The sequence below is a fragment of the Paenibacillus sp. AD87 genome (assembly GCF_001659845.1).
GTDB lineage: Bacteria > Bacillota > Bacilli > Paenibacillales > Paenibacillaceae > Paenibacillus > Paenibacillus marchantiae.
Genome location: NZ_LXQN01000007.1, coordinates 3,129,048 through 3,359,733 on the forward strand (window position 1 = coordinate 3,129,048; position 230,686 = coordinate 3,359,733).

224 protein-coding genes and 2 pseudogenes (2 of these 226 only partly in view) are annotated in these 230,686 nt (G+C 45.0%); 40 read left to right on the forward strand and 186 right to left on the reverse strand.

The window, feature by feature from the left end; all coding sequences use genetic code 11:
- Positions 1-6: the 5' portion of a YolD-like family protein gene (locus gpAD87_RS13480; RefSeq protein WP_064638843.1), read on the reverse strand. 252 nt of this gene lie to the left of the window's left edge; only the first 6 of its 258 coding nucleotides appear in the window; its start codon is at positions 4-6; its stop codon lies off the left edge, out of view.
- Positions 7-352: 346 nt separating this feature from the next.
- Here gpAD87_RS13480 and gpAD87_RS13485 point away from each other — a divergent pair, with 346 nt between their 5' ends.
- Complete coding sequence (locus gpAD87_RS13485) at positions 353-1,396, forward strand: GGDEF domain-containing protein (protein WP_197521479.1); 1,044 nt, start codon at positions 353-355, stop codon at positions 1,394-1,396.
- A gap of 89 nt (positions 1,397-1,485) precedes the next feature.
- Here the strand turns inward: gpAD87_RS13485 and gpAD87_RS13490 are convergent.
- The 3 genes from gpAD87_RS13490 to gpAD87_RS13505 form a co-directional block, all read right to left on the reverse strand.
- A protein-coding gene (locus gpAD87_RS13490; RefSeq protein WP_157258461.1) for an IS3 family transposase occupies positions 1,486-2,636 on the reverse strand; the annotation gives its coding sequence in 2 pieces (ribosomal slippage) (positions 1,486-2,375 and positions 2,375-2,636; 1,152 coding nt in all).
- A gap of 143 nt (positions 2,637-2,779) precedes the next feature.
- Positions 2,780-3,301: a hypothetical protein gene (locus gpAD87_RS13500; protein WP_064638846.1), complete on the reverse strand. Its 522-nt coding sequence runs from the start codon at positions 3,299-3,301 to the stop codon at positions 2,780-2,782.
- Positions 3,302-3,353: 52 nt separating this feature from the next.
- Positions 3,354-5,000, reverse strand: a complete 1,647-nt coding sequence (locus tag gpAD87_RS13505; protein WP_064638847.1) for a diguanylate cyclase domain-containing protein — start codon at positions 4,998-5,000, stop codon at positions 3,354-3,356.
- Positions 5,001-5,304: 304 nt separating this feature from the next.
- Between gpAD87_RS13505 and gpAD87_RS13510 the strand changes: the two genes are divergently transcribed.
- Genes gpAD87_RS13510 through mnhG form a run of 6 tightly spaced genes read left to right on the forward strand, consistent with a single transcriptional unit; the run spans position 5,305 to position 11,213 of the window.
- Entirely contained in the window at positions 5,305-8,259 is a 2,955-nt protein-coding gene (locus tag gpAD87_RS13510) for a Na+/H+ antiporter subunit A (RefSeq protein ID WP_064640911.1), read from the forward strand.
- A gap of 1 nt (position 8,260) precedes the next feature.
- On the forward strand, positions 8,261-8,599 hold the full coding sequence (locus tag gpAD87_RS13515) for a Na(+)/H(+) antiporter subunit C (RefSeq protein ID WP_024631879.1): 339 nt from the start codon (positions 8,261-8,263) through the stop codon (positions 8,597-8,599).
- Complete coding sequence (locus gpAD87_RS13520; RefSeq protein WP_064638848.1) at positions 8,592-10,070, forward strand: Na+/H+ antiporter subunit D; 1,479 nt, start codon at positions 8,592-8,594, stop codon at positions 10,068-10,070. The genes gpAD87_RS13515 and gpAD87_RS13520 overlap by 8 nt, the downstream gene beginning before the upstream one ends.
- Before the next feature lie 6 nt (positions 10,071-10,076).
- Entirely contained in the window at positions 10,077-10,553 is a 477-nt protein-coding gene (locus tag gpAD87_RS13525) for a Na+/H+ antiporter subunit E (RefSeq protein ID WP_064638849.1), read from the forward strand.
- Positions 10,553-10,837: a Na(+)/H(+) antiporter subunit F1 gene (locus gpAD87_RS13530; RefSeq protein ID WP_053782045.1), complete on the forward strand. Its 285-nt coding sequence runs from the start codon at positions 10,553-10,555 to the stop codon at positions 10,835-10,837. Before gpAD87_RS13525 ends, gpAD87_RS13530 begins: the two co-directional genes overlap by 1 nt.
- Positions 10,821-11,213 (forward strand): monovalent cation/H(+) antiporter subunit G, encoded by a 393-nt coding sequence (gene mnhG / locus gpAD87_RS13535; RefSeq protein ID WP_064638850.1) that lies wholly within the window; start codon positions 10,821-10,823, stop codon positions 11,211-11,213. The genes gpAD87_RS13530 and mnhG overlap by 17 nt, the downstream gene beginning before the upstream one ends.
- Before the next feature lie 137 nt (positions 11,214-11,350).
- On the opposite strand, the gene gpAD87_RS13540 is transcribed toward mnhG, so the two are convergent.
- From gpAD87_RS13540 to gpAD87_RS13565, 6 genes are all read right to left on the reverse strand, one after another.
- Positions 11,351-12,523, reverse strand: coding sequence for a rhamnogalacturonan acetylesterase (locus gpAD87_RS13540; RefSeq protein ID WP_064638851.1), 1,173 nt, complete (start codon positions 12,521-12,523; stop codon positions 11,351-11,353).
- Between the two features lie 40 nt (positions 12,524-12,563).
- Positions 12,564-13,583 carry an alpha/beta hydrolase family protein gene (locus gpAD87_RS13545; protein WP_064638852.1) on the reverse strand — a complete coding sequence of 340 codons (1,020 nt, stop codon included), beginning with the start codon at positions 13,581-13,583 and terminating at the stop codon, positions 12,564-12,566.
- Between the two features lie 210 nt (positions 13,584-13,793).
- Entirely contained in the window at positions 13,794-16,055 is a 2,262-nt protein-coding gene (locus gpAD87_RS13550; RefSeq protein WP_064638853.1) for an MMPL family transporter, read from the reverse strand.
- Positions 16,056-16,096: 41 nt separating this feature from the next.
- The gene (locus gpAD87_RS13555) at positions 16,097-17,251 is read right to left on the reverse strand and encodes a type III polyketide synthase (protein WP_064638854.1); all 1,155 of its coding nucleotides are present in this window, start codon (positions 17,249-17,251) and stop codon (positions 16,097-16,099) included.
- Between the two features lie 212 nt (positions 17,252-17,463).
- Positions 17,464-18,084 carry a flavin reductase family protein gene (locus gpAD87_RS13560; RefSeq protein ID WP_064640913.1) on the reverse strand — a complete coding sequence of 207 codons (621 nt, stop codon included), beginning with the start codon at positions 18,082-18,084 and terminating at the stop codon, positions 17,464-17,466.
- 145 nt (positions 18,085-18,229) lie between these two features.
- Entirely contained in the window at positions 18,230-19,225 is a 996-nt protein-coding gene (locus tag gpAD87_RS13565; RefSeq protein WP_231952550.1) for an iron-hydroxamate ABC transporter substrate-binding protein, read from the reverse strand.
- A gap of 355 nt (positions 19,226-19,580) precedes the next feature.
- On the opposite strand from gpAD87_RS13565, the gene gpAD87_RS13570 reads away from it, so the two are divergent.
- On the forward strand, positions 19,581-20,078 hold the full coding sequence (locus tag gpAD87_RS13570) for a hypothetical protein (RefSeq protein WP_197521418.1): 498 nt from the start codon (positions 19,581-19,583) through the stop codon (positions 20,076-20,078).
- 131 nt (positions 20,079-20,209) lie between these two features.
- Here the strand turns inward: gpAD87_RS13570 and gpAD87_RS13575 are convergent, their stop codons facing one another.
- Both gpAD87_RS13575 and gpAD87_RS13580 read right to left on the reverse strand, forming a co-directional pair.
- Positions 20,210-21,445 carry a multidrug effflux MFS transporter gene (locus tag gpAD87_RS13575; protein WP_064638856.1) on the reverse strand — a complete coding sequence of 412 codons (1,236 nt, stop codon included), beginning with the start codon at positions 21,443-21,445 and terminating at the stop codon, positions 20,210-20,212.
- Between the two features lie 41 nt (positions 21,446-21,486).
- Positions 21,487-22,233 (reverse strand): GTP pyrophosphokinase, encoded by a 747-nt coding sequence (locus gpAD87_RS13580; protein ID WP_063563616.1) that lies wholly within the window; start codon positions 22,231-22,233, stop codon positions 21,487-21,489.
- A 243-nt stretch (positions 22,234-22,476) separates the two neighbouring features.
- Here gpAD87_RS13580 and gpAD87_RS13585 point away from each other — a divergent pair, with 243 nt between their 5' ends.
- Positions 22,477-23,346 carry an alpha/beta hydrolase family protein gene (locus tag gpAD87_RS13585; protein WP_082935123.1) on the forward strand — a complete coding sequence of 290 codons (870 nt, stop codon included), beginning with the start codon at positions 22,477-22,479 and terminating at the stop codon, positions 23,344-23,346.
- 133 nt (positions 23,347-23,479) lie between these two features.
- On the forward strand, positions 23,480-24,205 hold the full coding sequence (locus tag gpAD87_RS13590) for a YoaK family protein (RefSeq protein ID WP_231952552.1): 726 nt from the start codon (positions 23,480-23,482) through the stop codon (positions 24,203-24,205).
- 27 nt (positions 24,206-24,232) lie between these two features.
- Here the strand turns inward: gpAD87_RS13590 and gpAD87_RS13595 are convergent, their stop codons facing one another.
- Positions 24,233-25,129, reverse strand: a complete 897-nt coding sequence (locus tag gpAD87_RS13595; protein ID WP_064638859.1) for a LysR family transcriptional regulator — start codon at positions 25,127-25,129, stop codon at positions 24,233-24,235.
- Between the two features lie 138 nt (positions 25,130-25,267).
- On the opposite strand from gpAD87_RS13595, the gene gpAD87_RS13600 reads away from it, so the two are divergent.
- The 3 genes from gpAD87_RS13600 (at position 25,268) to gpAD87_RS13610 (ending at position 28,660) form a co-directional block, all read left to right on the forward strand.
- Entirely contained in the window at positions 25,268-25,972 is a 705-nt protein-coding gene (locus tag gpAD87_RS13600; RefSeq protein WP_064638860.1) for an O-methyltransferase, read from the forward strand.
- Positions 25,973-26,049: 77 nt separating this feature from the next.
- The gene (locus gpAD87_RS13605) at positions 26,050-27,381 is read left to right on the forward strand and encodes an MFS transporter (protein WP_064638861.1); all 1,332 of its coding nucleotides are present in this window, start codon (positions 26,050-26,052) and stop codon (positions 27,379-27,381) included.
- A 154-nt stretch (positions 27,382-27,535) separates the two neighbouring features.
- A complete protein-coding gene (locus tag gpAD87_RS13610; RefSeq protein ID WP_064638862.1) occupies positions 27,536-28,660 on the forward strand; it encodes an AbrB family transcriptional regulator in 1,125 nt (374 codons plus the stop codon).
- A gap of 74 nt (positions 28,661-28,734) precedes the next feature.
- Here gpAD87_RS13610 and gpAD87_RS13615 read toward each other — a convergent pair whose 3' ends face one another.
- The 10 genes from gpAD87_RS13615 to gpAD87_RS32805 all read right to left on the reverse strand — a co-directional run bounded on the left by gpAD87_RS13615 (position 28,735) and on the right by gpAD87_RS32805 (position 39,338).
- Complete coding sequence (locus gpAD87_RS13615; protein ID WP_064638863.1) at positions 28,735-28,938, reverse strand: hypothetical protein; 204 nt, start codon at positions 28,936-28,938, stop codon at positions 28,735-28,737.
- Between the two features lie 77 nt (positions 28,939-29,015).
- On the reverse strand, positions 29,016-29,279 hold the full coding sequence (locus tag gpAD87_RS13620; RefSeq protein WP_064638864.1) for a zinc/iron-chelating domain-containing protein: 264 nt from the start codon (positions 29,277-29,279) through the stop codon (positions 29,016-29,018).
- Positions 29,280-29,308: 29 nt separating this feature from the next.
- Positions 29,309-30,163, reverse strand: a complete 855-nt coding sequence (locus tag gpAD87_RS13625) for a hypothetical protein (RefSeq protein ID WP_064638865.1) — start codon at positions 30,161-30,163, stop codon at positions 29,309-29,311.
- Positions 30,164-30,438: 275 nt separating this feature from the next.
- Positions 30,439-32,451 (reverse strand): PTS system trehalose-specific EIIBC component, encoded by a 2,013-nt coding sequence (gene treP, locus gpAD87_RS13630; RefSeq protein WP_064638866.1) that lies wholly within the window; start codon positions 32,449-32,451, stop codon positions 30,439-30,441.
- A 29-nt stretch (positions 32,452-32,480) separates the two neighbouring features.
- Positions 32,481-34,202, reverse strand: coding sequence for an alpha,alpha-phosphotrehalase (treC, locus tag gpAD87_RS13635; protein WP_064638867.1), 1,722 nt, complete (start codon positions 34,200-34,202; stop codon positions 32,481-32,483).
- Positions 34,203-34,514: 312 nt separating this feature from the next.
- Positions 34,515-35,867 carry a C4-dicarboxylate transporter DctA gene (dctA, locus tag gpAD87_RS13640; protein ID WP_064638868.1) on the reverse strand — a complete coding sequence of 451 codons (1,353 nt, stop codon included), beginning with the start codon at positions 35,865-35,867 and terminating at the stop codon, positions 34,515-34,517.
- Between the two features lie 240 nt (positions 35,868-36,107).
- Complete coding sequence (locus gpAD87_RS13645; RefSeq protein ID WP_064638869.1) at positions 36,108-36,800, reverse strand: metal-dependent hydrolase; 693 nt, start codon at positions 36,798-36,800, stop codon at positions 36,108-36,110.
- A gap of 89 nt (positions 36,801-36,889) precedes the next feature.
- Entirely contained in the window at positions 36,890-38,581 is a 1,692-nt protein-coding gene (locus gpAD87_RS13650; protein ID WP_063563388.1) for a glycoside hydrolase family 13 protein, read from the reverse strand.
- Positions 38,582-38,701: 120 nt separating this feature from the next.
- Positions 38,702-39,160, reverse strand: coding sequence for a VanZ family protein (locus gpAD87_RS13655; RefSeq protein ID WP_064638870.1), 459 nt, complete (start codon positions 39,158-39,160; stop codon positions 38,702-38,704).
- A 43-nt stretch (positions 39,161-39,203) separates the two neighbouring features.
- Positions 39,204-39,338: a hypothetical protein gene (locus gpAD87_RS32805; protein ID WP_269453511.1), complete on the reverse strand. Its 135-nt coding sequence runs from the start codon at positions 39,336-39,338 to the stop codon at positions 39,204-39,206.
- Positions 39,339-39,832: 494 nt separating this feature from the next.
- On the opposite strand from gpAD87_RS32805, the gene gpAD87_RS13660 reads away from it, so the two are divergent.
- Positions 39,833-40,642, forward strand: a complete 810-nt coding sequence (locus gpAD87_RS13660; RefSeq protein ID WP_064638871.1) for a CPBP family intramembrane glutamic endopeptidase — start codon at positions 39,833-39,835, stop codon at positions 40,640-40,642.
- A 111-nt stretch (positions 40,643-40,753) separates the two neighbouring features.
- Here the strand turns inward: gpAD87_RS13660 and gpAD87_RS13665 are convergent, their stop codons facing one another.
- The 14 genes from gpAD87_RS13665 to gpAD87_RS13730 all read right to left on the reverse strand — a co-directional run bounded on the left by gpAD87_RS13665 (position 40,754) and on the right by gpAD87_RS13730 (position 58,871).
- On the reverse strand, positions 40,754-43,186 hold the full coding sequence (locus tag gpAD87_RS13665) for a glycogen/starch/alpha-glucan phosphorylase (protein ID WP_064638872.1): 2,433 nt from the start codon (positions 43,184-43,186) through the stop codon (positions 40,754-40,756).
- 330 nt (positions 43,187-43,516) lie between these two features.
- Entirely contained in the window at positions 43,517-44,620 is a 1,104-nt protein-coding gene (gene glgD, locus gpAD87_RS13670; protein ID WP_063563384.1) for a glucose-1-phosphate adenylyltransferase subunit GlgD, read from the reverse strand.
- A 27-nt stretch (positions 44,621-44,647) separates the two neighbouring features.
- Positions 44,648-45,817, reverse strand: a complete 1,170-nt coding sequence (locus gpAD87_RS13675; protein WP_064638873.1) for a glucose-1-phosphate adenylyltransferase — start codon at positions 45,815-45,817, stop codon at positions 44,648-44,650.
- A gap of 506 nt (positions 45,818-46,323) precedes the next feature.
- Positions 46,324-47,466 carry an amidohydrolase family protein gene (locus gpAD87_RS13680; RefSeq protein ID WP_064638874.1) on the reverse strand — a complete coding sequence of 381 codons (1,143 nt, stop codon included), beginning with the start codon at positions 47,464-47,466 and terminating at the stop codon, positions 46,324-46,326.
- 2 nt (positions 47,467-47,468) lie between these two features.
- A complete protein-coding gene (locus gpAD87_RS13685; RefSeq protein ID WP_064638875.1) occupies positions 47,469-48,527 on the reverse strand; it encodes a pyridoxal-phosphate-dependent aminotransferase family protein in 1,059 nt (352 codons plus the stop codon).
- Positions 48,511-49,296 (reverse strand): ABC transporter ATP-binding protein, encoded by a 786-nt coding sequence (locus tag gpAD87_RS13690; protein WP_063563380.1) that lies wholly within the window; start codon positions 49,294-49,296, stop codon positions 48,511-48,513. The genes gpAD87_RS13685 and gpAD87_RS13690 overlap by 17 nt, the downstream gene beginning before the upstream one ends.
- A gap of 2 nt (positions 49,297-49,298) precedes the next feature.
- Complete coding sequence (locus tag gpAD87_RS13695) at positions 49,299-50,051, reverse strand: ABC transporter ATP-binding protein (protein ID WP_064638876.1); 753 nt, start codon at positions 50,049-50,051, stop codon at positions 49,299-49,301.
- On the reverse strand, positions 50,051-50,917 hold the full coding sequence (locus tag gpAD87_RS13700; protein WP_157258462.1) for an ABC transporter permease: 867 nt from the start codon (positions 50,915-50,917) through the stop codon (positions 50,051-50,053). Before gpAD87_RS13700 ends, gpAD87_RS13695 begins: the two co-directional genes overlap by 1 nt.
- Positions 50,914-51,858 carry an ABC transporter permease gene (locus gpAD87_RS13705; protein ID WP_231952554.1) on the reverse strand — a complete coding sequence of 315 codons (945 nt, stop codon included), beginning with the start codon at positions 51,856-51,858 and terminating at the stop codon, positions 50,914-50,916. Before gpAD87_RS13705 ends, gpAD87_RS13700 begins: the two co-directional genes overlap by 4 nt.
- Positions 51,855-53,474, reverse strand: a complete 1,620-nt coding sequence (locus gpAD87_RS13710; RefSeq protein WP_064638877.1) for an ABC transporter substrate-binding protein — start codon at positions 53,472-53,474, stop codon at positions 51,855-51,857. Before gpAD87_RS13710 ends, gpAD87_RS13705 begins: the two co-directional genes overlap by 4 nt.
- A 211-nt stretch (positions 53,475-53,685) precedes the next feature.
- On the reverse strand, positions 53,686-54,837 hold the full coding sequence (locus gpAD87_RS13715; RefSeq protein WP_064638878.1) for an iron-containing alcohol dehydrogenase: 1,152 nt from the start codon (positions 54,835-54,837) through the stop codon (positions 53,686-53,688).
- Positions 54,838-55,119: 282 nt separating this feature from the next.
- Positions 55,120-55,977, reverse strand: coding sequence for a GNAT family N-acetyltransferase (locus gpAD87_RS13720; RefSeq protein ID WP_064638879.1), 858 nt, complete (start codon positions 55,975-55,977; stop codon positions 55,120-55,122).
- 131 nt (positions 55,978-56,108) lie between these two features.
- The gene (locus tag gpAD87_RS13725; RefSeq protein WP_064638880.1) at positions 56,109-57,803 is read right to left on the reverse strand and encodes a M3 family oligoendopeptidase; all 1,695 of its coding nucleotides are present in this window, start codon (positions 57,801-57,803) and stop codon (positions 56,109-56,111) included.
- Positions 57,804-58,064: 261 nt separating this feature from the next.
- Complete coding sequence (locus gpAD87_RS13730) at positions 58,065-58,871, reverse strand: glycoside hydrolase (RefSeq protein ID WP_231952556.1); 807 nt, start codon at positions 58,869-58,871, stop codon at positions 58,065-58,067.
- A gap of 689 nt (positions 58,872-59,560) precedes the next feature.
- On the opposite strand from gpAD87_RS13730, the gene gpAD87_RS13740 reads away from it, so the two are divergent.
- Together gpAD87_RS13740 and gpAD87_RS13745 are read left to right on the forward strand one after the other, a co-directional pair.
- Positions 59,561-60,301: a hypothetical protein gene (locus gpAD87_RS13740; protein WP_090805728.1), complete on the forward strand. Its 741-nt coding sequence runs from the start codon at positions 59,561-59,563 to the stop codon at positions 60,299-60,301.
- Between the two features lie 142 nt (positions 60,302-60,443).
- Positions 60,444-60,656: a hypothetical protein gene (locus gpAD87_RS13745; RefSeq protein WP_053779896.1), complete on the forward strand. Its 213-nt coding sequence runs from the start codon at positions 60,444-60,446 to the stop codon at positions 60,654-60,656.
- A 102-nt stretch (positions 60,657-60,758) separates the two neighbouring features.
- On the opposite strand, the gene gpAD87_RS13750 is transcribed toward gpAD87_RS13745, so the two are convergent.
- Complete coding sequence (locus tag gpAD87_RS13750) at positions 60,759-63,506, reverse strand: hybrid sensor histidine kinase/response regulator (protein WP_197521419.1); 2,748 nt, start codon at positions 63,504-63,506, stop codon at positions 60,759-60,761.
- 274 nt (positions 63,507-63,780) lie between these two features.
- Between gpAD87_RS13750 and gpAD87_RS13755 the strand changes: the two genes are divergently transcribed.
- Positions 63,781-64,608, forward strand: a complete 828-nt coding sequence (locus gpAD87_RS13755; protein WP_072732542.1) for a protein-glutamine gamma-glutamyltransferase — start codon at positions 63,781-63,783, stop codon at positions 64,606-64,608.
- 187 nt (positions 64,609-64,795) lie between these two features.
- Here the strand turns inward: gpAD87_RS13755 and infC are convergent, their stop codons facing one another.
- The 3 genes from infC to gpAD87_RS32570 form a co-directional block, all read right to left on the reverse strand.
- Positions 64,796-65,287 (reverse strand): translation initiation factor IF-3, encoded by a 492-nt coding sequence (infC, locus tag gpAD87_RS13760; RefSeq protein ID WP_063563371.1) that lies wholly within the window; start codon positions 65,285-65,287, stop codon positions 64,796-64,798.
- Positions 65,288-65,412: 125 nt separating this feature from the next.
- The gene (locus gpAD87_RS13765) at positions 65,413-66,345 is read right to left on the reverse strand and encodes a manganese-dependent inorganic pyrophosphatase (RefSeq protein WP_063563370.1); all 933 of its coding nucleotides are present in this window, start codon (positions 66,343-66,345) and stop codon (positions 65,413-65,415) included.
- A gap of 160 nt (positions 66,346-66,505) precedes the next feature.
- Positions 66,506-67,120, reverse strand: a complete 615-nt coding sequence (locus gpAD87_RS32570) for a hypothetical protein (RefSeq protein WP_231952558.1) — start codon at positions 67,118-67,120, stop codon at positions 66,506-66,508.
- 181 nt (positions 67,121-67,301) lie between these two features.
- Between gpAD87_RS32570 and gpAD87_RS13775 the strand changes: the two genes are divergently transcribed.
- Positions 67,302-67,538 (forward strand): helix-turn-helix domain-containing protein, encoded by a 237-nt coding sequence (locus gpAD87_RS13775; protein WP_064638882.1) that lies wholly within the window; start codon positions 67,302-67,304, stop codon positions 67,536-67,538.
- Here the strand turns inward: gpAD87_RS13775 and gpAD87_RS13780 are convergent.
- The 5 genes from gpAD87_RS13780 to gpAD87_RS13800 form a co-directional block, all read right to left on the reverse strand.
- Positions 67,535-68,287 carry a metallophosphoesterase family protein gene (locus gpAD87_RS13780; protein WP_331710914.1) on the reverse strand — a complete coding sequence of 251 codons (753 nt, stop codon included), beginning with the start codon at positions 68,285-68,287 and terminating at the stop codon, positions 67,535-67,537. The genes gpAD87_RS13775 and gpAD87_RS13780 overlap by 4 nt on opposite strands.
- Positions 68,288-68,379: 92 nt before the next feature.
- Complete coding sequence (locus gpAD87_RS13785; RefSeq protein WP_064638884.1) at positions 68,380-69,387, reverse strand: LLM class flavin-dependent oxidoreductase; 1,008 nt, start codon at positions 69,385-69,387, stop codon at positions 68,380-68,382.
- Between the two features lie 181 nt (positions 69,388-69,568).
- Entirely contained in the window at positions 69,569-71,506 is a 1,938-nt protein-coding gene (locus gpAD87_RS13790) for an LTA synthase family protein (protein ID WP_064638885.1), read from the reverse strand.
- A gap of 180 nt (positions 71,507-71,686) precedes the next feature.
- The gene (locus gpAD87_RS32885) at positions 71,687-72,742 is read right to left on the reverse strand and encodes an HAD-IIIA family hydrolase (protein ID WP_064638886.1); all 1,056 of its coding nucleotides are present in this window, start codon (positions 72,740-72,742) and stop codon (positions 71,687-71,689) included.
- Positions 72,743-72,963: 221 nt separating this feature from the next.
- Positions 72,964-75,234 carry a putative PEP-binding protein gene (locus tag gpAD87_RS13800; RefSeq protein ID WP_064638887.1) on the reverse strand — a complete coding sequence of 757 codons (2,271 nt, stop codon included), beginning with the start codon at positions 75,232-75,234 and terminating at the stop codon, positions 72,964-72,966.
- Between the two features lie 251 nt (positions 75,235-75,485).
- Between gpAD87_RS13800 and gpAD87_RS13805 the strand changes: the two genes are divergently transcribed.
- Together gpAD87_RS13805 and gpAD87_RS13810 are read left to right on the forward strand one after the other, a co-directional pair.
- Entirely contained in the window at positions 75,486-75,863 is a 378-nt protein-coding gene (locus gpAD87_RS13805; RefSeq protein ID WP_053779906.1) for a VOC family protein, read from the forward strand.
- A gap of 209 nt (positions 75,864-76,072) precedes the next feature.
- A pseudogene (locus tag gpAD87_RS13810) lies at positions 76,073-76,739 on the forward strand (SOS response-associated peptidase).
- A gap of 297 nt (positions 76,740-77,036) precedes the next feature.
- Here gpAD87_RS13810 and gpAD87_RS13815 read toward each other — a convergent pair.
- The 17 genes from gpAD87_RS13815 to sbnA form a co-directional block, all read right to left on the reverse strand.
- Positions 77,037-78,635: an AraC family transcriptional regulator gene (locus tag gpAD87_RS13815; protein ID WP_231952560.1), complete on the reverse strand. Its 1,599-nt coding sequence runs from the start codon at positions 78,633-78,635 to the stop codon at positions 77,037-77,039.
- 157 nt (positions 78,636-78,792) lie between these two features.
- A complete protein-coding gene (locus gpAD87_RS13820) occupies positions 78,793-79,743 on the reverse strand; it encodes an ABC transporter substrate-binding protein (protein ID WP_231952563.1) in 951 nt (316 codons plus the stop codon).
- A gap of 231 nt (positions 79,744-79,974) precedes the next feature.
- On the reverse strand, positions 79,975-80,349 hold the full coding sequence (locus tag gpAD87_RS13825; protein WP_064638889.1) for a hypothetical protein: 375 nt from the start codon (positions 80,347-80,349) through the stop codon (positions 79,975-79,977).
- Positions 80,342-81,034, reverse strand: coding sequence for a 3'-5' exonuclease (locus gpAD87_RS13830; RefSeq protein ID WP_064638890.1), 693 nt, complete (start codon positions 81,032-81,034; stop codon positions 80,342-80,344). The genes gpAD87_RS13825 and gpAD87_RS13830 overlap by 8 nt, the downstream gene beginning before the upstream one ends.
- Before the next feature lie 21 nt (positions 81,035-81,055).
- Positions 81,056-81,976, reverse strand: a complete 921-nt coding sequence (locus gpAD87_RS13835) for a class I SAM-dependent methyltransferase (protein ID WP_197521420.1) — start codon at positions 81,974-81,976, stop codon at positions 81,056-81,058.
- A 71-nt stretch (positions 81,977-82,047) separates the two neighbouring features.
- Positions 82,048-82,635 (reverse strand): histidine phosphatase family protein, encoded by a 588-nt coding sequence (locus tag gpAD87_RS13840; protein WP_064638891.1) that lies wholly within the window; start codon positions 82,633-82,635, stop codon positions 82,048-82,050.
- On the reverse strand, positions 82,632-84,941 hold the full coding sequence (locus tag gpAD87_RS13845) for a class I SAM-dependent methyltransferase (RefSeq protein WP_064638892.1): 2,310 nt from the start codon (positions 84,939-84,941) through the stop codon (positions 82,632-82,634). Before gpAD87_RS13845 ends, gpAD87_RS13840 begins: the two co-directional genes overlap by 4 nt.
- 43 nt (positions 84,942-84,984) lie before the next feature.
- Positions 84,985-85,797 (reverse strand): phosphotransferase family protein, encoded by an 813-nt coding sequence (locus gpAD87_RS13850; protein ID WP_064638893.1) that lies wholly within the window; start codon positions 85,795-85,797, stop codon positions 84,985-84,987.
- Between the two features lie 76 nt (positions 85,798-85,873).
- Positions 85,874-87,499, reverse strand: coding sequence for a helix-turn-helix domain-containing protein (locus gpAD87_RS13855; RefSeq protein ID WP_064638894.1), 1,626 nt, complete (start codon positions 87,497-87,499; stop codon positions 85,874-85,876).
- 18 nt (positions 87,500-87,517) lie between these two features.
- Positions 87,518-88,525: a FecCD family ABC transporter permease gene (locus tag gpAD87_RS13860; RefSeq protein WP_064638895.1), complete on the reverse strand. Its 1,008-nt coding sequence runs from the start codon at positions 88,523-88,525 to the stop codon at positions 87,518-87,520.
- Entirely contained in the window at positions 88,522-89,523 is a 1,002-nt protein-coding gene (locus gpAD87_RS13865; protein WP_064638896.1) for a FecCD family ABC transporter permease, read from the reverse strand. The genes gpAD87_RS13860 and gpAD87_RS13865 overlap by 4 nt, the downstream gene beginning before the upstream one ends.
- Before the next feature lie 290 nt (positions 89,524-89,813).
- Positions 89,814-90,785, reverse strand: a complete 972-nt coding sequence (locus tag gpAD87_RS13870) for an ABC transporter substrate-binding protein (protein WP_064640925.1) — start codon at positions 90,783-90,785, stop codon at positions 89,814-89,816.
- 134 nt (positions 90,786-90,919) lie between these two features.
- Positions 90,920-92,872 carry an IucA/IucC family protein gene (locus gpAD87_RS13875; RefSeq protein ID WP_064640927.1) on the reverse strand — a complete coding sequence of 651 codons (1,953 nt, stop codon included), beginning with the start codon at positions 92,870-92,872 and terminating at the stop codon, positions 90,920-90,922.
- Positions 92,873-93,016: 144 nt separating this feature from the next.
- Positions 93,017-94,909, reverse strand: a complete 1,893-nt coding sequence (locus gpAD87_RS13880; RefSeq protein ID WP_064638897.1) for an IucA/IucC family protein — start codon at positions 94,907-94,909, stop codon at positions 93,017-93,019.
- 43 nt (positions 94,910-94,952) lie between these two features.
- Positions 94,953-96,176 carry a type III PLP-dependent enzyme gene (locus tag gpAD87_RS13885; protein ID WP_064638898.1) on the reverse strand — a complete coding sequence of 408 codons (1,224 nt, stop codon included), beginning with the start codon at positions 96,174-96,176 and terminating at the stop codon, positions 94,953-94,955.
- Positions 96,167-97,186: a 2,3-diaminopropionate biosynthesis protein SbnB gene (gene sbnB / locus gpAD87_RS13890; protein WP_064638899.1), complete on the reverse strand. Its 1,020-nt coding sequence runs from the start codon at positions 97,184-97,186 to the stop codon at positions 96,167-96,169. Before sbnB ends, gpAD87_RS13885 begins: the two co-directional genes overlap by 10 nt.
- A 27-nt stretch (positions 97,187-97,213) precedes the next feature.
- The gene (gene sbnA, locus gpAD87_RS13895; protein ID WP_157258465.1) at positions 97,214-98,221 is read right to left on the reverse strand and encodes a 2,3-diaminopropionate biosynthesis protein SbnA; all 1,008 of its coding nucleotides are present in this window, start codon (positions 98,219-98,221) and stop codon (positions 97,214-97,216) included.
- 232 nt (positions 98,222-98,453) lie between these two features.
- On the opposite strand from sbnA, the gene gpAD87_RS13900 reads away from it, so the two are divergent.
- Both gpAD87_RS13900 and gpAD87_RS13905 read left to right on the forward strand, forming a co-directional pair.
- Positions 98,454-99,755 (forward strand): MFS transporter, encoded by a 1,302-nt coding sequence (locus tag gpAD87_RS13900; protein ID WP_064638900.1) that lies wholly within the window; start codon positions 98,454-98,456, stop codon positions 99,753-99,755.
- A 24-nt stretch (positions 99,756-99,779) separates the two neighbouring features.
- Entirely contained in the window at positions 99,780-101,624 is a 1,845-nt protein-coding gene (locus gpAD87_RS13905; protein ID WP_064638901.1) for an IucA/IucC family protein, read from the forward strand.
- A gap of 201 nt (positions 101,625-101,825) precedes the next feature.
- Here the strand turns inward: gpAD87_RS13905 and gpAD87_RS13910 are convergent, their stop codons facing one another.
- A complete protein-coding gene (locus gpAD87_RS13910) occupies positions 101,826-102,416 on the reverse strand; it encodes a GNAT family N-acetyltransferase (RefSeq protein WP_197521423.1) in 591 nt (196 codons plus the stop codon).
- A 5-nt stretch (positions 102,417-102,421) separates the two neighbouring features.
- Positions 102,422-102,868: a RidA family protein gene (locus gpAD87_RS13915; RefSeq protein ID WP_064638902.1), complete on the reverse strand. Its 447-nt coding sequence runs from the start codon at positions 102,866-102,868 to the stop codon at positions 102,422-102,424.
- Between the two features lie 367 nt (positions 102,869-103,235).
- On the opposite strand from gpAD87_RS13915, the gene gpAD87_RS13920 reads away from it, so the two are divergent.
- Entirely contained in the window at positions 103,236-104,180 is a 945-nt protein-coding gene (locus gpAD87_RS13920) for a glycosyl hydrolase (protein WP_064638903.1), read from the forward strand.
- Between the two features lie 242 nt (positions 104,181-104,422).
- On the forward strand, positions 104,423-104,857 hold the full coding sequence (locus gpAD87_RS13925; RefSeq protein ID WP_064638904.1) for a hypothetical protein: 435 nt from the start codon (positions 104,423-104,425) through the stop codon (positions 104,855-104,857).
- A 7-nt stretch (positions 104,858-104,864) separates the two neighbouring features.
- On the opposite strand, the gene gpAD87_RS13930 is transcribed toward gpAD87_RS13925, so the two are convergent.
- On the reverse strand, positions 104,865-105,749 hold the full coding sequence (locus gpAD87_RS13930) for an AraC family transcriptional regulator (RefSeq protein WP_064638905.1): 885 nt from the start codon (positions 105,747-105,749) through the stop codon (positions 104,865-104,867).
- A 125-nt stretch (positions 105,750-105,874) separates the two neighbouring features.
- Here gpAD87_RS13930 and gpAD87_RS13935 point away from each other — a divergent pair, with 125 nt between their 5' ends.
- The 7 genes from gpAD87_RS13935 to gpAD87_RS13965 all read left to right on the forward strand — a co-directional run bounded on the left by gpAD87_RS13935 (position 105,875) and on the right by gpAD87_RS13965 (position 115,589).
- A complete protein-coding gene (locus gpAD87_RS13935; protein ID WP_064638906.1) occupies positions 105,875-107,164 on the forward strand; it encodes a Gfo/Idh/MocA family oxidoreductase in 1,290 nt (429 codons plus the stop codon).
- A gap of 108 nt (positions 107,165-107,272) precedes the next feature.
- A complete protein-coding gene (locus gpAD87_RS13940; protein ID WP_064638907.1) occupies positions 107,273-109,090 on the forward strand; it encodes a cache domain-containing sensor histidine kinase in 1,818 nt (605 codons plus the stop codon).
- Positions 109,065-110,627, forward strand: coding sequence for a response regulator (locus tag gpAD87_RS13945; RefSeq protein WP_082935131.1), 1,563 nt, complete (start codon positions 109,065-109,067; stop codon positions 110,625-110,627). Before gpAD87_RS13940 ends, gpAD87_RS13945 begins: the two co-directional genes overlap by 26 nt.
- A 123-nt stretch (positions 110,628-110,750) precedes the next feature.
- Positions 110,751-111,665 carry a carbohydrate ABC transporter permease gene (locus gpAD87_RS13950; protein ID WP_063563343.1) on the forward strand — a complete coding sequence of 305 codons (915 nt, stop codon included), beginning with the start codon at positions 110,751-110,753 and terminating at the stop codon, positions 111,663-111,665.
- Between the two features lie 5 nt (positions 111,666-111,670).
- Positions 111,671-112,510 (forward strand): carbohydrate ABC transporter permease, encoded by an 840-nt coding sequence (locus tag gpAD87_RS13955; protein WP_063563342.1) that lies wholly within the window; start codon positions 111,671-111,673, stop codon positions 112,508-112,510.
- 88 nt (positions 112,511-112,598) lie between these two features.
- Positions 112,599-113,915 (forward strand): ABC transporter substrate-binding protein, encoded by a 1,317-nt coding sequence (locus tag gpAD87_RS13960; RefSeq protein ID WP_064638909.1) that lies wholly within the window; start codon positions 112,599-112,601, stop codon positions 113,913-113,915.
- Positions 113,916-113,942: 27 nt separating this feature from the next.
- Positions 113,943-115,589 carry an MGH1-like glycoside hydrolase domain-containing protein gene (locus gpAD87_RS13965; RefSeq protein WP_064638910.1) on the forward strand — a complete coding sequence of 549 codons (1,647 nt, stop codon included), beginning with the start codon at positions 113,943-113,945 and terminating at the stop codon, positions 115,587-115,589.
- Between the two features lie 127 nt (positions 115,590-115,716).
- Here gpAD87_RS13965 and gpAD87_RS13970 read toward each other — a convergent pair whose 3' ends face one another.
- Positions 115,717-116,061, reverse strand: a complete 345-nt coding sequence (locus tag gpAD87_RS13970; RefSeq protein WP_063563339.1) for a hypothetical protein — start codon at positions 116,059-116,061, stop codon at positions 115,717-115,719.
- 120 nt (positions 116,062-116,181) lie between these two features.
- On the opposite strand from gpAD87_RS13970, the gene gpAD87_RS13975 reads away from it, so the two are divergent.
- Positions 116,182-116,580 carry a hypothetical protein gene (locus gpAD87_RS13975; RefSeq protein WP_064638911.1) on the forward strand — a complete coding sequence of 133 codons (399 nt, stop codon included), beginning with the start codon at positions 116,182-116,184 and terminating at the stop codon, positions 116,578-116,580.
- Between the two features lie 237 nt (positions 116,581-116,817).
- Here gpAD87_RS13975 and gpAD87_RS13980 read toward each other — a convergent pair whose 3' ends face one another.
- From gpAD87_RS13980 to gpAD87_RS14040, 13 genes are all read right to left on the reverse strand, one after another.
- Positions 116,818-119,991, reverse strand: coding sequence for a bifunctional cytochrome P450/NADPH--P450 reductase (locus tag gpAD87_RS13980; RefSeq protein ID WP_064638912.1), 3,174 nt, complete (start codon positions 119,989-119,991; stop codon positions 116,818-116,820).
- A 378-nt stretch (positions 119,992-120,369) separates the two neighbouring features.
- Positions 120,370-120,924, reverse strand: coding sequence for a glutathione peroxidase (locus tag gpAD87_RS13985; protein ID WP_064638913.1), 555 nt, complete (start codon positions 120,922-120,924; stop codon positions 120,370-120,372).
- Between the two features lie 259 nt (positions 120,925-121,183).
- Positions 121,184-121,909 (reverse strand): LutC/YkgG family protein, encoded by a 726-nt coding sequence (locus tag gpAD87_RS13990; RefSeq protein WP_064638914.1) that lies wholly within the window; start codon positions 121,907-121,909, stop codon positions 121,184-121,186.
- The gene (locus gpAD87_RS13995) at positions 121,899-123,416 is read right to left on the reverse strand and encodes a LutB/LldF family L-lactate oxidation iron-sulfur protein (RefSeq protein ID WP_064638915.1); all 1,518 of its coding nucleotides are present in this window, start codon (positions 123,414-123,416) and stop codon (positions 121,899-121,901) included. The genes gpAD87_RS13990 and gpAD87_RS13995 overlap by 11 nt, the downstream gene beginning before the upstream one ends.
- Entirely contained in the window at positions 123,413-124,141 is a 729-nt protein-coding gene (locus tag gpAD87_RS14000) for a (Fe-S)-binding protein (protein ID WP_063563333.1), read from the reverse strand. Before gpAD87_RS14000 ends, gpAD87_RS13995 begins: the two co-directional genes overlap by 4 nt.
- A 67-nt stretch (positions 124,142-124,208) precedes the next feature.
- Complete coding sequence (locus tag gpAD87_RS14005) at positions 124,209-124,970, reverse strand: DeoR/GlpR family DNA-binding transcription regulator (RefSeq protein ID WP_064638916.1); 762 nt, start codon at positions 124,968-124,970, stop codon at positions 124,209-124,211.
- Between the two features lies 1 nt (position 124,971).
- Positions 124,972-126,465 (reverse strand): rhamnulokinase, encoded by a 1,494-nt coding sequence (locus tag gpAD87_RS14010; protein WP_064638917.1) that lies wholly within the window; start codon positions 126,463-126,465, stop codon positions 124,972-124,974.
- Between the two features lie 241 nt (positions 126,466-126,706).
- Positions 126,707-127,213, reverse strand: a complete 507-nt coding sequence (locus gpAD87_RS14015) for a DUF2500 domain-containing protein (protein ID WP_231952565.1) — start codon at positions 127,211-127,213, stop codon at positions 126,707-126,709.
- Positions 127,214-127,330: 117 nt separating this feature from the next.
- Positions 127,331-129,133 (reverse strand): oligoendopeptidase F, encoded by a 1,803-nt coding sequence (gene pepF / locus gpAD87_RS14020; protein ID WP_064638918.1) that lies wholly within the window; start codon positions 129,131-129,133, stop codon positions 127,331-127,333.
- A 404-nt stretch (positions 129,134-129,537) separates the two neighbouring features.
- Positions 129,538-129,897 carry a winged helix-turn-helix transcriptional regulator gene (locus gpAD87_RS14025; RefSeq protein WP_064638919.1) on the reverse strand — a complete coding sequence of 120 codons (360 nt, stop codon included), beginning with the start codon at positions 129,895-129,897 and terminating at the stop codon, positions 129,538-129,540.
- Positions 129,898-130,371: 474 nt separating this feature from the next.
- On the reverse strand, positions 130,372-130,935 hold the full coding sequence (gene hxlB, locus gpAD87_RS14030; RefSeq protein WP_064638920.1) for a 6-phospho-3-hexuloisomerase: 564 nt from the start codon (positions 130,933-130,935) through the stop codon (positions 130,372-130,374).
- 5 nt (positions 130,936-130,940) lie between these two features.
- Positions 130,941-131,573 carry a 3-hexulose-6-phosphate synthase gene (gene hxlA, locus gpAD87_RS14035; protein WP_063563327.1) on the reverse strand — a complete coding sequence of 211 codons (633 nt, stop codon included), beginning with the start codon at positions 131,571-131,573 and terminating at the stop codon, positions 130,941-130,943.
- A gap of 405 nt (positions 131,574-131,978) precedes the next feature.
- Positions 131,979-133,061, reverse strand: a complete 1,083-nt coding sequence (locus tag gpAD87_RS14040; RefSeq protein ID WP_064638921.1) for a lactonase family protein — start codon at positions 133,059-133,061, stop codon at positions 131,979-131,981.
- Between the two features lie 216 nt (positions 133,062-133,277).
- On the opposite strand from gpAD87_RS14040, the gene gpAD87_RS14045 reads away from it, so the two are divergent.
- Positions 133,278-134,207, forward strand: coding sequence for an AEC family transporter (locus tag gpAD87_RS14045; protein WP_064638922.1), 930 nt, complete (start codon positions 133,278-133,280; stop codon positions 134,205-134,207).
- Here gpAD87_RS14045 and gpAD87_RS14050 read toward each other — a convergent pair.
- The 5 genes from gpAD87_RS14050 to gpAD87_RS14070 form a co-directional block, all read right to left on the reverse strand.
- The gene (locus tag gpAD87_RS14050) at positions 134,185-134,775 is read right to left on the reverse strand and encodes a DUF2062 domain-containing protein (protein WP_064638923.1); all 591 of its coding nucleotides are present in this window, start codon (positions 134,773-134,775) and stop codon (positions 134,185-134,187) included. The two genes, gpAD87_RS14045 and gpAD87_RS14050, sit on opposite strands and share 23 nt — an antisense overlap.
- A 58-nt stretch (positions 134,776-134,833) precedes the next feature.
- A complete protein-coding gene (locus gpAD87_RS14055) occupies positions 134,834-135,292 on the reverse strand; it encodes an OsmC family protein (RefSeq protein WP_064638924.1) in 459 nt (152 codons plus the stop codon).
- A gap of 19 nt (positions 135,293-135,311) precedes the next feature.
- Complete coding sequence (locus tag gpAD87_RS14060; protein ID WP_064638925.1) at positions 135,312-136,079, reverse strand: DeoR/GlpR family DNA-binding transcription regulator; 768 nt, start codon at positions 136,077-136,079, stop codon at positions 135,312-135,314.
- 150 nt (positions 136,080-136,229) lie between these two features.
- On the reverse strand, positions 136,230-137,360 hold the full coding sequence (locus tag gpAD87_RS14065; RefSeq protein ID WP_064638926.1) for an NADH-dependent flavin oxidoreductase: 1,131 nt from the start codon (positions 137,358-137,360) through the stop codon (positions 136,230-136,232).
- Positions 137,361-137,610: 250 nt separating this feature from the next.
- Positions 137,611-138,288: an SOS response-associated peptidase gene (locus gpAD87_RS14070; RefSeq protein ID WP_063563320.1), complete on the reverse strand. Its 678-nt coding sequence runs from the start codon at positions 138,286-138,288 to the stop codon at positions 137,611-137,613.
- A gap of 226 nt (positions 138,289-138,514) precedes the next feature.
- Here gpAD87_RS14070 and gpAD87_RS14075 point away from each other — a divergent pair, with 226 nt between their 5' ends.
- Entirely contained in the window at positions 138,515-139,036 is a 522-nt protein-coding gene (locus gpAD87_RS14075; protein ID WP_064638927.1) for a hypothetical protein, read from the forward strand.
- A 43-nt stretch (positions 139,037-139,079) separates the two neighbouring features.
- Positions 139,080-139,754, forward strand: coding sequence for a hypothetical protein (locus gpAD87_RS14080; protein WP_064638928.1), 675 nt, complete (start codon positions 139,080-139,082; stop codon positions 139,752-139,754).
- A 139-nt stretch (positions 139,755-139,893) separates the two neighbouring features.
- On the opposite strand, the gene gpAD87_RS14085 is transcribed toward gpAD87_RS14080, so the two are convergent.
- The 4 genes from gpAD87_RS14085 to gpAD87_RS14100 form a co-directional block, all read right to left on the reverse strand.
- The gene (locus tag gpAD87_RS14085) at positions 139,894-141,804 is read right to left on the reverse strand and encodes an AraC family transcriptional regulator (RefSeq protein ID WP_064638929.1); all 1,911 of its coding nucleotides are present in this window, start codon (positions 141,802-141,804) and stop codon (positions 139,894-139,896) included.
- Between the two features lie 202 nt (positions 141,805-142,006).
- Positions 142,007-144,556, reverse strand: coding sequence for a beta-mannosidase (locus tag gpAD87_RS14090; protein ID WP_064638930.1), 2,550 nt, complete (start codon positions 144,554-144,556; stop codon positions 142,007-142,009).
- 257 nt (positions 144,557-144,813) lie between these two features.
- Positions 144,814-145,839 carry a LacI family DNA-binding transcriptional regulator gene (locus gpAD87_RS14095; RefSeq protein WP_064638931.1) on the reverse strand — a complete coding sequence of 342 codons (1,026 nt, stop codon included), beginning with the start codon at positions 145,837-145,839 and terminating at the stop codon, positions 144,814-144,816.
- A gap of 199 nt (positions 145,840-146,038) precedes the next feature.
- Positions 146,039-146,986 carry a DMT family transporter gene (locus gpAD87_RS14100; RefSeq protein ID WP_064638932.1) on the reverse strand — a complete coding sequence of 316 codons (948 nt, stop codon included), beginning with the start codon at positions 146,984-146,986 and terminating at the stop codon, positions 146,039-146,041.
- Positions 146,987-147,149: 163 nt separating this feature from the next.
- Here gpAD87_RS14100 and gpAD87_RS14105 point away from each other — a divergent pair, with 163 nt between their 5' ends.
- Complete coding sequence (locus gpAD87_RS14105; RefSeq protein WP_064638933.1) at positions 147,150-148,025, forward strand: LysR family transcriptional regulator; 876 nt, start codon at positions 147,150-147,152, stop codon at positions 148,023-148,025.
- 16 nt (positions 148,026-148,041) lie between these two features.
- On the opposite strand, the gene gpAD87_RS14110 is transcribed toward gpAD87_RS14105, so the two are convergent.
- The 7 genes from gpAD87_RS14110 to gpAD87_RS14140 all read right to left on the reverse strand — a co-directional run bounded on the left by gpAD87_RS14110 (position 148,042) and on the right by gpAD87_RS14140 (position 153,222).
- Positions 148,042-148,245 carry a hypothetical protein gene (locus gpAD87_RS14110; protein ID WP_064638934.1) on the reverse strand — a complete coding sequence of 68 codons (204 nt, stop codon included), beginning with the start codon at positions 148,243-148,245 and terminating at the stop codon, positions 148,042-148,044.
- 47 nt (positions 148,246-148,292) lie between these two features.
- Complete coding sequence (locus tag gpAD87_RS14115; protein ID WP_064638935.1) at positions 148,293-148,775, reverse strand: tetratricopeptide repeat protein; 483 nt, start codon at positions 148,773-148,775, stop codon at positions 148,293-148,295.
- Positions 148,776-148,959: 184 nt separating this feature from the next.
- On the reverse strand, positions 148,960-149,817 hold the full coding sequence (gene cyoE, locus gpAD87_RS14120; RefSeq protein ID WP_063563312.1) for a heme o synthase: 858 nt from the start codon (positions 149,815-149,817) through the stop codon (positions 148,960-148,962).
- Positions 149,818-149,975: 158 nt separating this feature from the next.
- Positions 149,976-150,539, reverse strand: a complete 564-nt coding sequence (locus tag gpAD87_RS14125; protein ID WP_064638936.1) for a hypothetical protein — start codon at positions 150,537-150,539, stop codon at positions 149,976-149,978.
- A 234-nt stretch (positions 150,540-150,773) separates the two neighbouring features.
- Positions 150,774-151,127, reverse strand: a complete 354-nt coding sequence (locus tag gpAD87_RS14130) for a DUF3243 domain-containing protein (RefSeq protein WP_063563310.1) — start codon at positions 151,125-151,127, stop codon at positions 150,774-150,776.
- A gap of 116 nt (positions 151,128-151,243) precedes the next feature.
- Positions 151,244-151,798, reverse strand: a complete 555-nt coding sequence (locus gpAD87_RS14135; RefSeq protein ID WP_064638937.1) for an MFS transporter — start codon at positions 151,796-151,798, stop codon at positions 151,244-151,246.
- Positions 151,795-153,222: an FAD-binding oxidoreductase gene (locus gpAD87_RS14140; protein ID WP_064638938.1), complete on the reverse strand. Its 1,428-nt coding sequence runs from the start codon at positions 153,220-153,222 to the stop codon at positions 151,795-151,797. Before gpAD87_RS14140 ends, gpAD87_RS14135 begins: the two co-directional genes overlap by 4 nt.
- Positions 153,223-153,369: 147 nt before the next feature.
- On the opposite strand from gpAD87_RS14140, the gene gpAD87_RS14145 reads away from it, so the two are divergent.
- A complete protein-coding gene (locus gpAD87_RS14145) occupies positions 153,370-153,558 on the forward strand; it encodes a hypothetical protein (RefSeq protein ID WP_064638939.1) in 189 nt (62 codons plus the stop codon).
- Between the two features lie 134 nt (positions 153,559-153,692).
- Here gpAD87_RS14145 and gpAD87_RS14150 read toward each other — a convergent pair whose 3' ends face one another.
- The 22 genes from gpAD87_RS14150 to gpAD87_RS14255 form a co-directional block, all read right to left on the reverse strand.
- Complete coding sequence (locus gpAD87_RS14150) at positions 153,693-154,622, reverse strand: NAD(P)/FAD-dependent oxidoreductase (RefSeq protein ID WP_063563306.1); 930 nt, start codon at positions 154,620-154,622, stop codon at positions 153,693-153,695.
- 197 nt (positions 154,623-154,819) lie between these two features.
- Positions 154,820-156,385: an S-layer homology domain-containing protein gene (locus tag gpAD87_RS14155; protein WP_231952567.1), complete on the reverse strand. Its 1,566-nt coding sequence runs from the start codon at positions 156,383-156,385 to the stop codon at positions 154,820-154,822.
- Between the two features lie 217 nt (positions 156,386-156,602).
- A complete protein-coding gene (locus tag gpAD87_RS14160; RefSeq protein WP_064638940.1) occupies positions 156,603-157,205 on the reverse strand; it encodes a nitroreductase family protein in 603 nt (200 codons plus the stop codon).
- 173 nt (positions 157,206-157,378) lie between these two features.
- Positions 157,379-157,624: a hypothetical protein gene (locus gpAD87_RS14165; protein ID WP_064638941.1), complete on the reverse strand. Its 246-nt coding sequence runs from the start codon at positions 157,622-157,624 to the stop codon at positions 157,379-157,381.
- 189 nt (positions 157,625-157,813) lie between these two features.
- Positions 157,814-158,584 (reverse strand): acyl-[acyl-carrier-protein] thioesterase, encoded by a 771-nt coding sequence (locus tag gpAD87_RS14170; protein ID WP_064638942.1) that lies wholly within the window; start codon positions 158,582-158,584, stop codon positions 157,814-157,816.
- Between the two features lie 54 nt (positions 158,585-158,638).
- Positions 158,639-159,499: an AraC family transcriptional regulator gene (locus tag gpAD87_RS14175; RefSeq protein WP_082935132.1), complete on the reverse strand. Its 861-nt coding sequence runs from the start codon at positions 159,497-159,499 to the stop codon at positions 158,639-158,641.
- Positions 159,500-159,658: 159 nt separating this feature from the next.
- Positions 159,659-160,207 (reverse strand): glutathione peroxidase, encoded by a 549-nt coding sequence (locus gpAD87_RS14180; RefSeq protein ID WP_064638943.1) that lies wholly within the window; start codon positions 160,205-160,207, stop codon positions 159,659-159,661.
- 179 nt (positions 160,208-160,386) lie between these two features.
- Positions 160,387-161,235 carry an HAD family hydrolase gene (locus gpAD87_RS14185; protein WP_331710883.1) on the reverse strand — a complete coding sequence of 283 codons (849 nt, stop codon included), beginning with the start codon at positions 161,233-161,235 and terminating at the stop codon, positions 160,387-160,389.
- Positions 161,198-161,710 (reverse strand): DUF6886 family protein, encoded by a 513-nt coding sequence (locus gpAD87_RS14190; protein WP_064638944.1) that lies wholly within the window; start codon positions 161,708-161,710, stop codon positions 161,198-161,200. Before gpAD87_RS14190 ends, gpAD87_RS14185 begins: the two co-directional genes overlap by 38 nt.
- 64 nt (positions 161,711-161,774) lie before the next feature.
- Positions 161,775-162,254, reverse strand: a complete 480-nt coding sequence (locus gpAD87_RS14195; protein ID WP_231952569.1) for a GNAT family N-acetyltransferase — start codon at positions 162,252-162,254, stop codon at positions 161,775-161,777.
- A gap of 59 nt (positions 162,255-162,313) precedes the next feature.
- A complete protein-coding gene (locus gpAD87_RS14200; RefSeq protein WP_064638946.1) occupies positions 162,314-162,949 on the reverse strand; it encodes a hypothetical protein in 636 nt (211 codons plus the stop codon).
- A gap of 65 nt (positions 162,950-163,014) precedes the next feature.
- The gene (locus gpAD87_RS14205) at positions 163,015-163,518 is read right to left on the reverse strand and encodes a DUF1648 domain-containing protein (protein WP_082935134.1); all 504 of its coding nucleotides are present in this window, start codon (positions 163,516-163,518) and stop codon (positions 163,015-163,017) included.
- Between the two features lie 147 nt (positions 163,519-163,665).
- Positions 163,666-164,307 carry a FusB/FusC family EF-G-binding protein gene (locus gpAD87_RS14210; RefSeq protein WP_064638947.1) on the reverse strand — a complete coding sequence of 214 codons (642 nt, stop codon included), beginning with the start codon at positions 164,305-164,307 and terminating at the stop codon, positions 163,666-163,668.
- Positions 164,308-164,573: 266 nt separating this feature from the next.
- A complete protein-coding gene (locus gpAD87_RS14215; RefSeq protein WP_064638948.1) occupies positions 164,574-165,431 on the reverse strand; it encodes an MBL fold metallo-hydrolase in 858 nt (285 codons plus the stop codon).
- A 159-nt stretch (positions 165,432-165,590) separates the two neighbouring features.
- Positions 165,591-166,037 carry a hypothetical protein gene (locus tag gpAD87_RS14220; RefSeq protein ID WP_064638949.1) on the reverse strand — a complete coding sequence of 149 codons (447 nt, stop codon included), beginning with the start codon at positions 166,035-166,037 and terminating at the stop codon, positions 165,591-165,593.
- Between the two features lie 141 nt (positions 166,038-166,178).
- Positions 166,179-166,700, reverse strand: coding sequence for a DinB family protein (locus gpAD87_RS14225; protein WP_064638950.1), 522 nt, complete (start codon positions 166,698-166,700; stop codon positions 166,179-166,181).
- A 282-nt stretch (positions 166,701-166,982) separates the two neighbouring features.
- Positions 166,983-167,924, reverse strand: a complete 942-nt coding sequence (locus tag gpAD87_RS14230; RefSeq protein ID WP_064638951.1) for a GNAT family N-acetyltransferase — start codon at positions 167,922-167,924, stop codon at positions 166,983-166,985.
- 79 nt (positions 167,925-168,003) lie between these two features.
- Positions 168,004-169,062, reverse strand: coding sequence for an alpha/beta hydrolase (locus gpAD87_RS14235; RefSeq protein ID WP_064638952.1), 1,059 nt, complete (start codon positions 169,060-169,062; stop codon positions 168,004-168,006).
- A 194-nt stretch (positions 169,063-169,256) separates the two neighbouring features.
- Positions 169,257-170,192, reverse strand: coding sequence for a cysteine synthase A (gene cysK / locus gpAD87_RS14240; protein ID WP_064638953.1), 936 nt, complete (start codon positions 170,190-170,192; stop codon positions 169,257-169,259).
- Positions 170,193-170,362: 170 nt separating this feature from the next.
- Positions 170,363-170,839, reverse strand: a complete 477-nt coding sequence (locus tag gpAD87_RS14245; RefSeq protein ID WP_064638954.1) for a GNAT family N-acetyltransferase — start codon at positions 170,837-170,839, stop codon at positions 170,363-170,365.
- Positions 170,840-170,892: 53 nt separating this feature from the next.
- Positions 170,893-171,456: a GNAT family N-acetyltransferase gene (locus gpAD87_RS14250; protein ID WP_064638955.1), complete on the reverse strand. Its 564-nt coding sequence runs from the start codon at positions 171,454-171,456 to the stop codon at positions 170,893-170,895.
- Between the two features lie 215 nt (positions 171,457-171,671).
- Positions 171,672-172,211, reverse strand: a complete 540-nt coding sequence (locus tag gpAD87_RS14255; protein WP_064638956.1) for a GNAT family N-acetyltransferase — start codon at positions 172,209-172,211, stop codon at positions 171,672-171,674.
- A gap of 316 nt (positions 172,212-172,527) precedes the next feature.
- Here gpAD87_RS14255 and gpAD87_RS14260 point away from each other — a divergent pair, with 316 nt between their 5' ends.
- Positions 172,528-172,875: a hypothetical protein gene (locus gpAD87_RS14260; RefSeq protein ID WP_063563286.1), complete on the forward strand. Its 348-nt coding sequence runs from the start codon at positions 172,528-172,530 to the stop codon at positions 172,873-172,875.
- 19 nt (positions 172,876-172,894) lie between these two features.
- Here gpAD87_RS14260 and gpAD87_RS14265 read toward each other — a convergent pair whose 3' ends face one another.
- From gpAD87_RS14265 to gpAD87_RS14530, 51 genes and pseudogenes are all read right to left on the reverse strand, one after another.
- Positions 172,895-173,353 (reverse strand): GNAT family N-acetyltransferase, encoded by a 459-nt coding sequence (locus tag gpAD87_RS14265; RefSeq protein WP_331710884.1) that lies wholly within the window; start codon positions 173,351-173,353, stop codon positions 172,895-172,897.
- A 7-nt stretch (positions 173,354-173,360) separates the two neighbouring features.
- A complete protein-coding gene (locus gpAD87_RS14270) occupies positions 173,361-173,828 on the reverse strand; it encodes a hypothetical protein (protein ID WP_064638958.1) in 468 nt (155 codons plus the stop codon).
- Positions 173,829-173,909: 81 nt separating this feature from the next.
- A complete protein-coding gene (locus gpAD87_RS14275; protein WP_064638959.1) occupies positions 173,910-174,707 on the reverse strand; it encodes an aminoglycoside phosphotransferase family protein in 798 nt (265 codons plus the stop codon).
- A 12-nt stretch (positions 174,708-174,719) separates the two neighbouring features.
- Positions 174,720-174,998 carry a hypothetical protein gene (locus tag gpAD87_RS14280; protein ID WP_063563283.1) on the reverse strand — a complete coding sequence of 93 codons (279 nt, stop codon included), beginning with the start codon at positions 174,996-174,998 and terminating at the stop codon, positions 174,720-174,722.
- Between the two features lie 27 nt (positions 174,999-175,025).
- On the reverse strand, positions 175,026-175,832 hold the full coding sequence (locus tag gpAD87_RS14285) for an N-acetyltransferase (RefSeq protein ID WP_064638960.1): 807 nt from the start codon (positions 175,830-175,832) through the stop codon (positions 175,026-175,028).
- 46 nt (positions 175,833-175,878) lie between these two features.
- Positions 175,879-176,763, reverse strand: coding sequence for a hypothetical protein (locus gpAD87_RS14290; RefSeq protein WP_064638961.1), 885 nt, complete (start codon positions 176,761-176,763; stop codon positions 175,879-175,881).
- 29 nt (positions 176,764-176,792) lie between these two features.
- Positions 176,793-177,347: a GNAT family N-acetyltransferase gene (locus gpAD87_RS14295; protein ID WP_064638962.1), complete on the reverse strand. Its 555-nt coding sequence runs from the start codon at positions 177,345-177,347 to the stop codon at positions 176,793-176,795.
- A 59-nt stretch (positions 177,348-177,406) separates the two neighbouring features.
- Positions 177,407-177,868, reverse strand: coding sequence for a GNAT family N-acetyltransferase (locus gpAD87_RS14300; protein ID WP_064638963.1), 462 nt, complete (start codon positions 177,866-177,868; stop codon positions 177,407-177,409).
- Positions 177,869-177,921: 53 nt separating this feature from the next.
- On the reverse strand, positions 177,922-178,359 hold the full coding sequence (locus gpAD87_RS14305) for an NUDIX hydrolase (protein ID WP_064640942.1): 438 nt from the start codon (positions 178,357-178,359) through the stop codon (positions 177,922-177,924).
- 29 nt (positions 178,360-178,388) lie between these two features.
- Positions 178,389-179,273 (reverse strand): class I SAM-dependent methyltransferase, encoded by an 885-nt coding sequence (locus gpAD87_RS14310; protein WP_064638964.1) that lies wholly within the window; start codon positions 179,271-179,273, stop codon positions 178,389-178,391.
- 13 nt (positions 179,274-179,286) lie between these two features.
- Entirely contained in the window at positions 179,287-179,718 is a 432-nt protein-coding gene (locus gpAD87_RS14315) for a GNAT family N-acetyltransferase (RefSeq protein ID WP_064638965.1), read from the reverse strand.
- Positions 179,719-179,751: 33 nt separating this feature from the next.
- Positions 179,752-180,174, reverse strand: a complete 423-nt coding sequence (locus gpAD87_RS14320; RefSeq protein ID WP_064638966.1) for a DUF1801 domain-containing protein — start codon at positions 180,172-180,174, stop codon at positions 179,752-179,754.
- A 245-nt stretch (positions 180,175-180,419) separates the two neighbouring features.
- Entirely contained in the window at positions 180,420-180,842 is a 423-nt protein-coding gene (locus tag gpAD87_RS14330) for a GNAT family N-acetyltransferase (protein WP_064638968.1), read from the reverse strand.
- 143 nt (positions 180,843-180,985) lie between these two features.
- Positions 180,986-181,459, reverse strand: a complete 474-nt coding sequence (locus gpAD87_RS14335; protein WP_064638969.1) for a GNAT family N-acetyltransferase — start codon at positions 181,457-181,459, stop codon at positions 180,986-180,988.
- A 99-nt stretch (positions 181,460-181,558) separates the two neighbouring features.
- The gene (locus gpAD87_RS14340) at positions 181,559-182,011 is read right to left on the reverse strand and encodes a GNAT family N-acetyltransferase (RefSeq protein ID WP_231952572.1); all 453 of its coding nucleotides are present in this window, start codon (positions 182,009-182,011) and stop codon (positions 181,559-181,561) included.
- Between the two features lie 51 nt (positions 182,012-182,062).
- The gene (locus tag gpAD87_RS14345) at positions 182,063-182,470 is read right to left on the reverse strand and encodes an NUDIX hydrolase (RefSeq protein ID WP_064638971.1); all 408 of its coding nucleotides are present in this window, start codon (positions 182,468-182,470) and stop codon (positions 182,063-182,065) included.
- Between the two features lie 548 nt (positions 182,471-183,018).
- A pseudogene (locus gpAD87_RS14350) lies at positions 183,019-183,542 on the reverse strand (AAA family ATPase).
- Complete coding sequence (locus tag gpAD87_RS14355; RefSeq protein WP_064638972.1) at positions 183,543-184,061, reverse strand: GNAT family N-acetyltransferase; 519 nt, start codon at positions 184,059-184,061, stop codon at positions 183,543-183,545.
- Between the two features lie 25 nt (positions 184,062-184,086).
- On the reverse strand, positions 184,087-184,635 hold the full coding sequence (locus gpAD87_RS14360) for a GNAT family N-acetyltransferase (protein ID WP_064638973.1): 549 nt from the start codon (positions 184,633-184,635) through the stop codon (positions 184,087-184,089).
- A gap of 245 nt (positions 184,636-184,880) precedes the next feature.
- Complete coding sequence (locus gpAD87_RS14370; protein ID WP_064638975.1) at positions 184,881-185,405, reverse strand: GNAT family N-acetyltransferase; 525 nt, start codon at positions 185,403-185,405, stop codon at positions 184,881-184,883.
- 133 nt (positions 185,406-185,538) lie between these two features.
- Positions 185,539-186,534: a serine hydrolase domain-containing protein gene (locus gpAD87_RS14375; RefSeq protein ID WP_064638976.1), complete on the reverse strand. Its 996-nt coding sequence runs from the start codon at positions 186,532-186,534 to the stop codon at positions 185,539-185,541.
- A 20-nt stretch (positions 186,535-186,554) separates the two neighbouring features.
- Positions 186,555-187,031, reverse strand: a complete 477-nt coding sequence (locus gpAD87_RS14380) for a DUF5662 family protein (protein WP_157258466.1) — start codon at positions 187,029-187,031, stop codon at positions 186,555-186,557.
- A gap of 31 nt (positions 187,032-187,062) precedes the next feature.
- A complete protein-coding gene (locus gpAD87_RS14385) occupies positions 187,063-188,142 on the reverse strand; it encodes a CHAP domain-containing protein (RefSeq protein ID WP_231952573.1) in 1,080 nt (359 codons plus the stop codon).
- Positions 188,143-188,227: 85 nt separating this feature from the next.
- Positions 188,228-188,773 carry a GNAT family N-acetyltransferase gene (locus tag gpAD87_RS14390; RefSeq protein ID WP_064638977.1) on the reverse strand — a complete coding sequence of 182 codons (546 nt, stop codon included), beginning with the start codon at positions 188,771-188,773 and terminating at the stop codon, positions 188,228-188,230.
- A 53-nt stretch (positions 188,774-188,826) separates the two neighbouring features.
- Positions 188,827-189,228 carry a GNAT family N-acetyltransferase gene (locus tag gpAD87_RS14395; RefSeq protein ID WP_064638978.1) on the reverse strand — a complete coding sequence of 134 codons (402 nt, stop codon included), beginning with the start codon at positions 189,226-189,228 and terminating at the stop codon, positions 188,827-188,829.
- 89 nt (positions 189,229-189,317) lie between these two features.
- Positions 189,318-189,803: an AAA family ATPase gene (locus tag gpAD87_RS14400; protein WP_064638979.1), complete on the reverse strand. Its 486-nt coding sequence runs from the start codon at positions 189,801-189,803 to the stop codon at positions 189,318-189,320.
- A 274-nt stretch (positions 189,804-190,077) separates the two neighbouring features.
- Positions 190,078-190,827 (reverse strand): class I SAM-dependent methyltransferase, encoded by a 750-nt coding sequence (locus gpAD87_RS14405; protein ID WP_082935135.1) that lies wholly within the window; start codon positions 190,825-190,827, stop codon positions 190,078-190,080.
- Between the two features lie 211 nt (positions 190,828-191,038).
- Positions 191,039-191,920 carry a GNAT family N-acetyltransferase gene (locus tag gpAD87_RS14410; RefSeq protein WP_064638981.1) on the reverse strand — a complete coding sequence of 294 codons (882 nt, stop codon included), beginning with the start codon at positions 191,918-191,920 and terminating at the stop codon, positions 191,039-191,041.
- 302 nt (positions 191,921-192,222) lie between these two features.
- A complete protein-coding gene (locus tag gpAD87_RS14415; RefSeq protein WP_064638982.1) occupies positions 192,223-192,708 on the reverse strand; it encodes a hypothetical protein in 486 nt (161 codons plus the stop codon).
- A gap of 314 nt (positions 192,709-193,022) precedes the next feature.
- Entirely contained in the window at positions 193,023-193,664 is a 642-nt protein-coding gene (locus tag gpAD87_RS14420) for a hypothetical protein (protein WP_064638983.1), read from the reverse strand.
- Between the two features lie 284 nt (positions 193,665-193,948).
- The gene (locus tag gpAD87_RS14425) at positions 193,949-194,551 is read right to left on the reverse strand and encodes a zinc dependent phospholipase C family protein (protein ID WP_064638984.1); all 603 of its coding nucleotides are present in this window, start codon (positions 194,549-194,551) and stop codon (positions 193,949-193,951) included.
- 79 nt (positions 194,552-194,630) lie between these two features.
- Positions 194,631-195,146: a phosphotransferase-like protein gene (locus gpAD87_RS14430; protein ID WP_064638985.1), complete on the reverse strand. Its 516-nt coding sequence runs from the start codon at positions 195,144-195,146 to the stop codon at positions 194,631-194,633.
- A 336-nt stretch (positions 195,147-195,482) separates the two neighbouring features.
- Positions 195,483-196,592, reverse strand: coding sequence for a DUF3626 domain-containing protein (locus gpAD87_RS14440; protein WP_231952575.1), 1,110 nt, complete (start codon positions 196,590-196,592; stop codon positions 195,483-195,485).
- A 285-nt stretch (positions 196,593-196,877) separates the two neighbouring features.
- Positions 196,878-197,267, reverse strand: a complete 390-nt coding sequence (locus gpAD87_RS14445; RefSeq protein ID WP_064638988.1) for a hypothetical protein — start codon at positions 197,265-197,267, stop codon at positions 196,878-196,880.
- Positions 197,268-197,499: 232 nt separating this feature from the next.
- Positions 197,500-198,066 (reverse strand): histidine phosphatase family protein, encoded by a 567-nt coding sequence (locus gpAD87_RS14450; protein ID WP_064638989.1) that lies wholly within the window; start codon positions 198,064-198,066, stop codon positions 197,500-197,502.
- Between the two features lie 182 nt (positions 198,067-198,248).
- The gene (locus gpAD87_RS14455) at positions 198,249-198,800 is read right to left on the reverse strand and encodes a 2'-5' RNA ligase family protein (RefSeq protein WP_064638990.1); all 552 of its coding nucleotides are present in this window, start codon (positions 198,798-198,800) and stop codon (positions 198,249-198,251) included.
- A gap of 299 nt (positions 198,801-199,099) precedes the next feature.
- Positions 199,100-200,035, reverse strand: a complete 936-nt coding sequence (locus gpAD87_RS14460) for an acetamidase/formamidase family protein (RefSeq protein WP_157258467.1) — start codon at positions 200,033-200,035, stop codon at positions 199,100-199,102.
- Positions 200,036-200,250: 215 nt separating this feature from the next.
- On the reverse strand, positions 200,251-200,514 hold the full coding sequence (locus gpAD87_RS14465; RefSeq protein WP_064638991.1) for a hypothetical protein: 264 nt from the start codon (positions 200,512-200,514) through the stop codon (positions 200,251-200,253).
- Positions 200,515-200,740: 226 nt separating this feature from the next.
- Positions 200,741-201,328: a histidine phosphatase family protein gene (locus gpAD87_RS14470; RefSeq protein ID WP_064638992.1), complete on the reverse strand. Its 588-nt coding sequence runs from the start codon at positions 201,326-201,328 to the stop codon at positions 200,741-200,743.
- Between the two features lie 530 nt (positions 201,329-201,858).
- The gene (locus gpAD87_RS14475; protein WP_064638993.1) at positions 201,859-202,407 is read right to left on the reverse strand and encodes an ATP-binding protein; all 549 of its coding nucleotides are present in this window, start codon (positions 202,405-202,407) and stop codon (positions 201,859-201,861) included.
- A gap of 177 nt (positions 202,408-202,584) precedes the next feature.
- Complete coding sequence (locus gpAD87_RS14480) at positions 202,585-203,433, reverse strand: hypothetical protein (protein WP_197521339.1); 849 nt, start codon at positions 203,431-203,433, stop codon at positions 202,585-202,587.
- Between the two features lie 91 nt (positions 203,434-203,524).
- On the reverse strand, positions 203,525-203,953 hold the full coding sequence (locus gpAD87_RS14485; RefSeq protein WP_064638994.1) for an NUDIX hydrolase: 429 nt from the start codon (positions 203,951-203,953) through the stop codon (positions 203,525-203,527).
- Between the two features lie 242 nt (positions 203,954-204,195).
- A complete protein-coding gene (locus gpAD87_RS14490) occupies positions 204,196-204,849 on the reverse strand; it encodes a lysozyme inhibitor LprI family protein (RefSeq protein WP_064638995.1) in 654 nt (217 codons plus the stop codon).
- 264 nt (positions 204,850-205,113) lie between these two features.
- Positions 205,114-205,896 carry a nucleoside phosphorylase gene (locus gpAD87_RS14495; protein ID WP_064638996.1) on the reverse strand — a complete coding sequence of 261 codons (783 nt, stop codon included), beginning with the start codon at positions 205,894-205,896 and terminating at the stop codon, positions 205,114-205,116.
- Positions 205,897-206,142: 246 nt separating this feature from the next.
- On the reverse strand, positions 206,143-206,619 hold the full coding sequence (locus tag gpAD87_RS14500) for a GNAT family N-acetyltransferase (RefSeq protein WP_064638997.1): 477 nt from the start codon (positions 206,617-206,619) through the stop codon (positions 206,143-206,145).
- A 217-nt stretch (positions 206,620-206,836) separates the two neighbouring features.
- Positions 206,837-207,934, reverse strand: a complete 1,098-nt coding sequence (locus gpAD87_RS14505; protein WP_064638998.1) for a Gfo/Idh/MocA family protein — start codon at positions 207,932-207,934, stop codon at positions 206,837-206,839.
- A 94-nt stretch (positions 207,935-208,028) separates the two neighbouring features.
- Positions 208,029-209,201, reverse strand: coding sequence for a Gfo/Idh/MocA family protein (locus gpAD87_RS14510; protein WP_064638999.1), 1,173 nt, complete (start codon positions 209,199-209,201; stop codon positions 208,029-208,031).
- Positions 209,198-210,112, reverse strand: coding sequence for a sugar phosphate isomerase/epimerase family protein (locus tag gpAD87_RS14515; protein ID WP_064639000.1), 915 nt, complete (start codon positions 210,110-210,112; stop codon positions 209,198-209,200). The genes gpAD87_RS14510 and gpAD87_RS14515 overlap by 4 nt, the downstream gene beginning before the upstream one ends.
- Before the next feature lie 231 nt (positions 210,113-210,343).
- Complete coding sequence (locus tag gpAD87_RS14520; RefSeq protein ID WP_064639001.1) at positions 210,344-210,841, reverse strand: metallophosphoesterase family protein; 498 nt, start codon at positions 210,839-210,841, stop codon at positions 210,344-210,346.
- A gap of 36 nt (positions 210,842-210,877) precedes the next feature.
- Positions 210,878-211,309: an Rrf2 family transcriptional regulator gene (locus gpAD87_RS14525; RefSeq protein WP_063563238.1), complete on the reverse strand. Its 432-nt coding sequence runs from the start codon at positions 211,307-211,309 to the stop codon at positions 210,878-210,880.
- Between the two features lie 62 nt (positions 211,310-211,371).
- Positions 211,372-211,749 carry a DivIVA domain-containing protein gene (locus gpAD87_RS14530; protein WP_024630343.1) on the reverse strand — a complete coding sequence of 126 codons (378 nt, stop codon included), beginning with the start codon at positions 211,747-211,749 and terminating at the stop codon, positions 211,372-211,374.
- Positions 211,750-211,954: 205 nt separating this feature from the next.
- On the opposite strand from gpAD87_RS14530, the gene gpAD87_RS14535 reads away from it, so the two are divergent.
- Positions 211,955-212,521: a TraR/DksA C4-type zinc finger protein gene (locus tag gpAD87_RS14535; RefSeq protein ID WP_063563237.1), complete on the forward strand. Its 567-nt coding sequence runs from the start codon at positions 211,955-211,957 to the stop codon at positions 212,519-212,521.
- A 154-nt stretch (positions 212,522-212,675) separates the two neighbouring features.
- On the opposite strand, the gene gpAD87_RS14540 is transcribed toward gpAD87_RS14535, so the two are convergent.
- The 7 genes from gpAD87_RS14540 to gpAD87_RS14575 all read right to left on the reverse strand — a co-directional run bounded on the left by gpAD87_RS14540 (position 212,676) and on the right by gpAD87_RS14575 (position 218,831).
- Positions 212,676-213,359: an ArsR/SmtB family transcription factor gene (locus gpAD87_RS14540; RefSeq protein ID WP_063563236.1), complete on the reverse strand. Its 684-nt coding sequence runs from the start codon at positions 213,357-213,359 to the stop codon at positions 212,676-212,678.
- 110 nt (positions 213,360-213,469) lie between these two features.
- A complete protein-coding gene (locus gpAD87_RS14545) occupies positions 213,470-214,756 on the reverse strand; it encodes an MFS transporter (protein ID WP_064639002.1) in 1,287 nt (428 codons plus the stop codon).
- Between the two features lie 189 nt (positions 214,757-214,945).
- Complete coding sequence (locus gpAD87_RS14550; protein WP_064639003.1) at positions 214,946-215,221, reverse strand: barstar family protein; 276 nt, start codon at positions 215,219-215,221, stop codon at positions 214,946-214,948.
- 17 nt (positions 215,222-215,238) lie between these two features.
- Positions 215,239-215,679 (reverse strand): ribonuclease, encoded by a 441-nt coding sequence (locus tag gpAD87_RS14555; RefSeq protein ID WP_064639004.1) that lies wholly within the window; start codon positions 215,677-215,679, stop codon positions 215,239-215,241.
- 286 nt (positions 215,680-215,965) lie between these two features.
- Positions 215,966-216,973 carry a Gfo/Idh/MocA family protein gene (locus gpAD87_RS14560; RefSeq protein ID WP_064639005.1) on the reverse strand — a complete coding sequence of 336 codons (1,008 nt, stop codon included), beginning with the start codon at positions 216,971-216,973 and terminating at the stop codon, positions 215,966-215,968.
- A 2-nt stretch (positions 216,974-216,975) separates the two neighbouring features.
- Positions 216,976-217,350 (reverse strand): helix-turn-helix transcriptional regulator, encoded by a 375-nt coding sequence (locus gpAD87_RS14565; protein ID WP_063563231.1) that lies wholly within the window; start codon positions 217,348-217,350, stop codon positions 216,976-216,978.
- A 335-nt stretch (positions 217,351-217,685) separates the two neighbouring features.
- Positions 217,686-218,831 carry an acyltransferase gene (locus tag gpAD87_RS14575; protein WP_064639007.1) on the reverse strand — a complete coding sequence of 382 codons (1,146 nt, stop codon included), beginning with the start codon at positions 218,829-218,831 and terminating at the stop codon, positions 217,686-217,688.
- Between the two features lie 61 nt (positions 218,832-218,892).
- Between gpAD87_RS14575 and gpAD87_RS14580 the strand changes: the two genes are divergently transcribed.
- Positions 218,893-219,303, forward strand: a complete 411-nt coding sequence (locus gpAD87_RS14580; RefSeq protein WP_063563228.1) for a YidH family protein — start codon at positions 218,893-218,895, stop codon at positions 219,301-219,303.
- Between the two features lie 137 nt (positions 219,304-219,440).
- On the opposite strand, the gene gpAD87_RS14585 is transcribed toward gpAD87_RS14580, so the two are convergent.
- The 10 genes from gpAD87_RS14585 to essC form a co-directional block, all read right to left on the reverse strand.
- Entirely contained in the window at positions 219,441-220,043 is a 603-nt protein-coding gene (locus gpAD87_RS14585) for a general stress protein (protein WP_064639008.1), read from the reverse strand.
- Between the two features lie 134 nt (positions 220,044-220,177).
- Positions 220,178-222,694, reverse strand: coding sequence for an ATP-dependent helicase HrpB (gene hrpB / locus gpAD87_RS14590; RefSeq protein ID WP_064639009.1), 2,517 nt, complete (start codon positions 222,692-222,694; stop codon positions 220,178-220,180).
- Between the two features lie 178 nt (positions 222,695-222,872).
- The gene (locus gpAD87_RS14595) at positions 222,873-223,679 is read right to left on the reverse strand and encodes an SDR family oxidoreductase (RefSeq protein WP_063566319.1); all 807 of its coding nucleotides are present in this window, start codon (positions 223,677-223,679) and stop codon (positions 222,873-222,875) included.
- A 189-nt stretch (positions 223,680-223,868) separates the two neighbouring features.
- A complete protein-coding gene (locus gpAD87_RS14600; protein WP_064639010.1) occupies positions 223,869-224,711 on the reverse strand; it encodes a protein phosphatase 2C domain-containing protein in 843 nt (280 codons plus the stop codon).
- A gap of 11 nt (positions 224,712-224,722) precedes the next feature.
- Positions 224,723-225,475, reverse strand: coding sequence for a vWA domain-containing protein (locus tag gpAD87_RS14605; protein ID WP_064639011.1), 753 nt, complete (start codon positions 225,473-225,475; stop codon positions 224,723-224,725).
- Positions 225,476-225,508: 33 nt separating this feature from the next.
- Positions 225,509-227,599 carry a hypothetical protein gene (locus tag gpAD87_RS14610; RefSeq protein ID WP_064639012.1) on the reverse strand — a complete coding sequence of 697 codons (2,091 nt, stop codon included), beginning with the start codon at positions 227,597-227,599 and terminating at the stop codon, positions 225,509-225,511.
- A gap of 157 nt (positions 227,600-227,756) precedes the next feature.
- Positions 227,757-228,032 (reverse strand): WXG100 family type VII secretion target, encoded by a 276-nt coding sequence (locus tag gpAD87_RS14615; protein WP_017689071.1) that lies wholly within the window; start codon positions 228,030-228,032, stop codon positions 227,757-227,759.
- 193 nt (positions 228,033-228,225) lie between these two features.
- Entirely contained in the window at positions 228,226-228,774 is a 549-nt protein-coding gene (locus tag gpAD87_RS14620; RefSeq protein ID WP_063566322.1) for a hypothetical protein, read from the reverse strand.
- Positions 228,775-228,780: 6 nt separating this feature from the next.
- The gene (locus gpAD87_RS14625) at positions 228,781-229,611 is read right to left on the reverse strand and encodes a hypothetical protein (RefSeq protein ID WP_063566323.1); all 831 of its coding nucleotides are present in this window, start codon (positions 229,609-229,611) and stop codon (positions 228,781-228,783) included.
- Positions 229,612-229,627: 16 nt separating this feature from the next.
- Positions 229,628-230,686, reverse strand: partial view of a type VII secretion protein EssC gene (gene essC / locus gpAD87_RS14630; RefSeq protein WP_064639013.1) — the 3' portion only. 2,946 nt of this gene lie beyond the right edge of the window; the window shows 1,059 of its 4,005 coding nt (coding positions 2,947-4,005); the start codon falls outside the window, past its right edge; its stop codon occupies positions 229,628-229,630.

Below are 230,686 nucleotides of genomic sequence, written 5' to 3' on the forward strand. Positions count from 1 at the left end.
TGCCAATGTAGCGGCCTCCTCTATAGCTAATCCGACACCCGAATCCACGGGTTATTTGCCGAGGTCATATTTAATTAGTATACCATTCATTCACGTTCGTGTAATGCCATGTCACAGAAATCAAGCAAAGAATTCATTGTTGATAACACGTTATAACATGTCAGATAAGTTTTCATATAACAAATTAAATGATTTGCGTTTCGTCCAATGTGTTTTATAATTAACGTATACGAGAGCACGTCTGTCGTATCATTATGATGCAGTCAGCGGTGATATATTGAAGAGTCCCCATTCACACAGCAACCATATCCCAACCGAGTACGAATTCAAGCATTCCAAATGGATCAAAAAAATGCTTCGTGCTTACTGGGTCGTCGTTTTAACGCATGTTGTCATTCAAATAGGCTGCTTTCTGTTTCTCGATTATGATCGCACTCCGGAAGACTTCATGATCCATGTATTATTTTTGCCTACATTAGCCAGCGCTTTCTCCATTCTGATCGCCAGTTGGGTGGAACGCCGTTTCAGCTCGTTCTCCTTCTATTCCATGTCCATGGCCAGCACGGTGATTGCCTGGACCATCATTCGTGTCAATTACGACATTCGCATTATACTGGCCATATGTCTGTTGCCGATCTTTGCTTCGGTACTATTCTTCAACAAGAAACGGGTATGGATGGTATGCCTCATGCAGATGACTGGCTATGTCATCGTACTCTGTGACCCAGCCTATCGGCTGTACTTATCTTCGTTTGATATGGTTTCTATTCCGGCTTTTCTCATTGTAGGTACTTATGTTGCACAGTTGATTGTTACGAGCGGCGTCGAGGTACTGGATGATCTTCAGGTCAGTATGCTTGCCAAGCAGGATCTGATTGTGCGAAACGCAATTATGAGCAAGCAGTCCAAGACAGATGGGTTAACCAATCTGTATAATCAAAGCTCCTTTAAGGACTACTATGAAAAAGCGTTTGAGTATGCCAATAATGGCATGAGTCTACATTTAGCTCTGATTGATATTGACAACTTCAAGTCAATTAATGATACATATGGGCATCGGGTGGGAGACACCATTCTGGAGAGAGTCTCTCTGATCATTCAGGAGAACATCACATCAAGCGATATCGCGGCGCGTTATGGTGGAGAAGAATTTGCACTGTTAATGTTTGAGCAACCCTTCGAGCAGGCTTATGCCTTGGTGGAGCAGATCCGCAAAAAGATTGCTCGTCTCGTTCATCTGGAGCTTGAAGGGCAATATATTACGGTAAGTGTCGGACTTAAAAGCTACAGCGCTCATCTGTCCAAGGACAAACTGTTTGAGGAAGTGGATGCATGTCTCTATGCCGCCAAACGAACGGGGAAAAATAAAACGATGACGTCCCTTGATCTGGTTTAATCCTCCAAAAAAACGCAAAAAAGTAGTGCTGTTCACCGGGAAGCTGGTCATAGCCCCGTCAAGTAGACAATAAAAAAAGAGAAATTCCATTAAGCGGCGACTTTTTCCCTGAATTCAATCGGGGAGAGGTCGCCGAGTTTGTTTTGGAAACGTTCCTTGTTGTAAAACAAAATATACTCTGTAATTCGGTTCCTTGCTTGCTCCAGATTCTGAGGCTTCTCCAAATACAACTTCTCTGTCTTTAAGTGGGAGAAGAACGACTCAATACATGCATTGTCATAGCAGTTCCCACGCCGAGAATGGCTTCCTGTTAGCTTCTTCTCTTCAAGCAACTTGGCATAGCTCTGTGTTGTATACTGGAACCCCTGGTCGGAATGGAGCAAGGTAGGTCCACATTTTAGTTTCTTCACCGTGTCCATAACGAGTTTTAAGTCATTTCGCTCGGATAGTTCCCAAGCTACAATCTCGTTGTTGTATAGATCCATCACAACCGAGAGATAAGCAAAATCATGCCCAATCCGGACATACGTAATATCCGTCACGAGCTTCTGCAGAGGAGCTGCCGCCGAGAATTCTCTATTTAAGACATTACGGAAAAGAACGGACGGTTTCCGGCCAGCAAATGGACGTTTCTTGCGAATCACGGAACGAATCTGAAGTTCTCTCATTAAGCGGCGTACCTTTTTGTGATTCACCACGAGGCCTTCCTTTCCTAACGCGGTTCGCATACGTTTGTAGCCAAAATAAGGACGAAGCCGGTGAATGCCTAAAATATGTGCTTTTAGATCCGCATCCCGATCTGCTCGTTTCTCTCTGAGGACGATATTCTTCTTCCATTTGTAGTAACCTGCATGAGAAATTTCAGCAATTTTACACAACCAAACCACAGGTGCCCACTTGCTTATTTCTCGAACGGACTGGCACCGGGTTTCGAAATCCAGCTTCCCTCTCCGTGCAAATTCGGATTGAGCTTTTTTAGATATTCTACCTGCGCTTTCAGATAAGCATTTTCTTCTTCTGCAGTGCTAAAATGTTTCTTCGTCCAACGTCCTCGATAATCCTCAAAACTCTCTCCATTATGGCTTTTCCGTACCCAAGTAATAATCTGGCTCTCACTCTTAATACCAAACTTCTCCATGATCCGACTGTATGTCCAACCTTCTTCCAATCGCAGACGAACAGCCTCTTTCTTCGTTTCTTCACTATATTGATTAAAGGTTTGGCCTTTTTTAGCTGGCATAGCAAAAATCCCCTCCGGTTTTCAGTGTTGAGTTCATTTTAACATGACCTCTTTTTTCACTGTCTACCTTGAGGGGATAATACCAAGCCGGCTGTACAGCACTACTTTTTTTAAACGCTAATCGTCACTCCGAATATATTGGTTCACTCTGCCCATTCCCAGCGATGTGCATTTTGCTCCAGCTTTGGGTGGAGCTTAACGGCATCTCCATCAATAATCAGACGTACTTCCTTAATCCAATCTTTGAACGAATCAAATGATGCGAACTGATTCGCCATCTCCACTGTGAGATACAGGAAATGGGGAGCTGGATATTCTTCTGCCATATGACGCAGGGCTGCTTCGATCGGCGTATACTTCTTTCTCTTGCCTTCCCAGCCTTCCACCCGTATGCGGGAGGATGCATACCCCCTTCTCCAGTCATGAAGACGATCTTCCCTTTTGTAAAAAGGCTGCACACCATCCTTGCTCATTCGCTTCACTGTATTCTCATGCAGCGGATAGAGCACAAGTTGCACAAAAGAGCGTGTGTCAGCGATAGTAGCGGCGCGTTCAAGCTGTTGATCCGTTACGTGTTCAAATGAATCATAGAAAATCAGCGTGCCTTTCCGGGTAGCCGGGGGCGGTTCATAACCATAGGGTACATTGGTATATTTTCCAGACATCTCATCACTCCTTGCCTGTATGCGGATCAGTTAACTCTTACTTTATATTATATTATTCTCTAACTGTGTTCTTCAATTCTGGATAGAATGTCATTCTATTTTTGCCCGCACGTTTCGATTCATACAGCGCCTCATCTGCCATGCGGATAATTTCACTCGGATTGCCACTGTTCGTAGGATACTCAGCTCCTCCAATGCTGCAGCCAATATGAATTCGCTCATATTCAATAATAAACGGCTTATTCAGGCTCTGGATGATATCTTCTGCATAGGTACGAGCTTCTTCTCTTGGATTGCTTCCCACAGAGCGGAGCACAATGAGGAACTCATCTCCACCAAGTCTTACCGTGATGCCCTTTTCATGACTGAGACTGGTCAAACGCTGAGCCACTTTCTGCAGCAGAATATCTCCGGTCTGATGTCCAAGCGTATCATTCACACTTTTGAATCCATCCAGATCAAGATAAAGGAACGTTAACGTGTGATTTTCACTTTCCATCTCCAAGGATTCTTCCAGATAGAGTTCGAGCGCTGTTCGGTTCGGTAGTCCGGTCAATTGGTCGTAATGTGCCAGATTTTGCATAACAACTAGTTCCGAATCTTTATTCGTTAGCGAAGTCAACATATCCCCCAGTGAACGTGACAGTACTTCGATTTCCCTAAAACCTCGATTTTCTGGAATCTGTACTTGCTCCCCAGCACCAAGCCGATTCGCCACTTGAGTCAGCCGTGCAATCGGGGCCGAGATCTGCCGAGAGATTAACCAACCGATCAGTGCGAACAAAACGGTAACAGCCAGTCCTGCCCAGACATTGAACCAGAGCATATCGGTCACGGAAGAAAAGGCTGTTGATTTAAGCTGACGAATAACCACAGTCCATCCAAGACCGGGATAATCCAGATGCCCCTGGCTAGTCGCAAATCCGGTTACATATTCTTTTCCATCCGGCCATTCTTCTATGGACCAGCTGCTTTTGTTCAGTCTTGCCCCTTCAATGCCCGATAATTTCAAAGGACGACCAATCCATTCTTTAGGACCAAGCAGCACCGTATCTTCCCTCTGGCTGACAATAAACATCTCGATGTTCTTTTCCTCATGTTTCAAAGGTTGCAGGACACTTTCCTCCATTTCCTTCGCCCAGGCCCAGCTCAAATGTGCCGCAAGCACGCCAGCAATATCTCCGTTCTTGTATTTCACCGGAAAGCTGATATCAACAAATTGCAGTGGTTCGCCGGTTGGGTTAGGAAGCAGCTTCGCCAGAAGGACTGCATCATGGACATCTCCGATAAATTTACCCTTGATTCCCTCCTGATACACAGGTCTTTCCGATAAATTTTCACCACGCAATATGCCGTCTGTGGAAGCCAGCACTTTTCCTTTTGGATTCATGAATCCAACCCATGAGAATGTGGGAAAGCTATCTTGAAGCTGATTCAGCAGCATCTGCATTTCGGCAGGCTCGAAGCGGTCCTCTAGAGCAATCATTCGGCCCAGAAGATCCAATTCTCCGGAACGCGACCACATGAAGCGATCCAGCTTGTCTGAAGTTTGAGAAGCCGTGCTGATGAGGGAATGACCAATCTCCGTTTCGACAGCTATGGATGATTTTTGACTTAAAATATAACCAATCGTGAGTGTAACCAACAGGGATAACACAGCGAAGGTCATGGTGAGAACAGTTTTAAGCTTGAATGACATAACTTCCTCCAATAAACGGTGAAACCAGCTTGATTTTTTTCAACATCATTCATGCTGTTAAGAATTACGGGATGTCACCTATTCGTTTTCATCTATATCGGAAATAATGTCTTTTTTCATTATACATATCCATACAATATGGGAACGCTATTCACACCGTGTTTCTTCCATTCAAAGAATAGTCACGATTCTGTATATACATACTTGGGTTATGAATATAGAGAGCAAGCATGCTCACAGAGCCATATGAGCACGGTTTGCCACAACAAAGAGCATTAGAAATTCAGTCATTGGGGGTGTAATGTTGAGCCTGCTTCATGTTGCTGTGATTCTGCCTTTTGCCGCTGGTATTGTACTTGCCATACTGCATCGTTTCTTCCGTAAAATACATATGGGATGGCTGGTTTTACTTGTCCCGGTCCTATTATTTGTTTATTTTGCGAGCCTTGTACCCGCCGTGTCTCAGCGGAATACGGTATCCGGGTATATCCCCTGGATTCCGTCACTGGACATTGGATTTAATCTATATCTGGATGGTCTAAGTTTGCTGCTGACATTGTTAATCACCGGTGTAGGAACACTGGTGGTGCTCTACTCCATTTTCTACATGGATACCAAAGAAGCCTTAAACCGCTTTTATTTGTATCTGCTGATGTTTATGGGAGCCATGCTTGGCGTGGTGCTGTCAGACAATATGATTGTGTTGTATGGATTCTGGGAGTTGACCAGTATTACGTCCTTTCTCCTGATCGCTTTTCATTACAAACGCAATGCATCCACTTCGGGCGCACAAAAGTCGTTCCTGATTACCGTTTTTGGCGGATTCGCCATGCTTGCCGGATTCATGCTGATGTATCTCATGACAGGCACGTTCAGCATCCGTGCAACCATTACGGAATGGGGACAGATTCAGGACAGTGCACTATTCTTGCCTGCTCTTGTGCTGATACTGATTGGGGCTTTTACAAAATCGGCGCAGTTCCCGTTCCACATCTGGCTGCCTGACGCCATGGAAGCTCCAACACCGGTCAGCGCCTATCTGCATTCGGCGACCATGGTCAAGGCGGGACTGTATGTCGTAGCCCGGTTTACACCCATCTTTGGTGGACAGGGATTATGGTTCTGGCTTGTCACCGGGGTTGGACTACTCACCCTGTGTTATGGATCATTCCTTGCCGTGAAAAAAAATGACCTTAAGGCAATCCTGGCCTATTCTACCATCTCACAGCTTGGTTTGATCATGTCCCTGCTCGGCGTTGGCTCGGCAGCCATCTATTTCGGATATGGCGAATCCTCCGCGATGTACACGGTTGCCATTACGGCAGCATTGCTTCATCTGTTCAATCACGCTACCTTCAAGGCGGCACTGTTCATGGTCGTTGGCATTGTGGATCATGAGACAGGAACGCGGGATATAAGGAAACTCGGCGGACTTGCTTCTTTTATGCCAGTAACCTTTACGGTAGCGCTCGTCGGAGCACTCGCCATGGCCGGAATTCCGCCGTTTAACGGATTTCTGAGCAAGGAGCTGTTCTTCCAGGCTATGGTGGAAGTAACACACCTCCGCATCTTTGGACTCGGATCATGGAGCATACTCTTGCCTGTGTTCGCTTGGCTCGCAAGTGTGTTCACTCTGATCTATGCGCTTATTATTGTGTTCAAAACATTTCTTGGTCGCACCCGCAGCGAGATCCCTGCCGAGAAGCTGCATGAAGCTCCCGTTGGCATGTTGATTCCTCCGGTTATTCTGGGGATACTCGTGATCATATTCGGTCTATTCCCGAATCTGCTGGCTGGATCATTAATTGAACCGGCGATGGCTGCTGTACTTCCATCACTGCTGAACGGAAATGAGCACTTTGATGTTCATTTCTCCTTATGGCATGGCATTACACCGGAATTACTCATGACCATCGGTGTAATCGCCCTCGGTATTATATTGTACAAACTGCTGCCGCGCTGGAGAACTATTTATAAGCACTATCCGCAAGGATTAACGATAAATAATATGTACCATGTCGTGCTCGATAATCTTCAGCATTATGCACGCAAATGGACAGAAGCCTACATGAATGGCTCGGTTCGTAACTACCTGGTATATATTTTCTCGTTCACCGTTGCATTGCTGGTTTATGCTTTTTTCCGCTCGGGGGAAAATATCACCTGGAATTTCAAGGGCAACGCCCCTTTTTCTTTCTATGAAGCAGTACTGCTCGTCGCACTGATTGCAGCAGCGGTTTCGATCCCTTTTGCCAAGAACAGACTATCGGCAGTCATTATGACAGGCGCAGTGGGTTATCTCGTCACATTACTGTTCGTGCTGTTCCGAGCGCCGGATCTGGCATTGACCCAGATGATTGTCGAAACGGTATCCGTTGCACTGTTCCTGCTCTGCTTCTATCATCTGCCTGAACTGCAACGAGGCAAATCAAGCCGCAGCTATCTTAGTGTGAATATGATTGTTGCCATTGCCGTAGGCGTGGTCATGACCTTTGTTGCATTAGCTGCGAGCGGAACCGCGTCACTGGAGAGCATTTCCGACTTTTTCATTCAGGAAAGTTACAATTTGGCTGGCGGCAAAAATGTCGTCAACGTGTTACTGGTGGACTTCCGTGGTTTTGATACCCTACTGGAGATTATGGTACTTGGGGTAGCTTCGTTGTCCATCTACTCCATGATTAATCTGAATCTTGAAGCGAAGGACCTTGGCGCAAGACTGAAATTCCGCAAGAAAGAACAGACTGAAGAAACCGAAGAAGATACGGATGACAAAGCGGACAATACGAAAAAATATGGCAACCGTGAACGCAGCTCATCAACCTGGGATACCGTACCACTGCAAAGCAACGATGTATTGTTGCAAACAACGACCAAGGTTGTTGTCTTTATCATTCTGACCTTCGCGCTGCATCTGTTCTTCGCAGGGCATCATAACCCGGGTGGCGGGTTCATTGGCGGTCTGGTGACCGCCGCTGGTCTCGTGTTAATTGCACTGGCGTTCAGTACAGATACTGTACGTAAAGCGTTACCTATCGATTTTCGCACCTTGACGGCCATCGGGCTGGGCATTGCCTTATTGACTGGAGCAGGCTCGTTTTTGTTCGGCGTACCCTTCCTGAGTCAGACCTTTGGTTATTTCGATCTTCCAATACTCGGAGAAACAGAACTTGCAACCGCAATGCTGTTTGACCTCGGCGTTTATCTCGCCGTCCTGGGAGTCACCATGAATATCATTCTACAGATCGGGGAGGATCGCTGATATGGAAATATTGATGTGTGTGGCCGTTGGCATTTTGTTTGCAGTCGCCGTCTTTTTAATCTTATCGCGGAGCCTGCTCCGGATCGTGCTTGGCATGTCCATACTCACTCACGGGGTGCATCTACTGTTGATTACGATGTCCCGTCTCAAAACTGGAGCACCACCGCTGCTTGGGGAGCAGGCTGAACGCTATGTCGATCCACTTCCCCAGGCGTTGATATTAACATCCATTGTCATTAACTTCGGACTTACCGCCTTTTTCTTTGTACTCTCCTATCGTTCCTATCTGAAGCTGAAAACAGACGATATGGAAGAAGTAAGGGGGCGTCCTTATGAATAATCTCGTTGTTCTGCCCATTCTGCTGCCACTGATTACCGGGGTTATAGCCCTTCTATTCTTCCGGCGGATAAACATCCAGCGGGTTGTGAGTGTTATTGGCCTTTTGCTGACCGCAGCCGCTTCAACAGTCTTGATCACCCAAGTGACACAGTCCGGCATACAGACACTCAATATGGGAGGTTGGGAACCACCCTACGGTATTGTACTTGTTGCAGATATGGTATCGGCTTTGCTCGTTGTAGCCGCTTCGATCATTGCGTTAGCGTGTCTACTCTACGCCTTCCGCAGTATAAACAAGGAACGGGAAGAACATCATTTTTACCCGTTCTTTCATTTCCTGATTGCAGGCGTGAACGGTTCGTTTCTTACCGGAGACCTGTTTAATCTGTTTGTCTGCTTTGAATTGATGCTTATCTCCTCTTATGCACTAATCGTATTGGGAGGTACGGAAAGACAACTACGGGAAACGATCAAGTATGTCTTGATTAACATTGTCTCTTCAGCGCTTTTTGTAGCCTCTATTGGCTTTCTCTATTCTGTTACCGGCACATTAAACATGGCCGACTTGTCTAATCGAATCGCTGAAGTCGGACAGAGTGGAGTCATCACCCTGATCGCTGTCCTGTTCCTGATCGTATTCAGTATCAAAGCCGGACTGTTCCTGTTCTTCTGGTTATCCGGCTCTTACGCAGCCCCTCCGGCAGTGGTCACCGCCCTATTCGCCGGTTTGCTGACCAAAGTTGGCCTGTACGCCATTGTGCGAACATTCACACTGATTTTCTATCATGATCCGGATTTCTTCCATGCCCTTATCGGCTGGATGGCTGGAGCGACTATGGTACTCGGAGTAATCGGGGCGATTTCCTATCGTGACGTCAATAAAATACTGATCTACAACGTGATAGCAGGGGTGGGATTTGTAGCCTTCGGGATGGCTGCTGCCAGCCGGCCTGCGCTAGAAGGTCTTCTCTTCTACATGCTGCATGATATGCTCATCAAAACACTGCTATTCCTGCTCGGGGGCGCTCTGATCGCGGTCGCAGGCACCTCCAAACTCGACAATATGGGCGGGCTGATTCACCGCTATCCACTGCTTGGCTGGATGTTCTTTATCAGCGCACTTGCTCTGGCAGGCATTCCGCCGTTCAGTGGATTTCCTGGGAAATTGTTGTTATTTGAAGGCGGGTTGCAGGCAGGTCTGTACGGACTGACAGGCATTGCCGTCCTTTCCAGCCTGCTGATGTTGTATTCGGTTCTTCGCATCTTCATCCAGGCGTTCTGGGGTGAACCGCCAGCAGGCGCAGTGAGAAGACCTTATGCCGTGAACGGCCTGCTCATCCCTGCCGGAATTCTGTTTGTGTTCATCATCGCAATGGGTGTGGGGGCTGAGGGTATGTTCCAACTGACCTCCCGCGCAGGCGACATTCTGCTGCATCCCAATGTTTATATTGATGCAGTCTTGAAGGAGTAGATGCGTATGGCCTTTCAGATTGTACTTAATTTGATCATTGCCTTTGTATGGATGTTTCTGAATAATGCGTGGAATGGTGTTGGCTTTCTCACGGGTTATCTGCTGGGTCTGCTACTGATTGGAAGCATGCGACGGTTCTTTCCGCAACGCTTCTATATCGTTCGTATCTGGGCGATCATCAAGCTGATTGCCTTACTGTTCAAGGAGCTGGTGCGGGCCAGTATTGAAGTTATTCGCCAGATTGTGAAGCCGAAGCTTGATATTCGACCCGGCATATTTACCTATCAGACACAGCTGTCCTCTGACTGGGAAGTTACACTCCTTTGTCTGCTCATCTCACTGACACCAGGTTCCCTTCCACTCGAAATTTCAGGGAATCAACGCAAATTATTTATTCATGCATTGGATATCAAAGACGAACAGAAAATGAGTGATGATATCAAAAATACATTCGAAAAAGCCATTATGGAGGTGACACGATAATGTTATCCTCACTGTTGTTCATTTCCTTGCTTATTCTCTCCCTCGCGATCCTTGGTTGTTTGTACCGGGTCCTGCGGGGACCCTCAATGGCCGACCGGATTACGGCACTGGATACGATCGGTATTAATGTCATTGCCATCGTTGCTGTTTTATCCATGATGCTTCATACCCAAGCTTATCTGGATATTATTCTGTTGATCGGCATTCTCGCTTTTCTAAGCACAGTTGCATTTGCACGATACATTGAACGGGGGGCGGTATTCAAAAATGAAGGAGATCGTTGATGGAACCGCCGGCATTGTCATTGGGCTCATTGTCTTGCTGGGAGCATTACTGAGCGCATTTAGTGCGTTCGGACTGATCCGACTGCCAGATGTATATTTACGGGCGCATGCCGCCACCAAAAGCACTACACTCGGCGTACTTTGTGTACTGAGCGGAACGTTTCTCTTCTTCTGGTATTTCGATAACTATATCAGTGCTCGGGTATTGCTTGGCATTGTGTTTGTATTTATCACGGCACCGGTAGCCGGTCATCTCAACGGACGGGCTGCCTATCGTACAGACGTACCCCTATGGGAACAAAGTGTACAGGATGAACTTGAACCACTCTTGAAAGGTAAAAAGGTCAACCATGAAGCCAAAGATATGATAGAATAGTCACTTGGTTTATAATCAAATACCCCCGGGACATGCCGTATATTACGTGGCCGTCCCGGGGGTGTTTTTGACTATACGATTTAGCTTAGTCCAATCTATGTTCGTGGAGTAGCGGAAATAAGCTATATTTAATCCATTCAAAATCCATTTAGTCCCTGCCTTCTCAGATCAGCAGCAACGATTCGTGCAAGCTGGGCAGCACCATCACGATTCGGATGCAGCGTGTCTCCTGTCATATACAAGGCCAGTGTTGCAGCCGGTCCAATGGAAGTGAAATAAGCCGAACTGAGTTTGTTCAGTTCTACAAGCGTCACGCCCTCTTCCTGAGCCAGTGCACGTGTAGATGCATTGTACCAGCGATTCTCCGCAGTATGCACATTGGCTGAATTGAAATCAGTTGCCCGACCCTGAGGCGTCGATAAAATGACGGTGGCTCCTTTATTTTTGGCCTGACGGACCATGTCACGCATGATCTCCTTGAACTCTGCTTCGGTTGTATTGTTCTTGGCGTTGGTATCATTAATCCCTAATTGCAAAATAAAGTAGTCTCCTGGCTTAATATACTTCAAAATCGCTTCCATCTGTCCATCATCGCGGAAACCTCTTGCAAATTGACCACTAGAGGCCATATTGCGAACCTGAAATGTACTGGTATTCACGTAGGAAGGAAAAAGCTGTCCCCAGCCACCCTGTACACTGCTGCTGAGTGGATAGTAATTGCAGACCGTCGAATCGCCACCAATATAGATCGTACGGTTCGTCACCGTCTGATTCGATATTTTCCGGATTTCAAGTGCGCTGAGTGTAAATGCCGTGCCTTCCTTCCCTTCTGTTACCAGTAGATTTAACTGTCCATCCGTCACCGGAATTTGAAATTGATCGGTCGCCCCATTCCCCGTCATATTAATGATCTGGTATACGCCTTCTGCCGCCACACTCGATCTTGCAGTATTACCCAGGACCACTTTTACCTCATAGAGACCATTGGACAGATCCACATTAAACGTATTCGTACTCTTCGTGCCAAAGGTGACAAACTGAACGGCATCACTTGCAACGCCCGTTCCAGATGCAGATACATTACGCATATTAGCAGGTGTATTGAATCCATAACCTTTTGCTGAATTGTAGGCCTCCGTTGCTGATACACCAGTGTAACCATTCTCAACTGCACCAGCACCAAAATCAAATTTGTACTCATTCGCCGCAGCTTGGGCGACCTGTCCGCCATTAGCTGCCAGAGCACCTCCAATCAGACTAGTAAACAGGGTAAGACAGAGCAAATACCGCACGGATTTTGACCATTTCATAACTAAACTCTCCTCTCAAAGGTTCATTTGTATGATTGCCTTACAGAACGTTATCAAGCCAGTCATAGGCTTTCCCTCCGCTGATCTCATGGCCTCCTGTAAAAAAGTCTGCATCGAGCCATTTCTGTGCTCCCGCCTGTTCATAGATCTCTGTCAAACGTGCATAGGCTTCTTTTGCTGTTGGCAGCGGAAATACCTGATCTTCACTTCCAGCTTCAATAAATAGCGGCCTGGGTGCGATCAGACCTATGATATCCGGCAGCTCTGCTTCCCGCAGAATTCCTGGAATATAATTGTCGAGGCAATGATTTCTGTCCAATATGCTGCCCTGGAAAGTACTAGCGTAACCGCTCACCACAGCCGCACGGCACCGTTCATCCAATGCAGCAGTGAATGCTGTCACGAGTCCACCACCCGAGATGCCCATGCTGCCGATCCGCACTGGATCAGCTTCAGGACGGGTAGTTACGTAATCCAGCAAACGCATCGTTTCATAGATTCGGTGCCCGGCCAGGGTCTGCCCAGTCATGAGCAGATGGGCGGCAATTTTGGTACAGGAGCTAGCGCCGGGTGGTGCATCCCGATCCTCCTCCAGCCTTCGGTCACCAAATCCAAGCAATTCTGGAGCGGCAACCACATATCCACGCTGTACAAGGGCGACGGCGAAGTCTTTATGCAAGCCAGGCTCTCCTCTACGGGGTGAACCGTCGGGTTCCATGCCGGAGATCTCCCGGCTACCATACCCGTGTCCATGGCAGGCTATAATGGCTGGGCGTGATTCTTTGGTAGCGCTTACTAAATTCGGTATCAGCATATAGATAGGCATGCGCAACCCCGCGTAGGTCGTAATCTCAACCCGCTCACGAATGTAGCCATCACATGAGGTGCGTTCGAGCAATACGGGATTCAGCTCCGCCACCACGGATGGGAAACCACCCAGCCGATCTATAATCCGTGCTCGCAACTGGCTGCGCCATTGCTCAAGAGATTGACCCGTCTGGTACGCGGAGCGTCCACGCGGGCTTGTTTGTTTTTGCAGATAAGATTCAATATCCGACATTACCGTTCATCCCTCCTGTGGATTCAAATGATAGACGTATGTAAAAAAATATATGTTGGACTTGTCCAGTCTATTATAAATCACGGTACAGTCGGTGAATTGAACATTATTGCCTGTTTTGGGCTGAATTCACACTATTTTGATGAAAAAAAGGATATCCTCGCATACCTGATCTTCAGGCTCCGAGAACATCCTTCTTAATCCGACCTTTTATTCCCTGTGCCCTGGTAGCCACCAGTTCCATCTGCCCATCAATTTCATAAGTGCAGGTACCAGCACCAGGCGGATAATGGTTACATCAATGAACACCGCCGCTGTAATTCCGATTCCCAGCTGTTTGACACCCGCCACGTCAGCAAACGCAAAAGGCACAGTCACTGCCAGTAGAATCGCCGCCGCCGATGTAATCAGACGTCCGGTTGAAGCCAGTCCTTGCTGTACGGCCAGATCACTATCCCCTGTTCGTCTATATACCTCCTGGATGCGGGTCAGCATAAATACGCCATAGTCCATCGAAATACCAAAGACAAGCCCAGCAATGAACACGGGAATCATAATGGCAATGGCAGATGGCTCCATGCCAAAATGGCCCTGATTAAAGACCAGTACGAGCACGCCGAATGAAGCAGCCAAGCTGAGCAGATTCATCAGAATGGCTTTGATTGGAATGAGCAGTGACCGGAATGCTGCGAATAATACGAGATAATTCGATACCACAACAAACACCAGCACTTTGGGCAGTTGACCTGAAACTTCTTGCATGATTTCATGTTGCATGACTGCTTCTCCCCCATAACGCAGAGGTATGAAGGGAATGGAGTTAGCGCTGTCCTTTGCCCTTATCTGTTCGAGCCAGGATGCAGCCTCATCGGAACCCGGTGCTCCGTGAATAGTAGCCACAATACGAATAGAGTAGTCGGACACATATGAACGCAGCCATGCAGGCGGCTGAGATGTGGTTTCTTTCAGTGCTTCACGCAAAGATGGTGATAAGATGTTCATTTGAGATTGAATATAAGATTGAGATTGGCCTGAGAGCTTGTCCGGCAGCATGATCCCCCATGCGGACTCAACAGCCACCACATTCGAATCCTGCTGAAGCTCTTGCATTTTACTCAACGCCATTCGCCAATGAAATGTGGTCAACGGCTCTCCCGTTCCACCAATTACAATCTCTACAGCAGAGACGTTCTTTTGTCCGAAAATGCTCTGGATCTGCTCAGTCGCTTGGCGAGACTCCATTCTGCCAGGCAAGGAAGAAGCATCCGGAATGGCGATCTCTAACCGGGCAACCGGTAGAACAAAGAGAAGCAGCGCACCCGTTCCAAGCAGCGCCATCCGAACTGGCCGTTTCATAATCATGCCTGACCAGAATGACCAGATCGAACGTGAAGGCAATGATTGTTGATGCTGGCCCTGCTTTGAAGAGATGGAATTCCCGGAATGTTGTCTAAAGATTCGCACAGAACAGAGGGATAGAATGGCTGGCAGCAGTGTTATATTCAGCAGGACCGATATGACGAGCACGACAATGGCTCCCAGGGATACACTCAGAAACATCGGCAGTCTAATCCAGAGCAGACCGAGCAGCCCTAACAACACACAAGCAGAAGAAAAGAATACGGCTCTTCCTGCTGTTCGCAGCATTCTCTGGAGAACTTCCTCGGCCCTCGTACCTGTTTCTTCGCTATTCTGACCTCGCTGGAGTTCCTCACGGTATCTGCTGAGAATTATCAGAGCAAAGTCTATGCTGAGCGCCATTCCCACCATCGGAATAACGTTGATCACAAAGTTGGAGAGCGCCAGATGGTAACCCATCAGGGATGTAACTCCCATTGCCGTTATGACGCCGGATACTCCCATAATGACTGCAATCAGCGCTGCATAAAGACCTCTGAATGCAAAACACAAAATGACGAAGGCAAGCGGCAAGCCCACAACCTCTGCCCGTTCCAAATCGCGAAAACTGAGACGATTTACATCCTGCTGTACAACGGATTTCCCTGTTATTTGAATCGTTCCAGGACCGTCTGTTGTAAGCACGGAACGCAGCTGTTCAAGCGGCGGACCCATCTTGTGAGGCGGTACATCAAACGCCAGCAAAGCATAGGCCACATCCCCCCGCAGCATCCGGCTTCCACGTGCTTCAAGCGGAGAAATTATGGACGTTACACCTGACAGTGTGCGCACCTGTTGCAGACGATCTTTAATCCAGCCTCGGTATTCGGCGGGGGTAGTGCCTTTCTTTTTTTCAAATAAAAGAATAACCGGATCAGCAGGAACATGGAACTCTTTCTCCAGAATAAGCTCTACTGCATGAGCATCTCCCTGGTTCAAGTTCAATCCATGATCCTGAACAATACCAGGCAATTTCCATGCCCAGATGGCTGACATCCCGATGACAAACACCCAGCAGAGAATGATGAACCGCGGATATCGGCTAATGAGGACAGCAAGGCTGCGATAACCCATACCCAAGCTCCTCTGCTATCAGATTGGTAATTCCGTTTCTTTTAAATTGCGCCTTGATTCACTGGTTCTCTTTCTTCGACGGATGCAGGAACATAAGTAAAAGGAAGCAATTCGGCTGTTAATCCCGGTCCAAATGCAAGTGCTATTCCGCTGGAAGCTTCTTCATTTTTACGATAATCATCGCGGATGGCTTGTAAAACAAACAAAATCGTCACAGAGGATAGATTTCCATAATCCCGTAAAATGTTTCGGCTGTAAGCGACCTGTTCATCTGACAGCTGGTACAGCTTCTGCACCGCATCCACAATGCCTCTGCCTCCGGGGTGGATCGCCCAGATTTCTGGTAGATCGCTGCCGTTCAGTAATCGTTCAACCTCTGGACCAAGATGTAAACCCAGCAGCTTCGGAATCTGTGGCGAGAGATACAGATCGAAGCCGGTATTGCCCACTTCCCAGATCATCTCTTCCGAACAGTCTGGCAGCAACACGGAATGCCCGCTACCCAATCTGAACAGTTCTTTGCGTCCTGTTCCGGACAGGCCCACAACACAGGCAGATGCGCCATCACCGAAGAAGGAGGCTGCGAACAGGTCATCCCGCTTAGCGGAAGGCTGAAAATGAAGGGTGCACAGCTCCACACATACGATAAGAACTGTAGCGTCTTTCTCACTCGTCACAATTGAATTTGCTAACTGTACAGCTTTCAGACCAGCGGCGCATCCCTGGAACACAAGCGGAATCCGGTTAATACGCGGCGATAGTTCAAGCTGCTGAATCAGCCGAACATCGAGACCGGGCAGGAATTGCCCTGTGCAACTGACGGTAATGAGATGTGTAATCTCTGAAGTCGAAACGATGGCATCCTCGAGTGCCTGACGCGCTGCCTGGATTCCAAGCGGAACGGCTGCTTCCTTATATTTGGCCATACGTTCGGCAGTGGTCGGAACGTTCTCCGCCTGGGTAAAGGGCAGATAACGGCAAGACTCTACTGGCTCCAGCAGGTTCGGCTCACATGAATAACGCGTCTCGACACCACACTGGTTGAATATTCGCTTGGCCCATCGTCTGGAATCCGGTTCATGCTCCAGCGCTTGTGCGAGCCGAGCAGACACATCCTTTTGCTCAATGCGGTGAACAGGCAATGCCGTTCCAATTCCTATGATACTTGCGGCTACGGTTCCATCAAGTTGGTTCATCGGCTCCAACCTCCTTATATATAAATGGGTTCTTGTCACATGTGCAGGATATAGTACAAGTCTATTCAGGGCTTGCCCCCTTTATGTTCACGAAACAAGCAAAGGCGGACAACATATGCGAATTCCGCACATGTTGTCCGCCTTATTAAACGACGATTATTATTATCTTATCCGGACCCATTCTTCAATAGATCGTTCAGCCTGCTCCACTGCTACTCCGGCCTTACCACCGTAAATCTCTCGCCAAGTTTGGCATAGTCATTTCCAGCCAGTCTGCTAATCGGTTTCAGCTGATCCATCAATATATATTTGGTGGCAGGATCATACACGTTCTCACTGAAATGGTATTGTACAATGCGAACCAGAAGCAAATCACTCACAGGTTTTCCCTCATCGTTCGATATCAGTATATGCTGATACAACTTACACTCCATCCGAATGAGTGCTTCCTGTATTGCTGGTACGGAGACCACCGTACTTGGTACAGTCGTTAGATTTGTCCGTTCCAGCTCACTTTCGTGGGGCTCCAGCATGGCAGCAGTCTCGTTCATGTCAAGAGCGATCGATTCATCACAGATATGTACTACCAGTTCTTGCAAGGAAAGCACATTGCGAGCCGTATCTTTCATAACGCCATCCTTGCGACCGATGGAGATGGATAATATCGGCGGGTCAGAGCTGACTATATTAAAAAAACTAAAGGGCGCTGCATTAATGACGCTGCCATCATGAGAAAGTGTTGTCACAAATGCGATTGGGCGCGGTACTACCGAACCACTCATCAGTTTATAGTTATCTCTCCCCGACAATTCTCGCGGATCCAAAGTATGCATCATTAGCTATCCCCTTCCGTAATTGTAAAACGATAATCACGAGCTTCACTTCATTAGTTATTATATATCGTAAAATGTTGAAATCACAAAAAACTCCCTGGTGCTCATCGCACCAAGGAGTATACACATTCGGATTTGATATCTATTATTTTAAAATACTGTTCTGAATGTCTTCCATAATTTGAAGGTTCGCTTGAACTCCACTATACAACCAGCTGCTCGAACGGGTAAATTCGAATAAGTTACCATTTTTCACTGCTGGGATGCTTTGCCATACCGGATCTTTCAGTGCTTCTGAACCAGTACCTTCATCACTATTCACAAAGAACAAGTAGTCTACATCCATTTCTGCCAATTTTTCCAGCGAGATGGAAGACCAGTTACCTGTCGCATTAGCAGAGATTTCTTTCACAACTTCAGGCTCAGCAAGACCCAGTTCCTTGTACATCACTTCACCACTGGATACATTGTCACTTACGATGAAGAATTTGCCGCTAACCAACCAAATGGCCGCTGCCGATTTCGTTCCACCTGTAACGGTATTGATTTTCTCCTTGATTTCTGTGGCTTTCACTTCGTAATCATCCAACGCTTTTTGTGCTTCATCGCCTTTATTCAGAATTTCGCCGATTTTCAGCAGCGCTTTGCGCCAGTCGCTGTTGACCTCGTCGCCAAGTACATAAGTAGGCGCGATCTTGCTGTATTGTGCGTATTTCTCGCCTTCAACCACACTTTCGGAACCGATGATAATCAGATCCGGGTTGAAGCTTGTTACTGCTTCGAAAGGAAGATCGAAGGCAATCGTTGGAATGCCGTCCAGATCTTTTTGCAGATACTCCTGGATTCCGTTGGCTACGGACCATTGGGCAACTGGCTTAACGCCAAGTGTAACCAGATTATCTTCCAGATACGAAGCGATGATACGCTCCGGATTTGCAGGGATTTTCACTTCGTGACCCATTGCATCTGTCAATGTACGTTCTGTCGGAGCTTCTGTCTGTGTCTCTGTCTCCGTTGCTGTATTGTTCTCTCCTGCTGCTGTACCGTTGTCTGCTGGCTTCGATCCGCATGCTGCCAGCCAGATGGACATGACCATTACAGTGATCAGAAGCATGACCATTTTTTTATTTTTCTTAAACAAGTGACTATCCCCTTTCAATATGAACACCTCAATGGAATGAGTTGTTATGACAGACTTAGACGTTTATACATTATTCGTGCATATAATACTGGTATGTACTTTTGTCCAATTCCATTGACAATGATAATTGTTATCAACGAAGTTGTCAATGCAGCTTTTGCCTTTTAAGGTCGAAAGCCCTTCATTCGAACAATTCACATTTAGGCGGATGCCGCCATAAGCTAATTCCAGAATACGATGACAGGAAGGATGTTCGTACATGGATTACGTTTATAACATCTATTCAGGATATGATGAGGATCGTTCGTTTCAATTGCCCCCACTATTCCCAGGAGGCGCTCCAGGAGGTCAGCCTATGCCAGGTTTTCCGGGATCACCAGGTTCCTATCCCCCATTCATTCCCGGCGGAGGTAGTGGCGGTCAACCTCCTTACTTTCCTGGGGGCGTACCCGGTACGGCACCGGGGGTGCCCGCTCAGCTATCACAAGGTAATCTGCCTACCCTTCTAAGCGCTTATCCACGCCCGGTAGGTCAGCCCCCGGCTGAGATGGTTTTTCTGTATAACCTGATCAAAAGCAGCCCTGGTCTTCTACCGCTATTTATCCAGCAACAACCACAGAATCTGACCCAGGCTGTTCAATTTGCTCAATCAGGAGTAGCAACGCCTCGTGATCCTGAGCAACGTGTACTGCAAAATTTCTGTTATAACCGCTGGTCTCTCGTGTTCACATACAATGACGTTTACTTAATGTGGCCATCCACCAATCTGTTCGGTTTTGTCATCGGTTACTTCTATCCGTTTCTGACTCCAGGTATCCTTCTCAATACACAGATTTTGTTTGCTCTCTGCTAAAGCACGTTCAAACATAGAACAAGCGCCACAGTTGGAGGACAGAACCTTCCAATTGGAGCGCTTTTTTATGGCTACATTATTTCTTATTATCAGCAAGCATTTATCTAATCACAGCAACAATGCAATACATTTCACGCCAGGCGTTTTTTACCCTGACGTTTACCGTTCTTGCCTACCATAACAACGTAAATCAGCAATGCACCAAGATCCGCACAAGCGATTACAATGCCCATTGGCACAGCTGTGCCTTCTCCTCCAAGACCTACAAGCGGAGCGACAATACCACCAAATAGGAACGTCATAACCCCAATAAGTGCTGATGCACTGCCTGCTGATTTCTCTTGATTAGCCATCGCCAGTGAGAAGGAAGCCGTATTGACCAGCCCCACACTGGATACCACGAGAAATAACGGGATCAGGACCGAAATCAGATTACCTCCTGCCAGAATGGCGATGAGCAGCGATGTTCCTCCCAGAGCAGCAGTTATCAGTCCTGCGATTAACAGACGAGTTTCAGATACTTTACCCGCAAGTCTTCCGGCAATCTGACTTGCCAATATGATGCCCAGACCGTTAATGGCGAAACAGATACTGAACATTTGCGGGGAAATGCCATATATTTTCTGAAGCACGAACGGCGAACCCGATATGTAGGCAAACATACCAGCAGATACAAACCCTTGGGTTAAAGCATATCCCATGAACAGGCGATCCCCTGCAATTTTGCGGAATGTAATCAGCGTCTGCTTCAGTCCTCCGCTAGATCGTCGCTCTGCAGGCAGTGTCTCTCCAAGACCAACCACGACAGCAACTAAAGTCAAAACCCCGATGATACTCAGCAAAATAAATACACCGCGCCACGACGTATACGCAAGCAATTGCCCACCGATAATTGGTGCAGCAATCGGTGCGACCCCATTAATCAGCATTAAGAGGGAGAAGAAACGTGTTAGTTCCGGCCCGGAATACACATCCCTCACCACTGCACGCGAAATGACAATTCCCGCAGCTCCCGCTGCACCCTGAATGAAACGCAGCGCAACAAAAGAGCCCATCGTTGGGCTGACCAGGCAGAGTATGGAGGCGATCGTATAGAGAATAAGACCTGCAATCAGCGGCGCACGACGACCACGTACATCACTTAGAGGTCCAGCCAGCAGCTGCCCTGCGGCCAGTCCGACCATACATGCCGTTAGACTGAGCTGGGCATAAGAAGTGGATGACTGGAATTCATCGGCCAGTGTAGGCAGTGCTGGCAAATACATATCCAGGGACAGCGGCCCAAAGGCCGACAGTGTCCCCAGAATCAATGCCATACGTACACGGGATGTAGAATTGGTGCTTAATGAAGCTGGTGTACTTTTCATATGAATAACATATTCCTTTCCCTGCGGTAGTTCACGTTTCCTTATTGTTCCCCGTTTCCTAACAGCTTGAGCAGGTTGGAAGGTAGCGTGAACTGTTGATTGTTAATGATAATACGGCGTAGTTCTTCTTCATCCCGCTCATTCTCGGCGTCCTTGATCTCCTGAATCTCCCGGTGCAGTCTCTCCATTTGTTGATCCAGTGCGTTGGCAGAGTCTGCTGCACTTTTCAGTTCTTTCGTTAAACGCTCGGGAACATCTTTATTGTATTTATAAAAGATTTTATGCTCCAGGCTCGCCCAGAAATCCATCGCAATCGTACGAATCTGGATTTCCACACACGCCCGCTCCTGTCCATTAGACATGTAAACAGGCACCTCAACCAGAAGATGAAGGCTCTGGTAACCGTTTGGCTTCGGATTCTGGATATAATCTTTCACTTCCAGCACACGCAGGTCACTTTGATTGCACAGCATATCCTTAATCCGGTAGATATCGGAGATAAAGGAGCAGGTAATTCGCACACCCGCGATATCCTTAATATTTTCCTTGATGCTTTCAAAGGTTAACTCGTGATTTTTGCGGAACATCTTGTTCATGATGCTCTCAGGTGACTTTAATCTGGATTTCGTATGTTCGATCGGGCTGTAATCATGCAGGGACTGAAATTCTTCCTTCAGCACCTCGATTTTGGTCTCCATTTGATCCAAAGCAAATTTATAAATCATCATAAATCTCGTAATTTCATATTTAAATTTCTTGAATTGATCAATCGGATGTGGAGCGTTCATCATGGTTTTCTTCCTTTCTTCGTGCACACTAAAGTTAGTTTTATAAATACGAGGACAGAGGTCAATTCACATGTCTCCTGAACCATTATAAATCATATGGAGCCAATAAACGAATTTCTCGCACCGAACGGCTGTTGCTGGAGGAAAGGTATGGGAACCTCGTTTAGGCGCATCCTAAAGAAGAATCATGGTCAATTGGCACGCCATTTCCGATGAAAGAGGTCGATCCCCCTGCTCTATCATGTGACGTATTCGTCCGATGCGCTTCGGGTAAAAGGCTATTTATGCCTGCCTGACGGCTGCTTCTTACCCGCCTTCTCGCCGTTAGAAAACACTCATAGCAGCCCTGCCTTCCAAGGCTTCACCGTAACGCAAGAATCCATGCAAATGCAACAGCTCGCAAGCCGCTACCCTCCTGTAGAACAACACACCATGGACGGTATTGATGCACGTTGGCCGGTTCTGATCTATTGCCGCGGTGGGTTGGGCAACTATGGTGGGGTAAATACCGCTTGGCTGGAGCAATTTGTCCATAAAGGTTATATCGTGTTCGCTCCATCATATCGTGGTAACGAAGGTGGCGAAGGACGTGACGAGTATGGCGGACGAGATGTCGAAGATGTACACGCCGCTTACCGACTTGTGCAAGAGTGGCCCTTTGCCGATACGAAGCGAATTTCAATGATGGGATTTTCGCGTGGAGCCATTAATGCCGTACATACAGCAACAACCTACAATGAAGGACCTCAGCAGGTACATAAACTGGTGCTTTGGAGCGGTGTCGCCGATGTGGAACGCACCTATCATGAACGAACCGACTTGAGACGTACTTTGAAAAGGGTGCTTGGAGGTTCGCCACGTTCAGTTCCGGAAGCTTATCTCGCCCGTTCTCCCTTGTCGAAGGCACACAAACTCCATTGTCCTGTGCTGATCATGCATGGCACGTCTGATACGCAGGTGAATTACAGTCATGGAACCCGGATGTATCATTGGCTGAAACGTAGAGGTGCCAACGTTACATTTCATGCTTATGGGGGACAGGATCATCGTTTTCAGGAGAGGATGCATGAGGCGGCAGTGAACAATATGTTTGACTGGCTTGCAGCACCTTAGCTGCAGAGTAGGCATGATTTAAACAAGTTTGCTGCTATGGGAAATTGGGCTTGCATCATAAACTTCATTTTGAAGGATCATGCGTTGTGGATGTATACTGGAGGGGTTACGTTTTTGGAAAGGACGGATGATTATGAATCAAAATACCCTCCAAAAGTACGCAATGCTGCTGTTATGCATGTCTGCCGGAATGGTTGATGTGATCGGATACCTGGGACTAGGGCATGTGCTTACAGCCAATATGACGGGTAATATTGTGCTACTGGGGATCGCGATTGCCCGTGCTCAGGAATTGGTTGTGCTGCGTGCACTCCTTGCCCTCATTGGTTTTATTGCCGGTAATGCCATTGCGGCATACATGATCGGACATGTGCAGACGAAAAATGGCTGGTCTTCCCGGGTCACAGCTGTGTTCACTGTAGAAAGTATATTGCTTCTGCTCTTTGCCATCGCTATGATCAGTCCTTATTCGGAACAACTATCCTATTTGCTGATTGCCATGCTGGCCACCGCCATGGGGATGCAAACGACTGCGGCACGCCGCATTGGGATTGCCGGTATCTCAACGACCGTGCTTACCAATAATCTGGCCGCCGTGGTTGAGGATGCGGTAAGCATCCTTCAGCGACTGCGACACGCCAATATCCGCTCGCTGGTCAAAGCGCTATCAGCAGATGCATACCTTCGCGCAGGTGCCGTTGTGATCTATTTGGGCGGCGTTATTCTAGCTGCGATGTTGTTCCACCACGTACCCATGATGGCAGTCTGGATACCTGTTCTGATCGTTGGAGGAGTCACCCTGTATGCACGGTTATACTCCAGAGGAACAACCAAAGCAGCGCCGACGGATGACATTTAAAGTTAGCTCTCATGCCATTATTGAGATTCATTTCATTAATGATGCTTCCTGTCTGATGAGTTCAACCAGATGCTGTGCGGCAGGAGATAACACTTCCCCTGCTCGTGTACAGACGGCTACGGTGTTTTTCAACTGTACACCTCGAACGAATACACGTGCCAACCTGCCCTGTTGTACATCTTCCTTTACGACCAGAGAAGAAATAAAGTTGGCTCCATAACCTGCCTTCACCGCACTAATCGTTTCGTTCAACCCATTGAACTGAAGCGCAATGCGGGGAGCGGTCAGGTTATTTGTTGTGCAAAGAGAGACCAGACGCTCCCGTGTAGCGCTGCCTTCTTCACGCATAATGAAAGGCTCTGCCACCATCTCCCGAAGCTCAATTTCCTTTCCCGCATAGGGATGATCGGGATGTACCACAAACCACATTTCATCTTCAAACAATTCGTCCCAATGAACACCTGAATGTGTAATGCCACTTCCACCATAAACCGCAATCTCGGCCTCATAACGCAGCAGTTGGTCAAAAGCCATCCGAGTATTGGTTGTGCTCACAACCAGATCCACATCCTCGTGCATTTGCTTGAAACGGGCAATCCAGCCCGGAAGCAGAAAATTCGAGGGCAAATAGGTTGCGGTAAGACGAATCATCCCTTTCTTGCCTGTACGAAAATCCTGCACAAAGTTCTCGACATCCTGCTCCAGCATGAACAGACGTTCCGCGTAGCCTGTTAATTGCATTCCAGCATCGGTAAGAACCAGTCTTCTCCCCTCCGAAGCAAATAGTTGAATACCCAATTCCCGCTCAAACTTCTTCACCTGAGAGGATACCGCTGGCTGGCTAATGTTGAGTTCTTCCGCCGCACGCGTGACTCCTCCATATCTCACGATGGCATGAAACAATCGTAATCCGTGCAAATTCAACCGCAACACCTTCTTCATTTGAAGTATATAATCTAAAGTTATATTAACATACATAATATATATTTTATTTATGTATTTGTTCCCTTTATAGTTGAAGTATGAAATCCAATACATGCAATCGGAAAGGAACATGTAACGATGAACAATGTGAATGGTTCTACTCAACAGCAAACCTGGAGTCAAGTCGACGACTATTTGAACACCTTATTAATCCCCTCGGATCCCCTGCTGGAGCAGGCACTACTTACCAATGCGGAAGCCGGCTTGCCCGCTCATGATGTAGCACCTAATCAAGGGAAATTGCTTCAGCTCCTGCTTCAAATACAAGGCGCAACTCGTGTGTTGGAAATCGGGACGCTTGGCGGATACAGTACGATCTGGATGGCTAGAGCCCTTCCCGAACACGGACGTATCGTCACACTGGAAGCAGATCCACGCCATGCAGAGATGGCACGAACCAACATCACGCGTGCAGGACTTATGCACAAGGTTGATCTTCGAGTAGGTCCTGCCCTGACTACTCTTCCCGACGTTCAGGAAGAGTACAGAGAACCCTTTGATTTCATCTTCATCGATGCTGACAAACCGAGTAATCCAGACTATTTGCGATGGGCGCTGCGTCTGGCTCGTCCGGGAAGTCTGATTATTGGTGACAACATCGTCAGGGACGGTGAAGTTATCAATGCAGACAGTAAGGACAACAGAGTTCAGGGCGTTCAGTCATTCCTGAAATTAATTGCAGATAATCCACGTCTTGAAGCTACCGCACTGCAGACTGTAGGCACTAAAGGCTACGATGGATTCGTGATTGCCCGAGTGCTGGAATCCCCTACTGCAAAATAAACAGTGGTCAATTCTTCCGCAAATCCCCCATTCCTGTTAAACTAAAATCACTGCACAGGCAGACTGGGGGAAACCACTTGAGACTTCTACAACAGATTCATGCTGAAATTCGGGGCTGGTCCCGCAATATTCAATTGTTTTTTCTGGCAAGCATCTTGTATCAGATCGGAAATGGCATGTTCTCTGTCTTGTACAATCTGTACATTCAGGGTCTGGGCTACAATGATACAATGAACGGCCAGATTGTAAGTATTCAATCACTTGCGACAGCGATTATGTTTGTTCCCATCGGACTATGCGGCGATTTCTTCAGCCGTAAGCGGCTGCTGATTACCGGCGCCTTGTTCAGCGGAATATTTCTGATTGGCCGTTCCTTCGATTATTCTGCCAGCGGACTGATCTGGTTTGCTGTATTTTCAGGACTTTTCGCTGGCGTATTTCAGGTACTGGCCATTCCCTTCCTCGCTGAGAATGTGAAAAAAAGTCAACGACTGAAGATGTTCAGCTATTACTCCTGCCTCGTACTCGCTTCTCAGGTACTCGGCAGCTTGGGTGGTGGCATATTTGCAGACCTGCTTCATACGGCTGGCCTTGCCAAAGTCACTGGTTTGCAAACGGTATTGTTCGTAGGTGGGGCAGCTACACTGGTTGCGTTTATTCCGATGTTGTTTGTATCCGAGGATAAGAAGGCACCACAAGCGGATACTCCGGCGCAACCTGTCATTGAATCTGTAACATCTGCAACGGATGGCAAACAGGATGTCGTTCATTCCGCAGTACAAGGCAGCAAGAACGTTACTCTTAGCCAAAAGAAAGATTCCCGTTTGATCGGTCAATTTGTCATAACCCAATTATTAATCGGGTTTGGTTCTGGACTGGTTGTGCCTTATTTAAATCTGTATTTCACCAACCGTTTTTCGGTGTCCTTAAGTGCCATGAGTCTGCTCATTTCGTTGGGTCAGATCATGACCATTGTATCCATGCTGATTGGACCTACACTGGCGGCCAAGGTGGGAAGTGTTCGAGCTGTCGTCATCTTCCAGGTCATGTCACTGCCTTTCCTGCTGCTGACCGGCTTTACGAATATGCTGCTGATCGCTTCGGTGAGTTTCTTATTCAGACAAGCGCTGATGAATGCAGCCAATCCGATTCAATCCGCCATTCTGGTGGACAGAGTATCGGACAAACGCCGAGGAATCGCCAATTCACTGATGCAGACCGCCTTTATGATTGGATGGGCCACCATGGGACCCGTGCAATCCTACCTCGTGACCACTTATGGCACGTATTGGGGTTACGCGATCACGTTCAGCATTACAGGCAGTTTATACGTGATTTCCTCACTGATGTACTATATGATGTTCAAAGAACCGAAGCCTTCTGCCCGTGTTCTTGCCGCAAACAGATAAATGATAACCATTCAGCAGGACAGTGGATGAATCAGCTTCCTGTCCTGCTTCGTAATGAGACAATCACCGTCCAAGGATCAATCATTGTATCTTATCATCAGGAGTGAGCTTACATGTACTTCAATCTACCTCATGCAGCCGAAAGACGACGCGGATGGAACTGAGACACAAGCTCGGTTCCCACGTTGTCTTTCGGTTTTTTCTAAGTTTGACTGTCTCTGTTCTTGGCGGGTTAGTATTTACAGCAATCCACACTCCCATTCCTTGGCTTCTTGGCCCGATGATTTTTATGCTGGTTGGTTCACAGATTGTTAAGCTGCCGCTCATGTGGCCCGCTTCCATTCGGGACTACGGTATTCTAATCGTGGGTTACTCCATCGGATTAACACTGACGGGAGAAGCACTGCAAGGCATTCTGCACCAGCTGCCTATGATGCTGCTCATGACCCTTCTCTTAATCGGATTATGTACATTGACCGCCTATGTTGCTTCAAAGCTGACAGACTTTGACTTTCCCTCCCTGCTGGTTGGCAGCATTCCTGGTGGACTGTCCCAGATGGTCTCCCTTGCCGATGAGATGAAATCCATCAATCTGACGCTCGTTACTTTTTTGCAGGTCACGCGGCTGATCATGATTGTTTTCTGTGTTCCGTTCCTGCTGTTCAGTCCATGGATCGGGGGAACAACAAGTGGCGGCACGGATCAGCCAGTGATCGAGACAGCAACTTGGGCAGCACTCTTTCCCGAAATCTTGCTCTATGCCCCGCTCTGTGTCGCTGGTGCATGGATTGCACGCAAGCTTCGGTTTCCGACAGCGTTTATGCTTGGGCCCATGATCGTCATGTGTGTTATTCAATTAAGCACAACGATGCACACACCCAATCTGCCGCCGTCCCTGCTTAATATTTCGCAATTGATGATTGGCAGTCATGTGGGTCTGATGCTTCGTCCTCAGCAGCTGCAACGCAAGATGCAGACCATAACACTCGCAATCACGAGCAGTGTTCTCCTCATCGCAGGTTCGCTTGGCTTGAGCTATATATTAATGAGGATGTTCTCTCTCTCGGCCGCTACATCATTGTTGAGCATGGCACCTGGCGGAATGGATCAGATGAGCATCATGGCCCATGAAGTCAATGCCAACCTATCGGTGGTGTCCGGATATCAGTTGTTTCGCATCTTATTTATATTCTTTATCGTCTCTTCGCTCCTTAAGATGATTCTCATGCATATGTTGAGGAAAAAAGGGGCGAGCACCATTCTTCGGTCAAGTAAATAGGAAGTGGACATACCAAAAAGAGTATCCGACTGATTTCCAGACTGCGGATACTCTCTTTTATGTGTTTGCTCAAGTTATGAATAAACCCGACTATACATCCAGCTTACAATGCCCACGGTTACAGCGGCCGCCCCAATAATAAATGCATAATAGCCAAGTTTGCTTTTTGACTCTGATGTCTGCTTGTCATAGAAGTCTGAGTTTCGCCTGTAGAATCCCATCCACAGTTCTCCAATCATATTCACAACGACCATCACAAACCGTTTGGCAAGTCCCATTTCATCCCATACCCCTTTCTTTTCTCAAACCCCTTCCATATTAAGTATAATTATCCTTTCCCCTCAAAACAACTCTGTCACGCTGAACTCGGGGCAGTTTCCTGTTCCAGCCAGCTCAAACGTTCAAACGCCTCCTGATCCGTGCTGCCACACATCTCTTTTGAAGCCTGTAATCCGCTGCATACAGCGGGGCGCTCTTTCTGACCAAAGATTCCGCAACGATTGTCCTCCGTCAGCTGTACACAGCGCACACCTGCGGGCTTGCCATTAGCCATCCCGGGTATCGGCGATGAGATGGAAATCGCGATACAGCATGCGGCACAGCCTGTCCTGCATTCCATAATTATTGTCCTCCCTTCATATCTGACATTTAACGTGATCCACGATTCACCCACGTCCACGTTCGAGCCAAACCCTGTGCAATTCTCCGATTCATGGTTCCATTCGAGAAATATCCACCATGACTCAACGGATTCCAGCTCCCAATTACACCGCCAGAGTTAATTTCCACGTCTTCGTTGACCGCTGCCTCATAGGCAGGATCAATAGGTCGCAGCGGGTAACCCAGAATATCATCCCGATCATAAAAGTTAATCCATTCCCCTTCAAGCCCAGGAAAGTACTGCCCTGCCAACGGTGAAGGTACCTGAATCGGCCGGCTAAAATTATGATACCGTAAGCTCCATAATGGCAATGTCGTTCCAAAGGAATAAAAGTTCGTTAAGGTATCTCCCCGTTCCAATGCGGAAGTAACATCCACGATGGAGGGCGTGCGACTAGACGGATATTGCAGATCATAGAAAAAATTACTTGCAATCACTGCGCCCAAACTATGTGCAATGATACAGAGTGGAGCTTCTGGCCCATTCCGCTGGGCAAGTGCATGCATCGCCCGATTCAGCGTATAATGTACCGCATCATAGTTATGCCCTTGATTTTCCACAGGTTGATACGCGACGGCATCAGCCAGATAATGTATAACAAATCGACGCAACACTTGATAGTTCAAACCCTGAGAGCTGACAAGCTGCTGAAACAGCGCCTCTTCCCGATCCTCAAATACGTCAGCCCAAAATACGGGCTCAATATCCAGCATCTGTTTGGCTGCTCCCGGCAACACCATAACCTGATCCAATTCCTTATGCAATCGCGAAATCAGTGTATCCGCATAATTTTCCTTTTGCATACCCAGACCATGAATGACCATTACCGCAACACGAGTCATGGCTCTCCTCCTCCGTCCATTGACTAGCTACTCTCTTTGAACCATATGAACTTCTCAATGTGAACATGCATAGTCCTGATGAACAAGCTTTCCGATCGCTACGAACATGAGATTTTGCCACATGTATCCTAGATACATTTTACCACGTAACCAATAAAAAAAACGAAATCTATAAAGAGTAAACCCATACAAATTGGTATGTGTTCAGCTTTATCTCGGTATCGAGATGAAAAAAAGAAGCTGCGAATATCGCAGCTCCCCATTTGTTCGTAAACTTAACCTTTCAAATGAACCTTAAGCACACCGTTCTGATTGGATGTAACATCACCTGTAGTGACCTCCACCCGATCAACCATGTCCTGACCGTCCGGAATAATGATTGGCGTAATGAGCGGGTATCCCGCAGCTTCAATCACTTTACGGTCGAATTCAAGCAATGTTTGCCCGGCTCTTACCTTCTCTCCAGTTTCAACATGCATGTTAAATCCTTCGCCTTTGAGCGATACCGTATTAATCCCGACATGAATCAGAATCTGCAAGCCACTCGCGTGCTCAAGAATGACAGCATGTTTGCTCTTGATGACATGGGCAACCTGAGCATCAAACGGGGCAACGACCTGATTGCCAGAAGGTTCAATGGCAACCCCTTCACCCATTTGTTTCTCTGCAAACGCCGGGTCAGGTACTTGTTCAAGCGGAACAGCTTTACCTGTTAATGGTGCCATGATTTCCAGTGTATTCACAGGCTCATCCGCCACCTGAGCAGCACTGCGTGTGCGTGGCTCTGCAACTGCATTTGTTGTAGTTGTGCTAGAAGCTGATCTCGCTGTAGGTGTTTGACCACCAGCTACAGTAGCTTGATCTGCGTTGCGGTCTTCTTTTCTCAACTTCGCTCTTCCGAAAATAACAGTCAGTACGAACGGAACAACCAGTACAATAGCCATACCGATGAAGAATACTCCCCATTTGTTCGGGAAAATGGACAAGAATCCAGGTACGCCACCTACACCGATAGAGGTTGCCTGAACATTATTCATCGTAAGCAGAACACCGCCGATCGCAGAACCGACCATACCGAAGATAAACGGATAACGATAACGGATATTCACCCCGAAGATCGCCGGCTCGGTTACCCCGAGGAAGGCTGAAACGGATGAAGTTGCCGCAAGTCCTCTCATTTTCTTCTCACGAAGCACGAGCATCATAGCAAGTGCGGCAGAACCTTGCGCGATATTGGACAGTGCAAGCATCGGCCACAGGAACGTTCCGCCTTGGCTACCAATCAGCTGTACGTCTACCGCTAGGAACGTATGGTGCATTCCTGTAATAACGAGCAATGCGTACAGTCCACCGTAGATCAGACCGCCCAGAGCCGCATATGAATCGTAAATATAGATCAAGCCGGATGTAATTCCATTCGCAATGGCAAATGTAACTGGACCAATGATTGTAAATGCCAGGAATCCGGTAATCAATAAAGTGACAGGTGCAACTACAAGCAGTTTGATCGAATCATGCACCCTTTTGTTCAGGAAAATCTCCAGCTTGGCAAGCAGATAGGCGGATACCAATACCGGCAGAACCTGCCCCTGATAACCGATCTTCTCAATATGCCAGCCGAACAGATTCCACGTAGGCACGGTGCCTTCGTTGACTGCATTGGCGTAGCCATAAGCACTCAGCAGATCGGGATGTACCAGGATCAGACCAAGTACAATCCCGAGCAACGGACTGCCGCCGAACCTTGTTACAGCGGACCAACCAATTAACGCAGGCAGGAAGGTAAAGGCTGTGCTCGCAATGGTATTAATAATAGATGCGAGATCCTTCCATGCCGGATATACATCCACCAGTGATTTTCCATCAAAGAATATGCCTGGTCCTGTCAGAATGTTATTAATACCGAGCAAGAGACCGGCCGTGATGATGGCTGGCAGGATCGGGATGAAAATGTCCGATAGCGTTTTGATCGCACGCTGAATCGGGTTTTGCTTTTTACCCGCAACAGCCTTCACGTCATCCTTGGAAGCGCGTTCGCCCCCGGTAATCTGAATCATTTCATCATACACTTTATCCACAAGCCCAGGTCCGATGACCACCTGGAATTGTCCTTGTGAGGAGAACTGGCCTTTGACCAGATCGTTCTGTTCCAGACTTTCCGTATCTACTTTACTTTCGTCGTATAGGGCGAACCGGAGGCGTGTGACACAATGCGTTGCAGCTTCAATATTATCTTTGCCGCCGACCGCGCGAACGATCTCCTCAACCTGTTTTTTTTCAATTGCCATATTGTCACTTCCCATTTATATAATGTGAATTAGTCCTGTTGCGGTAAAAGCCACATATAGGATGAATACGGGCTCAGGGAGATTTCTTGCTCAAGTGCAGGCGATACCTCCGTATTGCCAATCAGCAGCTCTGCGGATTTACCCGCAATGTGGTCATTCCAGACGGCTTCAGAGAAAGCAAATTTTACGTCCCCCTTGCTGAAGTTGGATACCACAAGCAGCGTCTCGCTTCCATTGGTCCGCGCATATGCGAATACGTCTGGGTGTGCATCGTCCAAACGTTCATACAGACCGTCCGTCAGCACACCAACCTGTTTGCGCAGAGCAATCAGCTTGCGATAATGATAATAGATCGAATTCGGGTCAGCCATCTGCTGGGCCACATGAATCGACGGATATCGTTCGTCCACTTTGATCCACGGTGTACCCGTTGTAAATCCGGCATTTTCGCTTCCATCCCATTGCATCGGTGTCCGGGAATTGTCCCGGGAACGCTCTTTCACAATTTGGAATGCCTCCTCAGCGGATTTGCCCCGTTCTTCCTGAAGCAGTCGGTACATATTGGTTGATTCAATATCACGGAACTCGCTAACGTCATTCCAGACCGGATTCGGCATCCCGATCTCTTCACCTTGGTATACGTAAGGTGTTCCCTGCATGCCATGTATTGTCGTAGCGAGCATTTTGGCACTCTCAGCACGATAATTTCCATCATCAGCGAAACGAGACAACGCCCGCGGTTGATCATGGTTGTTCAAGAACAACGCATTCCATCCCCCACCTGCCTGCATACCTGTCTGCCACTCACTAAATAACTGTTTCATCGCTTCAAAATCGTAAGGCATCAGTTCCCACTTCTGTCCATTCGGATAATCCACTTTCAGATGGTGGAAATTAAAAGTCATGGAGAATTCCCGGGAAGCAGGGTTTGAATATTTGATGCAATGCTCCAGCGTAGTGGAGGACATCTCCCCAACCGTTACCATATTGTGTGGTCCAAACACCTCTTCATACATCTCTGTAATGTACTCATGCACACGTGGTCCATCGGTGTAGAACTTACGTCCGTCGCCTGGGGAAACGCTACCATCATCGTCGGGGAAACGCTGGTCCTTGGAGATCAGATTGATGACGTCCATACGGAAACCATCTACACCCTTCTCCGCCCAGAACTTGATCATGTCCCGTACTGCCTTGCGTACTTGCTCGTTCTCCCAATTCAAATCAGCCTGTGTTTTGTCAAACAACGTTAGGAAATATTGTCCTGTCTGCTCATCATACTGCCAAGCAGGTCCGCCGAACTTGGATTGCCAGTTATTCGGCACACCGCCGTCCGGAGCAGGGTCCTTCCAAATATAATAATCGCGATATGGGTTATCCTTGGAAGAACGTGATTGCTGGAACCACTCATGATCCGTAGAAGAGTGATTCACCACGATATCAATCATCAGCTTCATGCCACGTGCCTTCAGACCTTTAAGCAGTTCGTCAAAATCTTCCATCGTACCAAAATCAGGATTAATCCGATAATAGTCCGCTACGTCATAACCGTTATCATGCTGTGGAGAGACATATACGGGCTGCAGCCACACGATATCAATACCGAGATGTTGCAAGTAATCCAGCTTTTCGGTCAATCCCCGAATGTCTCCGGTACCCGATCCAGTTGTATCGTTGAAACTCTTGGGATATACCTGATACACCGTGGAAGTTTTCCACCACGATGATGAAGTTGTGTTGGTTGAACTCATGTTAACGCCTCCAATAAATTGTATTGCTTATGTGGTTCTCTTGGCCTAACTCCATTTATATATTACATAACTAAACATGTATATACAAGTTGAAACTTCGATATGCTATCTTTTTCCTCTTCTACACATTCCCCATTAATGATTCCTCTGTAACAATTATTTTGCTGCATGCGTTCGAAAACTCCATGATATCTGTATCTGAAACGAAAAAACCGTCTGTTACCCCATGATTTCATGCGGGTAAACAGACGGTTCAAATTTAAAGATAGGATGAGTTAAAAGTTCATACGAAGCCATTTCACTTCCTGTTTCTTACAGTATGTCCGTTGAAACCATTCCTTTTCCCTGTTCCCTTTTGTTCAACTTCACCGAGGACAAGGATGCTTGTTCTTCTCTCTCCAGCTCTTCTGCACTAATCTCCCCGGAAAGCACGGCCCGCATACGTTTTTGGTCCAACAGCCCTTCCCATTTCGCCACGACAAATGCCGCAACACAGTTGCCCATCAAATTCGTGAATACTCTCATGGTATCCATGAAGCGGTCTGCACCTAGCAGTAAGGCAACAGCCGCTACTGGGAATGCATTCAGGGCAGCAGCTGTAGCAGACAGAGCAAGGAATGCGGAGCCAGGTACACCCGCCATACCTTTGGAGCTAAGCATTAACACCAGTAAAATCGTAATCTCTTGTCCCAGTGTCAGATCAATGCCAACCGCCTGAGCCAGAAAAACCGTCGCTAGCGATAGGTAGATCGAGGCTCCGTCCAGATTGAACGAGTACCCTGTCGGGACAACGAGACCGACGACAGCACGGTCACATCCTGCCTTGGTCAGCTTGTCCATCATGCGGGGCATAACGACTTCCGAGGAACCTGTACCAATCGCGAGCATCACTTCGGAACGTGAATATTTTACAAATTGCAGAAAGTTCAGCCCTGTGATCCACCAGGCCGCCAGTGCAAGCATCACCAGAAACAATAACGCTGCTCCGTAACAGGCAATAATCAGCAAACCGAAGGAGGACAGTGTGGATGCCCCATACGCTCCAACCGTGTAAGCCATGGCGCCGAATGCTCCGATTGGTGCCAGTTTCATAATGTATCCAATAATGAGGAACAAGATACCCAATACATTTTCAATCAACGTCAGCACATTCTCCTTCGCCTTACTTTCCGTTGCTGCCAAGGCTACCCCAAACAAACAGGCAACGAGCAGCACTTGCAACAATGCATTTTGTGCAAAAGCATCTACAACACTTGTTGGAATAATATTCATAATAAAGTCGACCACATGCGGCAGTTCAGAGCCATTGGTTTTGGCTTCGATGCCACTTGCATCAAGGGTCGAGGGGTCCACGTTCATGCTTGCACCCGGACGAAGCAGATTGGCTGTGCCAAGTCCAAGGACGAGGGTAACCGTCGTTGCGATTTCAAACCACAGAATGGCTTTGAATCCAATGCGTCCAACCGATTTCAGATCACCGATTTTGGCAATGCCTGTCACGATAACCATAAAGATTAATGGAGCAATGATCATTTTGATCAACTTGATAAAACCTGTTCCGAGCGGCTGCAGCAGACTACCCAGATCAGGCCACAGAATACCTACACCAATCCCGATGATAACCGCTACAATAATTTGAAAAAACAATGATTTCACGAATGACATGAACGCTCCCCCTGTTTTTAGGTCAATTCGGATTTCTATTTGGTTTCCGTGTAATTTTTTATAACATTTGAGCATGAACTTCAACAATGGAATTTCACAGTTTTTGTCATTCAGACCAACTATGGAGTACTAAATTGAACTTGAAACCGAAAAAAGACGAATATCACGTCAGTTATCTTGACGTGATATTCGTCTTTAGCTTTGTATACCTTTTATGATTGAACAGTGATTAATAGAGCATTACAGGGTAAGGGATTGTCCCGGTGCCAGCACACGGCCTTCCAGACCTTTGGAAGCAAGCTGCTCCACAAACTTCTCGGCATCTTGACGAATAACCGGGAACGTATCATAATGCACCGGAATCGTCAGCTTGGCATTGAACCATTCAGCAGCCTGCAGTGCATCCTCCGGTCCCATGGTGAAATGTCCACCAATAGGCAATAGTGCTACGTCGATATCATGGCGGTCACCAATCATTTTCATATCACCGAACAGACTAGTATCTCCGGCATGCAAAACGGTTTTGCCACCAATGTTAATAATATATCCTGCAGGCAATCCTGCGTACATGATCCGTTGTTCCTCTTCCAGTACGATACCGGACGTATGGAAAGCCTGAATCATTTTGGCTTGCGCAAAGCCAAGATCCACCGTTCCACCCATGTTCATGCCAAGGGTGTCCAGGCCTTTCCATGACATATATGTAGCCAGTTCCACAATCGCAACCACCTTAGCATTGTTAGCCTTGGCGATGGGTTCAGCATCCAAAATGTGATCCATATGTGCATGTGTCAGTAAAACGGCATCGGTCTTGATGTCTTCCGGTTTGGTGACAGCAAGTTCATTGCCACGCAGGAAAGGATCAATGATCAACGACTTCTCTTCTGTGCCCAGTTGTACACTGGAGTGTCCGTGGTAAGTAATATTCAACAACTTGGTATCCTCCTGACATATGCGTTCGTTTGGTTTGATTTTCAACCCATATTATAATTCAAAACTCTTCGACAAAGCAAAATGATGTCTCATCTCTGCATTCGATAAACCCTTGCTTCATATGGCTGAAGAAGTATCGCACCCTTATCGGTGGAATATCGTCTGCTGACATTGCTAATGACCGTCTTGGCATTTTCATCGTTCCAACCCTCAGGCCATTGCATCTCAGGCTCATGTTCACGGAAATTCAGAATAACAAGCATCTGCTCATCATCCAGCGTCCGGGTATAGGCATAAATATCGGGATCATTGGGCAAGAGCAGCTCGTATTCCCCATAGATAAGTACTTTATGTTGTTTGCGAAGAGCGATTAGTTTACGGTAATAATGCAAAATGGACTGGGGATCACGTTCGGCATCCTCCACATTAATCTCAGGATAATTCGCATTCACCTGAATCCATGGCTCACCATCGGTAAATCCGGCATGTTTCGTATCATCCCACTGCATCGGTGTACGGGCATTATCACGACTCTTGCGCCAGATCGCTTGCATGACTTCATGTTTCGCTCGCCCTTGTCCAATATGCTGCCGATAATAATTCATCGTTTCAATATCCCGATAATCCTCAATATTAGGGAAAGCAACATTGGTCATGCCGATTTCTTCCCCTTGATAAATGTAAGGCGTACCCTCAAGGGTGAGCATCCAAGTAGCCAGCATCTGGGCAGAGCGCACCCTGTACTTTCCATCATCACCGAAACGGGATACCGGACGCGGCTGGTCATGATTGCCCATATAATTGGCATTCCAGCCTCTGTCATGCAGCACGGTTTGCCAGCGGCTCATAATTTCTTTCAGCTCGGGCAGCTTCCACTCTCGATAGTTCCATTTGCCGATTCCAGATGATTGAGCGTCCACAAACATATGCTCAAACTGGAACACCATATTGAGCTCATTCCGATCTGTCCCAACATAGGCCAGCGCCTGTTCCGGTCCAAGCCCGGAAGTCTCTCCAACAGTCATTGGACCATACGGCTTCAGGATCATGTCATTAAGTTTATTCAGAATCGAATGCACCTGCTCGAGGTTGGAAAAAAGCTGGTACGCAGGAACGACCGGCAGATTATCCGGATTATGTGCGCTGGGTAACCCCTCCGCCTTGCCGATATGCGCCACCGCATCGAAACGGAAACCATCCACACCCTTTTGCAACCACCAATGCACCATCTCATACATCTCTTCTGCCATCTGTGGATTGTTCCAATTCAGGTCAGGCTGGTGTTCTGTATAGAGATGCAAATAATATTCATTCGTCTCCGGATCAAGCTTCCACACAGAACCCCCAAAGTAGGACTCCCAGTTGTTTGGAACCTGACCATTTTTGCCTGAACGCCAAATATAATAGTCCCGTTTCGGGTTCACTTTCGATGAACGTGACTCGGCAAACCACGCATGTTCATCCGACGTATGATTCAGCACCAGATCCATCATGATCTTGAGACCGCGCTTGTGCGCCTCAGCCAGCAAACGGTCAAAATCCTCCATCGTGCCATACTTACGTAAAATGGAGTAATAATCACGGATATCGTATCCGTTATCATGACCAGGTGAATCGTAGATTGGACAAATCCAAATTACATCCACGCCCAGATCAGTCAAATAATCGAGCTTGTCATATATCCCCTGCAAGTCACCCTGACCGTCCCCATCCGAATCTTTGAAGCTGTTGGGATAGATCTGGTACACCACACTCTCTTTCCACCAAACGATATAGACCACCTCGCTTTCATCACTCTTTACTATATAACCCGTTAGTATGTTTTATCCGAAATGTCCCTCTTATAAACAGAAAAGATCCATGAACACAAAAAGACCCGATCATTAACTGCTATTCGCAGTTCATTTTCGAGTCCTTCTCTGTGAGAAGATGAATAAGGCAAACCCTATGTATCCAATCCAGGCACCCACTGTATTCAAAATAATGTCATCGACATCAAACGAACCAACACGGGTAATCAATTGCGTAATCTCAACAACTAACAAAAGTAAGACGACAATACCTGTAAATGGTAAAAACTTTCGGCACCTGCGGAATAACCAGGGAATCCATATCCCAAGCGGGATGAACAAAACAATGTTCCCAAACAGATTCTTCACCCAGGCTTCCGTATGATATCTGTTCTTTTCGAAAAGTAGGGGCTTGATTGTCTCTAATGGTACCAGATTATATTGATAATTCACGCCAGGCGTTCTCCCGCTGACAAAGAGCAAGTCACCCATAATCAACACATATAACAATGCCATACATGCGACGATTGTGAGCATCCACCTGGAGTGGAGCCACGAACGTTCGTTCATTGTCTGAATTCCTCCGACCTTTTTTCCCGCGGAGCGGTAAGGTCTATTTTAAAGGGATATAGATCTTCATGTCCAGCTGCTCAGGCGTGGAGTTCCATACTTCCACCGTGAACCCGGCATATAAACCGCCAGGAATTTCAATGGGAAAATAGCTAGGCTTCAGTACTTTTTTTGTCATTTTCCACGCTGTTCATCAAGAGAGGAAATATAATATGTTTTTTACTAGAGCAAGCTCTTCAACTGTCTGCCTCATCCTTTATACCACATCGTTACCTAAACAGAACCTAAACTACAGCAGTGAAAATTTAGCTGGTTTTTATCCATTTCGTTAGCTTCTATTTAGCTTGGCCTACTAGAATTGTAAATGAGGAAGCAATCCAAATATGTTCCTCGTCACCGTAGCTTCCGTTGGATTTCTGGATCATTCGAAGAATTAACACAGAGAAAATAAAATTTGCGAGAAGGAGGACGTATGATCCTAACCATAAAAGCGCTCGTTGAAAGTGGGGGGATGAAAGACTGGACGTTCGCAACCTTTGTATTAAACTCCGCAATATTGTCGGCACTGTTTCCAAAGACTTAGCGGGACTATATCTTGACTTAATCGAAGTTAAAATCTTAAAAAAACAAGAGCAAATGAAAAAATATTAATGTATAGTGGGAGTGTTTATCATGTCAATTAATAGGGACAAGCTGCAAGAAACTTTAGACCCTGCCCTTCGGGTTCGTCCCCGCGTAGGATGGGCAGTTCTCACATATTTCCTCTACAGCGCAGTCTTCTACGCGATCTTCTTGCTCAACGGTATCGACTACACGCGAGTGGGTGAGAGTGAGCGTACCCTTCTTCTCTGGTACATAGCACCGCTGTCCGGCGGTGCCGTGCTTACCATCACAATGGTCACGATCTACGGATGGTGGCGTCCTAGCCTGGTTGAAAGGCGGCGTCTTTCTCGATGGACAATGACTCTGCCGATCATCATGATGGTCATCGCGATCGTGAACATGCTGACCGGCGATTTCACCCGTGTCACCCCCCTCATGTGGCTGTATCTCATTTTCGGCAGTATCATGGTTGGCTTCAATGAGGAGATGATCAACCGAGGTCAGTTAATTGTTGCTCTGCGCAGCCGATTCGGCGAAACTGGGGTCTGGCTGCTCTCAACAGCGATGTTCGCAGTCTTCCACCTGCCGAACATGTTCTGGGGCATCGGAGCGGGTGCCCTGTTCCAGGTAGTGATCGCTTTTGGCCTTGGTTCGATCTTCTATCTTGCTCGGCGGTCTACCGGATCACTCGTGGCCTCCATATTCCTGCACGGGTTCTGGGACTTGAGCGTCTTCTCAGCGAATGGCGCATCGGCGTTACCCATCGCTGGTTTACTAGCTCCGTTGTTGGTGATCGCTGCAGTGATCACGGTTCCGATCATCCTTCGTCGTGAAAAGCGGTGCGATAACGCACAAAGTGTGTCACGACCAGTCGGCTGATTCATACAAAAATCCCCTTGTGCAATAAGGAGTGATCTCTGATGAAGGTATATGAACCCAACAGAGATCAACCTAATGTACAAGGGGATTTCATTGTTAAATAATACTTATTTAAGCTTTCCAGTGTCCGGACACCGGATGAATGCCCCAGATATCAGTCGCATACTCACTGATGGTACGATCACTGGAGAAAATGCCGGAATGAGCCGTATTCAGCACTGCCTTGCGTGTCCAGCCCGATACATCGCGGTAAGCCGAATCAATGGCAGCATGCGCATCGGCATAGGCAGAAAAGTCACGTAACACAAAGTACTCGTCACCATGAGCCAGCAAGGAATCATAGATATCCCAGAATTCACCATCACGCTCACAGAACACTCCCGGGTGTACCAGCTGCTCCACGACCTCACGAATTCGTTCATCCTGCTGTACAATCTCATTCGGCCGATAACTGCCGGATCGGTAATATTCAAGCACCTCGTCTGCACTCAGACCAAAGATAAACATATTGTCTTGACCAACCTGCTCTGCCATCTCGACATTCGCGCCGTCCATGGTACCAATAGTTAACGCACCGTTCATCATAAACTTCATGTTCCCCGTACCGGAGGCTTCTTTGCCTGCGGTTGAAATCTGTTCGCTGACGTCCGCGGCAGGAATGATTTTCTCGGCAAGAGAAACCGAGTAGTTTTCCAGGAAAAATACCTGCAGGCGATCTTTCACGGCCGCATCGCGATTAACCGTATCTGCCACCGTGTTAATCAACTTGATAATTTTCTTGGCAAAATAATAACTCGGCGCTGCCTTAGCTCCAAAAATGAACGTACGTGGCACGATATCAAACGAAGCATCGCTCTTGAGACGGTTATACAAATGCATAACATGCAGAATGTTCAGCAGCTGCCGTTTGTATCCATGCAGCCTTTTCACCTGTACGTCAAAGATGGAATCCGGATTGACCGCCTTTCCGGTATGATCCAGGATGTACGTGGCCAGTCGCTCCTTATTATTACGTTTAATGGAATGGAACTGCTGCTGGAATGAAGCATCGTCTGCAACGCCTACCAGCTCATTCAGTCTGCCCGGCTCCCTAATCCACTCACTTCCAATCGTATCTGTGATTAGATTCGACAGCTTCGGATTGGCATGCATCAGCCAGCGGCGATGGGTAATGCCATTGGTTTTGTTATTGAAGCGCTCGGGATATAGAGCATAGAACGGAGCCATCTCCCGTTCCTTCAATATTTCGGTATGCAATGCCGCGACACCGTTGACGCTATGACTGCCCACAATCGCCAGATGAGCCATTCGCACCTGATCATTCGCAACAATCGCCAAATGCTGGATACGATCCTGGTCTCCGGGATAACGTTCGAGCAGCATGCCACAGAAGCGTTTGTTTATCTCTTCAATAATCATGTAAATGCGCGGCAGCAGCTTGCTGATCATGGCTACAGGCCACTTTTCAAGCGCCTCACTTAGCGTTGTATGGTTGGTATATGATACGGTGCGGGTCGTAATATCCCATGCTTCATCCCATCCGTAGCCTTTGACATCGATCAGAATGCGCATCAGTTCGGGAATCACGAGTGTTGGATGCGTATCGTTGATATGGAACGCCACTTTATCCGGCAATCGATCATACGAAAGCTCCAGCTTATTAAATGTACGCAAAGCACTCTGTACGCCTGCCGAGCACATGAAATATTGCTGTTTCAGACGGAGCAGCTTGCCCTCGTATTGGGAATCATCCGGGTACAAGAACTCCGAGATCGATTCTACCGAACGGCTGTAATCCAGATATCCGTAATAGTTCGAAGGGGTATCAAGCGAAGTCTCCCGCTTGGGCTCCGCACTCCACAATCGCAAGGTGTTTACATGGGGCTGGCCATAACCAATCACAGGCACATCATATGGTACAGCTACCACTGATTCGGCATCCTTCGTGACAAATTGATAATGTCCATCCTGTTCATAGGCTTCCACACGGCCCCAGAACTGCACTTCCACCTTTTTGTCCGGACGACGCACTTCCCATTCATTTCCCTTCTCGAGCCAATTATCGGGTAATTCCACCTGATTGCCGTTAATAATTTTTTGCTCAAACAAGCCATATTTATATCGGATTCCGCATCCATGTCCCGCATAGCCGAGGGAAGCCAGTGAATCCAGAAAACAGGCTGCGAGTCTTCCCAGACCTCCGTTGCCGAGCCCTGCGTCCGCCTCCTGTTCTTCCACCTCTTCCAAAGAGAAGCCCAGTTCAGCCAGACTGTCACGAACGAGTTCCAATTCATTCACATTTAACAGGTTGTTGCCGAGCAGACGTCCAATCAGGAATTCCAGCGAGAAGTAATAGACCTGTTTATCCTGGCGCTGCTTAAACCCCTGATTCGACGCCGCCCAATCTTGACCCGCATATTCGCGGATCATGCTTCCAAGTACGTGATAGACATCCTCCTGCGTTGCTTCTGCTAGTGGTTTGCCCAATTTGCTGACCAGATTGCGTCTAAAAATACTCTTGAACGTTTCCTTGTTGTCAAACAAAAGAAGGTTCCTCCCGGTGAAATCCTGTAGGATGTGGCGGTTCATACACCAAGTGCTCAACGTTCTGCAAAGTGGCCGTTACGGATACGAATCGTTCTTTCGATCGCTGTTATCTCTGTATTTTCTTTATTCTATTATTCAGATGTGAAAATACAGTGATAAAGGCGAACGCTACGCTTCTCCAGAATCGATTTCGTTCCCTCCACTACGTTTGCACGTTGCCAAGCACAATCGAAGTTGCATTTCAACTTTCGCCCATGAACCTTAAATCCATCCTACAGGATTTTTATTTTATATATATTTATAGATGATATCGGTTAAGTGTTGGTATTAGATAATAGTACTCTTCGCCAGAATATATGGGTTCGACGGGTCGCCGATCAGCGTCTGGCCGCCGCTTAGCTTCACATCTTTGTCGAGAATGACGTTCTCCAGAACGGCGCCTTCTCCGATGTAGCATTTTTGCATAATAATGGAGCCTTTAATTTTGGCACCTTTCGCCACATGTACCCCACGGAACAGGATGCTGTCTTCGACTTCCCCACCCACAATACAGCCGTTCGCGAGCAAGGAATGTTTAACCTCAGCAGAGTCCAGGTATTTGGCAGGTGCCTCATATTTAATCTTGGTTTGAACAGGCTGTTCCTTGAACAGCTGCTCATACAATCCGCTATTCAACAATTCCAGACTGTTGCGGTAATAGCTATCAATCGAATTGATCACGGCGTGATAGCCATCATAGGCATATGCAGCAATGTTCAAGCCATCCGGATTTTTCTGAATCACATCACGGAAGAAATGGCTTTCGCCATGAGCGATGCAGCGCTGCACCTGGCGCAGGAACAGTTCTTTTTCCATAATGAAAATTTCTGTATATATATTCGGGTGATCGGCGCTTTGGTGAATGTCCACCACATTACCGTTCCCGTCATCTTCAACTTTGACACAGGCGTCATGTTCAGGCAGCAGTTTATCCACTTTTTTGCAGACCAGCGTTACATCCGCGCCCTTGCTTATATGGTACCTGTACACATCCTGCAGATCTGCTTTCGTTACGTGCCGACTACCTGCATGGACAACATATTGCCCTGAACCCCGGCGGAAAAAATCGAGATTATTGTGAAAATGCTGCAAATCCCCTTGTGACGTATCGGTCGGATCGTTCCAGTCCGGTGGCAAAATAAACATGCCGCCATGCTTGCGATCCAAATCCCACGGCTTACCGTCTCCCAGATGATCCATGAGTGAACGGTACTTGCGACGCACAAATACACCGATACTCTCAATGCCAGCATTCATCATATTGGATAATACAAAATCAATCAGACGGTAACGCCCGGCATAAGGCACCGCGGCTCCGCAGCGAAAGTACGTCAATTCCTTCAATTCCTCAAGCTCATGGTCAAGGTTAATAACTCCGATCAATGGTTTCATCGCATGCACCGTCCTTTGGGGTTTAGATTAGGCTTTGCTTGTCATTCCCTCGAGAAGCTGACGTTCCAGTTCTTCCTGATCGACCAGTAATATATCACTCTCATCCTCAGGGGCGGGTGACAGATGTACTCCATCCGGGATCACCAATCCTTCGGCAATAATAGCTTTGTGAATGCGTACATTTTGACCGATCTTCACTTTTGGCATGATCACTGAATCGGTTACGGAACTGTTCTCTCCCACCTCAATACCGTAGAACAACACCGAGTGTTTAACCTCACCATGTACCACACTACCTTCACTGATGATGCAATTCCGTACCTTCGCCGATGGTGAAATATATTGCGCAGGCTGATTCGGATTACGAGTATAGATACGCCAGTCCGGGTCGTTCAGATTAAACGGCGTTTCCTCATCCAGCAGGTCCATATTGGATTCCCACAGACTGTGGATTGTACCGACGTCCTTCCAATACCCTTCAAATGGATAAGCGTATAGTGATTTTTCATTTTCAAGCAGCAAGGGAATGATATCTTTGCCAAAATCATAGGAGGTGGATGCCTGCTGTTCGTCCTGGATCAGGAAGCGTTTCAGTACATCCCACTTGAAGAGATAGATACCCATGGAAGCAAGCGTGCTCTTGGGTTCAGGAGGTTTTTCTTCGAATTCATAGATGCGATAATCATCGTGGGTGTTGAGCAACCCGAACCGGCTGGCTTCTTCCAACGGAACATCAATGACCGATATGGTGCAATCTGCATCCTTTTCTTTATGGTATTGAAGCATTTTCTCGTAATCCATTTTATAGATATGATCCCCTGACAAGATGAGCACATGCTCAGGATCGAATTGTTCGATAAAATTCAGGTTACGGTAGATCGCATCCGCCGTACCGCGATACCAGTTACTACCGTCTTCACGTTCATGAGGAGGAAGTACATATACCCCGCCATTTTTGCGGTCCAGATCCCAATCACTGCCAATGCCGATGTAGGAGTGCAGCACCAAAGGTTCGTACTGGGTTAACACACCGACCGTGTCGATGCCAGAATTGGAGCAATTACTTAGAGGAAAATCAATAATGCGATAGGTTCCGCCAAAATAAACAGCAGGTTTGGCCAGTGATTTGGTCAATCCCTTTAATCTTTTGCCTTGCCCTCCAGCGAGCAGCATCGCTACAACTTCTTTTTTTGCCATCATTACAGCCTCCTCCATGTGCATTCGTTCTAAATCATTTCAGAGCCCATAATCCGATATGCTGTTGTGTGGACACTTTTGTCATGATTAGGAGCATGCTGTACAGACTATGTTGCTCGGAAATTCCAGCCAAACGTTATTCTTTGTAATGTCTGAAAGTAGATGATACATGCAGAATTGCCTGTACTTGTTGTGTAGAGGTGATAGGTGGATGTATAAATCAAGGTGTACCCCGTGTAAAATGTAATACACTACTCCTATATAACATTAAACACGAAACGGGCTGAGGAATCTTGCTGGAAAACTTCGACAAAAGTTTAAGTGGATATCACTCCTTCCTTTATGCCGCTGTTATTAAATATTGTATTCGCTGATGAGTCTGCAAAATCCTTTTGGAAAACTTTTGGGGATTTAATTATCGCTTAATATTCGCCAGACAACCTGCTCCTTCGAAAGCAACATAGCGCTCACTGCATTCACGAGAAAGAAAAAACGCAGAAACCAAGTTATGGTTTCTGCGCTCCAATAATTACGGACACGATGCTCTTTCGCAACTGATCTGCATTTTTCGTTTGATACGGATCGGCATTGAAAATAATAGCATCGGCAATATAGCCTTCCCCAATCTGTCCCAATTCGTTGCCACGACCCAGAATATCAGCAGCGTTTGACGTCGCAGATTGCCACGCCTCTGCCCGGGTCAGGCCATAATCGATCAGCGTATCCAGCTCTTGCAGATTATAGCCATGCAGTGAAGGTGTGGCGTAATCGGTACCGAAACCGAAACGAACTCCTGCTCTTTTGGCATATCCGATGGCTGTAGAATGAGCTTCCGCAGCGCGTGCAGCACGATCACTGATAACAGTAGGCAACGCCAGCACGCCTTTTGGATCTGCGGCAATACGATATATCGATGTGGTGGGCACAAATGCCGTTCGGGACTGCGCAAGCCTGCCCGCCTGATCCTCTGATAAGAACATTCCATGTTCCACCGATTCCACCCCGGCCTGAATAGACCAGTCTATCGTCACTCCACCCCAGGTATGAACCAGCACCTTTTTATGGTTGGCATGGGCATGTCGAACGATGAATGCGAACTCTTCCTCCGAAAATACAGGATCGAGCACTTGTTCCGTAGGGGCTCCCAGTCCACCTGTCGCCATGATTTTAACCCATCCTGCGCCTGTATCAAAAATTCCGTTCAGCCGTTGTTCTAGATGCTTCACACCACGGGCATCTGCCGCTCCCAGCATTTCACTGCTGGTTTCAACTCTTAAGGGGTGTTGATAGTGCTGAGCGAGATGCCGAGCGGTGCTTGGCAGCATTCCACCTGCATCACGAGCCGTAGTTACTCCCGTCCGGAGGGTGGCTGCAAAAGCTTGCGCCTGCATCACTTCGATCTCATGGCTGTCACGCTTTAATTGATCCGCATGGTCAAAGTCTGTCCAGGCCAGATGTGTATGAAGATCAATAACTCCGGGACTTATCCATATATCTGTACCCGGAAGCGATGCGTTATCATTCTGCGGCACGGATTCTGTAACAGATGCAAACCGGCCATTCTGAATCGAGATATCGAACCGTTTGCCTTTAATGCCTGCTATAAAGATATGTTTGAAGCTTTGCTCTTCCGGTTTTACCTGGGTCATATTCATTTCCCCCAAACGAGGCGAACAGCCTGGACTGCTTGCTCATGGTCCTCATTTAATAATGCCGCAATGGTCGCAACAGCTTCTTCCACTCCTGCCAAGGACGCATTAACTCCAAAATGATTAATTCGCAGAAGCTGACCAAAAAGTTCTCCATCCCCCGGAGCAACGATGCCAATCGGCTGATCGATATGCAACTTCTTCTCCCCGGAAATTCGAACCGTGGTTGTGAGAGTCGAATATGTTCTGTTATCTTTTTGCCAAGGCTCCAGACCCAGGGCCTGAATTCCCGCTATAGCAGATAACGCAGCCTGTTCATGACGCTTGATCACCTGCTCCAAGCCTTCAGACTCAATAGCTGTCAAAGCCAAAATCAGTGCTCTGGCTTCCAGCGTTGGAATGTTGGGAGGAACGCGGACGGGTGCAGCCCCATCGCCTGGTGGCTTCAGATCAAGCAAAGACAGGATGGAGTTGCGCGGTGCATGTGCATTGGATTCGAGAAATTCCCATCCACGCGGCGAAATGCTTACTGCGCTGATGCCGTTAGGCCCAGCCAGGGCTTTTTGTGCACCCACAGCTACAAAATCAACACCCCATTCATCGACCGGCAGAGGCTCTCCCCCAATCGCTGATACAGAGTCGCTCACCGTAATCAGGTTATGGGCACGCGCAATCTTTATGATTTCTTCTGCGGGATTCGATCCACCTGTAACCACCTCTGCTTGAACAAAGGATAGTGCGGACGGTTGATACTTTTCAATCGCAGCAGCTACCTTCTCCACAGGTACAACTTCATCAAAAGGAACTTTGACTTCAATAACCGTTGCCCCTCCACGTTCAAGCCACTGACCAAACAAACTGCCATAAGGCCCTGTTACGACATTAACTATCGTACGACCCGGTGCAGATATTCCAGCTGCCACGGCCTCTATGCCCAAGATGGCCTCACCCGGGATGATCACCGGAGGATACTTTGTATTCAAAAGGTTGGAGAGCAATTGCGTAAGTGTATCGTATTCCGACAGGGTAAGGGGTATGTTTCCTTTATATTGTTGGCTCATATAAACCTCCTATAGAACTTGATTTCGGCATCTTTGGAACTGCGGACAGCAGCTCTCGGCTGTATGCCGTTTCAGGTCGTGTGAAGAATTGATCTTTGGGACTAATCTCCACCAGCTGACCCTGCCGCATGACTGCTACCGTATCGCTAATGGCATGGATAACTCCAAGATCATGAGAAATGAACAGAAACGTAAGATTAAGTTCCCTCTTAAGTGAATTGAACAAATCGAGCACACTCCGCTGCACAGAAACATCCAGTGCACTTGTCGGCTCATCCGCAATTAGCAGACTCGGCTCTACGCTTAAAGCGCGTGCAATGGCGATCCGTTGGCGCTGACCGCCGGAGAATTCATGCGGATACTTGTCCAGTGCCCTGCTTTCCAACTGAACACGGGCCAAGAGATCTCTCGATCTTTTCTCCACCTGTGAACGGTCTACAATGCGATGAAACAACAGCGCTTCAGCAAGAATCTGCCGAATGGAATGTTTGGGATTCAGTGAAGCATCCGGATTTTGGAAAATCATCTGTATGCTTTTATACTGCTCACGACTTCTCTTCTTCTTTAATTGCTGATCTCCCAGCAAAATCTGCCCCTCATCTGGCGTAATTAACCCGGCAATGACTCTCGCAAGGGTAGATTTGCCCGAACCGGACTCACCAACAAGACCAAGCGTGGTATGCCTCTGAAGATTTAGTGTGATGTTATCCAGCGCAGTAAAGTCACCATATTGAACCGTAACATTCTGAACCTGCAAAGCTAGTTCCATAGTTATTCGCTCCCTTCTAGCTTCGGTAAAGGAAGCACCGAGTTAATAAGCATCTCGGTGTAAGGATCTTGCGGGTTTTGCAAAAGGCCAAGCGAATCCCCGTGCTCCACGATCCGCCCTTGCTTCATCACGCACAGCTTCGAGCACAGCGTCGCTGCAATCGCCAGATTATGTGTTACAAACACCATGGCGAATCCCAGTTCACGCTGCAAACGTTGGATCGTTTCTATAATTTGACGCTGCACAGTAACGTCCAGTGCCGTTGTTGGCTCATCACAGAGCAGAATGCCTGGCTCGCACGCCAGAGCCAATGCAATGACTACCCGCTGACACTGCCCACCTGACAGCTGGCTAGGGTATCGATCCTCACGCTTCAATGAGTCGGGAAGCCCCAACAGTTCAAGTAATTCCAGCGCTGCTACCCTGGAGGCCTTCCTGCTTAACTTTTGCCTGTAATAGACAACTTCCGCCAGCTGTTTAACAACGGGACAGAGCGGATCGAGCGCACCTCTCGGGTCTTGAAACACCATGGCGCTGTTAACATCACTCCGAATGGTTCCACCCGTCTGCTCCACACCGCTTGGTAACAGTCCCAGAATGGAACGAAGAGTTAGTGATTTACCGGAGCCGGATTCACCTACTAATCCCAGGCTCTCCCCTCGCCCAAGCGAGAAATGTACATCTTGAACTAATTTTTGATTTGACTTGGTTGACAGAGATAGTGCCTTGACTTCAAGAATCGGTTCAGTGGACATTATTTTTTCCTCCATACATCGGCCAATCCATCACCGACAAGCGACAAAGCAATTCCCGTGTAAACGACTGCAAATCCCGGAACTGCCGAGAGCCACCAGGCTGTCGTGATAAAGGATTGTCCATCCGAGATCATCGTGCCCCAATCCGGGGTCGGTGGTGCGATGCCAATGCCCAGGTATCCAAGCGTAACAATCGCCACCAGCAGCCCCACCATATCCGTCATGAGGACAACGATCGCCTGAGGTAATACATTGGGCAGGAGATGACGAAGGATAATCCGTATTCCCGGCAAGCCCAACGTCTGTGCGGATGCGATCCATTCCTGCTTGCGGTACGATGCACTCAGCCCCCTGACGACACGGGCAAAGACAATCCAGCCAACGAGCATAAACGTAATATAAATCCCCCGCTCACCTGCTCCACTGGCAAAAGCCACGATAATGACGATGAGATAAAAAGGGAAAGCGATAAATGTATCGGTGACCAACGATATGATCTTATCAGTCCATTTTCCGTAATACCCTGCGAGCATCCCTAGAAATACGCCCATGCAAAAAGGTACAATTTCCGCTAGCACCATAATGCTCAAATCGGTTCGCGCGGCATAAATCAGTCTAGTGAACAAATCACGTCCCAGTTGGTCTGTGCCCAACCAATGTTCAGCAGACGGAGGTTGCAAAAAGGCACTCAAATTTTGCTCCGAAGGGTCATAAGGACTAATCCACGGTATGATTACAGTCAAGATGATCAGCACGGCAAACATCACACTTCCCACAAGCAGGGAAGGAGTTTTCAATATACGATTCATGAGACTGGTGTTTTGGCTGTCTTCATATAACTGAGGTTCAGTTCGTATCGTTTTCATGGTTTTCCTTTCGTTCTGGGATCAAGCCACCTGGAAAGAAGCTCTATCAGGAGACTGATGATCACGACAGATACAGCACAGTAAAGGGCTATGCCTTGAATGACCGGGAAATCCCGTTTGGAAATGGAACTAAACAAAAGACTGCCAATTCCTTTGATACCAAATACCTGTTCAACGACCAATGTGCCGCCAATGAGATAAGAAATATTAACGCCAAGAAGGATCAGCGTCGGTAGCGCCGCATTGCGCAGGACATGTTTGAATAGAATGACCCGGCTCGGTAATCTCGCAGCCTTCAATGTAACTACAAAATCAGATTCCAGTACTTCAAGCATCTGGGCTCTCAATGAACGAACCAATGTTGGAATCTGTGAAAAAGCTACGGTAATGGCGGGAAGTGTCAAACTGTATAAGGTGCCCCACCACCCTTCGCCAACTCCACCAACGGGAAACCAGTGAAGATGAACACTCAGCAGCAGAATCAAAAGGATGCCAACCCAGAAGATTGGCATACCTAGCGTTACCGTAGGAAAAATACGTATCAAATGATCCAGCAGCTTATCCTTGTGTGTAGCGGCCAATGTAGCAAGCACGAGTGCAATGACAATTGACAATGCACATGCCATGCCAATGAGCAGCAAGGTAACGGGTGCACGATCAGCAATTAATTCTCTAGTGGAGGTTCCGTTAATAATGGAGTTGCCGGTATCCCCCTGAGTGAACAGTGTCTTCACAAACCTTATGAATTGTTCCCCCAGCGGCAGATCCAGCCCGAGAGCATGGTGCATGCTCTCCACGGCCTCGGGGGTGCTGTACTCGCCAAGAATCATTTTAGCAGGATCTCCTGGTACCATTCTGATGAGAAAAAAGACTGCTGTCATCACACAAAGGATCACTGCCAACGCTCTTCCCACAGTACTGATCAACCAGAACTTATTCATTTCTGAATACGAACGTCTTCAAAACGCACACTGCCATTAGGCAAAACAACAATGCCATCTACTGAAGAACGAACGCCAATCAGAATATCCGGATAATAAAGTGGAATGTAAGGCACTTCATCGGCAAGCGTTTGAAGCAATTTGGAGTATATTTCGGCACGGCCATCGCCGTCCGGTGTTTGTTGACCTTTATACAGAAGCTTGGTTACTTTATCATTGGTGTAATGCGTCCAGTAAGATTTGCTGAAGCCATCAGGGTCAGTCTGGAACGCAACGATTGAGTTCGCTTCTGGAGAATCGGCTTGCCCACTGTTCAGCATCGCTGCGAAATCATAAGCAAAGAATCGTTCACGGAAGGTAGCCAGTTCAATCGATTCAATCTCGATATTAATGCCAATTTGTTTCCCCGCTGCCTGAATGATTTGCGCTTCTTGCGCTCTAGTGCTGTTGCCTGAAGCTACAAGCAGTTTTGTAGTAAATCCATCAGGGAAGGCCGATTTAGCAAGTTCCGCTTTGGCTGCATTTACATCAAAATTTAATGCCTTGAGAGTATCATTCGAATTGTAAGGAATCGTTGTAGGCAGCAATGAATTAGCAGTCTGTGCGTAACCAAAGGTAAGCGCCTTAGTCAGACCGTCACGATCAAGTGCCAGAGCCAATGCCCGGCGAACATGCACATCGGAAAAATGCTTATCCAACGTATTAAAGAACAATTGCTCTGTCACCCAGCTGCCGTTGGTTACAACGGTTGTATCCGCGCCATTTTTGATTTCATCAGCATTTTGCAGAGCCAGCGACTCAATCGCATCTACTTCTCCCGCCTTCAACTGGTTGATTGCTTGGCTGTCATCTTCTATCAGCTTGTAAACCAGCTTATCAACCGATGGCTTTCCTTCTTGCCAGTAGTGAGTGTTCTTCGTAAAGGTCACATCGCCTGCAGGGTCCCACTGTTCAACCACGAACGGTCCTGTACCTACCGGCTTCTTAAAAAATTCTTCCTCGGTAACTCCGCCAAAATTGTTCGGAATAATACCGTTCGAGAAGTTGGAAAGCTCAGAGATAAATGGCGTATACGGCTCTTTAAGCGTAATCACCAATGTATGGCTATCCGTTGCTTTGACAGTGTCTACCTTGGCCGATATTGCCAATGGGCCACCCACCTTCAAATGGCGCTCCAGCGAGAATACGGCATCCTCAGCCGTAACATCTGTGCCGTTGGAGAACTTCAAGCCATCACGCAACACAAACGTATACGTCAAACCGTCATCACTGATGTTATGCGACTTGGCAAGCCAGTCCACAATCTCGCCCTTGTTGTCAAAAGCAACCAAAGGTTCAAATACTTTATCAATGGCAAAAGCATTGTTCGATGTAATCTGATTATGCAAATCAAACGAGGTTACGGAAGCCGGCCGACCATATACAAAAGTCCCCCCCGTTGCAGTCTCGTCCGTCTTTGAATTTTCATCCGTACCTTGGCTCGTACCTGGCTGGGCTGCTGCATTGGGAGCAGGATCATTGGTCGATCCGGAGCAACCGCTAACGATTACCAATAATAGAACGGCTAACGCTCCTACCCATAATGACTTTCTCGTTGATGATTTAAACTGTGACATGACTGACTCTCCCCTTCCAATAAAGCTTATGTGTTTAGTATGGATTGATTATGGATTAAAGCACCCCCTCTGTCAAACAAAAAATAATGACTATTGCGAGATAAAACTATTTTATCCAATGAAGGAAATGAATCCGTATTTATAAGGCTCAGAAGCACGTGACACACCAAAAAAGCCAGAATATATTCTGGCTCTCTCTTTGTTCTTAACTTTATATGATTTTGCGGAATAGCTCCATCACTTCATCCCTGGAAGGTTGATACGGATTGCCCGGTGCACAGGCATCTTTCATGGCATTATCCGCCAGCAATTCAACATCAGGGTCTTTCACACCCAATTCTGACAGTTTCTCAGGAATGCCTACCTCCTTGGAAAGCTGACGAATGGCTTCGATCACGTACTCCGAGCACTCCTCATCCCGTTTTCCTTTTACATCCATACCGATTGCTTTGGCAATATGACGGAATTTACCTGGCACATGCTTTGCATTCAATTCCTCTACATAAGGGAGCAACATCGCGTTACATACCCCATGCGGAAGGTCATAGACTCCACCAAGTTGATGGGCCATCGCATGTACATAGCCCAAGCCTGCATTGTTAAAAGCAATCCCGCCAAGAAAACACGCATACGTCATATGCTCTCTTGCTTCCAGATCACTACCATCCCTGACCGCTCTGGGCAAATATTCAAAGATCAGCTCAACGGCAGCAGCCGCTGTAGCACTCGTCACCGTGAACCCGCCAGGCGTCACCATGGCTTCCACCGCATGGGTCAATGCATCCATGCCCGTGGCCGCTGTAAGATTGGCTGGCTTGCTCAGCATCAGTTCCGGGTCATTCACCGACAAGTCAACGAGACTGTTTCGATCCACCATCACCATTTTCACCTTGCGTTCCTCATCTGTAATCACGTAGTTCATGGTCACCTCACTGGACGTGCCAGCCGTTGTGTTAATGGCAACAAGCGGCACGGACTTGTGTTTCGATTGATGCAAGCCTTCATAAGCACGGATATGTCCACCGTTAGTTGCTACAATGCCGATCCCTTTGGCAGCATCCTGAGGTGAACCTCCGCCTATCGATATAATGGCGTCACAGCCATGATCCTGAAATACCTGAAGTCCGTCATGTACATTCTGACAGGTGGGATTGGGCTGAACCTCATCATATACCACATAGTCTAACCCTGATTTTCTTAGTATAGACAGCACTTGTTCAGCAATGCCGGAAGAAATCAATCGACGATCAGTTACGACAAGCGCTTTGTGAATACCCATATTCTCAATCATCTTGCCTGCTTCGTGTAAACATCCTCTGCCCATCAAGTTCACGGGCGGAACATAATAAGCGTGTGTTGCCATCTGAACCAGCCTCCTGTTACCCCTGATTTACTGTCTTTATTGTAACTGAATCCGTTTTCAGATATAGTGAAATAAATCACAACCAAGTTGATAAATGTTTCATTTGCACGGAATTATCTAAGAATTATCCAATAATCATGAATGCTCTTCAGTAACTTGCTTATCTGTGCTCGAATTAAAAAGGGTACGTTGATCTTGGATTCACAGGGTTCATAACTCGAATCGAAAAACAGGGGCTATCCCTGGTCATTTTCATGACTTCGGGACAGCCCCTACAGATATTCAGTAATTTAGAAGCTCCTGAATCGGCATGTAATAGACGGGATAAGCTCTGCCTTGATCGAAACCAAGCTTACCCGCTATCGCGATGGAATCATGACGGAAATCCTCTGTCGTCCAGTGTGGAACACAATTCTGTTCCAGAACGGATTGCACATAAGCGCTTGCCATGGCCGTAGCCAGGCCCTTGCCACGGTGTATCGGATCGTAGGTGTTGATGCCTGTTTCATGGTGAATGCCACTGACAAACACAGAGATACATGTACCTACAACCTGCCCTTCATATACCGTGCATGTGCCTGCTCCGTATCGGAAGAAGTCCTCCACCGAATGCCAGAATTTCAAAATTTCCTGTTCAATGATACAGCTTTTGTCCTCCAGCATTACAGCTCGATCGATAATTTGAAGATTATATCCCGGAGGAACGAACAAGGAGCTGGAACTGCGTTCCAGCCACTGTTCATACTTCGCAAGATTGAATTGAAAAGGAACTCGCAATCCTTCTCGCAAACGCCCATTGAACATGTGATTCAGGACGGGAGTCCAATCTGAGCCGGGCTCGGGGTAAACTTCAAGATTCAGCATGTCTTCGCCAGCATCTAACGCTTCAGGTAATAGCTCCTGAACAAGTACCTCCCTAACAAGGCTATTGAATTGTTCATTATCCGATCTTCCGATCAGGTAAAACATTTCGTTTTCGGCCCAAATCAGGGCGCTTTTCGGCGCATGAAGTTGGTCTGCATAGACACACCCCCGTTGAAGTCTCGCAAGCACTCCACCCATAACCACATGCCCGTTTGTACCCGAGATGAAGGGCGTCAATTGCTTCCTTTGGGACGGTTGATCCAGTAAAACCAACATGGTATAACCTCGCATTCTTTGTATAGGGTGGGTGAAAAAAACATTCAAATCCGCCCTGCCTCAGAATGCTGTAACGTCAGTTTTTTTCCTCGTTCCCTTTCACCTCTTCGACCTTTATTTTTATTTTTCGCTTACAACGCTTTATCGTCTACTGCGTCCAACCAGGCTTCGATATCGCCGATGACGGAGGATACGCAGCCGTCTTCAAACGGAGAATTCAAACCTGCCAGTTCTACCAATCCTGTGAAGGACAGGCTTCCTCCGGCTTTACACAATGTCAGATAGTCAGCCCATGCGGACTTCATATCCTGGTTACTGCGTTTCCAGAACTGGAATGCACAGATTTGTGCCAGTGTGTAGTCAATGTAATAGAACGGCGACGAGAAGATATGACCCTGCTTGTGCCAGAATCCGCCTTGTTCCAAATAGGCGTTATCTTTGTAATTGATGTGCGGCAGATAGGTCTTCTCAATATTGCGCCAAGCCTGCTTGCGCTCCGCTGGTGTTGCATCCGGATTTGCATAGACAAAATGCTGGAATTCATCGACTGCTACGCCATAAGGAATGAAGAGCAATCCGGAAGACAGGTGATCAAATTTGTATTTGTCCGTATCTTCCTTGAAGAACAATTCCATCCACGGCCATGTAAAGAACTCCATGCTCATGGAATGGATCTCTGCGGATTCATACGTTGGCCAGTTGTACTCAGGTACTTCGAAGTGACGACTCTCATATACCTGGAACGCGTGACCCGCTTCGTGTGTCAACACGTCGATATCGCCTGATGTACCGTTAAAGTTGGAGAAAATAAACGGCACTTTGTAATCGTTCAGGAAGGTGCAATAGCCCCCGCCCTGCTTGCCCTTTTTGCTCACCAAATCCATCAATTCATTGTCGGTCATCATCTGGAAAAACGTATCCGTTTCCGGTGACAATTCAGCGTACATTTTCTTACCATTGTCAATGATCCAGTCGGCATCCCCTTTAGGTGTCGGGTTACCTGTCTTAAAGCTGAAGCCCTGATCATAAAAATAGAGGGTATCCACATCAATCCGGCTGCGCTGACGCTCTCTGAGCTTCGTAGCAACAGGCACGATATAATCACGGACTTGTGCTCTGAAATTGGACACCATCTCCGCGTTGTAATCCGTACGGTTCATACGGTCATAACCGAGTTCCACATATGTTGGATATCCCAGCTTCTTCGCGATCTGCGTACGCACTTTCACCAAATCGTCGTAAATGCGATCGAATTCAGCCTCATGTTCAGCCATGAACGTATATCTTGCTTCCGATGCACGTTCCCGCATGGAGCGATCCGTGGACAACTCAAAAGGATGCAACTGCGGCAATGTGCGTTCTTCACCTTCAAACGGAATTTTGGCCGAAGCAATCAGCTGGTTGTATTCCGTGGAAAGTTTGTTCTCTTTCTGAAGGTCCTCGATAATTTCAGGGCTGAATGTTTTCAGGGACAGATCCGCCAGCTGGAACAGCTGTGAACCCCATTTTTGTTCCAGTTCACCACGAAATTTGGAGTTTACCAATGCCCGATAATAATCGGTGATGTATTCTTGAATGATTGGAGAGCTTTCATCCAGAAATTCATTTTCTTCTTTGTAAAATGTATCATTGGTATCAATGGAATGACGGATGTAGACCAATTGTGCCTGAGTCTCAAAGTCACTTCGCAAAGCGTTAATCTTGTCCATATATCCATTCTGCTCTTCAACCGTAGTCGCGGCTTCAAAACCACTCAGAAGCTCACGGAATGACGTTTTGATTTGTTCCAGATCGGGACGTGTATACGTATACTCACTAAATTTCATTTATGTACACCCTTTCCTGTTAGGCATATTTCGGGATTCCCCGAGTTGAACTAAACCCTATTATACAAAAGAGCAGCCTAAAAATCCCAACTTTACGAAAAATATTTGTCCATCGGTCAAATGCAGCTACATCACTCGTTACCTATGTTACGCATGAATGTTAGGTCCAATACACAAGTAAAAGATGCTGCGTCAGCAGGAAATGGGTTTTCCTCCGAGCAGCATCTCATTAAATCAGGAATAAGCGTATAAACAGAGCCGTTACTGCACGTTCACATACCAGTTAGAGTAATTGATCTGGCCGCTGCCTTTCGTAATTTCGGTTCCATATTCAACACTGCTTACATATTTGCTGTTGGTAAAGTAACTTTTGGAGATCAGATAATCAGTGAAGTTTTTGACGTTGATGCTAAAGTTGTTAGGTGATTTTGACTTCTTCAGGAACGAGTATACCCACCATTGATGCACTCCGTTGTCCGTAATCTCGCCGCGATACAGATCATAGGTTTGTCCACCAATGGATACATCCGAGAACACTTTGGAACCAATAGGACCTACACCGGAAGTCCAATCGTTCCAGATCATAATCTCCTCGGTGGGTGTGCTTGACCAGGTCGCATTGCCGATGTCATGCAGCCAGATATCATACGCATTATTATATTCCCCTGTAGTGTTGGACGCCTTAGAATAACTTACTCCGGTATTGATACTTTTGTTCGCAGACAATCGCGTTGGCAGCCCACTGCCTGGCGTGAAACCCTCAGTCCAGTGCCAGCCGCTGACAAGAGAAGGATAAGCTTTGACTCCACCGGCAGTCGTTGGCCAGTTCCAAACGTAACCCAGATCAGTATTACTGTTCACATACACGGACTGGGACCAGCCACTGACACTTGAGCTACCCCAGCTATTGTTGAATATATAATACTTGTTGTTGCTGAAATTAAGTTTGGCATACGCTGTGGAATCCGATGCTGCGCTGGCTGTAATTGGAACGGCCGCAATCAGTAATGACATGACCAGCAGCATCCATGCTTTCTTGCCTGATCTTTTTTTCATCTTCAAACCCATAATGTTAGCCTCCCGTAAATTTTGATGTAAACGCTTACAGATGTAAGTGTAAAACATTTCCATGTACAAGCATACCACTTAAATCCGACATTATTTCATGCTATATTTAGACTTTTTGGCATTATATACAAATAAGCCCGCCTCGCATCCATTGCGAAGCCAGCTTATAGGCTTGTCTTTTCACATTTCTTTTCAATATACGCTAGTGTTGATCGTTGTCCATAATCTTGTAGAACCAGCCCATTCCGACCATTCCCACAACCATAATAATACCCATAATAATGATATATGTCATGAATGTAACCCCCCTGCTCCGTATTTCTTCACACTACTATCAGTTTACACGGTGAAACCCATTTTGAATTGACTGAACATTGACAAAAATACGAAATCTTCATTTCCACTCCATATATCGTGTCCTTTTTCATTGTAATTCCAACCGGTATGTCATTCATTCGATTATTCCACATCACCGGATCTGCATCCAAATGTTCACTTGCTGTCATTATCCAATCTCTCCTTTAATGCTTCGGAGCCTACTTTTTCACTCTAATTTTATAGATATATCATATCATAGCGTACGATCTACCTTGCTCTTATAGTGAACAAAGTTTCATCCGCCATCCTTACGGTGTATACTATACTTCTATGAATTGGAATTGGATTATACGCAGAAAGGTTTGAACTGAATGTCGACTCGCATACCCTATTATCGTCAGCTATTACTCGCTTTTTTACTAACTCTTATGCTGTTTATACTATCCGCCTGCGCTGATGGTGAAGCTCATGTCACGGTTAATATGGACGGTTCATCCGATCTGGCCCTGAATCTCAGCGTAACCGACTCAGCCCTGGGAATGATGGGACAAGACAATCTCATGACAATGCTCGCAAATACGTTGAAGCAGAATAATTTCCAGGCCGAAGTTTCGGACCAGGGAGATCGGACACAACTCAAAGCGACGACCCATTATGAGAAAAGTAATACCGTCTCTACCTTCAGCACGTCGGATCTACCTGATGGAATCAAAATGGAGCAATCCACTACACCTGGATTTTTCACTTCCAAATTGCATATTGCTGCGGAAGCAGACCTGATGCAGACCATACCCGATGGTGAGGTCAAAGACCAAATTAATAAGGTCCCCGGATTTCTCAAAAACCTGCTACTGAAAGATGTCAATTTTGATTTCAAGCTGACGCTGCCAATCAAAGTGCAGGATTCCAATGCAGATCTGGTCGAAGATCACGGAAAAACCCTAATTTGGCACGTCTCACCACTGAATACGAATAAGCTAGATTTGACCGTACAGGTCCCGAATATTCGGAACATTATAATTACGGGGGGCATTGCCTTGGTGCTGATCATTGCATTACTTATCTGGTTCATGGTCCGTCGCAGACGAACCCGACAGAGTCGGAATGTATAACTAACCACAGCGCAAGAAGCTTGGAGGAGATGACTACTATTTCATTTCTGACTTGCCAAATGGTGTTATGGATAGTAGAATACATCCGTACTGTGTGAACGGTTAACTTAACTATGGAAAAGCTAAAGAGGTGACAGGTTTCATGAATATCCGGGAATGCCCATTGCCTGGTATCGGAGTGAAGTACCAGTTTGATACAAAAAGCGGTAATAAGTTGGTCATTATTGTCCACGAAGACGGACGTCGTGAATTATTCTCGGTGGACCCCAATGACAACGAAGAACTTACCCTAATTGCAGAACTGGAAGATGACGAGTGTGTAACCCTTTCGGGATTAATTGGAGGATGGTCCTGACATCTGTCAGGCTACTACCAACATCCACGGAAGACCAAAATAACCTGCCCTTGAATTTCAGAGGCAGGTTATTTTTTTCGATAACTTGACACAAGCAGCCCATCAGCGCTCATGCTGGGAGCGTATGTACGGAACCCATGTGTTTAGCACACGACTTATTTCCGTAGAGCTGAACGGTTTGCTGATAAAGTCCTGCATACCGCATTTCAGACAAGCTTCACGGTCGTTCGCTCCTGCAAATGCCGTGATGGCAGCAATGACCGGAATTTCAGGGTGGGTTTGCCTAATCCGGCAGGTCGCTTCAATCCCATCCATAACAGGCATTTGGATATCCATAAAGAGAAGGTCGTATGTTTCCCTTTCCAATGCTTTCACCGCTTCTGCACCGTTCTCCACGATATCACATAGACCGCCGTGCTTACGAAGCATTTCCTCCAGCAAATGGCTGTTCAATGACTGATCCTCAGCTATAAGAATTTTGATCCCCGCTGCCAAACTTGTTCGATCCAGCTTCAGGTCGGGATCAACCACCTCTTCAATCTGATCCGTGGACTCATCTTTCCATCGTTCAAGTAACAGGGTGAAGTGGAAATCCGCCCCCTCACCTGTCTCACTCTGTACACCAATGGCGCCGCCCATCAGTTCCACCAGCTTCTTGCTGATGGCCAGCCCCAGACCTGTGCCTCCATATTTGCGATTGATAGCCGGATCGAGCTGTGAGAAAGACTGGAACAGTTGATGCTGCTTATTGAACGGAATGCCAATCCCCGTATCTTTGACCGAAACGGACAAGATCAGATGATTCTCATTGTAAAATTCCGCTGGCTTAACGTTCACGTGAACCTGAATGCTTCCCTTCTCCGTGAATTTGATGGCATTGCCTACTAGATTAATCAGAATCTGACGAATGCGAGTTTCATCGCCTCGTACGCGTTCGGGAATCTGCTCTGACATTTCACAGTATAGTTCAATATTCTTTTCGGAAGCTCTAAGCGCAAATAGTTCCATGACCCCGCCAAGAACAGATTTAATATCCACTGGCTGGCGTTCAAGATCCATTTTTCCTGCTTCAATCTTACTGAAATCCAAGATCTCATTCAGAATGTGCAGCAGTGATTCACCACTGTCGATGATGATATCGGCGAAGCCGTTCTGCTCCTCATCCAACTCTGTTTCTTTTAACAGATGGGCCATGCCCATAATTCCATTCAGAGGTGTACGAAGCTCATGACTCATAATCGCCAGGAACTCGGACTTGGCTCGGTCCGCATGTTCTGCCACTTCCTTGGCACGAATGATGTCCTTCACCGATGTCATATCGCGGAAAACCAGTACAGCTCCACGATTCTCCCCCTGCTCCATTATCGGTTTCAGTTGGAACTCCGCCAGGAAGCTGGAGCCATCCTGCTTCCAAAATACAGACTCAGATCGCGGCAGGCTTCGCCCTTCACGTACAGCTTGAAGAATAGGAGTGCTATTGGACGGATAAGGTATACCCTCACTTTGCATTTGTAACATGATCTCTTCAAGTGGCTTGCCATTCATCTCAGACGGACAGAAATCCATCATCTCCGTTGCAATCGGATTGGCAAATATCAGGTTACCATTCTGATCGAGGCCAATGACTCCCTCAGACATGGCATTGAGAATCAATGCTCTTTCGTAACTGAGATTTTCAATTTCCTCTACATACCTTTTAGACTCCGTAATATCACTAGTTATTCCATAGACGCCCACGACACGATCCTCGAGCAAAATGGGAACATTAATCACACTTGTTTCAATGCGCTGTCCGTCTTTGTGAATCAACCCCACTTCATAGCTCTGTGCGATTCCTTTTACAGTCTCTTCAAAATGATACCTCGTCTTATCCAGGTCCACCGGGTCAATGAGATGATCAAAGGATGAACTAAGAAGTTCCTCCTTGGTATGGCCTGTCAATTGCTCTTGACCTGCATTGGCCTTAAGCAGGTTTCCGTCCAAATCCAATGAAGCTACTCCAAGAGGGTTACTGTCGAACAATGATTGGTACTCCTGAAGACTTAATTGCTGCTGCTTGCTCGCTGTAATATCACGGGTCACTCCAATCATTTCCTGCAGATTTCCCTGTATGTCATATACATAATGAGTGATGGTATCCGCCCATATAACAGAACCATCCTTATGCTGGAGCCGATAGCTAATTCGATCAGGTGCAAGGCCCTGGATTTGACCAGCCACGAAAGCTTCAACTAGACGCAAGTCGTCGGGGTGAATGCAGAACAAGCCAGGTTGACCAACAACTTCTTCTGGATCATATCCCAACATACTTTTGCTGGCTGGAGATACGTACTTGAACGTCCGCTCCGGATCGGCATGGTGTATGGCAATCAGATCAAGCGAGGATTCGGCCAGCAATCTTGAGATTCGACTGCTCTCCTCCAACTGCTTGCGCTGTATAATCAATCGATTCTCCGCGTCCTTCTGCTTCGAAATATCCGCTGCCTGAACAAGCAAATAAAGTGGCTCGCCGCTCACTTCATCCCTGACGATGCAGGCTCTTACCGTCGCCCAGAGAAGAGAATCATCCTTACGCTTAAGCCGTAACTCAGTTTCATACATCAGACTTAATCCATTGGTCATATCCCAGAAATGGGATCTGAACTCCTCCATCTCTAAGTCTTCCTCATAGATCATATGTACAATTGGTGAGTCAATCAATTCATCTTCACTGCATCCCAGCATTTCACAAAATGCCGGATTAAGCTGAAGCCAACGTCCGTTCACATGCGAAGCAACAGCAATGCCGATCGGTGCATGTGTATATAACTGCTCGAACAGAGAGCGATTCTCTGCAATTGGATTCGACACCACATATCCTCCTTTATGGGGAATCTGAATATATTCCGTATGAACAGATCGACCTGAACATAACTTCATCTATAAGAGTAGTACCCCAAATGTCATGATTTATAAACGAGATCAACAAAAATTCCAGGCAATAATCGACATTCTTATCGTGTGTTCATGCTGTCTGTACTTGTAGACATACAAAATCGCATAAGTGTCGTCATATACTACAGAATACGCGTGCATACCGGTTTGTACAAGGCTGAACATCCAAATGATACTGGAGGTTATGATTATGATCATTGTTGCGAATCAACCGATTGAGCTGGTACGTTCGGATTGGTCTGCTTTTGCATGGCATTGGTTACAGCAACTACAGAACAGTCCAACAGTATACACATATCAATCCATGGATCATCTTCACTTTGAATGGACGTTGCGCGAGTCTCTGGTGGATGCAGCAGAAGCGCTCGATCGAAGCGGGGTCAGCTTTGCCTCGTTCGAGAAATCCAGATGTAATCCTGCCTATTGGAACCGAAATGCTGAAGGTGGCTTTGAACTAAGATCTGAGGTAACGCCTGCGGAAGGAATCCGGGACATATGGAAGAATGGTCATTTGTATGCCTTTGAATGTGCAACAGCGACTGTGATTGTCCTTTATGGCGGAGTATTGAACAGTATTCGGGAAGATGATTTCAATTCACTGTTCCGCAATCTGCTGCTCTACGACTGGCACTATGACAGCGATCTGCGATTAACGGAGAAGAACGGCAGCGACTCTGCGCTTCCTGGAGACGTATTGTACTTCAAAAATCCGGACGTTTCCCCTGAAACACCAGAGTGGCAGGGAGAGAATACCATTATGCTTCGTGAAGACGTATATTATGGTCATGGAATCGGGATTGCAAGCGGGGAAGAAATCATTCGTTCACTGAATCAAAACCGCATTCCTGGAAGTACAGTGTCAGCCTATTTGATGGATACGGTAATTTATCCGGACTTTCTATATCTATCCCGCTACGCCAAGAACAGTAACTCGAATTCACAAACAGCCTCATCTACTCCGGTCTTGCCGGGACAGTTGTATGTACGCATCGGCGGCAGCCGTTACTTGCGAGTCTAAACAGCTTGAAGCGTGATTATCATTAGGAGTACAGAATTGCTATAACGATATTTCATGCTGAAAACCCCGTAGAGCAGCAGGTCAACTGTTGCTTCACGGGGTTATTAGAACATTAGGGAAAGCCAGCCCAATAACGACCGTATTGTCCCACTGTTCCTTGTTATTCAGCTGAATTCGTTCATCTTTGTTATCCAATGGGGTCTAACTGTACAACGACCTGTTTGCCGCTCACCTGAATACCTGTCGTTTTACTGCCATACTCAGCCAGAGATTTGCACAGCTGTTCTGCCCATTCCTTGCCTGCTGTTCCTTCCTTGGCTCCATGCACCTGGATGACGAGCTTCACCGAGTCCCCCTTCGTCAGGATACGCTCTGCCTGAGATTGCTTGGTCTCCCGATCGTGGTCTTCCATCTGCAGGTTCAGTCGAATCTCCTTCACTTTACGTTTATCCGGGGATTTTACCGCCTTCTTCTTCTCTTGCTGCTTTTCCTGTCTCGCTGCTCCAGCGCCCATCAGTTTGCATGGCGGCGGGCTGGTCATTAGAGACATACAAATCAGATCCACCTTATGCTGCTTCGCAAGTGCAAGTGCGTCACGAGTAGACATGATGCCGAGATCTTCACCGTTCAGGCCGGTCAGCTGGACTTCAGTCGCTTTAATTTTTTCATTTTTGATCATGGTACATCCTCCTCTACAACAAAAGCCTGTCCTGACCTATGACAGATCAAGAGCAGGCTTGGATGTTGTAACTGAATATTCATCATATATCTGGACGTAATGGTTATACGTCGGTTTTGTGCATCTTACAACGAGTTGAACGCTTCGGTCAGAACTGGAACAATTTGCGATTTGCGGGATACTACGCCTTTGAGCAGCGCTCTGCTATCCGACAATGTTACATTGTACGCTTTTTCTACAGCTTTGGTGGAAGCACCATAAGCCAATGCAACGGAATCGTTGTTCAGGATGTCGGTTACGACAAATACGAACAGGTCGAGACCTTTGCTGGAAATAATTGCTTCAATCGCTGCTTCAAGCTCAGGTTGTTTCACAAGCACATCATTCACGTCAATCGCGTTCACTTGTGCAATTTCCACTTTTGCTTGGCCCATAGCGAATTCTTTCGCATCCAGGGAAATCAGTTCAGCAATCGTTTTCTGACTCAGGTCCGCGCCCGCTTTCAGCATCTCCAGACCATAGCTATCTGCATCCACACCAGCAATGGCAGCCAGTTCACGTGCTGCTGCTACATCTTGCTCTGTGCATGTTGGGGATTTGAACAACAGGGAATCGGAAATGATTGCGGACAGCATCAGACCAGCAATCGGTGCGCTGATTTCCACACCGTTTTCTTTGTACAATTTATTCAAAATGGTTGCTGTACAACCTACAGGTTCTGCACGGAAATACAGAGGCTGGCTTGTCTCAAAGTTTGCGATCCGGTGATGATCGATAACTTCAACAACAGTCACTTCCTCAATATCGCTGACACTTTGTTGACGCTCATTGTGGTCAACCAGGATGACCTTGTTCACTTCGTTAGCTGCTGTTTTGATCAGACGTGGCGCAGCCACTTTGAATTGGTCCAGTGCAAATTGAGTTTCGCCGTTTACTTCGCCGAGACGAACAGCTTCAACGTCCTGACCCAATTTTGTTTTCAAGTCTGCATAGGCAATGGCCGAGCAGATCGTATCCGTATCGGGATTTTTGTGACCGAAGATTAATGCTTTTTCCATATTAATAGCCCTCCGTCAATTCTGATTTAGATTAATAAAATGTAATAATTCAAGCATACCCTTACTGATTATAGCGTTAATAAGGCTTAATTCCAATCCCTTTACAGCGAATTAATTACAAAATCATGTCAGAGTCTCGCCTTTATACTCACAGTGAGCATCAATTCTGCTCCGCCCTTTCGATAGCTTCAGTCAGGCTTATATATGGATTATCATTCCGTAAACGAATGCACAACTCTGCCGTTCCGCCAGCTTCGATCCATTGTCGGTATGTATGCCAATCCACATTCTCAAGAAAGTAAAAGGTTAGAGCTTCAACGGGATTTAATTTATACTTTTGTTTAAAGCTGACCTCTGATATCGAGTCTTGCACCAGATACTCTGCCTTTAACTCATACAACAGTTGAAATATGCTATGTGGATTTATATCCAGAATCCGCTGGACAAACTCATTGCGTCGATCAAGAGTATTTAATATGATATGCATATCACAGATTAACTCTTCGTCGTACATGGTGACATTCAATTTCCGTAGAAGTTCTTCTACACTCAATTCAGAATCATACGGAGCCTGCTCCAAGATGATTGTCCAAGGTTCGCGATATCCAAAACCAAAAACTTCAATAGCATCTGTGATATGCTGACCAATGGTTCTCCATTTTCTTCCCAATGAATCTGTAATATGATAGAAATGAATGCCATCAGGTATAGCTGCCAACTCAGTCCAAACTGGCTTCTTCCTAACAATATGTATTACAGCCTGTTGATTTACCATAGGTGTAACGTCTCTCATCCATCAATCCCCTCCACTTTAGGAGTCTGAAATTGAATTTTTAGTTTCAAGAAGACAACTTGCACTATCATAGTGCAATTCATATTCCAAATATATCATCTGCACTTTGAAAGTGCAACCATCTCCAACTAAAACTTTTAAATAATCTTGCTGGAGGATCACTATGGATTTCGATAAAGTCACACTACACTGCAAACTCGATGAGATCTTGAAAAAGCACAACAACATGTCTGTCAACAAATTATCAGAAGAAATTGGACATCGTAGAACAACCATTATGGAGCTGTTGCATAACACGAATATGGATAAGAAAAAGATTTCTGCATCCCTCATTGTGAAACTCTGTGTATACTTCGATATCACACCCAATGATTTATTTGAAATTCGCCGTGTGGATTAAACCTTGGGACCCTGACGGGTCTCTCCTCTTTTCACAAAAAGAGTCTGTAGACTCCCGTCTTCGCTGATCTCCAACAAGTTCAATCGAGCACCATAAGCACATCCGCCATCAATGCCAATCTTGTCTCCACTGGGGTCAAACCAGACACCTGACTCGTTATGCAAATTTTTGACTGGAGTATGACCGAATACCACTGTCTCCTTGAGCGATGTTGGTCTTGAATAGAACGGCTCCCGAATCCAAATGAAGTCACGCTCTGACTGAGTCCGCCAATCCTCCACATCCGGATTAATCCCGGCATGTACAAAGATATAACCAGGAATTTCGTATACAAGGGGAAGCTGTTCCAAAAAACGAAGATGATGCTCATAGTGTGTACGGAGCCACTGTTTGGCTTCAGTATAAACATCCCAGTCCAACTGCTCATCATCCAAAGAAACCTCAACATAGCTGGCCAGCGTCTGTAAGCCCCCATTACGAATCCAGTGTTTGTCATAGTCCTCGACATCATGGTTCAGCGCTTTGACCATCATCGCATCATGATTTCCTTTGATCACAATAATATTGTACTGCTCGTGCATCTGCATAATCTGTTCCACGACCTCTTTACTCTTCGGTCCGCGGTCGACATAATCACCTAACAAAATCAGCTCGTCCTGCTCCGGATCGTATGCTGCCTGCTCAAGCAGAGCATTGAATTCGTCGTAACAGCCATGAATATCACTAACGACACATCTGCGAATGTGAATCTCTCCTCTCCCTGATCACGCAAGAGTATAACCGGAACCTTGCTAAGCAAGGCTCCAGCCATTTCAGAATACTAATTCCCGTTCAGTACCGATTAATCCTGCTTTATACCAAAGGCTTCCGCTATCAGGCTGAATGAACGCAAACGATCCTCGAATGAGTGAATCGCTGATGCAATAATAACTTCATCCGCTTCATAACGTTCAGCCATTGCCGTAATTTTGTCTTTTACCTGATCAGGTGTACCTACAATGGAAAAAGAACGGCGTTGACGGATCTGTTCCATCTCCATGGCCGTAAATGGATAGTTGTTCACCGTTTCCAGGGATGGGAATGAGTTCTGCTCCAGACCCCGGCCAAGCCGCAGGAAGAATAATTCATTGCTGCGAGCCAGTTCAGCGGCTGCTTCTTCAGTCTCTGCACAGAATGCCGACACCGCAATCATGGAATGTGGTTTGTCATTCAGGATGGAAGGCTTGAAATGTCTGCGATAATGCTTCATCGCTTCCTCTCCACCCGGCGTTCCGAAAAATTGGGCAAACGCGTAAGCGGTCCCTTGTGCCGCAGCAATTCGCGCACCTTCGGAACTGGAGCCGAGCAGCCATACTTCGGGAACAGTTGGTACGGATGGTCCGGCTACTAAGGATGCAAAACGATGATCTTCCGGCAGCTGTTCATGAAAGTATCCACCCAGATCGGCAATCTGCTGCGGGAAGAATTGCACATTCGATGACTTCCCTTCATTCAGAGCCCTGCTGGCAATCGGCATGCCTCCCGGTGCTCTGCCAATACCAAGGTCGATTCGGCCAGGGTGTAGCGCTTCCAGCAAACGGAAGTTCTCGGCAACTTTATATGCACTGTAATGGGGCAGCATAACGCCGCCTGAACCTACGCGAATTCGATCGGTATGTGCTGCAACGTGTGCAATCATAACTTCCGGACTGGAAAATGACAGTGCCCCGCTGCCATGATGCTCCGACATCCAGAAGCGGGAGAAGCCCAGTTCATCCGCATGTTTGGCAAGAGTTACCGTCTCCCGAAGGGTATCCTGTACCGTCCGTCCTTCATTAATATGTCCATGTTCAAGTACACTAAGTTTCATCTATATTCATTCCTTTCGTCATCTGCGTTAGTGGCTGCATCTTACATTGTAACATTATTGATTACAGTTTCAAAGGTTATCTGCTTTTCATTACACGTTTCGATTTACGATGAATAAACAAATAACGCCACCAGCTCGTGAGCCAGTGACGTTATAGTATTTCATACATTTAAAAATTCAATTACGGTGCACGTTTGGGTAACAGCTTCACATACTCGTCAGACAGCTTCATCAAGCTGAGCACGTGCTCATAGTCAGAACGATACGGCTCGAGATCCGTGACGGGTTCATACGTTTTTAACGAGTAGGCTGTTCCATCATCAAAGCCCGCACCCGGAATAAACATAATGTCATTGTTCACAAATGAACCTGTCGGCAAGTAATACCGGATACCGAACGCATTATGGTCCATGTTAAGCAGATCGTGTCCAAAGGCTGTGAATTTCTCTTCCTTCAAAGAGACACCCATCAGGTTCATCACCGTTGGCAATATATCCAATTGACCACCAGGCTGTTCTATAACTTGACCTTTCGCCTGTTTCGGCGTGTGGATCAAGAGCGGGATGTTGAAACGACTAACTTTACCGTCATAGGGCAAGCCCAGATTGGTCTGGATCTGCTGAGTAATCTCATCGTTTGCCGGCAGACCGAAATGGTCGCCATATATAACGAGTGTTGTGTTATCCCACAACCCATTTGCCTTGAGTTCATCGATCAACTGACCTACTGCATAATCCGTATAATTGATCGCCTGCAGGTAGTCACGCAGTAACGTATTTGTGATAGTGGCCGGGATGGTAATTCTCGCCCGGTCCGCCGGAACCGTAAACGGCGAGTGGCTGGATGCTGTAATGAACTGAGCATAGAACGGCTGATTAGCAGCCTGATGCGCAGCCATTTTTTCCACACCTACACGATATAGCTCCTCATCCGATGGTCCAAAATCATTAAACTTATCATTCTTGAAGCTGGGTTTGTCGAAGTACCGATTGAATCCAAGCGCCGGATACATTTTGTTCCGGTTCCAGAAGGTGACATCATTAACGTGGAACGTTTCAGATTCATATCCTTCTTTCCCAAGCAGTTTCGGAAGACTTGGCAGATCACGGTCACTATACCCTGCTGACATAGGTACAACTCCGGTTGGATAGATGGATGTGTTTGACATGAACTCAGCATCCGATGTATTTCCCTGTCCGATCTGTTGGAAAAAATGAGAGAAATAATAGCTTTCTTTGGCCAGATCATTCAGAACCGGGGTTAGTACTTGACCGTCGAGAGAAGCATTAATCGGGAAGTTTTGAAATGACTCCAGTTGGAGGACAATCAGGTTGCTTCCTTTGGCCTGACCAAAATATTTGGTTTTAATAGCCGTACCCTGACTCGATTGATCTTGATACGGATACTTGCTAACCAGTTGATTAATCTTGTCGATGGTTTCGTTAATGTTGCCATTCGCAATGGCTTCATTCTCTTTGCTCGTCAGAATCGCCGATGACACCTGATAATTCAGGAAACCGAGATTTTCGGCACGAACCAGTTCATTATCAATCGTTTCCCCTTTGACAATGAAGCTGCCTGACAGCACGATGCAAAATGCAGCCGTAAGGGCTACACCCAACTTGCCCCAATACCTTCTCCGGCTTCTGCCGAAATGGAGTCCGCTGTCGCGATAGCTGCTGTTACGAGCTGAGGCACGTCGACTGCGCAAGATAAACCATACGGGCAGAGCGAGTACGATATCCACAAAAAACAGGAAGTGCTCAGGTCGCACCAAAGGCCCGATACTGCCCCTCACTTGGGCGACTTGGCCCAGTTCGCTGAGTGCCGTATATGTGGGAACCGAACTGAAATGTACGTTATAAAGTGTCGCCGCGAACAATACCAGCGAGAACAACACATTAAAACCTGCGTACACTGAACGCTTCCACCCTTTGGGCACGATCAGATCGAGGATGCATACCACGGTCAGGGCCCCCAATGCGTCAGTAACGAAACCGATGCCGGACAGACCCTGGAAAAAGAAATACCGCAAAAGCGACAGCTTCAGCAGCATAAGAATAAATAACACGGCAAATAAAGTCCGTGATGAGGTCCGCTCATTTTTGGAATTAAACATGGTCGCTTTCAACCCTTATCTGAAATTTTTACGTTCCTTTTACAAAACGCATATTTCAGTATAACAGTTTTGGGGTTGGTATTCCATGAGGGGATGCAGCAGACTAGAAAAAGTTTAAGCAAACTACGTTTTTTTGAAATCCTCTCTCTTCTAAAGAGTTAAGCTACTCTTGTTATTGTCCTAATAAAGCTTACCCATAATAAATTCATCCACATATGTACCATTTACCAATAAAGACTTAGGCTTGATTCCTTCCTGTTTAAAACCAACCTTATGATATAAAGCTATCGCATTAAAATTATGGCTCATAACAGTCAGCTCAAGGCGAGTAATGTCCGCAGTAGATCTCCATTCTTCCATTGCTGACATTAGCTTTTTGCCAATGCCTTGACCAGTATGAGTCTGTCTTATTCCAATAACGATACTCGCCCGATGTCGGATACGTTCTGCTGTGCCCCCAATGACCGTAAGATGGCCGATGATCTTGCCCTGATGTTCCGCAATCCAGATTGAACTATTAGAAGTAGCGTTCAACTGATCTATAAAACGAGCCTGCCCGCCCAGCGTAGTCTTACGCTCTCCCGGATTATAGAGCATATAGGTACTTTCACGATCCAGTGCCCGATGTAGTTCCAGCAGGCGAGGCGCATCTTCGGCACAAGCTTGGCGAATAATAACATCCTCGATTGGCTTCTCCCTAATTTGTAAAATCCACTGTACCGCAGCGTTAAAATCAGTAGCCAAAAAGTCCGCTTCCAGTGCTTCCCATCGGGTACGATTCTCCTCTAGGGACTCTATCCCTGATCCGGTCAACACCAATATGCATAAACAGCCAGCTGCACGCGCAGCAGTCATGTCAGACCACCGATCTCCAATAACAATGCATTGTTCAAGATTCAAATCATGTTCTAGTGCTGCCTGTTTGAGCATCGTTGGTCGTGGTTTACGGCATTCACACTGAGCCTCAGCAGGGTGAGGACAAACATAAGTATGCTCAATGCCAAAAAGCCTCATCTCCTGCTGAAAAGCTTTGATCGTTGAATTACCTTTTGTAATGCCCGGTTGATTCGTGAATCCAAACAATTGAATACCCTGTCCAGATAGTTTCTGGATGGATTCTTCAACTCCATGAAATAGCTCCAGTTCACCAGGGTATTGTATTTCATCTGTTCCTCCAATGGTGCCATCCCGGTCGATAAAGATAGCCTGTATAGGGGGATAATCATAAGTAGTCATATTGGATGTCTCTCCTTGTACTCATTGTGGACGAACTGGATTCCGTTTTTTTATTTCAAATTAAAAAGAGGTAACGAATCCGCGAGGTGGTCATCATACGTTGACAGTAGACAAGTGAACACCATAAACAAGTTATGTTCACAAAAGCTTTTGTCTCTCTATCATTTCCGTATTATACCATCTGCCGATCCAATTACCTCATTAATCGCTTACCAGAAGCATTACGCAATCGTCGATATATCGCCGTCCTGCCTGTTTTCATTTGAGTCCTGCTTCTGGGCAAGGAGTGCCGCCTGTGCGGCAGCGATACGGGCAAGCGGTACCTGTTCTGGAAGACAGCTTACATAATCCAGACCAATCCGGTGGCAAAAAGCAATGGAAGCCGGATCGGCTGCATTCTCGCCACAGATGCCTGCTTTTAGATGAGGTTTTCGAATTCGGCCCTGAACGAGAGCCATCTCTACCAATTGCCCCACTCCGTCAATATCCAGTACCTGAAATGGATTGCTGGGCAGTGAGCGTTGTGGCTCAACAAAATGAAGGATTGGCTTCTCCGTATTGTGACGACTGTAACCAAACGTCATCTGTGTCAGCTCATCGGTGCCAAACGAGAAGAAGTCCGCATGACGTGCGATAGTAGCTGCAGTCAGTGCCGCTCGAGGAACTTCAATCCGTGCTCCCACTCTGTAAAGACAGTGACGCTTCTCCTCTCCAAGTACCTGGTCCGCTACATGATCCACCAGATCTCTCATGACCTGAAGTTCATTGGCATGACCCACCAAAGGAATCATAATCTCAGGCCGTACCCACTGCCCTTGGCGAATGCCCTTCACCGCTGCACGAAAAATGGCTTCAAGCTGCATATCGTAGATTTCCGGGAACACGGTTCCCAGTCGACAGTCCTGCTGTCCTAGCAACGGATATTGTTCATGCAATTTCAGCACCCTGCGGATGACACGCTCAAGCTCCTGCACTTCGGTGTTATTTTCCTCTAATTTGCTGAGAGCCAACTGCTCACGTCGTTCGTTTAACCTTTCAATATCAGGCAGCAGCTCATGCAGCGGCGGATCAAGCAATCGAATAGTTACCGGATAACCATCCATCGCTTCGAAGAGTTGTTCAAAATCAGCCTGTTGCATCGGCAACAGACGTTCCAGTCCACGTTTGCGGTCAGCTTCGCTGTCTGCCAGAATCATTTTCTGTACAAAAGGAAATCTCGAAACAGACAACAACAGTTGTTCTGTCCGACACAATCCAATGCCCTCAGCCCCTAACGAACGGGCCTTCACGGCGTCCTTTGGATGATCCACATTCGAAAGTATTGTAAGCCCCTTCATTTCATCTGCCCATTCAAGTAGGAGCTGTAACTCGGGTGATAAAGTTGAAGATGCTTTCAGCAATTCCGTCACATGCCAAGGCTGGATACGTAATATGGCATCCTCTTTGGTGATTACCTCTTCATCCACAAGATCTACAGTACTCCTCAGCGTCGCCTGTGAGGTTAACCTTGCTTCACTAATTTCCACAAGATACAGGGTCCCAGAATCCACAACAAATTGGATCTCCTGTACCTCTCTCGTGTGGGACTCCAGATAACCGCAAGCATCCTGCAAAAGACCATACAGTTCAGACTCTTCATTCCGCAGTTGATCCAGTCCTTCATTCGAACGCCGAGAAGCATCAGTTGAAATGTAATCCCCTGTCATACCTCGTTCCCCGGTACCTGGGTGACGAGAATATACCGTTCCGAACCCGCTGCGGTCACCACGCTCGCCATTGACCATCACCTGTATAAGAACAGCTGCTCCTTGAGTTTCATCGGAGAAATGAGAAGGATTACGAAGAAGTTCTTGTTGGGAGTTGGGCCTTATAACACGTTGTGAATCAGAAACTGCACGCATCACTTGTTTTAACTGTAACTGCACATCCTGAGGGAACGGATGACGTCCTCTCTCTTCTATTAAACGTTTATATTCCGCGATGGCGAATTCTAGATTCGCTTCATCGAGTATCGAGATGTCTTCCCATTTTTCTTCAAATAGGTCATACGGAATGTCGTACACCAGTTGACCATAATCTTGTAATAAAATTCGATAACAATTAAGGGCATACTGACGATCATTCGTTTGCTTAGCGAGCCCCTCCACCGTCACATCATTCAGTCCTACATGAAGCAAAGCATGGGATGCCGTATTACGGGAACTCGATTCACTTGACCGGACGGTAAGCAGCAGCGGTGTTAAGGAATCGCCGAAGAATTTGCCGGATTGCTGCTCAAGATGCTGAATTGCGCTGCCAATCTCTTGGGTTCCTTCAGCTGAAAGATGTGCAAGACGGGTACAGAATGCGCGACAGCCTTCCTTTGTTACAATGAATCCGGCCGGAACGGGCCAACCTGCCTGGAGCAACGCCGCAAGTTCAGCCCCTTTACTACCCATTAGCCCTTTCATCTCTGCCGTACCTTCTTCCAATAGAACTACCCGTTTCGTCATTACAGCGCTCCCATCTGCCATTACATGGCTGTGCTTAAAAGGCAATTCGTTCGCTCGAATTGTCCTTTATCTAATGGTATGTCGCAATGCGGCAGTCAAGGACATATGCTTCCTCTTTTTGTGCTTGAATTGAAGTTGTATGACAGGTGCTCATATATGGTAATATAAAGCTTGACTCAATCTAAAAAGATACATCCCAAGGCATACCTGCTTCAACCATGATCAACTACGTATATAAGGAGTGTAAATCAATGTTTACTCAAGTCGGACAAATTATGTTGTATGTAAATGATCAGGATAAGGCTCTTCAATTTTGGACAGAAAAAGCAGGTTTCCATATCGTTAACGAAGTCAATGGGAATGGAATGCGCTGGATCGAGATTGCTCCTGTGAAGGATGCTCAAACCACCATTATTCTGCACGACAAAGAATTCGTTGCCAAAATGTCCCCTGAATTAAACCTTGGCACACCATCTCTTATGCTTTTCACAGATAACCTGGATCAACTTTACACTCACTTATCCAATAAACAAGTTACGGTTGGCGAGATTGTAACGATGCCTGGCGGAAGAGTATTCAACTTTGCAGATGATGAAAACAATTACTTTGCTGTTATGGAGAAAAACTAAATCTCCTGGATCACCTGAGTAATACCACACCAAAAAGCCCGTTCAGCAGTGAACAGGCTTTTTTCTATATATTTTGCTCATATGCAAACCTGCCTGCATACGTTGCTGTTTTCCCATGTTATTTCGCATAAACTCCACATATTACCCGTTTCTAACGTTTAAGATTTGAGTTAAATTACATACTATAGCGTTTTAAAGGAGGCTTCGATATGTGCGGAAGATTCACGATTACAGATCAAATCGAAGAATATGGACAGGTACTATGCTTCTATTGCTGAAGGATTTGAATACAAACCTAATTACAACGCTGCGCCTATGCAATTCATCCCGACAATTATCGGTAGCAAAGACGGTAATCGATTGGGGTCGCTCCGATGGGGTCTAGTTCCTAATTGGGCCAAGGATGAAAAAATAGGCAATAAGATGATTAACGCCCGTGCAGAGACACTCACAGAGAAACCAGCCTTTAAACGCCTGATCAGTTCCAAGCGTTGTATCATCCCATGCTCGGGATTTTATGAATGGAAAAAGGATGGATCCGTAAAGCAACCAATGCGGATTTTAATGAAAGATGACTCCATCTTCTCGCTTGCTGGCCTATACGATACTTGGATTGATCCAGAAGGTAACAAGCTTTCAACTTGCACTATCATTACTACGGAACCTAACAGTCTTATGGCGGACATCCACGATCGTATGCCAGTCATTCTCCGGCCGCAAGATGAAGCGGATTGGCTAAACAAGGAATCGGACAAGGAAAGCGTTCTGAGGCTTCTCAGCCCGCATGATGCCGATGAAATGATAGCATACAAGGTAGATTCTGCAGTAGGTAATGTGCGAAATAATAACGAGGAATTGATCAAAGAGGTCAGTTAAGAATAAAAAGAAGCAGTGAGGTTATCCCCTCTGCTCCTTTTCGTAATGAATTAATTGAGATATGTCATTAAGCTCTAATGCTTCCATAATCTTATTCAGGTTGTCAGGCGACCACGCCTTTGATTTATTCTCAGCCATGTCAGCGATTGTGTGCGATCGAAAACAAGACAACTGCCTTCGTCAATACGCTAAATACCGCTAAGAGCAAGAAAAAGAAAAAATGAAATAAAAGGATTGGGAATGCAACTACCTTGGAAGTATAGTGGTTCCGGAGATTTTACATTACTCAAGTCTAATTCAGGCCATAAACCGCAATATGTCATCGATTTTCTTTCCGTGTGAAATAACTCCATAATTCATCCAAGTCATAAAATCCACCTCATATACGTGACCGCTTTTCACTGCAGGCAGCCGTTTCCACTCCTCTCTCTCCAGGAGCTTCCGTTCCTCTCCGGGGTAGGCAGAATCCATATTATCAAATGTGATAAAGAGATGATCTGCCTCAAGCTGACATAGCTGCTCAAGCCCAATACCGACTCTTCTACTTTGACTCGCCCATTGCTGAACACGAACATGCGGGGTTAATCCGAGATCCTGATACAGTACAGGTCCTACATAACCGTATTGATTTCCATAGAGTGTAATTTCCGATGCAGAAATACGCAAAAAAGCGACGGTTTGGCCACGCATATGACGTGTCAAACGTTTCTTGGCTTCCTGCGCCTTTTCCTCATAATCACCTATTACATCCTGCACCCGACTTACCTTTCCCAGCACATCCGCTGTGGATTTCAAAATGGAACGCCAGTCCTCACCCTCGTGCTCCATATAAAACGTCGGTGCTACTTGCTCAAACCGATCCAGATTCCAGCGTTTATACCCGTCGTTCAACATAATAAATTCAGGCACATTCGTTTCATTAAAACCTGCATCTATCCGAGTAACATCGAATTCAGGGATATCTTCCATTCCCAAATAATGCTGCCTTCCCCATGAGCGATGGGAGCACTGCAACACGGGTTTTATTCCAAGAGCCAGTACAAAATCCTCCAGATACGGTGCAAACACACGTACTTCTTGACGGTAATGGCGCCGATACATCCCTGGAGAAACACCTGCATATTGCTTGAATCGGCGACCGAAATAATATTCGTTATTAAATCCCACATTCTGTGCAATATCATGCAAGCGATCATCGGTCATCTGCAACAGTAGTTTGGAATGCTCCAATCGTACAGCATTTACATAATCAAGCGGAAGCTTGCCTGTGATCTCCTTGAATTGTCGGGTATAACTGGATCTGGTAAGCCGGATCTCTGCTGCCAGATCGTCAACTGTTATGGGCTGATCATAGTGTTCGCGAATATAACGAATAGAGCTTTGAAGCCGAGTACGGTCATCCGGCGATTCAATCTCGGGATCATTTTGCCGAAGCAGCACTCGGAACCACTCCTGGAAACGCAGTTGCATCTCCCATTGATCCAGCCAATCATGAGCAGTCTGGCCACGCGATATCTGTTCTACCGATTTCAGACAGGAACTCCATGGACTATAATTCAGCTCAATAAGAGGCAACCGATCTGGATCTGAAATCAAGACTGGAAGCCCTTGTTGCGCCGTTTCGTCTTTTATACTCAACCTACTGGACGTATCTTCTTTCACCTCAGCTACCATCAGTTCAAGTCTGTAATATTGCAACTCACTGGAGCCTTCAATCACAATGGTACGTCCAGCCGGAACAAACAGAATCATCCCTTTTTCCAGGCGAGTGTCCCTATTATCCAAAGAATCTATTGAGCCATGCCCACCCGTCACTACGAAAAGAGCGTGTGATGATGTCATGTTATATGTCTGCCTATTGGCGATATCGACTTGGCTATAATCCATGTATTTCATATGTTGAAGCATGCATAACCAGGGCTTGGGAATCAGTTGTACAATCGTGGGACACATATTCATCTTCCTTAATTGAGAATTGTTATCATTTACAACAGTGTAAACGAAAAAAGAAAGCTCTTCAACCCTAAGGGAAGAACTTTCTTATGGAAAAGTCTTATGGCGTCATTTTTTGCAAGAGATCATCAATCTTCAATGTGTTTGCCGTAATCGCACCTGATTGCCAATAGGATCTTTCCATCATGTACACATGGTTGTTTTTGACTGCCGGGAGAGATTTCCACAACTTGCTATCCAGCACCTTCAAAGCTTCCTTGTTCTCTGGAGATGACCACTCTCCATTGGATGGAAATACAATAATGTGATCCGCATCAAGCTCTGGAAAAGCCTCTTCGGACAGGATTTCCTGATATTCTTCCATGTTGCCGACCAGTGGATGAGGTGTTAGACCAAGCTCCGAATAAATAAATCCGGTAAATCGATTTTTCACACCGAACAATGCCAATGTATTATTGCTGATATTCAGTCGGACAACCGCTACGGTCTCATCCCCAACGGCTTCCTGAAGCTTCGCCTTAGCGTCTGCAATCTTGGCTTCAAATGCCGCAACAACTTCTTTACCCTTGTCTGGTTTACCGACAACATCCGCAATGGTTGTTAAAATTTTATTGGAATCCTGTAGAATATCTTCAGGCAGGCGATACGTCGGTGCCACCTTTGAATACATCTCATATTTCTCCATGTCCACTCCGCCATCCACAATGATGAGATCCGGATCATATTGCAACAAAGCCTCAATGCTTCCTGTAGTATCAAATTGAGGCACATCCAGATCCAGATATTCCTGCACTCCCCACAACGGGTGATACCATTGAACTACAGGTGTAATATCTAGTGCTTTCAGATAATCCTCCACATAGATACCAGCAATCCGCTGAGGATGCACCGGAATCGTCACATCGCCGAATTCATCCTGAACAACACGTGTCTCAGCTTCTTTTTCTGTTGTTTCAGATGTACTGCCATCTGATACTGCGGTCCCAGATGCAGGAGCCTGTTCTGCTTTTGACTCAGAATTTGCACTACAGCCCGATATAACTACAACCATGAGTAGCAGTATGATAGTCCACCCTTTGAACCCTTTACTGAACCTTACCATGATACCCTTCACCCCTATGTAATCTGTTGTTGTATCGGTGAGAACATGTTTTATAAATAATGATTATCATTCTCACTCAATGCTTAGATGAATTGTACCTTATGCTGTGCAAAACTCACAATACACATTCGAAGCTATTTTTTTATACAAACGAAAAGAATATACAACCGTCACCCCCGCTTAACGCAGGGGTAATGTACCTTGTTGATAACGTTCAAGTAATTGCTTAACAAATAAATTCTGCATTTCATCCTGTAATAGAGCAGCACCAATCAACCCAATATCATCACTGACATATCCCGCTAGTTCCGGATCGCCCGCAAGAGCAATCGTTCGTTTGAAAGCCAGTTCCCTGCAAACACGAAGCACTTCTTCTTCCACGACGTCAGAATTCTGAGCAAACCGTTCAAATGCCTGCATCCACTCATCGGCAAATTCGGAAGCATCCCGTTGATCCAGATAGGCTTCCACTTCCAGTCCTTCGAATGTCTGCTGATTAATAATCAGCCCCGCATTCAAATCAGCCAGCAATTTATCTGCATCCACTCTACTCATCTGGCTTCCCTCCTCCATTCGACGCTGTCAAATACATCTCAGGAATCACAAAACGCTTCATCTCATGGTTCCCATCCGCAGTAAAATGATCCAATTCAAGAGCCTGATATTCATTCAGGACATGTTCGAAAATACGAGCAATCACACCACAATCGGCCAAGGCATTGTGCCTGTGAATTCCGTCTGTATTCAGTTCATAATACCGGATCAGGAAATCGGTAGAGATGACCTCGGAGATTTCAGGATGAATATATGTAAACATCGCTTTTGTATCCAACACCGGATTGGAAAACATCATCAGCCCATTCATATCACAATGTCGTTTCAATATGGGCAAATCATACTCATAACCCGCCTGCGTGACTAATACCTTATCCCCGATGAATTCCAGAAAAGCCTGGTATGCTTCTGCAAATGAGGGAGCCTGGATCATATCCTCATTTGAAATACCCGTTAACTTCGCGACCGCTTCTGGAATCGGCCTAGAGGCGCGTACAAGTGAAGTGAACGTTGAATCTAATGATTCTCCTTTTTTGTAGTTCATTGCACCAAATTGGGTCACACTCTCCTCTGCCGGGTTAATCCCTGTGCCCTCTAGATCAAATATGCAGTACATCCTATCTTGCAAGTTAGGGACTTTCAGCTCTTCAACAGTGTACGTATCCGGCATAAACGTAATCTTCATTTGGCTCTCCCCCTTTTTCATCTAGTCCAGCCGTGTAATTCGCGTCATTTGCTGTGTTGGTGTTATCCAGCTTCGACATACAAAGTACTGGGGAAGTTGATTTACGAATGACTCTATGAAAGGAACACTCGGCGCATAGAAGAAGGAACCTCCTGGTTTTAGCGCTCTTAAAAGCTCCATATATTTCTGAGCGTATACTTCCGGTTCGCCGTCTGCCTTGAGATGATGATGTGTAAAATGGTTGGAGAATGCCAAATGGGATATTATTGTCCCCCACTGTTCTTGTTCAAATGAAGATTCCATCCAGCCCACACGTCGCAAAAACGGCCGCTCTTCCGATTCCTCCACCTGTCTGTCCATCCCATAAGCTTCTATCTTTTTTCCACGTAAAAAATGGACCAAATTGGCCTGCGGGCCACAGCCAAGATCAAGCACCGGCGGATGCAGGTGCTCTATATCCAAGCCGAGCCAGGATACCTGCAGATCCGCCGAATACTCCTCACAAGGCACCCAGAACAGAAGTGGATCCATTGTATATTTTTTAAACAATTCCTCGCCATTGGTCTGTATTAGAAATGTTCTTAACTGTTGATAATGCTTCTGGAAAAATTGCTGTAATACCTCTTCCTCTGCCCTCTCATTCTGCAAAAGAGACCAGATTCGCATAAATTGATCTTTATATAATTCTGCCAATTGCAACTTGTCATTGCTAGTAAACTGCATAAACTGGTTCACCTGGATAAAATGGCGGACTCCTTGCTCTGCTAGTTTAATTGTAAAATGATTCAATAATCCATCTGTAAAAATACGTTCTAATGCTTTTGCCACTTGAGCGCGATATTCCATTAGCCAGCACAACGTTCGCGGAGATGGCCCTAATGTAGACTTGCCTCCATTATAAAATAAACTTTTATTGTCATTAAAACGGATTTGTTGCTCCATAAAGGACTCTACCAACTTGAGGTTCAGTATCATCGCCTCCTAACGTCGTTAGAACGTGTTACCTAGAGAAACTACACCTGCTCTTCCCACAATCGTGTTACCTGAACCAGCCTACCATCACGATCAAACTCCAGTTTGTATATGTCCGGCATCGTTGTGTTTGCCCAGAAGTCATAACCATAGGACGGATCATAATAATTGAAAATCAGGGTCATGATGTCCCCATGGGTGCCAATCACTATTTTTTGTCCCGGATGCCTATCCAGGATACGCTGTATAACAGCGATTGCCCGCGCCCCAGCGACTTCACCGGATTCTCCACCTGAATAAGCAAATGCAGGATCATCATAGAGCCTTTGTTTGGCTTCCTGAAAATGTTCATGCTTCACTTCAGAACCTGACAGCTCACGCTCACGCAAATCCTCTTCGGTGACCACAATGCCACCTGAAACTTCGGCCAACCCCTGAATCGTATCCACGGCCCGTCTATACGGGCTGGAATAAAACGATTGTATCTGCTCCCGGTGGAGCAGACCCGCGACGGTCGCCGCATCCCTTTTTCCTTGTTCCGTCAGACCTCGCTCGCGTTCCTGCCCTTCCATATATTCAGACTGCGCGTGCCTTACAAAATATAAAGCCGTGTTGGCTTCATTCGTCATCTGTCCGCCATTCCTTTCTTCTTTTCAATTACAATTAGGCAAGTGCTGTCTGGCAAAGGTGCAGGTTGACCCTGTTCATCCATAAATATAATTCGTTCTCCAAGCGCCTCCGTATATCCTTCCTGAAGAAAGTGCCTGAATGTAATAATCTCGGCTTGCTCACCCAGCGCTTCGCGAATACAGTGCTCATATGCCGATGGGGTAAATATGCCAAATTGCTCCTGAATCTCATGGACATATGCTTCTTCGCCCCATGTATAGGTGTACAGAAATTCCATAGCATCGTTAATATCCAGCACCACCTCGTCCTCAGAGATCTGCTCAAATTCAATGCTGCGTCCCTGGAAATCCTGCGCATACCGCTCCAGCCATCGCATCCCATCCGGTTCAAGGAATCGAATTCGACGCTTCTGCGCTTCGGGTTCAGTCATGATACCATCCCTAATCAGAATCCGGCCCCCGGGTGACAACACGTTAAATGAACTTCTCAGCGCAGCAACGACCGTATCGCTGTTAAAGCTTCGTCCGTCACGTTCAATATACGAATACAGTTCATGCAGAATGGATGAAAAAACAACCGTATCCACCGTGCCTGGCTGCACGTATTGATCCAGTTGGAGAGCATCCCCCTTCAATACTTGCCAGCGATGTGCCTCCCGCTGCTTTTTGCGCTCCAACGCCTCAATGACATTCGCTGAAATATCAATGCCGATTGGTTCCATCTCAGGTCGTTCCTGTTCAATCAGATCGAGCAATATTCCGCCGCCGGGACCGATATCGAGCACACGTTTGCCAACCATATAATCCAGCAGTACTTTCTTGTAATCACCTGAGCTGTTCATGTCGGCCAGATACGTCTCTTCATTATGGAACCGATCATACGCATCCCGACGGAGTCCAAACAGGTCAAATAACAACAGCACAGCCTTTTCGTATAACGGAGACTTTTCTGCTTCAATACAAAAAGCAATTAGCTTCTCGGCCGCCGGGGAAAATTCAAATGTCACAAATACCGTATCCCTCAAATCCGGGTGCCGTTCAATCCGATGTGTCAGATGAGGGTAAGTAATCGTCTCACCTGCTTCAATCTGCTCCCACGAATATTGCTCCAAATACTTTTCAATCATTCGTTTCTTGTAAATATTCAGTTTCTTGACACCTTTGTAATCGTAATACATCGTGTTCATTAAAGGTTCGAAGCTGATATGCCTTACCACATCCCATTGTTGCTCCTGCGAAGTCGAATTCGAGCCCACTGCTTCTTCGTCGGCTACTATGCCTGTACCTGTGCTGTTCATAATCAAATCATCTACAGATAACACCATAGCTTCACTATGCAGTGTCAAAAGGAAGATCTTAACCATCTCCTGCAACGAAAAATCATGCATCGCTGACTCCACATACCATAAGGTCCGATGAGCCAGAGGAGCGAGAAGTTTCTCTATCTCAAGCTGGGCTTGAAGTTTGGCATATGCTTCATCTATCGCTTCTCCTTGACGTATAGAGGAGCTCCGTAAGCGTGACAACCGCTCCTTCACATTCCAGTCCGTATGATCCGGCTCTGTAATGATCCAGCCTACGATACGCTGCACTTCAGCCTGAACTTGATTCCAAAGCGATGGATCAACGCCAGCAATGATGCATTCATTTAATGCGATCAGGATGGCCTGCAATTCATCTGCCGTCAGCCACCCTTGCGTTATGAACGAGTGCAGTGGGGCATTTTCGGCAAAGGGGATTTCTCCTCTTATGTACTGACCAATAAGTCCGTGTGTGGCAATAAGGGTACGAATGATCTCATACCGAGGTGGGAGTGAACCATATGCTGTTTGCACAATTTGTGTACTACCACTTGGATCATCATTTGATAAATCACTCGGGGATTCCAATCGAGATGAATGTTTCTCCTCACGATGTCCTTGCTTGCCATGCAAATGTCCAATACTTCCGTACATGTCATATACCTGTGCTGAACCCACATTGTGCACGAACAGGTTAACCCCCTGTTTCTGCCATTTTCGCCGCTGTTTCGGTGATCCTGCCTTTGCCGTTTCCGACCAGACCAGCACATCCTCCAGAATTTCTCGCATCCAAAAAGAAACTTGAAGCTGCTCCAGCACCTGGAGTGTGCGTTCTACGTAATCCAGTACCGGATTCGTGCCTTCCAGCTCAGCTATAGAATGAATGCGTTCCAGGTTAATATTCGGCTGCTCTGCCGCTGCCAGCAGCTGCAGCCACAGTGGCTGCTCCCCCTCCGGGAGATGGCCTGACTTGTAAGATTGTATGACCTTTAATGCGTTCAGCATGGCTTTCTTCACCTCGTTATCCTTGTTAGTTAAGCTAGATATGTCATTTAAGCAGACGAATACGATCCTGCACAAGCTTGATTAACTGATCCGCTTCCACTGCAGGTAACCTCTCGTCTAGACGTGCAGCCGCGACAGGCAAAATCCAGGCATCCAGCTCCTGGCGAGATATCCCGGAAATCTGGATGTAATGTTGGATATAATGATCCAGCATTACATTGCGAGCCAATTCAAATCCCCTATGAACAGCCAGGTCTGTATCCTCCGGCAACGTGCCGCTCATTAATATTACCCAGCTTCGTGCCACATCACCCGCTGGATCACCCGACATGCCTGTCATCCAATCTATAACCCAATATTGATCTCTCGTTTCATTTAACATGACATTATCGGGATGAAAATCGCCATGACAAATTTGCTTTCGCTCTGGAAGAGACGACATATAATTGATAACCTGCACCTTATCTTCTTCCGACAGTAGAAAGGTATTTCGAATGGCCCCAGTAAGAATCTGCTTTTGTGTGGGGAGTGCTCCTTCATCATCCTGCTGGGCGTGAAGGCTATGATGAAAGTCTGCCATTTGACGCGATAGTTCTTCGATCAGCGAGGGTTCCTGAATCATGAGGGATAACATCGTATTGCCTTCAATCCGTTCAAATATAATCCCTTTACGCGATTCATCATCCATAAACAACCTCGCCTGTGGCACAGGCAAGCCCTTTTGGAATACTGCCTCGGTAATTCGAAACTCATTATGGACGGCTTCGGCTGGAAAATCCGCATGGTATAATTTCATAATCTGATTTGATGGGTACTCATAGATCTCAGCCGTTCGTCCTTGCCCAATACGTCTCATTCTTCACTCTCCCTAACATGAGTAGACTACCTATTGCAGTACGATCCCTGTTGAAACACTATCAGTTCAGCGCTGTTTATCGCTGTTGATGTTCACCCACGGCTGCCATTAATTCATTCATGATTCGTTGTCTACCCAACGGAGTCCAGCTCATCACAAACCAATTGGGAATGCGCTTAACTTTCCCATCCTTCACCGCTGCAATTTGGGGCCATACAGGCGTTCTGGTCAACTCATCATACATTTTGTCACTACCGGCGAGAATATGATGATGATGAATTAACAGATGTTCCGTATCCAATACAGGCATCGCCTCCGGTTGCAGCTCCATTCGCCACAGTTCTGCTGGAGCCTGATTGCCCGGACGCAGACCAAGCTCGCCGTATACCAATTCATTGAGCGGATGATTCACCCTGCCCTGAATGCCAATCGTCCTGTGGCTCACTTGCATGATAGTGATCCGTTCCTGGCCCAGTATCCGGCGCAATGTCTGGCCTGTTGTCTCAGTCTGCACATCCAGACGAGTCAGCATCTCCGCAGCCTCGCGTTCCCGGTTCACCAACTCGGCAATTTTCTCAAAGTTTCCTTTCCAGTCCCACACAGAGAAATCCAGAAATACAGGCGCAGCCGTTTGTTTGAACTGCTCTCTGAACTCTGTATGATAATGATCGGCGATGATCATATCCGGATTGGACTGCTCCAATTCCAGCAGTTGGCTGTGCAATTGTTCCGCATACTGCTCATTGCTCTGACCTGGATACTGGAATAAATCCACCACACAGACCGGCTCGATTCCAACTGATTTCAGATGGTCGTCGAATCCGAGTGAGGATGCTACAGCCACCTTTAACTTACCTCGCTTCATATATAATGTAGGGGATACACCCACCATGCGCTGAAACATGCGGCTAAAGTAAAATTCACTTCGAAACCCGACTGCAGCTGCCACTTCCTTCACTCGACTGTTCTTTGTATTCAGCATCTGTTTCGCATGGGTCATGCGCACATTGCTCAGGTACTCGACTGGTGGCAGACCTGTTTCACTTCGGAACAAACGTGAAAAAGCAACCGGCGGCATGCCACCTGCTGCTTCAGCCAGCTGTTCAATGCTTACTTTGTCCGTATAGTGCTGCTCCATATAAAGGATGCTCCGTTCAACCCGTTCATCCATTACGGTATCCGGCTGTTCCGGTTCATTCTTCATAATATTCTGGATCAATTGCTCTAACTGAATTCTCAAATTCAATGAATCCCGATTTCGTTCTTGCCGACTGTGATGATACAACTGCACGATCTGTTGGAGGATCTGTTGTGGATGATGCACGGGAATATGCCCTGGTGAGAGTGCACCGGATAAGGACAAGGAAGGCAATGCTTCATATCTACCTCTGGTCTTGGTTAGCCGAATCGGTTCAAACCATACACCATAATATTCGAACGTGCTGCCTTGTTCCGGGAATTCCACAATCATGCCGGGTACAAGCAAATATAACTGGAGAGGACGAACCTTCTGTAGCGCACCATCCAGTACAACAACCCCTTCGCCCTCTGTAATAAAGCATAATATGTATACAGGAACCCGAACATGTTTGGCTTGTCGGGTCATGGGAAACTTTCGTTTACGTACTGAAGATAAAAGATAGATTAGATTGGCTTCGTTCACATATGATGGCATGAAAAAATGCACCAGCCTTTCTTGCATTCTGAATCCTTTTCTTCATTATATCCCTCTGCGTCGTAACAGCAAATACATCATATACGGAGCCCCGATAATCGCCGTAATTAATCCGGCTGGAATCTCATACGGAGCGAACCATGTCCGTCCGGCGAGATCTGCGAGCATGACGATCAGTCCTCCAAGCAACGCCGCAATCGGCAAGCGAACCAGACTCCGGCTGCCTGCCAGATGTTTTGCCATGTGAGGGGCCATTAAGCCAACAAATCCAATCGTTCCTGCCATCGACACCGCAGACCCGGCGAGCCCTACGCTCATCAGAAGGAACAACACCCGCATCGTCTCCACCCGCATACCGAGTCCAGCAGCCGACTGGACATCCAGCAGAAACATATCCAGCCATCTGGACATCCATATTAATAGAAGAAACAGGGTCAGCAGCCACGGCAATAAAGGCCAAAAGTGTTCCCACGTTCGACCGTATAGACTGCCTGCCATCCACACAGAAGCCTGGGAGACCCGGAATATTTTGCCCACCGTCAGCAAATAGGTGATTAACGCACCTGCCATTGCAGATATACCCACTCCAATCAGCAGCATGCGAACCGCGGAACTCGCCTCTCCTTTTCTCCATGACAATCCATAGATTACCGCGGCCGCGAGAAAGGCTCCAATGAATGCAATCCACGGCATATGCCGCATTGGAAAAGTAGGAACCAGCACCATAACGGCAACCACCGCCGCAGCCGCACCCGAATTCAGCCCAATCACGCCAGGTGATGCCAGAGGATTCCTCGTAATGACCTGTAGGATTGTACCCGCTAATGCCAGACCGCACCCAACCAAAAAACCGGTCAGTACCCGGGGCAGCCTCAACTGATGAATGGTAAAGTAATATTCCTGATCTCCCCTTCCCATCAGACTGCGCAATACTTCTTCCGGAGGGATGGAGCGATCTCCCAACATCACATTAAGCACAAGCGCCCCTACATTTAACAGTAAAAGAATCAAAATAATGGCGAATGCGCGTCTCTTTATAATAGAAGAAATCATATCGACCTCTCCTTTCTTTGAGCCAGATAGATGAGGAAAGGAGCACCGAAGAAGGCTGTAACTACCCCAACAGGAATTTCCTGCCCCGGCAATACAAATCTCGCCCCAATATCTGCTGTGAGCAGCAGTAGTGCCCCTAGAACAGCAGAGTATGGAACTACCCAGCGATAATCACTGCCTGTTATCGATCTTGCAATATGCGGAATGGCCAACCCGATAAACCCGATGGGTCCGGCAAGTGCGACGGCACTGCCAGCCAGCAGAACAATGGCGATAATACAGATGATCCTAATCATCTTCATTCGCTGTCCTAATCCTTGAGCCACTTCATCTCCTAAGCCAAAAATGTTCAATTGACTGCTTAATGCAAACGCACAGATGATGCCAATGATCAGATAAGGCAGAATTTGAATAAACAGATCGAGATCTCTGCCTGTTAATGAACCCGCCAACCAGAAACGCATCGTATCCAGGGACTGCTCATTCAGGATAAGAGTGCCTTGTGTCAATGAAGCAAATAACAAATTTAATGTAGCCCCTGCCAGAACTAGCTTGACTGAAGATAAGGGTTGTCTGCCTGTGGAACTGAGAAAGAAAACCAGCACGCCTGCAACCGCGGCCCCCAACAGCGCAGACCATGCAAATAATTGCAGAGACGTCGTTCCCAGCCAAAAGGAAGCAAGCACCGCGGTAAGTGCCGCGGCATAATTAATACCGAACAGTTCAGGGCCTGCCAGAGCATTGCGGCTAATCGCCTGCATTAGGCACCCGGCCACAGCCAGTGAGCTGCCAACCACTGCGGCAATAACCGCTCTTGGCAGTCTCACAGTTTGAATGATCAGGTGTTCACGCGAGCCATCAAAGGCATAGAACGTATCCACAACAGAACGCAATGGAATCTGTACGATGCCATACATGATGCTGAATAGAAACGCGAGAAGTGTCAACACGATGATGGTTGCTAAACCAGTGATTTTAAACCTGGTGTTTGTGTTCATTTTTCTACGCCTCCAACCTGCATGCTGCTTGATTTATGTACTTCAATATGTTGTATAAATCACTTTAAAAAACGAACTGTCAAAATTTTTCCTTCTATTATATAAGAACAAATATAGAGCACGAATATAACATGGAACGAGCCCTATGCAGAAAAATCAGAAAAATTGGATCGTCACATTCGACGACCCAATTTTACAGTTAAGCTATGACCACTTGGAAGCATAATTGCAATTGATAAGTGCTGAATCCCAATCCATTGCCGCTAGAAAAGGTCCAGCATGTTTTGCGTTTAGTTGGCTACATAGGTGTTCAGGTCATCCAAGACCTTGTTTACAGCCTGAATGCCCAGGCCACTCATCCAGTACTCCCAGTCAACCGGGTGCACAGCTTCGTTTTGGACTCCTTTCAACGTTGCCCACAATTTACTTTTCTCCAGTTTGGCGAATGCATCCGGCTCACGGTTGAACCAGAAGATTACGTCACCATCGAGATCAGCAATCTGTTCTTCCGTAATATCCTTGGAGAAGCCTGCATCCTGCTGTGCTGCGGGACGAACAATTCCGGCATCTTCCATAATCGTACCTGCAAATGTTTCTTTCAGATAGACCTGAATTTTGTCTTCACGGGGACGCAACAGCGATACTTCCTTGGCATCTTTGCCTGCAAGCGTAGATTTCAATTCCTCAATGCGCTGCTGATATGTATCCAACAGCTTCTTGCCATCTTCCAGCTTGTTTACAGCATCGGCATGAAGCTGCAGATTTTCTTTCCAGGTAACCCCGAGTGTTTCTACAAACACCGTAGGCGCGATTTGTTTTAACTGATCATGGATGGCATCATGTGTATCTTTATTACCAATGATCAAATCCGGCTTCAGTGCATCGATAGCCTCCAGGCTTGGTTCATTCACCGATCCGATATTCTCAATGCCTTCTGTGCCTTTCAGATAGGCCGGGTACGGATCGCCTGCTGCCAGGATGGAAGGTGCGCCTACAGGTTTAATGCCCAACTCGAGCAAATTATCCAAAGCCCCAATGTCCAGTACCACAATTCGACTTGCATTTGCCGGAACCTGAACCTCACCATATGCATCTTTGACGGTACGTGTATCTCCAGTATTGGCTACAGTTTCTTCTTGCTTTGGTTCCGTTGGAGCTGTTTCCGCTGCTGAACCATTGGCGGCACCCGATCCCGAATTTCCACAACCCGCGAGCACCAGCATCAGTACCGCCAGCATAGCAAAATGTACCCATGATTTCATTCCAATTCTCTTTCTCTCTACTTGCATTCCATCCAACCCCCTGATGCTATTTAATAACCTAATCAATAATGATTATCATTATTAAAACAATATCCCACAATTCCAGTTTCTGTCCATGCAATATTCTTTTGATCTCATATACTATTTTTTAATTCATCCTCATTCGACCCATATTTATCCATAATTGAGTGCTCCAGTGGATTCGGAACTTGATGAATACGCAGTTCATCATCTGGAAACAAGCGCCGCTTCGTCAATTGCTCTACTCCGATCTCAGGAGCAAACAAGGAATACAATTCGTACCGTTCATGAAATTCAGGGAAACGCTGTTGATAGTCGGTAATGATCGTACGAACACTGTTCCAGAAGGTCTGCTCTCTGATCTGGTAATGCTCCTGCATAAACAAAGCCAGTTCCCCAAGATTGATAAAGAAAAAGGCATCATGTATGAAGTCCCGAACTTCTGTCGGTTCTTCCGTCTCCAGGAATGAATTACGGTTCACACGACGATGATATTCCGGCACCTCCACTAACGCTGGACAGAGCTTTGGATCGGCAAGTGCCTCTCTTGTAAATCGAATTCCATCGTGAAAATCCTTCAGCGCAATGCGCGAGGGCCTGCCTTCCCGGTGAATGAGCAGCATATTCTGTGCATGAGACTCCAGCGCAATCCCATGAGCGAATAACCAGTGAATGAGCGGTCGTACCGAAGTCAGTAACAGCTCGGACAACCATTCATCAGCACCCAGCTTTTTCACCCAAGGATCAATCACCGGGCGCCCCGCATAGTCCAGTGTAGACAATGCATTAAACGGAATCGCTGATTCACCCGGTTCCAGCCGGGAATGTACACTTTCTCTCCAAATGCAGGACAACACACCATACGAGAGTGGCTTCAAAACATCCGGTATCTGATGATTGTCGTATGCAACGCCAGCAATCTCTCCCAAAAGAATGACTCGCAGCTCATCCCTCAAGTAGGGATCTTGCTTGCTAATTCCCTGCAGCCAGTCGGTAATGCGAGGTGCATTCTCAACCGTATGTGGGGCGATCACCCTGCCAGTTGATGTGTTGATCATACTCAGCGACAGCTTCAAGTACGGTGAATTGGGACGTGATCGGTTAGCTAGCGTGCGGATCGACTGTTGAGCTGTATATCGGTCTTCGCTGCTACCAAGCGGTACGATGCTCCCGTTACGAATGTCTTCTGCAAGAACAGAACTGATCGTTGTTCGCCATTGCCACGGATGGACTGGCATCATCACATACTCTGCCGGATCAGCACCCATTTCCTGCAGTGCCGTGAGGAAGCGTTCCAACACTTGTCCGCCAAGTTGATCCTGAAGCCATTCCCTTGTATCCGGTCCATGTTCATTCGTGCCATGACTTATCCGTGCGTTTTGCTTATGAATTCCCACCCATATCGGTTTAATGCACCCGCCGAACTCGGGTCCATATTCAAGCTGATCTTCAATTCGGAAGCCGATACGGGATTTATAACTTGGATGATATGGATGACCCTCGATAATTCCACTTTCCCAGTCTTCATCGGGAAGTTCATGTAAATCATTCTGCCGCTCAGCCCGTACATATCGCGCCAGTGTGTCATTGATCAACGTCTGCTCCAATTCTTTAACAAAATGCAGCAGCTTCCCTTCATCGGCGCCTATCGTTGGTCCAACTTCCAGCAAAAATAGAGAAATCGACTCCGCTTCTTGGCCGGCTGTAGTTCCAGACTGAATACGTTCTCCCTTTTGAATGCTGCTACTTTCCGAAACCCAAGCCAGAGTCTCATCCACACAGACAAGTCTTGTAATTGGTTCATGGTTCAGCCGCAAACGACCAAAGGTAAAATGCCTTGTTCCCTTGCATGTATAGATGACCCGTTCACCATTCAGCCCTGTACCCTCCATTTCCCAAACGTTAAACCCCTGCTCCTCCCGTGAGCTATATGCAATAACACCTTCGTACATCAAGGATTCAACCAACTGTCTGAATATGCGTCTACGTGCATAAGTGTAGTGGTGTGAAGAAAGAGCTACGGTGTACAGTTTTCTTTGCTGATCTTGCCAATGCTCCTTCTCCACTCCAACTCTAGAGTTTGCAACATCATTTCCTAAGTGGCTAGAGGATTCCTCTATGCAAAACGGTTTCCTCTCCTGATCCTCATCATGGCTCTGATATTCAGATATTCTCGTACTTTCCATGCGCATGCTCTCCTCCCCTCCTGATTAATTCTGCCGAACTGGCCTGTAGACTTGCAGTGGATTACTTACCCGATGCACACAATCCCCCGGCCCTTCATGAATTCGCCGTCTGGTCAGCTGTTCCACTTCGATCTCGGATGCAAAAACGTCAAACTGTTCAAATCGCGCCTGTAACTTCGGGTACCGCTCCTGGTAATTCAAAATCACTTCGGCAGCCATGCGCCACCATTGCTTTTCGCTCAGGTCAAAGTGCTTCTCCAGGAAAAATGCCACTTCGGTCAGATTGATAAAAAGTAACGCGTCCAACATAAAGTCTTTCACCTCGGAAGGGTCTTCTTTCTCCACAAACGAATTGCGATTCACCCGCTGATGGTTGGCAGGTGGATATTCAATTTCCGGGTATCCAAACGGGTGAGGAATGGATGGGCAGTAACGGATACCGTCATGAAAATCCTTAAGAGCAGTCCGGCTGGGCCATCCTTCTTTCAGCACGATGATCATATTTTGCGCATGTGATTCCAGCGCCGCCCCATGTGCGTACAGCAGATGTATCAGCGGTACCACCGCAACATTCAGCAATTGCCGGGCCCAGCGATCCAGGCCATATTCGTTTATCCACGGTTTAATGACCGGAGCGCCCTGCTGATCGAGATGACACAGAGCATTGAATGGCAAAGCCTCTTCTCCTGCCATTAAGCGAGGATGCAGACTTTCCCGCCAGATAGCCCCGAGTGATCCGTATATTTTTTGCTCCAGCATATTGGGCAGTTTCTGGTGATGGTACGATACCCCCGCAATCTCCTTCAGCACAATCAGACCAAGCTCATCTTGTAAAAACGAATCTTCTGCCACCACACGACCAAGCCAATCAGAGATACGGGCCGCATTCATAATTGTGTGCTGTGCCAGAATTCGTCCGGATGACGTATTCACCATATTAAGCGGCAGTTTGACATACGGTTTATCGCGATGACTCACATTCGTCAATGTGCGAATGGATTGTTGCGGACGGTAGGTGTCACCTGCTTGACCCAGATACACAATCTCCCCTGTTCGGAGTTGCTCCGCACACGCCACCGATATTATTCGCTCCCACTGCCAGGGGTGCACAGGCACAAACACATATTGATCGGCAATTGCTTCCCTATCCCCATCCGTATTCTCCTTCACCCCGGCAACGACATTGGCATTGGAACTGGAGACCGATTTCAACTTCTCACTCGATATAGCTTCCTGCAAAATCAACTTGAATGTCTGTAGTTCCTCTCCTAGCTCGTTATGGATAAACGCAGCATACGTGTCCTGCGAGGACGAAATGGATATTTGGGCTGCATTCTGTTTAATCGCAATCCAGACCAGCTTGAATTCCGGTCCGAACTCCGGTCCATAGGCTTCATTGTCAGAGAGCGTGAATCCAACTCTGGATTTGTAACAAGGATGATACGGATGCCCTTCAATCAGGGCAGATTCCCACTCGTCATATTCTGATACCCGAGGTTCGGGCTGACCAGCACGCCATCGCACAGACAGCGTGTCCTTCAGATGGGTTTGCTGAAGCTCATCCATGAATTGCCCCAGCTGAGCTTCGGATGTGGGAATATGTGCAGCCATCTCCAGTAAAAAACGAGGAATGGAATCTGCTTCCGCTCGATCTTTCAATGTTACCCGCATAATCGGTTTATCTGACAACCGAATGCGGTCAAAGCTCTCTTTTCGAACAGCCCAAAAGGTGTATTCCACCTTCTCTCCTGTCTCCATCTCCCCTCGCAGTGTATACTCTGCCTCCGCATAAGGCCCGATCACCGGTTCACTCAAGATTTGCTCATACAGAAACGACTCCACCAATTGCCTGAAGATACGTCGCCGCACCATTATCCACTCTTCGGACCTGACCAATGCTGCTGTTAGACCGTTCATATGACACCTCCCATGATTGCACTACCTCAAACCGTTTCATGTGCTACTGCAAATAAATGTGCTGCGGATGTGGATGACTCAAAAAGTCATGATGCGAGATCGCCCAGCCATAAGCACCCGCATATTGGAACAGCAAAATGTCTCCTGCCCGAACCCCGCTTGAAGTAATATCACTTGCCAAAATATCTTTCGGAGTACATAGCTGGCCTGCCACTGTAAAAGCGGTTTCCTTCACCTCGGGTCTGTCATACGGATGCGTCCAGTTCTCCACCTCAATCACCTCAAACGGATGACTGTGCTGCCAAGAAACGGGCAGGCGAAAATGATGTGTACCGCCACGCACGATGACATATGTTTTGCCGTGGTTGACTTTAACGTCCAGCACCTCGGTTGCATAATACCCACTCGATGCCGTAAGGTAACGCCCACATTCGAACAACAAAGTCGTTTCCGAAGGCAGTTCCTTTTGCAATACCGGTGCGATCCCATTCACAAATGTGTTCCAGTCGAACTGTTGCTCCAGATGGGCATAGTTCACACCAATTCCACCTCCGGCATTCAAATACTGAAGCTTGAAACCATATTGCCTCGCCCAATCCCGCGCGATGGTGCAGTAATACTCAACCAGTTTCACATGCTGCTCCGCATCCAGATTATTCGAAAGGGAGTGAAAATGAAACCCTTCCACCTGAATATGTGGCAAGTGTCGGAGCTGATTCATGACTTGTGGCAGCATGGCCTCGTCGATTCCGAACTGGGTCGGACGACCGCCCATCGCCAGTGTCGCCTGAGGCAGTGGACCTTTCAGGTTAATCCGCAGCAATACGGATACCCGAACGTCATTTTGACTCGCAATCTCGTTCAGCTTGTTTATCTCATGCATACTTTCCACATGAATAAGCTGCACTTTATGCTCTATCGCTCCCCGAAGCTCTGCTTCTGTCTTGCCTGGTCCACCAAACAGAATCGGAATATCCGCTGAGACTTGTCTCACCTTCACGATCTCGCCCAAAGATGCCACTTCAAAGCCATGAACTACAGGGGCCAGCGCTCGAAGCACCTCTTCTTCCGAGTTGGCTTTGATGGCATAGAACAGCTGACTAGATTCCGGCATGGATTGTACACGCTGATGCACATGAGCGACGAGTGCTGTTACATCCCGGATGTAGGCACATACCGGTTCGGTCTGTTGTTCTTTCAGTGCCAATAAATGCTCGCGGACTCTTGCAACCTGAGGCATACACCCTGTATTCAGCTCTATAGCCATAAACGTGTACCCTTTCCTTGTTCAACGGCTCTTGCATACATCTCTGCCGCACTGGAAATATCCTCAATCGCCATCCCCATCGGGTTCAGCACAATAATCTCATCCTCATGTTCGCGTCCTGGCTTTTCTCCAATCAGGATCTCGCCGAGTTCAGCGTGAAGCTGCTCACGGGAGAACTTGCCCTCCAGCACCAGCTGATTAATAATCTTTTTCTCCCGGTTGGACTGATCCCAGTCGTCCACGACCACTTTGTCTGCCTGCGTAAATACATCCTTGTGCAAATCCATAATCGAGATGTTGCTGACAAATGTACCTTTGGCAATCCATTCATACGGAATATGCGGGGATGAGGCTACCGTAGCTGTTACGAGTACTTCCGCTTGTCGTACCGCTTGTTCTGACGAATCTTCCACCCGTACTTCAACCTGATCAAAACGCGAACCAATTTCATCGGCAAGCTGGCGGGCCGTATCGGCATTCAGGTCATACAAATGGATGGTCCGAATGGAGTCAAATTGTTCAAGCAGCGAGGTGATCTGCATTCTGGCGATCACCCCGCAGCCAATCACGCTCACTCTGCGGAAACCTTCTCTGGCTAAATACCTTGCCCCGATAGCTGTAACTGCCGCCGTACGCATCCCGCTGATCACGCTGCCTTCCATCACCGCCACCGGATAGTTGCTTTCCGGATCATTGAGGATAATAAGAGCGCTTGCACGTTCCTTATGACGCTTGGCCGGATTATCATGTTTGCTCCCAATCCACTTGAGACCACTGATCGCTACATCGCCACCCACATACGCAGGCATCGCAATAATGCGATCGGCAATATGGCCGCTCTCCTCGTTAACCCGCAGATAAGGCTTTAACGGCTGCACGATATCCCGCTTGGCATGAAGCTCCAGTGCACGGGTTACTGCTTTGACATATGGCTCTGAATACAGCCCTCCCAGATCTATAATATCCTGTTTACTCATATACAAAAGGCTATGATCCTGAACGGTACTCATATCTGATCTCTCCTCCGAGATAATTTTTTATATACTCTTGATCGTTTGGCTTGGCGGTAATTGATTAACCCATTGCTCGTCATACACACTGTCCAGATAACGTTCACCACGGTCTGCGAAAACAGTGACCACCTTGGCAGAAGGCCGCAGGGTTGGAACCAGTTTTTCCAATGCAGCAACCAGTGATCCGGACGAACCCCCTGCAAAAATACCTTCCCGTTCCAGCAGCTTCTGGCAGCCCTGCACGGATTCCCGATCATCCACATGAATAACTTGGTCAATCTCATTCGGGCTGAATAACTCAGGGACCCGGTTGGCGCCGATACCGGGCAATTCACGCTGACGGGATGGTGTACCAAAAATAATCGAGCCGACTGCGTCAACGGCTACGATCCGCGCACGCGGATTTGCCTCTTTCACACGGCGGGATATGCCCAGAATACTTCCAGTCGTACTCACTGCACACACCAGTACGTCTATCTGTCCATCCATCTGCTCCACAATCTCCTGACCTGCACCATGATAGTGAGCTTGCCAGTTCAAAGGGTTGGCATACTGGTTGATCCAGTAACCTGCCGGGTCCTGACTGGCTAACTCCTTGACCCTGCGAATACGGGATTGCAAATAACTTCCGTGTTCGTCCGGTTCAGTCACCATGTCAACCTGTGCCCCGAGGTAGGTTATCATTCTCAGATTGGTCGATGTGATTTTTGGATCAACCACACAGGTGAATTTCAGGCCATATCGTTTGGCGGTTAATGCGAGACCGATTCCCAAGTTTCCTGAAGTGCTCTCGATGAGATGCGTATCCGGTTTGATCGTTCCGTCTCGCAGACCCTGCTCGATAATATATCGTGCAGGTCGGTCTTTCATGCTGCCGCCGGGGTTCATCATTTCCAGCTTGGCATACACCGATGCTCCTGAAGATCCAAACAGGGAATTCAAGCGAACCAGTGGTGTTTGACCGATACAATCGATAATGGAATCCGCAACTTTAAGCGAGCGATCCTTGATTTGCAGGGTACTTTGTTCCATGTGTTTACACCAGCTTTCTGGGCATATTGTTGTCCAAAATCGTTTTATTGATAATGATTATCATTTTCAAAATTGGACACAGGGCCTATTATGCATATCCTTTTTTTTCCTGTCAACACTAAAATTTTTGGAAAGTTTTTGAAAAAAATAAGATTGACATTGAGAATCATTCTTGATAATCTGATCAGCAATTGGTTTCAAATTGCCAAAATCAAGGTGGTGAAGTGGAGACATGATGTCGCAAATGGCATGGAAACAGAGCGTCCGTATTTTGTGGGGTGGACGCTTTCTTTCCAGTGCCGGGCTGACTGGAATCAGCCCATTTATACCGTACTACATGGAGCATCTGAAAGCGGGAACACCGGAAGAAGTGCTGATGTGGACAGGTCTGTCCGTATCTGCACCTGCTCTATCCTACGCACTGCTAACCCCTTTTTGGGGTAAGATCGGAGATCGTTGGAGTCGAAAATGGATGGTTGTCAGAGCGCTGGTCGGACTGGCCCTTAGCATGTTTCTGATGGGCATTGCCCAGACGCCCTTTCAATTCTTTTTGTTCCGTCTCTGCCAGGGGGCTTTCGGTGGCATATCTGATGCGAGCAGTGCGTTTGTGGGAACCCATGCCCCTGGCCAAAAGCAGGGTTCTGCGCTCGGACAGTTGGAGCGTGCATCGGCAGCAGGCCTGCTCGTTGGACCACTGCTTGGAAGCATATGTGTAAACACATGGGGAAGTCGTCCGCTATTGTTCATTACGGCCTCGTTGACATTGAGCTTTGCTGTGCTTGCCGCAATCGTATTAACGGGGGCGACGACGCATCGGACTCGTCCAGCCAAGAACAATACTCAAGTATCTCCTGTGGAACAGCACCAGCCTTCGGTCGCTATGTTGAACAACCATAGCAAAAATAGAAACAAGAGTGGAATTATCCATGCCTTCGTTTCGCTGATTACACATCCGATTGCCCGAAGACTCGTTATCGCAGGCATCATTTTCAAGCTCGCAGATTTTGCAACATTTACGATGTTTACTCCGTTTATTCGTGAAATCGTCCCTTCCTCAGGTGCAGCTGCGCTTACCGTCGGGGTTCTGCTCGCGATGTCTTCGGTTGGTGAATTGGTTGGCGCATCGTGGTGGGGTAAGCGAAACGATCGTTACTTACCCGAACGCAATCTCCGGCTGGCTGGTTTGTTATGCGGCTTGTGTCTGCTTGCACATACACTTCCACTCGGGGTGGCATGGCTGCTGGTTGTACGTTTTCTGCAAGGATTCTTCTACAGCGCCCTATTGCAGACGGTCATGCTCAACGTGCTCAAATCCTCCACCGATCAGGATCGGGGCGTGCGCATCGGAGCTACCAACAGCATGTTAATGGCTGGTCAGGTTGCCGGTCCGTCCATTGGGGTTCTAATCGGAGGTATCTGGGGAATTCCAGCTGTATTTCTCGTCATGGGGACAGTCATGCTCGCCGCTTCGCTTGCTGTACGCCGCCCAGCGGTTCATGAGCCAAAAGCTCCCGTACAACTGCCACTCCAATAATTTGTGAAAGGATGATAATCAATCATGACCAAGGATAACGTCACCATCGATCCATTCCAGCAGACTGTTCCTCCCTCTTTAGTATCCCCGAGCGGACTTGCCCGTCAGGAGATGCTAAGCCGTATATTGAACGCCTATCTTCGAGAAACCGAACAGCATGATCCTTATGTTCGAATTGCCACGCGGCCAGACCTTTCGCTTGTTATTGAGCTTCCGCGTACTGGTCAGAGGATATATGGAAATCTGCTTCATCGTTCCGCCGCTGGACATCATGTCTATGGCGACAAGTTTCACATTACAGAATCAGGCGGGGCACAGCCCGATGGTTGGAGAGAAGTTTCTTTTGAACAAATAACGACGCTGTTGCTCGATGAAATATCATCTGTAGAACCCAATCCTGAAGCCCGAATGTTGAAAAGAGCAGAGCTGGAGCAGATGGTTTACAACAGTTTGGAGCATATGACCTCCTATTTGGAGCACGCGCTGAACAGAACCTCTCCTGTAACATTGGATTTTCGCTATCTGGAACAGGCACTGCTATGCGGTCATCCATTTCATCCAACTCCGAAAAGTCTGGAGGGCTTCAGTTCTTCGGATTCGCATGCCTATTCGCCAGAATTTGGCGTTAGCTTTCCTCTCAGCTGTTTTGCGGTCGCACCTGAACTCGTGTTGGAGGATTGGCTGGATACCGTGGACTATGGCAGTGAAGCACCCTGGGTTCCTGCAGAAATGGCCGAGGCCGCTTGGAAGCACCTCTCTTTGGAAAGCAAACATTATGTCCTCCTCCCTTGTCATCCTTGGCAGGCTGCCTATTTGCGAACACTTGAACCTGTAAAGTCCTTATTACAACAAGGCACTTTGATTGATCTGGGCTCTACCGGGCCCTACGTGTACCCAACCTCATCGGTGCGCACGGTCTGGAATCCAAAGGAAAGTTGTTTCTACAAGCTGTCTCTTCATATTCGAATTACAAATTTTATTCGCGAGAACAATGAAGAGCAGTTGCTGCGCACACTAGATGCATCCAGGATTGTACAGCAGATTCAGGATCACTGGACGTCAGAGAAATTTCAAATTTTGCTGGAAAAAGGTTACCGTAGCTTGAAGGTACCGGAGATTCCTTCGTCCACTCAGGAGGCGTTGATCTCGGGATTCTCCATGATCCTGCGCGAAGCACCAGAGTCTTGCAGCTCTGCTACAGGGGCCCCTTATGTTGTGGCCTCTCTCATGGAGGTGCTTCCCGGAGAAACTGAACCTTTGTTGTTCCGGGCTGTCCGGGAAAGTCTTCAATCATCTTTGTCGCCGGATCGTGTAAATGATATGAGAGTGCAGACAGACTGGTATGAATGGCTTCGTCAATATCTGGAGTTGTCCATGGTTCCACTTGTGGAACTGTATGCCGAGACAGGCATTAGTCTGGAAGCTCATGTACAGAATTCCATGCTGCGTCTTGAAGATGGCATGCCTGCCACTTTTGTGGTTAGGGATCTGGAGGGCATCAGTGTCAATCGAGTCTTAGCGGAACAGCAAGGTTGGATCGATCAGGTAGTCAATGCCAACAGTCCTGTTTTGTATACCGAAGAAGAATCACGGCATCGATTGAAATATTATTTCTTTGTCAATCACCTCAGTCATGTGGTGCAGCGCCTGGCATACTATACTGGTCAACGGGAGCAGCCATACTGGAGGGTGGTGAGAAATACATTGGAGGAGCTTCGTAAAAAGACAGCCGAGTCCTCTCACATCAACGACGTCATTCGTGATCTGTTAACCACCGAGACGTTACCGGCCAAAGCCAATCTGCTCAGCCGGTTCCATCAGCGTGGTGAGACGCCGCTATACGTCAACATTCCCAATCCAATAAGGTAAGGAGGTTCCTTTTATCTGCTCCAATTCATTCAGCAGTCTATTAAGTACCTCCCAGCCTCCAATATTTGCACACCAAAAAACGGCCCTGGAGAACAACACAACGTGTTCTTCCAGGAGCCGTTTCTTTCTTTCTTTCTTTCTTTCTTTCTTTCTTTCTTTCAAATCATTTTCCGATTCATTTCTTATCTCAATTCAAACATTCTATTCGAACTCATCGCCTCTTACTTTGGCATACACCATCATATCTACTAGCACACCTGTACTGTCACGCCGCATCTTGCGCAGTACACCTTCAAGCGTATAACCTGCGCGCTCAGCCACTTTGGCACTTCGCACATTGCGGGCATCACAGCGGATTTCCAGCCGATTCGCCTCCAGATAAGATATTGCGAACTGCTCTATACCTCTGACTGCTTCCGTCATGAGACCCTCACCGGCACGAGAAGTTCTAATCCAGTAACCGATCTCGAAACAACGGGCATTCCAGTCGATTCGATGCAGTCCACTGCTGCCCACGAATTCATCCGTAAATCGGTCACGTAAATGAAGCATCATGTCGGTACGCTCCAGAAATTGCAGTCTGGCTTTGCGAGCATTCGCTTCCGATTCCTCCAGTGAAGGTATGTTCTCGGCAAAAGGTAGCCACAAACGTAATTGCTCCACACTTTCACGAATTGCCTCATTCACTGCCGCTCCATCTCCCCACCTCGGGGCACGAATAGTCAAACGTGGTGTTTCGAAACTTTCTGGAAAAGACAGCATTAACGGATTAATCGAAGCGGGATTGGTCATGAACTCTACTCCTCCACCTGGAATATCGAGTCAATGATCAGCGGCAAGTTATCCCTTACGGATACAGCACCAAAAACGGAACGGGCGTGTACTCCCTGTTCTCCGAACACATCCAGCATGAGATCCGAGAACCCGTTTAACACTTTATGGTGCTCCTCGTACGAGGCAGTGGCATTGATGAACCCCTGCACTTTAACCACCCGCTTCACCCGATCCAGCGAACCAAGCACTTCCTGCACGACAGCCAACACCTCGATGGCAGCATTTCGGGCAAATTTATATCCCTGCTCCGTCGTAAACTGCTCCCCGAGTTTACCACGCTCTCGCGTATCCGGCCCTTTACCGGACACATACAAGATTCCATTTACACTCACCGCATTGGTATACTTTGCTGCCGGCGTACTTGCTTGAGGCAATACAATGCCCAATTCGTCCAATCTGGTCTGTATCATCGGCTTCTCCTTTATGTACAAAAATGTCTTTACAAGCTATCAATCTTTCAAATTATTCCTAATTTAGTTAAATCTCAATATACGCCGGTTGCTCCTGAACCGCAAGAGGTAAAATGGGCTGAATAGATATTTTCCTACTATATAAGTAATTAATTACATTCCAGATGTCGATCAGCATTAAATGCTCCAAACTAGAACACAGGGTACAGTTTACTATGTTAGATTTTTAATTGAAAGATTTAAATGAATTAACAAATATATAATTCCTTAAATATTGAAAACGTTATATTGTAATTTCAAATCATTTCTTTTACGATAGAAGCAATAACTCTCAAATCAATGGGATTGAATAGAAGGAGGAATCAACATGAGTGCACCATTGTTTCGTGATCCCATCTTTGATGGAGCTGCTGATCCGGTCGTTGTGTGGAATCATTCCGAGCAAACCTGGTGGATGATCTATACCAATCGCAGAGCCACAGCCGGAGGGCCAAAGTTCGCCTGGGTGCATGGCACGGATTTGGGTGTAGCTTCTTCGGCTAATGGTGGACAGACGTGGACATATCGCGGTACGTTAACCGGGTTGGAGCATGAATGGGGACATAATACGTTCTGGGCTCCCGAAATTTTCTGGCATGAGGGCACGTATCACATGTATGTCAGTTACATTCAAGGGGTGCCCCATGACTGGGCGGGCCATGATCGGCACATTTTGCATTACACCAGTACAGATCTGCTCTCTTGGACATTCCATGGCAAACTGGTGCTTAGCTCGGATCGTGTGATTGATTCATGTATTTACCCGCTGCCGAACGGAAAATTCCGGATGTGGTACAAGGATGAAGCTAATTCATCCCATACGTATGCAGCAGATAGCCCGGATCTCTATCAATGGGATGTGATTGGACCGGTTATTACAGGACGTGCGCATGAAGGGCCGAACGTATTTCGTTTCCGTGATTCGTATTGGATGATTGTTGACGAATGGAGAGGACAGGCTGTTTACAAGTCGGATGACCTGGAGCATTGGGAATGGAACAGTCTGATTCTCGATCAGCCAGGAAATCGTGAGGATGATGGTGTAATCGGTTTGCATGCAGATGTCGTCGTACAGGATGATGAAGCCTATATCTTTTATTTTACCCACCCGGACCGGATCGAAGGTATCGATCATGCCAGCGAACCCGCACGTCGTTCCTCCATTCAGGCCGCACGTCTCGATGTCATTGATGGTGTGATGGTCTGTCCACGAGATGAAGAGTTACAGATGAAGTTGCGACCGGAGAACGATACAAGTCAAATTTCGGTTTGAGCTGCGTTGTTCCTAAAGTGAGATTTAAACACAGTATACAACGTCATGATAAAGGACCTGAACCAATGTCTGCGCACGCAGGATTGCTTAGGTTCTTTTTTTACATGTTCGACTTCGGATCGCGAGTCGTCAAGAATTCCCTTCCTGTATTTACCTATAGGTTTAAGTGTCGTTACATGTTATTATGTAGAACTCCATTTTCAAAATGGGAAAATACTAAATACATAAACAAGGACGTATTTATGAGTACAAAAACACGACATATTATTTTGATTTTATTCACTATCATTCTGATTATTGCATCCATCTTTTCTCATAAGTATCGTGAACTCAAAAATCGCATCGAGTCTTCTGCCGACTCAGCTTACCGCAGTGTTATTCTGGAAAGTATACATTATAAAAAAGAGCTGGATCGATACATCAAAAGCAACAAAACAACTGATGAAATAAACCTGAGCATCTATACGAACAATATTAAGAACGCTTTCGATTATTATGGGCTCATTACTAATATGGTCGACGGAACGACACAAAGATTATATATCGAGCGAAGTGATCTTTATTATCAGTACTGGCACTTGTTTCCCCCAGACTATGCGAAGCTTTCATTGAAAGAATTACAAAAGGTAAGTGATAAAACAAACATCATTATTAAAGGACTCCAACGTTTGAAATAAACCCACCCTATCTCAGCACTCTCGTCGAACCTACTTCTCTAAACTCCTGACGATATGTCCTCGGTGACACCTGAACCGTCCGCTTGAACATCTTCCCGAAATGTGAAAAATTGCTGAATCCCGCTCGCAGAGCGATCTCGGTTATTGAATCCTCGCTTTCACGCAGCAAACGCTGTGCCTCCTTCACCCGAAGCAGATTGAGGTAATCGCTGAACGTGAAACCTGTGGTCTGTTTGAACAAACGGCTTAGATAATGGGGACTAATTCGAAATAATGCAGCAACCTCCGGCAGCGCTAAATCCTGCTGATAGTTATCGTTGAGATAACGCACCACTGCCTGTGCCTTGGGATGCAGAATCGGCTCACTGTCGGCCGAGTGCACGGTGCTCAAATGTTTGTTACGGTAAGCAAACAACAGCAGTTCAACGGATCGGTGACGCAGCAGCAGACTGCTTCCAGCTCTGGTATGGACCATCTCATCAATCATTTCACTGACCATTCGGTCCGCTGTTTCACTTACCTGTGAAGGAAGCCTCAGAATGGGAATATTCCAGCCGAATGGCTCCTTAAGGCCCTCTGCCAGCTCAGGTAAAATGGCCAATTCGGTGAACAGTTCTGGCTTGATATACAGAACAATTCGATCATGATCTGGCCTTCCACTCTCCATCGTTTTATGAACGGTATTCCGGTTAATGAATACGAAATCTCCGGCTTGGACCCGGTAAGTTCGATCCTTGATGAAGTATATGCGCTCACCCGATAGCAGGTAGTACAGCTCATAATGGTCATGCAGATGGTCATCGGTCATGGAAAAATATCCAACGCGGCGATCATATTCGATATTCAAATATCCGGTGGGATCATGGTAATCCGCTTGAAATGTCTGTATCATGCAGCTGCCCCCTTTAATTGAATTATAGCAAAATAAGCGGCATTTGAAAGCGATTACGCACAAAAAGCGGCGAAAGAAGTACTTCCTTGTTATAGTCTAGAGCTATATTCAAGGAGGCGATAGACATGAGTATTAAAAAACGCTACGTATTGGTCGGAACAGGCGGCCGTGCTGAATTTTTCTATGGAGCATTAGCCCAAAATTTCAGGGAAACATCCGAACTTGCAGCTTTTTGCGATATTAACCAGACACGCATGAATTACGCCAATCAGCTGCTGAGGGAAAAATATAAATACAATGAGGTGCCAACCTATACTGCAGATCAGTTTGATCAGATGATTGAGAACGAGAAGCCGGACTTCGTCATTGTAACCAGCATCGACCGCACCCACCACAAATATATCATTCGGGCAATGGAGCTTGGCTGTGATGTTGTGACTGAGAAGCCCATGACCATCGATGAGCATAAATGTCAGGATATTCTTGATGCCGTCAAACGGACTGGACAAAACATACGCGTCACCTTTAACTACCGCTATGCGCCGCACCATACCAAAATACGGGAATTGATTCAGAATGACACGATCGGAAAAGTGACTTCGGTCCACTTCGAATGGCTGTTGAATACGCGCCATGGCGCAGATTACTTCCGCCGCTGGCACCGGGACAAGCGTAATAGTGGCGGACTGCTCGTACACAAATCCACGCATCACTTCGACTTGGTCAATTTTTGGATCGGTTCGCAGCCTGAGACCGTCTTCGCATTCGGCGATCTCATGTATTATGGTAGAGAGAACGCAGAGGAACGAGGCGTGACCCAGTTTTACACTCGTGCAACAGGCAACCCGCTTGCGCAAGAAGATCCTTTTGCCCTGCACCTGGATTCGGATGCACATCTCAAAGCCATGTATCTGGATGCTGAACCGGAAGACGGCTACCAGCGGGATCAAAGCGTATTCGGAGATGGCATCAACATCGAGGATACGATGGGCGTTCTTGTCCAGTATCAGAATAAAGCCATATTGACCTATTCACTGGTTGCATACCAGCCGTGGGAAGGTTATCGCATCGCCATTAACGGCACCAAAGGCCGGATCGAAATGAATATTGTGGAACAATCCTATGTTAACTCGCTGGGTGACAAAAATCTTGAAGGTGCATTGATTGGGAAAACACTGCGAGTCCTTCCCATGTTCGATGCCCCATACGAGGTTCAGGTCGAGGAAAAAGAAGGCGGCCATGGCGGAGGTGATCCTGTACTTCTGAATGATCTGTTTGGAGAGCCAGCGGAAGATCCCTACCACCGCGCTGCCAACCAATTCGACGGAGCAAGATCCATCCTCACCGGAATTGCAGCCAATCGCGCTATCGCAACTGGTTTACCTGTTCGCATCAACAATCTGGTTCGTTTCTAGGAACGCAAGGCAGCTCCAACCACATTTAATTCAAAGACTGCGTATAATACGCAGTCTTTTTCCCATTTTGACGACGGTCTTGAAGTCTATTCGCTTAAGGAGGAACCCATGTTTTTCTCATTAAAAAGCCGCCTGATCGCCTTTATCGTTGTGCTCTTCGTTCTTTGTTTTGGCACACTCTCCTTCCTACTCTTTAAGGAATCACGTACCGTGATCCGCTCTTACATTGAATCCTCTGCTCTTGAGAAGATGGAGGAATACGGCTCCTATGTCGATATGGTTCAAATGCAGATCTATGATGTAGCTTCTCTTGTTTTCAACAGCGATACCGCCAAGAACTGGGATAACGCGATGAGTGACCCCAACCTTCCTGAAGGGGAAAAGATGCTTGTCAATCTGGCGATGAGCCGTTTTCTGACCCAGGCTACGAACAGCTACACCAGTATCTCCGATGTATCCATCTATAGGCGAAACGGGCTGAGGATTGGCAGTGAAAATCAAGTAACGACCGACCCTCTCTTCTTGCAAGAATTATGGTACAAAAATTTCTTTATCTCAGGGAATCACTGGCTGCCTGCACATACCGATCAACATGAAAATATAAGGGATCACGGCAACCCGGTAGTTAGCCTGCTGATGCCCATTGGGACCTTTCACCATGCTACAGCCCAAAATGTGATGAAAATTAATGTCAGCGAATCTTACTTTCTGGAACCGCTTAACCGAATCCATCTGGCCGAAAGCAGCACTATTTTTCTGCTGGGCGAACAAGGAAGCCCTATTCTTTCCCAACAGGCCAATCAGCTTGGTGCCGAAGCTTTAGCAGAAATCGATCAGATTCGGAACAACTCGCTCAAATCGGGTGTGGTGTACCTGAACAATGATGAAGGACAGCGTGACATTCTGGTATACAAAAAGCTAGGGCGTACGGGCTGGATGCTGGCGGGTCTGGCACCGGAAAAAGAGCTATATTCTTCTCTTCACAAACTTCAGAGTACCATTCTGGTGGTCACCATTGTTCTCATTCTCGTCTCTTTGTTTGCCGCTGCCTGGCTCTCTTATGGCGTCACCAAACCTTTAACACGACTGGTATTGGCCATGAGACAGGTACAACGCGGCGCATTCGATCAAGCAGAGTCCCTTCTGCCTCCGGACAAAAATGTAAAAAGCGAAGTCAGTTATGTCATCTCCACTTTCCGCTACATGATCAGCCGATTGCGACAGCACATCCAGAATGAATTCGAGTTGAAGCTGCTCCGCCAGCAAGCTGAGTATAAAGCGCTGCTCATGCAGATTAATCCCCATTTTATGTTTAACACGCTGGAACTGGTGAGCAGTCTCGCCATGCAGCGCCGAACAGATGATACAGTTCAGGTCATTGAGGATCTGGGCAAAATGATGCGATTCTCCATGAATACAAGTGACGACAGGGTACAGCTTGCAGAGGAACTGGCTTATATCCGGCACTATATCTCCATTCTGCAAACCCGTTTCGGTCATAAGCAGGACATTACTCTGACACAGGAAGGCAGGCTGGATTCCCTGGTCATCATCAAATTTATTCTTCAGCCGCTTATTGAGAATGCCGTCAAATACAGCTTCCAGCATCAGACGACGGCAGAAGTACACATCCGGATCTCCAGACGGAATAACCGCCTGCATTTCAACATTTCAGACAATGGGCCCGGGATTCCAGCCGAAATCATCCAGAAAATTCATGATCCTGTTGAAGCATCTCAGCTCGAACCCCTATTGCGAAGCCAAAGCTGGCACATTGGGCTCGGTAATGTGGTTGCACGCTGCCGCTTGCATTACGGAAGTCTGTTTAACATTCAGATCGAGAACGGAGAGCATAACGGCACGTCTATTGAACTGATTCTACCCGCACAGGAGGAATATGATGTACAACGTATTGATCGCAGATGACGAGATCGAGGTTCGCGAAGGACTAAAATTGAAAGTGAACTGGCAAGACATGGGCTTTATCATTTCAGGTGAAGCAGCAAACGGCATCGAAGCGGAAGAGCTTCTGAAAGCTGAACATTTTGACTTGTTAATTACAGACATGAACATGCCTGTCATGGATGGCGTCCAATTGCTGGACGTTTGCCGAAGCCTTAATCCTTCCATTCAAATTATGATCATCACTGGATATGAAGATTTCCACTATGCCAGAGCAGGTGTGCGCAGCCAGGCCATGGACTATTTGCTGAAGCCTGTAACCCGGGATGAACTGAAAACCACTTTAAATAAAATCAAAGATGAGTTGGATAAAAAGAAACAGCTTCACGGCGATTCCGAAATGATGCAATGGCGTCTCTCCCAGTATTACAAAGAAATGAAGCAACGTTTCCTGCTTGATCTTGTTAGGGGGCATCGCCTCCCACCTTCTTCACTGCCAGAGCGGATGCGGCTGTTTCATCTGGAATCCTGGCAGGATCACAGCGTCTGTTTCATCACCGCTGGCATGCGAAACTCCGGTATACAGACTGCCTCAGTGGAACGTGTCCCCGAAAAGCTCTACCTTCCCTTTGAGTTGCTTTGTCACGAAATGGCCCAGTCCTATCCAGATAATGTGCAAGTGTTCCATGACGGAGCCCACCCTGGAATTATGCATTTCATAACATTGGAAGGTATTCAGCACGAATTTGCTCAGCAGATCACAGCACAGACCCGCTCTGTCTTAACGATGGATGTACAAGTTGGATTGGGATTGTCCGTGTCTGGGTTTGAGCGCTGGAAAGAAGGCTATATTCATTCTCTATTGGCATGGAACTCTGCTGGACGCAAAGGTGCACAGGACCGTGTGCCCGTAGTAGATCATAGTCCATTACTGCCTGAGGAAACCAGTCGCATGCTGCATCGTTGCCTCATTCGTGGAGAGCTGGATTCCTTACGCAGCGTGATTCGAAAGGAGCTTGCTGACTCATTTCGAATATCCGCTTCCCATATGATCCGAAGCCTTTTTCAAATTTCATTATTGTTCGAACACGAATCCTCGTGGATTTCCCCGGAATGGGTGCTTTGGCTAAAGACTCCAGACCAGGCAGAACTGCTGCTGATGCATTGGGTGGAAGATTTTGTGAATCAACAGCAGCCATCCGAGGTTGGAGAAGATACGGTCATTGAATCAGCCAAACGATATATCGAGGAAAATTACATGTTGGAACTGACATTAACTTCGTTAGCTGAGCAATATAACTACAACTCTACCTATTTTTCAGAGATATTCAAAGAAGCTGCCGGCATCTCTTTTATTCAATATGTAACCGAGGTGCGAATGAAACATGCCATACGTTTACTGAAGGAAACCCAACTAACCGTTTGGGATGTTACAGAGCTGACAGGCTTCCGTTCCCCAAGCTATTTCAGTTCAAAATTCAAAAAAATGTTCAACATAAGTCCTTCGGATTATCGTTTGCTGCATTCCGAAAAAATTGATAATCATGATCCGAAGAAATGAGATTCCAGCTTCTCCCCCTCCCCGGTATGATGAATTCACCAAGAGAATCACCGTAATTATTGTAAGCGGATTCAATTCTGCGGTGATCACGAATTCACATCCAACCCTGAAGGGAGGCCTATGATGAGAAAGCTGTCCAAGCCGTTATACGGCCAGCAGAATATGACTGCCTATTTGTTTCTGCTGCCCTGGCTCATCGGACTTTTCTGTCTGACACTCGGACCGATGGTTGCGTCGCTCTACCTGTCCTTGACGAAATTTAATTTGTTAACATCACCAACGTGGACGGGGCTTAGCAACTATGTCCAGATTTTTACCGAAGACGATACCTTTCGCAGATCTTTGGGGCTAACGTTTTATTATGTATTTCTATCCGTTCCGCTAAGGCTTGCCTTCGCCCTACTTGTAGCGATGGCGCTGAACAAAGGGATTCGGGGACTTGGCTTATACCGGACCGTGTATTACATCCCTTCCCTATTGGGAGGCAGCGTCGCTATTGCGATCGTCTGGCGTCAGATTTTTGAGGGAAGTGGTTTGGTCAATCAGTTTCTGAGCTGGTTCGGAATCACCGGACCCGCCTGGATTGCCCATCCCGATTATGTAGTCTATACGATCGTCACACTCTCTGTATGGCAGTTTGGTTCGGCCATGGTTATCTTCCTGGCTGGCCTAAAGCAAATTCCAGCCGATTTATATGAAGCTTCGGACGTCGACGGGGCCGGAAAGGTACGCCAATTCTTCGGCATCACACTTCCGATGCTCTCGCCTGTTATTTTTTTCAACCTGATCATGAGCATGATCAATTCGTTTCAAGCCTTTACACCCGCTTATGTGATCGGGGATGGACGCGGAGGCCCGCTCGACGCCACAATGTTCTATACCTTGTACCTGTATCTGAAAGGCTTCTCGTTCTTTGATATGGGTTATGCTTCTGCCCTGGCGTGGATCATGCTGGTCATTATCGGGGTATTCACCGCAATCGTCTTTCTCACCTCGAAATTCTGGGTGTTCTACGGCGACAATCAGGAAGGGAGATAGTACACATGCCACTAAAGCGACGTTTGGTTCAAGCCGGGAGGCATGCCGCCATTATCCTCTTCGGTCTGTTGATGTTGTATCCGGTGTTATGGTTAATTCTCAGTTCATTTAAACCGAATCATCTCATCTTCACCAATAGCAGCCTGATTCCAACCAGCTTCACCCTGGATCATTTTGTGAATGGCTGGAAAGGATTGCAAGGGGTGTCGTTTGGCCGCTTCTTCGGCAACTCGGCGCTGATCTCAGTCATGAGTGTCTTGGGAAATGTGATTTCTTGTTCCCTTGCAGCCTACGCCTTTTCCAGATTGAAGTTCAAGTTCAAAGGCCTGTGGTTCAGCATTATGCTGGTCACAATCATGCTTCCTTACCATGTAACCCTGGTACCTCAGTACATTCTGTATAACGAGCTGCATTGGATTAATACGTATTTCCCGCTCATTCTGCCCAAGTGGCTGGCACAGGATTCCTTCTTCATTCTGCTTATGGTTCAATTCATCCGTGGTATCCCACGGGAGCTGGACGAGAGTGCAACTATTGATGGTTGCGGGCAATCGCAGATTTTTTTCAGAATCGTGGTGCCTCTTCTCGTTCCTGCCCTGATCACAACAGCGATCTTCACCTTCATCTGGAGCTGGGATGACTTCTTTAGTCAGATGATCTACCTGAGCAAAATTGATCTGTTTACCGTACAGCTTGGGATTCGGTCATTGTTCGATCCATCGGGACAATCCGATTGGGGCGCACTGCTCGCCATGTCCACGCTGTCTCTGTTGCCTGTGACCATTATCTTTCTGGTATTTCAGCGTTATTTTCTAGAGGGAATTGCAACGACTGGACTGAAGTGATTACGAAATTACGAAAATACCTGTCCAGACGCAATACGTGTACAACAGATATTATGTTTTTCATTATCCATTGTCAGGGGGATTTCTCATGTTCAAACGATTAATGATCACTGTTATAGCTTCACTCCTGTTATTGGTAACTGCCTGCTCTGGAACGGACCATACCGGCGCTGATGAGCAGACAGGAACGAAGACCGCTGAAGGCGGGCAAGTCGAATTGCGCATGATGTGGTGGGGTGATCAAAAACGGGCAGATATTACGAATGAAGCCCTGAAGGTTTTTCAGGAGAAACATCCGAATATTAAAATTGTAGGTGAATTTGCGCCTTCCTCCGGATATTTCGACAAGTTGAATACACAGCTGGCGTCAGGCACAGCACCGGATATTTTCTTCCTTGGGGGTAATGTGGTTGACTACGCCAAAAAGGATGTGCTTTTGAACCTGGACCCTTATGTCGGTAGTGAACTGAATCTGGATGGCATGGATGCCACCATGGTTGAGTATGGGCGTTTTGATGGGAAGCTGCAGCATATTTCCGCTGGTGCGAATGCACGGGGTATTGTCGTTAATCAGGCGCTGTTCGATCAAGCGGGAATCCCTTTGCCAGCTTCGGATTGGACTTGGGAAGATTATGCTGCAATCAGCAAAGAGCTGTCCGACAAGCTCGGCAAGGGCTTTTATGGAACCTATAATTTCACAGTTGACGGTATGGACATCTTTTTGAAACAACGCGGCAAACAGCTGTATGATATGAAGAATGGCACGCTTGGATTTGCAAAAGAAGACATTTTGGAATGGTTCACTTACTGGGAGCAGGCTTCCAAATCCGGAGGTGTGGTCACGCCTGAATTGCAGGTTTCCAACCCACCGGATGATACGAGTAAATCCTTGCTTATTACGGGCAAGGCGGCTATGAGCCTGCTTCCTTCGAATCAACTGGCTGCTTTCCAGAGTCTCACGGAAGATAAGTTAATTCTTTTGCCTGTACCACGGGGTCCAAAAGGAACTGGGGTTGTATTTGAATCCAGTCAGGGGTTATCTGGTTATGCGAATACCAAACATGCAAAAGAAGTCGCGATCCTGATGGATTTCTGGATTAATGATCCGGACGCAGCCAAAATTCTCGGCAACGACCGCGGCGTGCCCGTTACGGAAGCCAACCGCAATCTGCTTCAGCAAGAAGCGGGACCTGTTGAGGAGATTGTATATAATTACACCAGCTTTGTATCTGAAGCTACAAAAACGGAGCCTTTTGACGTGAGCTATAATCCACCGGGATTCGCTGAATTCTCCAAGCTGGCCCAGACAACCAACCAGGAAATCGGCTTTGGCCGAAAAAGTGTGGAGCAAGCCGTGACTGACTTCTATAATGGCACCGTACGAATCTTTGAATCCAATCAATAAATAACCGCTAGCTATAAGGAGGTCGACATGACAGAAGCTCTGCTGAACAAGCTGCGTCAAATCTCGATCCACGATCATGTGCAGCCAGGTAAACCGGAAGATCAAAAGTTAATACTGGAATGGCAGGCGTCGGGTGTTCGATTCGCGGCATCCGGCGGACGATTGGAAGCGACTTATTATTCCGCATTGGAGAAGTTACTGACTTGCATTGTGCCCCTGAACGGCAGTGAGCCCATTCTTCAGGAAGGTGGCATCTATCTGGGTTGTTGGCTAGAGAGTACGGGCACCATTAATGCGGAGCTGCTGTCACGTCTGATTCCTTCCGTATCGGAAACGACCTATCTTGCTTTTGCCCGACACCAAAGAGAAGATGGATTACTGCCTTATAAGCTAACGGAGAACGGTCCATCCTTTCGCCAGATTCAGCTCGTTACACCATTGGCACGAAGCGTATGGAACCACTACCAACTTCATGGAAAGAACCGTTCTTTCCTGAAGACTATGTACAAGGCCATGGTACAATACGACGAATGGATTGCAACGTATCGCAATACCCGAGGGACCGGCTGTGTGGAGGCATTTAGCACCTTTGATACCGGGCATGATTTGTCCCCCCGGTTCTGGCATGTCCCGGATACACCATATATGAATGATGCTGCGTCCTTCCATCCGGACTCTCCGGTCCTGCCTTTTTTGGCACCAGACTTAACCGCCAATATATATTGCCAGCGCATGTATTTATCCCGAATGGCTGAGGAACTTGGGAAGTCTGGTGTTGATTGGAAAGCAAAAGCTGAAGCCAGTCTGGAAAGTCTCTTCCGCTACTGTTATGACGAAGAGGATATGTTCTTCTACGACCGGGATCGCAATGACGAATTGGTCAGGGTACAGTCCGATGTGCTGCTGCGCGTGATGGCCTGCGAGGTGGGCGACCGTGAATTGTTTGATAACATGCTGCGCCGGTATTTGCTGAATACAAGTAAGTTTTTTGCCAAATACCCGTTCACCTCCATGTCGATGGATGATCCACGGTTCGATCCGTTCTCCTCTTATAACAGCTGGGGTGGAGCATCCAACTTCCTGAGTCTGATCCGTGCACCACATGCTTTTGAATATCACCATCGCTATGTGGAATTGACCTGGGTACTGCAACCCATCTTGTCGTCCCTTTCCAAAGCAACGCGCTTTGGGCAGGCTTTAAGCCCATGGACCGGGGAGGAGGGTTTTACGGAAACCTACTCCCCCTCCATTCTTTGCCTGCTTGATTATGTGGAACGGTTATGCGGCATCATGCCGGTTGGATCGGACCAACTGTGGTTTACCGGTCTTCTCCCCATCGACATGGATCATGGCGAAGAAGTCGCTGGTCATACGGCGTACAGCCGTACGGTGAATGGGCTGCATTTTGAATTGGTGAACACGCCAGAACGGGTAACGGTATATCAGGATGGTAAGATTCTTATGGAGGGGCCAGCAGGAATTCGGTTAATTACGGATCAGGGTGGACATTTGGAAGGCGTCATCGGAATGAGCGTGCGCACGATTGAGGGTGAACTGATCTATCGAGGAATATCCATTCCGATTCGAATCAAAGGAAATGAACTCCAGCGGTATATTGAGGGAAGCTTGAAAACAGAACGGGATATCGGCATCATCTATCCTTCCTATCGCTAGTGCGTTTCCCGATGAATAGTTGCAACGCCAAAAGCGCAAGTGGCAAGGGTAGCTCCCCTGTACTTGCGCTTTTACGATTTTACGATTTTACTATCCTAATGGACTGTCCACGAAAATGAACCTTCGCTTATGCTTTCCGCTCCCACGCAGGGTGGCGATAGAACTCAATCGTATCTATATAGTTCACCGTGTACTTCTGTTCAACTTCCGAAAGCTCCAGCAGCTTTCTGTCCATTTGTTTCAAACCCATGACCACATCATGCCGGAGAAGGTCCATTGCAATTTTGCCTACAAAGCCGCCTTCCATCTCTTTATGTTTATTACGAAATTCTTCATTATAGATCAGTTCCGGTGTAAACGATGCTTCAACAAATGCGTTGACAAGCGTAAGCTCATTACCCTCTATCTGTACCGCGATATAATAGTTGCCACGTTCATCCCGAATGAGGTCTTTATACATTTCCACGTCCATTTGAATCACTCCCTATATCTTAAGTTGTACCTTATCATGAGTAACATGGGCGCCATTTCGCTCACCTCTTGCCCTCGTCCATTCATATAGTAGGTATAAATGGCGAACGGAGGATTGCTTATGAATTGGCACCAACTTCATACAGGAAAAACACTTCAGCAGCGTCTGGCCGAGTTCCAGGGACATCTGGCAGAATTGAATGCTCCATTGTCCGGTCTGGAACCTGGAATAATTAGAAAAGTATTTCCGCGCAATTTCATCAAAGTCAATCGGCAGTTATTTATTCCACTCAGTTTGTTTTCCATTCGTGTATTTGATGTACCACGAGCACGGCGAGGCATACGGGTAGGCATCCGCACGGTATTCCCATCCGGAAACGCATTTAACAATATCCGACTTGTTGGTGTTGGACTGGATTACATTGAGCTGCAGGGTAAAGGTAAATTCTCCTCACGTATTCTCTTTCCGCTAACTCAGGTCGAATCGATCTATCGTCCAACGAATAAAAAGAAGAAATAATGAGACCAGACATCGCTGAATTCATATCTGTGCCAGCAATCGCCCAATGAGAGAAACAATCCATGCCCTGGGTCAACCCCATGTCATGATATGCATATTTCTCTTCCCTAGTATAACTCATACCTGCATTGGTCTGCTCGGATATTGTGCCATAGCAAAAAGCGGTGAGCACAGAACCTTTCTGTGTCTCACCGCGCAGATGCCTATCAATAATCATTGGAATCAGGAACGTATCACTCAGATGCCTGTCCACACATCTTTGGCATAACGACCTTCCTGCTGCAAACGTTCTAACCACGCATCCGCTTGCTCCGTGGAGTTACCGCTGACATCAGTGTACGCTTTCTTGAGTGTTGTTTCAACATCAGGTGCCATCTTGCTGCCATCGCCGCAAACATACAGATGTCCACCCTGTTCGAGCAGAGGAATCAGTTTGTGGGCATCATCTCTCATTAGATGCTGCACGTAACATTTTTCTTCCCCGTCCACACGGGAGAAGGCGGTATGAAGCTGGACAAGGCCCTCTTGCTCGGCAGTTTCGAGTTCATTTTTATATAAATAATCATGTTCAGGGTTGCGACATCCAAAATACAGATGGGCCTCGCCAACCTTCTGACCTTGTTCCTTCAGTACACGTCTTGCCTGCAGGAAACCACGGAATGGAGCTACGCCCGTCCCCGGACCAACCATAATGATCGGAGCCTCTGCATTTTCTGGCAGTTCGAACCCGGACTCAGGCGTGCGTATGAACATGACAACCTCTTCACCCGGCTTCAAATTCGCTAGATAGTTGGACGCTATACCTTTATATTCTCCCTGACCACTCCACGCCGGAGCACGCACTACGCTGACGGTTATGCTGGCCTGCTCAGGCTGCACTCGCGGTGAACTGGAGATTGAATAATATCGGGCTTTCAGGGAAGGCAGCAGTTCCAAAAACCGTTCGAAAGGCAGCTCACATGCTTCGTATTTCACCAAATAATCCAGCATGGATATGCGTTTCTTACGCACTTCTTCCATGTAAACAGACTCATCAAGAAGCGCTTCGAGCTCCTTCTTATGCGGTGGGCACACCGTGTACGCCGCCAGCTCCCTCAGTTGGGCCCGAGTTGCCGCTTCCTGAAGCTCCACACTGTGACTGAGCAGATCGACCAGATTAACCGGTTGGTGCAATGGCAGATGAGCTGCGCTGCGACCAGAGGCATCCAGAACCAGATGTTCCGTACCTGTAAATCCATATCGTTTCAGTACTCGTTCTACGAGCTCAGACGGGTTTTGCGGTAAAATGCCCAGGTGGTCGCCTTCCTTATAGGTTGCGCCTTCAGGCAGTTTAATCTCCAGATGACGTGTGCTTCGTTCACTGCCCGCATCATGAAGTTCCCGATTCTCAAGCACTTCAGCAACATGTGCATCATACGTATCCGCGAGCGGAGTTACCGCCAGTCCGCTGACAAACTGTACTGACAAGGAACTGCGCTCACTACCTGAGCTTGTATTCAACTTGAGGCCCAGAGTTCGTGCCAGATCCGGCCATAGTTGCTCGGTCCAGTCTCCAACCTGTTTCTCAAAGTCCCCGCTGGCATCACTTTCTCCGATCGGTGATAACCGTTCTGCTCCTTTGGAAGATAACTGCTCATCAATCAAACGCGGGATACGCTGGTACGTGCTGGCCCAGTTGTGATCCCCACATCCGAGAACGGAGAATCGAACGCCTTGGAATTCCCCTGCATCCGCATGTTCAATCCACTCGACGAAATCCTTGGCATTGCTTGGTGGCTGACCATTGTAGGATGCGCTCACAATGATGACGACGCCTTCCTTCGGAAGTTTGCCTACACGATCATCCAGGGTAGCCACCTCGCTGCGGAAGCCCTGATATCTTGCTGTATCTGCGATTTCACGCGCAATGCCTTCCGCAGTCCCAAGATTAGATCCATATAGGACAAGCATCGGGGTGTGATGGGCATTTGCTGTATCCGGCTCTTGTCGTTTGGCAACCGGAGTCGGTTCCTCCACGGCAACACCCGGAACAGCCATGACCGGTTGCCCCCCGCGTGCACGAACACGAATCGTGAAGTTATCGGGTTTGAGCGTCAACGTTTCTTTCACTTTCAACTGATAGTCCGCATGATCGATGAATTCAAAATGCTTCAGGACCATTCCTAGCACAAGTGTTGCTTCCTGAAGGGCGAACTGCTGACCGATGCAGGCCCGCTGGCCATTACCAAATGGTTTATAGGCGTCATGTGGTACCTTGCTCGGATCTTCGAACCGTTCCGGTCGGAATTCCTCCACATCGTCACCCCACGCGTCGCGGTCCCGGTGCAGCTTGGGAATGAGTACACTGACACTATCCCCTTTTTGCAAAGGATATTTCCCGTCCAGAACAAGATCTTTCTTCGCGTATAAGGAGAATGCCGGAGCCGTAGGCCACAACCGCAATGCTTCGTTCAAAACCATACGAACATATTTCAGATTGCGGACCTGATTGTATGTTGGAACCGGATCTTTCAGAATCTGATCTGCTTCAGCTTGAGCCTTGGCAAGTGTATTCGGGTTTTTCATTAAATAATAGATGGCAAAGGACAACAGGCCACTCGTCGTCTCATGTCCAGCAATCAGGAAGGTGATGATCTGGTAACGGATATTTTCATCGTCCAGCGTTTCCCCGGTTTCCGGGTCCTTGCCACTAAGCATATGGGACAACAGATCGTCCGCCCCTTCCTGGGGCTGCTCCTTGCGCTCCGCAATAATATGATCCACCAGAGAGTACATCGAACGGATATCCTGCTCAAACTGTTTCTTTTTGGTGATCATCAGCTTGTCTTGTAGACGCAAACGCTGCAACGAACTCATTGATTCGTCTAGTGCTCGAACCATGCTGGTAATGAAAGGATGCGGTTCTTCCCGGTAAAAGCTGTTAAATCGGTAGTTGAATCCACACAATCCAATCGTATCCAGGGTGAGACGAGTCATATCATCAGGTACGTTAACCGTCTCATCCGGGTTCAATCTGGACCACTTCTGCACGAGTTGTACAGCGAGATCAATCATTTTGTTGTGATATCCCTGCATCGCACGCTGGCTGAAGCTGGGCAGCAACACATTGTGAGCTTTTTTCCAATTCGGTTCTTGAGTCCAACTCGTAAACAGGCCATCTCCGGCAAATGCACGTACCTTCTCCAGCGGTGCCCATACACGTTTATCGAATTTGGATTCGTCGGTTACCTCGGCTACCAGTTCGTGACCTGAAATATACAATTCACTTCGGCCAGGATAATCCATTCGAAAAATGGGGCCATACTCTTCAGCGAGTTTCACCAGGGATTGTACAGGCTCATCGGTATTTAACTGTGGTAAGTTTCCTAAAGGCCCAAAAGTTTTGGGTTGGGGAACTGAAATTTGCGCCATAATACTCACTCCTCTTCCAAGTGTTACGTTCGACTAAAAAATAATACCTTCGTTCAACTACGACTTCAGATCAACAGACATGACTACATTTTCTGCAAATTTTCATATTTCATCCAGATAACCTGAAATTCATACCGGAACCAACTGACCAAAATGGTATATTGGTCAGTTTAGATTAAAAAAAATGGGTTCCTTCGTTATCTTTCTTTTACCCTAACATTTCCAGTCCTAATCTTCAACAGTCTCAAAGTCGTAGGACCAATGGGTATCCATCCGAATTGGCATGAGTAAATTTCCCCTTTGGTCCCTCCATATAGAGATTATTTTGCTCTGAACGAATACTAGAATTTCGAAGATACACAGTTCATTAAACTCAAACTAGGCCTGTCTCAGCAGGTTCCGAATCGCTGACTCCATCTCTATCGGTGCAACCGTAGTCTCATAGCGACCACTCACTTCCCCGGTTCGATTAATCAGAAATTTGGTAAAATTCCATTTGATCCCGTCTCCCCGGTATAATTTGGGATGTTTCTCCTCTAGGAATTGATCCATCCACCGACCTTCTTCCGATTCCATATCATAACCCTCAAATGGGGCTGTATCGACCAGATAGTGAAACAAAGGATGTATGAATGTTCCGGTAACCTCGATCTTCTCAAAAATCGGAAAGGATATATGAAAATGATTCCTGCAATACTGAGCTATTTCATCATTGCTGCCCGGCTCCTTGTAATTAAACTGATCACAGGGAAACGCCAGGATCTCCAGCCCTTGATCACGATACTGCTCATAAAGGTGTTGAAGCTCCGTAAATTGTCGAGAGTAACTGCACTTGCTGGCTGTATTCACGATAAGTAGCACTTTCCCCTCAAAAACAGATAAATCGCCCACGTGTCCATCCATGAATGGAACCTGATAAGAAAATATACTCATTCATAACGCCTCCTTGGTCGGTTCTCACATGAACCCTCTCTTGAAATGGATTATACGCCGCTTCCCTTGATAGGTTAAATATATAATTATTATAATATTAATAGTTTTTATCTATATAATATTTTTTCTACTGCCATATGATTGAATGGCTCATTATCCCTTTCATAATGGACATACTAGACATAGAAAAAACTGCCCTTCGCAGACAACAAGCTGCTTTTGGACAGTCATTCGTGAGGTTATGCATTTAGAAATGGTGTTATCCCATAATAAGACCATATACAATCCCCGGTCCATGTACCCCAATGGTCAAATCATTTTCAATATCGGAAGAACGACTGGGACCGGAAATAAAATGAATGCCTGCTGGAAGATTCTCTCTTCCCGCTTCATCGAAGCGATCAAGCGTTTCACCAAGTCTGGTGTAGAGCCGTTCGATCGGAATAATAATGATGAGTACGGTGGGCAATAGACTAACTGAGCGTCCCTTTTCTGGCGAAGAAAGCACCGTGACGGAACCCGTATATGCTGTAGCATAATCCGCCATCACTACACCGATATCTGCCTCGGCTGCCCGTGCCTTCCAGTTCTCCTCTGCTTGGCTGTTCCATACAGAAATCTGCACATCGGGAAGTTGCTCTTCCAATCCAAGATCCGTCAGCGCCTGTTCATTCTGACGTATGATATATTTCGCACTCAATTCATGAGATTTATTAGCGATAAAGTCCGAAGCTTCGCCAATGTCTCTTACCCGTGCAATATGAGCACCTACACTCACAAAATTATCGGTAAATGCCTGTATGCGTTTATCTATGTCCCAGTCCAGATCCGTCCAGAATGCGGGTGCACCTCGAAAAGGTTGGGTCGGAGCATGTGTCTGCCGTGGTCTTCTCAATTTGGACGCAATGTCATTCATAAAGTGCTCCTGCTTCGCACGAGATTTTTTCTCCAATTGCTCCAGCCATTCCTGATGTTCAGTGTTCATGTTGACCACCACCCCCCTCGCGCTCACGCAGAATCTGTTCCATTCGATCCCGAACGGAAGAATCCATTTCTTTCTTCACCTGATTCAGCTCCTGATCCAACTTGTTCCATTGCTGCCGGAAGGAACGCTTGGCGAGACTTGGCGCAACCCGATAGCTGTTCCAGCCTTTGAGGGGCCCAAGTTTAAGTGAAATTCCGTTATTCCGAACAACGGCTTTCTGACCAATCTGTCCCAGTCGAATAGCCGCACCGAAGCGTTTAGAATTGGATACAACCGCTGCAAAACCTTTCATGCCAGCGCTCTCAAACTTATTGCCATGGCCCTCTTCCACCTTGCGTCTGCGTAAATATACGAGCATATCATGCAGCGGAATTTTGACCGGACAGGCTTCATAACAGGCTCCGCACAGACTGGAAGCACCCGCGATGTCGTTCCATTCATCGATGTTGCCATTCAGTGCAGGTGTAAGTACCGCTCCAATCGGTCCACTGTAGGTTCCACCATAGGCATGCCCCCCGATATGACGATACACTGGACAAGCGTTCAGACATGCACCGCAGCGAATACAGTTCAACAGCTCCTGAAACTCGGGATCACCCAACTGAAGTGAACGTCCATTATCCACGATAATAATGTGCATTTCATCTGGCCCGTCCCCGTCTTCTGTTCGGCGAGGGCCGGTTATGCCTGACATATACATCGTCAATTTTTGACCTGTCGCGGAGCGTGGCAGTAAGGTTGCCATCACCTCGAGATCAGTCCAGGATGGAATGATACGTTCCATACCCATTAAGGTAATCTGTGTTTTTGGCACAGTGGATACCATGCGGGCATTGCCTTCATTTTCAAATAGGACCATGGAACCCGTCTCCGCAATGGCAAAATTGCAGCCGGTCATGCCAATATCGGCTTCAAGAAACTTCTCACGCAGCTTTTTGCGTACAAATCCGGCAAGTACGGTGGTGTCCGGTTCGAGAGTTTCACCCGCTTCCTTGGATAACAGGTCCGCAATCTGGTAACGGTTTTTGTGAATAGCCGGAATGACGATATGAGATGGAGCTTCACCCGCCAATTGAATGATGTATTCACCCAGATCCGTCTCTATCGCTTCAATGCCTGCGGATTCCAATACATGGTTGAGATGTACTTCCTCGGACACCATCGACTTGGATTTCACCACGGTGGAAGCCTGCTTGTGAGCCGCAATATCAAGTGCAATCGCTGCTGCCTCTACCGAAGTATCCGCAAAATGAATATGAACCCCATTGGCACGTGCATTATTGACGAATTCATTCAGGTAATAATCCAGATGTGCGATCGTATGCAGACGAATCTGACGTCCACGTTCACGCCATTCTTCCCAGTTGCCATGTTCTTCGGATGCGGACTTCTTGCCATTACGCAATCGCTCGGTCGTAAACTTGACGGCTTTCCGCAGGAAGTCATCATTCAAAGCCAGTTCTGCACGTTCTTTGACGGTAACATCCATTACACCGGGTTGACTCATCCTGTTTGCACCCCCTCATACAGCAGTTCGGCCAAATGCATCACTCGCACTGGTTCATTCCTATACCGCAGGTTACCTGCGATATTCATTAGACAGGCCATATCCAGTCCTACCAATACTTCAGCTTCCGTTTCTTTGATGTGATCTACCTTTTCTGTGACCATGGCACCAGATATATCCGGCATTTTGATGGCAAAGGTACCACCAAAGCCGCAGCAATCCTCTCCGTAAGGAAGGGGAACAAATTCCAAACCTTTTACTGCCGAAAGTAATGCCATAGGCTCATCCTTTACGCCTAACAAACGGCTGCCATGACAGGAGGGATGGTATGTAACCTTATGCGGAAAATGTGCTCCCAAATCCGTGATGCCAAGCACCTGAACGAGGAACTGCGTGAATTCGTAGGCTTTGGCTTCCAAACGTTTAGCCTTCTCCAGCCACACAGGTTCATCGACAAACAGCTCGGGATAATGATGAATCATGTACGTACAGGAGCCCGAGGGACAGACGACAAAATCACTATCATCAAAAGCTTCCAGAATCGTTTTGGCGGCTACCCGTGTCTCATCCCAATACCCGCTGTTGTAGGAAGGCTGACCGCAGCAGGTCTGCACGGGCGGGAAATCCAACCGAACGCCATGAGCGGCGAGCAATCTCACCATCGCCTCCCCCACGCGGGGATATATGGCATCGCTGAGGCAGGTAATGAATAAGGAGACCTTCATGATTACACGCTCCTATAACTGATGAATTGTTGTTATAACGCATATAAGTATCAAATACCGTATTGTTTTATACCCTTGTGATTGAGATATCATAGCTGTTCAGACGTTCTATCAAATCATCATCAAGCGACTGATCTGTGATCACCGCATGAATCGCATTTAACCCGGTTACCCGGGCAAATGCACGAACTCCAAACTTGCTCGTATCTGCAAGCAAAATGACCTGGTCGGATATGCCGACCATTTTCTGCTTCAACCGTGCCTGAAGCTCATTGGATTCACTGATTCCTCCGCCTTCCAGATGCACACCTTTACAAGACAGAAATAATTTATCGACATGATATGTCTCCAGAGAACGTTCCGCGAGCGGTCCAACAAAAGACAGAGATCGTTGGGCCAGCTGGCCTCCAGTCGAGATGACTTCAATCTTTTCCCTGCTGCTCAGTTCAGTGGCTACCTGTATGGAATTGGTTAATACAGTCAATGGCATATCCGGCATATTGGCCGCCATATACCCTGCTGTCGTGCTGGCATCCAGTAGAATTCGATCACCCGGACGAATCATGGATAGAGCCGACTGGGCAATTCTTTTCTTTTCCTCTGCATGTGTTGTTTCCCTTACCCGGTAAGGAATCTCCGGCTGCTCTTCCTTCACGCTGACAGCGCCGCCATGGGAACGGCGCAGTCGCCCTGCTTGCTCCAGCCGGTCCAGATCACGCCGAATGGTCTCTTCTGTTACCCGGCAGTGCTCACTAAGCTCGGATACACGCATACTGCCCTTAACATTAACCATCTCCACAATCCGGTCATAGCGCTCTGCTGCCAGCATGTTACACCTCGCTCCCGGCTTGTGATTTGGGCGAAGCCGTCAACCTTAGGAATCTACCATAGGCCTCTTCCCAGATGGGTCTGTCCTTTGGTTCATAATCAGTAACTGGGAATGAATCGCGAATGACCTTGCGGGCTTCCCATATATCTTTAAAGGCTCCACTTGCCATCCACTGTACAGCCATGTTCCCGATCGCACTACCTTCTGCTGGCCCCGCCCATACCGGTTTGCCAATGGAATTGGCTGTCCACTGACATAACAGACGATTCTGAATGCCACCACCGACCATATGCAATCCATTAAAAGACTGTCTGGACAGTTGTTCTGTCCATTCCAGCACCCTCCGATACTTCAGTGCAAGGCTCTCCAGAATGGAACGGGCAATAGCCCCCTGATCTTGCGGCTCAGTCTGTCCTGTATCACGGCAATATTGTTGTATACGAGAGGTCATATCCCCTGCTGGCATAAACCTGTCATCATCGGGATCAAACAGACTCGCAAATGGAGGAGCAAGTTCCGCCCTGCTCAGTAACTCCGCATAGCTGATTCCCTGTCCCTTCCGTTCCCATTCACGCATGCATTCTTGCAAAATCCACAGGCCCATGATGTTCTTGAGCAAACGGAACGTACCACCTGCCCCGCCCTCATTCGTAAAGTTGAGCGCCAAACTCTCGGAACTGATGGCGGGGTGATCAATCTCCGTGCCCATAAGTGACCAGGTTCCGCAGCTTAGGTAAGCAAATGAACGCTCTGTTGCCGGAACAGCCACAACCGCCGAACCTGTGTCATGCTCTGCAACCGCAATAACCGGAATGGCAGATAATCCAAGATCACTGCAAATGCTGCTGCGCAGCTGCCCCACTCGAGTACCTGGCATGACTGCTTCTCCAAACAGCGTCTCCGAAATACCAATATGTGCAAGCAATTCACCGTCCCAATGTCCTGTGGTCGGATTGTATAACTGTGTTGTGGTGGCGTTGGTAAACTCATTCACCGCTTCACCGGTTAGAAAGTAACGAAGCAGATCAGGGATCATGAGGAAACGCTCCGCTTCGTTAAGCAGTGGGGAGCCACTTCGCTTAAGCGTAGCCAACTGGTACAGTGTGTTAAAGCTAAGAAACTGGATGCCTGTGCGTTCGAAAATTCGCTGAGAGGTCAATTCCTTACGCACCTGATCCATCATGCCGTTAAATTGTGCATCACGGTAATGATATGGATTGCCCAACAATTCACCATGACTTCCAAGCAGTCCAAAATCAACCGCCCAGGAATCAATCCCCAGACTTTCAGGCTGCTCTCCCTTTTGTTTAACAAGGTTCAGCCCTTCCAGCAATTCATGGTGCAGCCTCAATATATCCCAGTGCAGCCGCTCCCCCGCTTTTACTGGTTCATTCTTGAACCGATGGATCTCCAACGTTTCCATTCCCCGATCATTCAGATGACCCAGCAGTGCTCTCCCGCTTCCAGCACCCAAATCATACGCCAGCACACTCACCGCTCTTCACCAGCCCTTCATCCCATACTATATTTTCGCTCTTGAATATTTCTTGATTTCAATCATAGCTGCTCTGCACTTTATTCTTTATTTTGTTGTTTGTTTATTTTTGTTTTATACTGTTTTGCTTTATTTTACGAGTATATCATCATTGTAAGCGTTTGAATACCCTGTGATTGGTTTCTTTTACCCATACCAAAAACGACTCTCTCCACTCGGGAGGAGCCGCTTCACTATTTTTTCACGTATAAAAGCTGTTTTTGCTAACACCGGACTGAGGCTGCACATCTCTTTCAAAATGCTTAAACCTTGTTCCCTGATAGGTCAGCATGCCTCGGTCATTTTCCACAAACATCCCGTAGTCACTTCCACCGACGTTAAGTTCTACCCGTTCACCGTTGTCCAGCTCAAATGTAATGTAATAGTAGGTGGAAGCCCTGCTGTCCCCTGAACCTCCACTGACTCTCGTTCGCTTTGCCACAATCGTTGAATGCAAAGTTAACAGCGCTGATGCATTGTTAGAAGACCATGTGCGTACCCCTGAAATAATGGCATAAACAATAACACCGGCAATGATGAGAAAAACGCCACCGATAAAAATGGATCCAAACGCACTCATTGCTCCAAACTCATTGAATCCAGCAAAAAAACCACTCTGATTGCCCTCAAATCCCGGAACATCATTCATGTCATCAAAAATACCGAAGCCATCCATGCTTAACCAGCCCAGTGATGAAGATATGCTCAATGACGTCATTCATCATCGTTCCCTTCTCCCTGCAAATTAAGATGCACCGCCCCCTGCCAAGGAGACGGTGCACGCAGACAACCCTACAAGCCTTGTCCGTATACTATATGAACCTGATTACGAATACAGACGTTCAAGTTCATCGACCAGACTGCCAACATAGGCAACAGCAGCACGAATCGGCTCAGGTCCAGACATGTCCACACCCGCAAGCTTCATCAGCTCTTGCGGATCAAGGCTTCCTCCCGCTTTCAATGCATCAAGCCACCGATCAACGGCAGGCTGCCCCTCTTCCCGAATCAGCTGTGCAGCAGCGGTAGATGCCGTCAGACCTGCTGCATATGTATATGGATACAATCCCATATAATAATGAGGCTGTCTCATCCAGGTCAATTTCGCCCCTTCATCAATCACCAGATCAGGCCCCCAGAACTCGGAGAGAATGTTGCCTTTCAGCTGACTTAACGTCTTCGCTGTGATAGGTTCATCCTTAGTTGCGAGTGCGTACACCTGACGCTGCAATTCACCTTCAAGCAGATGCGTAACAAAGTTATGGTAATACGTATTGAGCAATTGCAAAATGACCCAACGACGCATTCTCGGATTATCAGAACGTTTCAACAAATGATCTGCCAGCAGCATTTCATTCATTGTCGAAGGCGCCTCTATGAAATAGAGGGACGGTCGTGTATTCGTAAGACGTTGGTAATGCCCGGCAAGCATGAAATGTCCAGCATGTCCCACTTCATGGGCAAGTGTAAATGCTCCGCGCATATTGTTTGCCCATGAGATCAGGATATAGGAATGAGAACCATATATGGACGAACAAAAAGCTCCTGTCGATTTGCCCGCATTATCTGCGTAATCTACCCAGCGCTCACTAAATGCACGCTCCACAATGTCGCCATATTCCGGTCCCATCACGGCAAGAGCTTCACGAATGAGCGTGCAGGCTTCCTCATATGTAATGGCAGGGCTGAATTCAGGGTCCAGTGGTGCTTTCAGATCACAGAACATCAGCTTGTCCAGACCTAACTCACGTTTCTTGAGAGCTGCCAGTCTGCGCATGTGAGGTGCGAGTTCCTGCTGGATGATGTCCAGTACATTATTATACATCTCTTTGCTTACCTGCTGCGGGCTGAGCAGCATATCCGTAACAACATCATATCCACGCAGCCTGGACATGACGACCTGTTTCTTCACTTCGGTTGCGTAACCTTCAGCAAACGTATTTTTGTAATCATTCAGCTTGGAGCTGAATGCAGCATACGCAGAGCGGCGCAGCTTTGTATCCGATGACATTTCATAATTATTCTCATAGAATGACCAGGACAGCGGGCGGTTATTGTCATCGCCATCAAGTGCATCGTCAAACGTCATGTCTGCTAATTTACCACGCAGATAGATCCGGTATGGCGAGTCCAGCACTTCCCCAAGGGAAGCGAGTACCTTCTCCGTTTCGGGCGAAAGACGATGTGCCTTTTCCTGAATTAGACGATCCAAACTGCGAGCATACGGCTGCAAACCCGGAAGTTCTTCAATATAACGTTTAACCGTTCCATCCGGAAGATCCACGATCTCGGAATTCACAAAAGACAAGGACGACGACAAATTCGATAAGATGTCTCCCGCCTTGGCTGAATTCTCAATATTCACGGGATTGGTACTGTCCTCCGACTGTTTCAGCCGGGCATATGAAGCCGTTTTGCTAATGCGTTCCTGCAAAGCTTCGCGGGCATCCAAACAGGCCAGCAGCTGCTCTGCTCCTTCGCCCAGATGTCCTTTGAATGTTTCGATATGGGCAGCAGCTTCAGGCAGTGATCTAAGCTCCTGCTCCCACTCTGCGTCAGTTCCAAACAAGTCTCGCAAGTCCCAGGTAGTCTCTTGGTTTACTTCATCGCGTGTACGTATTTTTTCCATCGTTAAATGTCCTCCTCCTTGCATTTCCAATATCTCTCATCGTATCATATTCGGAGCATTTATACCTTACATATCCTAAAATGAGCCTTTTGGTTCAAGGGATTCACAACCAAGTTGAAAAATTTAGTTTGCTCGCGTCACTCCGCCGGCAGAATAACCTTCCGATCGCTGTTATCCCCAGATTTTTTGATCCCTTTTCTAAAGGGGGAAATCCGGGGATAAGCATATGCTTCCGATGCAGCTTTCTTTCAGAAAGCTTTTAGGCGAACGCTTCGCTTCTTCAGGCTATTTCTGCCTTCTACGTTTCAAGAAAACTTTTTTAAAACTGTCAGTGAATTAGAGGGAAAGAAAAACCGCCGGGTAATGGAAGTATCCATTTACCCGGCGGTTCGTCTGACTATAACTTATTCTGATTTCCAAATTACATTTTCACCATAGTTTTTACCCCAGTTATACATCGCATGCAGCACGGGCATCAGGCTCTGTCCGTGATCCGTCATCGTATATTCCACACGAGGAGGTACTTCTGCATACACCTTGCGCTCAATTAGCTTGTCTTCCTCCAGTTCGCGCAACTGGTTGGTCAGCATCTTTTGGGTAATATGAGGAATCAATCGCTTTAATTCACTGAAACGTTTGGTGCCTTCAAGACCCAGATGCCATAAAATAATCAGTTTCCATTTGCCGCCAATAACAGCAAGGGTCAATTCTTTCTCACAGTTGATCTCTTTCAAGTTGATGCGTTCCTTGACTTCGGCTGCCATGGCTCCGAGCCCCCTTTTCTTCCATTTAATCTTATATCACTAAAATGCAATACGCATATCACAAGAATACTCCGCAACAGGAGAACTTGCTGCTCCCTTGTATCATATAACGGGTTCATTGGTTCGATACAGCTTGTATACATTCTACTACAGCAAGACTCTGATGTTAAGCAAACCCCGAATCAGACCACAAACAACGATAGCAGAAAAGACCGGAACTCCCTCTTGTTTAAGGGTATTCCGGTCTTCCATCTATAAGTTGAACTAATGAATATTTACACTAGCCACTCCGATGACAGACAAATCTTCCGATCGCTGTTATGCCCAGATTTTTTCATCCTCTTTATCAAAAGTGAAAATCTGGTCATAAACGCGAACGCTCCGCTTCTCCAGCTTATTTCTGTCCTCTACGTTGTTGTGTAAATGTTTAGTTCAACTTATATATTCTACTTCATCAAGTTTATGACATATGGTCTATTCCAGGTTGGCATGACGCCCAAACATGTCTGCTCCAGTCATACTCTTCATTTCCATCATGGTGAGCACCAGTGCATCCATGCTCAGTAGTAGCCCCTGTTCAAACAGGGAGCCCATCGGCTGAATGGTCACTTCGGCTCCGGAGGTCGCTGTATCCTCTTTGGCAGAGGCCGGAAGACGAACCACGGTATCTGACAGCTGTCCAATAGTGGACTCTGGTTTAATCGTGATCAGACCCACAGGCGCACCTGCTTTACTGGCCTTCTGAGCCATCGCCGCCAGACTGCCTGTCTCCCCTGAGCCTGAGCATAACAAGAGGAAGTCCTTCGGACTGATCCCTGGTGTCACGGTCTCCCCAACTATATATACCCGCAGACCCATCTGCATCAATCTCATCGCAAAAGCCTTTCCCATCAGGCCGGATCGGCCTGCGCCTGCCACAAAAACCTGTTCGGCAGCCAGAATACGTTCCGCCATGGCCTGCATCTCCGAGTCGTCGATCTGGCTCAGCGTACGTTCCAGCTCCTTCAAGATGTCCACTGCGTATTGTCGGCTGCTCATCTGTCTTACCCTTGTTGAACCAAACGTTGCATCTCAGCTGCAACTTTAGCTTTGTCTGCTTGTCCAGTAATACCGCCACCCACAATTACCAGATCCGGTTGTGCTTTGATCACTTCAGGCAATGTTTCCAGCTTGATGCCACCAGCTACAGCTGTTTTTGCATTTTTCACGGCTTGTTTGATCGTTTGCAGATCTTCGAACGGGCTTTGTCCTTCAGCTTGCAGGTCATAACCTGTGTGTACACAGATGTAATCTACGCCAAGCGAATCAACTTCACGAGCACGCTGTTCAAGATTAGGCACGTTGATCATGTCCACAAGAACTTGTTTGTTTTGTTTCTTCGCTTCTGCTACTGCACCTTTGATCGTACTATCATTGGTTGCCCCAAGCACAGTGATCAGATCCGCACCAGCTTCAGCTGCTTTCATGATTTCATAACCACCAGCGTCCATAATTTTAAGGTCTGCAAGAACTTGCAGATTAGGGAATGCTTCTTTCATCGCTTTTACCGCGTGCAAACCTTCATTAATAACGATTGGCGTACCAATCTCAACGATATCGATATATTGTTCAACTTCTTTAACAAGTGCAATACCTTCAGGGATGTTTACCAAGTCCAATGCCAATTGCAATTTCACGATTCATTTCTCCTTTTGTTGTTCGAGTATGAGTATATCCTGTAAAGGATGTTAAAATATTTAGCCTGCACCGTTCAGCCAGTTCAGATGCATGCAATGTTTGTCATGGCTACTCATTCATTGTAGAACCTGACTATCCGTTAAGAAAGTACGCACTTTGAAGTCAGGTAGTTACTTGCACGATACTATTGATTAAATTACATTGTTATATGAACTTATATCTTGAAAATAAGTTATCGTTCACAATCCACATATGAGATCATCCGCGAATTCATGTGCTCTTCTCATCAAAAAAAGACCCCGTCACAAGGACAGGGTCTTTCCAAAGTATCAGGTCAACAAGATTATACAAATTGATCCTGAAAACGTATTTAAACCTCTCGGTTAATCATTCAAATCCTGGATTTACAGATATACAGGTTTTACGCATACCGGCTTGGATACACCTGTGCTGTGGCCTGTGTATTTCAGACGCCCGCTCTCCTGATCCACTGTAAAGGAAACGATATTGTTGGTATCGCGGTTAGCTGCAATCAACAGTTTGCCATTCGGAGTCAAAGCAAAGTGACGTGGGTGTTCACCCTCAGCAGATACATGCTCAACCAGTTTCAAATGTCCTGTTTCAGCGTCAACTGCAAATACCACGATGCTGTCATGCCCGCGGTTCGAACCGTATACGAAACGACCATCGTTTGATACGGCGATTTCAGCTGTTGTGTTTTCACTGCCATCATAGCCGTCAGGCAATGTGGACACGGTGGAAACCTCTCTCAATGTGCCTGCTGCTGCATCATAACGGAAAGTCGTAATGGAAGAATCCACTTCGTTAATAACATAGGCGAATTGACCGTTCGGATGGAATGCCAAGTGACGAGGTCCTGCACCCGGATGTGTTTTGGTTTCACTGTGCAGTACGAGTTCGTTCTTCTCTGCATCAATGGAGTAGATTGCGATTTTGTCCGCACCCAGATCCTGTACCATCATATATTTGCCATCCGGACTGAAGAATGCAGAATGCACATGTGGCTTGTCCTGACGCTCAGGATGAGCACCTTTGCCTTCATGTTTCTTCTCATCCAGAAGCACGCCAACTTCACCGTTATCCGTCAGGGCTTGCAGACCCACCAGACCACCGTGGTAGCTGGAAAGGATCAAGTAACGTCCGGAAGGATCACGTTGGATATGACATGGTGGAGCCGAAATGGAGTCATGACGATTCAGCAATGACAATTTTCCTGTTGAAGGATCAATGCTCAGAGCTACAGCTTCAGACATTTTATTGCCTTCGGCAGACGCCGTCTCACCGATCGCATACAGTTTATTACCTTCAGCATCCACGTTTACAAACGTTGGATTTTTCACGCCGGAGATGCCGTCAAGCTTGGAGAGGTTACCTGTATCCTCATTCAATTCATATGCGTAAATGCCCTCATTTTCCGCTTCGGCATAAGAGCCGACCAATACGAGCAAGCGTTTTGATTCACTCATTACAGTTTCCTCCTCTATGTGTATGTAATCTGGTTGCACCTCTTCTATAATAAATCTGCCATATCAAAATAGCAATCCACCGCCCCTGCGCATCCATCAAAGAAGTGGCCTTAAACATATGCTCATTACGCAAGTCAATACCAAAATCCATTCCCGACGAAGGTCAACTTCTGCTATGATAAAATAGGTTTTTCATCCAGAAAGGACTGCATTCGGTTGTTTAATTCATTTCTGCTCACGTTATATCATGTATTTCTGCCCATATCGCTTCCCGTGATCGGAGGCATATTGTTAAAACAGTTCAAAAATTGGGATACTCGGCCGCTGTCGACCTTTTCCCTCTATATTTTGAGTCCTGCGCTCATCTTTGATACGCTGCTCCACGCCGAAATTACATGGACAGACGTAACGGGCACGTTCTGGTTCTCCATCATCAATCTGATCGCCCTGTGGGCACTAGCTGAACTGCTGAGCCGAGTATTCCACCTTGGGGCAAGCGAAAAAGCGGGACTTACCCTTGTCTCCACGTTTACGAACTGCGTGAATTATGGGCTCCCGCTTGTGTTGCTTGCCTTTGGACAGCTTGGATTGGATAAGGCTTCGGTATATGTCATCGGACAGATGATCATTGTAAACACAGTAGGTATCTTTTTTGCTGCCAGATCCGAATTCACGGTCAAAAATGCGATTCTGTCCGTCTTCCGTATGCCTTCCATCTATGCTGCTGCGATAGCCATCATCCTGCGTGCATCTAATCTGAGCTTACCAGTAGCACTGGATGAAGGCATCTCCATGCTCGCAGCCGGTTACTCTCCTGTCGTTCTGGCCATTCTCGGTGCACAGATGCTCAGACCGCGCGGTTCCTCCGAACCTTGGAAACCTAACGTTCGCAAAGCGTTCTGGACTGGACTTGTAGTAAGGCTTGCCGCAGCGCCAGTACTCTCATATCTAATCCTGACTGCACTTCAGATTGAAGGAACGTTATTCAGTGTGCTGCTGATCCTGGCGTCCATGCCCACCGCAGTGAACGCCGTCATTTTAGCCGAGCAATTCAATGCGTCTCCGCAGTTTGTTTCCCGCTGTATTCTGTGGACAACCGCTGCGTCCATGGTCATTCTGCCGATTATGATTGTGATGTCTTCCTGATCAGCACGGAAGCTGAAGTTGGAGACATCGCCGCTTGCTTGCGTTTCTCCAACCGACGTTCAAAGCGACGTTTGAGTGCTCTGACATAGAAGAACTTGACGACAAAGTAAGAAATCACACCTAGGATGACTCCAAAGACGGACATGCCTGCCAGAATATCCAGACCACCCAGCAATAGTTCACTTAGCGCGGACCAGTTGCCGCGAAACAGCTCCATAAAGGCACTCTCATGAACAAGCCCCTGCCCCATGCTGTGCGCCGGCAATATCCAGGAACCAATTTGCTTGGCAAGCGGCATCAATATGATGGGCAGGAATGTTAGCTTGCCGACCACATTGCCCACAATAGCCGCTGGCAGTGAACCACCGGACAAACGTACAATCGGATAGAATACGAGATATACCAGAGATGCTGTGGAAATGACGATCAATTCAAGACCAAAACCCAAAGCAAATCCGGTAGATACTTTATGTGCCCCGCCGGGAGCACGTAACAATTTGAGAAAATTAAGCTTCAAAGCACGTGTTAAACGCGCAAAACGTGAGTTTTTGCTTTTCTGTAGGTTCATACCGAACTTCCCCTTATCTTACACAAATGACGGCTCAAGCCGCCTACTCTTCAGTATATCACACCGCGTTAACGCCTGCTGTTATAATCACTGGCTGTGTCTCGATGGCAACGTTACCTGCTACCGCTCTGGAGATCATGCAGGACTCTTCTGCTTTATGTGCCAGGCGCTCCGCCTTCGTTACATCAGCCTCAGATGCATCCGCTTTGAGCACAATGCGAGGTCTGTGTATGATCCGTTCGTACGTAAATACGTTATTGGTAACATCCACCGTCGCTTCAGACTCCAGTGTCAGCTCATCCGGAGTAATATCCGATCGCTCCAGCATTGCTGCCAGCGTAATCAAATAACAGGTGGACGCTGCACCCAGCAGCATTTCATCCGGATTGGTTCCAGTACCCGGGCCACCCATCTCCTGTGGAATCGAAATGATTGTTTTTAACCCACCTGCATCAATATGCCCTTCACTGTTACGTCCACCATTCCAAGTAGCTTTCAGGTGAAAAGGATGTTTCATTATATTCATTCCTTTCTAATTAGACACGGACACATGTTATGGATTGTTCATTCAGTGCGCTAACCTGCTCTTCCTCTAAGCCCAGATCAGTTATTACTTTTGCCACGCTGTCGAGTTCCGCCACTCTTGTAAAAGCCTGCACGCCAAACTTGCTCGAATCCGCCAGCAATATAACTTCATCAGCTATGCTGATCATCTTCTGCTTCACCAGCGCCTGCAATTCATTCGACTCACTGATGCCCTTCGTCAAATGTACACCTTTGCAGGATAAGAAAACTTTATCCACATGATAAGCATCAAGCGACCGTTCAGCTAGCGGCCCTACAAAAGATAGGGACTTCGAAGCAAGCTGCCCGCCTGTCGCGATTACACGGATCTGTTCCTTGTTACTCAGCTCTGCTGCGACCTTAATGGAGTTGGTCAACACGGTAAGTGGTATGTTTGGCAGTCCAGCCGCCATATACCACGCCGTTGTACTGGCATCCAGCGCTATCCGGTCACCGTGCTCTACCATTTTCACCGCTTCGTCCGCAATTCTGCGTTTCTCTTCTGCATGAGTTACAGCCCGTTCCGGATAAGGGATTTCCGACTGCCCCTCTTCTTTATATTTTACGCTGACAGCCCCGCCGTGGGACCGTCTGAGCCTTCCCGCCTGCTCCAGCTTGTCCAGATCACGACGGATCGTCTCTTCCGTCACACCGCAGCGCTCACTCAGCTCGGTTACGCGCATGCTTCCCTGCGCATCTACCCATTCCACAATTTTCTCATAACGTTCAGCCACGAGCATCTTCATTCACTCCAAACCGTTGATTATCCAAGATGAATCCTGTTCATCCCATCATACCACAGTGCCCCCGGAAGGAGAATTTCATCGAGGACGCAGAGGGTGCAAAAAAGAGGGAGCTTACGCTCCCTCCATTTCGAATGAAATTGTGTCTTATTTATCATCAGCCATAGGGAACCAGCCCGGGGTGTGAATAATTGCATTCCACAGACCGTCAGGGATAACCAGACGTTCCTGATCCGATTTGGTGAGAATCGTCTCGATATCTTCTTCACGTCCGCTTTCGATTTTCTCAACCCAGTCAGGTTCGATAATCAGCTCACGGCCAATCGCAAGCAATGGCACTCCACTTTGAAGAGCTTCAGCTGCCTCGTCTGCGGTATGGATAGCACCTACGCCAATGACAGGCAGTTTACCGTTCACGCGATCAAGGATAAATTCAATTCTGGAGCGAGTATCTGCTTCACCACGTCTTGGCTTGGACCAGAACTCGTTGACGGATACATGCAGGTAATCCAGATTTTTATCTTTCAGCGCATCAACCAATGCATACGTCTCTTCCATGGTCAGTCCAGGTGTTTCCGGCTCTTCTGGTGAGAAACGGTATCCAACAATAAACGGCAGTTTCGTATGTGTAGCTACAGCCTTCTGGACTTCATCTACCACAGCCAGTGGGAATGTGAGACGTTTCTCAATGCTTCCACCCCAACGATCTTCACGTCGGTTGGAATGCGGAGAGAAGAACTGCTGGATCAGATAACCGTTCGCACCATGAATCTCAACACCGTCGAAGCCAGCTTCAATGGCGCGGCGGGTTGCTTCCCCAAAGTCCTTGATGATGGACGTAATTTCGTCATCAGACAACTCTCTGGGTACAGGTGATCCCGGACGCTCACTGGCGACAGCGCTTGGAGCAGCGACTTGACCCGCGGGTACCGCTGGTTCTGGCGTGAGACGACCTGCATGGAAAATTTGCAGTACGGCTTTGGAACCTTGTTGCTTAATCGTATCGGCCAGACGTTTCAGACCGGGAATAAAGCTATCGTCATAACTACCAAATTGAGCCGGAAAACCAATTCCATTCGGAGTTACATGGGTTACCGCTGTAACAGACATACCAGCACCGCCAGTACGACGTGCATAATAAGCAAGTTCAGCGTCTGATACAGTACCATCGGGATTCGAGGACATATGAGTCATTGGAGCGAGCACGATCCGGTTTTTCAGCGTAATGCCGCTTGGCAGTGAAACTTGTTCAAACATTGGGCTATACTTTGGATTCATCCGTGGTTCCCTCCTGATTAAATATCTCTTTTAATAGATATATGAATATATGCGTTCACTTACTGTAATGATTATAGTTACGTTTCACTCACATTGCAACTTTTCATTTTTCACCCCTTATCCATACGATGCTTAAAGCTCACTGCTCCATTCACTCTCCGCCTTTTGTCCATTACACTTTTTTTTCTTTCTCAACCCAAAAAGACGGAGTGTCTTATAACTCTCCGCCTCATAAAACTGCTTGCTCAGCTTAGAAACTGCGTACGTATGCCAGCTTCTGGTCCATTTCTTCCACACATTCATAGCAGTCATGCTCATCATTGGCTACCATCGGAGTAACCGGATACAGATTCATCTCTGTACTGTTGTAGGATTTCAACAACGGTAGCAGCTGTGTCACGCGTGTATTCGCCGGATCCAGCCAAGTATTGATTTCTTCTTCAGACAGAATCGCCGGCATTTTACTGCCAAACTCCCGTGTAACCATGTTCGCTCCCGCCATCAGCATCGTGCAGGTACGCAGTGGCTGTTTGCGCGTATCTTTCCATACCTCGTATAATCCCGCTATGCCAAACAATCCGCGATCCGGCATAACCACTCGGACTGCATAGCTTTTCTTGCCTTCTTGACGCCAGTAATACAAACCATTGCATGGGATAACACAACGCTTCGTCTCTACCAGCTTGTAGTAGGCTGGATTCTCATGGACCGTCATGAGATTGGCATTGACTGCATCGCGTCCCCAGAACGGAATGAATCCCCATCGGAACTCGTCCAATACCCGCTCACCATCCTGATGCAAAATAATCGGTGTATGCTGGGTTGGGCTGATATTGTAACGGTTTTTGTAATAATACATCACCCGTTGAATCTTAAAATGATCCCTGACCTCATCCAAATCGGCTGCCAACGAAAAACGGTTACACATGCTCAGGCACTCCCTTTTCTGCGTGAATTTGAATGTATTGTTTGTAATAGCAGGGAAATTATGCATGCATATATGGACAGCAATCGACTTTTTCAGACGAAAAGAAGGTCTTATCCAGCAAAATCCTTTGTTTTTAACACGAAAAAAAAGACTTAAGACTCATTTCAATCGCTCTATTCCTTGTTACTATAATAGATAAAAAATACAATTATTGGAGGTTTTAAGTATGAAAAGGAAGTTTTTAATGAGCATCATGTTGTTTTCAGCCATCGCGATGTTCGGCGGTACCATCTATGCGGCAACTTTTCTAACCTACGGCTACCCGAGCTCCACCATCCCGATTCGAACTTACAACTACGCCTCCGCGTGGCAAACCCCAATGGATGCCTCCCTCAGCAACTGGAACAATGCCGGTGCCAAAGTACAGTTCACCAAAACGAGCAGTTCCCCCAACACCATTACGGCCGGAAACTTCAATAACACGGCCTATGGTGTCAACTACGCCTCGGTGTCTGGCAGTCAGGTCGTGAGCTTCCGCATTGAATTGAATGCAACCACCATCACGGCTGACGCAACCAACTTGTCCAACTTTATTCAAAGCGTATTCGTTCATGAGCTCGGACACTCGGTTTGGCTCGGGGACAACCCATCCACCACCAGCCCTTCCATCATGCTCTACTCCCGTAACCGGAACACAATGACACAACCTCAAACCTTCGATATCAACAACGTCAGATCCAAGTACTAATCCACTATTCTCAAACCCCTAAATCCAAGGAGGATTCCTATCCATGAAAAAAATTCGAGTATTGACGATGCTAGCCTCTTCCATTTTCATTTTATCTGCCCTAGGGTGCTCTTCAGCAACGACAAATACGGCTGCCACCAAGGATGAACCGCTCACGATGATTGCTTCCGAGGACTTCCCAAGTTACTCAAGCATCGGTGATCTCTCCGAGCGAGCAAACACCATCGTTAGAGGCAGTGTCATCCAAACACGCGTTGAAGCATTGAATGATATGGTACAAGCCCCTGTTGTAAATGAAAGTGCTCTGGATGAGCAAACGAACACGGGCGGTGAGGATATTGTTCCTTTTGATAAAATCTATACGATCTATACCATTAAGGTTGCTGAATCCTTCAAGGGAACTCATGCTGCCGGGGACACCATTGAAGTGAAACAGCTTGGCGGACAGCTGGGCAATACCGAGATTATTAACGATGACAATATCAAATTCATTCCCACCAAAGATTATGTGCTCTTCCTAGAAACGTATGAGGACACCCCCGCCAGCCTGCTGAATTCCGTGCAAAGCCTTTATGTGATCAAACCCGCAGCCAAATCCACTCAACCAGGTGAGCAGCAATCGAAGTCCGACGTTATTGTGAGCGCGAACCCCGAGAATGATCTCAAGTTAAGCATTGATGAGCTGCAGGAAATCCAAAGCGAAGATCAGAACAAATAACCTCGTTGGACATGCATCTATTCTCCCCCTCCTACTGTTCAGTCATATAGCAAAAACGTGTCGCTCAGTAGTAACTGGGCAGCACGTTTTTTTTGATTATTAATGGAGAGTATACCTGTTTGGATACGTAATAACTTATTCATTGTGTTTCTTTATTCATTTTGATAATCCATTCAGCCAGATCCTGTGTCTGTTTCAGGAGAGCAATCGGGTCACGGAACCAGGACTGCTCTTCCGTCCATATGTATACTCTTCCATTTTTGACAGCAGGTAATGAACCCCAGACAGGGTCTGCTTGTAAATCTTTAAGCTTTGATTTACTGGTCAGTACAATATAATCCCCAGCGTATTTGGAAAGCAGCTCAATTGAGAATTCATGATACGCCCCTTGCATTAACTCGGCAGGTATGGCTGCAGGTGCTTGCAGACCAAGCAACTCGTAGATGTTACGCCCGCCACGACCCGATTGATTACCAAATATAAATACTTGGCGATCATACTCTTGCATCACGGAGAATGTAGTATCTGCCGGAACGACATCTTTCACTTCCTGTTTTATTTTAGCAATCTCTTGATCGAATTTCGCCAGCCATTGCTTCGCCTCAGCTTCTTTGTCAAGTACTTCACCAAAATAGTTGACCTCATCCTTCAACGTTGGGAATGTAATGGATGCGACAGAGACGGTAGGTGCAATCTTGCTGTATTTTTCAAAAGCCCCCTTGTCCGGATTCAATGTAATAATAAGATCTGGTTCCAGCTCCATCAGCTGTTCAATGGAATCACCGATCGTTTCAAGTCCATCCAGATGCCCTTCCAGATAAGGGCTATTCATGAGAAATTGTCCTCCAGCAATGGGTTTGACACCAAGGGCAAGGACTGTTCCCAAATAATCAATTGCAGCGACTCGCTCTGGATGTGCAGGAATCTCTACCTCTCCAAAGGTGGTATTTACGGTTTTCGTTTCCGCAATTGCAGGTTGTTCGGTTTCAGTTGATGGTTCCGGCGATCCTGCCCCTTGTCCGGTTGTTCCACAAGCACTTAATGTAAGTACAAACACAAGTGACATGATGGCTGATCTTAATTGGTTAAACATGTTGATTTCCTCATCTCCATTATATTGATAATGATTATCATCATCAATTAAAGGATAACGTTCTGTTTCTTCCGATACAATGGATTCATTTGTTGCATTTACTGTACTTTTTGAAACTCTATTCATGTCTTCTCGCTGCTTCAAACGATACTGTCCTGGTGTAATTCCCATCTCTTTCTTGAACATGCGATTAAAATAAAAGGGGTCCGGATAACCCACATACGTTGCAATCTCTTGTAATGAAGCCTCCGTAGCAGAGAGTAGAGCCCTTGCTTCTCCAATCCTTAACCGGATCAAATATTCGGTCGGCGTAGCACCAATCTGTTCTTTGAACTTGCGCGACACATATTGCGGGCTGTAATTCAAAGACTGAGCGAGTGAATCAAGCGAGATCGATTCACGAAAATGCGTTGTGATATAGCGTAAAACCTGATCCGTTAACGAGAGCTGCTCACCTTCATTTTGCATCCGAATCTGCTGATTCAATACAAGCTGTATCAGTTGAAAGAAGTACCCTTTCACCTGAATTTTGCCCAGTTGATCCTGTCCATTCCAGCAATCATGTATATTCTGAACAAGTTCATGCAACTGTAGTGTATTATCTGGCTCTATTCCCCACGATCGCTCGAAGGGATTGCTCTGTAACAGCATCATTCGGTAGTCCAGAAGAACGTTCGAGGGCAGTGTTGATTTATAGAAAATCAGATATGCCTCAATAACTCCGGTTGCTTCAAGCGCCATCCGCCTTCCTTTGCCTCCGTGCACTAACAGAAATCTGCCTGTAGACCATACTTCGTTATCTAACCAGATCTGTCCCCTGCCATTCACATACACAAACGCACTGGTTGGTAATACATAATTTCGATAACTTTCGTTCGTTGTTAATGATATAAGACGGACATCAAGCACCCGTACCTGAACCTGATCCCACAGCTTGATATCATCCTGAATCCCCATATAGACTTCCTTTCCTAAGCGATATAACACGCCCAATGCCCAACCATTGTGACAAAGAACTCACCTATAATTGATAATGATTATCAATTATAACAATCTTGTTCATAACTTTGAAGTCCATTTCCGTTTTGGCACTGGAAAATAAAAAATCGTCGAAATCCCCCTATGGGAGATCTCAACGATTTTGCTGCTTCGTCTATAATTACAATTTGATAAAGTCAGCCATGGAACGAACCTGGATGGCCCCCGCCTTGGAGACAGCACCATCAGATCCTTGCAATTCCCCTCTGGCGGTGAACTTGACCTTCACAGGAATACCCGGAATGAGGTCGAAGAAATTGTCCGAGAACACCCCTTCTGCCTCAGTAGAAATCCATACTTGTTTTGCAAGCACATCACTTTCCAAAACCAGATGTACGCCATCATTCTCGGTAACTTCACTTACCTTAATTTGCGCTGGTTGCAATGCAATATCCTTTGAAGGTGCAAAATAATGTTCCTGTGTGATGTCGGCTGCCCCATCCTGCTTCAGATCAATACGCAGCAATGTTGTTGCAGCATCGCGACCTTCCAGCCATTCCGCCTGGCTCAATGACAGCACCTGTTGACCAGAGTTGGATGCCAGAGCGACTTCATGCTCTTCCTCACGATAAACTGTACCATCAAAGCCAATCAGGCGTATCTGGAGTTTGCCTTTCACAGGTTCAAGCTGATCCGAGATGAGGTAAATATCTGTCACATCTTCCTTCGTACCATCTACCGATACCAAGATATCGCTGAAGCTGCGTTTCGCGTAATATTGCAATGCTTTCCAACGTCCGAAGTAATCCATACCCGCCCAGGAAGCCACCGGCCAGCAATCATTCATCTGCCAGTAGAGTGTTCCCATACAGAACGGTTTGCGACGACGGTGAGCCTCAATGGCTGTTTTCATCGCCTCAGCCTGAAGCACTTGGCTCATATAGAGGAAGGATGGGAAATCTTCCGGTTCATGCATGTACATATCCATGTATTGTTTGATCAGACGATTACCTGCCCCGTTCTTCTGATGCGCCAGCATGACTTCAGACTCCAATGCCAGATCCTCTTCCTCCGCATACTTGCGAACCGAATCGTATTCAGGGAAGGACTGGAAGCCATACTCACTCATGAAGCGACCAACATGAACGTTGTAGTTCTCAAAGGGCTCCACATTATGCCACACACCCCAATAGTGGATATCCCCTTCTGATGTGGATGGGTGAGCATGCTGTTTCTCGTCTCCCGACAGTGATACCAGTGGTGAAGAAGGCCAATAATCCACACCAGGAGCATAGGCTTCCACCACTTCAGGCAAAAGATCATGGAAAATAGCTTCGTAATCCGCCCAAATGCGTTCTCTTTGCTCCGCGTTGTAATCTTTTTTCCAACCCCAGCCGCCATCTTCAATGTAATGTGCCCAAGCTGAATCAATCTCGTTATTACCACACCACAACACGATGCTTGGATGATTACGCAGACGTTTCACATTATCAATCGCCTCATGCTTCACACTGTTCAGGAAAGCCTCGTCTCCAGGATACATGCTGCAAGCAAACATAAAGTCCTGCCATACGAGCAAACCATATTCGTCACACAACTCGTAGAATACGTCTTCTTCATAGAAGCCGCCACCCCATACACGGAGCATATTCATGTTCGACTCGGCAGCAGATACAATCTCATGCAGATAACGCTCTCGTGTCACTTCTGTTATGAAACTGTCGTTGGGAATGTGATTCGCCCCTTTGGCAAAAACAGCAACTCCATTTAACTCAAAATAAAAAGATGCTCCCGCTTCATCTTTGTCACGAACCAGACGAATGGACCGAATACCCGTTTTGACTGTAGACTCAGCCACAGCCTGTTCGCCCTGAATCACTTCCGTATGGAAAGAATACATATGCGCGTCACCCAATCCGCGGCTCCACCACAACTTCGGCTCAACAATAGAGATTGGAACCTCCACAGTTTGGACGCCCGGTTTCAGGGTTACAGCCTGCTCCCAAATCTGTTCATCCGTTCCTACTCGAATGATCGCTTCTATGGATTGCTCAGACTCCACTTCCACGACGGCAGTAAGCGAAGCGGAAGCAGCAGTTACTTCATTTTGCTGAATGAATACATCATTAATTCGTACGTCCGTCCAGCCTTCAAGGCGTGCTTCGCGCCAGATTCCGCTAGTTACAAAACGTGGACCCCAGTCCCAACCATAGTGGTACGGGGCTTTCCGTGCAAAAATACTCACTCTTTTATCGCCTAATCCCCCCACGTCAGATTGATCATTCGATGCAGGCAGGGCATATCCGAGCTTCTCCAACTTCGGCAGATCTTCATTAATCGGTGAACGAAAACGTATTCGGAGTACGTTGCCACTTGCCTTTACAACAGATTTCACGTCGACTGTCCACACCCGGAACATATTGTCTGCCGACAACAGATGTTGTTCATTCACATACACATCTGCATACGTATCCAGACCATCAAAGACTAGCTCCAGATGTTGCTGCGACAGCAGTGCTTCATTCACATCAAATTCCGTGCGATATTCCCAGTCTTTCTTATCGACCCATTGAATTTCTTTTTCGTTAGTTCCATAGAAAGGGTCAGGTATTTTACCCAGTTTCAGCAAATCCGTATGCACACAGCCGGGTACGTGAGCCGGCATCCATTCCTGATCCTCACAAGCCTTGAACGTCCAATTCTGAAAAGTCCGCGTTTGTATTTTGCTCATGACAGCCTCCGTTATCATTGAAGTAGTTTTAAAAAAACATTTTGTTAGGTTTTGTTATTATAAAAACAAATAACTTACAAAACAAAATTAACACGATATGCTCAATTCAGTCAATCTGTTTTGTGGATTATTTCAAAAAAACATATCCGGTAACAAAAAAAGACATGAAGCCCAATCTCTCCATGTCTTTTCATCCCAAGTTTATAGCGTCCTGGCGTGTGTTATTATTAACATTTCTAAATTCACGTTCTTTAGCTTCACGGCAAAATAGCATTGTACTCATCACGAATGATTAATTCCGAATAGATCAGTTTTCTTTCAAAAGGCTCGTCCGGATGCTCCAACCGCCATAATAACTGGTCCACCGCACGTCTGCCCAGATTCTCCTTATCGATATGCACCGTAGCAAGAATAGGCTCTTCTGCACGGGTATTATCAAACCCGGTTACTGCACAGCGCTCCGGCACCTCGATGCCTCTGCTTTGGAGTGCACCAATCACAACAGCGGCCATGTGGTCGTTCGCACATACCATCACTTCGGGGATATCCTCCATCTTCATGGCGATAATCGATTCCCGAATGTGATCCAGATCAGGTCCCAGCAAATCTGCTTGCTGCGAAACTTGCAGCTGCATCTCTTCCAGTACCGAACGATAGCCGAGCCATCGTTCTCTGAAACTTGCTGCATCAGGCAATTCGCCAGCAAACTGTAGCCTTCTGTAGCCCTTTCCAACGAGCATCAACACCAGTTCCTGCATACATTTCATGTTATCTGTAAACACCGTATCTCCATGAATTGCCGGGTCTTCATGATCAACCATCACAAGTGGAATATGCAGTCGATAAATCTCGAGCAATACGGATGTGGAAATGGAACCGACAGTAATAATTCCGCTGATGGCTTCAGGATTCAGCACCGAAAACATGCGATCTGAGGAAGGTTCCGTCAAGGTCAGGATATCCATGCCCTTCTCATTCAGGCGTGCAGATATTCCGTCAAAGATAGGACCCCAGTACAGGGAGGATCGATTCTGCGAACGAATGTTAGGAAACAAGATCAGAATAGTCCCCTGTCTGTCTATCTTCATCTCCTGTTCAGCAGGGGTTTCCACTAGGAAACGTTTCGGTTCAGCTTTGAAATATCCGAGCTGTCCTGCCGTTCTGACAATCATCTCCCGAGTATGTTCACTGACACCAGGTTTACCGGTCAACGCACGAGAGACTGCGAATTTGGATACCCCCGCAGCATCGGCAATTTGCTGCATGGTTACTCTTTTGGCCATCCTTCTCACCCGTTTTTCCTTTATTTTTCATTTAGTGTAGCATAAAAAAAGGGATTCAACAAAACAAGTTATGAAAAGTTTCATTTTGTTAGGTAGTGGATTTGCTATGGATTCTGAATATTTCTCAATAAATAACAAAAAAGTTCCTCCACCTGCTTCACAATGAAGTTGATGGAAGAACTCTTGCTTTATTTCAAAGTTATACGCCCGGTGCTCCCTGATCTCTCAGTTCGGTCTGTAATGCTGTCCGCTTTCTGCGCCAGAATACCGGATAAGGGACTCTGATCTCTGTAATCAGAACACCAATGAGCATAAGTGCTGCACCCGCATACCCTTGCAGTGTAAGGGACTCCCCTTGAAAAGTAAACGCAAATGCTGCTGCAAACAGTGGTTCAAGCGAAAAGATCAGACTCGTTCTCGTTGGTGAAGCATGCCGCTGGGCAAGAGTCTGCAAAATGTAGCCAATGCCGCTGCACAGTACTCCCAGACCCAGAATGGCCGCCCAAGATTGAGGTGTGTCAGGTAAACGTGGTGTCTCCAGCACAAATGTAGCAGCCAGCCCCCACAGGGCTGCAACGCCCAGTTGCACCGTTCCCAGCGTTAGTGGATCATGCTTCGGCGTATACTTGCCAGCAATCATAATGTAGATCGCGTACATTAATGCTGCGAGAATGCATAGGATATCCCCCATATGCAGGCTAAGCTCATGTTGAAGTGTCAACAATGCGAGCCCAATTACCGCCACGAGAATACTTATCGTTAACCGCAAATCTGGCATTCGCCGATGCAGAATTGTCGTCAGGATGGGCACAAAGATCACTGCCAAACTGATCAAAAACCCTGCCTGGGAAGCCGTTGTGCGCTGTACTCCATAAGTGATAAATACAAAGGCCGCGAATAACGCTGTTCCCATAATAGCCCCTGCTGCAAGCGTTCCTCGATCCATTCTGAACAGTCGCCGATGGAAAAGGACAGCTGCCGCGATAAAGGCAATTCCAAACCGGAAAGCGACCAAATTCAATTCCTGCATAGACTCCAGTCCTGATTTCATAAACAGATAGGATGATCCCCATATTACCGTTGCGAGCAGCATCTGCAAATCTGCTCTTCTTGATGCCTGACCTTGTGGTGCACGTACTCCGTTCATCTTGCTTCTACCTTCATTCTATGTATTTTAATCTATCCAAGGCTCTGTCGAACTAACTCGCCTTGGCAAGTATAAACGATCTCTTTGCATTATAAAAATGAATATTTATAATAGTTAATATGAAATAAACTCATATTAAATGAAGAGAGGAACGGAATCTTTCATGTCACTAGTCAAATACGAAATTTTGAATGCCGTAGTGGAATACGGCAGCCTTACCAAAGCAGCAGAAGCATTGAATATTACCCAATCAGCGGTCAGTCATGCGATCGCTAGTCTGGAGACCGAGTGTGGTTTTTCACTGCTGAATCGCGGCCGCTCCGGTGTACGACTAACTGCCGAAGGAGAACGGATTCTGGGCTATACTCGTGAAATTCTGCGCTGGACGGAACTGATGAACCAGGAAATTTCGTTGATTCGCGGCGCCGAGATTGGAACCGTTCGTATTGGCACATTCGCCAGTGTATCCACGCAGTGGCTGCCTGGCATCCTGAAGCAATTTCGCCTCGGTCATCCCGGAATCGAAATTAAGCTGTGGGAAGGGGACTACGCTGAAATTGAAGGCTGGCTGGCTGGAGGTGCCATCGATCTTGGCTTTCTGTCCCTTGGCGACTCTTCGCCTTTTGAGACGATTCCATTACAAAAAGACAGGATGATGTGCATCCTGCCTCGGGAACATCCACTCGCTACGGAGAAGTCTGTCTCATTTGATGTATTGCTGGAACAGCCCTTTATTTTACCTAAATGGGGTGGTGATAACGAGATTGAACGGTTGATCCGACAGCATGCGGCCAAGCTGAATGTGGTCTATGAGGTCGCCGAAGATCAGGCCATCATGGCGATGGTTCGAAACGGTCTTGGCATCAGTCTTTTACCTGAAATGGTTCTTCAACACCATACGAACGAACTCGCTCTTGTTCAACTCACTGGAGATCCCTATCGTACAATTGGCATCGCTTGCCCGTCTCTCACCAATCTGTCCCCCGCTTCGCGTCGTTTTATTGAAGCGGTACAGGAATGGCTAGCTCCATCATTATAATCGGTCCTCCGTTGACTCAACCGCCACTACTAAAAAATTGTATAATGCCAATGACCAGCATGAGAACAAATACAACGGCAATCACAATTGCAAAACCAATCAGAAAGCGTACACCGGGTGAGCGTCTGTTCGCCTGTTGAGCTTCTGCCAGGTAATCCAGCTTCTGCTCAAGCCGGTCAAGTCTTTCGTGCACCTGTTCTTGTTCGTGATTCGAATTCATCCAATCATCTCCTTTAGATTAGGTGTTATCGCTCGAATACATTAGGTTTAATCCCATACCCAATCCAGCTGATCTGCATAGAAACGGATGGCTCTGCTGTAGTCGGTTATTCCCTTATCCCTTGATGTATCGGCCAGTTGTACCAGCAGCCGCTTCATTGCCTCCGCATGCTCACCCAGATTGTAGAGCACCATGGCAAGAAAAACTTCAAATTCCCGGTTCTCCGGAAATTCACTTAACCCCTTTTCAAACCAGGCCTTTGCCTGCTCATATTGCCCCAGAGTCCGATATGTGCTGCCAAGTCCGAGTATGGCACCTGTCCTGTCCTCAACCGGAAGCCCTAGACTTAGAGCCTTCTCATAATGCGGTACCGCTTCCCGCTCCAGTCCAAGTGAATCATGAGCCCAAGCCAGCTGGTACCAAACCTGCGCATTGTCCGGTTCCTGTAATGCCAGTTCCTGCAGCAGCTCTATCGCCTCCTGTATTTCCCCCTCCGTTCTCAAGAGGATAGCCTGCTGTAAATCATTCATCTACTCCACTTCCCATTCTTCCAAAATCATTTTCCAAAGTATAATTATAGCAAAAAAACACCCCGAGAAGTATGGCCGGAACAACCACAGGTTGTCCAAGCCTATTCTACAGCGTGCTTTTTCTTAAGGTGCCAGCTAACTCGGCGTCTTCATATTCGAATATTTTACAAAAGTGATGTTTCGCTCAGGACCAGGTTGTATTTGCCACCATTACAATGAATACAACCATGAGATAATTGACGGAGATCAGAAAGTTAACTTTGGCCCACTTCTCATCATCCTGTGTTTTCAATCCGCTCAGTGTGTGGACAAACCAGATCAGACCACCAATGACGGATACAAGCAGAAACACAAGCCCAACGTAGTTGTAGTAATACAACAGAAATACAGCAGGAAGCAACAGAAATACATAAGGAATCATCTGCACCTTTGTGCGCTTCACACCTTTGACTACCGGCAACAGTGGGAAACCGGCTGCACGATATTCTTCCACTCTGCGAATCCCGAGTGACCAGAAGTGAGGCGGCTGCCACAGAAATAATAGCGCAAACAGCAACCAGGCACCTGCATCAATCTGATTGGTTACCGCACAATAACCGATTACAGGCGGCATCGCCCCCGCAATTCCACCCAATGATGTACTCCAGGTCGAGCTGCGTTTGAGCCACATCGTGTAGATCACGATATAAGCAAACCATCCGAGCAGCGCCATCCAACCAGATAACGGATTGACTAGGAAATAGAGCAGTACAAAACCAACCACACCAAGAACAATTCCATATCCCAATACAAACTTGGGTTTAAGATGATTGATGTAATCAATCCGTTTTTTGGTACGCTCCATCTTCTGATCCAACTCACGGTCCCAGTAGTTGTTAATGACACAAGCCGAAGCGATAACCAAGGTTGATCCAATTAACACCATGAGCAGAGATATCCACGAGATATCCCATTTTGAAGCGACCCAGAACCCTACCGCTACCGCAAACACATTCAGCCGCAAAAGTCCGGGTTTCGTTAATGCAATCATGTCTTTAAGCATGAGAAGCCTCCTGAACTATGTAAAAACACCATTCCTATAATGATACATGTACATACCATGAATTACAATCTCCTTCATGAATTTGTCATAACCAAAAAGCATCCCTGTCGGTTCAATGGAACCGGAGGAATGCTTAACCGTTTAATTTTGATTTACTTTTATGGAATGTATTGCTGTACAATTTTGATCACTTTTCCGTCCTGTACAGTGAGGTGATACGGGAATACGGACAGATCAAGAATATTGGTATTGTCATACAAAGATTCGAATTTGCTGAGCGCCACTGACTCATTCCATTGAATAGTGGTGCCCGACACTGTACCATCGCGATCATATAACTGCATCAACACTTCAGCATTAGCACTTACTTCTACCTTTTCCTGCTCTTTGCTGTCATTGACAATATAATAACCATCAGGAGCACCATCTATACCAGAGCCCGGATTGCGTTGTTCAAAAACTTTATCAGCCTCTGCACCTTGGTACCAGCCAATCTTGTCTACAATCAAGTACAATTTACCATTCTCATGCTGTATGTCTTCCACATACGCTGTAAACATCTCGGAGTTTGCAGCCTGCGCTTTGGCAGAAGCCTGTATAGAGTCCGTGCTCTCCTCAGCGTTCGCTGGTGTAAGTAAATATGTAGCAAGCACAATCATGCCAAGCAATGCAACAGCCGCACCCAGCATTCGTAATTTCCATTGTTTCGCCGCGTTCTTCATAGGCAGCATCTCTCCTTATTATGAACGTTACTATTCCTTAACCGGAAGGCTTTCTCTTCAAACGCTCATATGAATATTTAATCTTTCTTTTACTCTCCCTATCATACTGGGTGTACACACTGCAAAAGTATCAGCCAGATGAAAAATAGTTACAATAGGTGTCATCAAAAAGAAACCCTGAATGCCATGGCATCCAGAGTCTCTATTGGCTTAGCTTTTAATTTCAGCTCAATCTTAATGATTCGGGGCTGAACCTTGTGCCAGACGCACTAGCATATGAGCCAGCATATGGCGCTCTTCCTCTTTCCCGACATTCCACAGTTCTTGCAGCAACTTCTCTTCACGGTTACGCGGCTCTTCCCGGGCTGCCAAATAGTCGGCTACTTTCTCAGCGATTTTGGCCATCTGCTCCTCACCCAGTCCAATCGATTCTCCCATTGCAATTCGTTTGCCCAGATATCCTTTAAAGGCATCAAAGTTCTGTAAAATCTGTTCCCGTTCCTCCGGCGCAATCTTATCAATCGCATTGTCTACCTTGTCGGTTGAAACTTGTCCATCTTTATGGATAACATGATTTTGTTCATTCATCTGAAAAACCTCCTTGAGAATACTCGCTTTGTGGAATGTAAGCAAAATGCTTAATCATACCAGGTTATCTATAATATAAACTTCTCGCTGGAGATTAATCAGACCATTTCTATCCTTTAGCCATCAGCTGCTTCCTCAGAAATGCTTCGTAATCGCCATACTGCCAGAGCTCCCCACATATACAGCATGGCACTCAGATAAAATAATACATCGATCGTCAGCCAATCAATCAGCACACCGCCAACAATAACCGCAAATCCTGAAGCAGCAGATGTCCAGAAATGATAGTTACCTACAGCTGGGCCCCGTTGCCCAGCCACCGTATAATCGGCGAGCAGCACCCGTTCACTCATTCGCTGCATCGCATTGCATGTCCCCATCATCATTTGCAGCAGCAGCACCCAGATGTAGGAAATGACCCACGGAAATGCAATCATGGCTGCGGCCATCCCCACCGAACTTACAATGAGCCACTGCTTGGCGTGTCGATCCATCCGGGGAGCGAGCCATTGCGAAGCAGCAGCCGAACTGATTGTAAATACGGCAAAGGCAAGCCCATATTTGGAGAAGCTGTTACCCAGATTTTTGAGAAACAAAAGATAATACGGATAAATCATGCCCGAAGCGAGCGTAACTATACTTTGAGATCGAACAAGCCACTTGATATTCATGGATGATTTCCTCCATACTGCTCCATAAAATAGTTCATAAATAAATGATTCGGATCCACCTTTTCTTTGGCTGCAAAAAACTCATTCTTTCGTGGATAGGCCTGTTCGAATTGCTCTGAAGTTGCATAACCTGCATAGGGCAGATAATATGTTCCGTTATATCGAAGGACGGCATCTATCAGTTGCTGCATACTACCCTTGAACTTCTCTTGTTCTGCCTCGGACAATGAAGCGTGAAATAAACAGACAAGACCGAACATATCCTGCGTTGCATAGGAAAGCACAGCTTCTTCATCATGTTTCACATACCTGACTGTAATGTTAAGCAGATCCAATTGCTCCTGGGATACAATCTCTCCTATCTGCTGAACAAATGCGGGGAAGGCATCCACCGGAATAAAATATTCCTGCAGCAGATCATTTTCACCCGGCTGATGATACTCCATGAAGGCAGACGCAGAAGCCATCGCATTGTTGCGGCTGAGCCTCTTGCCATCCTGTGACTCGAAGTACCGCTGTTGCAGCGGCCAAAACCAGGCCCGCCCCCATTTGAATTCACGGTTCAGGTTGAACAGAAGTTTGCTGGTGAGTACGCCTCTTTCACTTTCATCCAGATGATCATAATCATCCAGTGAAGCCATTGGATCAGAGGCATAATTCAAAGCGTACATCTCGCGAAAATAGCCTCTACCGGGCTGAACTGAAATTCGGGCCAGATGCATACGCATCATCGGGTCTCCCAGGACATTCTTTTGAAAATAAGACGGATAGTCCTCAACCTGCACCTGCTCAGTTGTGAGACGATAGACTTCGTCATCCGTTAACGTCAACGTAACGTCCAAAATCACGCCAAACAGTCCGTAACCCCCAAGTACAAGCTGGAAAAGCTCTGCATTCTCCGTGCGACTCACTTGCCGAATCTGACCATCTGCCGTCAAGAGATGAAAGGAATCGACACTTTCAATCAAGGAACCCTGCTGAAGCTCTCGACCGTGTGCATTTACACTGATAGATCCGCCTACGGTGAAAATATTTTGGGACTGCATATTTTTGACTGCCAACCCATATGGGTTAATGGCTCGCTGTACTTCAGCCCAGGTCGCCCCAGCCTGCACACGCACTTTTTTGGCATCGATATTGACTTCCAGCACTTTGTTATACGAGGTCATGTCTATGACAATGCCGTCTTTATAATAAGTGTGTCCTCCCTGACTATGGCGCTGCCCGGCAATCGATATCGTTAGGTTCCGCTCTCGGGCATCCTGAAGCAGTTCAACGAGCTGCTGCTCTTCATGACCTTCGACCACACGTTCAACCTTAACCGGATGAAGGCGGCTGTAGTCGGTAATCAAATACGGATTCTGATCATCGCTATCCGTTCTCCAATATGTCCACACACATAAAATCAGAAGTAACAGGAGCATGCTCGTTTTTTTGAACAGATGAACTCCTCCTCCCCTAACACCTAACGTTTCAATTTGATTTGATTGGTTAATCGTTTACATATACATTACAAGGATTGGATATGTTAAGGAACACCTTAAACATACCTGAATAAGGAGGAATTTTCCATGAATGAACATAAAAAAGAACGAAAAAACAAAGATCTACAGCCTGGTGTGAATACAATTATTCAACCCGACCCGAACAATCCCGGCCCAACGGACATGATTGAAGAAGCCGTAGGAGAAATCGTAGACAATATCACCCATCCTCACAAAGGCAAAAGGGCCGAGACCCGCGATACAAACAGCAAATAAATTCAGACCCTCCTTTTGCAAACAGCTTGCGTACAACGCAAAAAGTCCTCCAACCTTAGTCACAACGGTCGGGGGACTTTTATATTGTTTTTTCTATGAATGGGGCTTTTCACCATCTGCATTTTAATTTGCTTTTAGATCTGCTTCACCTTATTTTCCTTTTTCATCTGTTGCAATGCCTTGTGAATCCAGATCGCGGCAATCGAACCTTCGCCCATGGCAACCGTAGCTTGTTCCGCGTGCAAGCCCAGATCTCCGGCAATCCATACATTAGGCGCGGCCTGCATGCTTCGCGCGTTGGCTTCCACGTGTTTATTATCCGCGATGACGGCTCCAAGCTGCTCTGCCAGTTCATAATGTACACGATTGCCTCCAAACGCAACAAATCCACGCTCTGACTCAAAAATCTGTCCATCTTCCGTCAGCACACCCGTAATATGGCCATCTTCCATCTGTTGCACTTCTTGGACGGCGGCCTCAAGGTAACGAACTCCTGCCTCTTTCATACTTCGATGAAGCTCAGCGGAGATTGGCGACTGCTCATGGTTGATATACAACAACTCATTGGTACGTTGAATCAAAACCATAGCCATATTTGCACCGGCTTCGCCTGCACCCAGCAATATCGTGCGCTGATCCTGAATCTCATATCCATCGCAGTCCGGGCACACATATACAGTTCGTCCCAACGTAGGCCTCAATCCCGGAATAGCTGGTATCCTGTCCGTAAGTCCGGTTGCCAGTAAGACTGTTTTCGCCATATATTCAGAGCCGGAAGAACCGAACAATTGAATCTGTTCTCCCCGGCGTCCTGCCTTAATGATACGGTCTTTCTCAAAATTTACTCCAGTCTGCTCAGCCTGCATTCTGCCTTTGGAGCGCAGCTCTTCACCGGATACTCCATCGGGGAAACCAAGAATATTATGATAGGTTCGGCATAACGTTGATCTGCCTTCTCCTGCGTCCACTACCAACACCCGATGAGAAGAGTAACGCCCCATCTGAATAGCTGCCTGAAGTCCTGCGAGTCCTCCACCTACTATAATGCAATCATACTCTCGCATGCTCCATCTCCCTCCTATGCTTCTATCTCTTATATGTTATTGGACAGTTCACTATCCTTCTATCCATTTACACCGTTCAACCAAAATCAAACGTAATCCGTTACAACTTAGCTTTTACCAAAATAAAATAACCCAAACCATCCGTCTGAATAACGGTGTGTTTGGGTCGGTTTAAGAAAGAATTATAATTTCGGAATTTAGAAAATGTATGATTCAAATCGTGAAGCGTTCGAAATGGCATTCCATACATCTGCCGTCTCTCCGCCCATATACCAGTAGGCCAATCCGGCAATATTACGCTCTCCGCTCATCATTACTTTCGCGGACAATGAACGACTGTCCTCTGCCCATATATATCTCGGCGAACCGTTACTGTTATAGCCGATGACATATTGGACCAGATCTGCATCCCATCGTCTCACGGAACCTGAAGCTCGTGCACGAGTTCCCTGTTCTGCCAGGGTGATATCCCATGAACTGGCTGCCGGATTAACGGAAGACCAATCCCGTGTATATAAGGGTAGAGCCAGAATTGTTTTGGCGCGAACTACCTCAGCGAGCATCGTGTCCAGAGCCTTTTCAATCCAAGGGAGAGAGGCCACAGAACCTGCTTGCGGATCACCGTTCCAATGCTCCTCATATCCCATCAGTACCATATAATCCGATACGGCGCCCAATTGCGCATAATCAAATGCATCGGTCCAGTCTGTCCCCAGGTCGGGTGATACATCCACGGATACAACAGCGCCCAGTGTGTGCAAAGCCGTTGTCAGGGAAGTAATAAATGCAGTCATTCCTTCACGATCAGCTGGCAGTACGTTTTCGAAATCCACGTTAATGCCATCCAGTTTATATGTTTTCACAAAAGAGGTGACCTGTGAGATCACTGAAGCCCGGTTGGCTGAGCTCGATAACATCTGGTGAGTAAGGTCCGGGTTCGAACGATTGCCTAGCAATGGCCATATCTGTCGGTCTGTAGCAACTACCCAGGATAATAGCGACGTGTCCGTAAGATCTGTGATTTTCATGCTGCTATTCAGGAAAAACCAACGGGGAACCAGTGTATTTGCTTCCGATTGTTCAATCTGTTTCTTGAACTCAGCTGTAGAGGCGTTATATTGCCATCCTAGCTGAATACCAAGCTGATCCTCGCTTTTCAGCTGATCTGACCAGGTTTTCTTTTGCAAAATGGCATCCAGCATCACTGCTGCCTCTTCTCTGGTCACTTGGTCATGCGGGCGAAACTTGCCATCACTGCCGCGCATCAAACCAAGCTGATATACAGTCTGCACATAAGGACGCGCCCATTCGGATATCTTAGCTGCATCGTCATACGTGGATGAGAGAAGGTTCGTTGATTTGGAGGATTGTTTCAGCATCCTCACCAGCAGTGCAGCCGCTTCTTCCCGAGTAATGGAGGCGTTTGGCTGGAACACGCCCTGACTCTTGCCCTCAAGTATGGAAAGATTGGTCATGGCTGCAACGTTACCGTAGTACCAAGCGCTCATGCTAACATCGTTATAAGGATTAATATTGTTTTTAACAGGTTTCAAACCTAGCAGTCTCACAGCAAATGTTGCAAATTCAGCACGAGTGACTGCCTTTTTGGGTTCAAACGTATTCTCGGAGGTTCCAGCAGCAATTCCTGCTTTGACGAGATGTGCAATCGCATCCTTGGCATAACTGGAGGTTGTATCCTTGAACCCCTGCTGTGTCGCTGCTGCCTGAGCTGTGGATTCACCGATGGAGATTGATCCTATCACTAGTACACCGCACAAAATAGCATTCCATAGCTTTCGCCGGGTACGTTTGTTTATTCTATTATTCACATCAAAAAGCCTCGCTTCATTGGAGTACGATCTACATCATCGTATCAAATTGAAGCGAGGCCGTATGTGGTTAAATATTGGGAAATTCGATGAACCAGTGCTCCTCAATTTTTTTATGAATCGAGGTCACATTTGGCTTCAAGCGAAAGTCTTACTTGTGTACTTTTACACGTTGTTCAATCGGTTGGAATTCTTTCTCACCTGGAGTTGATGTTGGTTTGCCGAATGGCATTTGAGCGATCAGTCTCCAGTTCTCTGGAATGTTCCATTCTTGTTTGACCTTCTCATCAATCAACGGGTTATAGTGCTGCAGGGAAGCGCCCAGACCTTCTTGTTCCAAAGCAGTCCAGATCACCAGTTGCAACATACCGTTAGATTGGTTCGCCCAGATCGGGAAGTTATCCGCATAAGCTGCAAAATTTTGTTGTAGCTGCGCAATCACATTGTTGTCTTCGAAGAAGAGTACTGTACCATATCCGCTGCGGAATCCAGCCATTTTCTCAGCTGTGGATTGGAAAGCTTCTGCATTGCCAACCACTTCACGCAAAATTTCTTCCGTGTGATTCCACAGTTTGTCGTGTTGTTCACCGAGCAATACTACGGCACGAGATGTTTGTGAGTTGAATGAAGTCGGAGTGTATTTTACCGCTTCTTCCACGATTTCCTGGATTTTAGCATCCGAGATTGTGGATTCCTTGCTGATTCCATAATAAGATCTTCTGTTTTTCAACGCTTCAAAGAAAGATTTAGACATAAATATTCGCCTCCCAAAATGGTATTTCCTAAATTGCCAACACAGTAACTATAATATAGTAACATACATTAGTCAACAAACTATTTTATTTTCACTAAATGTACATTTAGTCATTTCCTTTTGAATAGGGGGAATTAAGTACTCATTTTTAACAGCAATTGAATTGATTCTGATCAATGCGATTCGCGATAATCTGCTCGATATTTCTCTTCCGATGACGAATTGCTCTTGGTCTGATCCTTATTCTTCTCTTCCTGCTTCTCCATATTCAGATCTTCCATCGGAATGGGGTCCACGGTCTGCTCTTCTTCATGCTGGTCAAGCAAACTTTCTTGCTCTGTCGGATACTGCTCCGGATTATCATGGGAACGATCCTTGTGTGTATCCTCGTTATTTTGATCCGGTGTGCGCTCTTTCATTCGTGATTCCTCCTCAATTTTCATTTTTTTCATTTACCCTTCTTTTACCTTTTCTGTCTGCCTTCTAAACACGGCGCGAAATATGCGATGAACGTAACAGGTGCATCTATATCTGCATCAGGAGGTAAAATAGAAAAAAGCCAACCAGAACGGACTGGTTGACTTCATCTACTTGTATTCAGTTCCATTTTATTGATTACTGGGCGAAACGGTTGAGTCTGCGAGACTTAATTTGGCTTCAAAAATAATACTCTCATTCTCTTCAGCCAATCTTCCTCGGACCCACACAGCTCCCTCTGTAACCTCTGAACGCTCAACAATCATTTGCTCCTGCAAACGAATCTCACGATGATATGAAATTTGCAGACGGATCATACCTGCAGCCAGTTCATCCAGTGTTAATGCATCACAACATACGTCTGCATATCGGGCGTTGTTCATATGACCATTACTGTCTGTGCTGCTGTATTGTACAGTTAAACGATATTGTTCCTGCAAGCTGAGTTCAGAAGGGACCGTCACTTTAGCAGGGGCTTCACCTAAGGATAAATCAGGATGCGATTTCACTTCAAAAGGTAAAGCTGAAGGTCTGACGACTCTGCGTCTCTTCAGATCGACCAACGCCCAAGCTGTACGAGCCTCAGCCAGATGTGTTCCCTCTCGATCTGTAAGGATATAATCCCTTAACCATGTCACACCTTTATTTTCTTTATGCCACGTCTGCAAGGATACTTCTTCTTCCAATCGGGCTGGGCGTATGATCGTGACATCTGTCGTTAATAGCATCCAACCCAATCCCTGATCCAGCATCTGCGATACGGTAACTCCCATACCTGCTAAATCGCGGTCTGCTGCCAACTGCATATGCTCCAGTAAAGCAGATGGACGACATTGTGATCTGTAATCGGCATCGGCTGATCCAATTCGGTAATCAAGCTTGAATGGTTGTTCTGATTGCATTCAGTAACCTCCTCAGGCTGTGCAGCATGTAAAATTTTTGATCCGTACGCTACATTAATCAAACGAACGATGTAATCGACTACGGTACAGATCTGGTGCACACCCTACACTTTGTTTGAACATTCGACTGAAATGGGATAAACGTTTGAACCCTGCCAACCGGCTGGCCTCTGTCACACTGATATCCGGCTGGAACTGGAATAACAGCTTGGCCTGATTAATGCGACGGTCATACACATATTTAAATATGGTACTACCCGTCATTTCTTTAAACAATCCGGCCAAATAAGGCTTGGACAGATGAAGCTCACTTGCCAGATCATCCAGCCCAATGTCCTCCATATAATGAGTTTCGACATAAGCAATGATATGCTGTACATGCCGCTCCTTCTCGGAAGAGGGAAGGTGGTCCTCGACCCTGCCTCGGCAGATTCCAGCTATAACATACAGTAGGTCACATAAACGAACGTTCATGCGTTCCTCTTTGAAATCCCCCGAATTCACGGTAAGCTGATGCAGACTCAACAGCAAGGCTTCGAATTCGGAGCGAATATTGCCTGTCAGATTGATCCGGCAGTTTCTCAGTTCTTCGAACGGCTTTAACACTTCGCTCACCCGGTCCGGGTGCAGACTGCTGCGGATGGCCGAGGGATCAAAGTGCAGCGTCGTTCGCACATAAGGTTTGCCTGGCATTGGATGTGGCCGATGAAGGGTCATGCCATGCATCAGGACCAGGTCACCCGGTTCAAGGTTGTAGACTCGATCTCCAATCAGATAGGTGCATTCACCATCATGAAAATAGTACACCTCATATTGTGGATGCGAATGAAATCCGTCCGATGCTCCAGGGTCGTACGTGCTGGTAGAGCGATAGCTATATTCCAATGGACCACTAAATTGCATTACACTTGGCACGTTCAAGTACCTCCTGTTCTGGAGAGGTTTCTTACCATTTTACCCGTTTCACATCATGTCGGATAGTACTGGATAGACTTTTGAAATATAGAAGGCCATGCACATATCCGTTTGTTTGCACGGTACGTGTCATGGCCCTTTAGGAATGTGAAAGATAAATTACAGTAGCTGTTCAATACTCGCCTGGATCTCGTCAATCGAATCAACAGGTTCAAAACGTTTAACCACATGCCCTTCGGCATCAATCAGAAACTTCGTAAAGTTCCACTTGATCGCATCACCATGCAACCATTCCGGTGCTTTGTCCGCCACCATCAGCTTTAGCAGTTTCGCTTGCACATCTGACTCATCAAAGCCTGCAAAAGGTCCCGACTTTTTCAAAAAGTCATACAGCGGATGCGCCGCTTCTCCATTGACATCCATCTTGGAGAACATGGGGAATTTCACACCATAGTTAATTTGACAAAAGGACTCCGCCTCTTCACTGCTTCCCGGCTCTTGCTCCGCAAACTGATTACACGGGAAACCAATGATCTGAAGCCCTTGCTCTTTATATCGGTCATAAAGCTTCTGCATGTCGTCGAACTGATGTGTGTACTTGCACTTGCTCGCTGTATTTACGATCAGTACAGGTTTTCCTTCGTATTGATAGAGCGGGAAACGTTCTCCACTCGTTTTGGTTACGCTAAAGTCATGGATGGTTGGCATAAGATTGGTGCACCTCGCGATGTTATGTAGTTATACAGACTCATATGAATTTCTATTATATACGAAATAAATGATTCTGTATCGTAAAAAAGCCTATAACTACTGCAACGCTACGAACAAATCAATCTCATTATCGGGATAATCAGGTTGATATCGTTCATCCCAAATTTCAAAATCATTCAACTCAACATCCGTTCCAACACTCTCGCAACTCCGTCAGAATCATTCGTATCAGTGATCTCTTTCGAGAGAATCTTCAACTCTTCAATTGCATTACCCATGGCTACCGACCAGCCACATATTTCAAAAAGCCCGATATCATTAAAATCATCACCAAAAACCATTACATCTTCAACTTTTATTTTCATTGCCTTACACAAAATTTTCAATGCATTTTCTTTGGAGGCTTTGATTGATGAGATTTGAACAAGATTACCACCGTCTGTAACCAAAACATTTAATCTAGATGCAAACTTCTCTCTGAGAAAATCTATATCCTTGAAACCCGTAAAAAGTACTTTTGTTGCAGCAATACCTTTGAGCTCTTCTAATGATTTTATCGTTGGGTTTTCTTTAACTCTCATAAGCGTTGTATAATCATATTCTTTGAAACTAATCCATTGATCCTCCACTTCAAGGCTTAAACCCAGTTCCTTGTTATTCTCCATGCCATAATTTATTAATTCAGCAGTGATCACAGGGTCTATGTGCTCATATTGTTGAATACCAGTGTAATTGCAGTGGATATATGCTCCATTGTAATATATAAAAGAACCGCTATGGAGCAATTCCTCAGGTAAAAGCAACCTTACTGCTCTTGGTGGACGTGCTGTAGCATAGATAAATCTGATCCCTTGTTTAGAGCATGTCACCATTGCCTCATAATTCCGTTTCGAAATTTGTTTATCTGTGTTGAGTAATGTTCCATCCAAATCTAATACTACTATTGGATACTGTATAGAAATCCCCCCTATGCCACTCAAGTTCGCTCTAAACTTTAGTTGCGTTATTGAATCTATGTATTCCAAATTCTTTGAAATCCGATGTAAGTATCGCCTCTCTCAGTGGATACAGATTTGGAGTAAATCTGAGTTCGATTCCTTTCTTAAATAATCTCTCCATTAAACAACCCATGCGGTCTATATGTAGAGGCTTTGTAACCTGATAAGAAATGTAGTATCCCGCCGTTGGATCAAAGAGTTCAAAATTGGTGTCATCGAAATGGTATCTGTACATGATCTGATTCATAATCCTCGGATACCATGAACTTTCAACCGTAACGATGATATCCGCATTAGAATGTTTGAAAAACTTCTCCTTATTCTCATCACTTATCGAGTCTGTCTTTTTGCAAATGATTCTCGGGCAATCTCTTGGAAAGTAATATGAATATTCATGCTCTTCATCAATGGCCCACACCACTGCAGGAAATTCAGCTCTGTTTTGTTTCTCCCTCGGAATAAAGATTTGGATATCTGAAACTTCGCTAAAATGATAAAGCATTCAAGCACCTCCCATCATTTAGTGATTCTTAAGCCTCGGGAAATAAGCCTCGGGAAAAATGCTCTTACATTCCAACAGCGCTCCAATTCTTGTAACATAAAACGACAGAGGTTTCGATTTGTCTTTCAGGAACGTTCCAGTATTGAGTTAATAACTGCTTCTTCTCATCCGATGAAACTAGGGTAAAACCATTTTTCAAATAGAATTTTATAGCCCATTCTGCGGAATCCCAGGTTCCTATTAATATCGGTTTGTCGGTTGATGCCACCAGATGAGCCAACAGCTTTGTGCCTATTCCGCTCCCCCGTTGGTGAGTTCTTACATATGCGTGCCTGATTAAAGCAACATCACCTTTATCCTGAATTCCCATAACGCCCCATAATCTATTATTTTCTTCAAAGCCCCAGAATACGACGCCATCACGGATTTCCTGATTCAATTCTTGCAATGGCATATAGGGTTCATGATAGCGATCCTCAGGAATTACACCCTGGTATGCCTTTGCTGCATCATTAATGATCTCAACCATTGCATCTGCGTCCATACTGTTGCACAATCTGATCATGGAATAAACCTCCTGAAGGTTATAGTCTATTAATTGAACTATCGTAATGGATATACCAATTCAATAGGCTCATTAATTAATTCCTCTTTGAAAATATAATTATGATCTGCTCCCACAACACATAGAATTTTCTTACCCGGATTCGAATGATACGTGTTCTTCACACGTTGAATCATGATCTGATTTCGTACGATCCATCTAAAGTTATTTGCTTTTGGATTAATCTGATCCAACCATTCATATTTTTGTTTGGTCATGTTATCAAACGCATCCGAGTTAAAGGGAATCGATCCAACGTCATGTGTATTCATTTGTTTAGCAAACCATTCATCGTCGATCTTCTCCAACGCTTCACGCTGCTCTTCTAAGAAGCCGTTAAATGGATCAAAATCATTCCAGACATCTAACTCAAACCAGTCAATAGGCACAAACTCTATATTCCGTTCTTCACATAATGGGAAGATAAGCTCCCAATACTCACTGGCTGGCTCACCCCAATATCCCTTATCCTGTTTATCCTTGATATACTTCATCCAACTCTGGGGATGCACTTCACCGCAGATAATATCCGGGTTGAATTCTGTAATCAGATCCTCATACAAGGTAAGAGAACTATTATATTTTTCTCTTAATTCTTGATTATGAATTGTCCCCAATATTCCAACGACCGTCATATCATTTCTCCTTTATGAGTTTCATAGCTCTGTTTCACCTCTTCAATAAGAGCCTAGTTCCAACGTTATTTGAGTTTAAATGATCTGTATATAAAGAAACCTATGGAACTAAATAAAACGATAATGAATATGACAACGGGCAACCAATTATGATGAGTGACTTTATCCGCACTTGAAAACTCAATGATCATCCAACTGATATAAATAAAAAATATAGATATCTCCGTCTTCATCAGATTAATCATGAGCCGTGCGTTTTTATATTGTCTCTTCGCATTCTCCATATTCAAATTGAGGTAATTATACGTATGAGGATACTTCTCCAGTTGAGAAAGCCCAATCCATAAAATAAGCCCAATGACTAAGGGCAGCCATACTCCCCACTTTCCTCCCCAGCCATCAGGCTCCCCCTTCATATTAAAATGAATCGGTATCTGATCCGGTAAGGTCATCCATTGTTGCAAGCAGTATATAATGCCAATAATAAATAAAATGATGGTTGTGATATCTAAAGTTTTTTCCAGTAACGTTTTGGGGATTGTTATCTTCGGACGATCTTTGATTTCCAATTTCCTACCTCTTCTCCATTTACACACCGTATGATTACATGTTAACAATTATCAACCTCTTTTTCCAATGATTTCTGAGTATCCTTGAGGAATGAAAGCATAAGCAAAAAAGGCCGCCTTTGCAGGCAGCCTTTACTTAATATAACCTTATTTACGAACGGAGAGAATGAACTTCTCCAGCGATTCTGTATTGGTAATGCTGTGATTACATCCTTGGTTCTCCATACAAACATATTGACCAATCGCAGAATAATTATCCGGTAAAGCGTTCTTGGTCTTGACCGTGAAGAATGCCAGCTCTTGATGCCGATTACAGAATAGGCAGTACCCTTTCTTGTGTGTCGGCGTTATTCTTCCCTCAATACCGATAAACTGTCCTTCGAACGGATATACAACGAATAATTTGTTCGTCGCAATATCTACCCAGCTCAGGTACGTTACATATCGAAAATCAATGGATTGTAGATCAGGCATTTTCATCTTTTTGTTCTTCGGAAATAACTTCTGAATTTGTTTCAACGTAATCGATGGATACAACTCCAGATATGGTTCTAATGCTTTCATATACCGTTGAAAATCGTCTGTTGTCTCCAGCGACGAGATTTGCTCCAGCATTTGCTGCTGGTTCTCTGTCAGATCCGTAAATGCTTCAACGATGTTTGTTGCAGCACTGTATCTAACAGTCTCCAGGACCCTGCGATCCGCGGCGGATTGCACGGTTTTGCGAACAAATTCCGCTTGTCTTTTAATCAAATTATATTGGTGGTTTCTAATAAATGGTGTACTCATAGCTTTCAGCTCCTTATTTTTCATAGAAAAAAATCAATAAGGGCAAAGCCTGTTATTAGAAACGATAAAATTAAGTATGGGCGAAAGAATCTAAGCTATCGCGCCCCACGCAAAGTATCGCCCCCGATCAGGCTTTGCATGAGTTATTTCTAGCTAACGAGCAATTCAGCATTGCCATCTGAGTAACCCCCAATCAAATATCATGCGAAAAGTATATCAGAGAATTTCACATGGATCAATTGAAATGGGTTTTCATGGATGTTCTTTTATTCCGTTGCTTTTAATTGTAATATCTGATCATTCACGAATCCTTGTAAGAAGAAAAGCTCATTGTCATTTGCTGTTCGATTATTGGCTGCTTCAAAACGCTCGATAGCTGCTTCTAATGACGTGGATTTCACAGCATCATTGGCTGAGATGAGCTCTCTCCAAAACGTATCCATCTCCTCCACGTCACAGATCGACTCATGACCAAGCAAGAAATGAACGGCATCATATTGCTGAATGTCCTCAATCATAGGCAATAACTTGTCTTGCTTAATATGATATAGCGAATTGGTAGTTGTATTGTAAGCACTATCGCCCAGAAAAATGACCTTTTCATCCGGAATATACACGACTGTTGAATCATCCGTATGGGTGCTACGAATGGTTTCAAGCACACAAACTTTATTGCCCAAGTCCAGATGGAGTGACTTTTCAAAAATAATATCCGGAGGACATAACTGAAATTTGTCTCTCTCTGGTATTTCATTTTGTATCGTCTCCATGCATAGTGTGTTCATCTTCTTGGAATCCACATAATCCTGTAGAGAGCGATCATCATAAGAATAGTTCCGCCAATCATTCATCTTTTGGCTAGTTAGACTATTCATAATAATCGTAGCTCCGTATTCATTCATTCCTAAAAAATGATCCCAATGGGCATGAGTAATGACCACATATTTAACGGGCGGAACGTTTAACTTCTCTATTTCATGTAAGAAATCCCTAGCATGTTGAACCGAATTTCCAGCGTCAACGACGAGGCTGTATTTATCACCGCAAACTAACCCCAATGTTGGTCTTTCTTTATCATTTTGGTTAGATAGATAATAGATCGTTTCACTTAATTGATTTAGCATGTTCATTCTCCTCTATGATAAATTCTTGATCCATAAGAGAGAAAATCTGCATGCTTATTTAAATCAACATTTAGATTTTCTCATTTTATTTGTTTACCAATGGAATCACCTCCTTTGTTTTTTCACGTCATCTAAATATTTCATCATCTCACCAGATGCTCATTCTTCTTTTGCATTAAAAAATGTATCATTATTGATCTGAATTATTCTGTCTGTTGCCTCATGGTTTATCGGATCCCTGACCAACATACTAAATATTTCTCTAAGTTCTTCTATTCGTAATAAGACTTTGTCTTTGGATCTTTCCTCTCTAAGTGCGATATATAATTGATACAAACTTATATCTAAATCATCATTCAGTTTCTCAAAAGAAGTTAGTTCCGATATCGCAGCTGCATTAGACACACTTGATATCATTGATCTATACGTATAATCATTAACAACCATACTAAAGCTGTGCTGAACATTACTTATTTCATATCTAAATGAATTATCAATAGAATTCTGAAGCTCTTTTCTTTGATTTTGAGATTCAACAAATTTAAAACCAAGAATGATTAAGCTCAATGTTAATAAAACTATAATATAGGTTCTTATTTTCTTCATTATTGAATAGCTCCTAATAACCGAAATTTAAACGATGCTATATATTAGACGCTCTTCCAATGTTATAAGTTCGGCTTTTTTCTATGAGCAGTTAGCTGTTCAAAGGCAAATGCAATACGAATAACGCTTTCTCATCATTCTTTAGTGAGCCTCATGATACCATCTTCGAAGCTGATTAATGTGGGCTTGATGATAACGACTGTGGTCAGCGATATGCCATATACCCCAGCGTATGGTCGCTTGCTTCTCATTCTCATGTCCAAAAGTGACAATCCTCGCTAGATCATCATCCGTTAATTGTGTACACGCGTCCTTTAACATGGTTATGACACCTACATATGTCGACATAAGTGTACTCAAAGATATTTCCTGAACCATCGGAAGTCTGCCATTTTCATTAATCATAGGACCATGTTGCTCTCTTAAGTTTTGAGGAAGTGGTCGTCCCTTTATTCGATAAGCCCAATTCAGATCGACGTAGGTGATATGTTTTATTAATTGAGCGGTACTATTGAAGTTGTTATTAGGTCCTTTATAATCTATTTCTTCTTGCGAAATACCGTCTGTAATTCGTTGGAGTCGTTGGCTGTTTTCTGTAATCGCAGAATATAACAACCCAACAACAGGTGACATATTGGCTTCGCCTTTTAAATCATAAAGCACCCTAAAACCTCCTCAATGTTGTCTTCATCGTTCTTCCCTTAGAATCTCCTTGATTTCTCTTAATTCTTGCAATATTTCTTTGGTGTACTGATTACTCTTGGAATTATCCATTCCAATTTTCACAACATAATACCAAGAAACAAAGACACTACCAACATTAAGATTGTCTCCAATAATAACCTTCCTTTCCTCAAGCAACAGAAACCCGAGAGATTAGAAAGAGCGATGCTGCCCCATTCAAAAAGATCCACTCGGGTTGATAGTTGATTAATTTAGCCTTGACTACTCATGTACAGGAACATACATCGTTTGTATCTCTTGAACGCCAGGAACAAATCCAAGATTAAAATAAACTGATTCGGCATCATTGCCTTCCATGACATATAACCTTAGAACTGGATACTTGTCTTTAAGTTCAGTCAAGGCTCTTTGCAGCATGCGTGTAGCAAGTCCTTTTCCTCTGTAAGCGGGGTTGACTCCGATGCTATATACTGCTGCTTGATTATCCTGCAAACATAGGCGACAGTTGGCTATGAGCTGTCCAGTAACCTTATCATATACAAGTGTAGAAGCTAGAGTTAGGATCTTATTGGTATAATAAATTTCTTCGTTCGGGATAAAGTCTTCCAAGGATGTCTTCTTTCTGCGTAAGGCTTCAAAACCGCCTACAAAGCTGTCAAAGTCACACTGAGCGATTTCATCTTCATTCATGTATTGCTTAGAACCCGTTTCATTCTCAATAATTTCGGGGCTCTTAACGATAAGATCACGATCCCAATGCACATTGAAATGATCTGTAGGGCGCTGCATCCAGCGACATCTGAACTCATCTGGCCAGAATCCAGCCCTCGTAAATAAATGTACTTGATCGGGGAGAATTTCATATATCTTGATACGTTGCGTTGCATCAGACCATTTTATGAGTATTCTTTTAAGAAGTTTCAGTACCTCAAATGAATCATTGAATGGGGGCATAAAGAATAGATGATATAACGTATTGGGTGCCATCCTTACCCCACCGATTTTTGACTCTCTTTTATAAATCCAAAAAGAGTTATTCCGCGAAACATTGAAGTAGTCTTCCTCTCTAAAAAATCCAGTATAGGCCATATTATAATAGACAGAACAATACAGTCCCCATTCTTCGGGCTCAGCCTTTTGAATGGAATATTCATTTGATAAATCATAAGAATTAAGTTCCTCGGACCAATTATTTAATTCCATGTGTTATTCCTCCTCATCAATGCTAACTACCTATAATATATTTAAGGCGTGTGTTATCTAAACATTTCTAGTCCCCTCCTTAAATAACATGTCCTTTACTATTTACTTGATCGATTCCATCATTAATCTTATTTTTCAGCAGCTCATGAAATTTACTTTCTTCCTTCTTTAAATGCTCCTCAAGGAAAGCAGAGATATACTTATTAATAGTGGAATGCTTGTGTTCTATCCCATCTTCGTTGTAATGTATCGGAATATCGCTAAAAGTCATATGATGAGTACCGTTTAATTTAATAAATGAACTATTCAGATCATTCGAGTTAAACAAAGACTCATACCCACTTAGTAACAAAGGCAATAGGTCTGGAGAGATTTCATTTTCCAGTTCTTCAAACGAGCATTTCTCTTGCCGAGCTACCAATAACGGAACAGATACTCCCTCTTCCTTTCTCGTCGTCATTAAATGAAAGCTAGGATCTAATAGAATACTAGCCTTAATTCTCTTTTCTCTTTTAAGCAATTCATAAGCAGCAGCCCCACCTAATGAATGACCAATGACCCCCATTTCATTCACATCGACTATGGCCCTAAGATCCTTATCTGAATCCAAGACCTTATCTACGTTTTTCATAACCAAACTCATATCTTCTACTCTAAGCTTCAATAATTGTTTCCAAGATTGAATATCTAAACTGTCTATTTCAGATATCTCATTGGATTGCTGGACAAAACGTCTGTCAGGAAAAATGGAAAATATAGATTCATGAGTGGCACCTATAGTAATGACAACAAATCCGCACCCCACTAAATGTTCTACACAAAAGGAATACATATCTCTAACGACACCAAAAGCCGGAGCTACAAAAATAATGGGACAGTTTTTAGCTGTAATATCAACATTCTCATCATTATGTATTTTTGTATCAAGATTATAAATATAATCCTTATTCACTCCCATACTAGAGAGCATATCAACAGCGGAAGAGATATTAGGTTCAAATAACGAAATATACTTCGACTCATACTCCACTGGATTGGAAGGATAGTATATACTAATGAGCACTTCTCTGGTTTCCTTACTTATCAGATCAATACGTGATTCATCCTTTAAAACAAAAACCTTTCTACCAACAGTCATTGCATTCACCCTTATACTATTTTTTCGTCACTACGACTTATATAGATTGAATTGAATATACGCTGCCTCCAAGACCATTATCGATTTTCGAGGTTACGTATTATGTTTGTGAATCCATGCCCTCACCAGTTTAAATTCTTCAAAGAAACGGCAACGATGCGGTTAAGCGGTGAGGGCAGCTTAATAATTTCATCTTATGCTTCTGGATAAAGGTCTGTTGATAAATATCGTTCCCCTGTATCCGGGAATAGTACAACTATACTTTTATTTTTATTCTCTGGCCTTTTTGCAATTTGCACTGCTGCATATGCTGCAGCACCAGACGAAATACCGACTAATAATCCTTCGGATTTAGCTAAAAAACGAGCTGTTTCAAATGCATCTTCATTTCTCACCTGTACGATCTCATCAACTACAGATCTATTAAAATTGTCGGGAACAAACCCGGCACCAATTCCTTGAATGGTATGCACTCCTTTAGTTCCTCCAGAAAGTACCGGGGAATCCGAAGGCTCTACAGCTATAATCTTCACATCTTCTTTTCTTTGTTTAAGTGCTTCGCCAACTCCTGATATGGTTCCGCCTGTACCAACACCACCAATAAAAATATCCACTTTGCCTTCGGTATCTCTCCAAATCTCCTCTGCGGTTGTTACCTTATGTACTTGTGGATTTGCTGGATTTTTAAACTGTTGAGGTATAAATGAATTAGGGATTGTAGCCGCAATTTCTTCAGCCTTTTTGATGGCTCCAGACATTCCTTCTGTGGCAGGTGTAAGAACTAGTTCTGCTCCCAAAGCGATCAACAGCTTCCTACGTTCTACACTGAAACTCTCAGGTAGTGTTATGATTAATCTGTATCCTAATGCTGCAGCTGCAAAAGCAAGTCCTACACCTGTATTTCCGCTCGTCGGTTCTATTATCACTGAATTTTGGTTAATTAACCCCTTCTCTTCAGCATCTTTAATCATTCCATATCCGATTCTATCTTTTACACTACCTGCTGGATTAAAGTATTCCAATTTAGCAATGATCTTCGCCTCGACTTGATACTTTCTCGCAAAATTAGAAAGCTCCAATAGCGGTGTATTTCCAATCAGATCTGTGAGATTCTTTGCGATATTAGTCATGATCATACCTCCAAAATACATTTCCAACTAAATTAGTTGGTTTTAATTTCACGTTATCATGTATGGTGAAATAATACAACTATTGAACTTCTATTTTACGACATAGGAAAGCAAAAGCTATTAGATTGAGCGTGAATCTTTGTTATAAAGTCCCCCTCTAAAAATAGAATTCAAAGTTCCAATACTGTTATGAGCTCGTCATGGCACACTTCACCATTTTCATGGAATCCAAAGCTCTCATATACCTTTTTGGCAGCCAAGTTATCAGGACTATATGGAATCCAACAATAACGTGCAGGTCCAGCTGGGAAAGTTCGAATAAACTCCAATATTTTCTTTAATGCTTCCCGGCCATAGCCCATGCTTTGGTGCTGCTTGTCAATCATCAGTCGCAAAATACAATAGCTATTGTCAGCAATCACAGGAAGATCATAACCCGTGATTCCGTAAGTTATCATTACAAAACCTACAGGCTGCTCATCTGCGTAAATGGCAAGTGGAAACGGTGAGCCGCCATTGGTTGCAAGAATATAACACGATGCAACACTTGAAAGGTTTGATGCAACATATTGTCGCTGCTCTTCTGAAACTTCCAGGTTAAATATAGAACGTCGGTTATCCAGTGTTATTTTTCTGAGCGTTATCATGCAGACTCTCTCCTCACCAAACATCATAGATATAAGCGGTTTCAAGATAATACCTAGATACTCTGTTTGATCTTCTTTCTCATATACAAAGCTATTTCTTCGTTTTGGCTATGATTATTTGAATATAGTGATACATCAATTCCTTCAATTTGATAACCACATTGCATGTAAAAATGAATGGCTGGAACGTTCGTATTCTGGGTTTCTAACGTGATCGCTCTGAAGCCTTGTTCCTGGGCAATCTCATTCACTTTATTGATCAACAGTCTTCCATATCCTTTTCTTATGTATTTTTCATTAACCTGAAGATGCCATATCATCAGCGTATTATTCCAAGTTTGTGGTTCGGAAATGGCGAGCGCTATGATTTTCCCATCTATATATATTCCATAAGAAAATCCCAGTTGTATGATTTCTTCATATCGTTCCAAATCACATGTACTGTTCAATTCTTCTTTTTCGTAGATGTCATCCAGATTTATTAACGTTAAATGCATACTAAAGGAACATTGTGTCTCCTGTTTGGTAAGCTCATATTTTTGAGTGGATTTATAACCAAAGCTTCCAAGTTGAAGCCAATCTTCATTGGATAGATTCTCTATTTTTTTGATCTCCATTACTTCACCTCGACATTAAAATACTTCGCGACTTGCTTATAACGTTGTTTCATTCTTGCTTATATCTCTTCTTTCGACCTTAATTTCCATATTCCTGCATCCTTACTTATTGTTTCCTATCCACAAAATTATGGACTGTCAAGAAAATAATAATAATCCCGACAGGACAAACCTGGCGGGATTTCGTTTGAATAGATATCGAAAGACGTTTTTAGTTAATACGTAGCAACCACATGCTTCATCTCTTCACTTGCCATAAAGTCAGAACGATTCACGTAATACAAATCATAAATTTGTTCCGTATTGTTTATCAACTTATACACTTCGTGGTATATATCATTGGCTAATTTGACATAAGGCAATTTCCCAACCGCTTTCTTGGATCGAATGTTTTGTTTTCGAATTTTAAGAAATACTGTTTCAATTTCACGTTGAAGAAACAACTCAGCGAAAAAGGCTTCCTTTGCTCGTTGATTGTAACCTTTTCCAAAATAAAGGGCTCCAATCCATGTCGCAAGAAAACCTGTCTTATGTTCCATGTGATATAAATCAATGGTTCCGATGGGATGTCCCAGCTCATTAAGGATCGTTCTGGAAATACATGTGTTTTGCTCTTCTTCATCAATCACCTGTTTAGTTGCAAATAAATATTCCTCATAAGATCGGCACTTATGACGAACGTATGGAAAAACAGCGGGGTCCACCATCAAATCATACAGTGAGTGGCATTCGTGCAAGTCTCGTTTTTTCAACATTTAAACGACCACCTAGTCCTTTTAGTTCGCTGAGTCAAACAAACTAAGTATATAAAAGGACGTGTGGAATTTAATGAATTCTATATTGCTTTTATGTAAAATTCATCATAGAAATGTTTTCCAGATTACTTGACTGAACGTAACGAATATCGCCTGTTTACTGTGTGATTTTTGGAATCATTGACCCATCGAAACAACCTCACTATCATCGGTTTAGCTGGTCCACTCATCTTCGCTAACATCATTTCATGCCCATGGATAAAATTTTTGGTTCGAGGAAACATTAATCATACTACTTATCCTTGGGAGTGATGTTATGCTGTACCTTATCAGCTTTGTGCTCATGTTTGCTGGCTTAGCCTGTATCAACATTATTTTTTCATATCAAAGCAAGCATATTGACACTCAGTTCTGGTCCACATTTAAATTCCATCTTTGGATGCTGCCTTTATTTCTAGCCGCTAATCTGAGCGTAGGATACGGCGTCAAGTTTGGAATGAAAGCTGTCAGTCAACTGGGCTATGTCCTGGTCATTGCCAAATGCATAGAAGTGCTCATCTCCATATGGATGGGATACTGGTTCATGAAGGAAGTTCCTTCTTGGAAAACGTGGATTGGGCTTGTGGTCATCATCATCGGTGTTGTACTGGTTAAGCAGAAGTAGGAGTAAGTTAAAATGCTTTTTAAAAAACGAATCGATATACAATTTCATCATCATATACTTCTCCGGTCTCTGAAAAACCCATTTTATCATAAAGCTTTCTGGCAACTTCATTCTCTGCACATACCGTTAAATTCAAACACTTGCTATGGACATAGTTTTCTTTTATATAGCTAATTACTGCATCTATCGTTGCTCTTCCATATCCTTTAGCTTGATAGCTTACATCGATCATAAAACCATTCAACCAATAGGACCAAGTTGTTGTTTCATCGACTGTGATCATGACAAAACCAACTAAGCTATCCTCCGTGTTATATATGCAAAATGGCAGATACTTGTACTCATCCCCATCTGGACGAATGTGCACCTTCGCTAGGGACACGGCTACTGATGGAACATAATGATTTTGAGTGGCTTGAACTTGTAAGTTTAATGCATCTTTCCAGTTCTCTCTTGTAGTAGGTATTAATCTGATCACAATAATATCACTCGTTCCGTTTCGTTTTTTTTAGATCCGATGGAAGTTCATTTTCAGTTACATTTTGAACAGGATACTCAAGGCCGGCCCACAGCCTGTTAATGATGTTGTCACTGGTTATTCTACCTTTAAATCCGGTCGAAGTTGTAAGAGTCCCGCTCTCATACATATATACAAGTCTGGAGCCATCATTCTTATTGAATACAATAGAATAATCTCCATCCAAAGATAATCCTTTGCCCTTCGACTTTATTTCACTTAAGTTGGTTAATACGTAGGCGATATCTTTTGTCTCAGTTACATTAATCATTTGGAGATCACCTTCGTTAGAAGGTAAAACAAAATTATATATTTCAGCATTAACAACTTCGTCAGGCTTTATTGAAATAGTGTTCTCCTCTCTTAATACAGTTAAAGAAACAATGAAAACAACAATAGCAATACTTAAACCAAGTATTAAATAACGCTTTTTCATACTACTTCACCTCTAACGACCACAGCTTGATACAAGCTGAATCATCTTCCCCATAATTACTTCTTAACATAAAACGTTGAATTAACTCCAGTCCCCAAAATGTTTCTCAAGGAACCTTACTTCCTTCTCATAATGAGCCAAATGACCCTCTTCAATCATTTTGATAAAAGCTGTTTCTCCAGACGCCGCCCGATCAGATAGTGTGGTACACATGAAATGAATTCGAGAAATCACCCATTCCTGCAGATCTGTCGGCACATCCATACCATAAGCGTTAAAAAATAACGCTATACGTATTTTCCGCTCAGATGCATGATCCTGTTTATTGTATGGAACGACTTCTCTTTCATCTTTACCCGGTGAAAAACCTGCTAATGGGACAGAGGTATACAAGCTGTAAACGATATCCCATAGACGCGGACCAGGCCCTGCCATGTCAAAATCAATGATTCCTACAGGAAGCCTATCTTTAAACACAACGTTATACAATGCAAAATCGTTATGGCAGACTACTTCTTCCTTTGAAGATACCTTTGGGCAGTTATTTAAAGAAACCGTAGATGAAACAAAATCCACTGTAGCATCATGATAGCATTTTAAAAGCCTCGCTACTTTGCCTAAGGTCTCATCAGACCACATATAACTTTCAATCTCAGGATAGTCATTTCCCGAAACCACACCATCCAGGTAAGAAAGGATTTCTCTGTCCTGCTCATCTACTCCCAAATATCTAGGGGAATGCGCATAGCCCACCGTTTCAAGGTGCTTAAGCAATTCATATACATACGGATTCGGTATAGTGTCACGCCGAACTGTGCTACCTACTTTTACAACCTTATTCACATTGCCTCCGTTTAGGGCTTCTTCGTACTCAGGCAAAATGAACCCCTCCTAAGATCTGTTTTGTGTGTACCTATTTGTTTTATCCTTTCTGGGATTCCCAGGGAATCCAGCAATCAATAACACAAATCCGACGAAAAATAAGAAATATACGAGAAAACCCGTGAAACCATTATCACTTGCTGGGATTATCTCGCGTGTTTTCCCACCTGAAGCGTATCCCGCTTCCACTATGGCTGTAGATATTCTCACGGAAATTCTATCTAAGGTTGAAATAAAAATACTGCTAATCATGAGAACCGCACCCAGGATTTTATTTGTATTGTTCATGAGCTGCCTCCTAATTCAAATTGATTTTTATCTTTCAGTCCATGCTGTTCGGATATATCCCAATTTCATGCCAACATGCTCCATATTTCGATGGCTTTGAGATAAAAATGAACATTGCCCTACCACCAGATTACATTCCTTATTCAAGGCTTCCGTTATTCTTCTATTCAAAAGCTGCTGATGTACACCCTGATTTCTAAACTCAGGTAATGTTGCTGCAAAGGTTAAGGATGCCTTTTGATTTTTAATAAACAGAACACTCACCGCTGCAGGGATGTCATTGACATATGCGATGTAAAATTTCCAACCTGGACGGTGATAAAGAACCTTATTATTCTGGGCGACGTAAGGGATACCGTCATCCGACAAACCGGTCCCCCTGCAATGAATGGTCGCGTATAGCTCGAATTGATCCTCTTCAAGTTCTTGAATTTGGATATGATCTGAGTGATTCTTTTTTTCTTCTGGTTTGATGATCAGAGATGAATGAAATCCCGATGTATACATGCCTAAGTCGGTTAAACGTTTCAAGAAGTTCTGATCCACCACAGATGGAATAACTTCGAACTGAACCTTTCGATCACGCTGTCTATAAAAATCAATGATGGCATCCATGTGTTCCAGATCATTATTTGTTAAGCCCTTCACCGTATTAAACGTGGGCCATGGCATGGTCTTACTGTAGAAACAGACGGCATTTCCAAACTGCTGAATCTCAATTCCTTCTGGATTTTTGTCCCGACTCTGTATAGCAAGCATGCGATCTGTCATATAATCGATTTCAGAGATTTCAATTTCTTTAATCAAATCTATGGATGGAATCAGTCGATTCATGTCTTTACCTCCAAATAAAAGTACGGGAACTCCATTTTAATTCCCATCAAAACACTTCATTACATGGCCTATACTTTACAATGGTTAGTTGCTCCCACTCCCTATACAGCTGCTCTTTAGAGAGTATCTTCCACGGGTTGAATATCGTTTGCCCATCTTTATTGAAATATAGTTCTTCTCCCAGATGATATGCTGCATGTTGAATGATCCCATTCTCATCTGTCCATAGGACAACGTCCCCATGATGTAGTTCGTCAGTTAATAACTCCTCGTAATCATACTGTTTTAATTTCTCTAGAAATGTTTTTTGATGTACCCATTCATAGATAAACCATTCCTTTTTCCCTTTGGAGATTGCAAACAAAACTGCTGCGAGGCAATTTGCACCTTGGGAACTTGCAAACGAATTGGCATATGGTTTTAGAAAATCAGGTAGCGACTCAGGTGGCTTCTCACATTCCCCTTTATCCCACCATTCGTAAACCAATGTCGTAAGTATCTGTTCTTTACATGATTTGTTCAGCTTCTCCCACATGAAGCGCTGAAGGATAACATGCCCATCCATCACATAGCTTGCAGGTATTTCCGCCAAATCATGTACAAATGTAACAGGGAAAACAAGCCCTCTTCCACTTTGCACTTGTGCATTTAATAAAAATCGTTTCTTATCTTCAGGAATGGTTTCTATCCATTCTTTTTCAGCAATAACTACATAATCAACGTTCTTTATATTCCAGTACTCATAACCATTCACATAATTCACTTGCCTATATGTGCTGTGATTATAAAACTCCTCTTTTGGCATTAATAGTACATCCGTAAAGTCAATTTCATAATCAAGATGTTCTTTTGATAGGAAAAACAAATCTTTTTCCGGTACATAACAATCCATCCATGAAAGTAAAACTTTTTTACCCGGTTTAATTATCATTATGTATTCCTCCGCGTTGGGTTTGAACTTTATTCTTTCACTTTATTTCTCACTACTCCGTAGTAAATCAGATCCTCATACCGGTCTTCTTTCTTGACATGATCCACCAGTACTCCTTCTTTTATCATGCCAATCTTCTGTATAACTTTTCCGGATGCCGGGTTAGAAGCAAAGTGCCGCGCATATACCTTATGATATTTTTTCACATCAAAAGCGAAGTCTAACATGGCTTTAGCTGCTTCCGTTGCATAACCTTTTCCCCAAAACGGCTGACCCACCCAATAAGATAACTCACCGTTATCGTAACGTTGTTGATTAGATAATGCTATTGCCCCGTACAAATCACCTGTTTCCCTATCACAAATAGCAAATTCATATAATTTATCCGCATTAAAATTTTCGTTATGTTGCTCTATCCAAGACAATGCACTATCTAATGTATATGGGTAGGGTAATGTGAGTGTGCTCTTATAAATGTTGTAGTCATTACATAGTCTGGTAACGGTTTCAGCATCTGATTCCGTAAATAATCTTAACAGTAAACGCTCTGTGGTCATCGTTTTATTGAGATCGTCGTACACCATACTATCCCACCTTTTTTATTAAAATGGATCATTGCACCTTCAAAATGACTGATTTCTGCTTATTTCAATTTTATTTTATATACCACTTCACCATCCTGATTTTCCAATTCCTGATCAATAAATCCTATCTTCTCATATAATACTCTTGCATGAGCATTATTTTTTTCTACGGTTAGTGAAATGATTTGGCATTGTGGGTGCTTGTTCTTGATGCATTCAAGTATCGTATAAAGTGATTTACTTCCTAATCCTTTTCCTTGATAGTTCTTATCTATTTGAAATCCTCCAATCCAATAATTATCAGTAGTAGCTGGTGTGTAGGATAAATAGAAAAAACCGATAGCTTTATCGCCTTCACGCAAAAGATATGGATCAAAAGCTGCATCCCAAGGCTTCACGTAGGCATATGCTAAAGATTCAATGACCGTCGGTACAAGATTGACTTGCGTTTCAAGTAATGATATCGCGATCGCCTCTTCCCAATTCGTTTTATCGATTGGTTCTATAGTAATTGGGTTCATTCAAATATCCCTTTCTTTTGCCGAATTATATTTCGTTGGAGTAGATTAATGACTTACTTGAGTCCATATTGTTTAGCTATGATTTCAACTGTATCGATTACGTTATATTTTTTAAAATCATTTAAAATAGTTTGTGGTAAATAGTCATATAACTCTGATCGGGTTGCCCACATATACTCGCTATGTTCTTCTGAAAGTATCACTTGATCATCTATTGCTCTGCACAAATATGTCAGTAATACGATCTGTCTATGCGGATCCGTAAAAAAAGTAGCAGCAAATAGTAACTTCTCAACGCTCACTTTAAGCCCAGCTTCTTCTTTCACTTCACGAGCCAAAGCTTCTTCTAGTTCTTCTCCAAAATCGATCTTTCCACCAACGGTTTCCCAGCTCCCAGTGGCAACTTCATCTGCACCTGAACGTTTTAATATCAATACCCTGCCTTTATTTTCAATGACTCCCTTAACCACAACAATGATGTTGTTTTTCAAGATACCTTCATGTGAACCCACAGTTTTTATCACCCTTCCCTTCGGACCGTTCCAAATGAAATCTTCATGCTGGCTGCATAAGTCAACCAAGATTGATCATCAAATACTTTGGAAAGTGTTAATTCAGCTTCATACTCTGCCTTTGCTTCATTTTGGGTTAAGCCCCGGGTTGATAAGCATTTGGTTACCTCTACTGAATCACCAGGATCCTGTCCTATACCTTCTTCTTTCAGTGAGTGATAGAGAATTTTTTTTCTGGGAGAGTCCATGTTTTGATCTAGAAAGTTGACCTTATCACTCATTCTACATTCCACATTCGTTAATCCTAATTGACTCATTAATATGGGCAACCGCATTCCAATATTTCCATCTTTACCTGTACGTATATGATCTTGTTCAAATAATCTCTGTAAAACGCCTAGTTTAATGATTTCACTTTGTTCAACGCCCTCCACATGATAGTTCGCCATATTTCCAATCCAATGAGGTTCAAAACAAATGATTCTTCCACCCTCCAGCACACTTTCAATCATCCTTTGGAGTATTTTCACAGAGTCATCCATATGTAATAAAAAAGCATGACTCAATGCAATGTCATACTTTTTCTCCAATACAACGTCTTCTATATCACAAGTAATAAATTCTGTATCATAAGGAAGTTGGGAGAAAGTCGTCTTAGCTTCATTGATTAAAATTTCACCCTTATCTACTCCAGTGTAGGTTGACCCTTTTGGTAACAAAGGCAGCAGTTTAAGACCCAAATAACCAAACCCGCATCCATAATCGATAACGCTTACAGGTTTATCTATCTTCCAAACAAATTGTACTAAAAATTGCAGATAATCGTCATTGTAATAAAGCCATCTCGTATTTCTTAGATATTCAATTTTATTATCCCAATAATATTCAGACATTCGATTATGCTCCTTATAGTTTCTTTTGTAGCAATACTTCTTCCGTTCTGGCATAGTTTGATTTTTCGTATGTCTTTATAGCCCTTTCATTACTTTGGCCTGTCAGAATCTTTACACTGGTAACACCTCGTGCTTTGAGTTCCTCCTCTATAAAAGCAATTAGCAACGTAGCCAATCCTCTTCTCCGAGCAACTTCAGCAATATACATTTCTGTGATTTCTCCCTGGAGTCCACGATAACAAAAGGATTTAAAATATTGAGCACAAGCGAACCCAACTGCCTGGTCGTCAATCACAGCTAGAGCAATCAACTCATTAGATAAAGCAAGGCTCTCTTTTACTTCCTCCATGTTTGTACCAACGCCATTAAAAGCATCATTGAGCTTAAGAAGGTCCTCTGCATCATTTTCGTTTGCCCATCGTATGTGTATGTTCTCTTCTTGCATCACATAACCTCCAATAATAACAGTGAACAGGAATTAATGATCCGGATAGGTTTCTTTCAAAAACCTAATGGATTGATTGATCAATGCTTGTAATACATCTAGATTGATATCTGCAACTTTATTGACGTATACACATGCTTTTCCTGTCTTATGTTTTCCAAAGTCTTTTAATAGATTCTCTCGCTCGGCATCACCTGTCGCAAAATACAAACTGATTTTTGCTTTTCGAGGTGAAAAGCCCACCAGTGGTGCATCACCTTCATGACCAGATTCATATTTATAATGATAGGCGCCGAATCCAATAATACTCGGTCCCCACATCTTTGCTTTATACCCTGTTGTTTCAGAGAAAATATCTAATAGCTGATACGCGTCTTCACGTTTTTTGGGACTATCAACACTTTCAATAAATTCAATGACGCTGTTGTCTGTTTCTTTTGTTTTAAGTTTGTACATTGATAAAATCTCCCTTCATGTCTTCCGTAGCTTTAACGCAGGGAACAGACTTAATATCAGACCAACAATCAGAAACAATATCCATTGTTCGTAACTAATGATTAGAATCAGTTCCCAAAAACTTGCCGGCCCGGAGTTTGGTTCATCATTGTATGGATGGTCAAAAATAACTGGTAGTACCCCAAGGGCTATAAAAACGATTCCAATGATCAAAGAAAGAAAATAAACAGCTCTCTTCAAAATCATCACGCCCTCAAATAATCAGGAAGTCTTATCATGAAGCGTTCACTACTTCTATTAAATTGATATTGTTCATATAATTCATGTGCATCCAATGTTCCGAGTAACCCCATTAAATCTTTAAAGCGATCCGATTGTGTTATCACTTCAATTAGTTTCTTACCAAGTCCTTGGCCCCTATATTCCTCATGAATAAAAACATCACAAAGCCAATACATTGTCGCATCATCTGTGACAACCCTTGCAAAACCAACTTGAATTGCCTCTTTATATATCCCAAAACATATTGAAGAATGGATGGACTTTTCAATTTTTTCATCGGATCTCTTATTGGCCCAATAGCTTCTAGATAAGAAACCCTTTACCGCATGGATGTCCATAAGTTCTTTGTTATCACTGAGAAGATATTCTCCATATATAAAATCCATCAATCCCAGCTCCTCTCAAAATCCTTGATGATTCAAGTAATACTTAATTCCGGCACGATCAACATCAGAAAAATCTAATGGATTCTCCATAAATAAATCTCAACTGCTCATCAGTTTCAATGTTTTGACCTTTTTTTGATAACCTAAATCATACGTTTTTCATAAATCACAATTGTCATTTTGTCGTTAATTTGTTTCGTATCTCCCTTCTGTCTATATCCTAATTTCTCATAAAGGTAACAATTCCTCTGCTCTTCTGAGATTGTAGCCAACTCCCATATTCTCGCATCGCTATACCTATCTTCTATCATTGAAAATACTTTTTGTGCAATCCCTCTCCCTTGGTAGTCGGGTAAAATAAATACAGGGCTTACTCGATAGATTTTATTCTCCTTTTTTACTATTCTAATGGCCCCCAGAGGAATATTTGCTTCTCTTATTAGGTAATAATCTGTATAGCTTTGATTTATTCGATCTTCTATTTGTTCTACCGTTTGATTTGCTGGGCTTGTTTCATAGTCTTTATATTTATTTAATAGAGGCATGAATGCTTTTATTTGCATTTCGTGAATGATTGAAGCTTCTTTAAGACCTGCTTTGGATAATGAGATTTCCATTTCATATAATCCTCCGTTATTGAAATTTGTGTTCTTCTTCTATGTTAGATTCCCAACATTACACGTATAATATGCGGTTTCGTTCTTCTTGAATGCATTCTAAATCTCTAACTTCATTTGTATAGTTATTATTTTTTGTTCATCTAAATTCGTTATTCGCATATCAATGGGTGTAAATCCATGCTTGTGATAAAATGCTAGTCCTCTTGAATTCGTGCTATGACATGATAATAATAAGTGTTTAACTTTATAAATCGATTTTGCCTTCATTATCATCGTTTCCAACAAATAATTAGCAGCACCTTTTCCTCTAAAATCCTTCGATACAATAACGTTGCCTAACCAACATACATCATCTTTATAGTCATATAAATTGGCATAAGCTACAACTTGACCTGACTTCTCATTAACAATAACTGTTGGTTCGTATCGATTCTCAAGAAGCTTTAATATCTGATCTGGCGTTAAAGGAAATTTTAACCGAGGACTAATATAAAATAATTCTTCCTTTGACTGAGGAAAAGAACTTATATTTTTTAAGTCTTCATTCATTAGAGATCTATAAGAATAGATAGTACCATCTCCTTTTTTGGGTTAGACGGTTTAGAATTCAATATAAAATGGTTGCAAATCTGGCCTTAAACAATATTCGATTCGTTGTTTGAAGTTCTTCCAAGTCACCTTATTTAATGCTTCTTCTATTGGAAAATACCCTGTCTCCAGGCTTTCACTAGTTAATATGGGTTCTCCCCCAATCGGTCTTGCTAAAAATAATGTATTCACGATTGAACCCTTCACATTCTGGAATATTCCACAAAATCGAATAATCTCTATATCAATCCCTGATTCTTCTTTTGTCTCCCTGACTGCGGCATCCTGTAAGGATTCTCCTTCTTCCACTTGCCCTCCAGGCATTTCCCATCCTCTTCCAGGTTCACGGACTAGTAAAATTTCATTGTTCTCATTCATTACAATCGCAGCCGCTGAAACGATATGCTTAGGTGGATTCATAGATATAGATAGTCCTCTCTTGGGGTATTAGTTTTAAAATGTTATGTAAGGGCTTCCTCATCCATCAAAGTTGGTTTCCAATGTCCATTCCAATCTTTTTAGCCATTCATTTTTCACTTCTTCATTTGACGTAGATTTCCTTAGCTCTATGGATGTCTCCATCATCAAGAAATCTCTGGCTGTTAATTCCGTGCACATAGTCAATAATAATGTACTGTGAACCGTTGTCTTCAAAATAGTCATGAATCTTTGGCGACACACCTGTATGATTCAATAGAGTTAAACAATTAATTTCTGCTATCGCATCACGATTATGAGCATTGAAAATCTTTGCTACGACCAGGGGGTCTGATCCTCAAGTAAAATACTGCTGTTGGTGTAACCTCCGGTAAGCTCAGTCAGTGTACTATATTTAAATTTATGTAATAAGATGTCATGCACCACCAAATTCAGCCTTCTTTCTTTATTCTTAGAATCATGACTTTCGGAAAATGTTGTAAAGCGTTTGCATTTTTTCTCATTAGATCTTCGATTTCACGACACATCACTTATTCTTCATCAATATAATTTAAAACATTATTTAAATACATCTCTATAGGTTGTGACGAATCAACAAGCAAACATTGAATATCATTAGGTCTCTTACTTTCATTAATATTTTTTCTAAACTCTTCTTCAGATGTGCCCGAAATCTGACTTATCATCCGTTCTCGATTTTGTAATCTTTTACTTATTTCCTGATAGTCATTCAGGTAACATTCAACGTACTTATATTTAGCATTATACTTCTTACTTAATGATGAACCTCTTTCAATCATCTCAGGATAAAAGCATGGACTATCGAATATTACGTCATAGCTTTGGAGAGATAAAACTCTATCAGGGACCAATCAATATTATATGAAGTCATACCTAAAACTTTTAATTCTAAATTACTATCCCCAATGGATTTTAATATGGAAGACTTTGAGATATCATGATCAATAATTATGGCACCCGTAATTTTAGCGATCCTTCTTGAAAGAGTTGACTTACCGGAACCAGGAAATCCCGACATTTGAAGAAAAAACATCTATGAAACCACCTTTCCCTTGGAGATTTCCAATTCATATTTAACTTGCGTTTTGCTGTGCCCTTCTATGGTTTCAATCATCTCTTCTATTTCTTTAAATCCACTTTTCTCATAAAATGCTCTTCCTACATAATTCTCTTTCCCTACCCAGGCAAACAGTTTATTTATTGGCTTTAAATCTTGAGTGAATCTCTGAATAAATTCTTTTCCTATTCCCATTTTGTGATATTCAGGTCGTATATAGATTCTTAGTAATTCGTGTTCTTCTTCTTTCACTTGTCTTGTTTGAGCATATCCAACGACTTTGTCATTGAATTGAGCTATTAAAAAACTCCGTTGGGCACTTTGAAGATCTCTCTCGACAGATCGACTTAAATTCTCATCTGAATATGCTCTACTTAGAAAATTTTGTATATAGGCTTCGGAGTATATGCCTTTATAAGTATAATTCCATGTTTCTTGAGCTATGGATTGAATGTGTGGGATATCCTTATTTGAAACAAATCTAATTGTAATCATCTGGTTATCCTTCTTTCGTTAGTTGTTAATGACCTTTATAGTCTTTCTTAAGAAATGCATAAATGGCATTATCAACAAATCGATTCTTCCAAAAATAATTTTCCTTTAATATGCCTTCTTCTATAAAGCCGATTTTCTCAAGAACCTTTCTTGATCCCACATTCTCCGGTTCTACAAATGCTTCAATTCGGTTTAAGCCAAGCTTATTAAATCCATATTCAATTACCTTTTCAACTACTTCGGTCATATAACCTTGATGCCAATATTCTGGTGTTAGTTCATATCCAATGACAGCTTTATAATGATTTTTCATCCATCCATGAAAGCCACATGTTCCAATTACTTTGTTTTCCGACTTCAAAGTGATTCCCCAACGAATAGCTTGACCTGATTCAAATCTTTCATTCCATCTTTGAATTAATTCTTCTGCTTGTTTAATGGTTGTAAAACTCTCCACATCATAAAACTTCGTAACTTCATCCAATGAAAAACATTGAAATATATCTCTGGAATCATTCTGTGTTAGTTCTCTTAATACAAACCTTTCTGTTTCTAACTTGGGAAACTGCGACATTTTAGTTCTCCTTAATAGTTTAAGTAGTTTCACTCAGCGTCTCTAGAATCCAAATAAAAATATAATCCATAGAAACTAGGCATCCAACATGTCCTTTAATCAGGAAATTATATGCACTAAGCACTAACCATATTATTACATATATGAAGTAAATCAAGCAAAAAAAAGCAGATGGTTTCTCATCTGCCCTGAAATATGGAGAAAGCCATGCAGCTGATTTAAAATCCCCCTCCATGCTCTTGATCTTAATTTTCCTCGACTGCCAATCTCCAGTCATTACATCGTATGGTAGTCCCAATAGGGTATTCAAAATCACACTCGCCAATATACGAAAAGCCCAGCTTGCGACAAATGGCATTTGAAGCGGGATTCTTGGTTTTAGGAAAAGCGTGAATGAATTTATGTTTCTTCTTTTCAGAACGGATAGAAGCTATGGCTTTTGCTGTTGCTTCTGTCGCTATTCCTCTACCTTGATATTCAGATAAAACACTCCAGCCTATTTCGTAAATAGATTCTTCTTTCCAGGTCTGATCCCAATACCCTACACTACCCACGACTTCAAGATGCGGAAGCAAGAGGATCTTAAACATTTTCCCTGTTCCATTTTGTGCGATTTCATAATAGCGCTTATGACGAGCTAGGATTTTCTCCTCAGTCTCTGGTCCTCCGAAGTGTACTGTCATCTCAGGCGAATTTAATTGGCGAAGCAAATCTAAATCTCCTTCGTCCCATAGTTCAATTCTTACCTCTGGCGCATTCCTTTGTTCCATCTCACTCACCTCACTGTTTTTATTTGTAACCAAATTTAGAGGAAGAGATTTACTATTCTTAGTTCAATTATATCAGAACATATATTCTTATCCAGTAAAAATTTATCATTATCATTTAAGCCAAGTTCACGGTTTATATATCTTCTATGTACTTACAGACCAAATCCCCAAATGTTTTGATATCCTCAAGATAATCGTACCCCAACGGATTTTGTTCAGTCTGATTATACATTCTTACTGCTACAGTTTTACACTTAGGAATGACAAGACAGGCACATCCAGTGGCACCCAGAGACTGAAAAGAACCATGTGGTAGTTTATCACCTACTTCTGTATTAGACCGCGGCTCATCTTGCACAAACCAAAAAAAACCGTTTCTCGGCAATTGTTGTTCCAGATCAGGAGGACTAATTATAGTGGTTGTCTGCTCAAATATTTCTTTAGGAAGTATCTGATTCCCGTTTATAGCTCCCTTATTCAAATGCAGATAACCCCAATATGCTAGTTCCTTTGTGCTCATAAATAAGTTGGCCAGGTTACCTTGATCATCCTTATATTGCTCATTAAGCCATACTAATTTTTCATTATTTCCCTTTCTCCATCCTGTTTGGCTAAAACCCATAGGTGAGAATAAACGCTCTGCGAGTAATTGTGATAAAGGGATTTTATATAATTTCCGAATAATCTCAATTAGCAGATTAACACCAATATTATTGTACTTCCAGTCAGTTCCCTGAAGAAACAATCTATTATGCAGATCATTTAAACCATGAGTATGGGTTAACAAATGTCGTATTGTTATATACCTTAATGCGTCCCTATCTACCTCATTCAAGTAGTCCACAACAAGATCATCTATACTTCTGACCTTACCCTCAAGTAATGCGAGACTAATAGCAAATCCTAAAAATGTTTTTCGAACTGAAGCAACATTAAATTGTGAATCCTCATTAACTAATCGACTATGTTTAGAATTGTCATGTACTCCTGAGTACCATTCATTCACGATACGATCATTATGAATAATATATGTCGCAGCAGCGGTAGCAGATATTTTATTCTTTACCTGTAAGACATAATCATTCAGTTCAATGAATGCTTTATTATTTGATATTTTTAGGTTAAGCAATGAAAGATGCACCTTCTTCACTATGTATATTGTTGTTGTTTTTTCTTTATGAAATTTTCAAGTTCTTCCCTTGTCTTTGGGTGTAGTATTATACTTTCAGATGTCATCATTCTTTCTGGTAAATTAGATTCTTTAACTTTACGTCCCCATTTTTTTGAGAAAGCCCGCCAGTCACATACCATTTCTATCAAATACTTCTTTGGCATTGGTAAGGCTTCTCTAGTATTTTTATCTACTATCCAATACTCCCAGTGGTGTTTATTATGATTTTGATGGTGCAGCCACGCATTCTTCCATCTCAGCTCGGTATCCTCGTCCTTCTGATTTGAATAGAATTTACGTGCATAAGGAAAAAATTCGTGAGGAGAGAATTTAGACATGTCATGGATTATCCCTTGAAGATATAATCCTTCTTGCCAACATTCGATAAGAACGTTTAATTTATGATCCAAAACATAAAGAAAATACCGCCAATATACTAGGAGTATAGCGACCATCTCCTTCGGCTTTATAGTTTCTTACTCAATTTCAAACAATCGGTATATATTCCCCGTCAAAATGAAATTGATAGCTGTCGTCTATACGTATATATCCGTAAATACAATGTTCTCTTTCCCTGTAAAAAACGCTGGAGAAGTTTTTATTGTCTTTGTTACCTTCTGCAACCAATAATCGGTTTCCCTCACATGCCAAAACAATTCCAATATGATCATGCGAATTATCGGATAGAAGCTTTTCAAAAATGACAATATCACCACGCTTTGGTTTAAAACCATGATATCCATCTTGATATAAAAAATTTGTTTCAGGTAGCTTAGCCCAATCCAACCACGCGCCAACTCCAGCTAATCGATAACTGTGATTCGGGTATCTAATAGGGAGTATGATGCCAGCCTGCATGCAGCAATGATAGACGAATGCGGCACACCAATTTGCTTCCAGTACTTTATAGATATCCGAGTCCGGCCAGTACTTGCATATTTCCCGATAGTCTTCATCCTCCGGAATTCCCATAATCCTTTGAACTGCAAGCGCTTCCGCAATTTCAGCCAACTTAAGACGTCTATCTTCAGTTCCTTTGATTATCGTTCCTCTGTTAATCTTGTGCTTTGCCTGTACGTGTTCTATTGGAATCCCTAATTCAACAAGACCTTTTTGTAATCTATTTATCTCAATATCAGAAAAAAACTCCTCCGGATTCTGAACGTACATCTGTATAAGTATGGCATCTTTAATAATTTCTTCATATGGTCCATGGACCTGATGTTTATCGTTTTGATAAAAGATCGATCGAAGAATGACAGATAGCTCTTCGTCGGTAAAGATTTGGGTGCTACGCAAAATCGGTCTTACCGAATCTGCACTGTTAGGACCAGGGAAGTATTTTATGCCGGTTTTATAGAAATAAAAATCATGGAGCAACCCTGCGATCGCAGCAATTTCCGAATTTTGTTCTCTTCGTATGGCAAGTAAAGAAGCGAAGCTAGAAACCCCGAAAAGTTTAACCAATGCTTCCTTTTTCTTGGAGGTATTCTCTATAGTATGTAGCGTTTCAAGAACAAGAGTACGAACAAGTTCTACCCGTTTAAGCTTTTTCTCAGAAATCAAACTTCCGCCTCCTGTCACTATATTAGATTTAGATAGCTACTATCTAAGGCCGGCTCAGATGATGTTATGTTTTTTATAAAAAGTACTATTCCGTTATCCATTCATTGGCTTTCAATCCATAGATTATTCTATCTAGAAACCTTCCATTGATATACTCGTAATCTCTTAGTTCACCTTCACGTTTAAACCCTAATTTCTCAGGAATTGCACGGCTCTTTAAATTGTTTGTAGCTACTCCTATTTCAATTTTATTTAATTTCAGTTCGTCAAAAGCATGATTTAATAGTACTTTAATAGATTTAGTAATTAATCCCTTACCCTCATATTCTTTACCTAGCCAATATCCGATTTCAGTTTTTTTGTTCTCTTGATCTAGATATAAGTAACCAATAGAACCCACAAGTTTCCCCATACTCCATATTCCTAACCAGTATCCTTCTTCCTTGGCATATCTTATACGTGTTCTTTCTATAAAGGTTTTTGAATCATCCGCTTCTACAGTAATACTAGGAAACTTCAGCCACTCACCTATATGATCCCTATTACTGTTAATCAAATTATATAATTGTTCTGCATCTTTAATTTCCAATAGCGATAAATAAGAAGAATCATCAATTTCGTATTTAAACATTGTCGCATTCTCCCTTATTCCTAAGTAAGTACCCATCTTCTTTGAATATTTTTTTAAATTCCTTGATTCTTATAATGCATTACAATTTGCTTTGTCCGTTTAAAACCTGACAATTCGTAAAAACCACCCAAATCCTCTGTACAAAACAAACTAATAACGTCAATATCTTTTAACTCATCTAAAAGTCTTTTGACCATTAGTTCTCCTATTCCTTTATTTCTGTACATACTTAATACAACAACATCTTCTACATAAGCCCGATATATTCCGTCTGAAATAGACCTACAGAAACCAACTAATATATCATCTTTCCAAGCTCCTACTGCAACACCACTAACAAGTAGCTGTAATATTCCATTCTCATCTCGGTTAGGCCACCAACCAGCATCTTGATAAAGACCCATTAGTTCAGATGGTAGAATCGGTCTCTCAGTATGTAATTTTAACGTTACCATGAGCAACCCCCATAGATAATTTTTTTGGATCTATCATATAATATTCCTGTATTCATGGGCTCCGACATAGTCGGATAAGTTCAAATTACTTACCAGTTCTTAATGACCCAATTTTGAATTTGTTTTGCTACTTCTTCTGGCGGAAGACTTGTTGTATCAATTGTTGGCATTGAGGGATTAAAAGCTTGATCAGCATTCTGTATTAACCATCCGGCAAATTTTCTATGATCTTCAATCGCACTTTCTTCCCACCCTCTTGCCTTCAATCGTGTTTCACGTGTCAAATCATCACAATGCAAGTTTATATAAAAGATCTTATCAAACTTATCTTTATGATCTGCTGATTCGATGTTTTCAGGAACCATCGTTCCACATAGAACCGTACCACGACCACTTAAAGAAATACTATAAGCAATTCTCAACCAATTAGCTTTGGCAATTTGCCAGTCAACATTATTAATGATATCCATATCAAACACATCAAAGCTGGGAAGTAGATTGCGAATCAGAGAACAAATAGTCGTTTTGCCTGTTCCACTTGCACCGGTCACTATAAATAAAGGTAACTTCTTCATTGAATATCCGCCTTTACGATTTGAGATGGTTTACAATTATTACTATATAATATTCCTGTACTCTTTAACCAAATGGTTTGTCTGATGAAATGCCTCTTCGAAATTCATCCCACAGACTAAGTTCCAAAGAAGCCGCTGCTTAAATGTTATGTTATACAGCCCTCATCCTTTATCGCCCGTAATCTTACCTTCGTATCTTGCCAAAATTAATCCATGCAATCTATTTTCCTCATGAAAACTCAGAACTGAATTATTTATTCATTTGTATTCGTTTTCAAAGTTTTCTTGCTTTGATAACGAAGGTTACAGGAAACATCTTCGCTCTTTTTACGAGATCATTATTTTCATCATGCAATTGGATTATTTCCTGATCGGTTTCTTCAATCATTTCTTCAATAACAAACCCTGCTTTCGCTAACGCATTTATATAGGTTGATAGTTTACGATCAGACAAAGTTAGCTCGCCTTGACAAAAATCAGGAGATACCGAATACCAAGATTCATCAAAATAAGACTTGTTAAAAGCCAATCTATTATTCTCTTCAACAACACATTTGTGAATTGGATGAGACCAACTAAAAATAAATATGCCATCTTTTTTTAAATATGAAGCGATCCGACAAAAGGTACCTTCAAGGTCTGTTGTCCAGCCTATGGCGTAAATCGAATAAACAAAATCAAAATAATCCATAGGGATGTTAGATTCTTCTTCCATAGGAGAACAGATCAATTTTGCTGAAAGACCACACGTTGTCAGATGTTGCTTCGCCTTTTCAATTTGCTTTTCTGATATATCCATCCCCCATAGTTCAGCTGCTTTACGCTCTCCCTGATATTGCAAAGATTGACCATCTCCACAGCCGATCTCTAACATCTTTTTTCCTGAGACATCGCCAAAAAGTTGGCATTTTTCCTCTGTTACAAATGCTCCATAAAAAGGAAGCACGATTGCTCTTAAAAAGTCATTTCCTTTTGTATCCCAATAGGAGCTGTTTGTTTCATAAACACTATGTTTATTCACCATGATAACCCCCTCAATATAATTTTGTTCGCAGCTCCATTCGTTTACTTAATGCCTCTTCGTAATCGATCTTGCAGCCCCCTGAACTTTTCCGATTAGTTCTGTTATTTCAATTGGGAGGCCCTGAATATTCATGCATTCATCCTTTCTTACAATCCTTTCCCTTTTAGATAGCCTTCACTACATTCACGAACCCGAAAGGCTTAAGAAAGTATCAAATGTTATGCCAATAGAAAGTAAAATGAGAATGCTGTTGAAAGCCTATTGACTTATAAAAAGAACTATCCGAAATAACATATGCTTTTTCCGCACCCAGGGAGCGGCCTCTTTTCAAGGCTTCTAAAACTACTGCTTTTCCCAGCCCCTTCTGCCGATACTCTGGAATTGTACATACAGGTTCAACATAAACATAATCCGTTTTTTGACTGTACCATAAGCCACAATAAGCAACGTATTCCCCAACTTCATTTTCAGCAACAATATGTAGGAATGAATTCATATTTCTTGCTGACAACATTCTTTTTTTCTTATCAATGGTGATTTCATCATCAGGCACAGGACCTTCATGATTAAAGCCTTTCCATAATAATTTCCGATACTTAAACAAATCATTATTAACATCCATATTCTTTAAAATTACGCCTTCAGGATTTACATAATCAAGGCTAACATTCTGTAGTGTAAGTTCAAGTATGTTTTCAGTCAGATCATTCTCCACAAACTTCTTACTGCGTAATAAATCTAGAGTGTGAGTATCTTTGTCATTCACCGCAATCCCAAGGCCATTTTCATTACTGAAAGTAGCAGTGGTATATTCTAATATATCTTTTTCCAATTCTTCAAACCCTGGTTTAGTAGCAAAAAATGCTTCACCAAAATAGTGGTCATAGGTTGCTATCCCTACTAACTCGTCATTACAATACCACAAGCCAATCTTATCCATTAAGTCTCTATTGAATTCAGGATGATAAAACATCCACGCCCACCTTGCCCAGTTCCAATTTATATGGCTACGGTCATCTTTTGATAATTCAATCAAAAAATCACAAACTTGTTCATAATAAGAATCATCGAAATTTCTAAAAACAATCTCCATTTCAATCCCCCATAAAATATAAATTTTCCAGTGCAGAATAAAACACTAATGCGCCTTATACACTTTACATAAACTATATTTCTTGCTCTCCAAGTTCGGTGGTAAAGATCAATTCGTAACAGAAGGGGGCTACTCCGTTTACTAAGTAAATGCTGACTATTTCATTTAACATTCCCGTATTCACGCTAACTGGTAAATGGACTCCAGTTGTAGCGCTTAATTCTCCTTCCGATTTCTCCTGCAAGACCTTGGGCAAGTGCGCCAATGTGTAAATATCTTGGTAGTAGAGCCCTCTCCCTGAGTTACTCAAGCTTCTTGTAAATTTCTTTACCGTTATTATCGAAAATTACTAAGTTTTCTACTTCATTAATTTGAGTATTAGGAATCAGATAACCCTTCTTTTCCGTAATCCCTCTTGAATAGGACTTACCATCAGTATAAGTAATAAAAATACGATCAGCTCCAGAACTTAACATCTTGTTATTAATTATGACTGCTATATATGGATTTCCGTTTCCTACAGTCACAGGATCTGAATAATTTATTCCCCACGATAGTTTTTGGTCATATACCTTCCCATGTTGATCTGTATAAAGGGTAATCAATGAATTTTCGAGTAAAATGATTGCTGAGTCCTTAATCCATATACTATCTTGTAAATCTAAACGATGACTATTTACATAATCAGTGATTTGTTCATTGGTTGGGGCGTTATATATTAGCTCGTTCTTGTTACACCCCATTAATAAGGTTGAAATGAATAATATAAACACTATACATTTTTTCATTTTTCGCTCCTTGTATATATATCCGGCATTTCACATAAAGCTCCTGTATTAACGATGTTCGACGAAGTCGAATGTTTTACTGAGCCAGCTTCCCTCAAATTCATTCCGCAGACCAAGGTTCCGTAAGGAGCCGCTGCGTAAACATATTGTTATCTGATTTCGGCTCATATCCTTGACTAAAGACAGGACGTCAGGAGCCGCATGATTTTTATAATTCACTATGACCAAACTATCATGTCCCGTTATTTAAACAGGCTACCTTATATCGGTAGCCTGACCCGTATTACATATAAAATTAACAAAGGATGCTCATATCATAATTCAAAATGCTCACAAACTAATCTGAATTGTTCTTCTATACCCAAGTCAGGTGTTCTTTCAAGTGTTTTGATATTGTTATTAACGCAGGCATTTCTAATTTCATTGGAGAATTTCACCATTGTTTTGTTGCCATGTTTAATCGTTTCCGCTGGATCTGATGTAAGGTTAATAACATCCAAAATCATCTTATGGTCTTCTCTAAAGTAATATAGCTTTTCTATTTCATCATCAGATGTATAAAGACACATCATTTTTTCTTTAGGAATAAAGGGTAAAATGTGTTCAGGCATTATTCCTAAATCGATAATGATTGGTTTATCCGTTGGCATCTTTAATAAATCAATAACGAAAAATTCCATCATTTCTACAACAATTTCACAAAGCCATGGAAAAGACACATCAGTAGGCCTATTAAACCACTCTTCCCAGTTTAAACCAGGATGGGGATATTGAAGAGCAGGATATTCAGTCGGATTAGTGAATGGTCTATACTTCAAGACATTATCGCTCAATGTTTGAAATCCTAACTCTGCAACAAATTTCTTTGTCATCGTTGTCTTTCCCGCGCAACAACCACCATTTAACCAATACACATGCTTTAATTGTTCTTTTAAATAATTGTTATTTATTCTCATTTTATTCCTCCTCAATTTTTAATATTGAGGGTGATTACGGATTCTTATCGGTTTTTTATACACACAACAAAACCACATAATATAATCCTCCTTTTCTTATTTATACCTAAATAGTATTCGGCGAATTATAGTTTACTCCTTCATTTACCATTAATCTGTCCGTTAGATTAATTATTAAATTTATAACTTCGATTCACATGACATTACGGTGTACTTTCTCTCATGTCTTTAGGCCGAGCAGCTACCATGCGACTTCATAGAATAACTTACAAATTGTACTTTATCTATATATACTTCATATTCAATAATCCCATATCGACTGATGTCTCTAAGTATCCAATGATCTGCTCAAAAGTAAAAACATTAAGGGCTTCTATCAAAATTTCTTTGTCATAATTCAAATCGTCAAATATATATGGCACAAACTTTTCGACATCTGTAGATTTAACTTCCTCTAAATCCGGTATTGTTGGAATATGATTGAGTCTGCTTCTTAATTCCTTTTCATATCCATAATGTTCAAGCAACTTCCCATTCAATAATCTAAAGTCGTTATGATACTGTTTATATAATTCCTCATTAGCTTCCATTCTGTTCCTTAACCAAGGTAAATTAAAACCTTTCAACCATATATCATCTGTAATTAAATGTGTGAAATAACCTAGAACATAAAGGTCTTCTGCCTGTGATCGATACTTATGTAAAAATCCTTTATAGTCTACGTTCCTTGAATAATCCTGAATTTCACCAGCAAAAAAATGTGATGAATCTTTTATTGTAACAGCATCCGGTGCAATATTCCCAAGTAAAAACGGCGTCTTATCTACAATAGATAAGGAATCTGCAATTCTATTTGCCACAATCAGATGCATTATTCTTGAACCCATACTTCTTCCTCCCCTTAATGAAAGTTTGAAGTCTGTTTACCTGATTCTGATTCCTTGAACTGATTTTTCAATCATTAAATTATTTTTTGAATACTGATTTGATAATCATTTCCGCACATTCTTCCGGCGTATTCAAACTCGTATCGACTGAAAAGCTATAACGGATGTGTTGCGACATTATTTTATTTTGCTCATCGGATTGATCTTCTGTTCTGTCACCACGTTCTATATTTCGCTTACGACAAAGATCTAATGGGCAGTACACCTCAACGATATCCAAAGGATATCCATCAAATATATCTTGGACTTTATCATAATGCGGCTTTAATTCCGGTCTTTCAACAAGTATCCCATCGATTAAAACATTCTTTCCATGATCCGAAAATAATTTTGCTGTATGATACATTATCATGATCGCTTCACTTAAATACTTCCAGTAGTCTGTTTGCAAATGTTTATCACCAATCGTATTTTCAAAAAGATCATTGGCTACAACATAAAAAAAGGGGTCAGCGTAATTTTGCATCGCTTCTACGATGGAAGTTTTACCTGAACTGGTTACGCCATTCAAAAATATAATTTTCCCTTTATCCATTTTCTTATCTTCCTTTGCATCGGTTATGTTTGAGTGACTACGACTTCTTCGAAATGCTAAATATCTAAAACTGTACTCTTTTAATTTTCATTTTTTTTATGAACTGTTCAATTAAGTTGAATTTATAAGAAACTCTTGAGGTTTTTATTATCGCTGATGCTATTACTGAAAATGGAATGCCTCCAATACCATATAAAAGCATGAACATTATTATCCCCAATAAAAATGTACTTCCGAACTCATCAGGAAAGAATATCGTTGCGCACATAAAAGACATAATAATCGTTGATAATACAGCACTTGTTAGTTTTATTAATAATGATTTCTTTATTAGAATCATCCTTTATACAGCTTATCAATCGATTTACCATATCGAACGAGTATATGCCACATGTATTTTAATTCCTGAAGCACTTCTTCGTAATTACCTCTGTCAGACCAGAGATCAGGATTGTACTTCAAATCGTTGACAGCATTCCCGATCACACTTGCGTCAATATTACCGTTGCTTGCAATTTGCTTCGCTAATGATGGCATGGTTGGACCCCTAAAATCAGAGGGCACTTCCTCTGCACGCATCGCAAAACCCATATGCCAAAATAGTTCAATGGAATATTTGATGCAGATTTGCTCTAAATAATTCCCTATTTCCGTTCCTTTGAACGATGGGTCAGCTACTAAAATTTCCACATCATCTTCAAGATATATATCTCCATGAATTTGAGTTTCGATAAAATGGTTAAGATTCCGATGTGGGGCCAGTTTTGACGGATCCTCTAACGGACGTTCCAGATTGTACAATAGCTGATCTATCAATTTTTTAGGAGTAAGATCTTTTTCTCCAATAGCATAATCCCGAAAGAAAGCATCCGTAAAAAGCGCAGATAAAATATCGTCTAATTCCTCATACGTCCCCTTTTCCTTTGGAGCATCTTGAGAGCCACCGTAAGTGAACGTACAGCGATATGAAGCATTCGGTTTTAAAAGAAAATAACAAGAGCCGAATCGTGGAGACGGTCCATCCGGATGTAACAACAAATGAAGAGCACCATACTTTGGCCGTTCAAAGTTGGTTGCACCTTCTAACTGATATGCTCCGCTAAATAGTTTTTCCTCCCAAAGATCTCTTGCACCACCTACGTATGCAGATACGCTCCCATTGGATATGAAAGTCTCGAACTGACTTTTATAGATTCCCTGCTGTAATAAAGATTGAGCTACACTTTTCATATCTAAAACCGGACGATCCGGATGAAAATGCAAAGCCACCCTTGCATGGGATTTAATCTTATGAACTGCTTCTTCAAAGGTGTTCCAAGGAATATTCGAAAAATGAAAAATTTCTTTGAGTGATGCTTGAGCTTCTCTTTTTTGGGATCTTGCGTCATTACTTATATATTCAATCGCTGCGTTCTGAGATCTTGTAAGTTGTCTGTTGTTCGACACAAGAAACACCATCCTTTTCTAAAATTGAGACCTCTACCTACTTTTAAAAACAAGGCTATTAGGAGCATCATCATTTCCTGCAGTAACGCATAATTTCATAGCCTTTATGTAAGCGTTCGCAGTTTTTTTAAGTCGCAATGTTTAAGTGGCTTTAGGCACTTAGTGACAGGTGGCCTTGCCAATTAGCAGGTTGAAAGTGTCCGGTGAATCTGCTCTTCCGGACCACGAACCCTGCTGCCCATTAGATGATGTCACTCATTTCTTCGAGTTACATTCAGAGTAATTTTATTCTTGTTTCCATTTATGTATTTCGAGTAGTTTTCCGGTTTCATAAAAATACTTTATGGCTTCAAGCATGGGAATTAATTCTATACAAATGTTATCACAATAATTTCCTAACTGACCACCAACAACCAGGGGAATTTCACAGTTACCCTGTTTATCGTTCATAAGAGTATATATAGTATCATCAATTGTAATAGACACAATGAAATATTCAGGTCCGCCCCCAACTAATGCTGAATCGGTGTCTGATACCTCAAAAAATACTAATGTAAATTTATCTCCATCGAGTTTTCTTAAAAAACTTAAAGTGTCCGTCCATGTAGGATTCACAACGATTTCTTCCTTAAATGTGGCCCCATTCCATGCATCAATACTAATAGATTTTATCATTTTTTCTTTTCATCCTTCTTAGATGTTTAATTATTTGGATGTTTTCATATAACGTTTCTGTATTCACGACGCCGAGAAGCTTAAGAACCAAAAAATCCGGCTGCGCTTGCTCAGTTTGCCTCTCAGTGTTGTCTTCCTGCTCATACTTCACCGAATTGCTTCCAGCAACTTCAAGGCAGCGTGAATACTCTGACATGTAATGTCACAGTTTTCTTTATATACCTCAGGAATTCTAATCATTCCACATTCTTGTTACTTTCTTTAATTCTAAGTCCTCGAATTGCATTTTATAAATATCTGGTTTCTTTAATTGATTCAAAAACTCCAAACCAAAAGCTGAATCAAAATGATTCATCATCAAAGTCATCACAAGACCATGAGTCCCGATTGCTATTTTCTTCCCTCTGTTCTCTTTTAGTAAGGGTTTTAGAACTGAGATTGCTCTTTTCTGACAATCAGCATTGGACTCTCCACCCGGCAAGGTATAATCAAAATCATTAAAACTCTCTCTGATACTAGACATTAACTCTGCATTTTCAATATTATAAGATGCAAAATGTCGTTCTCTAAGATCTTCAAATGCTTTAATATCTAACTTTAAGTGCTTGGCCAATCCTTCAACACTCAGAATTGCTCGAGTATAAGGACTTGATATAATCATGTCTATTCCTTCACCTATAAGTAACTTCGTTACTTTTTCAATATCGATCTTTCCTTTTGGGGTAAGCCCTCTTGTTCTTTCATTTCCTTCGTTGTATGGTGATTCTCCATGCCTAACCATATAGATAATTGTCTTCATACAAGCCTCCTTTAGATGCTTTCATTAAACATCACACTATGATTTCATATAAAGTTGATATATTCGCGACGTCCAATCCCTTGTTTTTTTACTACCCAGCGTATGCTCCGATTCCTATCGGATCCAGGGCGAATACCCGCAGCGTGAATATTATGTTATACGAAGTAACTGACCTCTTTGAATTAACTTTCAAAAGATTGTTCAAATATGATTATATTCCTGTTCCCTTCTTCTGACAGCTCAATCTTCACTAAACTCATTCTTTCTATGATCCCATCCATAGGTTCAAATTCCTTTACTACATCATGAATTCCCTTAGCTATCGCTTCTCTACTTAATTGTGTTCCCAGGGTACAATGTGGATTCCATTGATCTGGGCTATAATATATACTCGCTTGATTATTATATTTGTCTAACTTTTTATAAAAATCCTTATGTACACGTTGAAGTTCGTCCGTCATGGTTGGGGCTAAAAATATCGTTCCCGAGGTTGGAAAGGTAGCTACGATATCAAATCGTAAACGAAGAGGAGAAACACTATCAAAATAGATTTCAAGTTGTTCTTTAAATCCTTTCAAATCGGATATATCCGTATATACGGCAAGCGTTATATGGGGACTTAAGTTCTCAAATCTATTCATAAAATAACTGATTCCCTTTTTGTCAAAGTGCATCCATACTTTTCTGACGTACTCATCGAATTCTTTGTTGAAGAATAATTCTACAGCAAACAAACGAACCACATCCTTTCTTTTGTATTCTTATTCATTGGAAAATCGTATGACTAATCTTACATTTTTGCTTGGTTATCCTTAATGATGAGTTGAGACCACTAAACATTAAAATCATGAAAGATATTCATATGTGTTTTCTTTATTTCAGGTACTGAGTATAACGTTCTTTTATTCTCGAACCTTCCCTGCCTCCGAATCAACTTCTTTAAAGCCACTTCTTATTACTTACGTCCGATCAAGGATCCGGAGGCGACGCAGCGTGAATACGATATTGGCGTCCTGTTCAAGTTACGCTCGAATCACTTCAAAATTCCATGTGGGAGACAGGTATGTACCCCTTTAACCCCATTTACAATTTGCGTTATACGTAGATCAACAACAGAACTCCCTAAAGCAATAGCTTCAACACGATTTAAACCATACAACTCACCCATCAAGGTAAGCATTCCATCTAAAGCTTGAACGGTTGCTTCATTAAGATCTTCATGAAACCCAAAAGTAATCCACCCTGCGGGAGTATTAGCTCGGGGGTTTAACAAATCTATGCCTTCAATCAAATTTACAGTTATATCAACAACTTCCATCGGACATTCAATAGCTTGGCAACTGATTTCTCCATCCCCTTGCAAAGCATGACCATCTCCAATAGCAAGGTAACCCCCATCGACAGAAATAGGAAGATACAATTTGCTGCCTTTCACAAGCTCTTTACAATCAATATTTCCACCACAATATCGTGGTGGCCAAGTAGAGTGAATTCCTATGTCATCTGGAGGCATTCCAATAACGCCCATGAAAGGTCGTAATGAAACCGAGAAGGAGTTGCCGTTGATTTCACATACTCCCACCATGGATTTATTATCGAGTTTCCAATCAAGGCTAATTTCCTTAAATTCGGTCAAATGTAACTTCTGGTTTTGCCAATTAGGATATTGACCTGCAGCAGTAAAACCATATTGCCCAGGTATAATATCATTAAACTCAATCTCTAAAGTCATGCCTTTCTTAGCACCTTCAATATAAATAGGTCCCACCAAGGCGTGACCCCCATCAATTTTTTCTTTTCTTGAAAATGGTTTCCTTCTCTCACTATTACTTCTCCCAGTACCCCAACCTGCGTCTAATGTTTCAAAACATATGGAATCACCAGATGACACTGAAATGATTGGAGTTACTTCTTTAGTAAATGAACCAATTAATATTTCTTGGGATAATTCAATTTTGTGTACCACCATAATATCGCCTCCAATGCGGTATTATCTTTATGCCAATTTTGTATAACGTTTCGTATTCGCGACGTCACCGACTTAAGTCTCCGTCAGCAGCTGGCCGCGAAGCAGTTAGTCGGTGAAGATGTGTCCGACTGCTTTCATTTCCCTGAAATGCATCTGCCGTATCAAAGGCCGAATGGCGCGAAACTTTAATATTTAGTTATACGAAGCACTTCTCATCATTGAACTACATTCAGAATCTCAATTACTAAAATCGCTTCTTCTTTATATCCTTCAAGATCGTTTAGATTAAACCATTCAGGTTCATTATCCCTAGATTGATAGAATCTAATTACCACATCTTCTCCTTCGATTGTAGAACTTAGAATCAAGATACAATTATCCCATTCAATAAAATTGGGATTTAATAAATCCGAATTTATGAATTTATTTGTTTGAGATAACTCATCCAATAAATTCTTCATTGCCTTATTTGTTTTCATGTTTTCCCGCTTTCGAAGTGTTTCCTATAACGTTCGGGTATTCACGACGTCCTATCGACTTTAGACAGCGAAGCTACCGGGTAAACATCAGCGCACTTAATCGATTGGATGTGTCCGGCTGATTCCACTTCCTTGCTACTGAAAATCTAGCCCCGAATATTCCTCTAACTTCTGTCGGACCGAGGGGCAAATGCCCCGAAGCTTGAATATGGTGTTATCAGATGGATTAGCCTTCTTTGATATTACCCTCTAGATGTTTTGTACAGTTATGCAGTTCACATATCCATTGATTATCTATTTTCTTTAAAATAGTTATTGATGTATTGCCAAAATCTTTTGTAGGAAAATCAGGAACTAAATTAATAAAGTTAAATTGAATTAAGGCACCATGAGAAACCACCAACACCTTTTCACCTTGGTGCTTCATCATTATTTCTTCTAAAAACTCTCCACCCCTCTTTTGGACAATCTCAATTGGCTCAAGTCCAAGATCTAATTCTATCCAACCTGTTCCCCACTTTTCTATTCGTTCCTCTTCAGTAGTACCTTCAATCAATCCTCCGGACCTTTCCCGAAGACGATCATCAAAGTGAATATCTACTCCGATAGCACTCCCTACAATAAGAGCAGTTTGCTTTGCTCTTGCTAAAGTACTTGAATAAATATGATTCCAGTCTTCTGATCTTAATCTCGTTTCTAAAAGTTCTGCTTGATTAATCCCATCCTGATCCAGCGAAATATCAGAGTTACCCTGTGCTCGTCCTTCTTTATTCCAACTCGTGCTACCATGCCTTATCAGTGCTATAGTCGCCATTTAGTACTCCTTCAATGTTTAAATTATAGATTTGCGTATCTTTCCGATAATTGAAATATTCGCGACGTCCATTCCCTATTTATAGCTCTTATCTTAGGAGAATGGGTACCAGCCTGATTACTCTTCTCAAATATACTTCTGGTAGATCAAGGGCCCTATGATCTTTCACTTAGTTTATCTATAATCGTTTCACATTCATTGTGGTTTCTCATTCTAGTACTTGCTTTTGCTTCTCTGACCATATCCAAAAGTCGTCTACTATCTCGTCATTTTTTTTTGTAAATATCTTAAGATGGGTCATGTTTTAAAAGATATAGGTCTTCCATCTTTGTTTTCCCTATCTGACCTGCTTTACGGTAATTTCACCTAACGATATTGTATTCACGACGCGAGCCGGCCTTAGATAGCTCCTATCTTAGGTCGGCTCGTGTGTCGTCCGATTTCTACCATGATTATACATCGGGACGAACAAGGGGCGTAAACCTCACAGCGTGGATATAATGTTATCTGAAGGATCAGCCTTCATCGAATCATCTAGTACCCGTGATTGCTATTATTTGTTGAATAACTTCCGCTGTATTATTTGGGTCCTTAATGATAAATATATAATTTGCTTCATCTTTACTAGGTTGTATTTCTAACAAATTTTCTTGTCTCTCCAATACTTCCAAAAAGCTTGAAGCACTTCTAAATATAGCTTTGCTTCTTTGCGTGCGTATAACGCGATCTTTCAATAAATCATCGGGTAAATCAAAATACACAATGATACTTTTAAATTCTTTGTTATGAAAATATCGGAGAACTTTTGCTCTTCCTGATTTATTCAAATTAGAGTTACTTAAGATAATGCGGAAATTGCTTTGCTCCGTAGCATAGTTAACAATTGCGTCAGTTACAGAGAATTTTAAAGTGTTTGGGCCTTCTATAGGGCGAAGTTTCTTGTAATGCTCATTAATAAATTCAGCATGATTATCTTGATCAATTACAATAGCTTGTTGTAATACGGATTCTAATTCTTTGGCAAAGGTGGTTTTGCCACTATGAGTTTTTCCTACCGTCATGACTACCAAGCGTTCCATAAGAATCTCTCCTATTTCTATTATGGTTTTTACCGGTCTCTCACTTAAAGTTCTCGTATCCACAACGTCTCATCGCCCGGTCGGAACGAGGGCCCTATGCATGAATATAGTGTGATGTGATGCTTAAGACTTCATTTGAATTTCTCTCGAATTCCTATTCCTATATCTGTACAGTCATTACCAATCTTCAAGTTCTGAAAGTAATACACCTTTTTTGGTAAGTTTAAGACTTTTATTGCTTGTAAAACCTTCAAAACTCTGAATTTGCTTATGGATAAATGAGAATTCAAATATCTTTGTAAAATCTCCATTCAAAGTAAAATGAACTTTACTTTCTTCTGGAACAAATATAAGCGAAATTTGGGTTGGATAATCCCCACTTTGCTGAGCAGTACCCTTAAGCAAGTTAAGGCCTGTTTCAATATTAAATGTTTCTATGTTATTTGTAATGACTTCATAGGCCTTTATATATCTATCCTTTCCTGGTCCTTCAACATTCTTATATTCATTATTGAAATTATCCGATACAGGAAAATTAGTTAGTACCATGAAGTCCCTATCGGAAGAGTTAATATCAATGTTCTTTCTTCCAGGCTCAACAATATATGTCTTCCGATTTCTCCCGGCTATCAAACTGTGGACACTATGACTCGGGACATTAACAATTACGTTATTGGTTAAATATTCACTTAATTGAGATAACTCGATCCGTCCTGAAAGAATTTCATCAAACAATTTCATAATATGTACGCAATTCTTGCCACGTCTATATTTGCCTTCTTCAATTGAATCGACCATTAATAAATTCATGAATGTACCACTACTATTCAAACCGAAGGCTGGATAAAATTGTCCATCATCATTCTGAAGGACTAATAGTTGATCTTCGCCAATCATAATAATTTTGATTGGTCTTCGAGAAATATCGAAGTTCATACCAATAAATGTCTTGTCTAAATGAACAGCGAAACTAGTACACATTGAGGTAATCTCCTTTATTGTTTTTTCTTTTTTCCGCCATTCCAAAGTTTCAAATAACGTTTCTGTATTCGCGAGGTCCATTCCCCTTAGAGAGCTCTTATCTTAGGGAAATGAACCTCGCGAACAACTAACAAAATTACTTATTGCCTTCGTTAAAATATGTTATTTCATGTCCATCTATTAATCTTCTTAATCCATCTTTATAGTAAGGCATCAATTGTTCAGCCTTCTCTATATCAATCCAAGCTATTTCAGAAATTTCATTAGGTCTAACTATTTCTTCATTCCCACCGATTACCTCACCTTTAAATGTTATAAATATTACATGTTCTTCTTTTTTCGGAAATTTACATTCATTTACTGCCACTATTCCATGAACTTTAATATCTAGTCCAGTTTCTTCTTTAGCTTCCCTTATTGCTGCTTGCTCTAATGCTTCTTCTCTTTCAACAGCCCCGCCTGGAAGTGACCATCGGTCACTAGAATCATCTACATTCCTTACCATTAATATTTTGGAATTGGTTGGGTCAGTAATTAAGGAATAAGCTACATCGACTCTGATCATTATGTTTGACTTCCCTTCTGATTTAGATCTGAATATCTTTTCACATAACGCTCTTGTATTCACGAAACGACCCAGCCTTAGATAGCTCTTCTCTTAAGCTGGGTTGTTTGTTGTCTGAGTATCCTTCCATGATTATACATCTGATAACCGAGGTTGTAGCCCCGCAACATGAATACATTGTTATGTGCCGTTACTGTCTTCGAAGCAGCATCACCTAGAAACCTTTGATCAAGCTTCCAACTCTATTTTTTACTTTGGTATAAAAACTCAACTTCACTATCTAGCAAATATCGATATTCAAATAATTGCATTGTTCTTTCCCTAATTCTCTCCCGTATAACCGTGCCTAGGCTTACCGATCCTTTTGATCCAAGGTAACCATTATTAATAAATGTCTTCTCTACAAATGTTGTTTCCCTTAAGTGATACTGTAACCATTCTTTCTGCGATTCGATTAGTGCTTCTCTTGGTTCTCTATCCAACTTAGAAAGAAGCTTTTTATATATTTGATTCAACTCTTTATCCCAAATTTCTGTATATTTGCTTTCCAACGCTCCCCATCCCATTGTTGTAATAATCTCTTTGGAATTTTGAAATTCATTAAATTCTACTTCATAATCATGATCTATAGGATTTCGAAGCATTTCATCATAAAATTCTCCTTTTAAATCGTAGTTCCCAATTCTCATGGATAACACTTCATTGTTAGAAGGCTCTGATCGACCTTCTGTTATTTCTTTCGATTCTGTTCCATTACCTTTACTCTCTACATCAGGATGCAGTTCAGAATTCATTATTGATTTAGTTTCGCTATTCAAAGTAGTCGATTGACTAATATTTTGACATGATGAAAACATTATCGTAATAAAAAATAAGAAGAGTATCTTACCTTTCATAAATTATCTCCTTAAATATTATCTTTAATATTTACCGGTAATGGCGCATAACGTTGTTGTATTCACGAACCCGAGAGGCTTAAGGTCCGCTAAGACCGGGTGGCTACGCCACTTAGCCTCGCAGGATTGTCTGCTGAATCCACTTCTCCGAAATGCCCCTTGCAGACCAAGGCCCCTTTAGGGGCCGCAGCGTGAATACGGTGTTGTCTACTTAGTATTTCCCTTTTAATAAATGCATTAATAAATGGATTATAGCTATTTCAGTTATAAAGAACTGCATATCCGCATTGATATTTGAACAAGGTTTTCTCTTATTTCTGATCTGCTATTCCAACTTCGACTATCCCATTCGACACCACTTAAATCATCACCGCCATACAAGATAACACCTAATTTTACATTTCTAAATTGTGAAACAGCCATAAATGCTGCTGCTTCCATTTCTACAGTTACACACCCTTCTGCTTTCCGCAACTCAACCTTTTCTTTAGTCTCTCTATAAAATGAATCTGTCGTCCAAGTTTTGGCCTTAATATACCTTATATTATGTATATTAAAATCGTCCTCTATGAATTTTAATACCTCTAGATTACATTCAACTTCTCTTGATGGCTTAATGTAATGGTATGATACTCCTTCATCTCTCACTGCCGAAACTGGTACTATTACATGTCCAACAGCAATGTCTTTTTGTAATACACCTGCACCACCACAAACTATAAATTTCTGAAAACCATAGGCTATCAGTTCTTCTAAGAATCCTGCTGAACCTGCAGCTCCTAAATACCCCAAAGTAATATGTACTTTTTTCCCTTGATAATATGTTTCATATATTGGTAAATCTAAAGTCTCGCAATGTAGACATGCAACTTCTTTCAACTTTCCCTCCGTTTTCATTTTTTCAATTACATCTCGAAAAAATGTTATTACACAGTATTCAAATTCTTCTTTTGGCTTGATAAAATTAGTTGCTTCTATTATTGCAACTCGCGATTCATCAAATTCCAATATCGGGAATTCATTACTATCGATTTTTCTGCTTTCCATCTCGACTTACCTCCAAAGTAATTTAAATTTTTTTTATTATTTCTTTGCAGCTATTACATATAACGTTCGCGTATTACGGACGTTCAATCGGCTTAAGGGCCGTAGGTCCGGGTGGCTCTGCCACTTAGCCGATTGGATGTGTCTGTGTCACCTGATTCAGCTTCTACGAAACTCTTCTTGGTGACCAAGGGAGCGTAGCGACCGATGTGTAATGCAATGTTATCAGATGTAACATGATCCCTTGAATCAACTAATAAAATTCTGTATTCTTCTTCCATTCTCTATCCGCTCTTTAAATTGCCCTTTTGTATATTCATCAATGGTTTTATTCCAGAATATCTGAGCCGATTTGTTTCCTTCGATCTGATAGACTTCCCATTGTCCTTTATATAAATCAAAAATACGAGCAGCTACAGCTTTGCCAATCCCTTCTCGTCTATATTTCTTTAATATAAAAAATTCAGCAATTGAATAGTAATCACGTTCAGCCGTTTCAATTAATCTTACCAATACAAAACCCACATACTTATTATTTTGTTTAATTAAATATGGAAATCTATGATTCTTTTCTATCCAGTAATCTTCTAATGGATAAGCTCCGTATAGCCCATCTTCTTCTACATCGCATTTTATAAATTCTGAAAAGTCATAAATATAAAACTGCATCAAATTCGCCAAAACTTCCTTACAATCTTTGTTTGCTTGAATTATTTCAAATTTCATTTGATGTTCTCCGCTCTAATTTATATATTCATGTTATTTCCGATAACATCTAATTTATGTACTTCGTAAACACCACACATTCAAGCCAATTTCCGAACTACTTTCATAATAAACCATATTGTTCCATTTGCGAAGGTACTACAACAAACAAAAGAGCGGCCTTTACATCAGGCCGCTCTCCACCTACATAATCTATTACTATTTTAAATAAAACCCTTTACTTCGCACCACTACTCCATACAACTCTCTCACTCATTGCCTTATGCTGTGCAATCAAGCAAATTTCTGCCGCTTTGAACGCATGCTCCTGTGTCATCGCATTCTCTGTTCGATCGAGACAATCCCGGATCAGTTCACCAAAGAATGGATAACCGATCTGTCCTTTGACGCTATAACGGTATTCCCCTTCATGGTTAACCAGGTACACCTGATCGCCCTCAGGCTCTCTGGCTACGTCGATATACTTACGCAGCTCAATGTATCCGTCTGTTCCCAAAATAACCGTTCGCCCATCGCCCCAGGTACCCAAACCATCCGGTGTAAACCAGTCTACCCGGAAGTAACCGGAAGCCCCGTTGTTGCCGATCAGTGATGCTTCGCCAAAGTCCTCTAGTTCTGGAAATTGTGGATGATTGAAATTGTTCACCCGACTGAAGGCCACTTCTGCATCTGTACATGAAGCAAAGGTCAGAAACTGCTCGATCTGATGACTTCCAATATCACAGAGGATGCCGCCATACTTTTCATGCTGGAAGAACCATTCAGGCCGACCACCCGCATTCAATCGATGCGGTCCTGTCCCCATAACCTGTACAACCTTGCCGATCGCTCCCTGTTCGATCAGTTGTCCGGCATAGATCGCACTTTCCACGTGCAGACGCTCACTGTAATAGACCATATACTTCTTCCCAGTGCGTTTAACCTCTTCACGCGCAAGGGCCAGTTGATCCAGTGTAGTAAAAGGAGCTTTGTCCGTAAAATAATCTTTGCCTGCGGCAATGACTCTCATGCCGAGTGGCGCACGCTCCGATGTAATGGCTGCTCCGGCTACGAGCTGCACTTCATCATCAGCAAGTACCTCCGCTTCAGATGCCGCGATCTGTGCCTGCGGGAACTGTTTCCGAAAAGCCTCGACTTTAGCTGGGTCAGGATCATATACCCATTTGAGCGTTGCCCCAGCCTCCACCAGCCCGCCAACCATACCGTAGATATGTCCATGGTCCAACGCTACAGCAGCAATGGTAAACTCACCTGGACCGCATACGATCTCTTTTTTCAGACTCTTTGGTGCATAAAACATGCCGTCTTTAGCCATACCTTCTCCACCTTTCCAATTCAATTGGATTTTCCGTTTATCGGTTCAGTTATCCTGTACACGCCTTAAGTTCAGCCTGGTGTATAAGTTCCACTTACTTAAATGTCTTTGACAGATCAGCAGGTTGACTGCCACTCTCTGCCTTGTCTTTCCTTGTATTTGAACTGGCAATCCGCTGCTGCAAATGCTCATAGAACAAATCCTCATCGATCGGCAGATCTACCCAGTTATCGGTCCAGGTTGACAGCAGCATAGCATTAGACAAAGTCAAACCATGGATACCCTCTTCACCGGGAGCAATGAGCGGTGTCCCGTTCAGGATGGCATCGATCCAGTTGCGAATCAGGCCAGGATGTCCGGTTTCCACACCCGTAATTGGCACCTCGCATTTCCAGCATTCCGGCTGTCCAAATCCTCCTTTAAATCTCTGATTGAATTCAGGCTCGGGTTCACGAAGACGCCAGAAGGTCAACTGACCATCTTCAATGACAATTTTCCCACGATCCCCATTGACTTCGAATCGGTTGGTGCCTGGTGCTTCACCCGTTGTGGTCACGAATACACCTGTTGCTCCATTTTCATATTCGACATATGCCGTTACATCATCTTCCACTTCAATGTTCCGGTATTTGCCGAATGAACAGAAGGCACGCATACGCACCGGCATCATGCCGATGGTCCATTGCCACAGGTCCAGTTGATGAGGGTCTTGGTTGATCAGGACACCGCCCCCTTCACCAGCCCACGTTGCCCGCCAGCCGCCTGAATCATAATAGCTCTGAGAGCGATACCAGTTCGTAATAATCCAGTTGGTACGCCGTACCTCACCCAGTTCTCCCGAGGCAATTAGATCTTTTAGTTTGATATATAAAGGGTTGGTTCGCTGGTTATACATCATGGAAAACACTTTGCCGCTGGTAGCCGCGGCTTCATTCATCTTGCGTACCTGTTTGGTGTATACTCCGGCAGGTTTCTCAATCATGACATGCAAACCATTCTGAAAAGCCTGAATGGCCTTTTCGGGATGGTCATAATGCGGGGTTGCTATAATTACCGCATCAATCGTCCCTGATGACATCATCTGCTCCGCATCCTGCCAATAGGTGACTGAAGCCGGAAGATTGCTGGATACCCAGCTCTCCATTTCTTGTCTCACATCACACACAGCCACCAGTTCTGCACCAGGAACTTCTCCTGCAACCAACGTTCTGGCATGGGCTGTACCCATATTCCCAATTCCAATAACGGCTACTCGAACCAAACTCATACCTGTACCTCCTCGTCCACACGACGTTCAATTTCGGCAAAAACATCTGCAAAATGCTGTAACATCGCCTTCGATTGCAAGACCCCGCTAAAATCCTCAATCCCGTAATATCCATCATACCCAACGGATTTAAGGTCACGGAATACTTGCAACCAGTTCACCACGCCTTCAGTCAAGGGGGCCCACTGACAATGCCAGTTTGATGTTAGCAAGATTTCTGTATTTTGTTCATTCACACTGGAATTCGAATTCTTGTTTGATTCATCCTTGAACCAAGCCGCATTCTTCACATGCACATGTGCCAGATAAGGTCCCAGTAATTCCAGTCCCATACGATGGTTCTCATATCCTTCATGCACCATGTTGCCTGGATCGTACAACACCCCTACATGCTGTGAATCCAGCGATTGCACGAGCCGATAAGCTAGTGATGCAGTGGGGGCAATCGTTTGATGATGGGTTTCTACTACAGCTTTTACCTTATACTGTTGGGCCATCTCTTGAACCTCGTTCAGATAATGCACAGTTTGTTTGTATAATTCAGGATAGCTGGTTTTGCGATCATAACCGGGAACCCCAACACGCATTATGGATGCTCCTAAGGCTTGTGCAGTTTGAAATGCTTGCTCCGTGGCAAGCAGATCTCCACAGCTCAGATATGGCACCAATGCAATCGACTGTCTGCCATGCTTTTTTGCCGCTTCACGTAATTCCGGTACCTGTTCCTCCCATTGATCCGGATCTATCGAGCAACGATTATGTCTCCAATAAGAAGGTTCTTCGGACAAAGCATCCGCCGGTATTCCACGATATCTCCATTCGATCCCTTCAATGCCTGCTGCGGCTGCAGCAGAAGCCAATTCTTCTGCGGTCAAGTCCGGTGTGGCAACAGTGAATACAGACAATTTCATCAACATTCATCTCCTTATGTAAACGTATTCAATTTATTGTTGTAAACGCATTGTATCATTCATACGAAGGCCACCATAGGGGGCAACGAGAAGAGATGAATGACAGATAAACAGCGGACCATATTCCCCATTCAGAGATAACTTGCAAGTTCCCTTTTGAATGCATACATAACAAAAAGCACCCCGAATAACAGAAGATCCTTCTGATTCGAGATGCCTGGTTTGCAACTTCTATTTTACATCATAAAAAACATGTTCCGCCTGCAATTTCCCTAAATTTGTAGTCATGATACCAAAAGAATATTGGGGCTGAAAGCGCCGATCCGTAGGAGAGCCCGGATTAAATATCAGCACATCATTGACCGTATGCATCACTGGAATGTGCGAATGTCCAAAAATCACAGCATCCACCTGCTGTCCTGCAAAAGTGTGAATCGCATTCTGCTCTGTAGACTTCGATCCCAGATGACCATGTACAAGACCAAGACGCAAACCGTCCGCTTCAACGATGCGGGAGAACCCGAGTTTTTGACCTATTTCAGGCGGGTCCGTATTGCCTGCAACACCTTCAATGGGGGCGTAAGCGCTGAGCAGCTTGTGTACACTCCAGTCCGACCAATCCCCGGCATGGAGAATCAGATCAGCATCTGATAGCGCCTCAACCAAGGGATCGGGTAACTTACGTGCTTTTCGAGGTAAATGAGTGTCCGAGATGACAATAATTTTCATAGTACAGCACACCTTCCCTTTCCCTTACATTACGCTTTATTCGGCATGTGATGGAACTTCAAGCTGGGAACAGGAACGCTCCATATCTTCAAGAGTAATGGATGCGAAGAACTGTTCCACCTTTGCTTCGGCAACCTGATACAGATTGGTCAGAAGGCTGTCAATACGAAGGCCAACATCACAATTCGGATTACAGTTACCATGAATCGGAAACAATGGCCCTTCATCCTTGGCAGCCTGATAGATCATGGCTAATGTGATTTCGCTTGAGGGTTTGGCGAGGTAAAATCCTCTTGTTCCTGGTGAGGAGTCCACAAGTCCTGCCTTTTTCAACCCACCGAGAATACGTCTGACCACGACAGGGTTGGTATTCACACTACCTGCAATCAGTGCCGAAGTGATTCGTTCAGGCGCGCTGAAAGACAACAACAACAAACAATGCACACTGACCGAAAAATGAGTACTCATGATTAACCACCTTTTATTTGAGCATTATAATGCTGATTTTATATCATCCCGGATGTGTAGACTTACTCGGAGAACAGGTCCTGTTCAGGGCGTGCTCGGATTTTTAATTGCCGAACGCTGTACTCCAATTGTTTCACAATATCATCCAGTTGTTTGCGATCTATCTTCGTTGGATCTTCCACTGGCTTCGCCGACGACTTCAGATCCCGAATCGTTAACTGCTGCTCTTGCCACTTGTCCATCAGATCCGCTATATTGGCATAGAAACGTTCGTAATCTTTAATAACCAAATCAAGATAGGCATCCACCTCATCCGGATCATAACCACGAAGTTTATAGTTGAATTGTTTTTCATGAATCGATAAAGCGTCGAGCTGCACGCCCAATTGCTTGAACAATTGTCTTTGTTTGTCCAATCTTCGTTTCATATGCTCATCCATATTGACAACCCTCCATTATCAAACGCGCCGCGGTAAGCACAAGAAGATCTTCGATACCGCCGCATTTTCTCTCTATATTTTTTATAACACATTATCCGTCAGATATAAAATCGAACGAACCTCTTTACACACGAAACTGATTGCTTCTTATGAAATTCGGGTAAGGACTGACTACAACCCCATTGCGGGAAAGGAGCATGTCCTTATGAGTACATTAACCAAAGATCAACTTCAAGAGCTGAAAAACGCTCTTTTGGAACAACGTGAAAACCTACAGCGCCATTTTGAATCCAGCATGGAAGACGGTGCTCCAGCCGAGTCCCTGAAAGATTCAACTGGTGAGCTGTCATCATACGATAATCACCCGGCAGATGCTGGTACGGAGACGTTTGAGCGAAGCCGTGACTTAGCGATAGATGATACGTTGACCGACGAGTTCAATCAGGTGAATGAAGCGTTGGAGCGAATCGAACAAGGAACGTATGGCTCCTGTGTGACGTGTGGTAAGGATATTCCTTTTGAACGACTCGAAGCGATCCCTTACACAGCCTACTGTATCGATGATACGCCTAACCGCGAGTTAAGCAACGAACGGCCTGTTGAGGAGCAAGTCATGACGATGCCGCCGAGCGGTGCCGGAGAAGTAAGACAGCGCAATGCTGGCAAGTTCGATAACGCTGACGCCTGGGAAGCCGTCGAGGAATATGGCACATCGAACTCCCCCGCAACCGCAGCCAAACGTGACGTGAAAGATTATGATGAAAACATGTAGTTTATGAACGAATAAGGTCATTTTCGCAATAATAGGTACATGTTTTCCATCATGCCAAATTACGCATGAAAAAGCCGCCAATGGCGGCTTTTTTCTTGGTAGCATATCATCTTTACACAGATGAAACTTCAATATGACGATGAATATGCTTCGATTACTCTTCCGCCTGACCACCAGACGAGGATTCCTTCTGCTTTTTAGCAGGTCTTGACGTTTTCGCAACAGACTTGCCCTTATCGGGTGAAGCCTTCTTTTTCAATTTTCCAGCGGTTTCCGAAACGGGCTTATTCACCGTATCTTTGGATAGGGAACTGAATAAATGAAAGACCTCTTGGTCCGCATCATGCCTGTCTTTCGTTAAATAGGGTTCACACATCTTCGTAATGTTGTTGTACAACTGCTCTACTTCTTCCCGGCTAGCATACAACGTCATATCTGAGATAAACATACGGTCCCCGTTTTCCGCCTGATTCATAAATCTCCGACGGCTCTGCTCAAACATTTCATTTAACAATTTGAAGGTTTCGGAACGAAATACCTCCTTCAAAGGTGAGTTCTCTTCATCTTCGTTACGGAGCTGGATTTCTCCCTTGAAGGGCTCATAATATTTGGCGATGATTCCATTAATTTCACGAGTGGATACGATGGTAAGCAAACCGATTTTCTCCAGTTTCTTCACATGATAATGTACCTTGGCTGGCACTTCGCCCATCTGGTCTGCGATCTCTTTAACCGTAGAGGGTCTGCCCTGTTTATTAAACATATTCAAGATCTGTATCCGATACGGATCGGAGTAGACCTTGATTTCTTCAATCGTTGAAAGTACTTTGCGCTGCATACCTGTATCCTCATTTCCGGGGTACCTGTTGCCCATCATGTGTATATTATACCGTCCGGACAGGGTTACGGTCAAAACAGGCTAGCGATAACACGTTTGAGGAAGCCTTTTTATAGAACGGTGCGGAAAGTCTTGCTCAGAAGCACCAAAACGGCTGACATGGCAAGCAAAACACCAAACACGATAAATAGAATCGGCAATGCCACCCAATCGGCAAGGGCTCCTGAAACCAAGCTACCTAATGGAGCAACACTCACGACGAGCATAGTTTGAAGGGCATACACTCTGCCAAGCATCTCGGAAGGCGTAACTTCCATGAGATAGGACGCAAGGGGTGTTGTAGCAAGTGGAATCCCCATACCCATCATCAGACAAAAGACAGCAGCAACAGGCAGCTGGTAGGACGTCATGTAAGCCGGGAGTGCGGTCATGGCATAACTGAGCCCCAACATGACAATACCTACAATGACCAGCACACTTTTACGGTAATTCGATCCTCGATGAGACAGCCACAAGCCACTCAGTACCATGCCTGCCACAATCAGCCCACTGAGTAGACTTAATCCTCCCGCTCCGGCGTGCAACGTTTCAATGACATATGGCGTGCGAAGAACATTGAATGGCATCAGACAAAAGTTAACAAAGGCAAACAGAATGGAGACGATCAGTAACAACACATGTTTACGCATAAAATGAAAGGCTTCTGTCATTTCAGAGAATATACTTTTTCTTGCTGGTGGATAATCAGATGAATCAAATGACGTATTATCATTGTTAGATGATATAGAAGTTTTCGGGTACCCCACACGGCTCATCAGGAGTGCACTTAAGGCAAACAAGCCCGCATCGATCAATATCGTCCACGTGATCCCTGCCGTTGCAATTAACGTTCCCGCCACTGCAAGTCCTGCGAGTTCTGCAACCCGGGTTGCAGATGATGCCATGGCATTACCAGACAGCAGCATTGATTTGGGAAGTAATCGCGGTACAGTGGATACCTCTGCGGGTGACGCGAAACATTCCAGAAGGGAATTCAGAATGGTGATGACGAACAGATGCCAGACTTGCAGCTCACCCAGACCAAATAATAGTGCTGTAATGCCAACAAATAATCCTCGACCAGTATTCGTGAGCACAATCACCTTTTTGGGCGACATGCGATCAACCAGTGCTCCGACAAACAGCCCCAGAAAGATACTTGGCAAAAAGTTAACTGCCAGCAGTGTTCCCATCAGCAGCTTTGAACCTGTCAAAATGTACACCATCCAGCTATAGGCAATGGAATCAATCGAATCGCCGAATCTGGATACTACCTTGCTCACCATAAACTGCACATACGGTTTAATCCGAATTAATTCCCCGATCCCTTGTTTGCGTGCGACTGTACCTTCGCTCATGATTACTCCGCCTCTCAACGTGAAAATATTTTTAATGTTAATTTTATTTTAACGTATGATATGCGAAAATCAACCCTTTCGTGAAAATATTTTTAACGTTGTGTATATCCCTATAAAACACAAAAAAACAGACCGAAGGGTCTGTTCTCTTTGCACCAAAATTTGCTGTTATGATTCGTAGTTCATGTACTAGTCCTCAGTCTTGAATTGAAATCCGATACTCTCTTCTTCTGCCTCCAGCATCAACTTGTATACCATCTCTGCCTCACTACCCAGCCGTTCCTTGCTGATCTGGTAGTTCGTCCAGGTTAATTCAAGCGGCAGCTCAATCATGCCTGTAAGGCAGTCCCACAAGGCGTCCAGATTTGCACCGTAAAAGTCTGGCAGTTCAAGCTTTTTCTTCAATAGCTCATGCAGTTCTGTTGTGCTGTAAAAGTCCTCACCGTTAAGTACTACCCTCTTCATGTCTGTCCTGTCCTTCCTTATTTCAAGCGAGTAAATGATGCATAGTGGTCTGTCGTTTTGTAAATCAAGCCGTCACTGGAATACAGGATGCGGTCCGAATTACGGAAACCGGAAGTGTAGTTGATATCCGCTTCACGCCAAGTACGGCCACTCGCTGCTGGAAGCAAGCCTTCCCGGTTGCTAAACACGTCTCCACCGATACTTTTGCCCGGAGCAACCGTAGCGAGGTTGCCTTGAGAAGATACCCAGCCTAGTGCCGTTGCCTGTGCTTTGGTAATGTAGTTGCATGGCAGTTGCCCGTTGGCGCTGAGATAGTTGGCCACACCAGTAAACGTATTGATAATGGTACACGTTGCAGCTGAAGCCTTCTGCTGTCCAACCGGAGCGATCTGTGAACCTGTGAAGAAAACAATCGTTAACATAACCGCTAGCAGAGCTGTAGACAAAAACTTTTTCATAAATTCGCCTCCCAATGACTTAAAATGGATGAACGTTGCCACTATGTAAGTGATATGAGATGTAAATTCTGCCTGGATGTACGTTCTGCTAGATTATAGTGAACAAGCCATCTATTTACTATTTATATCACATCATTTTGGAGGAAAGATCAAATTCAACTGCTATTTTTGTAAAAATATCTAAATATAACATTTAAATATAAAAAAAGACTCACATCCCGGGGGATGGAGTCTGCCATTTCGATCATTTCCTATCATCTATCATGCTAGCATGTTAGCTCCTGCTTTAATCCACTAACTGCACCCGTTGACGGGTTCGCGCCGATTCTAGGCATGCATCAATAACACGCATATTCTGAATGGTGTTTTGCGGACTAAACGGCAAAGCTTTTCCTTCAAGCACTGCGGCTGCAAAGGTCTCCACCTGCAAAACATAGGAGTTGGATACCGATACACGTTCCTCACGGCTGACGGAATCGGTGTGCACGATAATCTGTGGTGGAATATCACTGTTCTCCCAGCCGAACACCTTGGGCAGTTCAATCCGTCCATCGGTGCCGAGAATTTCCATCTCGGCTCTTCCCGAGGCCCACATGCCGCAGTCAAACGTTAACGCTACTGAATTGGGAAACTCCACAAGTCCTGAAGCCATCATATCGACGCCATCATGTTCTTCAGAAAATAGAGCATGTACCGTCACGGCTTCCGGCTCCTGCCCCAGATACATGCGGGCTGCCGAGATTGGATATACGCCAAGATCAAATAATGATCCTCCGCCCATCTCTCTTTTGAACCTTACATTGTCTTTATCGTCAGCGGTATTACAGGTGAAATTGCCATGGAGGGCTCTGACCGTACCAATCTCCCCACTGGCTATTATCTCTTGCACACGTCTATGCTTGGGATGGTATCGATACATAATGGCTTCTGCAAACAGTACGCCGTGCTGTTGACATACCTCAATCATTTCCACCGCTTCTTCTGAATTCAGAGCAGCCGGTTTCTCACATAATACATGTTTTCCAGCCTGAGCAGCCTTAATCGTCCACTCCTTATGCATATGGTTAGGAAGAGGAATATACACAGCTTCAATATCCGGGTCCGCAATGAGTTCATCATAGCTGCCATACGCTCTGGCAATGTCGAGTTCATTCGCAAGAGCTTCCGCCTTCTCCTTGCTGCGGCTGGCTATCGCCAAGACCTCACCCCGTTCGGATTGTTGAATCGCCGGAATGACTGCATTTTTCGCGATTGTGGATGTACCAAGTACACCCCACTGTAAGTGTCTGTCCATGCTTATCTCCCTTTCACTCCGTAATTGTCCTCTTCTGCCTTGTGTAACATGCCGAGACAACGATCTAGATCGGCCTTAACCTGTTTTTTATATAATTCAGCTTTCTCCGCACCATCATCCGTGAAGTGATATAAAACGATTTCCTGAAAATCGACTTTGGGATCACTGCCCTTCAGCTTCTTTGTCCGATAAAAGACACCCTGTTGAACCAATTCATGCAGCGCCCGGTATATCTCGCTCTGGGGTGGTACATAACCGTAGGCTTTGAATTCCTGCTTCATTGCCTCCAGCATTTCATAGCCGTATCCCCTATGCTGTTCAACCATCGTAATCAGATACAGCTTAATAAATGCCCGCTGCGCAATCATAAAAGCCACGTTCATTCCCCTCCTGTCAGCTCTATATATCTAGTATTATAAAACTTATGTTCCCCTTCTGCCATCTTTATCCGTCCTTCTCCCTTTAATCCATGGGCGTTGGAAGGCAAGAAGGAGAAATGATGGATTGGCAGAAACGTAAGGTAGAGCGGGATTTGAAGTTTTCTGTTATGAATTTTTCAGGTAATGAAATTTTAAAATTTATTTCAAAAGTGTTTGTCGTGGTATTGGCGTCACTTTTTTTTCAGGTTGTTGCCTTCATTTTTATCGGCCCTCTTTATCGGCCCTCAACTCACTGTTGTTCTGAATTTTTCATATAATGATGTATTCACCTGTTAATCAGGTTTGGACTTCGGTACGGTCCCCACAATCCACTTGCCCCAGCTTGCTCGGGAGATGAGCCATGTGATTACGCAGGATAACGTAAGCGCCAGCAGCCAGGTGATGATCATGCGAACTACGGGGTTTAAACCCAATGCCACATAAAACTGTTCATCCGGAATGTAGCTGTAGCGCAACATCAGCATGTGCATCAGGTAACCCCCGTACGAAACTCCGCCAATCCACGCCAGCAATCGTGTTACTCTGATATTGTGAAGCTTGCCAGCCAGTTGGTACATCACCATGATGGAAGCTATGAGGAATAAGATCATATCCGGCCGGATGAGACTGACGGTATAGAAGGTAACTTGTATGCCCTCCGGCTTCTGGAACTCCTGCATTAACTTATATATAAACCGAAGACCAAGGACAATAAACACGGTCCAATATCCCCAGCGCAAACGTTGAATCCACTCATTCCAGCGTTGAACCGATAGACCGGCTGCCGCACCAAGCACAAAATAAAAAAAGAAATACAGGAAATTTCGATCCGCATAGGTTGTAAAGGCATCGGTCAGCACCGGGACATTCAACCATTCCATGAACCTGGCGATATTTCGCAATTGATCCGCGAGCATAAGGTACACCACACCGGAAATCAGAAGAGCTATTGTGCGCCCCTTCGCCTCATATCGGTTATAGACATAACGGATTGCTCGCAAAAACAGGGGAAACAACAGATAAAACTGAATAAGCATAATTATGTACCAAAAATGCGAGGTTGTCTTACCCGTGATTAATTTCAAACCAAGGTCAGGGATATCCTGCCAACCAAATCCGTTCCAGCCGCGAGGCGCGAGTGTGAAGTAGATCAGTGACCAAATAATATAAGGGACGATTACATCGGTTAATCGCTTTTGCATGAAACGTCCAAAATTCAACTTGTCTCCTGTATTATAGAAAAGCACCATGCCTGTGATAAAAATAAATAGAGGTACTGCAAATTTGGACAGCATCAGCAGGATGGCGAGCAATACGCCATCTTCTAGTCCCGCTTCTGGGACCAGGGAATAATGTGCTATGGAGTGCTGAAGGACGACCGCCGCAAAAGCAATTCCCCTCAGACTCTCGATTTCTGTAATTCGTTCTTTACGAGGCATAACAGACAGCCTCCTTTCTTGGTTTTGCCATGAAAACGACGTACAATGAAGCCATATATTGATGAACGGGGTGATTCACATCTCAGATACAGACCAAGACATAACTACCATTGACTCCAAATATGTACAACAGCATCTGGCTAATGAACGGACCTTTCTGGCTTGGGTTCGTACCGGCATTGCCATGGTTGGAATTGGCTTTCTCGCAGCTGGCTTCGGCTTCAGTTCAACGGCCTATGATCGGATGGCCCATATCGCAGCAATCATCATTGGTATTACTTCCTTGGTCAGCGGCATTCTGATCATCCTGTGTTCTGCAGCCGCTTACCATCGAAAACGCAATCAGATTAATTCACAAACATTCCAGGCATCCACGAAATTGATTCGATTCCTGACACTGATGTTGCTGGTGATTGGACTGGCCCTGGCCGTATTACTGTATGTATTGTTATTCCCTGCCTGGCAGGTTTAACACCTGAACCTCTGACGTTCATTTCTGCATCATACCCAGGTACAAAAGCCGGCTTCCTCTAAGGAAACCGGCTAATGACCACCTGGTGGTTCACATATATCATTCCAGTTGAAGAATCCTGTCTTTGGTGATCCGAATTATAGAAAAGTATTGTTGCCAAATCGAGCGGCCTTATCCCGTGCTTCCAGTCTGCGCTCTTCCATATCGATATCCGAGCGCTCAGTAGGCACATCTTCTCGATGGACATCGATACTATCCCGATTCACATAACTGTTACTGCTGAACACGTCATAAACATCGGTATCCCGATCGGTAGAGTCTACGAGCAACAGAATTTTACCACTTTGCACGTATTCCTCATACTGTCTGGCGTCCTCTTCCGGAATGCCGAGACCGACGAGCCCACCTACAAGTCCGCCTGCTCCTGCACCTACAGCGGCACCTGTAAAGGCTGCGGCAATTGGGCCTGCGGCCAGAATAGGACCTATGCCCGGAATCGCCAAAGCCCCAATACCAGCGAGCAATCCAGCTACTCCGCCGAGCACCCCGCCTGTTGCCGCACCTGCAGCTACACCTTCGGGTGCTTTTGTACCCGTCTCTTCGCGAATGGCCTTCAATTCATCCCGATCCTGTGTGACGACCGAGATTTCGTCTGAAGTAAATCCTTGCGCTTTCAGTCCCTCGATTGCGGACGATGCCTCACGTTCTGTATTAAACACACCTACGATTTTCTTCTGCATAGTGAATCCCTCCTCATCTAATTGAGTGGTTCGCTATGTTATTACCCGCTTTGTTTTCTTTCAAACGCTTCCACCGCAATATCAGAGCACGTTCAGACCCAACTTTCAGACCGAGGCTGGCAAACACATTCTAGCTAAACTCGTGGTTTAGCTCGGTTAGTAGCAATCGCTTCCAGCGGGTCATCCGGCCAATAATGTTTGGGATAACGACCTTTCAAGTCTTTCTTGACCTCAAAATAAGTTTCCCGCCAAAAGTTCGCCAGATCTCGTGTGACCTGTACAGGCCGCTGCGCCGGGGAAAGCAAATGTATGGTCAGTGGTACTCGACCACCGCCAATACGCGGGGTCTCTTGCTGTCCAAACATCTCCTGCAGTCTCACCGCGAGCGTAGGATCTTCAGGTCGGCTATAGTCCACCGGAATGCGCGAACCACTAGGCACCTGAATATGTGTAGGAGCTTCACGATCCAATTGCTGTCGCTGTTCCCAGCTGAGTCCGCCGAGCAGCACATCCTGCATCGACAATTTCTTAAGATCCGCAGCAGATCTCATGCCTGTCAGAAAAGGGCTGAGATGTTCTGCCAGTTCTTCGGTCAGATGATCTTCGATGAGATCAGGCCATTCTGGCAAATGATGATGTAAAAAGCGCATCCTGTCCGCCAGCTGTCGTGATGATTTTGTCCAAGGCAAACAATCCAGCCCTTCGATACGTATTCCCGAGAGTAATGCTTCGAGCACCTGATCTTCGGGTGGCTGTGCAATGCCGCTCTCATTCAACGTAATGGCTCCAATTCGCAGCCTTCTATGTGCCCGCACACTGCGGGTGTTTCGGTCCCAGGCGACCTGATCCTCTTCATGCAGCAGATGTGGACCAAAGTCCAGCAATCTCTTCTCCTGCACTGGCGCAGCCAGCAGGATGCGCGCATCCGCGCCCTGGTCGTCGGCTTCGGCTGCGACCAGATAGGCTGAACGGCTCAGCGATTCTGTCGCTGCGAGCCGTACCCCACGGCCGCTGCTCAGCAGATAGCGGCCGTCCTCCCGGCGTTGCCCGATCCGGTCCGGATAAGCGAAGGACAGCAGCCATCCGCAGCTGTCCTCATCCGGCCGTACCGGATCGGCCGCCGGGCCGAGCGCCGAGCGCAGCTGGCGGCTCTCCTGGAGCATGCGGCGCACGGCAGCACCGTCTGCGACAGACGCTGCCGCTTGCGGCATGCCGCTGCTGTCCGCAGTCAGCAGCGCTTCCACGCGCGGGCGCAGATCGGTGCCCGCGCCTGCACTGCCACTGCTGCGGAGGCCGCCAGGCTCCTGCAGCAGTGCCGCCAGCATGCTGGCGTAGCTGGCCAGCCCAAGCTCCGCCGCGCGGAGCAGCATGCTGGCCAGTCGCGGATGCACGCCAAGCGTGTTCATCCGCCGCCCGAAGGGCGTGATGCGGCCTGCCTCGTCCAGGCCGCCTAGCTGGCGCAACAGCGCCTGTGCCTGGCCGTAGGCTGCGGCAGGCGGGATGTCCAGCCACTGCAGCTCTGCAGGGGACTGGACACCCCAGGCGGCAAGCTCCAGCGCCAGCGGCGCAAGGTCCGCGGAGGCAATCTCCGGCTTTGCTGCATCAGGCAGCACGCCATGTGCCTCTTCGCTCCATAGCCGGTAACACACGCCCGGTGCAATTCGCCCCGCGCGCCCCCGCCGCTGATCGGCTGACGCTTTGGACACCGGCAGGGTGACGAGCCGACTCATGCCGGTTCGTGGCGAGAATACCGACGCACGGCTCAGCCCGGCATCCACCACAACTTTGACTCCAGCCAAGGTAAGACTGGATTCGGCAATGGACGTGGACAGCACAACCTTCCGTTTACCTTCTTCTGCGGGTCGCACAGCTTCATCCTGCCGTTCTACAGGCATGCTGCCATATAGAGCATGTACTTCAACATGAGCAGGAATCATCCGGTTTGACAGCTCTCGCTCTGTGCGATGGATTTCTTTTGCACCCGGTAGGAAAACCAGCACATCCCCTTCCTGTTCTTCCAGTGCCTTAACAACAGCCTGAGCTGTAAAAGTCTCGATCTGCTCGGATACCGGTTTGGATACATATCGGGTTTCCACCGGAAACGTTCGTCCAGGACAGGCAATCCATCTCGTCCCCTCACCAAGCAGCGCACAGACAGGAACAGGGTCCAGCGTGGCCGACATCACCAGCAGTTTCAGATCAGGACGCAGCATGGCCCGGGATTCAAGCGCAAGCGCCAGACCAAGGTCACCATGCAGATGCCGCTCATGAAATTCATCGAAGATAATCATCGCCGTGTCTTCCAGGCCCTGGTCCTGTTGAAGCATCCGGGTCAATACACCCTCCGTCACCACTTCTATGCGAGTGGATTGACTTACACGCGTATCCATCCGCACCCGATACCCTACGGTTTGTCCTGCTTTTTCACCTAGTGAAGCTGCCATTCGTGCAGCTGCCGAGCGAGCGGCGAGTCTGCGGGGCTCCAGCATAATGATTTTCCGTCCAGTAACCCATGGCTCCTCCAGCAGTGCCAGCGGTACTACGGTCGTTTTACCCGCACCCGGCTCCGCAATTAACACACCTGTATCCTTCTCCTGAAATAACTGCCTTAGTTCAAGAATAATCTGTTGTATCGGTAAATCCGTCTTCATCTCATCTCTCCTAATTAATGTTCCACGTGTCTATTCGAATGTTAGCATTATAACAAAAAAAGCCGTTCCAGAGGAACGACTTCATACATACATCCATTTCAACATTTTACATCCTTCCATTTAACTCGCTCACAACGCTGATTGAAAGTAGCTCTATGGATGAATACAAAATGCTCATTTAGCTCAGCAGCGACTCTGCACCGTCAATGACAATTTCCGCACCTGTGATATGTCTGGACTCCGCAGAAGCCAGGAACGCTACCAGATCAGCGACGTGCTCTGGCTGACCCGGTCCGTCCGCAAGCGGTTGCTGGCCTTCCGGGAATTCCATTGGAATGACAATTTGCTGCAACTCATCCGTTTTGACCGTACTTTGGTCAATATTCGTTGCAATCGCTCCAGGACAGATGACATTGACACGAATCTTGAACTTCGCCAATTCCAGCGCAGCCATCTTCGCAAAAGCAACTTGCCCCGCCTTAGATGTACTGTACGCCGACATGCCGAAGCTGGAGAAGCGCTGATTACCGTTAATGGAGCTCGTGATAATGATACTGCCGCCACCACGTTTCTTCATATGAGGCAGTGCATATTTGATCGTAAAAAAAGTCCCGTTCAGATTCGTCGTAATAATCTGCTGCCAATCCTCAACCTGAATTTCCTCAATTGGTGCCGATACGCCATTAATACCTGCGTTGGCAAAAACGATATCCAGACCACCGAACAATTCGATGGTCTCCAGGACTGCTTTTTCCACCCGTGCAGGATCGGAAATATCTACATCGAAAGCTCTTGCCGCACCTGCACGCAGCTTATTAATTTCGGCTTCCGTCTCCGAAATCCGATCATTAACCAGATCAAGCAGCGCAACATGTGCTCCCTCACTCGCCAGTTTGAGCGCTGCCGCTTTGCCAATTCCCGAACCAGCACCAGTAATAATGGCGACTTTGCCTTCGAACCGTGACTTGCCGTTATGTTGTGTCATTATCCATTCCACTCCTTCTCGCTCAGTAATTATGTAAGAATGTACGTTCATGCAATATCTGTAAGTAGATTCTTCACAAGATTACCCAAAAAGAGTGTCTTTTAAATCAACACGGAAAAGTTTTTTCGTAGGTGATGCTTACCATTTTTAGCAGCATGATTAGATCATCCTGTAATGCTTCACCCGATCTCACCATTCCAGCTCAATGAAAGCGGCATCATCTTCAAGCCCACCCGTATGTCTGGCATCCAGCAGTACCTGGATGTGCTCATCCGGTATATAAGCCTGAATCGCATCTAGGTCATTCAGGCCATCCGTGTACAGTTGAAGACGAACTACTTCATTGGCAGACAGTTTAGCCTCATAGATATGCGGTTTGCCACCAACCGGACCCTCCAGTGTAGACCAACGTTCATTCGTAAGGCAGTTCACCTGAAATGCTGCCGATTCCTCCTGACCGTTACGCCAAAGACGGATGCGGGAGTCCCCCTGCCAGGCTAGCCACACCTTGCTTTTTCGATTGCCTGCCGTGAGCTCGATGCGTCCACACACATACATGGCCTGACTTCCCTTGCTCCGCTTCTCCATCAGCACTTCCCGCAGCAGTACAGGCGAATTTTCCAAAGGTTGCAACTTCTCCAGCTGTTCGGATGCCGGACTGGTCAAATCATGAAGCAGACGTTCCATAACATCCAAAGAAGGATGCTGAGTCGTTTCCAGCCACTCCAACAAGGCGTTCCCCAGAAAGCGTGCAGCAAAATCACCAAGGTAACTCATGCCTACCCCATCACATAATACGAAAGTACACACATTACCATTCATGCGAACAGCAGCAAAATCCTGTCCGGTGTCTCCCTGATTAACGGTCTCCGCCGCTCTTCCATAACCGTACCTGCACTTGAATGTACCTTGATAACGGGTCAACGGCTGTTCCCCCGTCTGGACACTCACATAGCGAAAGTTGCCCTGATAATGGTCCGCACGGCTTCCCTTATCTCCAGCAGACAATGTTGCCAAACGCATCGCTCTCATGATTTCCCCTCCTATCTCACAGGCGTAGCAGCGGACATCTGAAACCCGATGGATACCAGTTCTGCACAAGTACCAGGAAGCATCATCAGTGCACCAGGTGAAAGCAAATAATCTGCCTCAACCAGCATTTCACGATAACTTTCCGGCAGAACCGAGGACATATTGCGCAGCTTCTCCCCATGTTCATCCTGAAGGACCGTCTCCTGGGATATTCCCTTCCATCTTCGGGGCTCCGGAATAGGGCCTTCCAGCAGATGATCGGATATAAAAATATTCTCGACGAGTACATTGCCATCAGGCACACTCATACCCATAATTCTTTTGGCAATGGGCTCCGGATCTTCACCTGTAGCTACCCCATCAGTCATATGACATACAAGCGGCGCAGGACAATCTTGCATATTGGGAATTTCAGCCTGTAGAATCTTCTCGGCTTGCAGGAAAGCCTTCGCTGAATCCGAGAATCTTTTCGGCGTTAAGTCCGGCAACGAACCCACAGCAGCGATTTCGTCGATGCCCTTAATCCCGTTCAACAGATCGTACACATCATCGCTGTATGCCAGAATCGCGATCCTGTAACGAGGTGTCAATCGGTTCCCCTTGGTCGAACGAAACACCATTTGGCGAATAGCCAGAGATAAGGCATCATAGACGACATCAATCCGCCGACGGTTGTCCAGAACCATGTTCATGGAGGCGCTAATATCAATTAGATAGATAATCAGTGCGGGTGTGCGCTGGGATGCTTGAATTGTATAGTTCATCTGGGATGTGTCACCTCCGTCGTTCACATTATTTTACAAATTGGGTAATGTATAATCCGTATTGCTTAGGAATTTATTGATCGCATTCATTCGTGCTGCCACTTTACCGACACCTTTGAAATAGGTCGCGTCGGTGTTGTACAGATTTTTGAAATCACGCGCGTATGATTCCGCATTCTCAATTTTTCTGCCTTTTTGCGCATTATACGTTTTATTGTAATGGGCAATCAGTGTGACAACATTCTGGGCACGTTTTTTCTTGAGCGCAGCTTTCTGGGCTACTTCCTGTTTGCGTTGAGCCTCCGCTGCTGCCTTACGCTCGGCTTCCTGCTTCGCAATTTTAGCGTCATTTTCTTTTTTCCAGACTAGATAAGCTTCATATTTTACCTGTTTGTCGTACTTTTCCTGTTCAGCCTTCTTGGCTGCTTCAAGCTTCTCTTGTTTCTGCTTGGCAAGATAAGCCTCATATTTCGCTTGCTTATCGTACTTGGCCTGAAGCGCTTTACGCTCTTCTTCTTTCTTCTTGGCCTCTGCCTGCTTTTTCTCCGCTTCAGCCAGCTTTTTCTTTTCCTCTGCATCAAGTTTCGCCGCATCTGCTTCTTTTTGTTTCTTTTCTTCTTCCTGCTGCTTCAGAGCAGTCACCCTCGCAGCTTCGGCCTCTTCCGCAGCCTTTAGTTCTGCCTGCTTGGCAGCCGCCTCCTGCTCCTTCTGTTTAACCTCAGCCTGATCGGCCAATATTTTAACCGTTGGTACGGTTCCAGCTAGCAGAACAATCAGCACCGCCGAAGAAATCATAAACTTTTTGGATCGGTAAAAAGGAATCTTAACTGGCTGATCTGTATCATCATGCTTAGGATTTAGCTTCGCGTCCAGCTCTTGAATCGCAGCCTCAACTTCCATCTGCATCGCACTGTTATCCGGAATGAAATGATGTAGTGAACGATACACTTCGAGCGCCGCAGCCGGTTTGCCTTCATTCTCCAATGCTCTCGCCTGAAGGAAGAGACGATTCACTACCGCTTCCTGACCAGGAGAAGGTTCCACAGCGGGCACGTTCTGATCCATATTTCCCTGTTTATCCGATATACCGCTTGCTGCTCCTGTCCCTTTGATCTGGTTCGTCTCGACTGCATTTGTCTGGTCTGAAGCCTTGACTTCAGATTCTTCAACAGATGCGGCACTTGCCAGATGGATGTCCACAGCAGCCAGCGCCACAAACCATTCGCCAAACGTAGGGCAACTGCTGAGATCATGACTCTCCCAGGCACGAATAAACAGATCGGACACCTTTGAGCCCCAGCGCTTCTGCAGCGATTCTCTCATGGCATAATAACGTTCATTTACCGTCTGCATTTCGTGCTGGTCAAAATAACTTTCTCCCCATGCTTTCTCCACAATCGCTGCATCAGACCAACTTAACATCTCAGCAATGATAACTGCTCCGGCAAAACGATCGGCATACGCACTCCACAAACCGCTGTGCACTGTCCGATGGGCCGCATACCCCGGTGAACCGGCAAGCAAAGCATCCGGACGATCCATTCTGGAACCATACATCTGCTCAACATCTACCAGTTCAACTGCTGAAACCCCTCTCAGGTTCTCCACTTCGGAAAAAAACGGAATCATCACATTGGGTGCGGACAAATCACAATGAGCCAGCCCACGCTGTTCCATGGCCGAGCCGATCCCGGCCAGAGCTCTCGCCAGCTTCAGACTTTCCTCTGCTGTCAGCTGCTTCTGATCGCTGATTACATCGAACCAGGTCAGACCATGTACCCACGGCATCAATACCGCGTACAACAGATCAGGATGTTCTCCAATGAGCGCTCCGTTTCTTTCCGGAGTGAGCACATCACGCTTGCATACCTGCAAACCTGGCAGTTCACTATAAGAATCCATATGCTCAGACTGATACACCATAGCCGGAATACGGAATTTAGGGAAAAATACTTTTAGTGCTTTGGCCCCACTTACGGAACCGTTACGGGGTAACAACTGATAGACGATACCCTGCCTTCCAGCTTGGGCGTAAGCCAGACCAGGTGCAGCCGGATGCTGCCCAATGATATAGGCAATGTCGTTAATCACCACTTCATCCCCGGGATTTGGTTGAAAAGACATGCTCATCCCTCTCTCTGTCATTCTGTCATAGTGCAACAAAAACCGGGTGTTGTGAAAACGCCCGGTTTTTGCTGTAGTTGTAAATCTTCAGCTTGCTTCCTGCATATGATTCTGGGCGAATTCGGATATGGAACCTGCCCGAACTATGTATCGCAGATTAGCGAGCTTGGTCTGCCGTACGGAATTTGTTGGCAATAGCCGTCAGTTCCGCGCTGATGCTATTTAGCGTTTGAACGAAAGATTGCATTTGTTTGCTGGCTTCCTGGAATTCCTGGAAGAAGCGTTGTTTCGTCATACCTTCCCATTGTCCTTCCATACTTGTGATGGATTGAGTCAATGTAGAAACGATTTGCTGACTTTGCTCACCGCTTTGTTTAAATTGGTTGGAAACCTGATCAAGCTGTTCTGGGGTAACTAAAATACGTCCTGCCATTTGTAAATTCCTCCTTGGTTTGTGCAATTAAATTCACTTGTTCAAATTGTACTATACAAGGATCGATCGGACAAAAGCCGAAGGACCTAATCCTATTTACCCCATTTTTGGCATTCGAAACTTCGCCTAACAGCCTATTTATAAAAAAATTCACTTTCTGCTGTCTTGCTTATTCAGCCTTGTACCCGTGAGCTCAGGAAACCACAGGTTCGGTTCCTCTTCTCCCACGAAAGGAGGGATCTGTGAATCTCCACGCCACAGGTTCAGGCTGCATGGCCTGAATCAGGGTCGCCGGTGAGCCATCAGGCGGTGCGGCATCCTGTACACGGTACACTGCCGCTACCGCGGAAAATGGATCGGATACAACAGCAGCAGTTGCCGAATGCGCAGGCATAATCTCTCCTGCACGCTCCGTCTGAAGAACATTCAACATATTGACCGCATTGCCATAGGCTGTGTTCACATGACTCAACACTGTACGATACTCCATGTCCACTTGCTGGAATAACAAGGCCTTGCGTCCCAGCTGTACGCTCAAGTCCATAAAACGACGTACTGCTGCTTCACAGAGTCGCTTACTGTGATTCCATTCATTCATGATCGCGGCGCGGGCTTCAAGATCCCACTCCAGCGAATGAATGGCCTGATCCAATACTGTCATCTTTTGCTGTATTTGCTCCGCCGCATACTGAATCTGCCTGCTCAGTGCCCGAAGCACATCCGGTTCCACACGAATGCGCATTTACCATCACCTTTCCTCTTCCCCTGCAGGCTGTTTAAGCCAGTCCAGCAGCATCTCGTGAAACTGTTCTCTCGTCGTCAGTGCTGCAACAAGCCAATCATCCGAAGCCGATGTACTCATGCGAAACAGCCAGTTGGATACCGTACTTGCAGCGAAAGCCGCAGACTGTGATTTCCATCCTTCTCCGTTCCATACAAGCAACCGTAGTTCCCCTTCTGATTCCTTGTTCACCAGACAGCGCGCAAGTGCAAGTGATCCCTCGGGATCGCTCGTCTCTTGTACTAACTCATCAGCCACTGCCTGTAATTCTTTGTTCTTCAGATCATTCATCACATCATAGAATTTTTTCTTGGAGCACATCAGAGCCGGCTTTTCCGCCGGAGAATGACCACTCCAATTCATTCTTTGAATCAGAAAATCAATCGCTTCACGAACATTCCCCAAATCACTCAGCCGGAACGAATCCGGTTCGTCTGCAACACGGGATACTTCAACGACACGTTCATCCGTGCAGTGCACATAACTTTCATACGACTTGCCGCTGTGCGTGTAGCGAATCCAGCAAGCCCTGTCGGACAGTCCCGCAATGGCTACCCTGGAGAAAACGGTCGGTGTCATGATCAGCTCATTGCTGTCCTGATCCTGAATCAGATATCCTTTGTCGAGCAGGGATGTTTTTACACGCTCCCACTCCAAAGCAATGTCTTCCGCCATATATCCGCGGAACGGATCTTCCACGCCAAGCAATCGGTCTGAACCGAGAATACCGGCCAGGAAAAAAAGCTCTTTTATTTGCAAAGTGACTACCTTTTGCTTGGAATCATGAACCGTCAACATTATGAGCCACCTCCCCTCAAACTACAACATGCCATCGGTCACGAATTTCAGAAATCCAATCGGTCATTTTCCAGGTGCCATCACATGGAATTGCACCTTTAACCCTGGAATATTTACGTTTAACATAATAACCTTGACCCGGAGGCAGTACCTTCAGCCCAGTTGAACTCCCTCCGGATTCCGAATAAGGTATACGGAAGAACGAGAGATCATTAGGGTCTAAAGTCCCGAACAACAATCCGCTCTGGGAAGCCTTCACATCGTTCACCCAGTCAGAACCAAAGGTTGGGAAGTCTGCCGGAACTCCTGACAGAATCACATGTATGCCTCGATCCCTGCCTTGACGAACGATCGCTCCCAATTGATCCTTCACATTAAAATCATTTAATTGCTTGGATAACGTATCCGCATCGTCGATAACGAGAACGATCTCCGGTCCACCGGTTAACTCGCCTCTTTTTAGAACTTCATCGTACAACTGTTGGATCACAGGTGCAAGCTGTTCTTCACGGGATACATGTCCACGGACATGGGGTAAACTGCTGATTTCCCCCAGTCCTCCGGAACCATACCGCACATCTACCGTGTATATTTGCACGTCTTCAGGAGACGCATGATAGGCAAGGGATAACATCCAGGTCAGCAAAAATGTCGTTTTGCCACCTTCCATCGGACTCGTAACCATGAAATGTGGCCCTTCACGCAAATTTAGCTGGAAGGGTTCCAGATCATCAGTCAGCAAACCTACGGGTACTTTTAAGGATGATACGTCTCCAACTTGTCCGAAGGTTCCTGTACGGATAAGCACATCTTTAAGCTTAACCTCTTCCGGGAGCGGCGCAATCTGCGGCGCTTCTTCTCCGTCCCAGCTTTCTCTGATCTCTGCAATCGTGCGGCGCAGAGCGGAAGAACGTTTGCCTTCATCTGCTCCGGATGACGGCAAAGCCGCCTGGAACATCAATGGAGGAACCTGTCCTTTGACCAGTCCTCTTCCAGGTGGAAGCTGGCTAGGTGCCTTGGACGGCCGACCCACTGCGTAATAATAGTCGCTTGGATCAGATAATTCAAACGAAAC

Coding starts and splice junctions, on each gene's coding strand:
- gpAD87_RS13485 (WP_197521479.1), top strand. CDS start 353: ATGCTTCGTGCTTACTGGGTCGTCGTTTTAACGCATGTTGTCATTCAA.
- gpAD87_RS13500 (WP_064638846.1), bottom strand. CDS start 3,301: ATGTCTGGAAAATATACCAATGTACCCTATGGTTATGAACCGCCCCCG.
- gpAD87_RS13505 (WP_064638847.1), bottom strand. CDS start 5,000: ATGTCATTCAAGCTTAAAACTGTTCTCACCATGACCTTCGCTGTGTTA.
- gpAD87_RS13515 (WP_024631879.1), top strand. CDS start 8,261: ATGGAAATATTGATGTGTGTGGCCGTTGGCATTTTGTTTGCAGTCGCC.
- gpAD87_RS13520 (WP_064638848.1), top strand. CDS start 8,592: ATGAATAATCTCGTTGTTCTGCCCATTCTGCTGCCACTGATTACCGGG.
- gpAD87_RS13525 (WP_064638849.1), top strand. CDS start 10,077: ATGGCCTTTCAGATTGTACTTAATTTGATCATTGCCTTTGTATGGATG.
- gpAD87_RS13530 (WP_053782045.1), top strand. CDS start 10,553: ATGTTATCCTCACTGTTGTTCATTTCCTTGCTTATTCTCTCCCTCGCG.
- mnhG (WP_064638850.1), top strand. CDS start 10,821: ATGAAGGAGATCGTTGATGGAACCGCCGGCATTGTCATTGGGCTCATT.
- gpAD87_RS13540 (WP_064638851.1), bottom strand. CDS start 12,523: ATGAAATGGTCAAAATCCGTGCGGTATTTGCTCTGTCTTACCCTGTTT.
- gpAD87_RS13545 (WP_064638852.1), bottom strand. CDS start 13,583: ATGTCGGATATTGAATCTTATCTGCAAAAACAAACAAGCCCGCGTGGA.
- gpAD87_RS13550 (WP_064638853.1), bottom strand. CDS start 16,055: ATGGGTTATCGCAGCCTTGCTGTCCTCATTAGCCGATATCCGCGGTTC.
- gpAD87_RS13555 (WP_064638854.1), bottom strand. CDS start 17,251: ATGAACCAACTTGATGGAACCGTAGCCGCAAGTATCATAGGAATTGGA.
- gpAD87_RS13560 (WP_064640913.1), bottom strand. CDS start 18,084: ATGCATACTTTGGATCCGCGAGAATTGTCGGGGAGAGATAACTATAAA.
- gpAD87_RS13570 (WP_197521418.1), top strand. CDS start 19,581: ATGCCAGGTTTTCCGGGATCACCAGGTTCCTATCCCCCATTCATTCCC.
- gpAD87_RS13575 (WP_064638856.1), bottom strand. CDS start 21,445: ATGAAAAGTACACCAGCTTCATTAAGCACCAATTCTACATCCCGTGTA.
- gpAD87_RS13580 (WP_063563616.1), bottom strand. CDS start 22,233: ATGAACGCTCCACATCCGATTGATCAATTCAAGAAATTTAAATATGAA.
- gpAD87_RS13590 (WP_231952552.1), top strand. CDS start 23,480: ATGAATCAAAATACCCTCCAAAAGTACGCAATGCTGCTGTTATGCATG.
- gpAD87_RS13600 (WP_064638860.1), top strand. CDS start 25,268: ATGAACAATGTGAATGGTTCTACTCAACAGCAAACCTGGAGTCAAGTC.
- gpAD87_RS13610 (WP_064638862.1), top strand. CDS start 27,536: ATGGAACTGAGACACAAGCTCGGTTCCCACGTTGTCTTTCGGTTTTTT.
- gpAD87_RS13615 (WP_064638863.1), bottom strand. CDS start 28,938: ATGGGACTTGCCAAACGGTTTGTGATGGTCGTTGTGAATATGATTGGA.
- gpAD87_RS13620 (WP_064638864.1), bottom strand. CDS start 29,279: ATGGAATGCAGGACAGGCTGTGCCGCATGCTGTATCGCGATTTCCATC.
- gpAD87_RS13625 (WP_064638865.1), bottom strand. CDS start 30,163: ATGACTCGTGTTGCGGTAATGGTCATTCATGGTCTGGGTATGCAAAAG.
- treP (WP_064638866.1), bottom strand. CDS start 32,451: ATGGCAATTGAAAAAAAACAGGTTGAGGAGATCGTTCGCGCGGTCGGC.
- treC (WP_064638867.1), bottom strand. CDS start 34,202: ATGAGTTCAACCAACACAACTTCATCATCGTGGTGGAAAACTTCCACG.
- dctA (WP_064638868.1), bottom strand. CDS start 35,867: ATGTCATTCGTGAAATCATTGTTTTTTCAAATTATTGTAGCGGTTATC.
- gpAD87_RS13655 (WP_064638870.1), bottom strand. CDS start 39,160: ATGAACGAACGTTCGTGGCTCCACTCCAGGTGGATGCTCACAATCGTC.
- gpAD87_RS32805 (WP_269453511.1), bottom strand. CDS start 39,338: ATGACAAAAAAAGTACTGAAGCCTAGCTATTTTCCCATTGAAATTCCT.
- gpAD87_RS13660 (WP_064638871.1), top strand. CDS start 39,833: ATGTCAATTAATAGGGACAAGCTGCAAGAAACTTTAGACCCTGCCCTT.
- glgD (WP_063563384.1), bottom strand. CDS start 44,620: ATGAAACCATTGATCGGAGTTATTAACCTTGACCATGAGCTTGAGGAA.
- gpAD87_RS13675 (WP_064638873.1), bottom strand. CDS start 45,817: ATGGCAAAAAAAGAAGTTGTAGCGATGCTGCTCGCTGGAGGGCAAGGC.
- gpAD87_RS13680 (WP_064638874.1), bottom strand. CDS start 47,466: ATGACCCAGGTAAAACCGGAAGAGCAAAGCTTCAAACATATCTTTATA.
- gpAD87_RS13685 (WP_064638875.1), bottom strand. CDS start 48,527: ATGAGCCAACAATATAAAGGAAACATACCCCTTACCCTGTCGGAATAC.
- gpAD87_RS13690 (WP_063563380.1), bottom strand. CDS start 49,296: ATGGAACTAGCTTTGCAGGTTCAGAATGTTACGGTTCAATATGGTGAC.
- gpAD87_RS13695 (WP_064638876.1), bottom strand. CDS start 50,051: ATGTCCACTGAACCGATTCTTGAAGTCAAGGCACTATCTCTGTCAACC.
- gpAD87_RS13700 (WP_157258462.1), bottom strand. CDS start 50,917: ATGAAAACGATACGAACTGAACCTCAGTTATATGAAGACAGCCAAAAC.
- gpAD87_RS13705 (WP_231952554.1), bottom strand. CDS start 51,858: ATGAATAAGTTCTGGTTGATCAGTACTGTGGGAAGAGCGTTGGCAGTG.
- gpAD87_RS13710 (WP_064638877.1), bottom strand. CDS start 53,474: ATGTCACAGTTTAAATCATCAACGAGAAAGTCATTATGGGTAGGAGCG.
- gpAD87_RS13715 (WP_064638878.1), bottom strand. CDS start 54,837: ATGGCAACACACGCTTATTATGTTCCGCCCGTGAACTTGATGGGCAGA.
- gpAD87_RS13720 (WP_064638879.1), bottom strand. CDS start 55,977: ATGTTGGTTTTACTGGATCAACCGTCCCAAAGGAAGCAATTGACGCCC.
- gpAD87_RS13725 (WP_064638880.1), bottom strand. CDS start 57,803: ATGAAATTTAGTGAGTATACGTATACACGTCCCGATCTGGAACAAATC.
- gpAD87_RS13730 (WP_231952556.1), bottom strand. CDS start 58,871: ATGGGTTTGAAGATGAAAAAAAGATCAGGCAAGAAAGCATGGATGCTG.
- gpAD87_RS13740 (WP_090805728.1), top strand. CDS start 59,561: ATGTCGACTCGCATACCCTATTATCGTCAGCTATTACTCGCTTTTTTA.
- gpAD87_RS13745 (WP_053779896.1), top strand. CDS start 60,444: ATGAATATCCGGGAATGCCCATTGCCTGGTATCGGAGTGAAGTACCAG.
- gpAD87_RS13755 (WP_072732542.1), top strand. CDS start 63,781: ATGATCATTGTTGCGAATCAACCGATTGAGCTGGTACGTTCGGATTGG.
- infC (WP_063563371.1), bottom strand. CDS start 65,287: ATGATCAAAAATGAAAAAATTAAAGCGACTGAAGTCCAGCTGACCGGC.
- gpAD87_RS13765 (WP_063563370.1), bottom strand. CDS start 66,345: ATGGAAAAAGCATTAATCTTCGGTCACAAAAATCCCGATACGGATACG.
- gpAD87_RS32570 (WP_231952558.1), bottom strand. CDS start 67,120: ATGGTAAATCAACAGGCTGTAATACATATTGTTAGGAAGAAGCCAGTT.
- gpAD87_RS13775 (WP_064638882.1), top strand. CDS start 67,302: ATGGATTTCGATAAAGTCACACTACACTGCAAACTCGATGAGATCTTG.
- gpAD87_RS13785 (WP_064638884.1), bottom strand. CDS start 69,387: ATGAAACTTAGTGTACTTGAACATGGACATATTAATGAAGGACGGACG.
- gpAD87_RS13790 (WP_064638885.1), bottom strand. CDS start 71,506: ATGTTTAATTCCAAAAATGAGCGGACCTCATCACGGACTTTATTTGCC.
- gpAD87_RS32885 (WP_064638886.1), bottom strand. CDS start 72,742: ATGACTACTTATGATTATCCCCCTATACAGGCTATCTTTATCGACCGG.
- gpAD87_RS13800 (WP_064638887.1), bottom strand. CDS start 75,234: ATGACGAAACGGGTAGTTCTATTGGAAGAAGGTACGGCAGAGATGAAA.
- gpAD87_RS13805 (WP_053779906.1), top strand. CDS start 75,486: ATGTTTACTCAAGTCGGACAAATTATGTTGTATGTAAATGATCAGGAT.
- gpAD87_RS13815 (WP_231952560.1), bottom strand. CDS start 78,635: ATGAAATACATGGATTATAGCCAAGTCGATATCGCCAATAGGCAGACA.
- gpAD87_RS13820 (WP_231952563.1), bottom strand. CDS start 79,743: ATGGTTGTAGTTATATCGGGCTGTAGTGCAAATTCTGAGTCAAAAGCA.
- gpAD87_RS13825 (WP_064638889.1), bottom strand. CDS start 80,349: ATGAGTAGAGTGGATGCAGATAAATTGCTGGCTGATTTGAATGCGGGG.
- gpAD87_RS13830 (WP_064638890.1), bottom strand. CDS start 81,034: ATGAAGATTACGTTTATGCCGGATACGTACACTGTTGAAGAGCTGAAA.
- gpAD87_RS13835 (WP_197521420.1), bottom strand. CDS start 81,976: ATGGAGCAACAAATCCGTTTTAATGACAATAAAAGTTTATTTTATAAT.
- gpAD87_RS13840 (WP_064638891.1), bottom strand. CDS start 82,635: ATGACGAATGAAGCCAACACGGCTTTATATTTTGTAAGGCACGCGCAG.
- gpAD87_RS13845 (WP_064638892.1), bottom strand. CDS start 84,941: ATGCTGAACGCATTAAAGGTCATACAATCTTACAAGTCAGGCCATCTC.
- gpAD87_RS13850 (WP_064638893.1), bottom strand. CDS start 85,797: ATGAGACGTATTGGGCAAGGACGAACGGCTGAGATCTATGAGTACCCA.
- gpAD87_RS13855 (WP_064638894.1), bottom strand. CDS start 87,499: ATGCAAGAAAGGCTGGTGCATTTTTTCATGCCATCATATGTGAACGAA.
- gpAD87_RS13860 (WP_064638895.1), bottom strand. CDS start 88,525: ATGATTTCTTCTATTATAAAGAGACGCGCATTCGCCATTATTTTGATT.
- gpAD87_RS13865 (WP_064638896.1), bottom strand. CDS start 89,523: ATGAACACAAACACCAGGTTTAAAATCACTGGTTTAGCAACCATCATC.
- gpAD87_RS13870 (WP_064640925.1), bottom strand. CDS start 90,785: ATGAAATCATGGGTACATTTTGCTATGCTGGCGGTACTGATGCTGGTG.
- gpAD87_RS13880 (WP_064638897.1), bottom strand. CDS start 94,909: ATGAACGGTCTAACAGCAGCATTGGTCAGGTCCGAAGAGTGGATAATG.
- gpAD87_RS13885 (WP_064638898.1), bottom strand. CDS start 96,176: ATGGCTATAGAGCTGAATACAGGGTGTATGCCTCAGGTTGCAAGAGTC.
- sbnB (WP_064638899.1), bottom strand. CDS start 97,186: ATGAGTACCGTTCAGGATCATAGCCTTTTGTATATGAGTAAACAGGAT.
- sbnA (WP_157258465.1), bottom strand. CDS start 98,221: ATGGAACAAAGTACCCTGCAAATCAAGGATCGCTCGCTTAAAGTTGCG.
- gpAD87_RS13900 (WP_064638900.1), top strand. CDS start 98,454: ATGATGTCGCAAATGGCATGGAAACAGAGCGTCCGTATTTTGTGGGGT.
- gpAD87_RS13905 (WP_064638901.1), top strand. CDS start 99,780: ATGACCAAGGATAACGTCACCATCGATCCATTCCAGCAGACTGTTCCT.
- gpAD87_RS13910 (WP_197521423.1), bottom strand. CDS start 102,416: ATGACCAATCCCGCTTCGATTAATCCGTTAATGCTGTCTTTTCCAGAA.
- gpAD87_RS13915 (WP_064638902.1), bottom strand. CDS start 102,868: ATGATACAGACCAGATTGGACGAATTGGGCATTGTATTGCCTCAAGCA.
- gpAD87_RS13920 (WP_064638903.1), top strand. CDS start 103,236: ATGAGTGCACCATTGTTTCGTGATCCCATCTTTGATGGAGCTGCTGAT.
- gpAD87_RS13925 (WP_064638904.1), top strand. CDS start 104,423: ATGAGTACAAAAACACGACATATTATTTTGATTTTATTCACTATCATT.
- gpAD87_RS13930 (WP_064638905.1), bottom strand. CDS start 105,749: ATGATACAGACATTTCAAGCGGATTACCATGATCCCACCGGATATTTG.
- gpAD87_RS13935 (WP_064638906.1), top strand. CDS start 105,875: ATGAGTATTAAAAAACGCTACGTATTGGTCGGAACAGGCGGCCGTGCT.
- gpAD87_RS13940 (WP_064638907.1), top strand. CDS start 107,273: ATGTTTTTCTCATTAAAAAGCCGCCTGATCGCCTTTATCGTTGTGCTC.
- gpAD87_RS13945 (WP_082935131.1), top strand. CDS start 109,065: ATGTACAACGTATTGATCGCAGATGACGAGATCGAGGTTCGCGAAGGA.
- gpAD87_RS13950 (WP_063563343.1), top strand. CDS start 110,751: ATGAGAAAGCTGTCCAAGCCGTTATACGGCCAGCAGAATATGACTGCC.
- gpAD87_RS13955 (WP_063563342.1), top strand. CDS start 111,671: ATGCCACTAAAGCGACGTTTGGTTCAAGCCGGGAGGCATGCCGCCATT.
- gpAD87_RS13960 (WP_064638909.1), top strand. CDS start 112,599: ATGTTCAAACGATTAATGATCACTGTTATAGCTTCACTCCTGTTATTG.
- gpAD87_RS13965 (WP_064638910.1), top strand. CDS start 113,943: ATGACAGAAGCTCTGCTGAACAAGCTGCGTCAAATCTCGATCCACGAT.
- gpAD87_RS13970 (WP_063563339.1), bottom strand. CDS start 116,061: ATGGACGTGGAAATGTATAAAGACCTCATTCGGGATGAACGTGGCAAC.
- gpAD87_RS13975 (WP_064638911.1), top strand. CDS start 116,182: ATGAATTGGCACCAACTTCATACAGGAAAAACACTTCAGCAGCGTCTG.
- gpAD87_RS13980 (WP_064638912.1), bottom strand. CDS start 119,991: ATGGCGCAAATTTCAGTTCCCCAACCCAAAACTTTTGGGCCTTTAGGA.
- gpAD87_RS13985 (WP_064638913.1), bottom strand. CDS start 120,924: ATGAGTATATTTTCTTATCAGGTTCCATTCATGGATGGACACGTGGGC.
- gpAD87_RS13990 (WP_064638914.1), bottom strand. CDS start 121,909: ATGAACACTGAACATCAGGAATGGCTGGAGCAATTGGAGAAAAAATCT.
- gpAD87_RS13995 (WP_064638915.1), bottom strand. CDS start 123,416: ATGAGTCAACCCGGTGTAATGGATGTTACCGTCAAAGAACGTGCAGAA.
- gpAD87_RS14000 (WP_063563333.1), bottom strand. CDS start 124,141: ATGAAGGTCTCCTTATTCATTACCTGCCTCAGCGATGCCATATATCCC.
- gpAD87_RS14005 (WP_064638916.1), bottom strand. CDS start 124,970: ATGCTGGCAGCAGAGCGCTATGACCGGATTGTGGAGATGGTTAATGTT.
- pepF (WP_064638918.1), bottom strand. CDS start 129,133: ATGGAAAAAATACGTACACGCGATGAAGTAAACCAAGAGACTACCTGG.
- gpAD87_RS14025 (WP_064638919.1), bottom strand. CDS start 129,897: ATGGCAGCCGAAGTCAAGGAACGCATCAACTTGAAAGAGATCAACTGT.
- hxlB (WP_064638920.1), bottom strand. CDS start 130,935: ATGAGCAGCCGACAATACGCAGTGGACATCTTGAAGGAGCTGGAACGT.
- gpAD87_RS14040 (WP_064638921.1), bottom strand. CDS start 133,061: ATGAGTGAATCAAAACGCTTGCTCGTATTGGTCGGCTCTTATGCCGAA.
- gpAD87_RS14050 (WP_064638923.1), bottom strand. CDS start 134,775: ATGAACCTACAGAAAAGCAAAAACTCACGTTTTGCGCGTTTAACACGT.
- gpAD87_RS14055 (WP_064638924.1), bottom strand. CDS start 135,292: ATGAAACATCCTTTTCACCTGAAAGCTACTTGGAATGGTGGACGTAAC.
- gpAD87_RS14060 (WP_064638925.1), bottom strand. CDS start 136,079: ATGCTCGTGGCTGAACGTTATGAGAAAATTGTGGAATGGGTAGATGCG.
- gpAD87_RS14065 (WP_064638926.1), bottom strand. CDS start 137,360: ATGAATCCAAAGTATAGCCCAATGTTTGAACAAGTTTCACTGCCAAGC.
- gpAD87_RS14070 (WP_063563320.1), bottom strand. CDS start 138,288: ATGTGTAACCGTTTTTCGTTGGCAGCCGATTTGGATGAGGTCAGGGAT.
- gpAD87_RS14075 (WP_064638927.1), top strand. CDS start 138,515: ATGAAAAGGAAGTTTTTAATGAGCATCATGTTGTTTTCAGCCATCGCG.
- gpAD87_RS14080 (WP_064638928.1), top strand. CDS start 139,080: ATGAAAAAAATTCGAGTATTGACGATGCTAGCCTCTTCCATTTTCATT.
- gpAD87_RS14085 (WP_064638929.1), bottom strand. CDS start 141,804: ATGGGGATTCAGGATGATATCAAGCTGTGGGATCAGGTTCAGGTACGG.
- gpAD87_RS14090 (WP_064638930.1), bottom strand. CDS start 144,556: ATGAGCAAAATACAAACGCGGACTTTTCAGAATTGGACGTTCAAGGCT.
- gpAD87_RS14095 (WP_064638931.1), bottom strand. CDS start 145,839: ATGGCCAAAAGAGTAACCATGCAGCAAATTGCCGATGCTGCGGGGGTA.
- gpAD87_RS14100 (WP_064638932.1), bottom strand. CDS start 146,986: ATGAACGGAGTACGTGCACCACAAGGTCAGGCATCAAGAAGAGCAGAT.
- gpAD87_RS14105 (WP_064638933.1), top strand. CDS start 147,150: ATGTCACTAGTCAAATACGAAATTTTGAATGCCGTAGTGGAATACGGC.
- gpAD87_RS14110 (WP_064638934.1), bottom strand. CDS start 148,245: ATGAATTCGAATCACGAACAAGAACAGGTGCACGAAAGACTTGACCGG.
- gpAD87_RS14115 (WP_064638935.1), bottom strand. CDS start 148,775: ATGAATGATTTACAGCAGGCTATCCTCTTGAGAACGGAGGGGGAAATA.
- cyoE (WP_063563312.1), bottom strand. CDS start 149,817: ATGCTTAAAGACATGATTGCATTAACGAAACCCGGACTTTTGCGGCTG.
- gpAD87_RS14125 (WP_064638936.1), bottom strand. CDS start 150,539: ATGAAGAACGCGGCGAAACAATGGAAATTACGAATGCTGGGTGCGGCT.
- gpAD87_RS14130 (WP_063563310.1), bottom strand. CDS start 151,127: ATGAATGAACAAAATCATGTTATCCATAAAGATGGACAAGTTTCAACC.
- gpAD87_RS14135 (WP_064638937.1), bottom strand. CDS start 151,798: ATGAATATCAAGTGGCTTGTTCGATCTCAAAGTATAGTTACGCTCGCT.
- gpAD87_RS14140 (WP_064638938.1), bottom strand. CDS start 153,222: ATGCTCCTGTTACTTCTGATTTTATGTGTGTGGACATATTGGAGAACG.
- gpAD87_RS14145 (WP_064638939.1), top strand. CDS start 153,370: ATGAATGAACATAAAAAAGAACGAAAAAACAAAGATCTACAGCCTGGT.
- gpAD87_RS14150 (WP_063563306.1), bottom strand. CDS start 154,622: ATGCGAGAGTATGATTGCATTATAGTAGGTGGAGGACTCGCAGGACTT.
- gpAD87_RS14160 (WP_064638940.1), bottom strand. CDS start 157,205: ATGTCTAAATCTTTCTTTGAAGCGTTGAAAAACAGAAGATCTTATTAT.
- gpAD87_RS14165 (WP_064638941.1), bottom strand. CDS start 157,624: ATGAAAGAGCGCACACCGGATCAAAATAACGAGGATACACACAAGGAT.
- gpAD87_RS14170 (WP_064638942.1), bottom strand. CDS start 158,584: ATGCAATCAGAACAACCATTCAAGCTTGATTACCGAATTGGATCAGCC.
- gpAD87_RS14180 (WP_064638943.1), bottom strand. CDS start 160,207: ATGCCAACCATCCATGACTTTAGCGTAACCAAAACGAGTGGAGAACGT.
- gpAD87_RS14190 (WP_064638944.1), bottom strand. CDS start 161,710: ATGCTTTATCATTTTAGCGAAGTTTCAGATATCCAAATCTTTATTCCG.
- gpAD87_RS14195 (WP_231952569.1), bottom strand. CDS start 162,254: ATGGACGCAGATGCAATGGTTGAGATCATTAATGATGCAGCAAAGGCA.
- gpAD87_RS14200 (WP_064638946.1), bottom strand. CDS start 162,949: ATGACGGTCGTTGGAATATTGGGGACAATTCATAATCAAGAATTAAGA.
- gpAD87_RS14210 (WP_064638947.1), bottom strand. CDS start 164,307: ATGAGTACACCATTTATTAGAAACCACCAATATAATTTGATTAAAAGA.
- gpAD87_RS14215 (WP_064638948.1), bottom strand. CDS start 165,431: ATGCTAAATCAATTAAGTGAAACGATCTATTATCTATCTAACCAAAAT.
- gpAD87_RS14220 (WP_064638949.1), bottom strand. CDS start 166,037: ATGAAGAAAATAAGAACCTATATTATAGTTTTATTAACATTGAGCTTA.
- gpAD87_RS14230 (WP_064638951.1), bottom strand. CDS start 167,924: ATGGAATTAAATAATTGGTCCGAGGAACTTAATTCTTATGATTTATCA.
- gpAD87_RS14235 (WP_064638952.1), bottom strand. CDS start 169,062: ATGACTGTTGGTAGAAAGGTTTTTGTTTTAAAGGATGAATCACGTATT.
- cysK (WP_064638953.1), bottom strand. CDS start 170,192: ATGACTAATATCGCAAAGAATCTCACAGATCTGATTGGAAATACACCG.
- gpAD87_RS14245 (WP_064638954.1), bottom strand. CDS start 170,839: ATGATAACGCTCAGAAAAATAACACTGGATAACCGACGTTCTATATTT.
- gpAD87_RS14250 (WP_064638955.1), bottom strand. CDS start 171,456: ATGGAGATCAAAAAAATAGAGAATCTATCCAATGAAGATTGGCTTCAA.
- gpAD87_RS14255 (WP_064638956.1), bottom strand. CDS start 172,211: ATGTTGAAAAAACGAGACTTGCACGAATGCCACTCACTGTATGATTTG.
- gpAD87_RS14260 (WP_063563286.1), top strand. CDS start 172,528: ATGCTGTACCTTATCAGCTTTGTGCTCATGTTTGCTGGCTTAGCCTGT.
- gpAD87_RS14270 (WP_064638958.1), bottom strand. CDS start 173,828: ATGAAAAAGCGTTATTTAATACTTGGTTTAAGTATTGCTATTGTTGTT.
- gpAD87_RS14280 (WP_063563283.1), bottom strand. CDS start 174,998: ATGAACAATACAAATAAAATCCTGGGTGCGGTTCTCATGATTAGCAGT.
- gpAD87_RS14285 (WP_064638960.1), bottom strand. CDS start 175,832: ATGAATCGACTGATTCCATCCATAGATTTGATTAAAGAAATTGAAATC.
- gpAD87_RS14290 (WP_064638961.1), bottom strand. CDS start 176,763: ATGATAATTAAACCGGGTAAAAAAGTTTTACTTTCATGGATGGATTGT.
- gpAD87_RS14295 (WP_064638962.1), bottom strand. CDS start 177,347: ATGGTGTACGACGATCTCAATAAAACGATGACCACAGAGCGTTTACTG.
- gpAD87_RS14300 (WP_064638963.1), bottom strand. CDS start 177,868: ATGAACCCAATTACTATAGAACCAATCGATAAAACGAATTGGGAAGAG.
- gpAD87_RS14310 (WP_064638964.1), bottom strand. CDS start 179,273: ATGTCTGAATATTATTGGGATAATAAAATTGAATATCTAAGAAATACG.
- gpAD87_RS14315 (WP_064638965.1), bottom strand. CDS start 179,718: ATGCAAGAAGAGAACATACACATACGATGGGCAAACGAAAATGATGCA.
- gpAD87_RS14320 (WP_064638966.1), bottom strand. CDS start 180,174: ATGTACAAACTTAAAACAAAAGAAACAGACAACAGCGTCATTGAATTT.
- gpAD87_RS14330 (WP_064638968.1), bottom strand. CDS start 180,842: ATGGATTTTATATATGGAGAATATCTTCTCAGTGATAACAAAGAACTT.
- gpAD87_RS14335 (WP_064638969.1), bottom strand. CDS start 181,459: ATGGAAATCTCATTATCCAAAGCAGGTCTTAAAGAAGCTTCAATCATT.
- gpAD87_RS14340 (WP_231952572.1), bottom strand. CDS start 182,011: ATGAATGAAGACTTAAAAAATATAAGTTCTTTTCCTCAGTCAAAGGAA.
- gpAD87_RS14345 (WP_064638971.1), bottom strand. CDS start 182,470: ATGAATCCACCTAAGCATATCGTTTCAGCGGCTGCGATTGTAATGAAT.
- gpAD87_RS14355 (WP_064638972.1), bottom strand. CDS start 184,061: ATGATTACAATTAGATTTGTTTCAAATAAGGATATCCCACACATTCAA.
- gpAD87_RS14360 (WP_064638973.1), bottom strand. CDS start 184,635: ATGTCGCAGTTTCCCAAGTTAGAAACAGAAAGGTTTGTATTAAGAGAA.
- gpAD87_RS14370 (WP_064638975.1), bottom strand. CDS start 185,405: ATGGAACAAAGGAATGCGCCAGAGGTAAGAATTGAACTATGGGACGAA.
- gpAD87_RS14380 (WP_157258466.1), bottom strand. CDS start 187,031: ATGGTCGCTATACTCCTAGTATATTGGCGGTATTTTCTTTATGTTTTG.
- gpAD87_RS14390 (WP_064638977.1), bottom strand. CDS start 188,773: ATGTTTAAATACGAAATTGATGATTCTTCTTATTTATCGCTATTGGAA.
- gpAD87_RS14395 (WP_064638978.1), bottom strand. CDS start 189,228: ATGGTAACGTTAAAATTACATACTGAGAGACCGATTCTACCATCTGAA.
- gpAD87_RS14400 (WP_064638979.1), bottom strand. CDS start 189,803: ATGAAGAAGTTACCTTTATTTATAGTGACCGGTGCAAGTGGAACAGGC.
- gpAD87_RS14405 (WP_082935135.1), bottom strand. CDS start 190,827: ATGGTGAATAAACATAGTGTTTATGAAACAAACAGCTCCTATTGGGAT.
- gpAD87_RS14410 (WP_064638981.1), bottom strand. CDS start 191,920: ATGGAGATTGTTTTTAGAAATTTCGATGATTCTTATTATGAACAAGTT.
- gpAD87_RS14415 (WP_064638982.1), bottom strand. CDS start 192,708: ATGAAAAAATGTATAGTGTTTATATTATTCATTTCAACCTTATTAATG.
- gpAD87_RS14420 (WP_064638983.1), bottom strand. CDS start 193,664: ATGAGAATAAATAACAATTATTTAAAAGAACAATTAAAGCATGTGTAT.
- gpAD87_RS14425 (WP_064638984.1), bottom strand. CDS start 194,551: ATGGGTTCAAGAATAATGCATCTGATTGTGGCAAATAGAATTGCAGAT.
- gpAD87_RS14430 (WP_064638985.1), bottom strand. CDS start 195,146: ATGGATAAAGGGAAAATTATATTTTTGAATGGCGTAACCAGTTCAGGT.
- gpAD87_RS14445 (WP_064638988.1), bottom strand. CDS start 197,267: ATGATAAAATCTATTAGTATTGATGCATGGAATGGGGCCACATTTAAG.
- gpAD87_RS14450 (WP_064638989.1), bottom strand. CDS start 198,066: ATGAAGACAATTATCTATATGGTTAGGCATGGAGAATCACCATACAAC.
- gpAD87_RS14460 (WP_157258467.1), bottom strand. CDS start 200,035: ATGGTGGTACACAAAATTGAATTATCCCAAGAAATATTAATTGGTTCA.
- gpAD87_RS14465 (WP_064638991.1), bottom strand. CDS start 200,514: ATGAAAACAAATAAGGCAATGAAGAATTTATTGGATGAGTTATCTCAA.
- gpAD87_RS14470 (WP_064638992.1), bottom strand. CDS start 201,328: ATGGCGACTATAGCACTGATAAGGCATGGTAGCACGAGTTGGAATAAA.
- gpAD87_RS14475 (WP_064638993.1), bottom strand. CDS start 202,407: ATGGAACGCTTGGTAGTCATGACGGTAGGAAAAACTCATAGTGGCAAA.
- gpAD87_RS14485 (WP_064638994.1), bottom strand. CDS start 203,953: ATGATCAGAGTCGATGTAGCTTATTCCTTAATTACTGACCCAACCAAT.
- gpAD87_RS14490 (WP_064638995.1), bottom strand. CDS start 204,849: ATGAAAGGTAAGATACTCTTCTTATTTTTTATTACGATAATGTTTTCA.
- gpAD87_RS14495 (WP_064638996.1), bottom strand. CDS start 205,896: ATGGAAAGCAGAAAAATCGATAGTAATGAATTCCCGATATTGGAATTT.
- gpAD87_RS14500 (WP_064638997.1), bottom strand. CDS start 206,619: ATGAAATTTGAAATAATTCAAGCAAACAAAGATTGTAAGGAAGTTTTG.
- gpAD87_RS14505 (WP_064638998.1), bottom strand. CDS start 207,934: ATGGCTAAAGACGGCATGTTTTATGCACCAAAGAGTCTGAAAAAAGAG.
- gpAD87_RS14510 (WP_064638999.1), bottom strand. CDS start 209,201: ATGAGTTTGGTTCGAGTAGCCGTTATTGGAATTGGGAATATGGGTACA.
- gpAD87_RS14515 (WP_064639000.1), bottom strand. CDS start 210,112: ATGAAATTGTCTGTATTCACTGTTGCCACACCGGACTTGACCGCAGAA.
- gpAD87_RS14520 (WP_064639001.1), bottom strand. CDS start 210,841: ATGAAAATTATTGTCATCTCGGACACTCATTTACCTCGAAAAGCACGT.
- gpAD87_RS14525 (WP_063563238.1), bottom strand. CDS start 211,309: ATGAGTACTCATTTTTCGGTCAGTGTGCATTGTTTGTTGTTGTTGTCT.
- gpAD87_RS14530 (WP_024630343.1), bottom strand. CDS start 211,749: ATGGATGAGCATATGAAACGAAGATTGGACAAACAAAGACAATTGTTC.
- gpAD87_RS14535 (WP_063563237.1), top strand. CDS start 211,955: ATGAGTACATTAACCAAAGATCAACTTCAAGAGCTGAAAAACGCTCTT.
- gpAD87_RS14540 (WP_063563236.1), bottom strand. CDS start 213,359: ATGCAGCGCAAAGTACTTTCAACGATTGAAGAAATCAAGGTCTACTCC.
- gpAD87_RS14545 (WP_064639002.1), bottom strand. CDS start 214,756: ATGAGCGAAGGTACAGTCGCACGCAAACAAGGGATCGGGGAATTAATT.
- gpAD87_RS14550 (WP_064639003.1), bottom strand. CDS start 215,221: ATGAAGAGGGTAGTACTTAACGGTGAGGACTTTTACAGCACAACAGAA.
- gpAD87_RS14555 (WP_064639004.1), bottom strand. CDS start 215,679: ATGAAAAAGTTTTTGTCTACAGCTCTGCTAGCGGTTATGTTAACGATT.
- gpAD87_RS14560 (WP_064639005.1), bottom strand. CDS start 216,973: ATGGACAGACACTTACAGTGGGGTGTACTTGGTACATCCACAATCGCG.
- gpAD87_RS14575 (WP_064639007.1), bottom strand. CDS start 218,831: ATGCCTCGTAAAGAACGAATTACAGAAATCGAGAGTCTGAGGGGAATT.
- gpAD87_RS14580 (WP_063563228.1), top strand. CDS start 218,893: ATGAACGGGGTGATTCACATCTCAGATACAGACCAAGACATAACTACC.
- gpAD87_RS14585 (WP_064639008.1), bottom strand. CDS start 220,043: ATGCAGAAGAAAATCGTAGGTGTGTTTAATACAGAACGTGAGGCATCG.
- hrpB (WP_064639009.1), bottom strand. CDS start 222,694: ATGAAGACGGATTTACCGATACAACAGATTATTCTTGAACTAAGGCAG.
- gpAD87_RS14595 (WP_063566319.1), bottom strand. CDS start 223,679: ATGACACAACATAACGGCAAGTCACGGTTCGAAGGCAAAGTCGCCATT.
- gpAD87_RS14600 (WP_064639010.1), bottom strand. CDS start 224,711: ATGAGAGCGATGCGTTTGGCAACATTGTCTGCTGGAGATAAGGGAAGC.
- gpAD87_RS14605 (WP_064639011.1), bottom strand. CDS start 225,475: ATGAACTATACAATTCAAGCATCCCAGCGCACACCCGCACTGATTATC.
- gpAD87_RS14610 (WP_064639012.1), bottom strand. CDS start 227,599: ATGTCTTTTCAACCAAATCCCGGGGATGAAGTGGTGATTAACGACATT.
- gpAD87_RS14615 (WP_017689071.1), bottom strand. CDS start 228,032: ATGGCAGGACGTATTTTAGTTACCCCAGAACAGCTTGATCAGGTTTCC.
- gpAD87_RS14620 (WP_063566322.1), bottom strand. CDS start 228,774: ATGCGCATTCGTGTGGAACCGGATGTGCTTCGGGCACTGAGCAGGCAG.
- gpAD87_RS14625 (WP_063566323.1), bottom strand. CDS start 229,611: ATGTTGACGGTTCATGATTCCAAGCAAAAGGTAGTCACTTTGCAAATA.